Raw genomic sequence first — 230,686 nt, forward strand, 5'->3', positions numbered from 1 at the left:
CGCTTATAACGGATGTTTAAAATCCTGTTATAAGCGTTTCTTTATTGTCTAAAAAACGACTCTAATCAAAATAAGCGAAGTTTTTCAGTGCCCTCCATCACTGCAAAGTCTTTTTTAAAAAGGTTCTACCGATAGCTATTGAGATTTGTGCGGTTCATTTATTCGATGATTAACTTTTTATATGTTTTAAAGTAATTTCATTGAAATTTCAGGTTTCTGTATTAGGTTTTTAATATCAATTTTGCTTTGCATTTTCTTACTTTAAATTAAAGTTGTAACCAACTTAAAAGTGATTTAATAGATGCGTGTATTTTTAATTTTAATTTTTTAAAACTATTTATAGTCGTTAGGTAATTTTCTGGTTTTGGTTGCTTTTTCAAAGGCAAATCCCATTTTTAAAAGGGCATCTTCTTGATAGGGTCTTGCTATGAAGGTAAGTCCCCAGGGTTCTCCTGTTGCTTTATACCCCATAGGGATCGTAAGGCAAGGATAGTTGGCCGCAGCGGCATGGCCAGAGTTGTTATTGTTTATGGATAGGATGGCGTCGAGTTGGTATTTTACCATTGGTGTTTCAAAAAATTGGACACCTGCTTTTCTGACTTTGGCTATTATTTGCAATAATTCTGCGTCAGTGGTTTTGTCGGATAACATACCATCAAAACGGCCTTGACCGTAAGGAATTTTTAATGCTGCATCACTATTGTTGTAGGCTACAATTTCAGCAATAGACCGACTAGTGACTTCATTTGAAGCATAGGTATTCAAATAATTAGGGAGGTCGACTTTCATGTCGGCAGTAAGTATGGTTCCAAAACCGTCAAAACTCATTGGTTCAGGTTCATATTCAACGACTGTACCACCCAATTTAATGATGGTATTGATACTTTGCTTATAAATGGAATCTGCTAAAAAGGTTGTAATGGCGCCAAAACGCAATCCTTTTAGTGTACCCGTTTTTAGATGATCGAGGTATTGTATGTTTTGTGGACTATTTTTGGTGGCGGGATCATTCTTGTCTTGTCCGCTCATAGCTGAGAGAAGGATGCCATTATCAGTAATGTTTTTTGTCATGGGTCCAGGCGTATCTAAGGTACTTGAGATTGGAACGATACCTGTACGACTCAATAAACCCGTAGTTGGTTTTAGACCAATAAGTGCATGTTGCCAAGACGGAGAAATTATGGAGCCTGAAGTTTCGGTACCCACTGCTGCTGCTGCATAATTAGCGGCTATTGCGGCTCCGCTTCCTGAGCTTGAACCTCCAGTATCAAATATTTTGCGTCCATAGGGATTAAGTGTTTGTCCTCCTACCGCGCTATAGCCATTAGGGCCTATCAAGAAAAGATAATTAGCCCATTCGCTGAGGTTTGTTTTTCCTAAAATGATAGCGCCTTTGTCTTTTATTTGGGTAATGATGAAGGCATCGGTAGCGGTATTGTTGCGCAGCAAGTGCGTTCCTGCGGTGGTAGGCATTCCCTCCACGTTGGTGTTGTCTTTTATAAGTATTGGCATACCGTAAATAGCGTGGTCGTATTTAGATTTGTTATTATCTCTCTTTCGCGCTTCATTAACGGCCTCAGGGTTAACGGCAACAATCGCGTTGAGCATTTTGTCTTTGTCATTTTCAAATTTAGCAATACGGTACAAATACCATTTTGTCAATTTCTCGTAGTTGAGGTTGCACGATTGAATATGAGCTTGAATGGTAGGAATGTCTTGTTCTAATATTAAGGGTTTTAGTCTTTGATACTCGCTTTCGGAAAAAGTACCTAGCTGTTGTGCTATGTTTTTCAACATCGCATTTTTATCCAGAATTTTTGACTGGATCAATTTGTATTGCATTCTTGGGGATGCGTTGGTAGCGTTTTTTGCTAGTTCTTCGGTTTCGTCATAAGGTGTCCATGCCGGAATAACGGTTTTTTGAGTAGGCTTACAAGCCAGTATAAAAAACAGGGAGAGGAAAAGAATTTTCTTCATTAAAGCTAATTTTTAGGATTATGTATTGGGTTTTTTAGGTCAGGTTTAGTTCGTTTTTACACTATTTGCTTAATCGAAGCAACTATTAACAAAAGGTGTTGGATGTATATTCGAAAGGAAAGACATTAAAATCCGCAAGTTCAAAACAGTATTAAGTGTCTTTATCTATTCCCGAACCTATTTGTAAATAATAGGTCATGTGATCGAAATTCAAAGATATACAATTAATGTACTATTAGAGCAAAATTGTAGCAAAGGCAGGATAGGATTCTTCAAAAAAAAAGAGTTGGCTTTTTGGCAAGAGTCGTAATTAGAATTGTAGTTTATTTGCTTCATGTTTCCAATTGATTTTGAGTTAAACAATTGGCATAACAATTCGGAATTTTAAAATGGGTACCTCGAGATTTTAGATGGGTACCGCAATGGGTACCTTTTTTTATCAAAAAACATGTCAAACATGTCAAATGACAAAATTTCCATTTTATAATAAAACATCGTTAAGTACTGATTTCACTACCGCTTTAAAACAAAAAAGACCTTACATTGCTGTAAAGTCTTTTAAAAAGCTCCCTCTCTTGGGCTCGAACCAAGGACCCTCTGATTAACAGTCAGATGCTCTAACCAACTGAGCTAAGAAGGAAACTGTATATTTTTATTCTGGTGTGAATGAACGTTTTTGTTTGCTTTATTATGATATGCGTTTCAGTTGTAAAGCGGTGCAAAGATAGGCTATCATTTGGTTTTTGCAAATAAAAATCAAACTTTTTTTATTTTTTTTTACTTCCCTACAATTGCCTTGTAAATGTCATTTCCATTAGCAAATAGTAGCAGTGTTATAAGTAATACGAAACCAACCATTTGAGCATTCTCTAGGAATTTATCACTTGGTTTTTTACCACTAATGATTTCATATAATAAAAACATTACGTGACCACCATCTAGTGCAGGAATAGGCAATAAGTTCATTACACCAAGCATAATTGATAGCAAAGCGGTGATGTTCCAGAAAACTTCCCAGCTCCAAGTTTTAGGGAAAATATCAAATATTGCCTTAAAACCACCTACTTGTTTGTAAGCACCAGTACTTGGACTGAAAATCATTTTTAATTGTTTTCCGTATCCTACTAATTGGTCTTTTCCTTTAGTAATTCCTACCGGGATAGATTCCAATAAGCTAAATTCTTGTTTACTGATTTTATAGTAACCTAATTTTTCTAATGATTCCATGCCTAAACCTCCGGGTTGAACGCCAAGTTTCCCATCTTTAGAAATAACAACAGGAACTTGAACTTCTTTTTGATCTCTTAAAACAGTAGCAGTAATCGATTTGTTTTTGTTGTTCTCCAGAACAGTTTTTGCTTGGTCAAAATATTTTGTTGGTTGGCCGTCAAGCGCAACAACAATATCCTTTGGTTGTAACAAAGTATTTTTAGATTCATCAGAAACAGCTCCTATTACAAAAGGTCTTCTGATATCTAGCAACATACTTTTTTCTTGTTTCGACAATTGGTCTACAAAATCATTCGGCATTTTAATTGCTTGTTCCGTTCCATTTCGTACAATTAGTACCTCTTTTGCCATGATAACTTTCATAGTCAAGTCATTGTCAAATTTGACGATTTTTTCACCATCTACCGATACGATTTGGTCTCCAGTTCTGAAACCAACATTTTGCATGGTTTTGTTTTCTACTAATAATCCGTCCTTCAAATCTTCATTAGCAATATAAGTTTCGCCATACGCAAATGCCATTCCTATATATATGATGAAAGCCAAAATAAAATTTACGGTAACACCACCCAACATAATAATCAAACGTTGCCAAGCCGGTTTAGAGCGGAATTCCCATGGCTGCGGAGGAAGTGCCATTTGTTCCTTGTCCATACTTTCGTCAATCATTCCGGAAATTTTTACATAACCACCTAAAGGCAACCAACCGATACCGTATTCAGTTTCGCCAATTTTCTTTTTGATAAGGGAATATTTAACATCAAAAAATAAGTAGAATTTTTCGACTCTGGTTTTAAACAATTTAGCAGGAATAAAATGTCCTAATTCGTGAAGTATAATCAGTAATGATAAGCTCAATAAAAATTGAGAAAGCTTGATAACTATGTCCATTTATTTGTCATTGCGAGGAATGAAGCAATCTAATCCTCTTATTAATTTAATTTTTAACTCACAAAAGTAAGGTTTTCTATTTGTATATTTTACAATAATTGTTCCATACCATTTTAAATGTTTGTTAATTAATGTAAATTGAATTCTCAGTTTGAGTTGTGAATCTTAACTTTACTTTTTTGAAATGAGTATTTCTTGTTTCTTTCACTTTTAAAATAAAGATATGTCTTCAAAGTTATTTTCTCCTCTAACAATAAAAAGCATCACGCTCAAAAATAGAATAGCCATTTCACCAATGTGCCAATATTCAGCCCAAGACGGCTTTGCCAATGACTGGCATCTCGTACATCTGGGAAGTCGCGCCAGCGGTGGAGCAGGATTAATCATTCAGGAGGCGACTTCAGTTTCTCCCGAAGGCCGAATTTCACCAGAGGATTTAGGACTTTGGAAAGACGAGCAAATCGAAAAAATGCAACAGATTAATCAATTCATCATCAGTCAGAAATCGGTTCCCGGAATCCAATTGGCGCATGCCGGAAGAAAAGCGAGTGCCGCATCACCATGGAACGGAGGTCGAAAACTAGACGCTACACAAGGCGGCTGGGACACCGTGGCACCAAGTGCAGTTGCGTACCATCATACTGAAAACGCTCCAGTCGCATTAGACGAAGCAGGAATTCAAAAAGTAATTTCCGACTTTAAAGCAGCCACAAAAAGAGCTGTTCAAGCCGGTTTTCAAGTAATGGAAATTCATGCCGCACATGGGTATTTGTTGCATCAGTTTCTTTCGCCATTATCTAATTTTAGAACCGATGCTTATGGCGGAACTTTCGAAAGCCGAATCCGTTTAACACTCGAAGTTGTGGATGCTGTTCAATCTGAATGGCCTGAAAACTTGCCTTTATTCGTTAGAATTTCGGCTACAGATTGGGCAGAAGGCGGATGGAATACTGAAGAATCTGTACAACTTTCGAAAATATTAAAAGAAAAAGGAGTGGATTTAATTGATGTTTCTTCGGGAGGATTAGTGTCGCATCAACAAATTCCGTTGGGTCCAAATTATCAAGTTCCTTTTGCGGAAAGCATAAAAAATGAAACTGGAATCCTGACAGGAGCTGTAGGTTTAATTACTGATGCCACTCAAGCTGAGGAAATAGTAGCTTCAGGAAAGGCGGATTTAGTGTTAATTGCTAGAGAATCCCTTAGGAATCCGAATCTTGGATTGACATTTGCCCATGATTTACAAGCAGATATCGAATGGCCAAAACAATACGAAAGAGCTAAAAAGTAAGATTTTGATTTTGAAACATATAAGTCATGTAAGTTTTACTTTTAAAAATTATAAAACAACTATATAAAAATATTCCAATTCTTATATGAACTTATATGCCTTATATGTTAAATAAATAGGTTTCAGTCTCCATTTTGAAAAAAAAGAAAAGACAAAAAGTTGACTACTTGTTTAATTTTTTAAAACTTACATGACTTATATGTTTAAAAAAAAATATGATTCTCTATTTTTGAAAGAAAATAAATGACAAAAACTTCACTACTTATTAAATTTTTAAAAACTTATGTGGCTTATATGTTTAAAAAACACACGCCAATAATTTGAAAAATAATACCATGCAAAAAATAAAAACAGCTTTGCTTTCCTTCGGAATGTCTGGAAAAGTATTTCATGCTCCGTTCATCACATTTCATCCGGGATTTGAACTTCTTGGTTCTTGGGAACGAACAAAAAAATTAATCCACCAAGATTTTCCTACGGTAAAAAGTTACGCCACGATAGAAGAGTTATTGCAAGATGATGTAGATTTAGTTATCGTAAATACGCCGGTGGAAACGCATTATGAATACGCAAAACAAGTACTTCTTGCCGGAAAGCATGCCATTGTCGAAAAAGCTTTTACCACAACGGTTGCCCAAGCACAGGAATTAGCTGCTATCGCCAAAGAAAAAGGATTGAAACTGGCTGTTTTCCAAAACAGAAGATGGGACAGCGATTTTAAAACCGTCCAGAAAATAATTTCAGATAAAGTAGTAGGTGACATTGTGGAAGCCGAATTCCATTTCGACCGCTACAATCCTATTTTGAGTCCAAAACAACACAAAGAAACGGCTAATTCTGGCGCTGGAATTCTGAAGGATTTAGGACCTCATTTGATAGACCAGGCTTTATGCTTGTTTGGTTTGCCGCAAGCGGTTTTTGCGGATATTCGTATCACACGGGAACATTCTTTGGTAGATGATTACATTGATATTTTACTGTATTATTCCAATTTCCGTGTCCGCCTCAAAGCAGGATTTTTTGTTCGAGAAGCGATTCCAGCCTTTGTTATTCATGGTAAGAAAGGCTCGTTCCTAAAACCGCGTGGCGATGTGCAGGAAGACGAATTAAAACTAGGAAATAAACCAAATTTGGATACTTGGGGAACGGAATCTTTAGATAAAAAAGGGCTTTTACACACTGAAATTAGTGGAGAAATTGTCCGTGAAATTATCCCAACACTTCAAGGGAATTATTATGAATTTTTTGATGGTGTACATCAATCGATTATTAATGACTCAACTGAGCCTGTGACGGCACAAGAAGGTGTTCATGTAATGCAAATTATTGAAGCGGCTATACAAAGCAGTGCCCAGAAAAAAGCAATTGACCTATAAAATATACCGCAAATTCGCCAATTTCTATATTTTTTAAAAATTCGCGAATTTGCGGTAATCACTTTTTATAAACAATAACGTTGTATTTCTCCTCAAATGTGTTGTTTTGACACAACAAATGATTGCTTTTTGTAATTTTGACACCTTAAATGCTAAAATAAATCACTTTGATAGATTTAAACTTTTTAGGAAGGTCAAAAACGAAAGCCAAACTTAAGAAAACATATACAGAAGCCAAGGTTTCTTATTTAAACCGTATTCGTTGGGCAGTTTCTATGTTCTACTTTGGGATGGGATTGTGTTTTGCCACTTGGGCCAGCCGAATCCCTGATATTAAAACTGCTTTACACCTCAGCGAAGGTGATTTAGGAAGTATTTTATTCGCTTTGCCATTGGGACAATTAGTGATAATGCCTTTTTCTGGAAAATTAGTCACCCGTTTTGGCAGTCACAGGATTTTGATATTCGCCCTTTTATTTTATGTTTTTAGCATGACGAATTTAGGCTTGGCCAGTCAGGCTTGGCAGTTGTCATTGGGATTATTCGTGTTTGGAATCTTTGGAAACCTATCTAATATCGCTGTAAACACACAAGGTGTATATACTGAAGTGCTTTTCAAAAAAACCATCATGTCTTCCTTTCACGGGATGTGGAGTTTTGCCGGATTCATGGGAGCATTAGTAGGACTTGGAATGCTAGCTTTTGAGCTTACACCATACATTCACTTTCTTATAGTGGCTGTAATCGTATTTTTGATGGTGGCTTTCAATTATAAATTTTTAATAAAAGCCAAAGAAACTATACAAACCGAAAAGAAAAAAATGTTCTCAAAACCGGATAGCGCTTTGATTTGGTTGGGAATAATCGGGTTTTGTTGCATGGCAAGCGAAGGCGTCATGTTTGACTGGAGCGGTGTTTATTTCAAAGATGTTATCAAAGCACCTGGACCATTAGTGATTTTGGGATACACTTCTTTTATGATTATGATGGCTGGCGGACGTTTCTTAGGTGACGGTCTGATTCGTAAATTTGGTCGAAAAACCGTCTTGCAAATCAGCGGTATCATGATATCAGCAGGGCTTTTTACAGCCGTATTCTTCCCGTTTGTCATTCCCGCAACCATCGCGTTTATGTTCGTTGGTTTAGGAGTTTCCACCATCGTTCCCACAGTGTATAGTGTGGCCGGAAAAACCCCAAATGTATCGCCCAGCGTAGCCTTAACGACCGTTTCCAGCGTCAGTTTTCTGGGTTTTCTTATGGGGCCGCCCATCATCGGATACATAGCGGAGCTGTCAAGCCTTAGATTTTCATTCGCATTTATCGGCGTTTTTGGGATTCTAATCGCCCTTATGGTGTCCCGAATCAAAGCAATCGAATAATTATATATTTTAGGAGCACTACATTTTGTTTCCATAAAAACATTTTCTCCCGCTGTTCGCAGTATCCACGCCCAAAAGCGTGGGATACTTGCTGCCATCGGGGCTACTGAAATCGTTCTGATTTTCTAAGAACTTTCCCCAAAACGGATTCATTAAAAATATTTTCATCAAAAATTTATCTGCTACTATTTTTTTAATATATTTAACATTATAATTCTTTCAAGCAGAAATTCCATTTAATGCTGAATCTCAAATACCACTTTTTCAGCTGTATTTTAATTAGGTTAAATACCACTTTTCCAAAATTCACTTTTAATTATTTAATGTTATTCCATTTAGGATAACGTTTGCCTTTTATTTAGTTCAACCGTTACATTTTATTGTAACGGTTGAACTTCTTATTGGATGTCCAGTTTCAAAAAATATAAACCATCATCCGTTGTATCTATGAATAAATTTTACTTTGTTTTCTTTTTTATCATTCAACTAGGTTGTATTACAGCACAAAACAAAACAGGATTTTTAGGAAAAGTCGTGGATTCTAAAACCCAAAATCCATTAGGTTTTGTTGTCGTCAGTATTCAAAATACGACCTTGATGCAACTCACTAAAGAGGATGGAAATTTCAGTTTTGATGCCGTTCCCACAGGAAACATTTTGTTTTTGGTACACAGTCAGGGTTTCAAAGATGGCTTGTATCCAGTCGAAATTACCGAAGGACAAATGCTGGATTTAGGAACCATAACTTTAGAAGAAGACCAAACCACAGAACAACAAAATAGTATTATTACACTAATCGAAAGCGATTTTGGCGAGGACAATAGCAATTCCGAAAGTACTTCCGGACTCCTGCAATCCTCCCGGGATGCTTTCTTGCAAGCCGCTGCCTTCAACTGGGGACAAGCTCGTTTTAGAGTTCGGGGATTAGACAGCGAACATTCCACAATGATGATCAATGGCGTTTCCATGAACAAAATGTATGACGGAAGACCACAATGGGGTGAGTGGGGCGGATTGAATGATGCGCTCCGCAATCAGGAATTTACATTAGGAACTGCTCCTTCAGATTACACGTTTGGTGGGATTTTAGGAACACAGGAAATCAATACGCGGGCTTCCATTTACAGACCTGGTTCCCGAATCTCATTTTCATCAACCAATACCAATTACAGTTGGCGCACGATGGCAACACATGCCTCTGGTATGAATTCCCGCGGTTGGGCTTTTGTAGTTTCGGCAGGAAAACGCTGGGCACAAGAAGGTTATTTTGAAGGGACTAACTATGATGCGAATTCCTTTTTTATAAGCCTCGAAAAAAAATTAAGTGAGAAACATTCCTTGAATCTAACCGCGCTTTATACTCCGAATTCCAGAGCCAAAAATTCTCCAAACACTGCCGAAGTTACGCAGCTGACAAACGTAAAATACAATTCGTATTGGGGTTTTCAAGATGGTAAAAAGAGGAATGCCCGCATAAAAACGATTGAAGAACCTACGATGATGCTGAATCATTATTTTAAAATCAATGATAAAACCAATTTGAATTCGAGTGTGATGTATCAATTTGGAAAAATTGCCAACAGCAACATCGATTATCAAAATGCCAATAGTCCAGACCCAACATATTACAGAAAAATGCCCAGTTTTTACAGTTCACTTTATGCGCCGGATAACGGAGAGTTTTCAGGAGCATTTACTCCAGATTATGAAAACGCGGAAAAAAGTAAAGAGAGATTTTTAGCAAATTCTCAAATCGATTGGACGGCTTTGTACCAAGCCAATCAAAATCCAGTTCTAGATGCTAATGGAACAATTACGGGCTACGAACCCACAAAAAGCAAGTACGTTTTGTATGAAGATCAAGTAGAAGATGAAACGGCGGTGGCTACAACAAATTTGAGTGCGCAATTATCAGAAAATATTTTTATGAATGCCGGAGCATCTTTCAAAAAACTAAAATCGCATAATTCACAAAAGTTATTGGACTTGCTTGGCGGTTCTTATTTTGAAGATATCGATGCTTTTTACAGCGGGAATCAATCGCAATCTGACCTCAACAATCCAGACCGTCAAGTAGTTGTTGGCGATACGTATGGCTACAACTATAATTTTTTTGCTAATACTTTAGAAGCTTTTACCCAATTCAAATTCAGCTATAATAAAGTAGATTTTTATCTGGCACAAAATTTTTCAAGCGCTACTTATCAAAGGGAAGGTTTATACAAAAATGGGATTTATGAAACCAATTCCTTTGGTAAAAGTGAAAAAGTTGCGTTTGAAAACTTTGGCTTCAAAGCCGGATTCAATTTGAAAATATCTGGAAAACAATTGGTGACTTTTAATGCGGCACATTTGACCAAAGCACCCTCTTTAAAAAATACGTTTGCGAATTCCCGATTGAATAATGCAATTGTAAACGGAATCGAAAGTGAGAACATCAGCAGTTTAGATGCGAGTTATGTGTATAGGTCTCCACAATTGAAGGCCCGACTAACTGCCTATTATTCTTTAATTAGAAATGCGACTCAAATTTCTTTCTTTTATGCCGAAGGAATTTTTGATGATGGCGCGGGTTATTTAAACACCGATGCTTTTGTGAGCCAAACATTAACAAAATTGAATAAGAAGAATATGGGCGCTGAATTTAGTTTAGAATACCAATTGACGCAAACATTTAAAACTACTTTTTCAGCCGCTTTTGGCGAATATACTTTTGACAGTAATCCCCATGTGACATTGACAAACGATGCCGAAGCAACTCCAGAAAATAGCAGTCCGGTTTTTGATTTTGGAACAGCTTCTCTCAAAAATTACAAGCAAGCGGGAATGCCACAACGTGCGTATTCTGTAGGAATTGAGTATCGAGATCCTAAATTTTGGTGGATTAGCGCCAATGTAAATTACCTCACAAATAGTTACATTGATATTTCACCCATTTCAAGAACCGAAATATTTTATAAAAATCCAGCAAGCGGTTTCAATTTTCCTGAGGCAACTGAGGAGCGGGCAGCCATTCTAATTAAACAAGAAAAATTTGATCCAACTATGTTGCTCAATCTTGTAGGTGGAAAATCATGGCGCATTTATGGAAAGAATGTTGGAGTTTTTGCCAGCATCAACAATGTGCTTGATGTTACCTATAAAACGGGTGGTTACGAACAAGCCCGGAAAGCTAATTTTAGAAAAATAAATCAAGATGTTTCCAGCGGCACTCCTTCTTTTGGACCAAAATATTTTTACGGATACGGCAGAACGTATTTTGTGAACCTTTATATCAATCTATAAATTAAAGTATATGAAATCAACATTTTACAAATCGTTTTCATTAGTGTTATTGACAATTTTATTTGGTAGTTGTGTTACGGATGAGGTTTTGCCTCCAAAACTAGTTTGTACCCAACCGGATTTGATTACAAATAAATCAGTCAGCGAAGTTCATGCTACTGCTAATGCTATTGTGACGCAATACAAATACGATGATATCATCGAGGCTTATGTAGTTTCCAGCGATGAATCGGGGAATTTTTTCAAGTCGATTTCTTTTCAGACTTTGGCAACAGCCACAAAGCCAGCCACAGGATTTAGCGTTCCTGTGGATGCTACAAACCTTTATATTGACTATAGGTTGGGTAACAAAGTATACATAAAATTGAAAGACCAATACACGGATATTTTATTCGGTGGAATGCGTATCGGGAGTATTTTCGTGAATTCCTATAATGAAGGCGGAGTAGGGCGGCTTTCGCAAAATGAGTACAAAAAGGTGTTGAATGCGTCTTGTACAAACGTAAAGGAAGACGTTCTTGTTCGGTCGTTAACTATGTCGGAACTATTAAATGACTCTAATTTAAATACATTGGTCGAATTGTCAGATGTTCAATTTTCAGCTGCTGCAATAGGGCGTCGTTATTTTGAAGAAACTAATAATGTTGGCGGTGCGACGAATTGGGGATTGATGGATAAATTGGGGAATCAAGTCTATTTTAGAACGAGTAGTTTTTCTGATTTTGCTACTAAAGTTGTCCCTAATGGAAGCGGAAAAGTGAGAGGAATTTTGACCAAATATGGAACGGATTACCAATTATTACCCCGCTCCGAAAAAGATGTAGTGATGACAGGACCAAGATCAGTTCCTTTTTTCTCAGAAGATTTTGAAAAAGTGGTCGACAAGTCGAATTTGAGTCTTCCAGGTTGGGCAAATATGGTTCAAAAAGGAACACTTTTCTGGAAAGGCAGAGTGTATTCCGGAAACGGGTATGCAGAGTTTGCCATTAGTGGAACCAAAGTAGTTTCAAATATTGCTTGGTTGATTTCACCAAAAATTGACATGGATACTCATACAAACGAAGTCTTGACTTTTAGAAGTGCTCAGCATCATTTAGATGTTGATTCGCCATTAAATTCTCTCGAAGTTTATGTTTCTACTAATTTTGATGGGTTAAATTTTGCTACTGCAAATTGGACACCGTTGGTTGTCAATTTACCTAAACAAGCCACGCCTTGGTATCAGTTTGTGGGAAGTGGCGCCGTAGATTTATCTTCATATAAGGGTAAAATCAATATTGCTTTTAAGTATACGGGCTCTGGAAGAAATCTGGCTCTGGATGGCGCTTTTCAAGTAGATGATGTTCAAATTTTTGGGGAAAAATAATTTTATAAAAGGTTCTACTTGAATTGCTATATTTGCAGTCTTAACCTTTAAATTAAATTATGAAATCTACTTTATTAGCATTTGTTTCTTTATTATTTGTTTCTTGTTTATCGGATAACGAAGCATCTAAACCTGTTGATTACACGGTTCAAAACGAAAAAGAAATCGTGGATTACATTGAAAAAAATAAATTGACTGCCACAAAAACCGATTCAGGTTTGTATTATGTGGTTAATGAAGCGGGAACTGGCGCTCAACCAACAGCTTCATCGAATGTGACAGTGGCGTACAAAGGATATTTTACGAATGGGAATGTTTTTGATCAAAGTAATGCTGCAGGAATTTCTTTTGGTTTAAACCAAGTAATAAAAGGATGGACAGAAGGTATTCCTTATTTTAAAGAAGGTGGAAACGGAATTCTTTTAATCCCCTCTCATTTAGGGTATGGAAGCAATGGTAGCGGACCAATTCCGGGAGGTTCTGTTCTTATTTTCGATGTCAAACTGATTAAAGTAAATTAGTTTTAAAACTCTTATAAAATCATAAAAGGCTGTCTAGTTGGACAGCCTTTTATAGTTAATTACTTTTTATCTGAATTCGATTATTATTTTAGAATTATTTGAATCTCATTAATTTGAGATAAACTGGTTTTCCTGCAAGGTTTTTTTTTGACCTTGTAGGTATATAAATCTAATAAAAATGATACCTACGAGGTTTTAGAAACCTTGCAGGATTTTATAATACCAAAATAAAAAGGCTGTCTAGTTGGACAGCCTTTTATAATTAATTACTTTTTATCTGAATTTGATTATTATTTTAGAATTATTTGAATCTCATTAATTTGAGATAAACTGGTTTTCCTGCAAGGTTTTTTTTGACCTTGTAGGTATATAAATCTAATAAAAATGATACCTACAAGGTTTTAGAAACCTTGCAGGATTTTATAATACCAAAATATAAAGGCTGTCTAGTTGGACAGCCTTTTGTAGTTAGTTATTTCTTGATTTCAACGATGCTTATCGCATAACCTCCACCAGGAGCGCTAAGTTGTGACAGTTTCGATTGGTTCATTACTTTGATTTTACGAATTGTATACGCTTGCGGATTGGTTTTATAATGAGCATCTTTTGCATCAGCATAAATCGTAGCCTCATATTTTTTTCCTTTTTCCAAGAAATCAAATTTGATGGTTGAGGTACGGGAAGTATCGCCATTTACATTACCGATGAACCAATTGTTAGTCACTTTTGCTTTACGAGCAACGGTAACATATTGACCAGGTTCTGCTTCCAGGTATTTACTGTCCGACCAATCAATTGCTACATCTTTGATAAACTGGAATGCATCTGGAAAACGATCATAATTTTCTGGCGTATCAGCTGCCATTTGCAACGGGCTGTACATCGTTACATACAATGCCAATTGATTTGCAAGTGTGCTATTCACATGAGAATTGTTGTCTTTATTCATTTTACTCAAATCCATTTCAAAAATTCCAGGAGTATAATCCATCGGTCCTCCCACTAAACGTGTAAAAGGCAACACGGTAACGTGATTTGGTTTAGAACCTCCAAAAGATTGATATTCGGTTCCTCTTGCCGCTTCATTACCAATTAAGTTTGGATATGTTCTTGCAATTCCTGTTGGGCGAACTGCCTCGTGCGCATTCAACATAATTTTATAATCAGCAGCTTTTTCTATTGCGAATTGATAATGGTTATTCATAAACTGGTTGTAATGATTTCCGCCATTTTCAATGATAGAACCTACATAACCACTTTTTACAGCATCGTATCCATTGTCTTTCATAAACTGATACGCTTTATCCATGTGGCGTTCGTAGTTACGCACAGAACCCGAAGTTTCATGGTGCATCATCATTTTAACACCTTTTGATTTGGCATATTCATGCAATCCTTTGACATCAAAATCCGGGTATGGAGTCAGAAAATCAAAAACATAATCTTTAGAATGACCAAACCAGTCTTCCCAACCTTCATTCCAGCCTTCTACTAAAACCGCATCAAAACCGTGTTTCGCTGCAAAATCAATGTATTTTTTTACATTAGCATTATTCGCACCGTGTTTTCCATTCGGTTTTGCTTTTGAAAAATCAGTAACGCCAAGTTGCACCGTAGGAAATTCATCCGTGTACGCCCAAGAACTTTTTCCAGTAATCATTTCCCACCAAACACCTACGTATTTAACCGGTTTTATCCATGATGTATCTTCAATTTTGTTAGGGTCGTTCAAGTTCAATGTCATTTTTGAAGCTAGAATTTCTCTTGCGTCGTCACTCACAATTATGGTACGCCAAGGCGAATGATGTGGAGCTTGCATATATCCTTTGTCTCCTTTTGCATCAGGTGTCAACCACGATTCGAAAACCATAGTTTTATCATCTAGATTCAAATGCATGCATGAATAATCGATTAATGCTGCTTCGTGTAAATTGATATACAATCCGTCCGCGGTTTTTAACATCAATGAAGTTTGAACTCCTGTTGTTGAAAAAGAAGTTTGCGATACATTTTCAGTAGTTGCTTTCTCTGATAATTCTCTAATCTCTGATAGTTTGGACGTCGTATAATCGTATTCTTGCGTATCATAATCACCCGGAATCCAAAACGCGGTATGATCGCCTGCCATGGCAAACTGGGTTCTTTCTTCCTTGATTACAAAATAAGTAAGGTTTTTTTGAGAAGGGAATTCATAACGAAATCCTAGACCATCATCAAACAAACGGAAACGAATCACAATTTGTCTATCGGTTTCTTTTTGATTTAAGGTTACTGCTAATTCGTTGTAATGATTGCGAATGGAGGCTACTTCTCCCCAAACTGGTTTCCAGTTTTCATCAATAGTAGTAGTTTTTGTTTCAACAATTGTGAAATCATTTAACAACGATTTTTTGTCGTTTTTCAACTCAAGACCCAATTTACTTGGTTTTACAACTGCTTTACTTTTGTAATTTAAACTGTAACTTGGAGTTCCGTCGTTTTGTAAGGAGAACTCCATTACAAATTTTCCATTTGGTGATTTTAACTGCTGCGATTGTGCAGGGCTAAAAAACGCGAGCCACATTAGGGCAGTGAAAAAAAATTGCTTCATTTTTTTAATCGAATTTGATAAATTAATATTTTAGGTTTAGTAATAGATTGTGATTTTCACGAAATGAATGTATTGAAGAACGCAGTGTTTTCCACATTTCGAAAAGGTAAAAGTAAACGCTTTATACACTACATATTTTTGTCATCATAAAAAAGTAGATTGCGTTTCTCATTTTTAAACACAAGATACTGAATAACTGTTTATTATATAAATTTAGTGTTTAAAAAAAGTGGTAGATTTATACTAAAAAAGTGGTCATTGAGATGGTTTTAATCCCAAAGACCTTCTAGAAAAACAGTATTTTTCTATTTTAAATTGGTTCCAATTCGCATTACGTTAGCTTCAAAATCTTCTCGTGGACCTGCTGCTTTGTTTTTGAGTTGCGAACGGTAATTGTAAATTGTGGACACCGAATACCGAAGGAAAGTCGAAATTTTTGCGCTGTCCTTGATGCCCAAACGAATGAGTGCAAAAATCCGTAGTTCCGTATTTAGCAGTTCGCCTTCTTTCAATTGTATGGCTTCGTCATCAATCAATAAAGAGCTGAATTCTGCTATGAAGTTAGGAAAGAGTTGCAGGAACGTCTTGTCGAAATTCGTTAGAAATGTTGCGAGTTCATTTTCGACAAACTGTTTTGACTTTACGGCACTTATCAGGTCGTTCATTTTTCCTGTTGTTGCCATGACATTCAATTTTCGGCGGTATTCGTCTAGTTTTCCAATGTAGTCTGAACACTGATCCATGTAACGGCCGATATATATTTCTTTCAAAAAATTGGCTTCGGTCAGCGTATAATTGGTTTCGTTCAATTTCTCATTGAAAGTGTTCAATTCTGCATTTAATTCTGAAAGCTTACTGTTAGCCAAACTTAAATCCTGCTTTGCTTTGGACAATTTTTTCATTTGCTTAAAAAATAAAAAAAGCACCGCCAACAGGAACACGGATAATATACTCGCACTTATTAAAAACAGTACCAACTGAAATCGATTGGTTTCATTTTGTTTTTGATATGCTTCGTTGATAATGGGCAACATCTTCGATATTTCATAGGTTCGTAAGCGTGCATTACAAAAAAGAGCATCTTCAAGCGAGCGTTTTATGTATTTGTAAGCGCGGTCAATATCCCCATTTTCATACATTAGAAAAGCCAACGAACGCAACGAAATATATTCTTTTTTGGCCAACTGCAAATCGGAAATAGCCGAAATAGTTAACCATTTTTTTTCCTGCTCAGCATCTTTTTTTTGGCGATAAGCCTGTGAAATAATGTAGGCAATAACCGCTCGATCATCACTGTTTTGCGAAATTTTTGGGAAATAGTTCAGTAATAAAACCAGTGTTTCCTTGTGTTTTCCTGCATCAAGAAGCGTACTGGATTTCGCCATAATATAGGCGCTTGATTGCGGTTTGTAATAATTTAAAGAAGAATCACGGTACTTTTTTGTTAAAATAATATACTTCTTTTTTTCCTGAAGTGAAGCCGCATAATCAGACATATAGCCATAAACGACGCTATTTACGGTAAAATAATAGCCTTTTAATTCGGGTGAAGTTGTGATGTTGATATGATTAAGAATATCCGTAGCTTCCTTGTACATTCCTAATGTTCCCATGATGGAAGCTAGATTTAATCGGGCATGATTTAGCTTTTCAATATCATTTAGTTTTTCGGCAATTTGAAAACTCTTTCGAGCGTAGATCAAAGCAGAATCTGATTGATACGATTTATATTCCGCATACAACTTTCCGTAAACATCATATTTTTGAATATCGGAAGAAGTAGAAATTAGCAGTTCTTTGAGTTTGTTGATTTGAACCTCTTTTTTATCAGAATACAATTGGTAATCAGCAACTGTTTCATCTAATTCCTGCAATAATTGTTCAGAATTATTTTGGGCAAAAAGAAAAAGAGGAGCCAAGAATGCAATAAGTATTGTCAAAAAGCGATTCATTCAAATGGGATTAAATTCTGGTAAAAATAATTAAAAATCCAATGGAACTGCTAAAGTAAGCAAGGCAAACGTATGAGGTTTTAAAACAACCGCAAATTCACCACTATTTTTTAGCCACAGATTTCACAGATTAACACAGATTAACACAGATTAATTTGTTATTTAACTTTTATAACTTTTTAATCGTTACAGTATTTAGTAAAATATCTTTTGATTTATTGTGAGTTGTCTGTCTCTATATTTAGATATATCAAAACGAGAAAAATCCTTTTAAACTGTGGCAGAATACTTTTTATTAATGACGAAATTTTCTCCTTAACTTAATTTTTGGCTCGACCAAAATACTATCATTATTCACACGTTATGATTTTTTTATAAACCCAGAACCCAATAAGTCCCTTACAAATCATTAAATTTGTAACTTATTCAAAAATATGTTAGAAAAAGAAGTAATAAATTTCGAAAAAACGGCTATAGTTGGTATTGTAACTCAAAACCAAAGTGAAGAGAAACTAAACGAATATCTTGACGAATTGGAGTTTTTGACTTTTACCGCAGGAGGTCAAGTGGTGAAACGTTTTTCGCAAAAAATGGAACGTCCTAATCCTAAGACTTTTGTAGGAACTGGAAAAATTGAAGAGATTCATCATTTTGTAAAAGAAAATGATATTTCGACTTTGGTATTTGATGATGAATTATCGCCTTCACAGCAAAAAAATATATCTAAAATCATTACTGAATGTAAAATTCTGGACAGAACGCACCTTATCTTGGATATTTTTGCGCAACGTGCCGAAACTTCGTATGCAAGAACGCAGGTAGAGTTAGCACAATGTATCTATATGTTGCCTCGATTATCGGGATTGTGGACACACCTTGAGCGTCAAAAAGGGGGAATTGGAATGCGTGGACCTGGAGAGACAGAGATTGAAACAGACAGACGTATTGTACGAGATAGAATCGCTTTATTGAAAGATAAAATCAAAGCAATCGACAAGCAAATGGGAACGCAAAGAGGCAATCGCGGTTCCATGGTACGCGTCGCTTTGGTGGGGTATACCAATGTGGGGAAATCGACTTTGATGAATGCCGTTGGGAAAAGTGACGTTTTTGTAGAGAATAAACTTTTTGCTACGTTGGACACCACCGTTAGAAAAGTAGTTATCAAAAACCTGCCTTTCCTGCTTTCGGATACCGTAGGATTTATCAGGAAATTGCCAACACAACTGGTTGATTCTTTCAAAAGTACGCTGGATGAGGTTCGCGAAGCAGATTTGTTATTGCACGTTGTTGATATTTCGCATCCGGAATTTGAGGATCATATTGCATCCGTAAACCAAACGTTATTGGACATCAAGGCAAATGACAAACCGGTTATTATGGTTTTCAACAAAATCGATGCCTACAAGCATTTGACTATTGATGAAGATGATTTAATGACCGAAAAAACGCCAAGACATTACACGCTAGAAGAATGGAAAGCGACTTGGATGAGTCGAGTAGGAGAGCAAAATGCGTTATTTATTTCCGCTACCGAGAAAGAAAATTTTGAGGAGTTCAGAGAGCGCGTTTACGAATCCGTAAGACAAATTCACATAACCCGTTTTCCGTACAATAAATTTTTATATCCCGATTATAAAGACGCGGTGGAAAAAGAAGACAAAGACGAAGAAGAAAACGAATAATTTTCAATTTATTAATATACAGCTGTCAGTTCGAGCGCAGTCGAGAACAGCGCTAGTGAAGCAACAGAATCCCTTTTGATGTTTTCAAGAGGGATTTTTTTTCAATTCTTAATATAGATGTTATATTTTCTTTAGGCTTTTAATAACCTTGTTGCAGAGTCTCTTAGTCTATAAATATATATTTTAGCTACAAACGATACTAAAGAAGACATGTTTAAACTAAACAGTGTATAATTCCGTGGAAGTCGAGTTCGCTTATCATTAAAGCGAAGGCCTGTTTCTAAATATTAAACGCCAAATTATTGGATTATTTTTTTATATTAGGTGTTTCGGAAATTTGATACTTAGTATGATAAAATACTATATACTAGAAACCGACAAGTAGTGAAGTAGAACAGGAACTGAAGCGAGGTATTCATTCCACTAAAAACAACCGATTAAATAATTAACAGTAAGAGCAAATTAAATGAAAGCAACTAAACTATTTAAAGAATTTTTTGACAGTGAAAAAGCAGGTGGATTAGTTTTAATAGCTTGTACAATTGTATCATTAATTCTTGCAAACTCTATTTTTGGCACAGATTATAGTAACTTTTTTCAAATCAAAGTAGTAGGTTTGACCATAGAGCATTGGATTAATGATGGGCTGATGGCAATCTTTTTTTTGCTAATAGGCCTAGAATTGGAACGAGAAATTTATAGGGGTGAGCTTTCAAATTTCAAAAATGCTTTGTTTCCTATATTTGGGGCGATTGGTGGATTATTGCTTCCCGCCGGAATTTATTTGGTGTTCAATTATGGAACAGCAACACAATCGGGAATTGGAATTCCAATGGCAACAGATATTGCCTTTGCATTAGGTATTTTATCGTTGTTGGGAAATAAAGTTCCGCTTTCTCTGAAAATATTTTTGACTGCATTAGCTGTTATTGATGATTTATTTGCAATGATATTTATTGCAGTATTTTACACAAAAACATTAATATTTACAAATCTTTTTATAGCATTAGGAATTTTTGGATTACTGTTGATTTTTAATAGAATGAAGGTCAGAAACCTGATACCGTACTTGGTTGGCGGAATTGCCATGTGGTATTTTATGTTGCAGTCAGGCGTTCACGCTACAATTACAGGTGTTCTATTGGCATTTGCCATTCCGTTTGGTAATGGAGATGAAAAATCTACTTCCTATGTTTTACAGCATTTTTTACACAAGCCAGTAGCTTTTATCATTTTACCAATTTTTGCATTAGCTAACACAATAATTATTTTTAGTGGTGACCTTTCGCAAACCCTTACTGAAAACTATAGTCTGGGAATTGCATTTGGACTTGTTGTTGGCAAACCACTAGGGATATTTATTTTGACATTTCTAGCAGTATCTTTTGGATTTTGCAAACTTCCTGCTGGACTAAATTGGAAATCAATTTTGGGTGTTGGATTACTTGGTGGTATTGGATTTACGATGTCTATATTTATAACATTACTGGCATTTGAAAGTAATATAATCATCAATAATTCTAAATTAGTAATTTTAATTTCTTCACTAATTGCAGGATTACTGGGGTTTTTAACCTTAAAGTTAACCTTGAAAACTGAAACTAATGACGAAATTTAAAAAAAGGTTAGTAGTAAATTACTAGAATTACCACATAGTAAGCCCAAATATATAGTACCTGCTTTACAAACTCCCTTTCGATATTTTCAAGAGGGATTTTTTTTGGGCATGTCCCAGCTTTCTCTGCGTTACAGCTGCGTCAGGCTGTTCGTTGCAATCTCCCGAAGAAAAATCGGGAGGATTTCCGCTGCCATCCTTCATGCGGAGTAACGATAACGATTATTTACGAATAAAAAGTCCATTTGATGATTTGTAAGATAATTATTAAAGTGTATATTTGAAAGTAATACGCTATGAAGTAGTGCCTTCATACAAGTTATGTAACATTTTAAAAAGACAACAGTGAAAAAAACTATTCCAACTATATTGTTTCTACTTTTATCAATATTAATTTATTCTCAAGATTCTAAAATGAAGATTGAGGAAAATCGATTTATTGAAAGAAGGAATAACAAATTCGGTATAACGGACAGTTTACAAAACATTATAATTCCATTTAAATATGATTTCATAGAGTATGAAAATCAACGATTGATTGTACGTAAAAATAGCTTGAATGGACTTTTTTCTCTTGAAAATACAGAACTAGTACCGATAGAATTTAGATTTATTTTACCACGCAAAAATGATAGATTTATTCTCTGGAAAAATAATTCAACAGATGGATTATGTGATGCGAATGGAAAAATTATTATACCTGTAAAATATAAAAATGTTTCATCAACAGAAAATGATGACTTTTATATAACCGAAAATGAAAATAATCTGAATGGCATTTATGATTATAATGGGAAAAATATAATTCTAGAAGAATATAAATTTTTCGCAGTTGACGGGTATAAAATATTTGCTACAAAACATAATAAAGCGCAAATTATTGATCTCCAAAATTCAAAAAACAATATTGACTTAGATGAAAAAATTGAATTAATTGAAACTCTAAGACACCACGCAATGGGTGAAAATATATTTCAAATTATAAAAAAGGGAAATAAATTTGGCATTATAAACTCCAAAAATGAAACAATAATTCCAATCATTTATGATGAAATTAAATCGTCACAAAATTGGAGATATTTTATAATCAAGCAGAACAACAAAATTGGATTGATAAATGTTAATGGAACTTTAACTAAAGAACCAATTTATGATAGCATTGAATTACGAAAAGAATTTATTGTGCTAAAAAGAAAAAACATCAAAGACGAAATTTACTCTTACGAATATTAAAAACGTTGCATAACCGCCATTTTGAATTTACCGAAATTTAGTGGAATTATCGTTCCACATCAAGTTTTCGTTAAGCCGAAAGCTAAGCGTTTATGAACTTCTAGCCATCTCAATGCAGCAAAAAGGTAACAAATATTTAAAAAAAAACTATGAAAGAAACTTTATTGATAATCTCATTATTTTTAATTTTTAGTTGTTCAACTTCTCAAAAAATAGTTGATAAAGCTATATGTTCACAATACTTCGAGAATAAGTATACAGAAATATTAGATAAAAAATATGAAACTATTTATAACAAAGATACAATCACATATAATGAAATAAGATTCGAATGTGTTTATTCTGCATTATATACACATAAAGTGATGTTTGATAAATTCGGAAAATGGGATAAAACTATTTATCCAAATAATAAAAAATATCCAATTTTAGTTTGGGAAAAAGTTGACTTATACTCAAATGGAAAAAAATATAACGTGTACACTAATGGAACTGAAGAATGGAAACATATTTACGCATCTGTTATGGTTTTTGACGAAAATGGTACAGATTTGCTTTTTAAAGAATCACCTGAAAAAGAAAACCTTAAAAATTATTTTTCCGAACTAATTAAGAAACAGAATTCGAAAAAGAAAGATTTCTACAAAGTTTATTGGACAATGGTTGACCCAGAACGCGCGAAATCTATAAATTATTAAAAGCCTTGCTAACAGCAATATTGCTGGACTCAACTGTCGCTCGTTTGTCCACATTCTCTGGCGCTTGTTTGCAACGAGTACGAACTTAAATTAAGAAACAAATTATAGCGTTTGCAACAAAGATTAAAAAAAGCTATATCAATCTGCTACAGAACAAAAAAGACCTTTAGAAATTTTCTAAAGGTCTTTTTATATAAAAATTTATTTTTTTAGAAACCGTAGTTTACGCCTAATCCAAATACTTCTCTAACCTGAACGGCTTGAATCGAATTGTCATCATAAATGGCTTGTAACGCTACGTTAGCCGACAAGTATTTGTTTATCTTCATAATGACATTCATTTGGTAATCAATATCAACGTTTTGAGGATTATCTAAATAATTGGAATATAAATTCAGTCGGTTTTCTACAGATACATTCGTCATGATATTGAATTTATAGTATGCCGTAATACTGGCTCCAAACTCAAATCGAGTAGAATCGCCTTGCAATACTCCAAACGAAGGTCCAAATTCAGTAAAGTGAGGATGAACAACAACTAGTTTTGCTGTCGCCGGAGAAAAATTGACACTCAAATTATCACTCTTTTTCCAAAGTATTCCTGGTCCCAACTGGAAATAAGCCGGAGAGAAAAAATGGGATATTTTATCATCATTTTTGTCTAATCCAGTGTCCATTTGAGTCTTGAAATTGAAAAACATAGAATAATACCACTGTCCTTTGGCTTTCTTTCCCCAAAGAGAATTCAGTTCCAGACGATCGTCTGTTTTTGCAGTTTTTTCGTCTCCTTTTATTTTGGTTAAACCATATGCTAATATGAATTTGTTGTCCCAAACGATATCCTCTTTTTTATAATTGAAGTCATAATTCAGTCCAAAATTCCCCGCAATATTCGAAGTTCCACCACCCAGCCATTGCTTATTGTAAGCCGATTGATTAAAAAGCAGTGATATATTTCCCTTTTTGGTCCAATATTTTATCGTGTCTGTTGCCATTTCTTGCGCAGTAGCAGAAAGCATTGCAAAAAGAAACACTACAGAAAAAGCTATTTTTTTCATGTTTTTTCTCTAAAATATATTTTAAACTATTCTAAATAGTAGATTTTTTATCCCTTTTTGGGTGCTTTGTACAACGGAACGGCAGAGCACGCTTCGCCATACATAATACTTCGTGCAAAAGGTTGCAAGTAATGCGCTGCTAATACATAAGCCCTCATAGGAACCGGTTTTCTGGAGCATCCTTTTATGATAATTGGCTTATCTTTATAAACCGAGTAGTCTATTTTAGGCAACAATTCTTCATAGAGTGAAGCGTCTAAATCTTCTAAAGTTCCATTGATGATTTTCTTTGCAAACGGCGCTAATTGAATCGCAACCAAAATGGAAGCCCAAGCCGGAACTATAGCATCTGTACTGCAATGAATAGCCACAAATTGATCTTGGTATTGTGACCAATCATGATTTTTTAATTCCTCTCTAAAGTCTTTTTCTTTCAATAAAAAACCTTCTAAAAGCCATTTCGAAATATCGATTTGCGTACGAATCCCTTTTGGATAATAATCTTCGAGGTCGAAAACTTCCAAAACACTATTTGCAACTTTATTTATTATTTCTTCCATTTTTGAAGTCTTAAAGTCGAAAGTCGAAAGTCATAAAGTCAACTATTTTGAGACTTTATGACTTTTGACATTAGGACTAATTTAAAGCATTCCCAATTCTAATTTAGCTTCTTCGCTCATTAAATCTTTGCTCCAAGGCGGATCAAAAGTAATTTCTACTTCAGCATCTTTTACATTCTCTAATGATTTTACTTTTTCTTCCACTTCTCTTGGTAAACTTTCTGCAACCGGGCAGTTTGGAGAGGTAAGTGTCATCAAGATTTTTACTTCGTAATCAGTATTGACCATTACGTCATAAATTAATCCTAATTCGTAAATATCTACAGGAATCTCCGGATCGTATATAGTCTTTAATATTTTTACGATTGATTCTCCTAACTCGGTGGTGTCTATTTCTTGTGTCATTTTTTTAATTTTTAATTTTTATTATTCGTAAATAACTGATATTAATGTGGTTGTGTCAAATAAGGAAACAATTTCACTAACTCCAAAATTAGTATTTGAAAATATAGTACCAGGGGTAATTTTATTGTTGTACTGTTTATTTAGAGTGACTGTATTGGTGTAATAACCTTTATTGGTTTGAAAAGTGTATGTTCCTAAGCAGTTATTGCCATTTATAAAATTGATTTTTTTTAATTGTGAATCAAATGATTCTGAATAATTTTTCCTCGGATAGTTTGTATCAATTTGTTTTGAATTGTAATCAACAATAATATTGAATAGGAATGTATTATAATTACCACCAAAATATTTTTTGAAAATTTCGGTTAAAGCTTTATTTCCTCTCTTGAAGAATAGTTTCGTTTTATTCTTTTTCAAATCATAGGTTCCTTCTATAGTGTTAGTGGTATGGTATAAAGTACTTTCTAGTATTTTTTTATCTTCGTAATTAAAATTTTTAATTTCAATAAATCCAACAATTTTTGTCGAATCAAGAGGACTTATTACTTTTGAAAATTTTAATTTTGGGTATTGAAATTGGAGTAATAATGTGTCTGCATACACTTTGTCATTCTCAATGAAAAAGTTTGATTTTTGTTCATAAACAAATTTTATTTTTGAATATTTTTCCGGTATTACTGTTTGTGAGAAAACAATATTACAGGCCAAAATTATCATTGTAAAAAATATTTTTTTCATACGAATATCGAAATTAATTCTGCGTGTTGAACGCCAATGCATACATTTTTATGTTTTTTATCATCGATACCAAACCGTTAGCGCGAGTGGGTGATAAGTGTTCTTTCAAACCTATTTCATCAATAAAATTCATGTCGGCTTCGAGAATATCAGACGCTTTTTGATTGGAAAAAGCACGAATTAATATCGCAATAATCCCTTTAGTTAAAATGGCATCGCTATCGGCAGTAAAAACAATTTTGTCATCCGTTTGTTCTCCTTGCAACCACACTTTAGACTGGCAGCCTTTAATCAGATTGTTTTCGGTTTTGAATTCTTCTTTGATTAAAGGAAGTTTTTTCCCTAATTCGATGATGTATTCATAACGCTCCATCCAGTCGTCAAACATGGAGAACTCGTCAACAATTTCTTCTTGTATTTCTTTAATTTTCATACTATGCTGAATTTATTTTCAGTTTTTTTCTTTAGCTAATAAAGTTATCGTATTCACGAATTTCTTAATTTCTTTTGGTGGAAAACCATGATCAAAACTATTCGTTTCATAGTTTTTATCTTTGATGATGATTTTCAAATTGGCAATAGCCGCACCGTCATGAAAACGTTTTTCTGTTGGTGCTTTAAATTTGGATAAACTATCTAATTCCACTTTTTTAAAACAATCTAGTAACTCTTTCCAGTCTGCATCCGATATTTTTGTTGGTATCGGTTTATCATTTCCATCTCTGTCTTTTGACACCGTCAACATCTGATTTTTCACTGTTATTTTTTGATAAAAACCTCTAGTGTTGGCTGTGTATTCAATAGCAGCGGTTTCAATATCTTGCGCTTTTGCGCTATCACAACCGTTGCCTAGGAAAATAGTCAGAAATAATAAGGATAGAATTTTCATGTGTTGATATTTGTGATTTTTAGGACAACATGAGTTGCGCTCTTTTAATAGCTTCAACCATTACGTCAATTTCTTCTTTGGTATTATAAAAGGCAAATGACGCTCTTATAGTTCCAGGAATTTTAAAGAAATCCATAATGGGTTGTGCACAATGATGACCTGTTCGTACGGCTATTCCTAATTTGTCAATTATGGTGCCAATGTCGTACGGATGAATACCTTCAATATTAAACGAAATTACGGAAGTTTTTTCTTTGGCGGTACCAAAAATCTTTAAACCTTCAACTTCTAATAATCGTTTCGTTCCGTATTCTAATAATTCCTTTTCTTGCTGTTGAATGTTGTCAAAACCAACTTCATTCATATAATCCACAGCGGTTCCTAGTACAATTCCTCCGGCAATATTTGGTGTTCCAGCTTCAAATTTATGAGGCAACTCTGCATAAGTAGTTTTCTCGAAAGTCACTTCCTTAATCATTTCGCCTCCACCTTGATAGGGCGGTAATTTGTTCAACCACGCTTCTTTTCCGTATAAAATTCCAGTTCCTGTTGGTCCACATATTTTATGTCCTGAAAATACATAAAAATCACAATCTAATTCCTGAACATCTGGTTTTAAATGTGGAACAGCTTGCGCTCCGTCAATCAAAATTGCCGCGCCAACTGCATGTGCTTTGTCAATCATATATTTAATTGGATTGACAGTTCCCAATGCATTCGAAATATGATTTACGGTAACAACTTTGGTTTTATCCGAAAGTAATTTGTCATACTCTGACATAATCAATTCGCCATCAAGATTCATGGGAATCACGCGCAAAGTTGCTCCCGTTTTCTCGCATAACATTTGCCAAGGCACAATATTGCTGTGGTGTTCCAATGCAGAAACTAAAACTTCATCGCCTGGTTTCAAAATCGAAGCAAATCCATTAGTAACTAAATTTATTCCATGCGTTGTTCCCGAAGTAAAAAGCACTTCATAAGCAAACTTAGCATTAATGTGATTTTGAATTTTCCCACGAGAAACCTCATACGCATCGGTTGCTAATTGACTCAACGTGTGAACACCACGATGGATATTAGCGTTGATTTCCTGATAATATTTTGAAATTGCATCAATCACCACTTGTGGTTTCTGCGAAGTGGCTCCATTGTCAAAATAAACCAATGGTTTTCCGTTTACTTTTTGCGAAAGTATAGGGAAGTCGGCTCTAATCTTATTGATATCTAACATTTTTCGGCTTGTTTTTAATGTTTGTATTGGTCCATTTGAACAATATAAGCAAACATTTTTTTTGAGAAACTAATTTGGAATTAGCTCTTCATTATTTAGAATTTTTCTAAATACAAAAGTAGTGAAATTGGAATTAATTTTTGGCAAACACTTGTTAATAAAAGTTATTACTATTCACGATTTAGAAAAATATAATACAACTTCAAATCTTACTTTTTTGTAAATCGGAAGATTTTATGAAACAATTTCTCTTTATAAATTTAACCATTAAGAAATTAAGAAAAATTAAGGTATTAGTTCTTAATGAAACTTAATTTCTTAATGGTTTAAAAAAATTTGTTCACAGAAAAATGATTTTTCAGTAGTACAATGTATTTCAAGAATGTGGTTCTTTTTTATTAAATTGCTTCAAATTAATTTTCTATGAAAAAAATCTTCAAGCTCGTTGTTTTTGCGTCTTTAATCGGAATCTTTTACTTGGGGTTCACCACTTATCCAAAACTGGATTTAATTTCTGGCTTTTCGGCCAAAAGTATGGCTTCAGGACATTTTATTGATAATCGCTCGCAGGAAATGATTGAGAAGGGCGACAATGATATCGACATGATTGATTTGGCCAAAAACAATATTGAAGAAGCCGGAAAGTTTGCCGTTGCTTCAGTTTATGGTTTGAAAGAGCGAAAAGCAATTTACCGCGAGGGTTTGGGAGCCACTTTAATCAATGATGATTTTGATGTTTCAAAACCGTATTTAGTTCCCAAAAGAACAAAATTGAATAACAATTTACCTTTTCCGTTTGGAAATAACGAACCTAAAGACACCATTTTTGCTAATGTTGATTATGCTAAATTGAATGCGGCTGTCGCCAATGCTTTCGATAAAAAAGGAGAATTGAAAAAGAGAACGCGTTCCCTTTTAGTGATTTATAAAGATAAAATTATTGCCGAAAAGTATGATACAGGTTTCGATAAAAACAGTAAAATTCTGGGTTGGTCAATGACAAAAAGTATCACGAGCGCTATGTTTGGAGTTTTGGAAAAACAAAGAAAATTTGACATTGATGATCCTGCTCCAATTCCAGAATGGGCAAATGACAACCGAAAATTGATAACCACAAGTGATTTGCTGCACATGAATTCCGGTCTACAATGGGTAGAGGATTACGCTTCTATATGTGATGCTACAAAAATGCTTTTTCAAGCCGAAGACATGACTCGCGCGCAACTTGAGAAACCGGCAGAATATAAACCCAATATGCGATGGAACTACTCCTCTGGAACTTCTAATTTGCTTTCGGGAATTTTGCGTAAGCAGTTCAAAACGCATCAGGAATATTTAGATTTTTGGTACAGCGCTTTGATTGATAAAATAGGAATGAACTCTATGGTTATCGAAACCGATATGGCGGGAAATTATGTGGGTTCATCTTACGGTTGGGCTACAACGAGGGATTGGTCTAAATTTGGGTTGTTGTATTTACATAACGGTAATTGGAACGGTGAACAAATTTTCAACGAAAGTTGGGTAAAATACACTGTAACTCCTACCAATAGATCTGAGGGAAGATATGGTGGTCATTTTTGGCTTAATGCCGGCGGATCATTCCGTGATGTGCCTAGAGATATGTATTATTGCAGCGGTTTTCAGGGGCAAATGGTGGCGATTATTCCATCACTTGATTTAGTAGTTGTAAGAATGGGATTGAAAGAAGATCCTGAATTCGACTTTAATGGAATGTTGAGAGATATAATTGAAAGTGTGAAGAAATAATATTCATGATAAAGAATAAAGTTATACAATCAGTTTTAATGATAATTGGAGGTTGGTTTTTAATAGGTTTAGGTTATTCTACGAATTTAGGTTACTCAATAATAAATACATTTTGTTTCTTGGGAGGTCTTGTGTTGTTTTTTATAGGAATTATAATGTTTATTATTGCAGTAAGAGACTAAAATTTAACCGAAAAGGGCACAAAGTTTAGAAAAAAACCTTGTGCCCTTTGTGCGTAAATCTTTGCGATTTTTGTGTTAAAAACTACAAATCAAATCCCAATTTCACCCCTAATTTTGTGGCGATGATTTTGGTAATTCGTTGTTTTAATTCTGGTATTTTGATGTTTTCTATAACGGCATTCGAGAATGCATACATCAATAACGCCTTGGCTTCTTTTTTAGGAATTCCGCGTTGTTGCATGTAGAACATTGCCGTTTCGTCTAATTGTCCAACGGTACAACCGTGAGAACATTTTACGTCATCAGCAAAAATCTCTAATTGCGGTTTAGCATTTATTGTCGCTTTGTCGCTCAATAAAATATTATTGCTTTTTTGGAACGCATTCGTTTTTTGAGCGTCTTTTTCTACGTATACTTTTCCGTTGAAAACACCTGTAGAGCGATCAGCATAGATTCCTTTATAATCTTGGAAACTTTCGCAATTTGGAGCCGCATGTTTCACTAATGTATAATGATCTACGTGTTGTTTTTCACCAATAATCGTGATTCCGTTTAACGTACTTGTCAATCGTTCTCCAAAATGATAAAAATTCAAGTTATTTCTCGTTAAGTTTCCTCCAAAAGAGAAGGTGTGAACCGAAACGTGACTTTCTTTTTGTTGAGAAACGTAGGTGTTATCTATTAAATTAGCTTCAAGCGTATCGTTTTGGATTTTGTAATAATCAACTATAGCACGTTTTTGAGCAAAAATCTCGGTAACAGAATTCGTTAACACTGGATTTTCGTTTAAACTTTGATGACGCTCAATAATTTGGACATGTGAATTTTCACCCACAACCACTAAGTTTCGTGGTTGAACCAAAAGAGCCGCTTCGTTTCCTGTTGAGAAATACATGATTTCAATAGGCTTGTCTGCTACTTTGCTTTTTGGAATGTTGATATACGCTCCTTCAATAGCAAAAGCTGTATTCAAGGAAGTTAAGCTTTCTTCTTTGTTGGCAATTTGGTTAAAATATGCATCAATAACCATTTTGTATTTTGGTTTTGTCAATGCCGATGACATCAAGCAAACATCAATTCCTTCGTGTGTGGTTGACGATAAATGTGAACTGAAAACACCATCAATAAACACTACTTTATAGGTGTCTATTTCGTGTAAAAAATATTTTTTTACATGGTTGAATTCAACTGCATTTTCTTGTTTAGGAAAAACGGTAAAGTCATTTTTTAAGATGGCGTTTAGCGAAGTGTATTTCCAAGCTTCGTCTTTTTTGGTTGGGAAACCTTTATTTTCAAAGTTTTTTATGGCGGCAGTTCTCACGTCATGAAGTTCAGAATGAACATCGACGCGCTCTTCGAAAGCCATAAAAGACGATAGTAATTTTTCTTTTAATTCCATTTTTATATTGTTTAAAGTTTAAGGTTTAAAAGTTTAAAGTTATCTCGAGGCAACTTTAAACTTTAAACTTCAAACAAAATTTTAAGCTTCTTGTTCTTGTTTAATCCAGTCGTATCCTTTTTCTTCCAGTTCGTGTGCTAGTTCTTTTCCGCCGGATTTTACAATTTTTCCGTTGTAAAGTACGTGAACAAAATCAGGAACGATATAATCTAATAAACGTTGGTAGTGTGTAATTACTACGATGGCGTTTTTGTCGCTTTTTAGTTTATTAACCCCATTAGCAACAATTCGTAACGCATCAATATCCAATCCAGAATCAGTTTCATCAAGAATAGCCAATTTTGGTTCTAGCATTGCCATTTGGAAAATTTCGTTACGTTTTTTCTCTCCACCAGAAAAACCTTCGTTTAGAGAACGAGACAAAAATTTACGGTCGATTTCTAATAATTCTGATTTTTCACGGATCACTTTTAGCATTTCATTTGCAGGCATTTCTTCCTGACCGTTTGCTTTACGCGTTTCGTTGATAGCGGTTCTCATGAAGTTCGTAACTGAAACTCCTGGAATTTCAACCGGATATTGGAACGAGAGAAAAACACCTTTGTGTGCTCTTTCTTCTGGTGCCAATTCCGAAAGGTCTTCTCCGTCTAAAGAGATTTCTCCTCCGGTTACTTCGTAGTTTTCGTTTCCTGCAATGATAGACGCCAGTGTACTTTTTCCAGCACCGTTTGGTCCCATAATCGCGTGAATTTCTCCTGCTTTTACTTCAAGATTAATTCCTTTTAATATTTCTTTGTCACCTATCGAGGCGTGTAAATTTTTTATTGATAACATGTTTCTATTTTTAAACCATTAAGGTATTAAGATTCATTAAGTTTTGTTTTGTAATCAGAGATTACCCTACACTTCCTTCTAACGAAATTTCTAATAATTTTTGTGCTTCTACTGCAAATTCCATTGGTAACTTATTCAATACATCTTTACTGAAACCGTTTACGATTAAAGCAATTGCTTTTTCAGTTGGAATTCCACGTTGGTTGCAATAGAAAACTTGGTCTTCGCCAATTTTACTTGTCGTAGCCTCATGTTCTATTTTTGCCGATGGATTTTTACTTTCGATGTAAGGGAATGTATGTGCGCCACAATTGTTCCCCATTAATAACGAGTCACATTGCGAAAAGTTTCTGGCGTTGTCTGCGTTTGGTGAAATTCGGACTAAACCTCTGTAACTGTTCTGTGATCTTCCGGCAGAAATTCCTTTAGAAATAATGGTCGATTTAGTGTTTTTACCTAAATGAATCATTTTGGTTCCAGTATCGGCTTGTTGGAAATTATTGGTAACAGCAATTGAATAAAATTCTCCTGTTGAATTATCTCCTTTTAAGATAACAGAAGGATATTTCCAAGTTATCGCTGAGCCAGTTTCTACTTGTGTCCAAGAAATTTTTGCGTTTTTCTCGCAGATTCCTCTTTTAGTCACAAAGTTGAAAACGCCACCTTTTCCTTCTTTGTTTCCAGGATACCAGTTTTGTACAGTTGAATATTTGATTTCTGCATCGTCTAAAGCGATTAGTTCCACTACAGCAGCGTGTAATTGATTTTCATCACGACTTGGAGCCGTACAACCTTCAAGGTAAGAAACATAACTGCCTTCGTCAGCAACTAATAATGTTCTTTCAAATTGTCCTGTTCCTGCTTGATTGATTCTGAAATAAGTCGAAAGTTCCATTGGGCAACGAACGCCTTTTGGAATATAACAGAAAGATCCATCAGAGAAAACTGCTGAATTTAGCGCCGCATAAAAGTTGTCTTTTTGCGGTACAACTGTTCCTAAATATTTACGAACTAATTCTGGATGCTCCTTGATGGCTTCAGAAATACTCATGAAGATAATTCCTTTTTCGCCTAATGTTTTCTTAAATGTAGTCGCTACAGAAACTGAATCGACTACGATATCCATTGCTACATTATTCATCATTTTTTGCTCATCGACAGAGATACCTAACTTTTTATACATTTCTAAAAGTTCCGGATCTACATCGTCCAATGTTTTATTGGGATCTACCGCTTTTGGAGCTGAATAATAAGAAATAGCCTGAAAATCAGGTTTAGTGTAATGCACATTTGCCCATTCCGGTTCTGTCATTTGCTCCCAAGCACGAAAAGCCTCTAGACGCCAATCCGTCATCCATTGTGGCTCTCCTTTTTTGTTCGAAATTGCGCGAACGATATCTTCATTTAAACCAATAGGAAACGTTTCTGATTCTAATTCGGTGTAAAATCCGTATTCGTATTCTTTAGTTTCGAGTTCGATTTTTAAGTCGTCTTCTGTATATTTGCTCATTCTGATTTAAAGATTTAAAGATTTAAAAATTCAAAAATTGAAAATTAAACTTTATTATTTGTATCTAAATATTTAATAAAATTAGAAAGGTTTTGAGAAATTTCAATAGTTAAATTATAACTTTTTTGAATTTCTTCGTGATTGCAAAAACCTAACTCTCTGGATAATATCAACATATTTCTAACCTCAGCACAACTGCCTTTGGAGATTTTTAAATATCTTGTAAATTGTCTATTATTGTTGTATTCTGAACCTTCTGCAATGTTATTTGTTATTGAAACTACTGCTCTTTTTATTTGGTCCTTAAAACCAAATTCTTTTTCCAAGGATTTATTATTTAATAATTCAAAAACTAATTTAGTTAAGACAATACCTTTTTTATGGACATCAAATTCTTCAAATGATTTTGTCATACTATCATTAATCTTTTAATTTTTAAATTTTTCAATCTTTAAATTAAAGAGAGAAACTCTCTCCGCAACCACATGTTCTATTGGCATTAGGATTATTGAAAACAAACCCTTTACCATTAATTCCTCCTGAGAATTCTAATATTGTCCCAGCTAAGTACAGAAAAGATTTTTTTTCAACAGCGATAGTGATATCGTTGTCTACAAAAATTTTATCGTCTTCGTTTTTTGTTTTATCAAATTTTAAATCATAAGACAATCCAGAACATCCGCCGCTTTTTACACCCACTCTTACATAGTCGATTGCAGCGTCAAAACCATCATCTTTCATTAAATCGATGATTTTTTTTCTTGCTGTGTCAGAAACTTTTATCATAGCTTATATTGATTTTGTCTAAATTAAGGACAAAGATAGTGTATAAAATGCTTTTTCCATAATTGATAACATTTTTATAACCAATGCAAAAATAGAAAAAAGCTATTTGAAACCTTAAAAAGCATTTGAATTCCCTAACTTTGAAACGGCTCAAAAAACAAAAACATGAAACTATATCCCATTGAAACTGGAAATTTTAAACTCGACGGCGGCGCAATGTTTGGCGTGGTGCCAAAAACCATTTGGAACAAAACCAATCCCGCTGATGAAAACAATTTGATTGATATTGCGGCACGCTGTTTATTGATTGAAGACGGCAACCGATTAATTTTGATTGATACAGGAATGGGAAACAAGCAATCCGAGAAATTTTATGGGTATTACTCGCTTTGGGGAACACATTCCATGGATAAATCATTAGGTAAATATGGTTTTCATCGGGATGATATTACCGATGTTTTTATGACGCATTTGCATTTTGACCATTGTGGCGGTAGTGTACAATGGAATGCTGACAAAACAGGATACGAACCCGCTTTTAAAAATGCTAAATTCTGGTCTAATGAAAATCATTGGGAATGGGCGACAAAACCTAATGTCAGAGAAAAAGCATCTTTTTTATCTGAAAATATTTTACCGATGCAGGAAAGCGGACAGCTGAATTTCATTCAAAGACCGGAAGGAGATTTTCTTGCAACTTCAGAGTTGGGTTTTGGTATTTTCTTTGCTGATGGGCATACCGAAAAGCAAATGATTCCGCACATTAAATATAAGGACAAAACAATCGTCTTTTGCGCTGATTTATTGGCGACAGCCGGACACATTCCTGTTCCGTATGTGATGGGATACGATACCAGACCTTTATTGACGATGCCAGAAAAAGAAAAATTCATGAATGCGGCCGCAGATAATAATTACTATTTGTTCTTAGAACATGACGCACATAATGAAATCATTACTGTACAAAGAACAGAAAAAGGGGTACGACTGAAAGAAGTTTATAAATGTGACGAAGTCTTAACTTAGTGTTAATCACAATGCATTTTGTAACAAAAAAAAATTATTTTAGACAAATATTTCAAAAACTAAATAAAAATTCAAAATGAATACCATCAAACCTATTTACATTTCTGCTTTTGCTTTTTTAGCATTAGTAGGATGTGGCGCTTCAAAACAAGTTTCAAATACTTCTAATTCAGGACTCGTTGCTATTAGCGCTCCTTTGAATATTACAAAAAAGACACCTATAACTGAAAATGACTTAAAACGTTGGAGTCATTTAGATATTGTAACGGATACCATTCCTGGAATGAGTGTTGATAAGGCTTACGCCGAATTGTTAAAAGGTAAAACAGGCGTTCCAGTTATCGTTGGAATAGTAGATTCTGGTGTGGATATCGAACACGAGGATTTAAAATCAGTACTTTGGACCAATAAGAAAGAAATTGCCGGAAACGGAATTGACGATGACAAAAACGGATATATTGATGATATTTACGGTTGGAATTTTCTTGGTGATATTACCAAAGAAAATCTAGAATACGAAAGAATTCTAAAAGACAAAAGTTTAGTTAATGAAGCTACTTATTTAGAAGCAAAAGCACTAAATGACAAAAAAGTAGCTGATGCAACTACAGGAAAAGCACGTTCAGAGCAAATGCTAGAGGCTATTGCTACAGATGATGCTGTACTAGTAAAACATTTTGGAAAACCTGTTTATACAGTCGAAGAGGTAAATGCAATTGAATCACAAGATCCTGCAATACAAAACAGCAAAGCGGTTATGCAACAAATGCTTTCTTATGGATTGCCAGTTGCGGATTTAAAGGTGGCTGTTCAAAAACAATTAGAAGATCAAATTGCACTTATCAATGGGGATCATCTTAAAACGGATTACCGTAAAGTAGTAGGAGATAATCCAAATGATATTACCGATACTAAATACGGAAACAACAATGTAATGGGACCAGACAAGAACGAAATTCTTCACGGAACCCACGTTGCTGGTATTGTAGCTCAATCAAGAAACAATACACTTGGTGGAGATGGAGTTGCTAATAATGTTCAAATTCTTACCGTTCGTGCAGTGCCAGACGGTGATGAGTACGATAAAGATATTGCACTTGGAATTCGTTACGCTGTTGATAATGGTGCCAAAGTAATCAACGGTAGTTTTGGAAAAAGTTTTTCTCCACACAAGCAATGGGTTTATGATGCTATAAAATATGCTGAGAAAAAAGATGTATTAATCGTTCACGCAGCGGGTAATGATGCAAAAGATATTGATTATGCAGAGAATTTCCCTAACGATTCTGAAGATAAAGTAACCGAGTTTGCGGATAATTTAATCACAATTGGAGCTTTAAATTTTGAATACGGAAACAAAGTTGTAGCTCGTTTTTCTAATATCGGAAAAATCAATGTAGACGTTTTTGCTCCCGGAGTAAAAATCTACGCAACAACTCCAAACAATACATACAAGTACTTACAAGGAACTTCAATGGCTGCGCCAAATGCTGCCGGAGTTGCTGCTTTGATTCGTTCGTACTATCCAAAATTATCTGCTAAACAAGTGAAGCATATTTTAATGGATTCTGGAATTGCAATCATTACAGATGTTATTGTAGGAGGAAAGGCAAATGACACACGTTCTTTTACTACTTTGTCTAAATCAGGTAAAATAGTTAATGCATATAACGCTTTACTAATGGCTGAAAAAATGTCTAAATAATATTAAAAATAAATCATTTCTTGGAAGGGCAATTTGTCCTTCCATTTTTATTTAAGTCAAATATGAAAAAATTACTTTTAGTTTCTATTTTATCCTTGAGTTTTGGAAGTCTTTTGGCTCAAAACGGCACGTATTGGCAACAGCATGTTGATTACAAAATGGATGTTTCTATGGATGTAAAAACGTACCAATACAAAGGAAAACAGGAGTTGGTTTACACTAATAATTCTCCTGATACTTTGAGAAAAGTATATTATCACTTATTTAATAATGCTTTTCAACCTGGAAGCGAAATGGATGCAAGAATCCAAAGCATCAAAGACCCAGACGGGAGAATGGTCACTAAAATAAAAGTTGGTGATAAAGAAGTAAAAGAAAGCCGCATTAAAAATTTGAAACCAAACGAAATAGGCTATTTACGAATTTCTAATTTCAAACAAGACGGAGCAGTTGCTAATGCAAAAGAGGTTGGGACTATTCTTGAAGTGACTTTGGCTAAGCCAATACTACCCAATTCAAAAACTACATTTACATTAGATTTTGACGGTCAGGTTCCCATTCAGATTCGTCGTTCTGGAAGAAATAATGCCGAAGGCGTAGAATTATCAATGGCGCAATGGTATCCAAAACTTGCTGAATTTGATTTTGAAGGTTGGCATGCTGATCCGTATATAGCTAGAGAATTTCATGGCGTTTGGGGAAATTTTGACGTAAATATTACTATTGATAAAGATTACGTTTTAGGTGGTACCGGTTATTTACAAAACAAAAACGAGATAGGTCATGGTTATCAAGACCAAGGTGTCGTTGTGTCTGTTCCAAAGAAAACAAAAACATTAACCTGGCATTTTAATGCGCCTATGGTTCATGATTTTACTTGGGCTGCTGATAAGAATTACATTCATGATATTGCCAAAGGTCCAAATGGGGTTGATATTCACTTTTTGTACAAAAACAATCCAAAATTTGTACAAAACTGGAAAGATCTGCAACCAAAAACAGTTCAGTTGATGGAAATTTATAACAAAACTGTTGGAGAGTATCCGTACAAACAATATTCTGTGATTCAAGGTGGTGATGGTGGAATGGAATATGCCATGTGCACATTAATATTAGGTCAAGGAAGTTTTGAAGGATTATTAGGAGTAACTGCTCACGAAATGGCGCACTCTTGGTTCCAGCATGTTTTGGCTTCTAATGAATCAAAACACGGATGGATGGACGAAGGATTTACATCGTTCCTAGAAGATTTTGGACTGAATGAAATTGCCGATAAAAAAGTAGAAAACCCATTTACAGGAGCGTATGCAGGCTATTTTTCGATGGTAAATTCAGGTAAAGAATTACCACAAGGAACACATGCGGATCGTTTTGACGAAAATAGAGTGTACAGCATTACTTCTTATAGTAAAGGAGAACTATTCTTGACACAATTGATGTATTTGATAGGCAAGGAAAATCTGATGAAAACTTTAAAAAAGTATTACAGCGATTTCAAATTCAAACATCCTACGCCAAATGATATCAAAAGATCTGCCGAAAGAATTACAGGAGCAAATCTGGATTGGTATTTGACGGATTGGACACAAACCACAAATACTATTGATTATGCAATCAATGATGTAAAAGAAAATACAGATAAAACAACCGTTACTTTAGGGAGAATAGGCAGAATGCCAATGCCAATTGATTTATTAGTGGAGTACACAGATGGTACAACAGAAAGTTTTTACATTCCGTTGCGAATGATGAGTTTCGAAAAAGAGAATCCAAATCCAGCTGTAAAAAGAACGGTTTTGAATGATTGGGCTTGGGCGTTTCCTACTTACGAGTTGAATATAGCTAAACCAAAATCATCCATAAAAAGTATTACCATTGACCCAAGTACTTTAATGGCTGATATTAAAAAGGAAAATAACGTTTTTAAACAGTAGTTAATTTTCACATGAAATTCAAATACAATGAAGCAACTGCTTCACTTGAAATTAAGGACGGTTTAAATAGCCATTTTCTTATCATGAAATCACTTTTGATAATCACTTTTGTCAATGCAGTCTTAAACCTATCCAATGCTCAAGTTGCTTTTGGATTTATGAAATTGATTTGGTTGGTTTTAGGTATGGTAGCCGCAATAGGATTGTATCTCTATTATTTCAAAAAAACGGCTACAGAAAACATTCCCTTAAATCAAATAATAGAAATTAAGGAACGTGTTTCGTTTGGTAGAAAAAAATATTTTCTAGCGTTGAAAAACGGAAAAACAAGGGATTTGCTCGAAGTACACTCTGCATCCGATTGTAAGCAGATCAACACGATACTCACTAAACATCAAAAATAACCCATTCTTTAAATGCCGCAAAACTTTCATTTTGCATATCATTTTCGATGATGGGTCAATCTCAAGAAAGTGATTTGTTCAACTTTTATAAAGGTGGGAATAAGTATAAGAAACCTGTGAGATATGTCCTTTTTGATAGCTCTGTAGGAGATAGTAAAAAAGAAGTTGATAATAAAACCTATTTTTATATGGGAGGAGAAACTTTTATTTTTGATGCTAAAATCAATAAAATGGATACTTGCTTAGTTGACAAGTCTAAATTCACCTTCGATAAATCAGAAGATTTACAACAAAAAGCGTATCAGTTTTACAAGGAAAAAAAGCAAATGGAGGAAAGAAAAATGAAGTTAAAAAATCCAATACCGTATCCGGTAACTGATTTTAGTCCATACTTTAAAATTTATGTATTAGAAAAAACGCATAAAAACACGTTATTAAAATATGAAGTAGATTGGATATATTATACTTTTTGAAACTTAACATTGTCAAGAATTTTAATGCCCCCCGCTGGTGCTGGTGGAATGTCATTAAGTTAAGAGTTTATTTGTCATTCCGACGAAGGAGGAACCTCTGTTTGTTGCTCACGTTTGTTGCCATTCCTCCTTCGTCGGAAGGACAAAATCATGGCGATTATTCCTTAACTTAATAACATTGGGCGCTGGCGTCCCGCTCGTGATAATTGCTGACTAGCACTATTATTTTAGTTTGTGCTACTACGTATTTTTTTATAAGTATATTACAATTTAGTTTATGTTCACTAGCGGGACGATCGCGCAGTAGGAATAATTAAAAATTTATGAAAAAAACACTTCTAATGGTATTGTTAATTGCAATATCAATTCTAGCATTTTATTGTAATTCGCAAAGAGATGAAAATGTAGTAAAGAATTTTGCTTTCGAACTTGTTGATGAATCCATACCTTTAGAGCAAGTTTTGAAAAAGAGAATTAACTATTCTGAAAAACAAAAGGATCTTTGTCTGTTTTTCTTAAAAACAGTCCGAGAGGAGTATAATAAAAATCCCGAAAAAATAGAAGTAAAGCAATCGAGGGACAATAATGCATCTATGAAAGGTGATACAATTAAATTGAACACGGATGAACATTTATTATATGTGCAGTTTAATAAATCATTGACATTGCCATTCATACTAAACAAAAAATCAGAAATAATTATCTTATTCAACCTTACAAAAGGTGGAGGAGGTAATTTAAATAACTCTCGATCTGATGAAAGAATACTTAAATGATTTTTTAAGTATAAATTAGAATTCAAAAAATGCCAAAAAACATCAATTTTGCGGATTTAGTCATTTAATTTGCTAAAACACAAGATTTAAATTCGGCGCATCATGAAGAATTTGTTCGTAAGTTTAGTTCGGATATTTCTATATCATTGCAAGAATATGGTATTTCTAAAGGATATAATTTGACAAAGCAATTTTACGATGATATGTTTTGGGCTGGGTTATATAAAACAGCAGCATTTGAAAAATTTGATAATGCAATAAAAGAAAGGATAATCAATGTTATCGCTCATGAAGCAATTGGAAAAATTTTTTAACAACGATAGTGTAATTCAAAATGGAACAAAAATAATTTATAATGAATAAATTAATTAAAATAAATAAGTATTTACTTGTATTACTGTGTACAATTATATTTAGCTGCGATGTTAAAAAGAAGCTCCCAACTTACAATGATTCTTTTTATACAATTGCATTACATAAAAGGCACACAAAATCAAATAATAATAATGTTACGATTAATGTAAAGGCATTAAACGGCAAACCTTTAAGCAATTTGACTTATTGGATTAAAAGAGATTGTGAAAATATCCGTATTGATAATGCCAGCACTTATAGTCTAAAAGTCGATTATGAATTGTTAAGAATGGAGGTAACAGGTTTTGGCTACAGAACAATTGAAATTAAGCCAATAAAACTTAACCCAAATGATTCAATTGTTTTTGATTTCTATATGGTGCAAGATGATAGGCCATTGTTAGAATGCATTACAAAAGCTGTAAAAAATTAGATGGTTATTTTCAAAAAACAATGTATTGAATTTAAATGATTTCAAATTTTACCATTTCAAAAAATACCGCAAAACATCGATTTTGCGGCATTTTTTTATTCTAAATATTGTACTTCAAATGCTCCAGCATATCTGTAGTCATCGTCTCCAAATCAAATTCATGTTTCCATCCCCAATCTTTTCTGGCTTCAGCATCATCAATACTTGCAGGCCAACTGTCAGCTATTTTTTGACGGAAGTCAGGCTCATAAGTGATGGTAAATTCAGGAATGTGTTTCTTGATTTCGGCAGCAATCTCCGTTGGCGTAAAGCTCATGGCGGCTAAGTTGTACGAAGAGTGAATTTTTATTTGGTCAGCCGGCGCTTGCATAATTTGGATGGTCGCAGCAATCGCATCGTCCATATACATCATCGGCATTTTAGTTTCTGAGGATAAAAAACATTCGTATTTTTTGTCGGAAAGTGCTTTGTGAAAAATATCTACCGCATAATCTGTAGTTCCACCACCAGGAGGAGATGACCAGCTGATTAAACCCGGATAACGGATGCTTCTTACATCTACACCAAAGATATTGTGGTAGTATTCACACCATCTTTCGCCCGCTTGTTTGCTGATTCCGTACACCGTTGAAGGTTCCATAATCGTGTATTGTGGCGTGTTCTCTTTAGGAGTTGTTGGTCCAAAAACGGCAATACTCGAAGGCCAGAATATTTTTTTTATTTTTCCGGCTTTCGCCAAATTCAAAACGTGAAACAACGAATTCATATTTAAATCCCAAGCAAATGCAGGATTTTTTTCCGCTGTTGCCGATAACAATGCAGCCATCAAATATACTTCGTCAATTTGGTGTACTTCGACCAAATGTTCAATTTGATTGAAATCTAAAGCGTTTACCACTTCAAATGGACCAGAATTTACCACTTCAATATTTAACTTTCGGATATCAGAAGCGATTACATTTTCAGTTCCGTATAATTTTCGTAGTTTCTGTGTAAGCTCTGTACCTATTTGGCCACAAGCGCCAATAATCAATATTTTTGTACTCATTTTTGTCTGTTTTGAAAAAACAAAGATAACGTTTTCGTAAATAACATAACTTTGATGAAAATGATTATTAAATTCTTAAAATAACATTTATAAATAGGCTGAATTTCTTAATTTATCATGTTTTTAGATATAAAAATCAGTGAAGCAATATTAGATTGTTATTCCAATGCTGGAATTCATTATTGTAAATTTACTTTGTAACTTTGTGCTTTAATGAAATTAAAAATGAAATACAATTTAGCCGTGTGCTTTTCGCTGATTTTCCTTTTGTTATCCTGTAAAAATGACAATGAAAAACGCATTGTGGAAAACAAAAAAGAGATTCAAAAAAGAGAAGTCATATTATCAAACATACAAAAAGGGTGGGTTTTCTATGACACACCAGTGACTGAGGCTGCTGAAAAAAGTATCGCATCATGGAACGAATGGCGTATGATCTTGGCTGAATTAGCACAAAAGCCTAAAAAAACGATTCCAGCTTTTCAGCAAAAATCAAAAGCAATTTCTAAAAAAGCAATGGCTTTGAACGATAATATTCCTTACGATTACAATAAACCTCAAATAAAAAGTAGGATTTCTACTTTGATTACTAAAGTACGATTGTTGGATTTATTTATTCATTTGGATAACATTCCAGATAAAAAAGTGACCAAATTAGTCGCGGAAATAAACCTTGAATTAGTCTCTCTCCAAAGGCAAATGGACAAAATCGTTGAGAAAAGTAAAATTCCAATTGAAGAAGGTGAATCTGAATTAAGGAGAATGATGGACACCGCAAGAGCCATTCCCAATACACCAGTTATAGATCCAAATATCCCACGCGTTGAGTAAAAAAGTCTTATTTCATACCTACGATAATTCACCAAAAACCCAGCAAATTGTTGCTCGATTATTAGAAAACAATCAAGTAAAAATGCAGTTGTCGGGACTTTTGGGTTCTGCAGTTTCGTTTATAATTCGTTCTGTTTTTAAACAATCAGAGCTTCCTTTTTTAGTTGTTTTAAACAATAAAGAAGAAGCTGCTTATTATTTGAATGATTTGGAACAAATGATTGGCGATCAAGATGTTTTGTTTTATCCAGGTTCATTTCGTCGTCCGTATCAAATTGAGGAAACAGATAACGCGAATGTTTTACTTCGTGCTGAGGTTTTAAACCGAATCAATTCCCGAAAGAAACCCGCCGTTATTGTCACGTATCCCGAAGCATTATTCGAGAAAGTAGTGACTAGAAAAGAATTGGATAAAAACACGTTGAAAGTAGCTGTTGGGGATAAGATTTCCATCGACTTTATCAATGAAGTTTTATTCGAATACGAGTTCAAAAGAGTTGATTTTATTACAGAACCAGGAGAATTTTCGGTTCGTGGAGGAATCGTGGATGTTTTTTCATTTTCGAATGATAATCCGTACCGAATCGAGTTTTTTGGGGACGAAGTAGAGAGCATCCGTACGTTTGATGTTGCGACCCAATTGTCTATTGAAACACAAAAGAAAATCACGATAATCCCAAATGTGGAAAACAAAGTTTTTCAGGAAAACCGAGAAAGCTTCTTGGATTATATTTCGCAGAAAACGGTAATTTTCATTCAGAACACTGAAGATTTTTTAGCACAATTAGACAAACAATTTGGCAAAGCCGAAGAAGCTTTTGCAAAATTATCGCAGGAAATAAAACGTTCTACGCCAGAACAATTGTTTTTGAATCAAGCGGAATTTATAAAAAGAGCGTTGGATTTTTCGATTGTTGAATTGAGTTCAAAAGCTATTTTTAGAACCGCAAAAAAATTCGAATTTCACATTCAGCCTCAACCGTCGTTCAACAAACAATTTGATTTGTTGCTGAATAATCTTAATGAAAATCATTTTAACGGCTACAAGAATTATTTGTTTTGTTCGAATGATGCCCAAGCCAAACGATTTCATGATATTTTTGAAACGTTGGACGAAGCGAATTCTGAGAATATCCGAAAGCAATACCACACCGTTGTTTTGCCTTTGTACCAAGGATTTATTGATGAAGAAAATCAAATAACCTGTTACACCGACCACCAGATTTTTGAACGCTATCATAAATTCAGTATCAAAAATGGCTATTCGAAAAAACAAAACATTACTTTAAAAGAACTCACGACACTATCGGTTGGGGATTATGTGACGCACATTGATCATGGAATCGGACGTTTTGGAGGATTACAAAAAATACAAGTTGAAGGCAAAACACAAGAAGCCATTAAACTTGTTTATGCCGATAATGATATTGTGTATGTGAGTATTCACTCGTTGCACAAAATTTCTAAATACAACGGAAAAGACGGAACGCCACCCAAAATATACAAATTGGGTTCGAATGCCTGGAAGATTTTAAAACAAAAAACTAAGGCACGCGTCAAACATATTGCATTCAATTTGATTCAATTGTATGCCAAAAGAAGACTGGAAAAAGGATTCCAGTTTGCGCCCGACAGTTATTTGCAAAACGAACTGGAAAGCTCTTTCATTTATGAAGATACGCCGGATCAAACTAAATCTACAGCTGAGGTAAAAGCCGATATGGAAAGCGACCGACCAATGGATCGATTGGTTTGTGGAGATGTTGGTTTTGGTAAAACCGAAGTTGCCATTCGTGCGGCTTTCAAAGCAGTCGATAATAGCAAACAAGTGGCGATATTAGTTCCTACGACTATTTTGGCCTACCAACATTATAGAACTTTTACCGAACGATTGAAAGACATGCCGGTTTCTGTGGGGTATTTAAACCGTTTTAGAACCGCCAAACAGAAAGCAGAAACACTAAAACAATTGGCGGAAGGAAAACTGGACATTGTGATTGGAACACATCAATTAGTTAACAAAAATGTAGTTTTCAAAGACCTTGGATTGTTGATTGTAGATGAGGAACAAAAATTTGGTGTCAACGTAAAAGACAAACTAAAAACCATTGCGGCGAATGTGGACACGCTAACTTTAACGGCAACGCCAATTCCGAGAACTTTACAGTTTTCATTGATGGCAGCGCGTGATTTATCCGTGATTACAACGCCTCCGCCAAACAGATATCCTATTGAGACCAATGTAGTTGGTTTTAGTGAAGAGTTGATTCGGGATGCGATTTCGTATGAAATTCAGCGTAACGGACAGGTTTTCTTCATTAATAACCGAATAGAAAACATCAAGGAAGTAGCCGGAATGATTCAGCGTTTGGTACCCAATGCAAGAGTTGGAATTGGTCACGGCCAAATGGATGGAAAAAAACTCGAGGAATTGATGTTGGCTTTCATGAATGGAGAATTTGATGTTTTGGTGGCAACAACCATTATCGAAAGCGGATTAGATGTTCCTAATGCGAATACGATTTTCATCAACAATGCGAATAATTTCGGATTGTCAGATTTGCATCAAATGCGCGGTCGAGTAGGGCGTAGCAACAAGAAAGCATTCTGTTATTTTATTTGTCCGCCTTATTCAGCCATGACCGATGACGCCAGAAAGAGAATTCAAGCTTTGGAACAGTTTAGCGAATTGGGAAGCGGATTTAATATTGCAATGAAAGATTTAGAGATTCGTGGAGCGGGAGATTTATTAGGCGGTGAGCAAAGTGGTTTCATCAACGAAATTGGTTTTGATACGTATCAAAAAATCATGAATGAGGCTATTGATGAGTTGAAAGAAAATGAATTCAAGGATTTGTATCCAGAGGAAAACAATTTGGAAACCAAAGAGTACGTCAAAGACTTACAAATCGATACTGATTTTGAGTTGTTGTTTTCAGATGAATATATCAATAATGTTTCGGAGCGATTGAGTTTGTATAATGAATTAGGTGCTGTGAAAAATGAAGAAGAATTGATCGTTTTCCAAAATAAATTGATTGACCGTTTTGGTCCAATGCCACCTCGAGCCAAAGCTTTGATGAATAGTATTCGAATCAAATGGATTGCAACCCGTATTGGAATCGAAAAATTAGTGATGAAGCAAGGCAAGATGATTGGGTATTTCATTTCAGATCAACAATCCGATTATTATCAATCGAAACGTTTTCAAGATGTGTTACAGTTTGTGCAAAAACACAGTTCTATTTGTAAAATGAAAGAGAAACAAACGCCAGCTGGCTTGCGGCTTTTGTTGACTTTTGATAATGTGAAGAATACTAGAACTGCTTTGGAATTGATGGAGAAGTTGGGTGGGGAATAAGGTATTTTTAAAGCTTCCAGCCTTTTGAAGGCTTCAAGCTTTTATAAACTTACTCCATAATCAATCCTTCAATTTCATCTAAATTTGGATTACTAGAATGATAGTATTTAAAATTTTCTAAATCATGAAAATATTCTATAACCTTTTCTCTTTGTAGTTTTGTCTTCTTGTTTGAGGTAACTGTTCCATAAGAAGTCCAAGGATACTCTATGATGTTTTCTGTAAACTTATGTTGAACCGGATTATTGTGGATATAAAAAATAAGTTTTTGGAAGTAAGTTTCTGAATTAACTACTTTTCGTCTAAAGTTTTTTTCAAATAAACTACCTGTCCTTTTATATCGTTTATTCATCGCTAAAGTATAAGCATTGAATAAATTTGAAAACTGTTTTGAAGCACTAACTATTTTTGGCTTATCAGTTGAAGAGTATTCTAATTTTGTACTATCAATTTCTTCAGTTTCTTTGATGTAGACCAAAATGTGAAAATGATTTTTCATCAAACACCAAGCATAGGTTTCTGCTACGGGGTCAATGTATTTCTCGTATAACCTCAAAAAATGTTTATAGTTCTCTATTTCATAAAACAAATCAATTCCATTATTACCTCTGTTGTAAATGTGATAATATTTACCGTTCTCGAGAGGAATTGGATTCATAATGTTTTTTTTAGTTTAAAAACTTCTTCCCTTTTAAAGCTTCCAGCCTTTTGAAGGCTGGAAGCTTTGTTGATTAACAGAATTTTCTAATTCTTCAAATCTTTTATCACTTTAAAAGCAACATCAACTTGTTCTTCACTTACTAAAATAGTGAATTCGTTTGATGTCGAAATTACCTCGTTGATAATAATTCCTTCCCAAGCCAAACGCTGAAAGATAAAATAGTAAATTCCAGGAACGACAATGTTTTCTTTGGGTAATTTTACCGTAATCGAAGCCAGATTGTCTAGTTTCTGAATCAATTTCTCATTTGCAAAATGTTTGTCCACTAAGTGATTGATACTGTTACTAACCACAATGTTTGTTTCATTTACACCTCTGGAGGAAGTGTAAAAAATATCTGGCAGTGAATTGATATCGGTAATTAAATCGGCTTGTTTGTTTAAAACCGTGTCTGACGCAGCAAAAGTATAATCCGTTAACGCAGAACGAACGGTGATTTCCCCGATGTTCTTAATGACTTTATTAATCTTATGATTTAACCTGAAATCCAGTTCCTCTGTTAGTCTTTTTAAAGCCATAACAACCGCTCCTTGTTTTACTTCCTTGCCAAATTCACTTTCTAATTCGGTCATTATATTTCGGGATAATGAGGTCAAATTAATAATGCCTAGTGATAATGCATTCAGTAAAAAAGGCTTTGTTTTAATGTAGTTTTCTACAATGGAAGAAACAGTTTTCATGATGTGATTTTTTTAGTTGGTTGTTGTTTTACGCGTAGTCAGTGTGTAAATAGGACGCAAATATAAATAAAAAACAATTTGTTACAAATATAACATCGATAAAATGCGCTAAAAGTGATAAAAAGCATCGATAAGATGCTCAATTACAAAAGATTTCCCTTCTTTATGGATGGCTATTATGTCAAAACGTACTTCAATATCCAAATTTCTTTCGTTAACAAAAGCATCCACGGCTTTTACAAGAAGTTGGATTTTTTTTGGTTTTACAAAATCCTGAGGCAAACCAAATTCTAACGAAGAACGGGTTTTGACCTCAACTATAGCAAGTGTATTTCCTTTTTGGGCAATAATGTCTATTTCTGCTTTTTGGAAAGTCCAGTTGGTTTGCAAAATAGTGTATCCGTCTTTCTGCAAAAATTCGACTGCCATTTCTTCTCCAAGTTTTCCGAGTTCGTTGTGTTCCGCCATTCAAAAATTTTGTTTTAAGTTTAAGGTTTCAAGTTTTTAAACTTCTGCAATCTTAAATTGAATTGTCTTTATTCAAAAACCAACGTACTGCATTTTTCATTGACATTTAAAGTGACATTATTCCCTAAAATCAATGCTCTATTATCTTGAATATGACCTGCAGGAAAATTATATAACACGGGAATATTGTATTTTTTAGTAACATCCTCAATAATTTCAATGGCATTTTTACCCCACGGAATATCATTATCTTTCATTTTTGTCATGGAACCCACAACAATTCCCTTGATACTTTCTAAACAACCGTTTCTTTTTAAGTTCATCATCATGCGGTCTACATGATACAAGTATTCGTCTAAATCTTCGATAAACAAGATTTTATCCGTACAATCAATCGCGGATGGAGAACCAAACAAACTGTATAGAATCGATAAATTACCGCCCACTAATTCTCCTGTGGCTTTCCCGGGTCTGTTCATCAGGAAAGGATCTATTTCGTAAGACAATTTTTCGCCAAATAAAGCAATGCGCAATGTTTCTATGGCTTGTGGTGTTGCTCTTGGAGCGGTTATCGGCATTATTCCGTGAATGGATTTGTAACCCATTGTGTTCAAATGATTGTGTAAAACTGTCACATCGCTGAAACCTACAATCCATTTCGGATTTTTTTTGAAGGCAGTAAAATCCAGTAAATCAATCATTCGTACGGTTCCATATCCGCCTTTTACACACCATATTGCTTTAATATTTGGATTGTCTAATTGTTGCTGAAAATCGGCGGCACGTTGTTCGTCGGTTCCGGCTAATTGATTGTTGTCTAAACCTATTGTACTTCCAATAACTACTTCTAAACCCCAACTTTTCAATAAAGCAATAGCGGGTTTCAAGTTGTCATCTGTGTTTTTTCTGGCTGTTGCCAAAATTGCTACGGTATCTCCTTTTTGTAAACTTGGCGGTGTAATCATGTTTTTTTGGGCTTGGCTGTTAAAAGATTGTAAAACAAAAATAAGCAATAGAAATTGATATAATATAGGAAGGCGTGTTGTAACAGTTGATCGGTTTTTGTTCATGCTTGAATACTTTTCAGAAAAAATTCTAACGGTAAGGTCTTTGAAAGATAAAAACAAAGATAGACAATTAGAAAATAATTCTAAGTTCAGGTTCAAATGACTATTTTTACAATAATCTGATTTTTAAAATAGAATCTAATTAATTACTGGAAATAAATGACACTTATGAGAATTACCCACTGGATATTGGTTCTTTTTTTATTTTTTCCAATAGTAAGTTCTACTGCACAGCAGAAAAAATATGTTATTCACACCGTTGCGTTTTATAATTTCGAAAATCTTTTTGATACGATAAATGATCCTGATACTTTTGATGAAGAATGGACTCCAAAGGGACTACAGCGTTGGACTTATGATAAATATGAAAAGAAACTGGGGAATTTAGCCCGTGTTTTATCTGAAATTGGCTCTGCGGAAAACACTGATTCACCTACATTTATTGGCGGATGCGAAATAGAAAACCGAGGTGTTTTGGAAGATTTAGTCAAACAACCCAAACTAATCGAGAAAGACTTCGGAATCATCCATTTTGATTCTCCTGACAAAAGAGGAATTGATGTGGCACTGTTGTATCAAAAAAAGAAATTTCAGCCCACGAGTTATAGCAATATTCCATTATACATTTATAAACAAGGAAGCACTGCGAACGAAAGTTCCAAGGCCAGTTCCGAAGAAAAAATAGATGATGAATTACAAATAAGTTCCAAAAATTATCGAGTTTACACACGTGATCAGCTTTTAGTTACTGGATTTCTGGATGGAGAGGAAATTAATCTTATCGTTAATCACTGGCCGTCGCGTTCAGGAGGCGAAAAAAAATCTAGTCCGTTTCGCGAAGCCGCCGGTGCATTAAACCGAAAAATAATTGACTCTTTACAACGAATAAATCCAAATGCAAAAGTGATTACTTTGGGTGATTTTAATGATGGACCGTATAATAAAAGCGTCAAAATAGGGCTTGGCGCCAAAGCAAAAAAGACTGAGGTGCTTCCGTTTGGAATTTACAATCCATTCGAAGAAATGGCCAAAAAGGGATTGGGAACCATCGCATTTCGGGATGCCTGGGATATTTTTGATCAAATAATGGTTTCCGAAACCTTACTGCAAACGGATTATTCGAGTTTTCGATATTGGAAAGCAGGAATTTACAATAAGTCCTTCCTAATACAAAACAGCGGACAATATAAAGGATATCCACTGCGTCATTCCACTACCGAAATAGGATTTAGTGACCATTTTCCGGTCTATATCTATTTGATTAAAGAAAAAAGATAATAAGCACTCAGGTTCCATGCTATTGAGAAAATTATTATGTTCTATAATTTAAAATCTTAGTACCTTAGTAGCATAGAAACTTTGAACCTCAGAAAAAATGGCAATTGCAAAACCTTTCAACCTCAATAAATGGATTGACGAAAATCGTCATCTGCTCAAACCGCCTGTAGGAAATAGAAATTTGTACAGAGAGTCCGGTGATTATATTGTGATGATTGTTGCCGGTCCAAACGCTCGAAAAGACTATCATTATAACGAAACCGAAGAGTTGTTTTACCAATTAGAAGGCTCTATAAAAGTGATTATTCAAGAGGACGGTGAGCGTAAAGAAATGGAATTACATCCTGGGGATATGTATCTCAATCCTGCCAAAATTCCGCATTCTCCGGTACGTTCGGAAGGATCTATTGGACTTGTCATCGAACGTAAAAGAGCTGGACAAGGATATTCAGATGGTTTATTGTGGTTTTGCGATAACTGCAATCACAAGCTGCACGAGGTTTATTTTGAATTGCATAATATCGAGAATGATTTCTTGCCTCATTTCGAACATTTCTATAATTCGGAACACTTGAGAACCTGCGAAAAATGTGGAACTGTAATGGAAACGGACCCTCGATTTGTTGCCAAAAAATAATTTTCAGGAGCTCATCCTGCTATCCGCTGTATCTTTAATAGTCCTCGTAAGAAACACTAACTGTAAAGGATGCCGCTTCGATCAGGGCTAAAAAATGAAAATATAAGTTGTAATGTTTAGTTTTTAACCTCAAATCAATATATTTGTAAAAAAATATAACAATTTTTAATAAAAAAGTTACAATGATAACAATAGCAGATCAATTTGGAATGAAAGAAGCATTGGCGCAATTGGGTGTAAAAGCCATAAATGAAGGAACGTCAACCGGGATAAACCATTTTTCAAACGGGGAAATTCTTGAAAGTTATTCACCAGTTGACGGTCAGCTAATCGGTAGTGTAAAAACAACTACGGCTGCTGATTATGAAAAAGTAATGCAAACCGCTACCGAGGCTTTTAAAACTTTCAAAGTAATGCCTGCGCCACAACGTGGTGAAATCGTGCGTCAGTTTGGTGAAAAATTACGTAAAAACAAAGAAGCTTTAGGCAAATTAGTTTCCTACGAAATGGGGAAATCATTGCAAGAAGGATATGGCGAAGTTCAGGAAATGATTGACATCTGTGATTTTGCAGTAGGACTATCGCGTCAATTACATGGGTTAACAATGCACTCTGAACGTCCAGGACATAGAATGTATGAGCAATATCATCCTATGGGTGTCGTGGGAATCATTTCGGCCTTCAATTTTCCAGTTGCCGTTTGGGCTTGGAACACGGCTTTGGCTTGGATTTGTGGCGATGTTTGTGTTTGGAAACCATCTGAAAAAACACCACTTTGCGGAATTGCCTGTCAAAATATTATTGCCGAAGTAATTAAAGAAAATAACCTTCCTGAAGGAATTTCTTGTTTGATAAATGGAGATTATAAAGTGGGCGAAATGATGACTAACGACAAGCGTGTGCCATTAATTTCTGCAACGGGTTCTACTCGTATGGGGAAAATTGTTGCGCAAGCAGTTGCAGGTCGTCTAGGAAAATCATTATTGGAATTAGGCGGAAACAATGCCATCATTGTAACTCCGGATGCTGATATCAAAATGACGGTTATTGGTGCTGTTTTTGGTGCGGTAGGAACGGCAGGACAACGTTGTACATCTACACGTCGTTTGATTATTCATGAAAGTATTTACGATAAAGTAAAAGATGCAATTGTATCGGCTTACAAACAACTACGTATTGGAAATCCTTTGGATGAAAATAACCATGTAGGTCCTGTAATTGATACACATGCTGTAGAAATGTACAATAAAGCATTAGAAAAAGTTGTTGCTGAAGGTGGAAAAATCCTCGTGGAAGGAGGCGTGCTTTCTGGTGAAGGATTTGAAAGTGGTTGCTACGTAAAACCAGCAATTGCAGAAGCTGAAAATTCTTTTGAGATCGTGCAACACGAAACTTTTGCGCCTGTTTTATATTTATTAAAATATTCAGGAACTGTGGAGAATGCTATCGCAATTCAAAACGGAGTAGCACAAGGATTATCATCTGCTATTATGACAAACAATTTGCGTGAAGCAGAACTTTTCCTATCTGTTGTAGGTTCTGATTGTGGAATTGCAAACGTAAACATAGGAACTTCGGGAGCAGAAATTGGAGGCGCTTTTGGTGGTGAAAAAGAAACTGGTGGTGGAAGAGAATCAGGTTCTGATGCTTGGAAAGTGTATATGAGAAGACAAACGAATACGATTAATTACACTACAAGTCTACCCTTGGCACAAGGAATCAAATTTGATTTGTAGTAATATAGTTAACAATAAATTTATATTTAAACGCTTTGTCTTATTTAGATAAAGCGTTTTTTTATAAATTAGACAAAAAAATATTAATGGCCAATTTAGGAGCAACATTTACAGATATTTCAGGGTGGCATAAAAATGTTCATTACAGTACTGGAGGCACTCGAAGTAAATACATTGCTTTGCACCCCGACACAAATGAAGAGTATTTTTTTAAAGGATCAAAAGAAACACCTCAAGGAGAAATTCGCTATCCAACAGAGTTTTGGTCTGAAATTGTTTCTTCTAAAATTGGTCAATTTTTAGGTTTTCCAATGTTAGATTATAATATTGCTTATGACAGTAAGCATAAACAAAAAATAGGTTGTATTTCAAAGTCAATGGTTTTAAATTCGAAAAATAAATTGACGGAAGGGGTTGCTTATTTGACTGGTTTTAATTCAAAATACATTCCAAGTCAGGATAAAAAGGGTTATACATTTCAATTTATTTGTAATGCGTTGAATAAATTTTATTTAGGAGGTCATATTGATAATATTATTGAAATTATTGTTTTTGATTGTATAATTGGAAATTCTGACAGGCATCAAGAAAATTGGGGTACAATTGCTTACTATCAAGAAATATTTGACACTATTGAAAGAGATTTTAAAAGTAATAAAATAGGTTTTTTTGGAAAAATCAAAAACAACTTCAATAAATTATTGGGAGAAATGTTAGTCCAAAAACACAATACTAACAATAAACTTAGTAAATCAGATTTAATTGCACAGGCAGATTTAGCCCCTCATAAATTTGCCCCCATTTATGATAGCGGTTGTTGTTTAGGAAGAGAACATACAGATGAAAAAGTTTTAAAAATGCTTGGTGATTCTCAAATGATAGAAGCATATGTTAGAAAGGGTGAGTCTGAGATTCATTGGGAAGGGAATACTAAAAAAAGGAAGCATTTTGAACTTATAGAATTATTGCTAGAATACTATCCAGCTGAAACGAAAAGATTTATAGGTAGAGTTATGGAGAAATATAACTCCGATGCAATAGAAGATATAATTGAAAAAATTGATATAAATGTTCCAACGGATTTAATTAACTTTAAATTATCGGTTACAAGAAAACAATTGATGTTTAAATTGGTAACTTTGCGCATTGAAAAATTAATCAAATATTTATGAAAGCAATAGGAAACATACACCTTATCTGGAGACCAGGTAAAGGCAGTAGAAGAATTTCTGTTGGTACTATTAAAAAAAGTGCCTCGGAAGGAATCCGCTTTCAATATAATCAGGATGGAGTTGAAGAAGCTAAGAAGTTAGGTTTTGTACATTACGAAGGCTTTCCGGACACAAGTAAAGATAAAATTTATACGGAAAATGTAATTGAAATTTTTGGTCAAAGATTAATGCGTAGTGAGAGACCTGATTTACAAGATTTTTATGATTTTTGGAATATTGATTTAAGTAAAAAAGAAGATAAGTATTACATGTTAGCTTTTACTCAAGGACTATTACCGACAGATAATTTTGAGTTTTTGGCTCATTTTAACCCTGTAGAAAATTTATCCTTTGTTACGGAAATAACTAATTTATTGGAAAGTCAAATACCTTCAGACAAGGTTGCGGTTGGAGATGTTTTAAGATATGAATTAGAACCGAATAATCAATACGATAATAAAGCTGTAAAAGTGTTCAAAGAAGATTTATATCTTGGACGTATTAAACTAATTCACTGTATTGTATTCCATAAAACAAGTAAGCAATTTGATTTAATCGTTCAAGGAACTGAAAAAAATGGCGTATTAAAACGAATTTTCGTTAAAGCAAGTCTTTAATGTGTATTTTCAGAATCAACTATACTACAAGTCTACCCTTGGCACAAGGAATCAAATTTGATTTGTAGCTACAAAATAGAATAAACTAAAAAAGGCAATTTGAATGTTCAAATTGCCTTTTTTTATTTAAAATTCTTTGTGAATTCTCAGGATGATCTTTCTATAAATTGAAAGATGCGCCGATGTTAAATGTAAATTGATTATTTAATTTATCAAAACCTACAGCATTTGTTTTGTAACTAGCGATTGGGATACCTGCTTCAGTGAAAACACCAAAACCTTCTGTAAAGAAATAGCGGAAACCTAAATGCGTACCAAAATTTCTTAAACCTAAATTCAATCCTGGGTAAATATCCATTTTTGGATCTAATTTAAAAACATTTCCCAAGTTTGCATTAAATCGTGCCTTAGCATCTATTCTGTCTCCAAAATCAGGTTTGGCTCCTGAAAGATCTTTAGAAACGGATAACAAATAAGAAGTTACAAATCCGAATGACATGTTTTCTCCAAGACCAAAATCAGAAGAAACACGAATTCCAGAACCTCCATTTTGAATGTTGGCTCCAACATCAAATTTAACATCTCCTTTTCCTTTGAAAGCCTGTGCATTGACCAAACCAATAGTCAATAACAATACTAATGTGGTAATCTTTTTCATACTTTTAATTATTTAAGTGGTTGCAAAAGTAGTTCAATAAAATCTAATTTCTTCCTTTCTCATCAAAATACAATTGGTTCAATGGTTCACTTTGCCAAAATTCTTTGGTGTCAACGTCCATAATTGTCAATGGACCTTTGAAAGCTGCTCCGGTATCTATGTTCCAAACATTTGCTTTTTGAATCGGGGTTGTTTCGCCAATACGGGTGACAGGCGTATGACCAATATAAATTTCGTTGTATAGTGTAAATCGTTTCGGGTAGAAAATGTCATCGGTTTTCATAGTTTTGTCTAATGCCAAAGCCGTTTCCCATAAGGTTCTGTCCCAATAGAAAAGCCCTGGAAAATATTCAAAATCGACACCATTCATATTAGTAAACCCGGCATGAACATACAAACGACGCTGCTCGTCCAAATGATAATTGTCTAAAGATTTCAGGAATTCAATATGTTTTTGCTTGGTTTCTTCACTGACAGATTCGTAGGCTAGTACCGTTGCTTCTCCGCCATGTTTGTACCACAACAGATTGTCCTTGCTTTCGTCAAGCCATTCCAGCAACAAATCATCATGGTTTCCGCGAATGCAAATACAATTTTGTTTCGTTTTTAAATCAATGATAAAATCAAGTACCTGAGGAGATTGACTCCAGCCATCAACATAATCTCCCAGAAAAACAAGGGTGTCTTTTTTAGTAACATTGGCTCTTTCCATAATTTGGTGCAATGCTCGCAAACCACCGTGGATATCGCCTATAACAAGTGTTCTCATGGACTTTTTCTCTTTTATTAATGTAAAAATAGCAGAAAATAAATACTATTTTTCAAGATATAAAATTAAGTAAAAGTGTGACTAACGAAGCTTTTTTAGTTTGTTTTTTTTTAAAAAAATTAAATAATCTGTATTTTAATATAAAGTTGAAATATCACTGTTTTAGGTGATTGTTTTATTTGTTTTTTCGGATTAGTTTTACAAAAAATTAAACTTTTTTCAGATGAGTACACTTCTTGCGTTATCGTTACTTTTGGCTAAAATGATTTGTCAGGTTTTACAAGAATTGTTGGCTATGTTTTAATAAAAATCCAATAAATTTGTTTCAAAACTTTTTTTCAATCAGATAAATACTTAAAATTTAGTATGAAAATTCGCTTACAAATAATAGTTTGTTTGCTTTTCTTAAGTTGTACGTCCAATAAAAAAGCAACTAGTATTAAGGTAAGTAATCAAGAATTTGAAGTAAAGTCAGAAAGCGCCAACTGGTTGGATAGTTCCAGAAACAGATTAATTCCGGTTGCGATTTATACACCAATTGTAAAGGAAAATATTAGAAATCAACAATTGGTAATTGTAAGTCATGGCTATGGAGAAAATAAACCGGGCGCAAATAAATCGTATTCATACTTAACGAAAAAATTAGGGTCCAAAGGCTATTATGTAGTTAGTATTCAACATGAATTACCAACCGATGATTTGTTGCCTTTGACAGGAATTCCTCAAGTTGTGAGACGATCGAATTGGGAAAGAGGAGCAGAGAATATCCTATTTGTGCTGAATGAATTGAAAAAAATAAAACCAGAATTAGATTTCAAACATGTAAACTTAATTGGACATTCTAATGGAGGTGATATGACGGTTTTGTTTGCTCATAAGTACCCAAATTTGGCAGATAAAATAATTTCATTAGACAACCGTAGAATGGAATTGCCTAGAAATTCCCAGCCTAAAATATACTCGCTTCGTTCCAGCGACCAGTCTGCTGATGAGGGAGTTTTGCCTACTGTTACAGAGCAGAAAAAGTTTGGAATAAAAATAATTAAACTCCCGAATACCATTCATAACGATATGAATGACAGAGGAAATAAAAGACAAAAAAGAGAAATTAACACCTATATATTGGATTTTCTTAGGGAATAAAATCTAAAAACAATTGTCGCTACTGCACATCATACTTCATCTTTCTCAAAATTCGCAAGGCTTCTTTAAACGATAAATACACTTGGTTGTAATGTTTTAAAAGCACTTTGGCATCTATCAGTTTTTGTTTGGCTTCTTCAAAACCGTTGAGGTAACAAATCATGAAGGTCGAGGGTAAATTCTCCAAATCTTTGTGTTCTCTTTCGGATAACGAAAGCCCTTTTTGGAGTTTTTTCAGCAAAGCAATATTGGCATTATAAATGTGAAACAGCATTTTTTTATTGAATTTCGGCGGCTGAAATAGCATTTCTCTTTCAATTTTATAATAACCATTGTCATGAAAATGAATCGTTTGTTTTTCTAAAGGATAGTAACTTGTTTTGTCGTTTAAACCTAAGGGTACATACTCAACAATGGTAAAAGTATCTTCATCAAAAGTGATTTCAACCACATCCTGAGCCGAATAAAAAAGCTTGATTTGTTCGTTTATCAATTCAATATCTACGCGTGACAAATACGTTTTCTCACGAGATTTTTTGGCAATTCCAGCCCAGCAAATCACAAATAATTCTTTGAATACTTTATACTTTGGTGCCATATCCTTGTGCCGAAAATTCATGAAATCAATCACGCCATCAAGGGTGTTTTCGATGCTGTTTCGGGAATTATTTTCAATGCCAATTACGGTTTCTGTGTTTTGATAATTCTTTTCGATTTCGACTTCAATTGGCATCGTGTTGCTCCCTCGCCGTATAAAAACACTGTTGGCAAGAATCGTGTGAATTCCTTTTTTAAAATAGGACGTATTGCTCTTTGGTTTGATGGTTACCAATCCTACAACTTTATCTTTGGGTAAGTTTGGGAATGGCACATTTTCGTACTGAATTTTCGGAGGATTTTCTAGATAAGCATTTACTAAATTCTGAATCCGACTGTCATCAAAAAAATCATCTCCCACGATAGTATTGTCTTGATCTTCAACTCCCACGACGATGTAGGAATTGTTTGTAGGATTCGAATTAGAGAGCGCACAAATGTGTTTAAGAAACTTGGCTTTTCCCTCCCGCGTGTGTAGATTCAACTGCCGCTTTTTATCATAAAAACTACTTTCATCGTTATGAGCGAGCAAGTTTTTAATAAGAAGGCGTTTGTTGATCATTACTATTTATTTTTTTATTGTTATTCAGGAAGTAATCATATTTCGATTCTTTTTAAAAATAAATTACCGCGGATTCGCAGATTTAAAATTTATTATAAATCTGCGAATCTGCGGTTAATTTTTGATCCATTAAATTGCTTATTATTTTCATTTTAAAAACAAATTGTAATTCGCCATGTTTGAAGGTTTTATAAATATTTAATCTCTTTTCAAAATAGTTGCAGCAGCTTGTGCTGTGGGCAACACCATCAAATCGGCAATGTTTACGTGGTACGGTCTGGAAACTACAAAGTGAATAATATCAGCAATGTCTTCGGGATGTAATGGTTCAAACCCTTTGTAAACATTGGCAGCTTTCTCTGTGTCGCCTTTAAAACGCACTTCGCTAAACTCGGTTTCTACGGCGCCAGGATGAATGGCACCCACGCGAATTCCGTACGGATTCAAATCCATTCTCATGGCTTGGTTCAGTGCATCAACAGCATGTTTGGAGGCGCAATAAACGTTTCCGTTTGGATATACTTCTTTTCCGGCAATAGAACCTATGTTGATAATATGACCTGATTTCCGCTCGATCATTTGTGGGATTACAGCTTTTGAAACATATAAAAGGCCTTTGACATTGATGTCAATCATGGCGTCCCAATCGTCTAAATCTCCGTTTTGAATGGGATCTAAACCATGTGCATTTCCAGCATTATTGATTAAAACATCAATTTTAGCAAAGGCTTCTGGGATGGAATTGATACTATCAAAAACCGCTTTTTTATCTCGAACATCAAATGACAAAGTATGCACTTCGGTAAATTTCGAAAGCTCCTTTTCAAGAACTTCTAAGCGGTCCTCACGGCGTCCGCAAAGAATAATTTTATAATTGTTTTTTGCTAATATTTGTGCTGTTGCTTTACCAATTCCACTGGTGGCTCCAGTTACTAAGGCTGTTTTAGTCATGAGTATTTTTTCTGTTTTAGATTCTAAAGTTGCTGTGTTGCATACTAATTTTAGGCAACATCATGCCCCATACTTGCTGCCCAGATGGCAAACCAATCTTCTTTGTCTAAATCTAATTCGACAGCTTTCATGAGTGATTGAATTCTGGCTACATTTACTGTTCCTGCAATAGGAATTACTTGAGCCGGATGTTTTAAAACCCAAGAAAGTAAAATCGAATCCGATCCCAAATGGTATTTTGCAACTAAGGTCGCTAATAATTGTTTCAATCGTCTGGTTTGTGGAATATCTTTTCTAAAAATGGATCCAAGTGGATTCCAGGACATTGGGCGAATGTTGTTGACTTGCATATAATCAAAACTTCCGTCCACCATAGGTTCAAAATTCGTTGCCGAAAACTGTACTTGATTGTATAAAACTTCTGTTTTTTGACGAATCAATTCTGTTTGCGAGGAAGTGAAGTTAGAGAGTCCGAAATCAATAATTTTACCGTCTGCTTTTAGTTTCAAAACCGCCTCTGCAATTTCATCCGCTTGCATTAATGGGCTGGGTCTGTGTAGTAAAAGAACGTCTAAATAATCCGTTTGTAGATTTTTTAAAGAGTTTTCAACTGACCAAATAATATATTCTTTTGAATATTCATAATGTTTAATGGTATTAACGCGGTTTTCAGTCACCATTTGGATACCACATTTGGATATTAATTGCATTTTTTCTCGTGCAATTTTACTCGAGGAAAAGGCTTTTCCAAAATCTGATTCGGTGGTGTAATCACCGTATATATCGGCATGATCGAAAGTAGTAATTTTGTTTTCTAAGCATACATTAATCATGTTTTCCATTTCTTTGGTATTGAGATTTTTATCCCAAATCCCCCAATTCATGACACCCGCTACAATTGGCGATAATTTTGTTTTATTCATGGTTTTTATTTTTTATTGAAATTCATATTTCTGCTATTTCTAAGTATATCGTTCAAAGTTCTTAAAAATATAAAAATTGTATCATAATTCGTCCTTAAAATTAGGGTTTTTGTCGAAGTTTTAACCATTTTTTAACATCTTACTTCTAAAAAAAAATTCAATTTGCACCATCAAAACAGAGGCAATAAACGTAAGGTTTTAAAAACAATAAAATGGAAGAAAATACAGCGACTTTAGACATCAGGGCAATCAATGAAAAAATTGAAAGAGAGAGTGCTTTTATAGACCTTCTCACAATGGAAATGAACAAGGTTATCGTAGGTCAAAAGCACATGGTGGAGCGATTGTTAATTGGACTTTTAGGTCAAGGTCATATTTTGTTAGAAGGAGTTCCCGGATTAGCAAAAACCTTAGCGATAAATACTCTTTCGCAAGCTATACATGGATCTTTCAGCAGAATTCAATTTACTCCTGATTTATTGCCAGCCGATGTAGTGGGAACTATGATTTACAACATTAAAGCCAATGAATTTTCAATAAAAAAAGGACCAATCTTCGCTAATTTCGTCCTTGCCGATGAGATTAACCGTGCGCCTGCCAAAGTACAATCAGCATTACTGGAAGCCATGCAGGAAAAGCAAGTGACTATTGGTGATACTACTTTCAAATTAGACAGACCATTTTTGGTTTTAGCTACTCAAAATCCAATTGAACAAGAAGGAACATATCAATTACCTGAAGCTCAGGTCGATCGTTTCATGTTGAAAACGGTTATTGATTATCCAAAAATGGAAGACGAGCGTTTAGTAATTCGTCAAAACCTAAAAGGAAGTTATGAAAAAGTAAATGCTGTAGTTTCAGTGGAACAAATTTTACGTGCTCAGGAAGCAGTTCGTGAAGTTTACATGGATGAAAAAATAGAAAAATACATACTTGATATCATTTTTGCCACGCGTTATCCAGAGAAATATAAATTAGCTGATTTGAAACCATTAATCAGTTTTGGAGCATCACCACGAGGAAGTATCAATTTGGCCACTGCCGCAAAATGCTACGCTTTTATCAAACGTCGCGGTTATGTAATTCCGGAAGATGTTCGTGCTGTAGTGCATGATGTATTACGTCACAGAATTGGAGTTACCTATGAAGCCGAAGCCGAAAATATTACTTCAGTAGACATTATCAACAAAATCGTAAACGAAGTAGAAGTACCTTAAAGTTTGTTTAAGGTTTAAAGTTTCAAGTTGTTGGATTAAGAACTTGGAACGTTAAACTTTTAAACTTTAAACAAATTAAAAATGGATACAAAAGACCTCTTAAAAAAAGTCCGAAAAATAGAAATCAAAACCCGAAGATTGAGCGATCACATCTTTTCGGGTGAGTATCATACGTCTTTTAAAGGACGAGGAATGACGTTTAGTGAAGTGCGTCAATACCAGTATGGAGATGATATTCGTGCGATTGACTGGAATGTAACTGCGCGGTACAACGAAGCACACGTAAAAGTTTTTGAGGAAGAACGCGAATTAACTATGATGTTAATGGTTGATATTTCGGGTTCAGAAAGTTTTGGTTCAAAAAATCAATTCAAGAAAGACATTGTTACTGAGATTGCCGCAACAATGGCTTTTTCAGCAACTCAAAACAACGATAAAATAGGGTTGATTTTGTTTTCGGATGAAATTGAATTATATATACCGCCAAAAAAAGGAAGATCACACGTTTTGAGAATTATTCGAGAATTGATAGAGTTTCAGCCTAAAAGCCATAAAACAGATATTGCTCAAGCCTTAAAATTTTTGTCGGGAACTCAAAAAAAGAAAGCAATTGTGTTTGTAATTTCTGATTTCATGTCACAAGATTATGAGCAAACATTAAAAATAGCATCTAAGAAACACGATATCACTGGTATTCGCGTGTACGACATTCGAGAAGAAAAAATGCCGGATTTAGGAATGGTTTCTATGCTTGATGCTGAAACTGGAGCAATCGAATTGATAAATACCGGTTCGAAAGCAGTGCGAATGAATTACGAAAAAAAATACCTTGATAAAGTAAATTATTTTAAAGAAACATTCAGCAAATCAGGTTCCGGAGTTGTCAACACAAGAGTTGATGAAAGTTATGTGACGAAATTATTAAGTTACTTTAAATCGAGATAAATCCCCTCCCAGCCTCCCCAAAGAGGAGGAGTTGAAAGCGGACTATAATTTTCACGACACGGCTCCCTCTCCTTTGGAGAGGGTTGGGGAGAGGAAAAAATATTTAATATAAAAATGAAAATTAGACTTTACCTACTACTATTGCTGCTTTCGACTGCTGTTTTTGCACAACAAAAGCAAGTAGTCACGAGTATTGACACGATCAAAAATAAAATTGGTGCGGAATTTAAACTGTCCATAAAAACTACTGTTGATACTTCGTCTAAAGTGATTTTTCCAAAATTGAAAAACTTTGGTGCTTTAGAGGTGATTCAGTCATATCCTATTGATACAGTCAAAATTGACGACCGTTATGAATTAATCAAAAAATACGGTTTAACCCAATTTGATTCTGGTCGATACGTGGTTTCTAGTATCAAGATTTTTATCAATAACAAACCGTTTATGACGGATTCACTTTTGGTAGAAGTTTCTAATGTTCAAGTGGATACTTTAAAGCAAAAAATGTTCGACATCAAGGACATTGCTCAAGCGGATAACTCAATTGGAGACTGGTGGAAATACCTGTTGATTATTGCTTTGATTATTGGAATTGGTGCATTTATTTATTGGTTTATAAAAAAACGCCAAGAAAAGAAACTACAGGAAGTAATTTATAAAACGCCAATCGAAAAAGCCACTAGTTTGCTGGATTCATTGGAGAAAAAAGAACTTTGGCAAAAAGGAGAAGTCAAAGCTTATTATAGCGAATTGACGGATATTGCCAGAAACTATATCGAAGAAGCCATAGAAATTCCAGCGATGGAAAGCACTACTTTTGAACTGATTCAAGGACTTAGAGCTGCTTCTGTAAAAAAGAAAATGACGCTTTCGAAGGAAATTATTGAAAATTTGGAGCGTGTTTTGAAACAAGCCGATTTAGTGAAATTTGCCAAGTCAAAACCTTTGGATTTTGAAATCACAGAAGACCGAAATAAAATTCAAAAAGCAATTCTGACATTAGATAATTCCATTCCAGTGGAAATCCCAGTAGAGGAAGACATGTTGTTGAATGAAGCGCAAAGACAAAAGCAAATCCAAATTCAATTGCGCAAACAAAGGAACAAACGCATCGTAACTGCGGTGGCTTCGGTTTTTTTTTTATTGGCAGCGACCACCACTTTTTTCATTGTTACCAAAGGTTTTGATTATGTAAAAGACAATATTATTGGTCATCCTATAAAAGAATTATTGGAAGGTGAATGGGTAAAAAGTGAGTACGGAAATCCGGGAATTATCATAGAAACACCAAAAGTGCTTAAGAGAGTAGATTTGACAAAAACACTTCCAAAAAACGGAATGGCTTTGATTAAAGAAATGCAATCCTTTGCGTACGGAAGTGTTTTGGACCGTTTTTATGTGATGGTTTCTACACTAAAATTTAAAGCAGAAACACAAATTGATTTGGCGAAATCTATGGATGGCGCGTTGCAGTCACTTGAAGCGCAAGGAGCTCAAAACATGATTGTAAAACAAGAAGATTTTGAAACTGAAGAAGGAGTAAAGGGATTGAAAGCTTACGGAACGTTCTCCCAAATTGACGGCGAAAATAAAACTACCGCTAAAATGTACTATGAAGCAATATTGTTCAGCCAAGAAGGTGGATTGCAACAGATATTAATATTTCATGAAGAAGGAGATAAGTATGGCAACGAAATATCAGAACGCGTTTTGAATGCTGTCGAATTAAAACAAGCAAGTAAATAATGGACAAAATAACATTTTTAAACCCAGAATTTTTTTGGTTGTTTCTACTGATTCCAGTTGTAATTGTCTGGTTCATGCGAAAAAAGAACCATCAATCAGCCACGTTAAAAATAAGCTCGTTAGAAGGATTTAAAGGAACAGGATCGTATTTGACCAAGTTAAAACCAATGTTGAATGTACTTCGTGTTTTGGCTTTATGCTCTTTGATCGTAGCCATGGCTAGGCCAAGAACGGTCGATGTGAGTAATAAAACTAAAACTACTAAAGGGATTGATATCGTTATGGCGATAGACGTTTCCGGAAGTATGCTGGCCAAAGATTTGAAACCAAACAGAATGGAAGCCCTGAAAAGAGTGGCCGCTGATTTTGTTGAAGAACGACCAAATGACAGGATTGGACTTGTGGTTTATGCCTCTGAAGCGTACACAAAAACACCGGTAACCAGTGATAAAGCGGTTATTCAGAATGCTATCAACAGCATTAAATATGATAATGTTTTGCAGGACGGAACAGGAATAGGAATGGGATTAGCTACTGCAGTCAATAGATTGAAAGACAGTCAAGCAAAAAGTAAAGTTATTATTTTGTTGACTGACGGAGTAAATAATGCCGGATTTATTGAGCCCGAAACAGCATCGGATATTGCTAAACAATACGGAATAAAAGTCTATACCGTTGGAATTGGAACTAATGGAATGGCCATGTTTCCTTACGCTGTCGCACCAAATGGCACATTTTTGTTCCAAATGATGAAAGTAGAAATAGACGAGCAGTTGATGAAAAATATAGCAAGAAAGACGGATGGAAAATATTTTAGAGCAACAAGCAACAGTAAATTAGCAGAGATTTATGCCTCTATCAATAAACTGGAAACCACTGAAATCGAAGAATTAAAATTCTATGATTACGATGAAAAATTCAGGCCTTTTATATGGTTCGCCGGTTTTTTATTATTGCTGGAATTAGGATTAAGGAATACGGTTTTTAAAAGTTTTATATAAAATCCCCAGCCCTCCCCGAAGGGAAGGGAGTACAAACTGGAATATTGGAATAAAATGACCAAGTTTAGAATTTTTGATTTAGATTGAAAATCTAAGATTAAAGTTCATAAATCTAAAAATAGAAATGGAATTAGACGAAAAAAAATATTTATATCTTCTCTTTATACTGCCTTTGGTAGTGTTGGTTTTTCTATTCAATTTATATTGGAAAAGAAAAAAACAACGCGAGTTTGGCGACTTGGAAATGGTGAAAAAACTGAGTCCGGAAAGTTCAGTTTTTAAACCGGTTTTGAAATTAGTAGTAATGCTTTTAGCATTGACTGGATTAATTTTTGGATTGGTAAATCCAAAAATCGGGACTAAAATGGAAACTGTAAAACGTGAAGGAATCGACATTGTTTTTGCAGTGGATGTTTCTAAAAGTATGCTTGCCGAAGATGTAGCGCCAAACCGTTTGGATAAAAGCAAGCAAATAGTTTCGCAAATCATAAATCAGTTAGGTAGTGACAGAATAGGAATCGTGGCCTATGCCGGAAGTGCTTTTCCTGTATTACCCATTACTACGGATTACAGCGTTGCCAAGATGTTTTTGCAAAGCATGAATACCGATATGGTTTCCTCCGTAGGAACATCATTCAACGAGGCTATCAAGTTATCGTCAACTTATTTTGATGATAAAAAAACGAGTAAGCTACTGATTATGATTTCGGATGGCGAAGATCATAATGAGGGTGCTGATGAAGCCGCCGAAGAAGCGAGTAAGCTGGGAATTAAAATCATTACAATTGGTGTTGGAACTGAAAAAGGAGGGACAATTCCATTAAAAAGAAATGGAATTATAGAAGGTTTCAAGAAAGACAATAATAATGAAGTGGTTATAACTAAACTAGTTCCGGAGAGTTTAACGGCAATTGCAAAAGCCACAAAAGGAGGCTATGTAAATGGTAATAACACCAAAGAAGTTTTGGAATATGTTAAGAATGCTTTGAATAATATTCAAAAAACCGAATTTGAAGCGACCGAAATGGCTGATTTTCAATCGCAATTTCAATGGTTTTTGGGTTTTGCTTTTGTTTTCTTGTTTCTTGATGTTTTTCTATTGGAAAGAAAAACGAGTTGGGTAAACAAATTAAATTTATTTAACGAGAATAAATAATTATTTCTAAAAAGGTTTCAAAGCCTTTTAGACATACAGATATAATAAATGAAAAATTTTAAAATCATCATAATTGCCTTTTTAATCGTTGCTTTCTCTGGGACAGCCGGATTGCATGCGCAACAAAAAGATAGAATTTTGCCCAAAGCAAACCAAGATTATGCGGACAATAAATTTGTGGATGCGGAGGCTAATTACCGAATTTCGGATTCAAAATTCCCTAATAAAGCCGTTGCGCCTTTCAATCTTGGAAATAGTATTTACAAGCAAAAACAATCTTCCGAAGCTAAATTTGCGTATGCTAAAGCCTTGAAAAATTCAAAAACAAGACCACAGAAACATCGCGCTTTTCATAATCTTGGAAATGTTTTCATGAATGAAAAAGATTATACACAAGCAGTTGAAGCTTATAAAAATGCCTTGAGAAATGACCCAACCGATGAGGAAACGCGTTATAATTATGCTTTAGCAAAAAAAATGCTGAAAGAAAATCCTCCAAAGGGTGATGATAAAAAAGATGACAAAAAGGACGATAAGAAAGACGGAGATAAAGATAAAAAAGACAACAAAGACAAAGACAACAAAGACAAAGATAACAAAGACGATAAGGGAGATAAAGACAAACAAAATAAAGACCCTAAACCGAATGAAAATGGAGAGCCAAAACCAGCTCCCGGAGGAATTTCTAAAGAACGTTTAGAAAATCTTTTGAATGCAGTGAATAAAGAAGAAAAGAAAGTGCAGGATAAAGTAAATGCCAAAAAAGTACAAGGAAAACCAGTGAAGACGGAGAAAGATTGGTAGTTCAATTAGATAATTTGAAAATGAAAAGATTTATAGCAGTACTAATTTTAATGGTGTGCAATTTACTTAACGCCCAAGTGCAATTTGAGGCTAGAGTAACTAAAACAACGCTGGGCTTAAACGAGAGACTTCGTATCGATTTTATGATGAATATCGATGGGGATAATTTTGTGCCGCCTTCTTTTGAAGGATTTAGAATTATTGCCGGTCCAAGTCAGCAAGTAAGTCAATCGTGGGTAAACGGAAGAAGTTCATTTGAGAAAATATATTCTTATTTTCTTTTGCCAAATCAAAAAGGGGCTTTGGTCATCAAGCAAGCCGCAATCGAATACAACGGGCAAATTTATAAAACATCACCTATAAAAATAAATGTAACCGCCGCTACGGAACAACCTAGAGACCCGGCTGATCCTCAGATTTCCGCGGAGGGTAATCTTTATTTAGTTGCTGATGTTTCTAAAACAAATCCCTATATAAATGAACCCATTACGGTGGTTTATAAGCTGTATTTTAACAATATTGGAATCACAAACTCGAACGAAGTCAATAAACCAAAATACAATGATTTCTGGAGTCAGAATATTGAAATTAAAAGGTTTGTTGCCGAAGAAGGTATGTTTAAAGGAGAGCAATTTCGCTTTATTGTCCTTAAAAAAATAGTTTTGTATCCTCAAAAATCCGGAAAATTGGTTATAGAACCTTTAGCTTTAGATATTGATGTTCAATTACCGTCTAATCGTAGAGATATGTTTGGTAGAATGATTGTCACCGATGGAACTAAGAGAGTTTCTGCGGGGTCAAAAACCATAAATGTTAAGCCACTTCCCGAAGCAGGTAAACCGGAAGACTTTTCAGGTGCAGTAGGAAATTTTGATTTCAAAGTAACACCTACGAAAACCGATTTAAAAAACGGAGAAAGTCTGGACTTAGTAGTTAGTGTAACCGGAAAAGGGAATCTAAAATTATTCAGTTTGCCTAAACCTGTAGCGCCAAATGCCTTAGAAATGTATGATGCAGTTCATACGGAGCAGGTTAATACGCCGCTCTCAGGAATGGCTGGAAAGATTTCAGATAGTTACACCATTGTCCCGCAGTATAAAGGGAATTACCCAATAAAACCATTAAAATTTACGTATTTTGATTTGGGTTCACAAACCTATAAAACGTTGAGTTCTCAGGAAATAATGATAAATGTTCTTGACGGTCCTTCGCCTACTGATGCAACAGTAGCTTCTGGTGCAAACAAGAATAAAATAGATAAAGTAGAGCAATTTAAATTCATAAAGTCAAAAAGTAATCTTTTGACGATGAATAATAAAGATTTCTTTGGGTCTAATTTGTTTTATGGATTGTTCTTTTTCCCATTTTTGATGCTGCCTTTAATCGTATTATTCAAAAAGAAAAAAGAAGCTATTGATGGTGATATTACCGGAAACAGAATCCGAATGAATAATAGATTGGCCAAAAAATATTTATCAGAAGCCAAGAAACAAATCAATAACAAGGAACTGTTTTACATTGCGCTGGAGAAAGCAATGCACAATTTCTTGAAAGCGAAGTTGCATATTGAAACATCAGAAATGAGTAAGGACAATATTCAAGAATTGTTGTTGTCAAGAAATGCGAATCCTGAAGCGGTGAATGATTTTATTGCACTTACGGAAAACTGTGAAATCGCTCGATATGCACCATCATCAAGTGTTACGATACAAAAGGATTTTGATAAAGCGGTAGTGATTATCTCAGATTTAGAAAAACAAATTGCTTAACCACAAAGGGCACAAAGAAGGCGCTAAGAACACTAGCTTTAATAAATAAATGACTGAAAACGAAATATCAAAAATTGTATTTGAAAGTGCGCTAAAAGTTCACAAGGTTTTAGGTCCCGGATTATTGGAAAGTGCTTACGAAGAGTGCTTGTTTTATGAACTTAAAAAAAGTAATTTAAAAGTAGAAAAGCAGAAAGCGCTTCCTTTGATTTATGAAGAAGTAAAACTGGATGTGGGGTACAGAATTGATATGATTATTGAAGATAAATTTATTGTTGAGGTAAAATCTGTTGAATCTTTGACAGATGTTCATTTGGCTCAATTACTTACGTATTTGAGATTGTCGGATTGTAGATTAGGATTACTAATTAATTTTAATGTAAAATTACTAAAAGAAGGTGTAAGACGAGTTATAAATGGAACACTTTAAATAGTGTACTTTGCGGCTTCCTTGTGACCTTTGTGTTTAAATTTTTATGAAAAACATACTATACATATTATTACTTTCAACCCAGGTTTTCTTTGCCCAAAACGGCTTTGAAAAAGGAAACGAATATTATCAAAAAGCGAAATATAAGGAAGCTGTTACTGCTTATGAAAGTGTTTTGACAGAAAGTAAACACTCCTCTGAATTGTATTATAATTTAGGAAATGCCTATTATAAGTTGAACAAAGTAGCGCCTTCTATTTACAATTATGAAAAAGCATTGGTTTTAAATCCGAAGAATAATGATGCTATTAATAACTTGAAATTCGCTCAAAAAAGAACCATTGATGAAATTAAAGTAATTCCAAAAGTAGGTTTTGCAAAGCTGATTCGGGATTTTACAGGAATCTATCATTACAATACGTGGGCGTGGATTTCTGTTGGACTAGCAATGACTTTTTTGTTGTTTTTTATCGGGTATTATTTTTCACAAATTACGCTTTCAAAAAGGATTTTCTTTTTTGGAATGTTTCTGCTTTTTTTTATAATTCTGATTAGTGTTTCATCTGCCATTTTTGAAAAAAGTCATTTTGATACTGAAAAACCAGCCATAGTATTTGCTGAAAGGACTAATGTAAAAAGCGAACCTAGAGATGGTGGAAAACCGTTATTCACACTTCACGAAGGAACTAAAGTGTATGTATTTGAAACCATTGGAAAATGGAAAAAAGTGCAGCTAACAGATGGAACCGAAGGCTGGATTGAAAGCAGTGCAATTAAGGAAGTGAAACAATAGCTTTTAGGAGTTAATTTTCAGTGTTAAATACTAATATTCACTGTGAATTTTTGCTTACTTTTTCTTCAAACTACTATACCATTCCTTTAGTGACGGATACATATAACCCGCTGTTTTTTGAATTGGATTGTAAAAAAGAGAATTGTCTAAAGTTTCTTTTTTGGCTAAAATATAATTGTAATTTATTTTTTCGAAAACGGCAAAGACAATACTGATAATCAAAATTGTTTTGAGCACTCGGAAAAAACCACCGCCCAATTTATTCAACCAACCTAAAAATGCAAAATCAGCAATTCCAGTCAGGAACTTCCCTAAAATTGTTACTAATACAACCACCGCAATAAACGTAAGTATAAAGGCAACAACCTGGATTGTATTGGGATTCCATTTGACATATCCCATTAAAATGTCCCTGATAAAGGAGGAGAATTTGACGGCAAAATAAATTCCTGCTAATAGCGAAACTAACGAAGCTAGTTCTACAAAAAGTCCGTTTTTCAATCCTTTATAAAAAGCAAAGGCAAGCAGCACACCTAAAATAATATCTAAAAGTCCCATTGTAATTCAATAATAAATAGAAAGGCAAATATAAAAGAATTGTTCTTTACTGTTGCCAATTTTCAAGTTCTTATCTTTGCCAAAATAATTTTATGAGAGATGATTTCATAATTTATAATTCATAATTCATAATTCATAAAAAATGTCAAGAGACACACAACTTAAAGATCGCTGGGAACAGCTAGTTAATATACTTTCTAATCAATTTTCGCAAGGGGAAGATTTAGATTTAGACGCCATTATATATTTAATTGGAGTACAAGAACTTGGTAAAGTACACAAAGAATTCAAAAAAGACGAGAAATTAAACTTGATGCACATCGCGATTTGCCGTTTATTAGAACCGTATGGTTTTTATGAATTCGAGTTTTTTGATGAAGATGGATGGCCACATTACAAAGTAAAAGAGGAATTACCACCGCTAAAAGCTGGAGAACAATCGGTTTTGATGAAAGAAGCAATAGTGAATTACTTCTTGGAACGAGAGGTAATAAAATAGCTAATTTAAACAACATTGTTAGTTTTAAATGTAATGCAACAAACTTGAAACTTTAAATGTGAAACTTGGAACAAATTTCTTAAATTTGCACTCTCAATTACGGAATGAAAATGATAGATAAGATAAAAGAATATATTGGCGAAGCACAGGCCTTTTCAACGCAAAATGCAGCAGAATTAGAAACTTTCCGAATCAAATTTTTAGGAAGCAAAGGACTTTTGAAAGAGCTTTTCGCTGAATTTAAAAATGTTCCTAACGACCAAAAAAAGGAATTCGGACAGGTAATAAACCTGCTTAAAACTTCTGCCGAAGAAAAAGTAAAATCCATTCAGGAAGCTCTAGAAAGCAAAGAAGAAAGTAAAGGGTTTTATGGTGATTTGACCCGTTCTGCGGAACCAATGATTATTGGCTCTCGTCACCCTATTTCATTGGTTAAAAACCAAATTATAGATATCTTTTCTACCATAGGTTTCAATGTTTCTGAAGGTCCTGAAATCGAAGACGACTGGCATAATTTCACAGCATTAAACTTACCGGAATACCACCCGGCACGTGACATGCAAGACACGTTTTTTATTCAAACAAATCCTGATATTTTGTTACGTACACATACATCATCCGTACAAGTGCGGTATATGGAAAATAATAAACCGCCAATCCGCACCATTTCTCCAGGTCGCGTCTTCCGTAATGAAGCTGTTTCGTCCCGTTCACACTGTATTTTCCACCAAGTAGAAGGATTATACATTGACAAAGACGTTTCTTTTGCTGATTTAAAACAAACGCTTTTGTATTTCACCAAAGAGATGTTTGGAAAATCAAAAATCCGTTTGCGTCCGTCTTATTTTCCGTTTACAGAGCCAAGCGCCGAGGTTGATATTTATTGGGGTCTAAAAACAGAAACCGATTATAGAATTACTAAAGGAACCGGTTGGTTAGAAATCATGGGTTGCGGAATGGTAGATCCTAATGTTTTGAAAAACTGTGGAATCAATCCTGATGAATATAACGGTTTTGCATTTGGTATGGGAATAGAAAGAATCGCCATGTTGTTGTATCAAATTGGCGATATTCGTATGTTTTATGAAAATGACGTTCGTTTCCTAGAGCAATTTAAATCCTCAATTTAGTCAAAAGTTATAAAGTCATAAAGTCGAAAGAAATCCCTGTTTACGAATTTCCTCGACTTTATGACTATACGACCTAGGACATTAAGACTAACTTATGAAAAAAGACATCATCATCCCCGAAGTAGAAAACGTATTTCTTGCCGTAGTTCAAGAATGGAGTGACGATTTTATGGAAAAAGTGTGGTATGCTTATTTAGTCAATGATAGCGATTTCTTAATTGAAAGCGTTATGGTTGTATCTAAAGCATTTGGAACCATAGACGGGGAAATGAAAAAAACATCACTTTTACGTCACGCTTTTGTCGAAGTACCAGCGGTTTCAGTGGTAAAAATTGAAATGATTGAAAAAAGCGTTTTGGCACTAAACAATGAGTTCATGCTTACGTTTTTTATTGGAGACAAATTATACGATAAAAAATTCATTTTCAAGGCACATTCCATTCATGAGGATTTTGTTGAAGAAGTGCCCATTCTATTTGTTGACGGCGTTATCGTGAGATAAGTCCATATTAGTTTCACTCTTTATTTTCTTCTTCCAACTAAAATAACTTACCACAAATATTCCGGCCAGAACGAATAATGCGGTACGTATTGTGTTTTTTTCAGATAAATATACCTCTTGAAAAGTCATACTGTATAAATCAAAAGCAGCAGTAATAAAAGAAACAAGTAGTCCCCAAATTAATCCGTACTTAAGTTGATATTTCTATCTTTTACTCATAAAAATGATTTAGCGGCTTTGTTGTTTAACTTTTGATTTCCAGGTAAAATAACCTAAAACAAATATGCCTACAATGATATAAGTAGCTGCGCGAATATAAAAATTTGTCGTAGCAACCTGTTCTAAAAAAGGGGTTTCTTTAATGTCGAACAATACATTGAAAACCGTCATAAATATCCCCCAAATTCCGCCAGTTTTAATCTGGTATTTCCATCTTTCGTTCATGAAGAAACTGTGTTTGGTTGTTATTTGAAACTGAATTAATCGAGTTTGTCGGTCAGTTTTTTAAATACTGTTTTGGCATCTTGGCCTTCGTACAAAATACTATAAACAGCATCTATAATTGGCGTTTTAGCACCATAAGCCTGATTGAGCTTGTAAGCGCTTTTTGCGGCATAATATCCTTCGGCAACCATACTCATTTCCATCATTGCTGATTTTACGGTGTATCCTTTACCAATCATATTTCCAAAGGTTCTGTTTCTAGAAAAAATAGAATATCCAGTAACTAATAAATCACCTAAATAAGCAGAATCATTGATGTTACGTTTCATTTTGTGAACTTTCTTAATAAACTTTTTCATCTCTCGAATCCCATTACTCATCAAAACAGACTGAAAATTATCACCATATCCTAACCCATGTGCCATTCCTGCTGCAATAGCGTAAATATTCTTCAGCATAGCCGCATATTCTGTTCCTATGATATCATCTGTAATCTTAGTTTTGATGTAATTTCCAGATAAATTTTTAGCGACAATTTTAGCTTTGTCTGGGTCGCCACAAGCAATGGTAAGGTAAGAAAGACGCTCCATAGCAACTTCTTCAGCGTGGCATGGGCCAGTGATTACGCCTATATTGTAATAAGGGATATCGTATCTAACATGGAAATGTTCGCCTACAATTAAGCTTGTTTCCGGAACAATTCCTTTAATTGCTGAAAAAATAATTTTGTTTTCTAGGGGAACGGTAAGTTTTTCTAGTTCGGCACCCACAAAAGCAGAAGGAATAGCGAAAATAATATAATCAGCGTAGGCTACGGCTTCGTTGATATCGCTAGTTAGTTTGAGTTTTTTGATATCAAATTCAACTGAACTTAAATAATTGGGGTTATGTTTGTGTTTTTTAATGTGCTCTATAGCAGCTTCATTGCGCATGTACCATGAAATCTCGGTAAGATTTACACACAACATTTTTGCTATAGCAGTCGCCCAACTTCCACCACCTATTACTGCGAATTTTATATTATCAGCCATTTTTTTATTATGTTTAATCAAAAGTACTTAAAAAACCTTTAATCAAGCAAATTAAATTGACCCACAAACATACTGTTTGTATGGTTTTAGGAAGTAATTATCTTAAATTATTAAATTTAAAATAAATATTTTTCAATTTGCACACAATATAATTATGTCTGTTTCGTTATTGATATTTATTGTTGAATAAATTAACAAAAAATGCGGATTGAATTAGTTAGTTATATTTTGGAATTTTAAAAGGCGTTCCCAAAATTGAGAACGCCTTTTTAATTGAACTACTGTAATCTGCATTATGTTATTTGAATTAATAACTCATTTCCACAATTGATTTCACTTTTTCTAAAGTGATATTTTGTTTCTCTCCTAATCCTAACCAACCTCTTTCTTCAAAACGATTTACAATAAAATCAGCTGTTTTATCAAAGTCTTTTGTGTAGTCAGATAATTTAGTGTCCATTCCCATCGTATGGAAAAATTCAACTGTTTTGTTGATGGCTTCGTTTGCGATTTCGTCTTCAGTTCCAGATAAATTGAAAATACGTTTTCCGTATTGTGCTAATTTTCCCTTCTTAGTTTCAAACATCACTCGGTATAAATTTGGACCTACAACTGCCAATGTTCTGGCATGATCGATTCCATATAATGCAGTCAATTCATGACCAATCATGTGTGTAGCCCAATCCGAAGGAACTCCTTTTTGGATTAATCCATTAAGCGCCATTGTACAACTCCACATAAAGTTAGAAGCCAAAGCATAATCAGTAGGCTTTTCAACAACATCAGGACCAACTTGAATCAAAGTTTGTAAAATGCTTTCGGCAATTCGATCTTGAAGAAAGCCTTCGTGCGGATAGGTTAGATATTGTTCTAAAACATGAGTATACGCATCTACAACTCCGTTTTGTAATTGTCTTTTTGGCAAAGACTCAATTACCGTTGGATCGCAGATAGAAAATTTTGGAAACAAGGCGCTACCTCCAAATGACAATTTTTCTTGCGTAGATTGAATAGTAACAACTCCGCCAGAATTCATTTCACTTCCTGTTGCAGGTAATGTCAATATAGTTCCAAAAGGAATAGTTTTAGATACATCTTTAGTTAATACTCGTTTTTGAAGAATGTCCATTGGATTTCCATCAAAGTTAACAGCTGCCGAAATGAATTTTACTCCGTCAATTACAGAACCTCCGCCTACGGCAAGGATAAAGTCTATGTTTTGTTCTTTGATAACAGCAACCGCTTTCATCAATGTTTCAAAATGTGGATTTGGTTCAATTCCTGCAAATTCTAAGATTTCAAAACCTTTAAGATTGTTGATTACTTGTTCATGAATACCATTTTTGAAAATACTTCCACCGCCATACGCTAAAAGGATTTTTGCTCCTTGAGGTACTAACGTTGATAGTTTTTCAATTTGTCCTTTTCCAAAAACTAAATTGGTAGGGTTGTATAATTCGAAATTTAACATCTTCTTATTTTTTTGAATTCAATTGGTTTAATAATTTCTCCGCAACTAGTTTAGACGAAGCTGGATTTTGACCTGTAATCAATAATCCATCTTCCACAGCGTATGATTGCCAATCTCCTATTTTAGAATAGATTGCACCATTAGCTTGTAAAGCATCTTCTAGTAAAAATGGAACTACATTTGTTAATCCTACCGCTTCTTCTTCGGTGTTTGAAAACCCGGTTACTTTTTTGCCTTTAACTAAAAAATCGCCATTTACTTTTACGTTTTTCAATACTGCTGGAGAATGACAAACAAAAGCAACAGGTTTATTGTTTGTGTAAAACGCTTCTATTAAAGCACCTGAAGATGCATCAGTTGCTAAATCCCATAATGGTCCATGACCTCCTGGATAAAAAACAGCATCATAATCAGCTTGATTAACATCAGCCAGTTTGTGTGTTTTGCTTAGTTTAGCTTGAAGCTCCGTATCTTTATCAAATCTTTTCGTGTCTTCAGTTGCTGAAGATGGATCTGAACTTTTTGGGTCAATTGGTGGCTGTCCTCCTAGTGGTGATGCAATATCAATAATTACTCCTTTATCTGCTAGCTCATAATATGGAGCGGCAAATTCTTCAATCCAAAATCCTGTTTTTTCTCCTGTGTTCCCTAATTCACTATGACTAGTTAGAACGAATAATACTTTTTTCATACCTTTTTTATTTTGTGCAGTTGCAGTAATACAACTTGCGGTTAATGCTATAATGGCAAATAATGCGATTTTCTTCATTTCTGATTTTGTTTGTACAAATTTACGATGAATATGCTATTAGTAAAAATAATTTAAATTATATTTGTGATAAATATATTTATATCATGGTTAATCTCGAATGGTACCGAACGTTTAAATCGGTTTATAAAAACGGAAATTTTTCTTTGGCTGCTAAAGAATTATTTATCAGTCAACCAGCTGTTAGTCAGCAAATATCAATGTTGGAGGCACATGTAGGATATAAACTTTTTAATCGAAAGTCTAAAGGCGTGGAACCTACGGAATACGCTAAGTTACTCAATAATTTAATCATCGAAGCACTGGACCGACTGGAAAATGTCGAGAATGGTTTTCGTGCCAAAGCATTTAATGCCAATCGATTAATTTCTATTGGGATTTCAAAGCATTTGATGCGAAGTTTGGGAAGCGCATTGGTTTCCAAATTTGATTTTATCGATTTTAGCATCCATGAAAACGATGCGCTTTTTGAATTAGTAGATTCTAAAAAACTTGATTTTGCAGTTGTCACCAAACAATATGATACGTTTGACACCATTCAGAAAAAGGTTGGCGAAATCAAACAAGTGATCGTAGGTTCTAATGATATTAATGCTTCCGAGCTGAAATCTAGGATTAAAATAAAGGATTTTTCTGCAACGGAACAGTGGTTAAACGACCAAAAATGGTTCAGCCACAATGCTCAAATTCCACATATCAAATTATTCTGGTTACATGTCTTTAACAAAAAAAGACCTTCGATGATTCCTAATTATATCATTCCATCCGAATACGAAATGCTCGAAATCATTTCGAAAAATACAGGAATAGGAGTAGTTTGGGATATCAATGCAAAAAATTTAATCGAAGAAAATAAAATTCAATTATTGTGGAATAGCAAGCAAATGCCAAGTACAGAGGTTTTTGTATTATCCGGTAAAAACGATAATTTGAGTACGATTTTTGAAAATGTTCAAGTAGAATTAAAAAAGGTTTTGGGGTAATTAATTTTCAGTAAATTCTTTACTAAAAGAATGCTATTCTATTTGTCATTTCGACGAAGGAGAAATCTCAGTAGTAATTTTTGTTATGTGATTTCTACTTTGTCGAAATGACAAAACAGCTAAATTTTATGAATGTGGTGTAGCTAGGTAAAAATTACGAGCTCTTATATTACTTCTTGTAAAAATTGTTGTGATCAATATATTCCCAAACCTTTGCAGGCAATAACGGCTGTACATTTTTTCCTTTCTTGATATTATCCCGAATAAATGTTGAAGATATTTCTACAACCGGAGCATCAATCATATGAATTTTTGTCCCGAAGTTTTGTGTAATTTTTGAATCCAAATTTTCTGCATCTTTTGCAATTACTTCTTCAACAGAAACTTTGGCATCAAGCCTTGGGTACACATAAATTTCATGATGCGCTAGAATTGCTTCGTAGTTTTTCCATTTGTGCAACGATTTTAAATTGTCTTCGCCCATGATTAAGGAGAATTCATACTTGGGATATTTTTCTTCTAAATGAACTAACGTATTCACAGTGTAATTCGGCTGTGACAATTTAAACTCAATATCTGAAGGTTTTATTTTTGGAAAATCTTCGGTGGCAAGATGCACCATTTGAAGTCTATGGTAATCATCGAGCAATGTATTTTTTTTCTTCAAAGGGTTGTGTGGTGTAACCACCATCCAGATTTGGTCTAAATCAGAATGCTCCGCCATGTGATTGGCAATGATGAGATGCCCAACATGAATGGGATTAAACGTTCCGAAATACAGACCTATTTTCATTTTTTTAGTCCTTAGTTTTTAGTTCTTAGTTTTTAGTCCTTAGTTGATGTGTGTTAATGACTAAAAAGCTCTAATTACTATTTTAGATTTTTAGAAAATGCATTTATCATTTTACTTTCTTCTTCAATTAAAAACAAAAGTTCGTTAAATATATTTTCATTTTGAATAAATTCTAATTCTTTAGCGATGATTAGTTGGGTTTCTATCTCGTTTAATGAACCTCTAGAAATATTTAAAAAATGATTAAATGATTTATCTGTTTGACGTCCAAATCCTTCTGCAATATTTGAAGGAATTGATACACTTGCTCTTTTCAACTGACTTGTTAGAGCATATATTTCTTCCTTTGGAAAATCCTTGGTAAGCTTATAAACTAAAACCACAATTTTAATTCCTTTTTGCCAAATTAGTAATTCTTTGTATGATTTCACTCCACTCATAGATAAACGATGTTACTGTTAGTTTTTTAGCTGAAGACAATATACTAAGTACTATTCACTAAGGACTAGTAAAACTATTTTTTAACATAATTCTTCACCAATTGATATGCTTCTTCAAGAGCTATTGGCAAATCGTAGTTTTTTATAATAACATCAAATTGCGGCGCTGTTGCCAGTTCTACAGAAGCTTTTGCAATACGCATATTGATTTTGTCATCACTTTCGGTAGAGCGTTCCTTTAATCGTCTTTTTAATTCATCCACGCTTGGAGGTTTCACGAAAACAGCTAAAGTTTCTTCTGGGAATTTATGTTTGATACGCAATCCGCCAGCGACATCAATATCAAAAATCACATTCTTTCCTTTGGCCCAGATGCGTTCTACTTCACTTTTTAAGGTTCCGTAGAAATTATCGCGATAGACTTCTTCCCATTCCAAGAAATCTTCGTTTTTGATGTGTTTCTTAAATTGTTCAGTAGACATGAAATAATAATCTTTTCCGTTTGCTTCTTCGCCTCTTGGTGCGCGAGAAGCTGCCGAAATAGAAAATTCAAGATTCAAATCTTCTTTGCTTAATAAATGCCTAACGATAGTAGTTTTCCCTGATCCTGATGGTGCCGAGAATACGATTAATTTTCCTCCTGTGCTCATTTTATGCTGAATTTATTCCAGTATCTGTTTATGTTTTCCTGCTAGGTTTCAAAAACCTTGTAGGTATGTTATAAAATTAATTAACCTGCAAGGAAATATAACTTTGCAGGTTAATAATTACAATACGTTTAATACTTGTTCCTTGATTTTTTCCAATTCGTCTTTCATCTGAACGACTAATTTTTGCATTTGTGCGTGATTGGATTTAGACCCCATCGTATTGATTTCACGTCCCATTTCTTGGGTAATAAAACCTAATTTTCTACCGTTAGCTTCGGTTCCGTTGATGGTTTCCAGGAAATAATCCAGGTGATTCGTCAAACGTACTTTTTCTTCGGTGATGTCTAATTTCTCTAAATAATAAATCAATTCCTGCTCGAAACGATTTTCGTCTACATTTACTTTCAATTCTGAGATTGCAGTTTGCAAACGATCTTTTATCGCCTGAACGCGTTCTGGATCAAGTGCCAAAGCGTCGGTCATGTATTGACGAATATTACCAATTCGCAATTGAAATTCTTTTTCAAGTGACATTCCTTCATCTCTCCTATAGTTCAGGATGTTTTGCAACGCTTCTTCGATAACGGTTTGGATTTGTATCCAGTCGTTTTCATCGATTTCATCGCGTTCTATTTTCATGGTATCCGGCATGCGAACCGCCATTTTCATTAGTTCAGTTTCATCAGCATCAGCATATACTTCTCTCAGTTGATTGATGTATGCTTTAACAATTGGCACATTGACTTTCGTAGAAGTTTGTTCCGCGGTACTTTCGATAAAAATAGAAAAATCTACTTTTCCTCTTTCCAGTTTCAGTGCAATTTGGTTGCGCAAACCCAATTCCATTTCGCGGTACAGCGAAGGCATTCTCACATTCAAATCTAAACCTTTACTGTTTAAAGATTTTACTTCTACTGTGATTTTTTTGGTTGGTAATTGCAAAGTAGCTTTACCAAAACCTGTCATTGATTGTATCATATAATTTTCTAAAAGAGGTCAAAGATAATAAAAAAGTGGTCAGTGGTCAGTTTTTAGTATTCAGTAACTCAGTGTAAGTAAATGTTTAGTAATCAGATTTTAATTTTCGAGTTGATACAGGCAGCCTCATGAACATAATAAAAGACAATAACCTGCGATTTAGGCGCTGAACACTAACAGCTGATTACTGAACACTCTTCTTCTGTGTCACCAAATAAACGCCTACAAATATCATAACAGCAGAACCAATTTTTACCAAACTCAATTCGTCTTTGCCTAGGCTTACTGCAAAAACAGTGGCAAATAGTGGTTGTAAATAAATAAAAACGGCAACTGTGGTTGGTTTTAATTCTTTCATCGAAAGCAAATTTAGTAAATAGGTCAGGAAAGTGGAAAAAACCACAACAAATCCTATTTTCCAGCAAATATCCATTGGGACTAAATTCCAGTTCACAGTTTGAAATTGGCCCCAGCCAAAAGGCAAAACCATAATAAAACCGAACAAATAAATCCATTTTACAAACGTAAACGCATTGTATTTGTCCATTAATTTCTTGACAATAATCAGGTAAAATCCATAGGAAATGGCGTTGACCAAAACCAGAAAATTTCCTAATCCTGCATTTGTTGCGCTGCCAATGGATTTTCCGTACAAGATAAGAAAAGCAGTTCCTATCAGACCAAGGATAATTCCAAAAACCATTCGTTTTTGCATGCGTTCTTTCATAATCAATGCCGAAAGCGTCAAAACAATCATGGGTGTCGAAACCATAATTACCGCAGCGCTGATAGGAGAAGTAAGGCTTAATCCTTTGAAAAACGTAAGCATATTAAACGCCACACCAAAGAAAGCAGCCGCAATTATTCTAGGAAAATCAGTGAGAGCAATTTTCTCTTTTGGCATAAAAAGCCAAACCAACCAAAATAATAACACTGAACCGCCTACGCGCAACAAAATGAAACCATAGGCATCAATATACAACGGCATGACATCTTTGGCAATGGTAAACGTAACACCGTAAATTATGGATACAATTGTGGCGCCAATTAGTGCAAGATTTCTTTTGGACATTATACCAAAGCTTTCATTACCTGCAACATATTTTGTTGGGTGTTCCCAATGTAAATTTTGTCTTTAATTATAAAAACAGGACGACTTAAAAACGTGTAATGTTCTAAAATGTACTTTTTGTAATCGTCTTCGGTCAACGATTTGTTCTTTAAATCCATCGATTTGTACAACTGTGCTTTTTTGCTAAAAAGTGCTTCGTAACTGCCAGAAAGCTCACGCATTTTTTCTAATTCGGCAACAGTAATTGGGTCTTGTTTGATGTCGTGAAATTTAAAATCATGTTCTTTTGGTAATGATTTTATAATTTTTCTGCAGGTGTCGCAAGATGCGAGATAGTATATTATGTCCATGTAAATAGCGATTTCTTTGTGCAAAGAAAATTCATTTGACACGGAAAATGATTATTTTTATCAAAAAAATAAAAAAATGAATCAATTATTCGACGTCTGCACTACAAGCAGAAATATGGTTTCAAAATTTCTATCGGGATACACTCTTGACCAACTCAACACGATTCCGGAAGGATTCAGCAACAATTTGATTTGGAATATTGGTCATATAATCGTGTCGCAACAATTATTGGTTTACAAACTTTCTGGTTTGCCAATGATGGTTTCTGATGAATTAGTAGAGAAATACAAAAAGGGAACCAAGCCAGAACACATCGTAACCCAAGCCGAAGTGGACGAAATCAAATCGTTATTGTTTGCAACCATTCAGCAAACTAAAGTGGATTATGACAACCAAATTTTCAAAACCTACATGGAATATACCACATCAACTGGCAATCACGTTTTAAGAAATGCGGAGGATGCTATGGCTTTTAGTAATTTCCATGAAGGGCTTCATATTGGGAATATGATAAGTATTCGAAAATTTATTTAGGATTTATTTCTAAAAATAATGGGAGCTTAATCCCGCTATTCGCTCCTATCTTTTCCTTTTTAAAGAAAAAAGGAAAAGGATATCTGCTGCTATCGGGGCTAGGGGATTTCTACAATTAGATGTTTACGTTTTATAACATATAATGCCTTAGTTAAAGTTCAAAACTTTGACTAAGGTTAATTTGGAAATAAAAAAGAATTTTATTTTTTGCTGTGACAAGAAAGTTTTCCAATCTAATTATGAGATTGGATATTCTTCTTGATTTAATCAGTGTATCTTACTTCTCTATATCTTTTAAAATACCAGTAAGTTCCAATAGTTAGTGTGGTTATACTAGCCAACCAAATAAAGTATCCGTAATTTACTGATAAAATTTTACCTGAAGCTCCACTTTCTGAAGCTAGAATTGAATTCCAAGAATAAAATGAGATAGCTAGAATTACAGCTACAATATTAAATTTTGTAGCTACAGGTTTATCCATAATTAATAAAAAAATGGATATAAGACATAAAGGATTAGCTAGCCAGATCAACCATTCTAACAGCCCGCCACCCAAAATTGCAATACTCCCCATCAAAAAGCATGACAACGATGATATAATTTTCACTCCTTGATATTCATAAGAAAAAGCATCAAAAGTCAGCGATGATGCAAATATTGATAAACTCAACATAATTACTAGTATCTTAAAAATGCTCTTTTCTGTATTTTTTTTCACTGCTTATTAAATTATAATGTAGAATGCAAAGTATTTTTTTACGTTTTTTACAAAGTGTTGAAAACCTTAATTTTCAAGTAGCACTATAATTAGAATCTTTATTGATTTAAATAATCTATTTAATCGCCAAATAATCATTCACTTCAGTGTACGGCAATAATAATTCCTTTGGTCCATCTGCATACGATGCGGCTTCGTAGGAGTTGTAATAAAGCAACAATCCTTTATCGGTATAAAAAATATTTTGGGGCAACTGGAATTTTTCTTTCTCAAACATCAATCCGGTTGCATTGATAGATTTGTTTGCAGGGATTTTATATTTTGCCCTGAATTTTTTTTCGGCGAAAGCCTTGAAAGCTTCTTTATCATTAAATAATTCCTCATTCGAGATTGATTTTCCGGTATTTGGATCAAAAAGTAGCGAGCGCAAACCTTGGTATCCGTGAGCGCCACCAGTATAGGTGTAATGTTTGATTTCAATATTCAATACAGCATCGGATTGGTATTTTACATTTCCTTCAATGTCAGCTTCCCATCCAAATTTATCATTGGGAAATTCTTTCTGAAGTTTCTCGTAGGAATCAATAAAAGAGGCTAATAAGCTGTTATAATTGGTTGCCGAATAGGGTTTTTCGCCAAAATATATAATCTCTTTCATTACTGAAAACACTTTTTTATTAATGCTATCCGCAACAACCGGAACGGCATTTGCAACAGGTATTTTTACACTAATTGACGGACAATTTTCTTTGCAAGGCATCGAGGTTTTTTTTTGAAATGATTCCTCTTCAAAAACCAATTCATCAGAACATTGCGCAGCAGAAAAAAGCAGTAAAGTGTAAATAATAAAATGTTTCATCTCAAAATTGTTAATTAATTACAAAGGTACCTACTTGTAGCTTGGTTAAAATAAATTAAAAGGTAAATTTGTGAAACATTTTGCATTAAAAATTCAACTTATGAAATTCAATACTAAAGTCATTCACGGTGGACAACACCACGACCCAAGCACAGGAGCGGTTATGCCTCCGGTATATCAAACGTCAACTTTTGTACAAACGAGTCCTGGACAGCCAGTAAATCCGGATTACGAGTACAGCAGAGCTGCAAATCCTACCCGAAGCGCACTTGAAAACGCCTTGGCAAGTATCGAAAACGGAACTCGAGGATTGGCTTTTTCATCAGGATTAGCGGCTACAGATTGTGTTTTGCGTTCTTTTAAATCTGGTGATGAAATCATTGCAATGGACGATTTATATGGCGGAACGTACAGAATGTTTACCCGTATTTACAAAGATTCTGGTATAAAATTCCATTTTGTAGATATGAATGACATAGAGAAATTCAAGTCATTAATCAACGAAAACACAAAAATGGTTTGGGTAGAAACACCAACAAACCCTTTGATGAAACTAGCCGATATTCAAGAAATTGCAAAAATCACTAAGGAAAAGAAAATCCTTTTTGCGGTTGATAATACTTTTGCAACGCCTTATTTGCAAAAACCATTAGATTTAGGAGCTGATATTGTAATGCATTCGGCGACTAAATATTTAGGAGGCCATTCTGATGTTATTGCCGGAGCTTTGATTGTAAAAGATGAAGCGCTTGGAGAACAATTGCATTTTCAACAATTTGCGACAGGAGCAACATTAGGACCAATGGATAGTTTCTTAGTGCTTCGAGGAATTAAAACCTTGCATTTGCGTGTAGAAAGACATTGTGAAAATGGAGGAAAAGTGGTGGAGTTTTTAAACAATCATCCAAAAATCAAAACAGTTTATTACCCAGGTTTGCCAAGCCATCCGTATCATGAAATTGCCAAAAAACAAATGAGTGGTTTTGGAGGAATGGTGTCATTTACTTTTGTGTCGGGCAAAAAAGAAGATGCAATTGACTTTCTTGAAAAAATAAAAGTTTTTACACTGGCTGAATCTTTAGGAGGAGTAGAATCATTAGCAAATCATCCTGCTTTGATGACACATGCTTCTATCCCGGAGGACAAGCGCAAGGAAGTAGGCATTACCGATGATTTGGTTCGATTAAGCGTAGGTATTGAAGATGGGGAGGATTTAATCGAAGACTTGAAACAAGCATTAGCGTAACTTAATATATAAGACAAAAGCTCCAATTCTATTCCGAAATGTCGGGATTAGGATTGGAGCTTTTATTTTTTAAAACGGTTTTTTTAAAATCCTATTGTAAGTAATAAATATAGCCTACATTAAACCATACCAACCAGTCATTAGCTCTATTTTCTTTATAAATTTCCGGATTCGGATTTAAACCATCTACCCAGTTCGAAAAGAAATATTGGAATCTTAAATCGACCATTAAATCTCGTAATGGACTTAATTTATAACGGGTTCCCACGCTTGATATTATAGACCAAACTGTTCCGCTTTCGGTAGAAAAACCATAAGGGCGACCGTCTGTAGGCGTTAAATATTTAGGGAAAGTGGTCAATGGAGTTCCTAATGGACCCATTGTTGACGAGGCTTCGGCATTGTAATAACTAAATTGTCCACCAAGGCTTATAAATGGACCTAAACTTCCTGTTCTGGCTGTAAAATCACGAATGCTCCAAGGGAAAAATTCTAGTTGCATACCAATATTTGTTACTGCCGTGCTTCCTGTCATAGCTTTCAATTGGTCTTTTCCTAGCGAAGGTTTACCCTCAGTCCATTGTCCAAAATGTTGTAATTCTGTTTTATTATAAGAGAGTTCAGACCTTAGTTTAAAGTGGTCATTAAAATACGTTTCAGGAGTATAACAATTACAATCTGCTTTGTAAGAAAAGTTGAGATAATGAATAATCCCAATTCCAAGTCCCGTATTTCCGGAGTTTGTTTTAAAATCATAACGTTCCCCATAATCAGATTGAAAAGCAATAGGTCCCGCAATTACCCCTATTTCATGCGAAAATCCACCAAATTGTGCACTTGCATCAGGTGAAAATCCAAAACATATTAATAGGAAAAGGAATATTTGTTTAATCATTACGGTTGTTTTTCTAATCTAGACAAATATATAAAAACATCACACACTTATAAAAAATAAAACGGAAATTAAAAATAAGCAGACAAATTCTTATTTACTTACGAAAGTGTTAGTCATTTAGTTTAAATGAGGATATCTTAAACACAATTGTTTGAAAATGGGTAATAAAAAGATAATTCTCTTGATAAATTCAAAAAACAGACTCTGAATATTTTTATAAAATGTATCTTTGTATATTATACGAAATCGTTTTCTTAATTAATTATTCATAATCTATGTTACTAAAAATAAATGATTTTATGGCTCAAGTTGAGGCCAAGAATCCAAATGAACCTGAATTTATTCAAGCTGTTAGGGAATTTGCAGAAACTGTAATTCCATTTATTGCAGAGCAAAAAAAATACGACGGAAAGAATTTGCTTCTCAGAATAGCGGAGCCAGAACGTTCTATAATATTCCGTGTTCCTTGGGTAGATGATAAAGGAGAAATTCAGGTAAATAGAGGTTTTAGAATTCAAATGAATTCAGCAATAGGACCTTACAAAGGTGGAATCCGTTTTCACCATACTGTAAATTTATCTGTGCTTAAATTTTTGGCTTTTGAACAAGTTTTCAAAAACAGTTTGACTACTTTACCAATGGGTGGAGGAAAAGGAGGGTCTGATTTTGATCCACAAGGAAAATCTGATGGAGAAGTAATGCGTTTTTGCCAGTCATTCATGACGGAATTGTGCAGACATATTGGGCCACAGTTAGATGTACCTGCTGGAGATATTGGTGTTGGAGCTAGAGAAATTGGATATTTATTTGGGCAATACAAGAGAATAAAAAACGAATTTACCGGAGTTTTAACTGGAAAAGGGTTGGCTTATGGAGGTTCTTTAATCAGACCGGAAGCAACAGGTTACGGAGTAGTTTATTTTGCAGAACAAATGCTGAATACTATTGGTCAAAACATCAAAGGGAAAAGAGTTTCTATTTCTGGTTTTGGTAACGTTGCTTGGGGTGTAGCCTTAAAGGTAAATGATCTTGGAGGAAAAGTTGTTACTATTTCTGGTCCTGATGGATATATTTATGATGAAGAAGGAATATCTGGTGAGAAAATTGACTTTATGCTGGAAATGAGAGCAAGAGGAGATAATAGAGCTGAAGCATATTTAGAAAAATATCCAAATGCAGTTTTCCACAAAGGAAAAAGCGTTTGGGAAGTAAAAGTTGATGTTGCAATACCTTGTGCTACTCAAAACGAGTTGAACGAGGAAGATGCTAAAAAGTTAATTGCTAATGGTGTTATCTGTGTAACAGAAGCAGCAAATATGCCATGTACTTTAGATGCAATTAAACAATTCTTGAAAGCTAAAGTACTTTTTGCACCAGGAAAAGCAGCAAATGCTGGAGGTGTAGCAGCCTCAGGATTAGAGATGACTCAAAACTCTATTCGTTTAAACTGGACCAGCGAAGAAGTAGATACCAGATTAAAAGAAATCATGGTTGGCATACACAATCAGTGTAAAAGTTACGGTACTGACGAAGAAGGGTATGTAAACTATGTTAAAGGTGCAAACATTGCCGGATTTGTAAAAGTTGCTGATGCTATGCTAGCTCAAGGAGTGGTATAATTCAGATTTATTATAATTTAAAAAGCCTTTCACCATACCCAAGCTCGGGATTGGATGAAAGGCTTTTTTTTGCGTAACAAAATGCTAAGACTTTCGTTTGTTCTATATTTGTAAACCAATTATTGATGCATATAATGAAAAAGAGCGTTTTATATTTTTTGCTTTTTATCCAAATGGGTTTTGCTCAAAGCAACTTGTCGTGGCAGGGATATTTCTCTTACAATGAAATTAAAGATGTGTCAGAATCTCGAACGGCTGTTTTTGCTGCTTCCGAAAACGCTTTGTTTTCAAAAAATTTAGTGACAAACGTTATTAAAACAACCAATACCATAGACGGACTTTCTGGACAAACAATATCGGCGCTTTATTACAGCGCAATATTCAATAAGACAATTGTAGGATATGAAAACGGACTGATAATAGTGATAAATGAAGCCGATGGGAGTATGCTAAATGTTGTCGATATTATCAATAAACAACTCCCTCCTAATATCAAAAAAATCAATCATTTAATGGAGATCGATGGTGTTGCTTACGTTTCCTGTGATTTTGGAATTGTTCAATTTAATTTAGCTACTATGCAATTTGGGGACACTTATTTTATTGGCGATAACGGAGCCGAAATTATTGTGAATCAAACAGCACTTTTTGACGGATTTATTTACGCATCGACAAATAATGGGATTAGAAAAGCCAATATTTCTAATAAAAACCTAATCGATTTCAATCAATGGGAAACTATTGCGACTGGAAATTGGTCGAGCATTGTGACTTTTGGGACCAATTTATATGCTATTAATGGCGCGGGAATTATTCATAGATTTAATCCGGTTTCTAATTCTTTTACTGGATTTATTACTCTTTCTCAGTCTTCTCTAGACATGAGGGCAACAGTAGATTATTTGATAGTAACAACTTCTAGCAGTGTTTATATTTACAACAATCAAATGGCTTTGGTGCGTCAAATAAATACAAATCAAATCCCAGAAAGTAGATCAAGTTTTACTTGTTCAACAATAATTGATGGCGCAATTTTCATTGGAACTAAAGAAAATGGATTGATTACTACTTTACTTTCTTCGGCAGTAAATTTCGAAAATATAACTCCTATTGGTCCCTCGCGTAACAACATATTTGCACTTCAAACTACGACTAGTGCGCTCTGGACGGTTTACGGAGATTATTCGGTAGATTATAATCCATATCCTTTAGACAACTTCGGCATCAGCAAATTTAGTGCAACTGGATGGTTGAATATTCCTTATGAGAAAGTTTTTGGGGCAAAATCAATGACCAGAATTACCGTTAATCCTAGCAATGAAAACGAAGTGTATGCAAGTTCTTTTTTCTCTGGCTTACTAAAATTAGAAAATGATATCCCAAAAATTTTATACAATCAAACCAATAGTGGCTTAGAATCTTTGACCTTTGTGGGGCCTGATTATATAGACATAAGGGTTAACGGAACTGCATTTGACAAAACAGGAAATCTTTGGGTTACCACGAGTCGTATAAAAAACGGATTGAAAGTTTTAAAACCAAATGGACAGTGGCAAAGTTATGCTATGGAAAACATCCTAGATTCAGCAATTGATAATAATTTTGGAACGATGGTCATTGATAAAAATGGAACGAAATGGCTTTCTACGAGTGAAAATGGTGTAGTAGGTTTTAATGAAAGGAATAATGAATTCAAAAAAATAACAACAGGACCAGATACGGGTAATTTACCTGTTTCAAATGTAAGAACAGTTGCCGTAGATACCAGAAATCAGCTTTGGATAGGAACCACAAAAGGATTGCGGGTTTTGCCGAATGTCAGTAGTTTTCAATCGGAGGAACAAATGACGGCTAATCCAATAATTATTTTAGACGATAATCTAGCGCAAGAACTCTTGTTCGAACAATTTATTACTGATATTGCTGTTGATGGAGCAAATAATAAGTGGATAGGCACCGCCGATTCCGGTTTGTTTTTAGTCTCGCCAAATGGTCAAGAAACCAAATATCATTTTACTGTAAATAATTCTCCATTGCCAAGCAATGTAATTAATGATGTTGAAATTAATAGCGCCACTGGAGAAGTTTTTATTGCTACTGCTAAAGGTTTAGTTTCTTTCAAAGGAACAGCGACTGCTGCCAATGATGATTTGAGTAACGCGTACGTATATCCAAACCCTGTGCGTCCAGAATATCAAGGAACCGTTAAGATTGCCGGATTATTGGATAGAGCAAATATTAAAATTACTGATATTGAAGGAAATCTGGTTTATGAAACCATTTCTGAAGGAGGAACAATAGAATGGGACACAACCGCTTTTGGGAAATACAAAGTCGCTTCCGGTGTGTACATGATTTTTATTTCGGCACAAGACGGAGTAGAAACCAAAGTTAAAAAAGTAATGATAATTAGATAGTTTAGAGAAATGAATTTTTCAATCTTTAAATTTTTCAATCTTTAAATTAAAATTGTGCTCGTAAAAACCAAAGCCATCGTTCTTTCGTCCTTAAAATTTCAAGAAAAAAGCTTGATTGTCAAATGCTTTACGTTGTCGCATGGTTTGAAATCATACTTCGTTCGGGATGCTTTTTCGAGCCGAAAAGCGAATCAGAAAATCGCGTATTTTCAACCGTTGACGATACTCGAAATTGAAGCCGTTCATAAAAACAAAGGCACTTTAGAAAATTTCAAGGAAATAAAAATTGCAACTCCTTTTCATTCGATTCATTCGGATATTTATAAGAGCACGATTGTGATGTTTGTTTCAGAAATATTGCATCATTCTATTCACGAAGAAGAAACAAATGAGCATCTTTTTACCTTTCTCGAAACCGCATTGCATTGGTTGGACAATCACGATGAAATTGCTAATTTTCATCTTATTTTATTATTGGAAACCACAAAATATTTGGGTTTTTATCCTGATATTTCTGATATGGATATGCCTTTTTTCGAAATGACTGAAGGTATTTTTACCCCTTTTCATGCCATCAGTTCGCTTACGGAACATGAAAGTAATTTGTTCAAAAAACTCATTGATTTGAGATTCGATAACAATCAGAAAATTTTCCATGTCATAGAAAGGCAAATCGTTTTACGAATTCTAATCGATTACTACAGTTTTCATTTGGATGGTTTTAAAAAACCAAAATCATTAGATGTTTTAAAAGAAGTTTTTTCATAGAAAGTAATAAAAGGATATTTTGATTCCATTTTATCGAATTCGTTAATCAATTTTGTCTATTTTCTCTCATCTTTTCTTTCTTTTATTCAAAATTCCTTACTTTCGCACCTCGATTTAGAAAAGGATAAAATGAGCACAAAATTTACTGAATACAAAGGACTTGACTTACCAACTGTGGCGTCAGAAGTTCTGGATTTTTGGAAGAAAGAAAATATATTCGAAAAAAGCGTAACCACTCGTGAAGGAAACCCACCATTCGTGTTTTTTGAAGGGCCTCCTTCGGCAAATGGATTACCGGGAATTCACCACGTAATGGCGCGTGCCATTAAAGATATTTTTTGCAGATATAAAACTCAAAAAGGGTTCCAAGTAAAGCGTAAAGCGGGCTGGGACACCCACGGTTTGCCTGTGGAATTAGGTACCGAGGCAGCATTAGGAATTACTAAAGAAGATATTGGAAAAACCATTTCCATCGAAGAATATAACGAAGCGTGTAAAAAAACCGTGATGCGTTATACGGATGTATGGAATGATTTGACTGAAAAAATGGGCTATTGGGTCGATATGGAAGATCCGTATGTGACCTACAAATCCAAATATATGGAAACGGTTTGGTGGATTTTGAAACAAATCTACAACAAGGATTTGATGTACAAAGGCTATACAATACAACCGTATTCTCCAAAAGCAGGAACAGGATTATCTTCTCACGAAGTGAACCAACCGGGAAGTTATCGTGATGTAACGGACACGACGGTTGTAGCACAATTTAAAGTGATTGACGCGCACAAAGAATTATTGTTCTCAAAGTTTTACGATTATATCAGTTCAAATAATTTACTGCATTATAAGTTAGAAGCGTTGGATTTAGACGAAATCTTTATCCTAGCTTGGACTACTACACCTTGGACATTGCCAAGTAATACCGCTTTGACTGTAGGTCCAAAAATCGAATATGCTTTAGTAAAAACATTCAATCAATATACGTTTCGTCCAGCAACATTGATTTTGGCTAAAAACTTAGTTGGAAAACAATTCGGGAAAGGATTCTTTGAAAGTACAGAGCCTGCTGACTTTGAAAATTTCAAAGAAGGCGACAAGAAAATCCCATATCAGGTTTTAGCGGAATGCAAAGGAGCTGATTTAGTTGACATTCGTTATGAACAATTAATGCCGTTAGTACTTCCGTATCAAAATGCTGAAAATGCTTTCAGAGTAATTTCTGGGGATTTTGTAACTACCGAAGATGGAACAGGAATTGTACATACGTCACCTACTTTTGGTGCAGATGATGCAAAAGTAGCCAAAGAAGCTACGCCAGAAATTCCACCAATGTTAGTTCTTGACGAAAATGGAACTCCAGTTCCGTTAGTAGATTTACAAGGGAAATTCACTTCGCACGTGGGAGAATATGCCGGTAAATATGTGAAAAACGAATATTACAACGAAGGTGAAGCGCCGGAACGTTCGGTAGATGTTGAAATCGCTATTCGATTAAAAGAAGAAAACAGAGCGTTTAAAGTAGAGAAATATGTCCACAGTTATCCACATTGCTGGAGAACAGACAAGCCTATTTTATATTATCCTTTGGATTCTTGGTTTATAAAAATTTCTGAAGTTAAAGACAGAATGTTTGACTTGAACGAAACCATCAACTGGAAGCCAAAAGCGACTGGAGAAGGACGTTTTGGAAATTGGTTGAAAAATGCCAATGACTGGAATTTATCGCGTTCAAGATTCTGGGGAATTCCTTTGCCAATTTGGAGAACCGAAGACAAACAAGAAGAAATCTTAATAGGTTCTGTTGAAGAATTATACAACGAAATAGAAAAATCTATCGCAGCAGGTTTCCAAAAAGAAAATCCTTTCAAAGGTTTTGAAATTGGAAATATGGCGGAGTCCAATTACGATTTAGTTGATTTGCATAAAAATGTAGTCGATGAAATTACTTTGGTTTCTGCTTCTGGCAAACCAATGACGCGAGAAGCAGACTTGATTGACGTTTGGTTTGATTCCGGTTCTATGCCGTATGCGCAATGGCATTATCCTTTTGAGAACAAAGATAAAATTGACGAAAACAAAGATTTTCCTGCTGATTTTATTGCAGAAGGAGTAGATCAAACACGTGGTTGGTTTTATACCTTACACGCTATTGGAACGTTGGTTTTTGATAAAGTAGCGTATAAAAATGTAGTTTCAAACGGGCTGGTTTTAGACAAAAACGGACAAAAAATGTCCAAACGTTTAGGAAATGCCGCAGATCCATTCGAAACATTAAAAGAATACGGTCCAGATGCGACGCGTTGGTACATGATATCGAATGCGAATCCGTGGGACAACTTGAAATTTGACTTAGAAGGAATTGCTGAGGTTCGCCGCAAATTCTTTGGAACATTGTACAATACGTATTCTTTCTTTAGTTTGTATGCCAATATTGATGGTTTCAAATTTGAAGAAGCGGAGATTCCGCTAAACGAAAGACCAGAAATCGACCAGTGGATCATGTCAGAACTGAACACTTTGATCAAAGAAGTGGACGGTTTCTATGCGGATTATGAACCAACAAAAGCTGCTCGTGCAATCTCTGAATTTGTACAGGAAAACTTAAGTAACTGGTACGTTCGTTTGTGCAGAAGACGCTTCTGGAAAGGGGAATATGCGCAGGACAAAATCGCTGCTTATCAAACGTTATATACCTGTTTGTTAACCATAAGTAAACTGGGTGCGCCTATCGCTCCATTCTTTATGGACAAACTTTACAGAGATTTAACTTTAGCAACACAGTCGGAAAAATATGACAGTGTACATTTGGCGGAGTTTCCAATTTCGGTTGACAACTATGTTAATAAAATGTTAGAGAGCAAAATGCAGAAAGCACAAACCATCTCATCATTGGTTTTATCACTCCGAAAAAAGGAAATGATAAAGGTACGCCAACCGTTGCAAAAGGTAATGATTCCAGTACTTGACGACAATCAAAGGGCTGAAATTGAGGCAGTTTCTGATCTTATAAAAGCAGAGGTAAACGTGAAAGAAATCGTGCTTTTGGATGATGCTTCTGGTGTTTTGGTCAAACAAATTAAACCTAATTTTAAGGCGCTCGGACCCCGTTTTGGAAAGGATATGGGTTTGATTTCTAAGGAAATACAAGGTTTTTCGAAAGAGCAAATTAGCCAATTGGACAAGGAAGGAAGTCTGAATATTGTTATTGCGGGAAAAAACGTAATTTTAACTTTAGAAGATGTAGAAATAACATCACAAGATATTGAGGGTTGGTTAGTAGCCAATTCAAACGGAATAACGGTTGCGCTGGACATTACAATTTCACCAGCTTTAAGACAAGAAGGAATCGCCAGAGAATTAGTAAACAGAATACAGAATATCCGTAAAGATTCTGGATTTGAAGTTACGGATAAAATTAAAGTTCAATTGAAACGAAATGGAATTTTAGAAGAGGCAATTCTTGAAAACATAGTGTATATTAAATCAGAAACATTAACCAGCGATTTGGTTTTTGTAGATGAAATAGAAAACGGCACAGAAATTGAATTTGACGACATAAAAACAATGATTTTAATTTCAAAATAATACAAAATGGTAGATGAAATTGCAAGATACTCAGAAGCTGATTTAGCAGAGTTCAAAGAGATAATCGTAAACAAAATGCAAAAAGCACAAGCTGATTTAGATTTGATTAAAAGTGCTTACATGAATGACTTAAATAACGGAACTGACGATACATCGCCTACCTTTAAAGCATTTGAAGAAGGAAGCGAAACAATGTCTAAGGAGGCAAACTCGCAACTGGCAATCCGTCAGGAAAAGTTTATTCGTGATTTGAAAAATGCACTTTTCCGTGTCGAAAATAAAACGTACGGAGTATGTAAAGTTACAGGCAAATTAATTGGGAAAGAAAGGTTAAAAATCGTTCCTCACGCAACAATGAGTATCGAAGCAAAGAACTTGCAACGATAAACTTCTTGTTAAACAAGATTTAACGCTCCATTAGGAGCGTTTTTTTTGATTAAATTGTTATTTTTGCGCCATTAAAATTTATAATATGTCATTACGTAAAGCGTATCTCCTTATTTTTATTCTACTACTTGTTGATCAAGTTTCTAAAATATACATCAAAACTAATTTTATTTTAGGTGAAGAAGTTGAAGTATTTAAATGGTTCAAAATTCTATTCATTGAAAATGAGGGAATGGCTTGGGGAGTGCAAATTCCTGGAGCTTATGGAAAATTATTCTTAACTCTTTTTAGAATTGTAGCCGTAAGTGGAATAGGGTATTGGTTGTGGGATTCAGCGAAAAAGAAAAGTTCGGATTACTTAATCGTTGCAATTTCTTTAATCCTAGTTGGCGCTTTCGGTAATATCATTGATTCTGTTTTTTACGGTGTTATTTTTGACGACAGCCAGCAACAATTAGCTACTTTGTTCTCTGACCAACCCTATGGAACTTGGTTTCACGGAAAAGTAGTAGATATGTTTTATTTTCCTTTTTGGCATGGAAATTTACCAAGTTGGTTGCCTATTTGGGGCGGAAAAGAATTTACCTTTTTTAACGCAATATTTAATGTCGCCGATATGGCGATTTCTACTGGAGTTGGAATATTGATTTTCTTTAATAAAAAAGCATTTCATCAAGATTAGATTCAACGTTTTTTACAACATACAAAAAAGACCTGTTCATGATTTGAACAGGTCTTTTTGCATAATTAGTTTTTGTTATGTCCGGGTGCGTAGCGTTTCGCACTTTTTCCACCGTATATTTTTTTCGCTTGTCCTGGAGGAAGTTTTTTAGCTCTATAACTAGATGTGCGGGTTCCGGTTTGAATGCTGCAATTTGAAAATGAAACTGCGAATAAAATAACCATAACGCTTACGGCAAATCTCGAATTTTTGAATGTTCTCATAAATTATTTAATTGTATCTGCCGCGAAAGTACGCATTCCAAATTAAAACGAGTGAATTGAATTTGGTGTTACACAATAATTCAGTTGTATATCACCTTCAAAAACATCTTTAATAATTTCTTCGGGTTCGAAGAAAGCCAGTCCAATTTTGATTACATCAGGTTTGCATTCTGATAAAAATTTGTCATAAAATCCTTTGCCGTAACCTACGCGATGTCCTTTTTTGTCGAAAGCCAAAAGCGGTACAAAAACTACATCAATTTTATTTGAGGGAACTTCAATACCGTCTACAGGTTCCGGGATATTGTATTGGTTTTTCTTGATTCGGGTGTTGTCAGTCAATAGGAAATGCGTCATGTTGCGGGTGGCAAAATCAGCTTTGGAAACAATGATTTCTTTGTCTTTTCCGGATAATAAATGAAGAATAAATTCTGTATTGACTTCCTTTTGTTCTGTTATGGGAAGGAAAATATGAAAATAGGTTTTCTCCCAAAGCGGAAGCGCCAGTATTTTATTGGCTATAGCCAGACTCATTTCTTCTACTTCATTTTCAGAAAGTGTACTTCGTAAGGTTTTGTATTTTTGTCGTAACTCTGTTTTGTTCATTGTAAATTTTTTATTCTCCTTCTTCTCCAAGAGCATTGGATAAATGATAAATGGCATCGCCTTCATACACAATAGGGGAATGATTCGCATTAATGATATACCCGTCGTTTGGCGCTTTTACTTTCCGTTCAAACTTTCCGTACGGATCCGTTATGGTGGCAAGAATAGTTCCTTTTTTTACAAACTTTCCTATCGTATTAAAATCGTGCAATAATCCGGAGCATTTGGCGCGTATCCAGCCAGATTTTTCAATATAAATGGTATTGGATTTTTGTTGTACCGCAGTATGTTTTAAGTCTAACATATCAAGATGTTTAAGCAGACGTTTCGCTCCATTTATGCCTTCATCGGCAATTTCATTGTTGATATCTAATGATTTTCCGCCTTCAAAAAGTAACATTTTGACATCCATTCTTTCACTGGAACTTCTAAACGATCCCATTATATTTCTGGAATATAAGGTAAAAGGTGCATTAAATACATCTGCTAGAATTTTTAGTTCCGGATTACTATGTGCGATTCTAATTTGTGGTGCGTTGAAACGACTGGCTCCACCAGCATGAAAATCGACAGCATATTGTACCAATGGCATGATTTCGGCTAAAATGTGAAACGCGAATCTACTGGCCAGAGAACCCGTTTTGCTTCCCGGAAAAACGCGATTTAAATCCCGACCGTCTGGAAATTCTCTAGATTTATTGACAAATCCATATACGTTTATGATTGGTATACAAATGATTGTGCCTCTTTTTGGCTTGTTAATTTTTTTGTAAATGAGTTGTCGTACTATCTCGACTCCATTGATTTCGTCGCCATGAATTCCTGCCGAGAAAAGAACTACGGGGCCTTCAAACTTGGAGCGCCGCACGATAATGGGAATGTTCAATTTTGTAGTGGTGTGTAATCTGGCGATTTCGACATTGATAGTTTTGTTTTCGCCTGGATTTATGCTTTCGCCAAAAAGAACAATAGGTGTGGTATTAATTTTCATCATAGGTTCTTGAAAGCATAAAAATAAGGATAATAACGAATTAGAAACTAAAATTCCGATAAAATTTTCCTTAGTAAGATTTCAAGAGTATTGATTTGTATTTCGGGATTTTTGAGATTAACTTTGTTACATGAATCCAACAACTTTAGCCTTACAAATCCAAACCTTACCTGATAATCCCGGCGTATACCAATATTACGACAAAGAAGGGAAAATTTTGTATGTGGGCAAAGCCAAAAATCTTAAAAAAAGAGTTTCTTCTTATTTTAATAAAATTCACGATACGGCCAAAACCAATGTGCTCGTAAAGAAAATTGTCACTATAAAACACATCGTGGTTCCTACGGAAACAGATGCCCTTTTATTAGAAAATAACCTGATAAAAACCTTGCAGCCGCGGTATAATGTGTTATTGCGAGATGATAAAAGTTATCCGTGGTTGTGTATCAAGAAAGAACCTTTTTCGCGGATTTTTGCTACTCGAAGAATGGTCAAAGACGGTTCGGAATATTTTGGTCCCTATACCAGTTTCAAAACGGTAAGCACTATTTTAGAACTGATCAAAGAGTTGTATCCGCTTCGAACTTGCAACTATGATTTGAGTAAAAGCAATATCGAAAGCGGGAAGTTTAAAGTTTGTCTCGAATACCATATTGGTAATTGTATGGGGCCGTGTGAAGGTCATGAATCCTTAGAAAATTACCAAAAACAAGTGGATGCTATTCGCGAAATCCTGAAAGGAAATTTCAAAGAAAGCATGAAAGATTTTAAGCGTGTTATGACCAGTTTGGCTGCTGACATGCATTTTGAAGAAGCACAGAAAATAAAAGAAAAAATTGAAATTTTAGAGAATTACCAATCGCGATCTACGATTGTAAATCCAAAAATCACCAACATCGATGTGTTTTCGATTGTTTCAGATGAAGGTGCGGCTTATGTGAATTTTCTGCAAATTTCACATGGTTCGATTATTCGTTCCCACACGATGGAAATCAAAAAGAAACTCGACGAAACCGATGAAGAATTATTAGAATTGGCGATTATCGAATTGAGAGAGCGTTTTCATTTGCTGTCGAGAGAGGTTATTGTTCCGTTTCACGTGGATTTAGGTGAAAATATAAAAATTACTGTTCCGCAACTAGGCGACAAAAAGCAAATTTTAGATTTATCGATTCGAAACGCAAAGTTTTACCGCATTGAACAACTCAAACAACTGCAAATTGTAGATCCGGATCGCCACACGAAACGAATTATGGCGCAAATGCAAAAAGACTTGCGATTGCCAGTCGAGCCGAGACATATTGAATGTTTTGATAACTCGAATATTCAGGGAACGAATCCCGTTGCGGCTTGCGTGGTTTTTAAAGATGGAAAACCAAGCAAAAAAGATTACCGCCATTTTAATATAAAAACGGTCGAAGGGCCGGATGATTTTGCATCGATGACCGAAGTCGTGTACAGAAGATACAAACGATGGCTGGACGAAAATCAACCGTTACCCAATTTAATAATTATTGACGGTGGAAAAGGACAATTGTCATCTGCACTCAAAAGTATTGATGAGCTGGGATTACGTGGAAAAATAGCGATAATTGGGATTGCTAAAAGGCTGGAAGAATTGTTTTATCCGGGCGATTCTATTCCGTTGTATTTAGATAAAAAATCAGAAACACTGAAAATTATTCAGCAGTTGCGAAACGAAGCACACCGTTTTGGGATCACGCATCACCGGGACAAAAGGAGTAAAGCAGCGCTGAATTCTTCGATAGAATCCATTCCCGGTATTGGAGAAAAAACAATGCTCACTCTGATTCAGCATTTTAAAAGTGTTAAAAGATTGAAATTAGCAACAGAAAAAGAAATTTCGGACGTTATAGGTATGTCAAAAGCCAAAAAAATTACCGAATTTTACAAGGCTGCAAATGAAAATTAATATTACCTCATTCTAATATGGGATAAATGGCTGCTTATGAAGAAAATCGCACTATTAGTCATTGTTTTAACCAGTTTAGCTGTGTTTTCGCAAGAGCAAAAAAAGCCTAAAATAGGTTTAGTTTTGAGTGGTGGTGGTGCAAAAGGATTTGCTCATATTGGAGTTTTAAAAGTCTTAGAAGAAGCTGGAGTCAAGATTGATTACATTGGCGGAACAAGTATGGGTGCAGTAATTGGGGGTCTTTATGCATCAGGATATAATGCAACCCAAATTGATTCGATTTTTCAGGCGACAGATTTTAACGAGTTAATCAACGACTTTATTCCCAGATCCTCTAGAAATTTTTATGAAAGAAGAAATGACGAGTTATATGCTTTGATTCTTCCTTATAATAAATTCAAAATTGGAATTCCGGAAGCGCTTTCTAAAGGAATGTACAATTATAATTTATTGAGTAGAATTACCAGAAACGTTAGACACATAAAGGATTTTAATCAACTACCGATTCCTTTTTTATGTATTGGTACCAATATTGAAACTGGTGAGGAAGTATTATTGAATAAAGGAAATTTGGCCCAAGCCATGATTGCAAGTTCTGCATTTCCCTCTCTGTTTTCCCCTGTGGAAATTGATGGAAAAATTTTGGTAGATGGTGGTGTTGTGAATAATTACCCAATAGAAGAGGTACGAAAATTAGGTGCAGATATCATTATAGGAGTCGATGTTCAAAATGATTTGTATGACCGAACACAACTCAAAGATGCTACTAAAATCTTGGTACAAATCACAAATCTTCAGTCTATTGAGCGAATGAAGAAAAATGTAATTAATACAGATATTTACATTAAACCGGATGTTACGCAATACGGTGTAATATCATTTGATAAGGGAAACGAAATAATAAGAAAAGGAGAAGAGGCAACCTTTGCCGTTTATGAACAATTAAAAAAAATTGTTGATGAGTCTAATCCGTACCGGAAACCAAATTTACAATTACGTTCTGATAGCCTGCAAATTCGAGCGATAAACAGTAATGAATTAGATAATTATACTAAAGAATATGTCATTGGAAAATTAAGGTTTAAGCCAGGCACAAAAAAGAGTTACGATGATTTGTTAAGGGGGATTAATAATATAAATGCCACTAAAAACTTCAGTGAAATATCGTATTCATTGGAAGCTAATAAAGAAGATGTTGACTTGAATATTAGTCTAAAAGAAAATCCCACAAAAACGTATTTAAAATTCGGATTGCATTACGATAATTTATTTAAAAGTGGTGTTTTAGTAAACTTGACCCGCAAAAAAACACTTTTTAAAAATGACATTGCTTCACTGGATGTTATTTTAGGCGATAATATTAGGTACAATTTAGATTATTACATCGAAAATGGATTTAATTTGAGTTTTGGTTTCAAATCTAATTACAATCAATTCAATAGAAATGTAGCCAAAGAAATTAGCAGTACAACATTTAATAATCCAGATATAAACTCCATTAACGTTGATTTTACAGATTTGACGAATCAAGCGTATTTCCAATCGTTATTTGTTCAAAAATTTTTAATTGGAGGCGGAGTTGAATTTAAATTTTTAAAAATAAAATCAGAAACACTCGCTAATGTAGACCCAATAATTGATAATAGTAATTACTTGAGTCTTTTTGGGTATATGAAATACGATTCCTTTGACAATAAAAATTTTCCTAAAAAAGGTTGGTATTTCACAGGTGATATTCATTCGTATTTACTTTCCTCTAATTATACTGGCGATTTTAAACCATATTCAATCGCTAAAGGGGATTTTGGGGTAGCAGCAACTTTATTTAAAAATGCTACAATAAAATTACAAACTGATGCCGGGTTTTCTTTTGGTCAGGACAGCGTTGCTTTTTTTAATTTTATTTTAGGGGGTTACGGTTATAATCCATTGAATAATTTCAAATATTTATATGGTTATGATTATTTGAGTCTGGCAGCCAATAGTTACATAAAATCAACGGGAACGGTAGATTATGAATTTTACAAAAAAAATCACATCAATTTCTCGGCAAATTTTGCTAATATTGGAGATCGGATTTTTGAAACGGTAGATTGGATTTCAATCCCAAAATATTCTGGTTATGCCGTTGGATATGGTTTAGAAACTGTCATTGGACCTATAGAAATAAAATATTCATGGTCTCCAGAACAGCCCAAAGGATTTACATGGTTCAGTATTGGGTTTTTGTTTTAATTATAAATTATTTCAATAATAATTCCGATATTTGTTATAATGAAAACAAAATGGCTAGGTTTATTAGAGTATCTTCAATTCCTTATCAAGAGAAATCCTGAGTAAGTACCTCTTTTTTTGATTTATCATAGCACATCATAAAGTAATCTCAACTTTAATTTGTTACACTTTTAAACAAAAAAATCATGCCTTTATATCACAAATTGGGGAGTTTCCCTCAAAAAAGACACACACAATTCGAAAAACCAACGGGTGGTTTGTATTACGAACAACTATTTGGTACAGAAGGTTTTCACGGCCATTCCTCTTTATTGTATCATGTACACAGACCTACACAAGTCAAGGAAATTTTAAAATCCTATTCTGTTGAACCGAAAATTGCCATTGGAAAAAACATAAAATCGTTGTTATTCAAAGGTTTTGAACTTAAGCCCGAAGATGATTTTCTGGATAGCCGTAAACCCATGTTAGTCAATAAAGATTGTACAATAGGATTAGCTGCACCTAGACAATCACTACGCAACTATTTCTACAAAAATGCCGATGCCGATGAAATGATTTTCATCCACAAAGGAAAAGGAAAATTGCGTACCATGATGGGAAATATTCCTTTCGAATATGGCGATTACTTGATTATTCCTCGCGGAATGATTTACCAAATTGATTTTGAAACATCAGAGAACAGACTTTTCTATGTCGAATCATTTGCTCCTTTTTACACACCAAAACGTTATAAAAACGAATCGGGTCAACATTTAGAACATTCGCCGTTTTGCGAGCGTGACTTTATTTTACCAAACGAGTTAGAAACGCACGATGAAAAAGGCGATTTCCTAATCAAAATCAAGAAAGAAGGAATGATGCATGAAGTTGTTTATGCTACGCATCCTTTTGATGTTGTGGGTTGGGATGGGTATAATTTCCCGTACGGATTCAGCATTCATAATTTTGAACCTATAACGGGTCGCGTACACCAGCCGCCACCGGTCCATCAAACCTTCGAAACGGCAACATTCGTCGTTTGTTCGTTCTGTCCGCGACTGTACGATTACCACCCTAAAGCCATTCCAGCGCCTTACAATCACAGTAATATTGATAGTGATGAGGTTTTATATTATGTAGATGGAGATTTTATGAGCCGCAATAATATCGAGCAAGGACACATTACCCTGCACCCAAAAGGAATTCCACACGGACCCGCACCGGGAGCCATGGAACGCAGTATAGGTCATACTGAAACTCACGAATTAGCGGTTATGGTCGACACATTTCGGCCGCTTATGGTCACCGAAGAAGCCATGGGATTAGATGATGGTCAGTACTATAAATCTTGGGTGGAATAAGTCATTGCGAGAAACGAAGCAATCACATTACAATTGCCATCCTAAGCGTAGTCAAAGTAAGGAGCTATTTCCTGCTGTTCGCTTTATCTTTTTTTCGGTTAAAAAACCTCAAAAAAGGATGCCGCTTCCATCAGGGCTAGGGCTTTTACGTAATCAATAACATATTTTAAATTAATCAATCCGTGTACATCAGTTTATCCGCTTCATCCGCGGTCCCAAACTAGAATTACCGAATCAAACAAATAAATAACATGTCGAAAGAAATAAAATCAGTAGAATACGGACTAGAAAAAATATTTGAAGGAGCGCAAGATTTCCTTCCATTATTAGGAACCGATTATGTAGAATTTTACGTAGGAAACGCAAAACAATCTGCACATTATTATAAAACCGCTTTTGGTTACCAGTCTTTGGCGTATGCCGGACTAGAAACCGGAGTACGAGACAGAACATCGTATGTGCTGAAGCAAGATAAAATTCGCATTGTACTGACAACTCCATTAACGCAGGATTCTCCAATTCATGAACATTTGAGAAAACACGGTGACGGGGTAAAAGTAGCCGCACTTTGGGTTGAAGATGCCACTAGTGCGTACGAGGAAACTATGAAACGTGGTGCTCGTTCTTTTATGGAGCCAACAGTAGAAAAAGATGAGTTTGGAGAAGTTGTTCGTTCTGGAATTTATACTTATGGAGAAACAGTTCATATTTTTGTGGAACGCAAAAATTATAATGGTGTATTCTTGCCTGGTTACAAGGAATGGAAATCGGATTACAATCCCGAGCCAACAGGATTAAAATACATTGATCACATGGTGGGGAATGTAGGTTGGAACGAAATGAATACTTGGGTTAAGTTCTATGAAGATGTGATGGGATTTGTAAATTTCCTTTCTTTTGATGACAAACAAATCAACACGGAATATTCAGCGTTGATGAGTAAAGTAATGTCAAACGGAAACGGAAGAATCAAATTTCCAATTAACGAACCTGCCGAAGGAAAGAAAAAATCGCAAATCGAGGAGTATTTAGACTTTTATGGCGGACCTGGAATTCAGCATATCGCCATTGCAACGGATGATATTATCAAAACGGTGTCGCAACTGAAAGCGAGAGGAATCGAATTTTTATCTGCACCTCCGCATACATATTATGAGGCTATTCCGGAGCGATTGGGCGATCACATGAAAATGATGAAAGAAGATTTAAATGAAATCGAGAAATTAGCTATCATGGTCGATGCCGATGAAGAAGGATATTTATTGCAAATTTTTACAAAACCAGTACAAGACAGACCAACCTTGTTTTTTGAAATTATTCAAAGAATGGGAGCAAAAGGGTTTGGTGCAGGTAACTTTAAAGCGCTATTTGAATCAATAGAACGAGAACAACAATTGCGAGGAACGTTGTAAATATGCATTATTTTTACACATTGTGAAAAAATAACCGATGAACAGCGTGTTTTTTTGTAAATGTTGTGTTAAACTTTATTTTTCGAAAGAATAACTGAATTTGTTAGCTACCTTTGCACTCGCAAAAAGGGAAGGGGTGGTTTCCTTCCTGATTTCATATAAATTTCATAGTTTATAGTTTTTTGGTTAGTTAATAGCATAAAAACTCAGTCATTATTTGACTGAGTTTTTTTGTTTTGATATATTTGGAATAAATTTTGCAATACTGTCAATAAATTGACAAAAGAAGTAATGAAAAAACTAATCTTATTCTTTATATTGATCGTAACAGTAAGCTTTGATTCTCCTCAGGAAGATGCTTATGGTGTGGGAGAATTTTTTAAATTCAGAATACATTACGGGATAGTAAATGCAGGATATGCCACATTAGAAGTAAAAGATGCGGCTATAAATAACAAAAAAACGTATCATATTGTAGGGAAAGGATATACCACTGGAATGTCCCGATTTTTCTTCAAAGTAGATGATTTGTACGAAAGTTATATTGATAAAGAAACGAAAAATCCATATCGCTTTGTTCGAAAAATTGACGAAGGCGGCTACACTAAAAACCAAGAAGGTTTTTTTAATCAGTCTGTTAATAGAGTAGTTGTAAAAGATTACAAGCACAAAACCGAAAAAACGCTTTACATACCAAAAAACACTCAAGACATACTCTCCACATTTTATTACTTAAGGAATCATCCTAATATTGATAAGTTAAAAATTGGGGAATCAGTCGCAATAGACATGTTTTTTGATGATGAAACTACTAAATTCAAGCTAAAGTTTATTGGTCGGGAAGATATTACCACTAAATTTGGCGTCGTTCCATCAATGATTTTTAGGCCATTGGTGCAATCTGGGCGTGTTTTTAAAGAGCAAGAAAGTCTTACGGTTTGGATATCAGATGATGATAATAAAGTGCCACTTAGAATAAAAGCCAGTTTGGCAGTAGGTTCAATCAAAGCAGATATAGATGCGTATAAAGGTTTGAAAAAACCTTTTAAAACAAAATAATAATGAGCAATAACGACAATTCAGAAGCTATTTTAAAAGAAATCGAGCTTAAATATGAAGCAATAAATCAAAAAACGGAGACCCAGCTTGAAGGTCTATTGTGGTCAAAACCAATTACATATTGGGATTATATTCAAACAGATGCTTTATTAAATCTTCAAACTCAAAGAACGACGCTTCCGGATGAGATGGTTTTTATCATGTACCATCAGGTGAACGAATTAATATTTAAGATGATACTTTGGGAAATGCGCCAGATTTCCTATTGTGAAAATATTCAAACTGATTTTTTTACCGAAAGATTAATGAGAATCAGTCGGTATTTTGATATGTTAACGACCTCTTTCAGTATTATGGGAGATGGAATGGAAGTGGAACAATACATGAAATTTCGAAATACACTGACACCTGCGAGTGGCTTTCAGAGTGCGCAGTACCGATTAATAGAATTTTCTTCTACAGACCTTATAAACTTGATTGATCACCGTTATAGAGATTCAATTGACAGGAATACCTCATACGAGTTTGCCTTGGAACATTTGTATTGGCAAGCCGCCGGAAAAGATTATCACACCGGCAAAAAATCATTTCTATTGGAGGAATTTGAGAGAAAATATAAAAAAGAATTCCTGGCGCATATGGAGGAATACAACACCATAAACATTTGGCAAAAATTCAAACAATTACCGGAATCAGATCAAAAAAATCCTGAATTAGTACAAGCGATGCGTCATTATGACCATACGGTAAACATTACTTGGGTAATGCAACATTTAAATACAGCAAAAAAATACATTGATCAAAGCGGAAAGGGTAATGGCGAAGCTACAGGTGGAAGCGACTGGAAAAAATACATGCATCCAAAATACCAGAGAAGAATTTTCTTCCCTGAATTATGGAGTAGCCATGAGTTAGAAAATTGGGGAGTAGAAATGTAGGTTGAATTAAAAAGCACGGTTTGAAACAAATATTTATAGTTATAATAGCAATATTTTCTTTAGTATCATGTAATAAAACGGAGGAAATAAAGGAGGAAAAAGCAGTAAAACGTATTCCTAAAAAGAGTGAGTTTGGTTTTGTGTATGCTGATTTTAATGTCATTCACGATACGATACAAAAAGGTGATACTTTTGGGACTTTATTAGAACAACAAAATATAGGAGATCGACAAGTATATGACATTATCGCTAAAGTAAAAGATAGTTTTGATGTGAGAACAATCAGGATAAACAAACCTTTTACAATGCTTCGGTCCAAAAATAAAAAGAAAGATTTACAGGTTTTTATTTATCAGCCTGATAATTTAAGCTACTACGTAGTTGACTTTCGGGATACTGCAGTTTCTGTTTACAAAAAAACAAAACCCATTACGATTAAGCGACGCACTATAGGTGGCGTTTTGAAAGAGTCTTTATCAGAAACTTTAGGCAATGCTAAGATTGAAGTAGCCTTAGCTAGTAAGATAACTAAAATATATGCGTATTCCATTGATTTTATGAAACTTAAAAAAGGCGATCGTTATGCGATAACTTTTACAGAGCGATTCATAAATGATACAGTTTATGATGGAGTAGAAGAACTAGAAGCTTCCTTTTTTGAATACAAAGGAAAAATCATTTATGCATTTCCTTTTGCTCAAAATTCTGGTAAAATAGAATATTATGATGAGCAAGGGAAAACACTGAAAAATTTCTTCCTTAAATCACCAATAAAATTCAGTAGAATTTCCTCTCGATTTTCATCAAGTCGTTTTCATCCGGTACAACATCGTTGGAAAGCACACAAAGGAACGGATTATGCAGCTCCACGCGGAACTCCCATTACTGTTACAGCAGGAGGTGTAGTTGAACAAAGTGGTTTTACGGCTGGAAACGGAAATTTTGTAAAAGTAAAACACAATGGAACTTATTCTACTCAATACCTGCACATGTCAAAAATATTGGTAAGACGCGGTCAACGTGTAAATCAAGGTCAAGTCATTGGTTTGGTTGGAAGTACTGGTTTGGCAACAGGTCCTCATGTATGTTATCGATTTTGGAAAAATGGCAAGCAAGTTGATGCGCTAAGGCTTAAATTACCTACTGGTGAACCTATGACCGGTAATAATAAAAGTCGATTTTTGGAAAAAATAACACCTCTGAAATTCCAGCTAGATAGTGTCGCTAATCTATAATTACAAATTTTTTTTGCTTATTTGAAAATGCACTTGCTTTAAAAACCGAAATAATTCAACTGATGGTATTATGGCTACTATTTAGTGTTTTTCTTGCTAAATTGTGATATAATCGAAAACCCATTTACCATTAAAACTAATTTCAGTATTTTTGCCAAGTTTAAATAATACTACAAACTACCTAATAAATGGCTTTAAATACTATAAACCCAACAGAAACGAACGCTTGGAAGAAACTTGAAATGCATTACAATGAAATGCAAAAAGCTTCGATGTCAGAATTATTTCAGTTGGACGCAACGAGAACTGAAAAATTCAATTTAAAATGGAATGATTTTTTAATTGACTATTCTAAAAACATTATTAATCAAGAAACACTTCAGTTATTACAAGAATTAGCAGATGAAGTTGGTCTAAAAAGTGCTATTTCAGATTATTTTGAGGGAGCGATAATTAACCAAACCGAAAATAGAGCAGTGCTTCATACTGCGTTGCGAGCGCAAGAATCTGCAATTATAAATGTTGAGGGTCAGAATGTGGTTTCTGAAATTTATGAAGTAAAAAATAAAATAAAAGCATTTACAAATGAAGTTACTTCAGGTGCAAGAACGGGTTACACAGGAAAACCTTTTACGGATGTTGTTAATATAGGTATTGGAGGGTCAGATTTAGGCCCAGCTATGGCTGTTGAAGCATTACAATTTTACAAAAATCATCTCAATGTTCATTTTGTTTCTAATGTTGATGGTGATCACGTCAATGAGGTTATAAAAAAACTAAATCCGGAAACTACCCTTTTCGTGATTGTTTCTAAAACATTTACCACGCAAGAAACACTTACTAATTCTGAAACTATCAAAAAATGGTTTTTATCTCAAGACTTTGGGACAACTCAGGAAGATATTGCTAAGCATTTTGTTGCGGTTTCGACCAATATTCAAAAAGCAACAGAGTTTGGGATAAATCCGAACAATGTATTTCCTATGTGGGACTGGGTTGGTGGAAGATTTTCTCTTTGGAGTGCCGTTGGACTTACAATAAGTTTAGCTGTAGGATACGATAATTTTGATGAATTGTTGCAAGGAGCTAATGAAATGGATGAGCATTTCAAAACGGAAGAATTTGATAAAAATATGCCTGTTATCTTAGCATTATTGAGCATTTGGTACAATAATTTTTTTGGTGCCGAAAGTGAAGCCTTGATTCCGTATACGCAATACTTGCAAAAACTAGCACCTTACTTGCAACAAGGAACTATGGAAAGCAATGGTAAAAGTGTAGGACGTGATGGAAAGCCAGTAAATTATCAAACGGGAACTATTATTTGGGGAGAACCGGGAACTAATGCGCAACACGCTTTTTTTCAGTTAATTCATCAGGGAACAAAATTGATTCCTGCAGATTTTATAGGTTTCATAACTCCTTTATACGGAGATAATGACCATCATGATAAATTGATGTCTAACTTTTTTGCACAAACAGAAGCATTAATGCATGGCAAAACAGAAACGCAAGTTCAAGCAGAATTTGATAAACAAGGAGTTTCAGCGGAAAAAGCTAAATTTCTTTTGCCTTTTAAAGTCTTCTCAGGAAACAAGCCTACAAACACTATTTTAATTCAAAAGTTGTCGCCAAAAACTTTAGGATCATTAATATCTATGTATGAACACAAGATTTTTGTACAAGGAATTATCTGGAATATTTTTAGTTTTGATCAATGGGGTGTTGAGTTGGGTAAACAATTAGCTAATTCTATTTTAGAAGAAATAAATACAAAAACCGTAAAAAACCATGACAATTCTACAGCTTTTTTATTGAATCATTTTCTGATAAATAAATAGAGAACTTACATTGTTTATTTATTTACTATTTCATAAGTTTTTTTTGATTTAAAAATTTATTGTTTTTTTTTATATTTAAATACACAAAAGGCACTGATTTAATTTAAATCAGTGCTTTTTGTTTATAAGTCACTCTGCTTTAGTATTTTTTAAAAAAAATACATAAATCATTGGTATTGTACAATACTAATTTTTTTTATAAAAAAATAATTAAAAACCAAAAAAAAACGAGGATAACACATTATTTTAACAAAAACTATAAATAAATCATTTTGAGTAAAAAATCCTATTAGAAAAAGACATTATTCTTAACGTTGTGTTAACTTTTTACGATAAAAATGTTATATTTTTGCCAAATATTAATAAACTAAACAATATGAAAAAATTATTAAAATTATTTTTAATTCTAGTTGTACTAATGTTCGCTAACTCTGGAGCTTACGCACAGGGTAACACGAACTCTTCTATTAATGGAAATGTATATGATAAGGATTCTCAAACCTTACCAGGCGCATCTATCCTAGCAGTACACACTCCATCAGGTACTCGTTACTCTGCATCTACAGATGCTACAGGTAATTTTAGTATTTCTAATATGAGAGTTGGTGGACCATATAATGTTACTGTTACTTTTGTAGGTTTTACAAATTTTGTAGACAAAGATGTTTACCTTCAATTAGGTGAAAACAAAACATTCAAAGTTGTTTTAGCAGAAGAATCTAATGAATTACAAGAAGTTGTAGTAAGAACTTCAAGAGATAACACTTTTAATTCACAAAGAACAGGAGCTCAAACAGTAATCAATTCTGACAAAATTAAAGCATTGCCATCTTTATCTAGAAATATCTCGGATTTTGCAAGATTAACACCTCAAGCTCAATTGAGAGGAGATGATGTTTTATCTATTGGTGGACAAAATAACAGATTTAATGCAATCTATATTGATGGAGCTGTAAGTAATGACGTTTTTGGATTGGCTGCAAACGGAACTAATGGAGGACAAACAGGAGTAAGTCCTATCTCTATTGATGCTATTGAGCAATTTCAAGTAAGTGTTGCTCCTTATGATGTTAAATTGTCAGGGTTTGCTGGTGGTGCTATTAGTGCTATTACACGTTCTGGAACAAATAATTTTGAAGGATCTGCTTATTTCTTGAACCGTGATGAATCTATTGCAGGAAAAACACCTCCATCATTAGCAGGAACAGCACCAAGAAAAAAGTTAGGTGATTTCTCTGCTATGACTTATGGAGTTCGAGCAGGTGGTTCAATTATTAAAGATAAATTGTTTTATTTCATTAACTATGAAAAACAAGACAATGAAACACCGCAACCATTTGAATTATCATCTTACACAGGTTTATCAGGTGGTAGATTAGATGAGCTAAGAGCAAAACTAGCTACTTATAACGGTTACAACCCAGGAAACTTTGCTAATACTGTTCGTACTTTAGTAAGTGATAAATTAATTGGTAAAATTGACTGGAACATAAATGACAATCACAAATTATCATTCAAACATAGTTATGTAAAAGCTGATCAATATTCACCAAACCGTTCATCAATAACAGCGTTAAGTTTTGAGAACGGTAGTCAAACTTTCAACTCTGTTACAAATTCTACGTCATTAGAATTAAGTTCTAGATTTGGTAATAAATTTTCTAATAACTTGGTTGTTGCTTACACTAATGTTGCTGACGATAGAGATCCATCAGGAGATCCATTTCCAACGGTACAAATTTTTGACGGAGCAAACCAAAGTATTTTCTTTGGATCTGAAGCATTCTCAACGGCTAACTTATTAGATCAAAAAATATTAACTATCACTGATAATTTTGAAATTAACACTGGTATTAGTAAAATTACATTAGGAACTCATAATGAGTTTTCTCAATCAAAGAACGTGTTTTTTGGTAATAACTTTGGTTCATACCGATTTTCATCCTTAGATGATTTCTTATTGGACAGAAGGCCAAACAGATTTCAAATGAATTATTCATTAATTGGCGGCGAAGGAGATGCATCTTTAGGAGCTGCTGAATTTGGGACTAAACAATTTGGTTTCTATGCTCAAAATGAAATGAGATTATCTGATAACTTTAAGTTATCTTATGGGGTAAGAGTTGATATTCCTGTATGGGAAGATGGTTTAGGTAATGCTGATTTTAATAATAGAACAGCACCTTTATTGCAAGCAGCAGGTAAAGATTTACAAGGAGCTGTTGTAGGTGAGGGTATCAATACAACAGCTCATATAGCTCCACGTATTGGTTTTAACTATGATTTAAATGGTAAAAAAACAACACAAATTAGAGGTGGTGCCGGTGTTTTTACTTCAAGATTACCTCTTGTTTGGCCAGGTGGGACATATAATAACAATGGTGTAACTCAAGGGGCAATACAAATTACTAATGCTGCACAAATGCCTTTATTCAATCCTAATCCAAGTGTTGCTAGTCAACTAACTGGAGTGCCTAATACTGGTGCATTTCCAAGACCAGGATCTGGAGGAAGAGGTGGTAACATTGATTTATTTGCAAAAGATTTTAAATTACCACAAGTATTTAAAGCAAGTTTTGCTGTAGATCAAAAATTACCATTAGGGTTTGTACTTACATCAGAAGTTACCTATAATGATAACATCAGTGCGGTAGTTTATGAAGATTTAAATATTAGAGCTGCATCTAGTTTTCTTGCAGGTGCTGATAATAGACCAAGATTCAATGGAAACAATAGAGTTGATAATCAATATTTAGGTATTTATTTAGGTTCTAACACAAGTGAAGGAAAAGCTTATAACGTAGCATTTACTTTAGCAAAGAATTTCAGATCTGACTTTATAGATGGTAACATCTCAGGAACGTATTCTTATGGTAAGTCTACTGTTTTAATGGATGCTACTTCATCTCAAAACAGTTCTCAGTGGAGAAATACAGAAAACTTTAATGGTGCAAATGCATTGAGTTTGTCAAGATCAGATTTTGACCCAGGAAGAAGGATTATCTCTAACGGTAATGCTACTTTAAAATGGAGTAAATTTACAAAATCTAGAATTGGCTTCTTCTATGAAGGAGCACAAGGAACACCTATCAGTTATGTATACAATGATGGAGGTCGTTTAATGCAAGATACTTTTACTAACTCTGCTTTAATTTTTGTACCAGCAGTTAAATCTGACATTACATTTGTTACTGCTAATGGTTTAACTCCTGATCAACAATGGGATGCTTTTAGTGCTTTCATTGAAGGAAATGAATATTTAAGATCTAGAAAAGGTCAATATGCAGAGCGTAATGGAGATCGTTTAAAGACAACTCACATTGTCGATCTTAAATTTGCACAAGAATTCATCATTAATGTAGGTAATAAGAAGCATACATTTGAGTTAACAGCTGACATATTCAACTTTACAAACTTATTGAATAAAAATTGGGGTAAAAGATATTTCACACCAAGTGATAGTGTACGATTATTGACTCAAGTTGGAGCTGTTAATAGTACTACACCTCCAACTTTTACTTACAATCCAGCAACAGGTAATACAATTAACCAAATTGATGATGTAGGTTTAAATTCATCAAGATGGCAAATGCAAACTGGTGTTCGTTATACGTTCAACTAGTTTAATTTAAAATATTGTAACCCTCATTTCAATTGAAATGAGGGTTTTTTTTATGCCTTTTTTTCTTATATTTGTTAAAACAAAAATAATTTATATGTACCATTTCATTCAAAAATTCCACTCTGGGTGGGCTTATTTAGCACTTTTAGTATTAGTGATTGCAGTGATTAATTCCTTAATTGGGATGACCTCAAAAAAAGAATTCACTTCTAAAGACCGAAAAATTGCATTGTTTGCATTAATAGCGATACATACTCAATTATTAGTTGGGTTAATTTTATATTTCGTGTCTCCTAATGGATTAAATATGATTAAAGCAGTAGGAATGGGTGGATTAACAACTGAAAGCAGGTTGCTGGCATTAGAGCATCCTTTAATTAATATTATTGCGATTGTTCTTATTACTATTGGTTGGTCTAAGCATAAAAAATTACTGACTAATGAATCAAAATTCAAAACTTTCTCTATTTTTTATGGTTTAGGTTTAGTACTAATTTTGAGTAGAATTCCATGGAAAATTTGGTTATAAAAACCAATTAAAGCTCTAGAAATAGGGCTTTTTTTATCTAGGTATGGTTTTTGTAAAATAGATTTAACTAACACGATATATATGAAAAAATCAATAACATTATTTCTTTTCCTTGCAATTATTAGCTTAGTCAATAGCCAAAGTTCAATTTCAGAAAAACAAAAAGCATCAATTCAAAAAGCCTCAATTCAAAAAGATACGCTCAAGAAAGGTAAATCAACTATAGAATTAGAAGAAAACAAAATAGATTCTTTAATTACTTCATTAGGTAAATTTAAAATATATAAAAAAGAAGCACATGCTTCCTATTATGCAGATAAATTTAATGGAAGAAAAACCGCCAGTGGTAGAAAATTTGATAATAACAAATATACTGCAGCACACAAAAAACTTCCTTTTGGTACAAAAGTAAAAGTTACCAATGAAAAAAATGGGAAGTCCGTAATTGTTGAAATAACGGACAGAGGTCCGTTTGTAAAATCTAGAGAAATCGATCTTTCCAAAAGAGCTTATATGGATATTACTTCTAATAAAGGTAGTGGAGGGATGCTGGTAACCATAGAATTGCTAACTAATTAATTACCAATTTTTGAAGGGATTATTGCTCAAATAGGCATTATAATAGCGTATGTCACGCGTTACTTCAGTACCCAGCCAGTCTGGTTTTATAAAAGTCTCTTTTTCAGATTTAAGCTCAATTTCTGCCACAATCAACCCCTCGTTCTCTCCATAAAATTCATCTACTTCAAAAACATGGTCCCCTTTTTTTATTTCAAAACGAGTTTTATCAATGACCCCTTTTTCACATAAAAGTAATAGCGCTTGAGCTTCGCTTACCGAAATTTCTTTCTCCCATTCAAATCGGGATAATCCTGTTTCGTTTGACGCTCCTTTTATGGTAAGAAACCCTTTCTCGCCCTTAATGCGAACACGAACAGTTCGCTCTGGATTTGAGTTTAAATAGCCTTGTGCAATATGGTTTTTATCAAAAGCTTCTATTTTGAACGAATCATTTTTCACGAGAAATTTTCTTTCTATTTCTATCATTTTCTTTTTGTAAATAATGTTAGCTTTTTTCTATGTTGTTTTCTTCCCTTGGTGCTGAATAAATTTTTTTTAAACTAAAAAAATAGGGACTATTTATATCGCTCTTTTGATTTATAATAGGGCACTAATCAATTGAAAATTCAGTATAAAGTTGTGCAATAATGCAGTTCAAAGGTATTAATTTTTTAGTTTGATAAATTTTGATTTCGTATTCTGTTATACAAGCTGTAATTTTATGAATTAGTTACAGTAATTTGTTTTTACGATTTGTATTTTTACAAAAATTGAACTACAATAATGAAGGTATTTTTGAACGCAAATCCAAAGCCAACCATTGCAGGACTATTAACTGAGTTTTTTGGTGAAGCACAGTCTTGGCGAGAAATTGATGATCGTTTGGAGCCATTAGTAGAATTGATTCGGTTGATTCGACCTTTAAAGATTAAAAATGTTCAGAAGGTAGATTTGCAAGAAATCATTTTATTTTTGAAAGAAAACTATTCATGTCGAAAACAGTTTTTTATTTATCTCAAAGAAATTTTAAAAGATAAAAAGTTCAATAAAATTCTTTCTGATGCGGCAATCCTTCAGGATGTAGATTTTATTTTTGAAGTCAAAAAAAGGATTTTCGCAAAATTTTTGCCGTATCAACCCCAGAAAGATACTTTAGAATATATTCTCAATCAGGTTTTTTATTTGGCTAACGACGGGATTTGGATTAACAAAATCCCCTTAAATCAGTTGGTAGAATTATATGATCTTTTGAGGTTTAAATCCATTTATAATAGTACGGAACCTAACTCTGTTTTATCCGAATTATTAGTTGCCATGCATTTAATCACACAACGGATTAGTGGGCGTGCGATGGAAACAGAAGTAATCAAAATGGTACCGGAATTTGATGATTTGGAGAGTCCTTTTTCTGCTTTTGAAAAAGAATTATTCTTAATAGAAGAGCGGATTAGAAGTTCAGATAGACATTATATCTCTTCAGACGATTTATCTTATGCACAATTGATGGTTTTGCATAAACAATGTGTAGAATTTGTAGATAAAGCATTTCATAATAGTTCGAAATATGGGATTTCACTTCGGGTGAACCAAAATCTATTAAAAATTAGACAGCAACTAGAACGGTTGAAATTTTTAATCTCGTTACTGACAGTAGATAGTCCAAAAGATAAAAAAAACAATGGAATTATATTGGCATTGCGGTTAATAAAATTCAATTGTTATAAAAATAACGTTCGTAAATTTATTGGAGAAAGTACACAATTGATTTCGTATGAAATAACACAACACACAGCAAAAACAGGAGAACAATATATCACAGAAAGTCGTAAAGAATATTATAAAATGTTCAAAGCGGCACTAGGGGGTGGTCTCATAGTAGGAATCTTGTGTGTTATCAAAGTTTTGCTCTCTAAAGTAGAGACGAGTTTTTTTGGGCATGCTTTTTTGTATAGTATGAATTATGCATTTGGTTTTATCACCATTTATCTTCTTAGCTTCACTTTGGCGACTAAACAACCCGCAATGACTGCTTCTGCATTGATTAAAGCGTTAGAAGAAGGAGTCTTGAAAAAAGGGAAAGATGCAGAAAAATATAAGGCTTTTGCTATTCTTTTTGCTCGTGTTTTTCGCTCGCAGTTTATCGCATTTGTTGGAAATGTGATTATGGCTTTTCCAGTTTCTTTACTCGGTATCTGGTTGATTGACCATTTTATGCACTATAATATTGCTGCTACTAAATGGGAATCTTTATTAATTGATTTAAGTCCAATACACTCTTTAGCAATTTTTCATGCGGCTATAGCTGGTGTGTTTCTGTTTTTATCTGGGATTATTTCAGGAAGTGTCGCTAACAGAGACAAACACAATCAGGTTTATTTCAGGATTACAGAGCATCCTTTCTTAAAAAGAAATTTCGGAAAAACTAAAACCGTAAAATTTGCGAAACTGTATGAAAAAAGATGGGCAGGTATTATTTCAAATTTCTGGTTTGGATTATTTATGGGAAGTACGGCATCTGTAGGGTTGTTTTTAGGGTTAAATCTCGACATTCGCCATATTACATTTGCAAGTGGGAATCTTGCATTAGCTTTGTACGGAGCTAATTATGAAGTTAGTGACATCATGTTGTTTTGGGGTGTTTTAGGAATAGGAATCATAGGTTTAGTTAATTTTATGGTTAGTTTTAGCCTTTCTATGGGACTTGCTTTTCGTTCTAGAGCCATTTCTTTATATGAATTACGATTTGTTACCTTTTCCATCTGGAATCATTTCAAATCGAGCCCTATAAGTTTCTTTTTTCCAACAGAAAAAAAAGCCAAATCAGTTGTTGTTGAAAATTATTTGCATGTTGAGGACTCAAAAAACTCTTAGCATGAAAGTCTTTCGAAAATAAGAACAGTTATGCAATCCGATTACGATGCAAGAATTAATTCCAAATAGAAAAATCATACACGTCGATATGGATGCTTTCTATGCTTCAGTGGAGCAAATGGACAATCCATCGTTACGCGGAAAACCTATTGCTGTAGGTGGATCAGAAAACCGAGGTGTTGTTGCTGCGGCAAGTTATGAAGCCAGAAAATTTGGAGTTCGAAGTGCTATAAGTGGAGTTATGGCTAAAAAAAATTGTCCAGAACTTATTTTCGTCAAACCCCGATTTGATCGCTACAAGGAAATCTCTAATAAAATTCAAAAAATATTTCACGATTATACAGATTTAGTCGAGCCACTATCGCTTGATGAAGCCTATTTAGATGTTACCGTTAATAAAAAAGGAAATCCAAGTGCTACTTTATTGGCACAAGAAATAAGACAACGTATATTTAACGAAGTGGGTTTGACCGCTTCTGCTGGAATATCGGTAAATAAGTTTGTAGCAAAAATTGCCAGTGATTACAATAAGCCCAATGGACAAAAAACTGTCAATCCGGATGAAGTAATTTCATTTTTAGAAGCGTTACCTATCAGGAAGTTTCATGGCGTTGGGAAGGTTACAACTGAAAAAATGTACCAACTTGGAATTTTTACAGGAGTAGAATTAAAGAGTAAATCTGTAGAATTTCTGGAAAAACATTTTGGGAAATCAGGGGTCTTTTATTACAATGTTGTAAGAGGAATTCACAGAAGCGAGGTTAAATCTAACCGAATTACAAAATCAGTAGCTGCTGAACACACTTTTGATGTCAATCTATCTTCTGAAATTTTTATGATAGAGAAGTTAGAAGTTATTGCATCAGCATTAGAAAAAAGATTAAAAAGGTATAATGTAGCTGGTAAAACGGTTACTTTAAAAATAAAATACAGTGATTTTTCTCAGCAAACGCGTAGTAAAACATTGTCTTATTTTATTTCTGACAAATCTTTAATAATTGAAGTCGTAAAAGAACTATTGTATCAAGAAAGAATGAAAGATTCCGTCCGATTGCTGGGGATTTCCTTAAGTAATTTAAATACAGAGGAGAAGAAGTTTGTTGTGGTTCAGTTAAAATTTGATTTCTAATTGGGTTTTTTTACGTTGAACAATGGTTAAAGTATCAAAATTGTTATTTTATCTTTATAAATAAAATTACATTTGATTTTTAAATCAATAAATCATGAATAATTTTAGACAATATGAAGAAGCTATTGCATTGCATCATAATGGTTTAAGTGTAAAAACTGCTCCTGTTGTATGTTGGGATTTCCACAATGAATTTTTGACTTCAGTAAAAAGCTTTTTTTTGGATTTAAATAAATTAGATTCAATTGCAACCAAAAATAAATGGGTTAAGAATAATTGGGATTTAAAAAATAGCCTCAATGACGAAGTAATAATAGTTACCGATTCTAAATTGAAAATTGTTTTTGCTTCACACAATATAGCAAAAATGAATGGGTATGTAGAAGCGGAAGTTTTGGGGAAAAGTCCAAAAATGTTTCAAGGAGAGGCTACTAATCAAATTACTTCAAATGAAATTCGTAGAGCAATCTTAGATCAGCAACCATTTGAAAAAACTGTAATGAATTATAAAAAAAATGGCGACATCTATGCTTGTTTGATAAAAGGGTTCCCTGTTTTTAATATCAAAGGAGAGTTGAGTCATTATATCGCTTTTGAAAAAGCTGCTTAAAAAAGAGAAAACCTTTCTAATTCAGAAAGGTTTTCTCTTTTATATGATTTTTTATAATGGCTTTAGTTTTTACTATTCAACTTAGAAAGCAATCTTAGGAATTCGATATACAACCATACCAGTGTAATCATCAATCCCATGGCGCCATACCATTCCATGTATTTTGGCATTTTTTGTGTTGCACCTTTTTCTATTCGGTCAAAATCTAAAAATAAATTCAAAGCGGCAACAACAATCACAAAAACACTAATTCCAATGCTCATCATTGAGTTTCCATAATGCACAGGAACAAAGCTCGTAAACATAGAAAACACCCAAGATATAAGATAATAGGTTGCAATAGCCAACGTGGCAGCTACAACAACTGATTTAAATTGCTCTGTAACTTTTACAATTTTATATTTATACAATCCCAGACAAACCATAAAAGTTACAAAAGTAGCACCTACTGCCTGTATTACTATTCCAGGATACATTGCTTCAAATATTGCAGAAATTCCGCCTATAAATAATCCTTCGAATAAAGCATATCCTGGAGCTAAATATGGAGAGTATTGTGGTTTGAAGGCAGAAATAAGCACTAAAACTAATCCAACAACAGCACCTCCAATTGCAGGAACCATTGGATTCATTCCATTGAAAGTCAACCACCAGATTACAGTTGCAGAAGCGGTAAGAAGTAAAAATAAGATTAAACTTTTATTGATAGTGCCAGACAAAGTCATCTCGTTGTTATAATCAATGATAGTAGCTTGATGAACTTCGTCATTTTTTGAAACTGCAGTAGAAAAAGTTTTATTATTTAAAAATGGATTTTTAGAATTGAAACTCATAATTTGTAGTTTTATTTGTTGTTCAAATATAAATTTTATTTTGCAGAAGGTTGTTTAAATAGTCCTAAAATTTTTTTAAGAAGAAAATCGTTTTGCATTAATTAATGCATAAAAAAATCCGTCTCATTTATCTAACGAGACGGATTTTTAATATTTAATGAAATAGCTTTTACTATTCTATTTCTGATACTCTTAAGGTGTTAACCATTCCTTTATCTTTAATAGGCATTGCTGCTAAATTGATAAGGAAATCACCTTTTTGTACAAAACCTTTTTGTTTTACAATTTCGTTTATGTCAGTTACAGTGTCATCAGTACTTACATCTTTAGTGTACATGAAAGATTTTACTCCCCATAACAAATTAAGTTGTGTAAGGATTCTTTGATTCGATGTAAAAACTAAAATATGAGCATTAGGTCTCCAAGCTGAAATTTGGAAAGCAGTATAACCACTATTTGTCAAAGTACAAATTGCTTTTGCTTTGATAACGTTAGCCATTGTTGCTGCATGATGACAAATTGTTTTAGTAATAAAACGTTTTGTTTTTATCTGTGGTGTATTTTGTGGCACTTGAATTAGCGGAGAATCTTCTACAGCCTCAATAATTTGAGTCATTTTTTGAATTACTTGAACTGGGTAATTACCTGTAGCGGTTTCTCCAGAAAGCATCACAGCATCTGCACCATCCATAACTGAATTTGCAACGTCATTTACCTCAGCACGTGTTGGCGTCAAGCTAGTGATCATTGTTTCCATCATTTGAGTAGCAACAATTACGGGGATTCTTGCAGTTTTAGCTCGGCGTATTAATTCTTTTTGAACTAAAGGTACTTCATGAGCAGGAAGTTCTACTCCTAAATCTCCACGAGCTACCATAAGAGCATCACAATATGCAACAATTTTGTCGATATTTTCTAATGCTTCTGGCATTTCTATTTTGGCAATAATCGGAATTTTATATTCAGAGTGTTCTGCAATTAATTCTTGTAAATCTTGTAAGTCTCTAGGAGTTTTTACAAACGATAATGCTATCCAATCAACATTTTGTCCAATAGCAAAAATGGCATCTGCTATGTCTTTCTCAGTCATTGCTGGAAGAGAAATTTTTGTATTAGGTAGATTTACCCCTTTTTTAGATTTCAATTCACCACCTTGAATTACTCTAGCTATAACCTCTGATTTTTTATCAGTTTCAACGATTTCAAATATAAGTTTTCCATCATCAAGCAAAATTCTTTCTCCAGGATTAACATCATTTGGAAAGTTTTGGTATTTCATGAATACTTTTTTTGCTGTTCCAAGAATGTCTTCGGCAGTAGTAAAAGTGATTAAATCTCCATCATGTACCACTACGCCTTCTTCCATAACTCCAACACGAAGTTTAGGTCCTTGTAAATCACCTAGGATTGCAGTTGTATATCCAAATTCTTCATTTAGACCTCGTATGATATTAATTTTTTCTTTTACATCATTGTAGTCAGCATGTGAAAAATTCACTCTAAATACATTTACACCAGCATCAATCATGTCTTTTATGATTTCTCTTGTACTACATGCGGGCCCAAGTGTGGCTACAATTTTTGTTTTTTTGTTTGTAAGCATTTGTATTAAAAAATTAAATTGTTTTTCGATTTTATTTGATTTGTACTAACAGTGTAAACTGTTGATACATTATCTATGGTATTTAAAAGTATCTGTATTTTTGATACATTCATTGTATCTTCATTATTTTCTATTTTTAAAAAATAATCTACTTTTTTAAATTCAGGGAGCAAAAACACTTTTGTAGCGACTTCCATTGTAACATTTGAAAATAAATTTTGAGTGCTTCCTTTTTTATATTGAATTACTTCATTTTTATTTTGAATCAAATTCCAAGAGATTTCTTTTTCGGCATCATTGTAAATAAATCTCGAAAAATTTGTTTCCCCTTCTTTTATATTAATTTGAATTTCATTTTTACTTTTACTCAAATTTATAGGCAATTTTTGATTTATAAAATAAGCCAATCTATAGTCTTCTAATGAAGTATGAATTGCGATGAGATAGTAGTCTATTTCGTCAAATTCGCCAAGATCTAGTTTATGAATTGCCATTTCATGAAAAAATAAGATGTAAATATAGTATTTCTATCGAAGTGTAGACCCCTCAAAATAAGATGTTTTAGTTAATTTATGAACGAAAACGTTATAGTTTTATGAAAATTGATGTTATTTTCTGTCCATTTTTTCTTGAAATGCAAAATAAGCGCGTTGGGATGCTTTTTCTTCTGCTTTCTTTTTTGATGTTGCTCTTGCTCTTGCAATCACTTTATCATCAATACTAAGTTTTACGCCAAACAAACGTTGTCCGTCAATTGCGTTATCTTCGAAAATATCATAATGAAATATTTTCTTTTCTTTTTGGCACCATTCGATGACCAAACTTTTATAACTAATTACTTTTCCTTCGAGTCTTGCGATATCTACGTAAGGAATTATAACTCTTTTTTGAATGAATTTTTGACAATATACATAGCCTCTATCCAGATAAATTGCTCCAACTAATGACTCAAAAATGTTGCCATGTATGTTTTCTCCAAAATGCTGTATTGGCACTTTGCTTTCTATGTATTGCACTAAATTTAAGTCTTTGCCTAATTCGTTCAAATGTTCTCTGCTTACAATCTTTGAACGCATTTTAGTTAGATAACCTTCATCTCCAGCAGGAGCTTCGCTAAATAAATGTGCTGCTATTACTGAACTTAGCATGGCATCACCTAAAAATTCTAATCTTTCGTAATTAATTGGATTTCCTAAAACATCCAATCGATTTGAAGAGCGATGTGTGAAAGCTTTTTTGTAATAATCTAAGTTTATTGGATCAAAACCCAATATTTTCTGAATAGAATCAAAAAAAATCCCGTCTTCTGGAGAACGGGATTTTGAAAATATTTTTCTGATTATACGCATATATAATTATTAAATTTCTAATTTTTTTACCAATACACATGCATTGTGACCGCCAAAACCAAAAGTATTACTCATAACAACATTCATTTCTCTTTTTTGAGCTTGGTTAAAAGTAAAATTTAATTTGGTATCAATACTTTCATCATTTGTAAAATGATTAATTGTTGGAGGTACAATTCCATGTTTCATAGAAAGAATAGAAGAAATTGTTTCAACAGCTCCAGCAGCGCCAAGTAAATGACCCGTCATAGACTTTGTTGAATTAAGATTCATGGTATAAGCATGATCCCCAAAAACATGAAGAATAGCTTTAGATTCTGCCATATCTCCTAAAGGGGTAGAAGTTCCGTGCATGTTTACGCCATCTACATCAGTTGGTTGTAAACCAGCGTCTCTCAAGCAGTTCAGCATTACATTTTTAGCACCCAATCCTTCTGGATGCGGTGCAGTTATATGATGTGCATCTGCTGACATACCGCCACCGCCTATTTCGCAATATATTTTTGCGCCACGAGCAATAGCATGTTCGTATTCCTCTAGGACTAGAGCACCAGCACCTTCACCTAAAACAAATCCATCTCGGTCTTTGTCCATAGGTCTTGAAGCCGTTTTTGGATCATCATTCCTTGTTGACAAAGCATGCATGGCATTAAAGCCACCCATTCCTGCTATTGTCACTGCGGCTTCAGAACCTCCAGTAACCATTGCATCTGCATGACCTAATCTAATATAATTGAAAGCATCAATAATAGCATTTGTAGAAGAAGCACATGCTGAAACAGTTGTAAAATTTGGTCCTCTAAAACCATATTTTATTGAAATATGACCGCCAGCGATATCGGCAATCATCTTAGGGATGAAGAAAGGATTAAATTTAGGGGTGCCATCACCAGCAGCAAAATTAAGAACTTCTATTTGAAAAGTTTCTAATCCGCCTATTCCAGATCCCCATATTACACCTACTCTATCTTTATCTAATTTTTCAAAATTGAAACCTGCATCATTTACAGCTTCGTCAGATGATACCATTGCGTATTGTGCATATCGGTCCATTTTTCTAGCCTCTTTTCTGTCTAAGAAATCTTCAGCATTAAAATTTTTCAATTCGCATGCAAATTGAGTTTTAAATTTTGAAGCGTCAAAATATGTGATTGGAGCAGCTCCACTAACGCCGTTAATAAGTCCGTTCCAATACTCTTCAATGTTATTTCCAATGGGTGTAAGAGCGCCTAAACCTGTTACAACAACTCGTCTTAATACCATAAATTCTTTATTTTTGTTATCTTTAAACAAATAAAACCCATGCTTTCTTTACTGTATTACTATTACGAAAGAGCCATGGGTATTACAATAAATATAGTTTTGATTGAATTTCAATCTCGAATTTAATTTTTAAAAAAAATAATAACACCCGTAAGCAAGAATGCTGACGGGTGTGTACTTTATTATTTTTTAGCTTCCTCGATATAAGAGATTGCTTGACCTACAGTAGCGATGTTTTCTGCTTGATCGTCTGGAATTTGAATGTCAAATTCTTTTTCGAATTCCATAATAAGCTCAACAGTGTCTAATGAGTCAGCTCCTAAATCATTAGTGAAGCTTGCTTCTGTTACAACTTCGTTTTCGTCAACACCTAATTTGTCTACGATAATCGCTTTTACTCTTGATGCAATGTCTGACATAATCTTTAATTTTAGAATTTAATTTGTTGGCAAAAATAAAAAACTTTATTTTAAAACAACTATTTAGTTAATAAATGTGTCATCTAAATTATGAAATTTATTTTGACAAACCGAAGACAATGTTATTTATTTTCAATTTTTATGCCTTTTTTTGCACCATATAAATAAGCTGTATTATGAAAAAAATTGTGGTTTTTGCTTCTGGATCGGGGACTAATGCTGAAAACATCATAAAGTATTTTGCAAAAACAAAAACTGGAAGTGTTGTGGCTGTCTTTACAAATAATGCAAATGCACGTGTGCTTGAAAGAGCTAAAAACTATGAATTACCAACAGAAGTTTTCTCAAAAGAACAACTTTTTGAAAGTGAAGTACTACATAAATTAAATATAATTAAACCCGATTTGATTATTTTAGCAGGATTTCTACTAAAATTTCCTGAAAATATCATAGCAGCTTATCCAGATAAGATTATAAATATTCATCCTGCTTTGTTGCCAAAATTTGGCGGAAAAGGAATGTATGGTATGCATATTCATAATGCGGTTGTGGCTAACAAAGAGAAAGAAACCGGAATTACGATTCATTTTGTCAATGAAAATTATGATGAAGGCAATATTATTTTTCAACAAAATGTTATTTTAAACGGTGATGAAACTCCAGAAGAAGTGGCTCATAAAATTCACGAATTAGAACAAAAATATTTTCCTAAAGTTATAGAGGAAATCCTAAATCTAAAATCCTAATTCATAAATGGAACATGACGTACACATATATACAGATGGTGCTGCCAAGGGGAATCCCGGAAATGGCGGTTACGGAGTGGTAATGGAATGGGTAGGGAAACCTTATAAAAAAGAATTCTATGAGGGCTTTCGTCGAACTACGAATAATAGAATGGAATTATTAGCTGTTATTGTGGGGCTTGAAAAGTTGAAAAATCCAAATACAAAAGTTTTAGTAGTTTCTGATTCTAAATATGTGGTTGACTCGGTAGTTAAAAAATGGGTTTTAGGCTGGGAAAAAAAAGGATTTGCTGATAGGAAAAATTCCGACTTGTGGAAACGTTTTTTAGTTGTTTATAGAAAACACAAAGTCGATTTCAAATGGATTAAAGGGCATAACAATCATGTTCAAAACGAAAGGTGTGATGAATTAGCCGTTATGGCTTCAATGCAAAAACAACTTTCGGTTGATGCTTTCTATGAAAAAGAAGAGGCAAAACTGTTGTGAATATAGAATGTAAATTGGCAAAACTTTACGCTTTATACTCTTTGCAACTTTACAACTTATAAACTATCTTTGCGCCTTAATTCGAAACGTATATAATGAATAAATTATTGATTGTTGGAACAGTAGCTTTTGACGCAATTGAAACTCCATTTGGGAAAACGGACAAGATTTTAGGTGGCGCAGCAACATATATTGGTTTGTCCGCTTCTTTTTTTAATGTGCAATCAGCTATAGTTTCTGTAGTTGGTGATGATTTTCCACAAGAATATTTAGATCTTTTGACTTCAAGAAATATTGATATCTCTGGACTTGAAGTGGTACCGGGTGGTAAAACTTTCTTTTGGAGCGGTCGTTATCACAATGATTTGAATTCAAGAGATACGTTGGATACTCAATTAAACGTTTTGGCTGATTTTCAACCAAAAGTACCGCAAGATTATAAAAATTCCGACATAGTAATGTTAGGAAATTTACATCCTTTAGTGCAAAGCAGTGTTTTAGACCAAATGAAAACACAACCTAAATTGACAGTACTGGATACTATGAATTTTTGGATGGATTGTGCTTTGCCAGAATTGTTAGACGTAATTAAACGCGTAGATGTAATCACCATCAATGATGAAGAAGCAAGACAACTTTCTGGAGAATATTCTCTAGTTAAGGCTGCTGCAAAAATTCACACGATGGGACCTAAATATGTAGTGATTAAAAAAGGAGAACACGGAGCACTTATCTTTCACAATAAAGAAGTTTTCTTCGCTCCGGCTTTACCGCTTGAAGAAGTTTTTGATCCAACTGGAGCAGGAGATACTTTTGCAGGAGGATTTGCAGGATATTTGACGCAGAGCGAAAATATTTCTTTCGAAAACATGAAAAACGCAATCATTCAGGGATCAAATTTGGCCTCCTTTTGTGTGGAGAAATTTGGAACCGAAAGAATGGTTGATTTAGATAAAACCGAAGTAGTGTCCAGATTGCAACAATTCAAATCACTAACACAATTCGACATAGAATTATAATGGACTAAAACCTCGGAAACGAGGTTTTTTTTGTAAAAAAAATTAGCAGGGAATTACATCTGATTTATCGATTTTTTTAAATCAGTTCAATTTATATTTTTTGAATAACACAACAATACAAACAACCTTACAATGAGCGATGCTTTAAAACACGAGTGTGGTATAGCCTTAATTAGATTACTTAAACCGCTTGAATTTTACAAAGAGAAATACGGAACCGCATTTTACGGAATCCAGAAAATGTATCTCTTAATGGAAAAGCAACACAATCGCGGACAAGATGGCGCTGGTTTTGCAAGTATAAAACTAGATGTCGAGCCAGGAGAAAGATACATAAGCCGTGTTCGTTCCAATCATGCACAGCCTATTCAAGATGTGTTTGCACAAATAAATGATAGGATAAACGAAGAAATGACAGCTCATCCTGAATATGCGGATAATGTGGCGCTACAAAAACAGAAAATTCCTTATTTAGGAGAATTGTTTTTGGGACACGTTCGTTATGGAACTTTTGGAAAAAATAGCATTGAGAGCGTTCACCCATTTTTACGTCAAAATAACTGGATGCACAGAAACTTGATTTTAGCAGGAAATTTTAACATGACGAATGTTAAAGAGCTTTTTCAAAGTTTAGTTGAATTAGGTCAGCATCCAAAAGAAATGGCAGATACGGTTACTGTAATGGAAAAAATTGGTCATTTTCTAGATGATGCAGTTACTGATTTGTATCAAGAATGTAAAGTAAATGGATTGAATAAGAGAGAAGCATCCCCCGTAATTGCTGAAAAGCTGGATGTTGCCAAGATTCTAACCCGAGCGTCTAAAAATTTAGATGGAGGTTATGCAATGGCAGGGCTTCTGGGACATGGAGATTCATTTGTATTTAGAGATCCTGCAGGAATTCGTCCCGCTTATTTTTATCAAGATGATGAAATAGTGGTAGTAGCCTCAGAAAGACCAGTAATCCAAACTGTTTTTAATGTTCCATTCGAAAAAGTTCAAGAAATTGAGCCAGGAAATGCATTGATTATCAAAAAAAATGGTACAATTTCTATGAAAGAAATTTTACCTCCAACGGTGAAAAAAGCATGTTCTTTTGAGCGAATTTATTTCTCCAGAGGAAGTGACGCCGAAATATATCAGGAAAGAAAAACACTGGGAAGGCTTATTCTACCAGCTGTTTTGAAATCAATTGATGAAGACACTGACAATACTGTTTTTTCTTATATTCCAAATACGGCTGAAACTTCGTTTTACGGATTGGTTGAAGCAGCCCAAGATTTTTTGAATCAAAGAAAGAACAATTACATTCTTCAAAACAGAAATACATTAACAAAGGAATCGCTGCAAGAATTACTTGCGGTAAAAATCCGTACTGAAAAAGTAGCCATCAAAGATGCTAAATTAAGAACCTTTATTACAGAGGATAGTAGTCGTGACGATTTAGTAGCACACGTTTATGATGTTACATACGGTGTTATAAAACCAACTGATAATTTGGTGATAATAGATGATAGTATTGTTCGAGGGACTACCTTGAAAATGAGTATTATCAAAATGATGGATCGTTTGAATCCAAAGCGAATTGTTGTTGTGTCATCTGCGCCACAAATACGCTATCCAGATTGTTACGGAATTGATATGGCTAAACTAGAAGGGTTAGTAGCTTTTAAAGCAGCTTTAGAACTACTTAAAGAAAGAAACTTGTATCATATCGTAGATGAAGTGTATGTAAAATGTAAAGCGCAAGAAAACTTCAAGGACAGTGAAGTGGTCAATTACGTGACGGCAATATACGAGCCTTTTGAACCGCAAGAGGTTTCAGATAAAATTGCTGAAATGTTGAGTTCACCTGAAATCAAAGCCGAAGTGAAAATTATTTTTCAAACGGTAGAGGATTTACATACTGCTTGTCCTAAAAATTTAGGAGATTGGTATTTTACCGGAGACTATCCTACACCAGGAGGAAACCGTGTGGTAAACCGCGCATTCATGAATTTTTATGAAGGAAAAGACGCCAGAGCGTATTAATTAGGCCAACTATGAGGTTTTAATCGGTTTTCTAAGTTGTTCATCTAATTTATTTGGTGGCATCGAAGAACTAATATAATTTTAACTCACCATAACATTAGTAGGTTAAGTTTATGGTAGATTTGGGGCAAAAAAGGTGGAAGAGATTCCACCTTTTTTATTGGAATAAACTCAAGAGAGAGAAAAGAAAATAGAAGAAAGACGAATAAGCCAAGTGTTTGTTCGTCTTTTTTTATAAGGAGTAGGGAATACTTTTTTAGATAAAAAAAATAGACAAACAACTTTTAAGTCATTTGTCTATTCTCTATATTCATTATTCTACTCTTAAAAGATTATTTCTCTAAAGCAAATCTTCTTGCAACTTCAGTCCAATTGATTACATTGAAAAATGCTTCGATATAATCTGGTCTTCTGTTTTGATAGTTAAGGTAGTAAGCATGTTCCCAAACATCCATTCCTAAAATTGGAGTTCCACCACAACCTACACCAGGCATTAATGGATTGTCTTGGTTTGGAGTACCGCAAACATCCACTTTTCCACCTTTATGCACACAAAGCCAAGCCCATCCAGAACCAAATTGAGTTGCCCCAGCTTTGCTAAAACTTGCTTTAAATTCTTCAAATGTTCCAAAAGCAGCTTCAATCGCAGCCAATAAATCTCCAGTTGGAAGTCCGCCACCGTTTGGTGTCATTACAGTCCAAAACAAGTTATGATTGTAAAAACCACCGCCGTTGTTACGAACTGGCATGTTTTTCATATCAAGGTTAATCAAAATATTTTCGATTGTCTTACCTTCCATATCAGTACCTGTAATAGCAGCATTAAGATTGGTTGTGTAAGCATTGTGATGTTTAGAATGGTGTATTTCCATTGTTCTTGCATCAATATGTGGTTCTAATGCATCGTATGCATAAGGTAATTGTGGTAATTCAAAAGCCATAATATGATTGTTTAATAATTTATAAAATATTTATCCAAATTTAAACATTAAACTTTGGAAACGGAAATTCTATTTCGTTATAATTTCATTAAATTAATTGATAATGCGCTCTTGGGACTTGTAACAGGTTTGTTTTCAGGAGCTATTTGCGTCTTCGGCTGGCTCCGCTCATGTCCTGCTTTCCGTTACAAATTAAATTCACTGAACTCCTATGAGAAAAAAGTTAGTTGAAGTAATCAGGGTTAAAAAACAGTTGTTATAGATTGTCATTTTATTTTAAATACCCGTTTTAGATCTAAAATTTCTAAATTATGATTGCGCCATTGCCATACAAACAATGCTGATTTTTGCGCCAGGAATTTTCAGTAATGCTCTGGAACAAGCTTCCAGTGTTGATCCTGTTGTGATAACATCATCTATTAAAAGAAAATGTTTGTTGTGGTCTTTTTCAGTAAAGGAAACATCAAAAGTACTTTCGATTCCTTCTGTTCTGCCTAATAAATTTTTCTTGGATTGCGTTTTTGAGTACACATTTCGAACCAAAATAGTATCATTGTAATCGATATTTAAACTTGATGAAAGTGCTTTTCCAAAAGCGGTGACTTGATTGTAACCTCTTTCTTTTAATTTTCTTCGATGCAATGGAACCGGAATAATTTCATCAACAGATTCTAATAATTCAATAGTTTTTAAATCTTCGGCATACCATTCGCCAAGAATTGCACCTATTTCCTCATGTCCTTTGTATTTTAAATTATGTATAAGCTCTTGTACAATTCCTTTTTTATGAAAATAAAGTAATGCCGAAGTGTGTATCACAGGGATTCGTCCATAAAACTTTTTGAACGCATCATTTTCTGGATTCAAGTGATGATTCGTCAACGGGATATCGTGTCTACAAACTGTACAAATTACATTTTCATTAGATAATAAAAATGCGCTGCAACCGGAACAGACTTTTGGAAAAAAGAGATTAATTATGCTTTCAAACATGTAATCAGGGATTTATTTATAAAAATAGACAAATCAATGCTTCAATCTTTAACAAATTTCTTTTTTTTAAGTTCACTTTTTATATTTTTGCACCATTATGGCAAAACAAGAAGATTTATTTAAGAATGTAGTTTCGCACGCAAAAGAATACGGATTTATTTTTCCGTCAAGCGAAATTTACGATGGTTTAAGTGCGGTCTATGATTATGCACAAAACGGAGTAGAATTAAAAAAGAACATACGCGAATATTGGTGGAAAGCAATGGTTCAAATGAACGATAACATTGTAGGTCTTGACGCGGCAATATTGATGCACCCAACCACTTGGAAAGCATCTGGCCATGTTGACGCTTTTAACGATCCATTGATTGACAACAAAGATTCAAAAAGAAGATATAGAGCCGATGTTTTGATTGAAGATTATGCCGAAAAGCTAAATCAAAAAGCAATCAAAGAAATCGAAAAAGCCAGAGCTCGTTTTGGTGATGCTTTCAATGAGCAAGAATTTGTTACGACAAATGCTCGTGTGATGGAGTACAAAGCTAAAGAAAGAGAAATTCTGGAAAGAATGGCGCGTTCTTTAGGGAACGAAGACCTGGATGATGTAAAAGCTTTAATCGAAGAATTAGAAATTGCTTGCCCGGAATCAGGTTCAAGAAACTGGACCGAAGTGCGTCAATTCAACTTGATGTTTGGAACAAAATTAGGTGCTTCAGCTGATTCAGCTATGGATTTATATTTGAGACCAGAAACGGCGCAAGGTATTTTTGTGAATTTTCTGAATGTGCAAAAGTCAGGGCGAATGAAAGTTCCTTTTGGAATTGCGCAAACTGGAAAAGCTTTTAGAAATGAAATCGTTGCAAGACAGTTTATTTTCCGTATGCGTGAGTTTGAACAAATGGAAATGCAATTTTTTGTACGTCCAGGCGAAGAAATGAAGCATTACGAATTCTGGAAAGAAGCTCGTTTAAAATGGCATTTATCTCTTGGTTTAGGAAGAGAAAATTATCGTTTCCACGATCACGAAAAGTTAGCACATTATGCGAATGCGGCTGCGGATATTGAATTTAATTTCCCTTTCGGGTTCAAAGAATTAGAAGGAATTCACTCCAGAACTGATTTTGATTTGAAAGCACACGAACAATTTTCTGGTAGAAAATTACAGTATTTTGATGCTGAATTGAACCAGAATTATGTTCCCTATGTGGTGGAAACTTCAGTAGGATTAGATAGAATGTTCTTGGCAGTATTTGCAACTTCATTAAAAGAAGAAACGTTAGAAGATGGTTCTACAAGAACAGTACTGAAATTACCTTCGGTTCTGGCTCCAACAAAAGCAGCTATCTTACCTTTGGTAAAGAAAGACGGACTACCAGAAATTGCACACAAAATAATTGACGATTTGCGTTGGGATTTCAATGTTTCGTATGATGAAAAAGATGCGGTGGGAAGACGTTATAGAAGACAAGATGCTTTAGGAACACCTTTTTGTATTACTGTGGATCATCAAACTGTTGAAGATCAAACTGTGACTATTCGTCATAGAGATACAATGAAACAAGATCGAGTGGCGATTGCTGATTTGAAATCTATTATCGAAAATGAAGTTTCGATGAAAAACTGGTTGATGAAAATGTAATAATTTTTGACTTATATTAAAAAAGCTTCTCATTTGAGAAGCTTTTCTTATTTTAATTAAATCGGTAACCAAAGGTTATGCCGCCTCGGCCTATGATTTCGTAATCCGTATCTGTACTATTAAAAAGATTACGTCCCACACCACCATTTATTTCAAAGATAAATCCTTTTTTGGTAATCCATTTGGCACCGAGACCAAAACCTAAAGCAAAATCAGTGCGATTAGTTGTTCTTGATTCGTTTCCAATGGTGTTGTATTTGTAACTTTCGTAGTTGTTAAGCATACCAAAACCTTCCGCAAAAAAACCTGCTGCAGGCTTTTTACCAAAATAATAGCGATAGTAAGGGGTAAACATTAGTTTTGTATCAATATCGTCATCTATTGCTAACAACAAAGAAGCACCAAAGGCGGATTCTTCATTAAGAATTCTTTCATAGCTTACCTCTAAAGCTCCTGCCACTAAAAATAAGGCATTTATTTTCATTTCATTTTTTGGATAATCAGTTTGTTTGTCATCTTGGCCGTAACCAACTGCAAAAAGGGATAGGCATAATAACACGAATAATTTTTTCATAGGTTGTTTTTTTGTATAAAAGTAAGATAAATTTGTAATAAAAGTATTCTAGTATTCTCTTTTTATTTGTTAATTCATTAAAATATGAATAGAATTTGATGAAGGTTCTCATTACATAATCAATACAATAAGAAATCCCTTTTCGATTATTTTTTTTGAATTATAACAAGGTGTTTTTTAGTGATGATTTATTTGATAGTCTAATTTTATAACGGGTATAAAAACAAAACAATGCACTTCGTCGGATATATTTGCACTTCATCTTAATGTGTCAACATTTGTTAAAAACATATTAACAACTTATAAGGAAAAATGGTTAAATGCTTATTTTTAGAATGTTAAATAGAAATTTTCTGTCTAACTAGTTTCCCAAAACTACCATTGCTGCTTAATAATTTAAAGTATATTTTACTTTGGACGTATAATGTGATGCCTAACAATTCCAGGAAAAACCATTGATGAATTATTCTTACATTATTATTGACGACGATCAAGAAAATGTTTTGAAAACAAAAGCCATGGCTAATAGTTTTTCAGAACTCGATTTTGTAGCATCGGCAAATAATTACGAAGAGGGTTTAAATCTCATATTAGAACATACGCCACAATTGGTTTTTCTTGAAATCGACCCTGCGGATAAAACCAGTAATTTGTCATTGTCACTTATAAATGAATTGCACAGGTATTTAAAAGTTGTCCCTAAAATTATTGTTACAACTAATAATAGAGATTTAGCTTTTGATGCGATAAAACATGAGGTTTTCGATTATTTAATTAAGCCAATACTAAGAATCGATTTAGTAAAATTAATTTTAAAGTTAAATAAGTCAAAAGTTGAAATTGAAATCGATTCAAATGAACCTGTAACTTTTGATGAAAAACCAACGTTCCTTCCGCAGCCTGAAACGGTATATCAGAGCCAATCATTGACTTTGTGTATTAAGTCATACGGTGATTACCGTTATATTGATGCAAAAGACATCTGTTATCTACACGCCGATAATAATTCTACAGATATTCATTTAAATAATGGAGAAATGATTACGGCTTTCAAAACATTAAAACATTTTGAAGGGGCATTGACATATCCATTTATCAGAATTCACAACAGTTATATAGTAAACAGAAATTATATATCTAGGATTCACAGTGGAAACTCAGTATGTTATATTAAAAATAGCCCCGTGAAACTTCCTTTTTCCAAATCATATAAGGTTAATATAGACCTTATTATATCTGATTTTTCCAATGGGAATTATTTAGAAATTTAAAAAATAGCCATTCACTTAAATTTGACACTCATTCACTCTCAAACGGATGCATTCTACCATAAAGGCCTTTTTTTGTTGGAATTTTTAAAATTGTCTCTGTAGTTTTACAAAAGAATCACAAACAAATGCGATTCCAAAACAAGATAAAACAAACAACAACATAAAAAACCCAAATTATGAAAAAAGCAATCTTAACAATCGGATTATTCTCTTTAGTAATGGTATTAACCTCTTTTACTTCAACTGAAAAAGTTACTTCAACAACAAATGATAGTAAATCAGAAGTTTTCAAAATAGAAAATACAAATTTAAATATTGTTGGGAATGGTGCTACTGGAGGAAACAAGAAAGTAGATTAATCACTTTTCAAAAATATAGTAAAGGCTGTCAAAATTATTTGACAGCCTTTTTTTTTGTTACTAATTTTATTTTGTTATTTTTGATGGTAAAACATATTTACTATTGAAACATCCATCGTACCTAATATTTTTTTTTATTTTTTTATTTTATGGGTGTAATCAGAAAAATACTCAATCTGAAGTAACCATAGATTCAAAAGATAGCCTTTCCGGATATTTGTTGTTAGCAAACGATTTTGATTTGCCATCTGAACAACGTGAAAAATACACACAAAAGGCTTTTAAAATTATCAGCCCTCAAGAAAATGATTCTTTACATCGTGTAAATCTCTTTAAGATTGCTAACCGATATTACAACTTAGAAAATTGGGACGAGTATAAAAAAACAGTACGATTGGTTCTTGAAAAATCTGCAATCAAGCAAGATGCCTTAAGTATGGCAAAAGGGAATAATTATTTAGGAGATTATTATGATTCCCAGGGGATTCCCGATAGTTCTTTTTTGTATTATAATAAAGCAGAAAAAATCTATGTTGAGTTGAATGATAATTATAATGTAGCAAAAACAATTATAAAAAAAGCCAATATACAATTTAATCAGAGTGACTTATTAGGGGCTGAAAAAGCTTCTTCAAAAGCTTTAAAAATTATAAAAGACACTAACCAAAGCGATGTATTATACGATGCTTATAATTTATTAGGATTAATTTATAATGAGTTAGAAGATTATAATAATGCTTTGTTGTATCACAATAAAGCTATAGCCAGTATTGATCAAATGATTCCGTCTGTTTTTCAACCAGAAGCTACCTCTTATAATAATATTGGGTATATTTATCTTAAGACCCAAGATTACAAACTGGCTAAAACATATTTTGAAAAAGGTTTAGACCAAAAAAATATATCGAGAGATAAGCCATATGTTTACGCTATATTGTTAAATAATTTAGCTTATGCTAAATTTAAGCTTAATGAAAAGGAGGGGATGCCAGACTTGTTTTTCCAATCATTAAAAATCAGAGATAGTTTACAACTTACTGCGGGCATAATTGCAAGTAAAATAAATTTATCGGAGTACTTTATGTCAAAGAAAGATACTTTACAAGCAAGTAAATATGCAAAACAAACACTCGAATTGTCTCAAAAGACAGACGATTTCCGAAACGTTTTAAATTCCTTAAAGCAACTATCGGTTATTGAACCACAAAATGCAGCGATTTATGCAAATGAATATATTCAAGTCAGCGAGAAACTCCAAAAATCAGAACGTAAAATGGGTAATAAATTTACCCGAATAGAATTCGAAACAGAGGAGATCAAGAGTGAAAATACTGACCTAGTCCAAAAGAACAGGAACTTAGTTTATATTTTTAGTGGATTAGCAATTCTTGGGTTATTTATTTTTGTCATTAAAACACAAAAAGCAAAAAATAGAGAGCTTCTTTTCAAACAAGAACAACAAAAGGTAAATGAGGAGATTTATAATTTGATGATTTCGCAACAGAACACTATTGAGACAAATAGGGTCAAAGAGAAAAAAAGAGTGGCTCAGGAATTACATGATGGCGTTTTAGGTAGGATGTTTGGAATTCGAATGAATTTAGATAGTTTGAATAAAATGCATGATGGGACTACTATTGAAAAAAGAACTAATTACTTAAATGAATTAAAAAATATAGAACAAGATATTCGTGAAATTTCGCATGATTTGAATAGAGAAAAATCAGAATTAATTAATAACTTCGTCGCCATAGTAGATAATTTATTAGAAGAACAAAAAAAGACATATAAATCAAAATTAGTTTCAGTTATTGATTCTGGTATAAAATGGGAATTAGTAAGTAATTCCGTTAAAATTAATTTATATCGTATTGTTCAAGAATCGCTTCAAAATATTAATAAGTATGCTAATGCAAAAATTATTAAAATTGAACTCAAGAAAAAGGAAGAAGATTTATTGTTAATCATAAGTGATGATGGTAATGGATTTGATACAAATAAATCAAAAAAAGGAATCGGTTTGCAAAACATACAGTTACGAACCTTAGAATGCAACGGAGTTGTTGATATAAAATCAAAAATAGGAGAAGGAACAGTGATTACAATTTCTGTTCCACTTGAAACAAAACAAATACTTACATAGAAATGACAATTGCCTCAAATGTAAAAACATTAATTAAAAACAATATACTAATCGTTGATGACCATCCTTTTATTATTGAAGGTTACAAAAATGCGATTACGAGATATAATCCTGAAGAATTTGAGTTCTTGATTAGTCAAGCCAAAGATTGTGAATCAGCCTACAGGACTATTACAGACCCCGATACTAAGCCTTTTGACATAGCTTTTTTAGACATAAGCATGCCGCCATACGAAGAAAAAGGCATATATAATGGAGAAGATTTGGCTAAATTAATTTCTGAATACATGCCAAACTGCAAAATTATTTTGCTTACCATGTACACAGAATTATTAAAGATAAAAACCATTATCAAAACTATAAATCCTAGTGGGTTGGTCATAAAAAATGATTTAACTTTTGATGAATTACTTTATGCATTTGATTTAGTTATAAAAGATGAGATCTATTATAGTGAATCTGTTTTAAAAATGTTGAGTTTGTCCGAGGAAGATACTATAGAAATTGACCAAATCGACAATCAAATTTTGTTTCATATATCCAAAGGAACTAAAATTAAAGATATGCCACAATACATTCCAATTTCTTTGGGCGCTATTGAAAGAAGAAAAATTAGTTTAAAAGAGCTTTTGAAAGTAGAGGAAGGTAGCGACATCGACTTGGTTCGAGAAGCCAAAAACAAAGGGCTGCTTTTCTAAATCATAATAAACAAAAACGACACCATTAAGTGTCGTTTTTTTGTATTGTTTAACGGATTTATTAAGTCAAAGCATCCCAACCACGTGCTTTTAAAGGGATTTTGGTATTCGCTCGAGTAACTAAATGTATGCCTTCGCTTTCTTGAGTCATATGGCCTATGATGGTAAAATTTGGATTTCCTTTTATTTTTTCAAAGTCATCCATGGCAATGGTAAATAGTAATTCGTAATCTTCGCCTCCGTTGATGGCAACAGTGGTGCTATCAATATTAAATTCCTCACAAACATTAATAAATGTTGGGTCTATAGGTAATTTGTCTTCATAAAGATTACAACCCACTTTAGACTGCTTGCACAAATGCATAATTTCTGATGACAATCCATCCGAAATATCAATCATAGAAGTTGGTTTTATTTCTAAAGCGTGCAGTAAAGTGCGCACGTCTTTTCGGGCTTCTGGCTTCAATTGACGTTCTATCAAATATGTATACGCGTCTAAATCTGGTTGTGAATTTGGATTTACTTGAAAAACTTGCTTTTCTCTTTCTAAAACTTGCAATCCCATGTAGGCAGCGCCAATATCTCCTGTAACCACTAATAAATCAGTTTGTTTAGCGCCATTTCGATATGCGATTTCATTTTCATCTGCTTCGCCAATAGCTGTAATGCTAATGATTAATCCTTTTTGGGACGAAGTGGTGTCTCCACCTATAACATCTACATTGTACTCACGGGCAGCATGAGTAATCCCCGCAAATAATTCATCTAAAGCTTCTAACGGAAAACGATTAGAAACTGCAACAGAAACGGTTATTTGAGTTGCTTTAGCATTCATCGCGCAAATATCCGATATGTTAACAACTACCGCTTTATATCCTAGATGTTTCAAAGGCATGTATGCCAAATCAAAATGTACACCTTCAATCAACAAGTCAGTAGAAATAACTACTTTTTTATCTTTGAAATCCAAAACCGCAGCATCATCTCCGATTCCTTTTAAAGTAGAAGGCTGATTGATTTCAAAGTTTTTTGTCAAATGGTCTATCAATCCAAATTCTCCTAGTTGAGCAATACTTGTACGTTGTGGGGTTTTATCTTCTATCATGTGGCAAAGGTACAAAGTTTTTTTGCCACAGATTACACAGATTACCACAGATTTTTTTGCATTTTTTTTGATTGTAAATTATCTTTTATGAAAGCAATCACAACGCTAACCATAAATTCATCTTTAGATAATTTGCCACAGATTACGTAGATTGCACAGATTTTTTCGCATTTTTATGATTGTAAATTATCTTTTATGAAAGCAATCACAACGCTAACCATAAATCTATCTTTAGATAATTTGCAACAGGTTACACAGATTAGCACAGATTTTTTCGCATCTTTATGATTGTAAAATATCTTTTATGAAAGCAATCACAACGCTAACCATAAATCCATCTTTAGATAATTTGCCACAGATTACACAGATTACCACAGATTTTTTCGCATCTTTATGATTGTAAATTATCTTTTATGAAAGCAATCACAACGCTAACCATAAATCCATCTTTAGATAATTTGCCACAGATTACACAGATTACCACAGATTTTTTCGCATTTTTATGATTGTAAATTATCTTTTATGAAAGCAATCACAACGCTAACCATAAGTCCATCTTTAGATAATTTGCCACAGATTACACAGATTACCACAGATTTTTTCGCATTTTTATGATTGTGAATTATCTTTTATGAAAGCAATCACAACGCTAACCTTAAATCCATCTTTAGATAATTTGCAACAGGTTGTACAGATTACCACAGATTTTTTCGCATCTTAGCAATTGTAAAATATATTTTATGAAAACAATCACAACACTAACTATAAATCCTTCCTTAGATAAATCAACACATTTTGCAGGACTTATCGCTGAGCAAAAAATTAGATGCGGAAAACCGCGCTATGACGCAGGCGGTGGCGGTATAAATGTGTCAAAAGCTATTGCAAAACTTGGAGGTGTATCCAAATGTATTTTCACTGTTGGTGGTTCTTCCGGCGAGTTGCTCGAGGAATTAATTACTAAAGAAGGTTTACAATCTGAATTGATAAGAACGAAAAGCTGGACACGAGAAAATTTTATTGCTTTTGATTCCGAAACACAATCGCAATACCGTTTTGGGTTTCCCGGAAATGAGTTATCTCCAGCAGAACGAGATGAAATTTTGCAAAAAGTAAACACGTTGCAAACGGATTACTTGGTAATAAGCGGAAGCTTAAATGAAGGATTAGCAACTGATTTTTACCAACAAATAGCCCAAATAGCTAAAGCTTCTAACATCAAAGTCGTGGTTGATACATCTGGTGAACCACTGAAAAAAGTTTTAGAAGCGGGAGTCTATTTAATTAAACCCAACATTGGCGAATTAGCAAAATTAATTGGTGTCGAACGATTAGAACTGCCCGAAGTTGAAAAAGCAGCCAAACAATTAATAGAAAATAAAAGTGCTGAAATCGTAGTAGTTTCACTGGGAGCTGATGGAGCCATTTTAGTCTCTCATGACGAAACTCATTTTGTTAAAGCACCAAAAGTAGAAAAGAAAAGCACTGTAGGAGCTGGCGACAGTATGGTAGGTGGCATGGTGTGGGCATTGTCTCAAAACAAAACTTTAAAAGAGGTGATACAAATGGGAGTCGCATGTGGTTCTGCAGCAACTATGAACGAAGGAACTCAACTTTTTAAAGTAGAAGATGTGATGCGATTACTTAAAGAAATCTAACAAAAAAACCCAATAACGAAAGTTATTGGGTTCATTCTTAATACTTAATACTTTTGTCTTAATACTTTTTAATCATTCAGTTTAAGAACCGCCATAAACGCTTCTTGCGGTATTTCAACATTACCTACCAAACGCATTCTCTTTTTACCTTTTTTCTGTTTTTCTAATAATTTACGTTTACGAGAAATATCTCCTCCGTAACATTTTGCTGTAACGTCTTTACGCAATGCTTTGATTGTTTCACGCGCAATAATTTTGGCACCAATGGCCGCTTGAATAGGAATATCAAACTGCTGTCTCGGAATCAATTCACGCAATTTCTCACACATTTTTTTACCGATGTTGTAAGCATTACTTTCGTGAATCAACGCAGACAATGCATCTACAGATTGCGAGTTCAATAATACATCAAGTCTAACTAATTTCGAAGTACGCATTCCTATTGGAGAGTAGTCAAATGAGGCATACCCTTTAGAAACCGTTTTCAATCGGTCGTAAAAGTCAAATACAATCTCGGCAAGTGGCATGTCAAAATTCAATTCAACACGCTCTGTTGTCAAGTAAGTTTGATTGGTGATTATACCACGTTTTTCAATACACAAACTCATTACGTTCCCCACAAAATCAGCTTTAGTGATGATCGTTGCCTTGATAAAAGGCTCCTCTACACGGTCTAAACGTGAAGGTTCTGGTAAATCAGATGGGTTGTTAATGATAAACGGTGTCTCCGGATCTTTTTTGGTATACGCCAAATACGAAACGTTAGGTACCGTCGTGATTACGGTCATGTCAAACTCGCGCTCCAATCGTTCTTGAATAATTTCCATGTGCAACATTCCTAAGAATCCGCATCGGAAACCAAAACCTAAAGCCGCTGAACTCTCAGGCAAAAATACCAACGAAGCATCGTTCAATTGTAGTTTTTCCATTGAGGCACGCAAATCTTCGTAATCCTCTGTATCAACAGGATAAATACCGGCAAAAACCATTGGTTTTACATCCTCAAAACCTGTAATCATATTCGTTGTTGGCGTTTTTGCATCCGTAAGTGTATCACCTACTTTTACTTCTTTCGCCTCTTTAATTCCAGAAATTAAGTAACCAACATCACCTGCTGAAATCACTTGTTTTGGCACTTGATTGAGTTTCAAAGTACCTATTTCATCAGCAAAATATTCATTGCCAGTAGCCATGAATTTAATCTTTTGCCCTTTTTTAATCTGCCCGTTTTTCACACGGAAAATAACTTCAATACCTCTAAACGGGTTGTAGTGAGAGTCAAAAATCAAAGCTTGCAAAGGCTCGTCAACATTTCCTTTTGGAGCAGGAATTTTTTCAATAATAGCCGCTAATATATTTTCTACACCAAAACCAGTTTTCCCAGAGGCGTGAATAATATCCTCTAGGTCGCAACCCAACAAGTCAATAATATCATCGCTCACCTCTTCAGGGTTGGCGCTTGGCAAATCTACTTTGTTCAAAACCGGAATAATTTCCAAATCGTTTTCTAAAGCCAGATATAAATTTGAAATCGTTTGTGCCTGAATACTCTGCGCTGCATCCACAATCAAAAGTGCCCCTTCGCAAGCCGCAATAGATCGAGAAACTTCATACGAAAAATCAACGTGACCCGGAGTGTCAATCAAGTTCAAGATATATTCCTCACCCTTGTAAGTGTACTCCATCTGAATGGCGTGACTTTTAATTGTAATCCCACGTTCACGCTCCAAGTCCATGTTATCAAGCAATTGCGCCTTCTCTTCACGAGCAGTTACAGTTTGTGTAGCACCTAGCAAACGGTCAGCAAGCGTGCTTTTCCCGTGATCAATATGTGCAATAATGCAAAAATTCCTTATATGTTTCATTTTCAATAAATATCAATAAATTTGCTTGTCAACTTGTGGGCGTGCCGGCAGAAAAAGCCGTCGGGCTATACGCTATAACTTTTGTGAAGTCCCGATTGCTATCGGGACTTCACAAAAGGATGCCGCTGCTATCCCTCACGCAAAACCCCACTAAGAGTCAATTAATTTGCAAATATAGGCTAAAAGTTTTTTATGTGAGATTGAACAATGCCTAATGTTACTGCAATTGAAATTTAATTTTTTAGCAATTCTCTTTCAGTGTCTTTCTTGTTGTATTTTTGCTCGTATTTACAAGAGCATCTTGCAGTTACATTTGAACTTTTACACCAACTATTTATGCCAACTTCAGCACAAGATTCTATTGCCATAAACGACACTCCGTACAATTTACAAGAGCTAGAAAAACTAGCTTGGAAAAAATTAGTCAACGGTTCAGTCAAGAAAAAAAACGGTTTCCGAACTATGTGCGTTGGTACCACAAATGACAACAACACTGCCGCACTACGAATTGTAGTAAACAGAAAAGTTGATGAGGTAAACAAAACCATATACTTCCACACAGACAATCGCTCTCGAAAATGTTATGATTTACAAAAAGACAATCGCATTTCACTCTTGTTTTACGATGCGCGCCAACGGGTTCAAATTGTAGTGAAAGCGCATGCCACTTTGCATACCAACGATGCCTTAAAAAATGATCGTTGGAAGGCAACCAGTCCGCAAGCCCGATTGGGTTATATGACAATGGAACCACCCAATTCAAAATCAGACCACCCGACATTGGGATATGAAGAACGTTTTTCGACCCTAAAGCCCACAGATATTGAAAGCGATCTTTTTCAAGAAAATTTCACGGTTGTTGCTTGTGCCGTCTATGAACTTGAATTTTTATACCTCGACTTTACTGGCAACAGAAAAGCTAATTTCTTTTATGAAAACAGTGTTTTACAAGATAGTTTTTGGGCAGTTCCTTAAACTTAAATAGGAAATGACTCATCTTTTATTGAATTTCGCTTTGTAATACGTAGTGTCTTTCTCAGAGAAAAGGACTCTACGGTTGTCTTCATTTTCAAATTCTAAACTGTCATTAACCACAAATTTTACTTCTGTAAATTTATAACCGGTAACAAATGTGGTTGCTATCTCATAGGTGTTATTGGTAACATTCAATCTCATTTCGGTTGCTTCACCCCAAGATAATGGTTTGTCTTTTCCACGTATGGCTACTTTTTTTATATTTTTCATTTCGGATGCATCCAAAGTAAAAATAACTGTTCTTTTATAGGTTTTTTGAACGCAATTTGTTAAAAATAAAGGAAGTACAAGTGCTAGAAATATAGTTTTAGTTTTCATAATTAGGCTTTGTTTTTAGTTAGTAAATAATCAATTCCAAATCGGCCTGAACCTAGTATTAAAAAGAATATTGCTACCCAGAGGAATCCCATGGCGGCAAGGCAATTCCACAATCCATTTTGTATTTGTTGCATAAATATGGCAACCAGCATGGTGCAAATTACTAAGAAAGAAGCAACACGGGTTTGAAATCCAAATAACAGTAGCAATCCTCCAACAGCTTCTGCAAAAGCGCCCATCCAAGCAAAAAAAGCTGGAGCTATGGCAAAAATCCCACCATAATTTGCCACGTCACCTGGAAACCAAAAAGCGACTTCAAACAATCCTAAATTAGCATCAACAGGTGACCAAGGCATTCCAAATTTATCGGCTCCAAAGTTAAAAGCCAGCAAGTACCCACAAACAATTCGTGGAATAGCAATAAATAGATCTTGTGACCAATGTGGTAACAAAACAGGTTTAGTGATTTTGGTAAGTAGTTTCATAGTGTTATATTTTTTATTTTTTTATTGATATTGATATTGAATTTTGAAATTGCCATTGCCATTGTCATTGCCATTGAACTTTTCATTAATTAACAATCAAATCGCCATTACCTGATTTTTTCGAATTACTATCAAATTGGGCTTTTCCTTTGTTTATAACATCACCGTTTCCAGTTAATTTTGCAGTAAGTTTTTCAGTCACATTGGTAGTTAGATTTCCGTTTCCAGTGCTTTTTAAATCGGCTTTTTTAGCAACTAGATTCTCAGCGTTTACATCGCCATTTCCAGTTTTAACAATATTCAAATCGTCAATCGTTCCGCTAATTTTACTCTCGCCATTTCCGGTGTTTTCTAATCTAAAATAACGACCCAAAACATTTTTAACGGTTAAATTACTGTTGCCAACGTTTTTGATGACACTTGCCTCTGGCATCGTGATTTTTATTTTTAAATTGGTATCTTCAACATACATTTTATTGTTCTGGTTTCCTTTAAATTGAATTTTTAGTTCTTTATCTGAAACGTTTTCTGAAAAAGTCAAGAGCGGTTCCAAATTGTCATCAATAGTTATAGCAATGCTCCAAGGTTTTCCAATCTCAACTTCAATAATTCCGTCTAAATCTTCCAAAGAAAGTTTGTCGAAATTTTTGTAGTTGTAATTTTTAGTGATTGTTTTGCCTGACCCTTGTAGTTGTGCGTGTGCAAAAGTTGAAGCGAAGAGCAACGTTATTGCTAAGATTAATTTTGTCATAATTAGTTTTTTAGTGATTAATAACAGGGCAAAGTTGCGCCATAAATCAGCACCAATCGCTTCAAATTATGATTTGAGACTAGTTTCATTCTGCTGTCAAGCATTGTAAATGCTGGTAATGTTATTTTCGACAGTTTTTAATTCAAAAAACTTTGTTCTTATTCCTGATTTTGAATTACAGTTGATAAATGCACATCATAGGTAGAAAGCAGATCCAAATTTAACGCTTGTTGTAGGGAAACATTTTTGCAGACTATGTACTTTTATACTCAAAATCAGTTACATTTTGGAAAACAAAAGCAAACAATAAATTCTTGAAATTTTAATGATATCGAAATATGAAAAGGAATTCCCTAAATGACATCAGTCAGCTTGATGATTTAAACCGATTGAATGAAATAGTTTCTGATAAACGTCTCGCGAAGAGAGCCACAGAAAAAAAGAACAGACGCAACCGACACTACGAAAAACAGTTTATAAAAAACACTATTGAACGCTTTGATGCCGAATAAGTAGTTGCTTTTTTGTTCGCTGAAAACCTTATTCGTTGGTGTATTCTTTCGGAGTTTTACCAGTATTTTTCTTGAAAGCTCTATTAAATGTAGCTTTCGAATTAAAGCCGCAATCAAAAGCAATTCCTAGCAAAGTAGATTTCTTGTGTTCGCCATTTGATAAACTGATTTTAACCGCTTCAATTCTGAAATTATTGATGTAATCATTAAAGTTCATTTGAAAACCTTGATTGATCGTTTTAGAAATAACAGAAGCGTTGGTTTCTAATTTTTTTGCCAAATCGGTAAGTGTTAATTCGGGATTTTGATAGAGTTTTTCAGCTTGAATTAAGGTTTCTATTTTATATTTCCAATGTTCCGTTTCGGGCGAAACAGTCTCTTCTACCGTCTTGTATTGAATGTCAATGCTAGTCTCCAAATCACCTGTACTGCTGTTGTCCAATAAAAGAATAGGACTTTTGTCAAAAAATGACATCTTAAACGGTATCGTAGCATTTGTAGGATTTGAATATCCCGTAATGGCAATGTAGTACATCACAATCGAGAAAGAAAGATAAAACCACCAACTGCCTTGGTACGACTTCATTTCTGGTAAAAAGTATTCAACACCATCAAAAACAAGTGGTAAAAGCAACATCACTAAAAAAGCAATCAAATACGTTTGAATCCATTTAAACAAAACCGAATCGGCATAACTCACCACCTGAAACATGAGTCTTTTGTATACATTGTAGTACCGGATGCTCAAAATAAAGTATATAATCATCGAGAGTAAACCTAGTTTTTGATACCATTCCTCAAAGTCTTTGTCCATTCCGTTTTCATAGAAATAGTAATCGCCAAAAATGAATTTGTCGTAAATCCAAATAGCAATAATGTAAATAAGATACAGCAATCCTGGCAGAATATGTAATGCTTCTTTTTTCGAAAATTTAAATGAGGGATTAAGTAAACTCTGGGTGTAAAAAAAGATGATAGGACCTATCCATAAAAGGTGTTGAAAAGGTGTGTAAAATAAAATATCGCGATAGGGTTGATTGTCATACCAGCCTGCAAAACCAAGCATCCACGGTGCAATATAGAGGCTACACAGAAAAATGAAAAAACTCAACCAATAATTCGATTTATTGTCGGTTTTGATAGCTTTTGCAAGTAACAAAACGCTGTAAACAATTCCTTGCGTAAACGAAATAAGTAAAACGGAACTGTAAAATCCAAAGGTAAAAAGCATCGGCGTTTTTTTGTAAAAATAGTACTATTTGTAATGTCTTGTTGCACTTGTTATTACTTTTTTTAAAGTGTTAATTAACTCAAAATAAAACAGTAAGAATTTTAATTATAGCTAACTTTGTACTTCTTATTCTAGAAAAAAACAGCAAATTTGAACTTCGATAAACTTAAAGATAAACTAGAAATTCTTGCAGATGCGGCTAAATATGACGTGTCTTGCTCCTCGAGTGGCGGCAACAGAAAAAACACCGGCAAAGGTCTGGGTGATTCCTCCTCAACAGGAATATGCCATACGTATGCAGAGGACGGCAGGTGTGTTTCTTTGCTTAAAATTCTACTTACAAATTTTTGTATTTATGATTGTGCGTATTGCGTTACCCGAAGCAGTAATGACATTCAGCGTGCTGCATTTACGGTTGATGAGGTGGTTGATTTGACTATTAATTTTTATCGAAGAAATTATATCGAAGGCTTGTTTTTAAGTTCTGGAATTTTTAAAAATGCCGATTATACCATGGAACGCTTGGTTAGGGTGGCCAAAAAATTACGTTTAGAACATAATTTTAACGGGTACATTCACTTAAAAAGTATTCCAGGCGCTAGTGACGAGTTGATGCGCGAGGCAGGTTTGTACGCGGATAGATTGAGTATGAATCTCGAAATTCCAACGGAATCTGGACTAAAATTATTGGCGCCAGATAAAAACCATCAGGATATGATCAAGCCGATGCGTTTCGTAAAAAATGAGCTGATTCAATACAAAGAAGAAAAGAAAAAATTCAAAAGCACTCCTAAGTTTGCTCCGGCCGGTCAAAGCACTCAAGTAATAGTTGGCGCAACACAGGAAAATGATTTTCAAATCATTCAGGTGGCAGATCATTTTTACAATAATTTTAATCTTAAGCGCGTGTATTATTCGGGTTATGTTCCCGTTTCTAATGATGCTCGTTTGCCGGCAATTGGCGCACAAGTGCCGTTGGTTCGCGAAAACAGACTCTATCAAGCCGATTGGCTCATGCGTTTTTACGGTTTTAAAGCCAATGAAATTCTCGAAAAAAACAATCCGTTTCTTGATTTAGAAGTCGATCCAAAAATGGGTTGGGCGTTGCGAAACATTACCCAATTTCCAGTAATAATTCAGCATGCGCCGCTTGAAATGATTTTGCGTGTACCAGGAATTGGCGTAAAATCGGCACATAAAATTGTATATGCCAGACGTTTCCAAAACTTGACAATGGAACACCTTAAAAAAATTGGCGTATCGGTAAATAGAGCTAAATATTTTATATCCGTAAGCAACGAGAATACTCATTTAAAATTCTTGAACGCCCTGAATTTAAAAGAAATAATCCTTGGGGATATGAAATCTAAGTTCGAAAAGCCATTTGATAATCAATTATCACTACTCAATGACGCAACTTTCTTACGATAATACTTTTGAGGGTTTGTTGACTGCGGTTTTCGAAATTTATGAATTCAAATATCTAAACCCCAAAATCATAAAAAAAGACGATCAGCAACAGCATTTATTTGCCGAAAAGATTGAAATTATTACCGATGTATCCAAATCAGATCGGGTGATGAAAAAACTACAAGCACAACTGGGTAGTGATGGCGTTCGGTGCATTATTTGGGCTTTTTTATCTGAAAAAACGGGTGTTGAAGATGTTATTTTCGATGTAATTAATTACGCGGTTCAAAACCCTACTATTAACATCATGAAGAATTTTTCGAATGATAGTGTGCTCCAAATTTCGCAACTTACTAAAAATGTGGGTCGGGAGAAACATCGAATGGAAGCTTTTATTAGGTTCGAAGAATTGAAAGATGGCATTTATTTTGCTAAAATTGATCCTGATTTTGATGTGTTAACTTTAATCATAAGGCATTTTAAAAACCGATACCAAGATCAAAAATGGATTATTTATGATTTGCGCCGTAAATATGGGGTGTATTACGATTTAAATGATGTCCAAATTGTGATGATGGACCTTGATATTAAATCATTACACGATAATAACAACCAAATATTCTCGGATACTGAAATCAATTACCAAAAACTTTGGTGGGAATATTTTGACCATACCAATATAAAAGAACGCAAAAACACTAAGCTTCACGTACAACACGTTCCAAAGCGCTATTGGAAGTATTTAACCGAAAAGAAAATGTTTTAGACTTGCTAACATTTCCGTATTTTTGCAAAAAAAATAAAACACCTTGATTAAAATAGGCGACCATATTGTTTTACCGGATTTTCCCTTACTTCTTGCTCCTATGGAAGATGTAAGCGATCCGCCGTTTCGTAGATTGTGCAAAATGCATGGTGCTGATATGATGTACTCTGAATTTATCTCATCAGAAGGTTTAATTCGTGACGCTATCAAAAGCCGAATGAAATTAGATATTTTTGATTATGAGCGCCCTGTTGGGATCCAGATTTTTGGTGGAGATGAAGAAGCAATGGCACTTTCTTCTAAAATTGTTTCTACGGTAAATCCGGATTTAATTGATATCAATTTTGGTTGTCCTGTTAAAAAAGTCGTTTGCAAAGGCGCTGGTGCTGGTGTTTTAAAAGATGTTGACTTGATGATTCGGTTGACCAAAGCCGTTATTGATAGCACCCATTTACCAGTAACGGTGAAAACGCGTTTGGGTTGGGATGATAATTCTATCAATATTGATGAGGTTGCTGAACGTTTGCAAGATATTGGTGTTGCTGCATTGAGCATACACGCTAGAACGCGTGCCCAAATGTACAAAGGCCACTCCGATTGGTCACACATTGCCCGCGTGAAAAACAATCCTAGAATTACGATGCCAATTTTTGGAAATGGGGATATCGATTCGCCGGAAAAAGCATTACAGTATAAAAATGAATATGGTATCGATGGAATCATGATTGGTCGTGCTGCCATTGGTTATCCGTGGATTTTTGACGAAATCAAACATTACTTTAAAACGGGAGAACATTTAGCAAAACCAACGGTTATAGACAGAGTGGAAGCTGTCAGAAATCACTTGACTTGGGCCATGGACTGGAAAGGCGAACGATTAGGAATTGTGGAAACACGTCCGCATTACACCAATTATTTCAAAGGAATCCATTCTTTTAAAACCCACAAACAAAAATTAGTAACTCTCGATCGTCCAGAAGAATTATTTGCTGCTTTAGATGAAATCGAAGAAGCTTATGCAGGATACGAAGTAGTGTAGTCATTAAATATTAATCCTCTTTTACCGCAAATTTGCGAATTTATAGTTCGTTATAGTTCAAAACCAACTGTAAATTTTAATATATATTTTAAAAAAAATTGCGAATTAGCGGTAAAAAATTACTCCAACAACTTCTTACTAACCCTACTACTAGCAATCAGTGAAGCAATAAAGCCAAGCGTAACAATAGTCCCCATAACAATAAGTGCATTTTCGAGAGAGAAAATTACGGGATACGCTAGTGTAGGAGTTATCATAATCAGTTGAAAATACTCTTGTATCAGTACGATTATTATTCCTAAAGTTAGTCCTATAATTCCACCTAAAACACTCAGTAAAGTGCCTTGGAGCATAAATATTTTTCGTAAATCCTTGATTTCAGTTCCCAGATTAAAAAGGGTTTTTAGGTTTCCTTTTTTGTCTAAAATCATCATGATCAATGCACCAATCAAGTTAAAAAGCGCCACAACAATCACTAAAGTAAATATTAAATATACCGCAATATTCTCTGTATTCAACATTTTATAAAGCGATTCGTTGAGTTGTGCCCTGTTTTTTACGGTGATTTTATTGTCGAAAATGGTTTGAAGTTGCTCTGTAATGGCACTTTCGTCAGCATCTGCATTCGTCTTGATCTCAATCCCGGAAACCTGATTGGGTTTGTATTCTAGTAATTCCTGTGCTAATCCTAAATCAGCAAAAACATATTTTGAATCTAAATCTTCGCTTATGGCATAAATCCCAACAGGAATTAGATCCGTTTTGTTAAAAGCTTCTTCTGGATTTTCGATAGCGCCTTTTCCTGGTTTTGGTGCTAAAACCTCTAATTGATTATTAAAATCAAGCAATCCCATGGAGAATTTTTGAGAAATTCCATAACCCACAACCACTTGATACGTATCCGCTTTAAGCCACTGCCCGTTGAAAAGTTTTTTTTCTATGGCATTTACTTTACTAAAGTTCGCATCAACACCTTTTAAGTACGTAACTTCTTGTTTACCGTCAAAAGTAAATAAAACACGTTCCTCAATAATTTTAGAATACGAAACTAATCCGTCAATTTTCTTGATTTGGCTTTCCTGATTTGGAGAAATTAAAAAAGATTTTCCCAGAGTGCTGCTTATTTTTAAATCTGGATCAATGTCATTTGTAAACGAAAGACTGAAAACTTTTAATCCGCTAAAAACAGATAAAACTACAAACAAAGCCATGGCACCAACGATAATTCCCAAGCTGGCAATACGATTGATGATGTTTATAGCATTATTTTTACTGTTGCTAAGAATGTAGCGTTTGGCTATGTAAAGGGGGAAATTCAAATTTTATTGAAATCTGCGTTTGTCTAAAAGATCTCTGTTTTCAATAGGATTATCTCTATTTGCTAAAGCATTGTCAATTTTTTCAATGTAATCTAAAGAGTCGTCTATAAAGAAAACCAAATTTGGTACTTTTCTTAATTGCAAACGAACACGTTGAGATAAATCATGTTTTATGTTTTTAGCATTGGACTTCACCGCCTCTAAAATCTCATTTGCTTTATCCTGAGGGAATACACTTAAATGTACCGTTGCAACTGATAAATCTGTCGTAACCGTAACTTTGGATACCGAAATGACTAAGTTCGCCACTCCGTTTTTTCTCACTTCACCTTGCAGAATGTCAACCAAATCTTTTTGGATTACCCCACCTATTTTTTTCTGTCTATTTGTTTCCATGCTGCAAAAATACTACTTTTAAGTTTTATCCCGAAGTTTCGGCACAAATTTTAAAAAGTAACCTATTAATACACGTATTTTTAGGAGCTATTTCCTGCTATCCGTTGCAATCTTTTATAAAGCTGGAAGCCTTCAAAAGGCTACCAGCTTTATAAAAGGATTTCCACTTCTATCAGGGCTAGGGATTTGGGATATTAGGGCGCTAATTCTAATTTAGAAATCGTAATTTATTAAACAACATCAATTTGGAACCTAAAATAAATCCAGTTTCGGCTCCCTTCCCTTCGGGAGGGAAGGGGAAACCTTCCTTCTCCATATACGACGCATCAGCCGGCTCTGGAAAAACCTATGCGTTAGTAAAAGAATATTTAAAAATTATTCTTGTTGCTAAGAAAAATGATGCCTATCGCAACATTCTAGCTATTACGTTTACCAATAAAGCGGTCCACGAAATGAAATCTCGAATTGTAGGAAGTCTTTCTGAATTTGCGAAAGATGAGCCTAGCGAGAAAGCTCAGGATTTAATGCAGGATTTAGTGAACGGCAAACGAAAAGAAAATAATCCTGAAGAATGGAGTGAAGAGCCAATAGGACTTTCTATCATTGAAATAAAAACTAAGTCGAAACAAATCATCAAGCACATTATTCACAATTATGCTGCTTTTGATATTTCGACCATTGATAAATTTACGCATAAAGTGATTCGAGCTTTTGCACACGATTTAAATTTACCTATGACTTTTGAAGTCACTTTAGATACTGAAAATTTATTGATAGAAGCCGTCGATGCTATCATTGCTCAAGCAGGAGAAGATCAAACATTAACTAAGCTCCTCATTGATTTCACAATGGAAAAAACCGATGATGATAAATCTTGGGATATTTCACGTGAAATTCTTGAAACAGGCCGTTTGGTTCTCAACGAAAATAATAGAAACGAAATCACGCATTTTCAAGATAAATCTATCGCTGAGTTTGTCGAAATCAAAACCAAACTTTCTGAAGCCTGCAAAGACTTAGAAAAGCAAACAATTGTTTTTGCAGAAGAAGCATTGACCTTAATAGATAAAAATGGAATTGATGTAAAATCTTTTTCCAGAGGCACTTTTCCAAATCATATTAATAGCATTCAGCAAGGAAAATTCAATCCTAAGAATAAAATGTTTCATGAGTTTGATGATATTGCAATCAATAAAACGGCAAAAGATCGAGCGATTATTGAGAATTTGATCCCTGAATTTTTGCAAATTCTGACTAAAGTGTACACTGCTTTCGAAAAGATAAATTTTTACAAAGCGTTCCTAAAAAACATTACCCCTTTGTCATTGCTGAATACGGTTAGTAATGAATTAGCCAAAATTCAGGAAGAACAAAATGTACTTTCTATATCGGAATTTAATGCCATTATACACCGGGAAATCCAAAATCAGCCAGCACCTTTTATATATGAACGATTAGGCGAGCGCTACCGTCATTTTTTTATTGATGAATTTCAGGATACTTCTGAAATGCAATGGCAGAACCTGATTCCGCTGATTGATAATGCGCTTTCCGGTCAGGATGATTTTGGAGTAAAAGGAACTTTGATGATTGTGGGCGACCCAAAACAATCTATTTACAGATGGCGTGGCGGAAAAGCGGAACAATTTATTGAATTAAGTAAAGACCAAAATCCGTTTAGCAATCCCGATAAAAGATTGGAACATTTAGACAAAAATTATCGTTCTTATTCTCAGATAATTGAATTTAATAATGATTTTTTTAAATTAATTTCAAATGAATTTGAGCATCCAGATTATAAAGATTTGTATGAAAACCACAGCTATCAAAAAACGAATAATAAAAAAGGAGGTTATGTTAATATTTCTTTCATTCCAAAAGTAGAAACTTCGGAAGATCCCGACGCTTCGGGAGAAGAGACTTTAGATAAAACGGATTTGTATGTTTTAGCCACTTTAAATACGATTCAAAAAACTTTAAAAGAAGGGTTTCAATACAAAGACATTGTGATTCTGACCAGAAAACGAAGCCAGGGAATTGCGATTGCGAATTTTCTAACCGAGCAAGGAATTCCACTTTTGTCATCGGAAACTTTGATGATTCAAAATGCCACCGAAGTTCGATTTATTATTCATGTATTGAAATACTTAAAAAACAGCTCTGATTTAGAATCGAAAGCCAATTTTCTTCAATATTTAGCGCAAATCAGTAAAGACATATTGCCGATTCATGATTTTATTGCTCAAGGAATGGCATTGCATAAAGAATCTGAATTTGAAACGTGGTTACTCAGTTTTAATGTTTCTCTTTCGTTTCAAAACATTCGAAAAAAATCATTGTATGAAGCTGTAGAAACTATAATAAGTAAATTCCTCTCCCCTCCCGAAGCGTCGGGACTCTCCAAAGGAAAGGGTGACGGAATAGTTAGTAGTGTGGATAAATTAGGATATATGACGGGTGGTAATTATTCTCATCTTTTGATAGAAAAAGCAAAAGAAATGCGAAAGCAGCCCACGCATGCTGAGAAAGTTCTTTGGATGGAGCTTAATTCTAAATCACTGGAAGATTATAAATTTAGGCAACAACATTTGATAGATGATTTTATTGTTGATTTTGTTTGCTTGTCCAAAAAACTAGTTGTTGAAGTGGATGGAGAGTATCATTTTACTGAAGAACAAGTTCAGTTGGATAATTATAGAACAATTACTTTAAATAAATTAGGCTATAAAGTCATTCGATTTACCAATGAGCAAGTAGTAAAGAGTATTTCAGAGGTTTTAAAACGAATAAAAGAAGAATTAATTCAACAAGAAGAAATTCAATACTCCAACTTATCGGTTTCGTCTCCCTCCCCTTCGGGGAGGGCCGGGGAGGGGAATGCCTACGTTCAATACTTCTTAGACATTGTTCTGGAGCGCGACATTCGTAATCAAGCAGGAATTTCAGACTTCTTAAATTTCTGGGATAAAAATGCAGAGAAATTCAGTATTCCATCGCCAGAGGGAACTAATGCTGTACGAATTATGACGATACACAAATCGAAAGGATTGGAATTTCCAGTTGTTATTTTTCCTTTTGCAGAAGAAGATTATTCCAGAAAACCAAAAGATAAATTATGGATTAATGCTTCAGAACAAGATTTTGGTTTGCCAAAAGTGTTGATTGATAACAGCAGTGCGGTAGAAGGGTTTGGAGATGAAGCTGCCGTGGTTTACAATCAAAAAAAGCAGGAAGAATTATTGGACAATATCAATGTTTTATACGTTGCTTTAACCCGAGCGGAGGAGCAGTTATATGTGATTTCAGACATGAATTTATCCAGTAAAGGGGAATTTCCGAAGAATAATATGTGTTCATTTTTTATTAATTATTTGGAACACAAAAGTGGATTCGATGAAAATAAATTGGAATATGAATTTGGAAATACAGCGAAACTTTCTTCAGTAAAACAACATGTTGATACTTCAAAAAAAATCCCTTTTGTTGCAGAAATTCTAAATCCAAAAAATATAAAAATTGCACAGCGAGAATCATTAATGTGGGGAACTCAACAACAAGAAGCTATTGAATATGGAAATGTAATACATGAAGTTTTGTCTTTTGTGAAAACTAAAAATGATGTTGATTTAGCAATTACAAAGGCAATCGAAAACGGTTTGATTAATTTTGGTCAAAGAGAAACTGTTTTTAATACGATTAAGGAAATTGTTAACCACAGTGAATTAGAAATTTGTTTTGCAGATGGGAATGAAGTTTTGAATGAGCAAACTATCATTCAAAAAGAGGGCAGCATTATAAAGCCGGATCGTATGGTTTTGACAAATAACAATGAAGTTTTATTATTAGATTATAAAACAGGTACGCATAATGTAAAATACCAACAACAATTGGAAAATTACCAAAAAGCAATTGAGTTAATGGGATATAAAGTGATAAAAAAAGCACTTATTTATATCGGAAAAGAAATCGATGTAGTAAATTTGTAGCCTAAAAAATGAATAATTCGTAAAATTGAACTTTAAAAACATATAAAATGTACGGAAAAATAAAAGAACATCTTCAGGCAGAATTGCAAACTATAGAGGATAATGGGATTTTTAAAAAAGAACGCATTATTACTTCTCCTCAAGGAGCAGAAATTACTATTTCTACAGGAGAAACCGTTCTGAATTTTTGTGCCAATAATTATCTTGGATTGTCATCTCATCCAGAAGTAGTTCAGGCTGCAAAAGATGCCTTAGATACGCATGGTTTCGGAATGTCATCAGTTCGTTTTATTTGTGGAACTCAAGATATTCACAAAACATTAGAGAAAAAAATATCAGAGTTTTACGGTTTAGAGGATACAATTCTATACGCAGCAGCTTTTGATGCTAACGGTGGAGTTTTTGAACCTTTATTAGGGGAAAACGATGCGATAATTTCAGATAGTTTGAATCACGCTTCTATTATAGATGGTGTTCGTTTATGTAAAGCGGCTCGTTATCGTTATGAAAACAGTAACATGGAAGATTTAGAACAACAATTAATCAAAGCTACTGAAACTGGAACTCGATTTAAATTAATTGTTACTGATGGTGTTTTCTCTATGGATGGATTAGTTGCGCCGCTAGATAAAATTTGTGATTTAGCCGATAAGTATGACGCAATGGTTATGGTAGATGAATGTCATGCAGCTGGATTTATTGGCGCAACTGGAAAAGGAACTCTCGAGGCAAAAGGTGTAATGGGAAGAGTAGATATTGTTACAGGAACTCTTGGAAAAGCGCTTGGTGGTGCTATGGGAGGATATACTACAGCCAAAAAAGAAATTATAGAAATCTTGCGTCAACGCTCCAGACCGTACTTGTTTTCTAATTCTTTAGCGCCAGCAATTGTTGGTGCATCTATAAAGGTATTTGAATTATTAGAAAAGGATACTTCATTGCGTGATAAATTGGAATCGAATACGAATTATTTCAAAGACGGGATGAAAAAAGCTGGTTTTGATATTATTGATGGTGATTCTGCGATAGTTCCAGTTATGCTCTATGATGCAAAATTGTCACAAAAAATGGCAGATGAGTTGTTGAAAAAAGGAATTTATGTCATTGGATTCTTTTTCCCTGTAGTACCGAAGGATAAAGCGAGAATTAGAGTACAATTGTCAGCAGCGCATACAAAAGAGCATCTAGATAAGGCTATCAGTGCTTTTGTTGAAGTTGGTAAAATGCTAAATGTTATATAATTTTAACATGAAGTTGTATAATTTCCACTTTTGGTGGTTTTTGCAGGTTTTTTTTAACATTTAGTTTTGTAGTTAAAAATTTACGCATTACTTTTGTTAACAATTAACATAATTATAATCAAAAAAATTAAGTATGAAACATCTCAACAAACTTTTAGTTGCTGTAATGATGGTCATGGGATTAAGTTCTCATGCACAAGACAGAAATAATCCATTTGCAATATCTTTTGGAGTTAATGCCGTAGACACTAAAGCTAGTGCTGAAGGAGGACATAATTGGTTAGATCAACATTTCTCTCAGCCATTTGCAGTTAAAGACAACTGGAATATTCTTCCTACTGCATCTTATATTAGCGTGTCTAGTTACATTGGAGATAATTTCTCATTTGGACTGTCGGGTTCTGTGAATAAGATTAATAGGTTTGTAAGATTTGATCCAACTGCAGTTGGTCATGATTCACGTGGATACGTAGTAAATAATCCTGGAGATTTGATGTATTATGGTATTGATGCGACTATTAAATATAGTTTAATGAATATGATTAATTCTAAAGTTATTGATCCTTCTCTATCCATTGGTGGAGGTTATACTTTCCTTGGAGATAGTAGTTTTGGAACTTTAAACCCTGGTGCTGGTTTAACTTTTTGGGTTACTGAAAATGTAGGTTTAGAACTTACTACTAGATATAAAAAATCATTTGGTGAGAGAGAAGATGCTTCAGGAGCTCCAGATGCTCCATCTCATTTTCAACATTCAGCAGGTCTTATTTTCAAATTCGGAGGTAAAGATACAGATGGAGATGGAATCTATGATAAAGATGATGCTTGTCCAGAAGTTGCTGGTTTAAAAGAATTCAACGGATGTCCTGATACAGATGGAGATGGAATCCAAGACAGTGCTGATGATTGTCCAGAAGTTGCGGGTTTAAAAGAATTCAACGGATGTCCTGATACTGATGGAGATGGTATAGCTGATAAAGATGATGATTGCCCAGAAGTTGCTGGTTTAGCTTCATTGAGAGGTTGTCCTGATACTGACGGAGACGGAGTAGCTGATAAAGATGATAAATGTCCTACTGTTGCAGGTCCTAAAGAAAACGCAGGTTGTCCTTGGCCGGATACTGATGGAGATGGTGTTTTAGACAAAGATGATAAATGCCCAGAAGTTAGAGGTACTGTTGCTAACCAAGGTTGTCCAGAAGTTTCAGAAGAAGTTCTAAAAACTTTAAATAACTACGGTAAAGTAATCTTATTTGATTCTGGTAAATCTTCTTTCCAAAAAGGAACTTACACAGTTTTACAATCAATTACTTCAATCTTAAAAGAATATCCTTATTCAAGATTCATAATCGAAGGTCACACTGATAGCGATGGAAGTAATGAACTTAACCAAACTTTATCTGAAAACAGATCGGCTGCTGTTAAGAACTATTTAATTGAAAACGGTATCGCTACTGATAGATTAAGATCTACTGGTTTTGGAGAAACTAAACCAATTGCAACTAACAAAACTGCAAAAGGAAAAGCTGAAAACAGAAGAGTTGAAATTTCTTTAATCAAAGAATAATTTCCTCAAAATATTTATAGAAAACGCCTCGATTTATCGAGGCGTTTTTTTTATTTTTATAAAATGACAAACATTACTTTCTTAGATAAAATAGCTACAGTTTTAATAGAAAAATATGCAACCCGTTTTTCGGATACAATCGTAGTGCTGCCAAATAAGCGAGCTAAAATATTTCTTATTGAAGCTTTAAAACGTCAAGTTACTACTAATGTGTTTGCTCCAGAAATCATTAGCATTGAGGATTTTATTCAAGATATTGCGGGTATACGCACTATTGACCCTATTGAGTTGCTATTTGAGTTTTATGAAGTATATCTTTCTATAACTGATAAAACTAGCCAACAAACCTTTGAACTGTTTGCCAACTGGGCCAAAACTTTATTGCAAGATTTCAATGAAATAGATCGGTATTTGTTAGATCCTGCACACGTCCTCTCTTATTTAAAAGATATTGAAGATATCAAAAAATGGGGAATTGAGGTAGAAAACAAAACTCCCTTGTTAGAAAAGTACATTGATTTTTGGAAATTATTGCCCACTTATTACCAAAATCTGTACAGTCATTTGCTAAAAAAAGGAGTGGGTTACCAAGGATTAATTTATAGAGAAGCAGTTTTTAATTTAGTTCGTTTTTCTGAAACAGTTCAGAATAAAAAGTATCTTTTTGCGGGTTTTAATGCTTTAAATGCTGCCGAAGAGAAAATAATTCAACACCTAATTACTAATGAGCAAGCTGAAATTTTTTGGGATGTAGACCAAACGTTTCTCAATGATCCGTATCATGATGCAGGACTTTTTGTGCGAAGATTTAAAGAAAATTGGAGACATTATAAGGTAAACCCTTTTGAATGGATAGTGGATGATTTTTCGCAAACTAAAAACATACATGTTATTGGAACACCTAAAACGATAGGTCAAGCTAAAATTGCAGGGCATATTGTAGAAAATGAAATTCTTGAATCAATAACAGCTGAGGCTGCTGGTAAACTTGATAAAGTAGCTGTAGTATTAGGTGATGAAAATCTCTTGGCGCCACTTTTATATTCGTTGCCATCAACTGTTGGCGCTTTAAATATTACAATGGGTTATTCCAGCAAGAATAATCCAGCTCAAATCTTGATAAGTAAATTATTTAAGATGCATACTAATGCACTTTCTAGAAACGCTAAGAGTTATGTTTTGTATTATAAAGATGTTTTAGATATTCTAACACATCCTTTGGTTGAACCCTATGCCAGCACCAGCGCATTGGTAAAAATTATCAATCAAAATAATTATACGTTTATCATGCATCATAAATTGATGGAGTTACAAGTTGAGCCTAGTGAATTGTTTTTGTTATTATTTCAAAAATGGGAAAGTGGATCGATTCCTGTTTTAGAAACTATTTCTAAATTATTGCAAACCATAAAAGAGAATTTAAGCAACGATAATGAGGAAGAAAAAATTACAAAGGCCTTTGTTTTTGCTATTTTTAAAGTGATCAATAAACTAATAAACTACTATTCTAAACATGAACATATTGATAAAATAGAGACACTTTATGCTATTTATAAGCAGGTTATTGACTTGGCTGAAGTTTCCTTTGAGGGAGAGCCATTGAACGGTTTGCAAATTATGGGAGTTCTCGAAAGTAGGGTTTTGGATTTTGATACGGTCATTGTCACCTCTATGAATGAAGGCAAATTCCCTGCAGGCAAATCTCAGAATTCTTTTATTCCCTATGATGTGAAAAGAGAGTTAGGATTACCAACTTTTAAAGAGAAAGACGCTATTTACACCTATCATTTTTATCATTTGCTACAACGTGCTAAAAATATTTATTTGCTGTATAATACAGAAAGTGAAGGATTAGATGCTGGTGAAAAAAGTAGGTTTATAACGCAACTGGAAGTTGAAAAACAAAAAAATCATACCATTACGCATGAGATTTACAATGCCGTTTTACCAGATACGGCGTACCAACCTATAGTAATTCCTAAGTCAGAAAGTGTCATGCTGCGATTGAAAGAAATTGCTGAAAAAGGATTTTCGCCATCGGCATTAACGAGTTATATCCGCAATCCGATTCAGTTTTATTTCCAAAAGATTTTACGCATTAGCGAAGTGGAAGAGGTGGAAGAAAATATTGCTTTGAATACGCTGGGAACCATTATTCACGAAACCTTGCGTGTTTTATACGAACCATTTATTGATAAATTTATTTCTGAAAGTGATATTTTAAATTGTTTCAAACAAATAGATGATGAGGTACTCAAGCAATTTAAACTTGTTTACAAAGAGGGCGAAATCAAAAAAGGACGGAATTTATTAGCCTTTGAGGTAGCCAAACGGAACGTTTCTAATTTCTTGAAAGTAGAATTAAAAACCATTAAAAATGGTGATGCAATCAAAATTATTGCGTTGGAACAAACTTTTGAACGCATGTTAGAGCATCCTAGTTTGCCTTTTCCAGTGCTAATTAGAGGAAATGTGGATCGCATTGAAGAGCGAAATGGCATTATTAGAATCATCGATTATAAAACGGGAAAAGTGGATAAAGCGAATGTGACTTTAAAATCTTGGAACGGACTCACTGAAGACATTAAAAGTGATAAAATCATTCAAGTGCTTGCCTACGCTTTTATGTATGAAACCGAAGCAAAAGGAAAACCGATTGAAGCTGGAATTATCTCTTTCAAAAATCTAAAAGCAGGTTTCTTACCTTTTAATTTTAAAATCGATAAAGAAGTACAAACTACTATTTCGACTGAAATGCTGAATAATTATCTGGAGCAATTGGTGTTGCTTTTGAGTGAAATTCTCGATGAGAATACGCCTTTCAAAGAAAAAATAATTTAATTAATATACTATCAGAAAATTAAATAATAGTTACGAGTTTTACAAAAGTACTTTGGCTATAAACATTGCTATAAGTGCTGTGGCAGGTGTTTTTGGAGGTTTTGAAATCTTTAAATATGTACTGTTATTTTTTGGATTTTTCATTAGTCTTTTGATTAAAGAAGTAAATGCTAAAAACGAATACTTGTTTTATTGCAACAACGGTCTTTCAAAAATTCAGGTTGTTTTTTATTCATTTCTGATTAATTTTTTCTTTTCGATGATCTTCATTCTTGTTGTGAACGTTATATTGAATTTCATATGACAACAAGTATTTTAGAAGTAGATAGCGTACAAAAACAATACAACGGAAAAATTATTCTTTCGGATGTGTATTTGAAATGTGAAACGGGAACTGTTCTTGGGCTTTTGGGTCGAAACGGTTCTGGTAAATCTACATTATTGAAGATTATTTTCGGAATAGAATCAGCTGATTTTAAATTTGTTCGGGTTGGTGGAAAAGTGCTGTCAAAAACAAGTGAGCTGTTAAAAGAAATTAGCTATTTACCTCAGGATTCGTTTATTCCAAATTCTTTTTCAGTACAAAAAACTATTCAATTGAGCATTGCCAAAGCCAAAGTAAAAGATTTTTTTGCAGATGCCATGATACAGTCTATGTTGGGTAAAAAAATCAAACATTTGTCTGGTGGGGAATTACGGTATCTAGAAATTAAATTAATCTTGAACAATGATTCAAAATTTGTGTTGCTTGATGAACCATACAACGGCTTGTCGCCCATTATGATTGAAAACATAAATGTATTAATCACGAACATGTCTGCTACAAAAGGCATTTTGATAACAGATCATAATTATGAAAATGTGATTAAAATTTCTACCAAACTAGCGTTAATGAAAGATGGGAAAATGCATCATTTAAAAGATAAAAACGAACTCATTGAAAAAGGATATTTAAAATTTGGTATGTTCTAAATACTTTTAAAAAATGACAATAGAACAGCTAATAATTCGTCTTGATTTTCTATGTGGCTCATGTGTCCATCAGGAAAAGTGATAAGTTGAACTGCCGTGTTTTCTATTTGTTCCTTGGTTTCTTCATAATTCAAAACAGGATCTTTTTCTCCTAAAATTAAAAGTTTCGGAAAAGGCGTAAGGTGCAGCAATACTTCTCGATCTTGCCTGATTTTCATGCCCTCTAGTGAAGCAACAATTCCTTGCAAGGGCGTTTGTAGTGCCTCTTTTTTAACGTTTTCAATTGTGGTAGCTAGTCGCTCTCTATTGTTTTCGCTGAACAAATTAGCAATCGAAAGCGAAATGAAATTTACAAAAGATTGTTTCACGGCTTTGATGGCGCGGTCTCGATTTTTTTTGCGCTCTTCACTGTCGGCTCTCGCTGTTGAGTTGAGTAAAACCAATCCTTTTACAGTATCTGAATACAATTCGGCGAAAGCCAAAGCCACGTAACCTCCCATTGAATGCCCTACAAAAATAGCTTTGCGAATGCGCAATTCTGATAAAACGGCATGAACTACGTCGGCATTGTCCTCCATGGTATGCACATATCCCAAACATTCTGTGGCGCCATGACCCAATAAATCAATGGTTATGACGCGATTCTTTTTCGCCAAATTTGGGACATAAAAATCCCACATGCTTTTGTTTTCCAGAAAACCGTGGAGTAAAACAATGGCCGTTCCTTTTCCTGCATCGGTATAGGAAATGGTGGTGTTTTTAAAGAGGATTTGTTTCAATTTTGAATTCTTTTAGCAGGTACAAAACTAAAGCTTTAATTTTTTCAAAACATATAAGTCAAGTAAGTTTTAGATTTTTTTGGATGAATATTGGTGATAGCCGGAATAAAAAAAATAAACATATAAGTCATGTAAGGTCACTTGTTCATTTCATTACAATACTTAAATGACTTATATGTTAAAAAAAAGCTCCCATTTCTGAGAGCCTTAAGTTTTAAAATCTGTTATCGCCGTCTATCAGTCGGCCTAAACCGCCTAATAAACTGCCTTCGTCACGGCTGCTTCCGCCTGCTCTAGGTGCCGATGCAATGATTCTGTCGGCAAGGCGACTGAAAGGTAAAGATTGAATAAATACGGTTCCTGGTCCGCGTAATGTAGCGTAAAATAATCCTTCGCCACCAAAAAGAGAATTTTTGATTCCGCCTACAAACTCGATGTCATAATCTACATCTTTTGTGAATCCTACTATACAACCGGTATCGACTTTTAGGACTTCGCCTGCGGCTAATTCTTTTTGGGCTAATGTTCCTCCGGTATGTACAAAGGCCATTCCATCACCTTCGATTTTTTGCATGATAAAACCTTCGCCTCCAAACAAACCTGTTCCCAGTTTTTTAGTGAATTCGATTCCTACTGATACGCCTTTGGCCGCACATAGGAAAGAATCTTTTTGGCAAATGAACTTACCGCCATATTGCATCAAATCGATTGGAATAATTTTCCCAGGATAAGGCGATGCAAATGACACTTTACTTTTGGTATTGTTTTGGTTGATGAATGCGGTCATAAAGAGACTTTCTCCAGTTAGTACTCGTTTTCCAGCGCTGAGTAGTTTGCCAAACAATCCGTTTTCTTGACCAGAACCGTCTCCAAAAATGGTTTGCATTTGGATGTTGTTGTCCATCATCATAAAACTTCCGGCTTCGGCAACGACAACTTCCTGAGGATCTAGTTCTATTTCTACGTACTGCATTTCTTCGCCATAAATGTGGTAATCGATTTCGTGTGCTTGCATGATTTTTATTTTTTATAATTGTTTTTTACCATTAAGAAATTAAGTTTCATTAAGAATGAGTGCTTTATTTTTCTTAATTTCTTAATAGTTTAAATTACATATTGAATATACTTTAAAAAATAGTTGTTATTTAAAATATGTCGGAACGGTGATTATAACGTTACATCTTTAACATGAATTTTGGAATTGATGTTTTTTAATTATACATTTCTCGTCATAGCGCGCAAGGGATTACTTCACTGTACTTTTATTTTTATAGGAGTTCAGTGAATTTCATTTGTAGCGGAAAGCCCACAGTCTCGGACTTTTGCAAGAGACGAGGACTTGTAGCGAATAGCCCGACACAGCCGTAGTTTACGGAGGCTGGGTTGTGCCCAAAAAAAATCGGTTTACATTGCTGTAAACCGATTTGGCTGTATGTGCTAAGGAATTAGCTATTCATGAGGTCTTCGATCTCTTCGACTTCGATAGGAATGTTGCGCATCATGTTGAAAGGTTCGCCACTTTCTTGAACGATGATGTTATCCTCAAGACGGATACCAAAACCTTCGGCAGGAATGTAAATCCCAGGCTCAACTGTAAATACCATATTGGCTTGCATCGGTTCGGTCAAAATACCATAGTCGTGCGTGTCTAACCCCATGTGGTGCGAAGTACCGTGCATGAAATATTTTTTGTAAGCGGGCCAATCTGGATTTTCGTTTTGCACATCGGCTTTGTCAATAAGTCCTAAACCTAGTAATTCGGAGGTCATTAATTTCCCCACTTCAATGTGGTATTGTTTCCAAAGCGTGCCTGTGGTTAACATTTTGGTAGCTTCGTTTTTTACACGCAATACGGCGTTGTAAACTTCTTTTTGACGAGATGAATAGCGACCAGAAACGGGAATGGTACGCGTCATGTCACTAGAATAATTAGCATATTCAGCAGCTACATCAAGCAGAATTAAGTCGCCTGCTTTGCATTGTTGGTTGTTTTCGATGTAGTGCAAAACATTGGCATTGTTACCCGATGCGATGATAGGCGTGTAGGCAAAACCACGAGAGCGGTTGCGTATGAATTCGTGAATCAATTCGGCTTCAATTTCGTATTCAGTAACATTTGGTTTTACAAAAGGCAACAATCGTCTAAAACCAAGCTCAGTGATGTTGCAGGCTTTTTGAATCAAATCTAATTCTTCGCTTTCTTTTACAGAGCGTAGACGTTGTAAGATTGGGTTACTTTTGGCAACGGAGTGTGCAGGATATTTTTCTTTCCACCATTTTACAAAGCGGGCTTCGCGGGTTTCGGTTTCTACCGTGGCGCGGTAATGCTCATTGGTGTTGATGTAAATGGTTTCGGCGTGCGTCATCATTTCGAACAACACTTTTTCAAAATCTTGTAGCCAATACACGGTTTTGATTCCGGTTACTTCGTAAGCGCGTTCTTTGGTTAGTTTTTCCCCTTCCCAAATAGCAATGTGTTCGCTGGTTTCTTTCAAGAAAACCATTTCGCGTTGGTGTTCATACGGAGCATCAGGGAACAACAATAAAATACTTTCTTCTTGGTCTACACCACTCAAATAAAAGATGTCACGGTGTTGTGCAAAAGGCAAAGTACTATCAGCCGAAACTGGATATATATCATTCGAATTAAAAACAGCAACACTTTTTGGCTTCATTTGCGCCATGAATTTGGCTCTGTTTTTTATAAATAAATCGCGGTCAATTTGATGGTATTTCATGAGTTGGTTTTTTTATTTTAGTATGGTAAAATGCAATCTTGATGTGTATTTTTATAGATAACCATAATTTACGGGATGCAATTTTAGTTTTTTATATTAATTATTCAAAAATACTAACTTTGAAAGAAACGGGTGTTAATTAGAGTATAAAATTTTTTGGTACGTGTATTTATCCTTAAATTTCGGCATCAAAAAATTAATCCTATGAAAAAAAGAATACTCCTAACTGCTTTTATTGTACAAACCGTGGTGTCTGCACAAGTCTCTGCTGAGGCGGTTCAAAACAGTTTAGTGGCCAAGAAACAACTGCAAGAACAATCGCTTTTTCAGAGTCTAAATTTACAAAATGTGGGTCCAACCGTAATGAGCGGACGTGTAGTTGATGTAGATGTAAATCCTGAAAATCCTACCGAATTTTATGTAGGTTACGCATCAGGGGGTTTGTGGTATAGCAATAATAACGGAATGAGTTTTGTGCCGGTTATGGATAATGCGCCTACGCAAAATGTAGGTGATATTGCTATTGACTGGAAAAACGGAACGATTTGGGTAGGAACTGGTGAGGTGAATTCGTCGCGTTCCTCGTATGCGGGAATCGGAATTTTACGCTCTGATGATAAAGGAAAAACCTGGAAGAATTTGGGATTAACCGACAGTCACCACATTAGCCGTATCGTTATCAACCCAACGAATCCGAACGAAGTAGTAGTTGGAGTAGTAGGTCATTTGTACACAAAAAATGAGGAACGCGGTATTTATAAAACTACTGATGGTGGTAAAACTTGGAATAAAACCCTTTTTGTGAACGATCAGACGGGAATTATTGATGTGGCTGTTTCGCCAAAGAACTTTAAAATACAATACGCAGCTGCTTGGACTAAAGACAGAAAAGCATGGGATTTTGTAGGTAGCGGTGCAGCATCAGGAATTTATAAAAGTGAAGATGCCGGAGCGACTTGGAAATTATATTCTGCAGCAAACAGCGGTTTCCCTAACGGCGAAGGTGTTGGTAGAATTGGTCTCGCAGTATATGATGATGCTACTGTGTATGCTGTTCTAGATAATCAGTACAAGCGACCTTTGGATAGTAAAAAAAGTACAGCTTTGCCAGCTGCATTTGCTCTGCCTGGAGATGAATTTTTGAAATTACCCAACAAAAGTTTGAATTCGATTTTGAAAAATTATGGATTAACTGAAAAATATAGAGCTGAAAACATCAAACATTGGGTAGAGAATGGATACGTTCAGCCTAATGAAGCAGGTAAAGTAGTTCTAGCATCTATCAATAGTTTGGCTGATGCCGAAGTAATTGGTGCCGAAGTTTACAAATCAACTAATGGAGGAACAAATTGGACAAAAACAAATCAAAACTTTATTGATGATTTATTTTCTTCCTACGGTTATTATTTTGCCGCAATATCGGTAGATCCTTCCAACTCAAATAAAATTTACTTGTCTGGAGTTCCGGTAATCAAATCAGACGATGGTGGTAAAACCTTTACAAGTATTAGCGAAGAAAATGTACATTCTGATCATCACGTGGTTTGGGTAAATCCAGCTAAACCAGGTCATTTAATCAACGGAAATGATGGCGGATTGAATATTTCTTATGACGATGGTGCACATTGGTTTAAGGGAAATTCACATGGTGTGAGTCAGTTTTATGCGGTAAATGTTGACGAGCAAGAGCCGTATAATATTTATGGCGGTATGCAAGACAATGGGGTTTGGGTTGGTCCAAGCAACTATATTTTTTCCTCAGAATGGTTACAAACCGGAAAGTATCCTTATGAAAGTTTAATGGGTGGCGATGGAATGCAAGTTCAAATAGACAAACGCAATCCGAATATTGTTTTTACGGGTTTCCAATTTGGGAATTACTACCGTATCGATCGCGCTACTGGCAAAAGAGAATATGTTTCGCCTAAGCCAAAAAAAGACGAGAAACCATTCCGTTTCAACTGGCAAACACCAATTTTGCTTTCGTCTCACAACCAAGACATCTTGTATATGGGGTCGAACTTTTTGCACCGTTCTATGAATCAAGGACAAACTTGGACTGCGATTTCACCTGACTTGACGCAAGGTTTTAAAGAAGGAAATGTAGCTTACGGAACGCTGGCTAGCATTAGCGAAAGTGCATTGCAGTTTGGTTTGTTGTACACGGGTAGTGATGATGGCTTGATTCATGTTTCAAAAGATGGGGGTGTCAATTGGACAAAAATATCAACCAACTTACCTCAAAATTTATGGGTAACTCGCGTTGTGGCTTCAACTCATAAAAAAGAACGTGTTTATGCTACCTTAAACGGCTATCGTAACGATGATTTTACTGCTTATGTTTATGTGTCTGATGATTACGGTCAAAATTGGACCAGTATTGCTAGCAACATTCCTACTAGTCCAGTAAATGCTATTGCAGAAGACCCAACAAACGAAAACGTATTGTATTTAGGAACTGACAATGGATTGTATGTGTCATTAAATCGTGGCAAAAACTGGGATGATTTTTCAAACGGAATGCCAGCGGTGGCGGTACATGATTTAGTGATTCAAAAGAAAGTAAAAGATTTGGTTGTTGGTACACACGGTCGTTCTATATATAAAGTAAATGTAGATGCTGTTAGTCAACTAACTGATGAAGTATTAGCAAAAAACATCCATGTTTTGGAACCAAAAAAGATAAAAAAATCAAAGGAATGGGGTAATAGCTGGAGTGTGTGGTCAAAACCTACTGATCCTAAAGCTGAGATTTGGTTTTACTCCAACTCTGATGCAGAGGTTGTGGTACAAATAGAAAACCCAAACAAGGAAGTGCTGCTTTCGCAAAAGTTTGCTACCAAAAAAGGATTGAATAAGTACATTTATGATTTAGCAGTACCCAAAGCAATTGTTGAAAAAGCGTTGGCTAAGGACAAAAAACTAAAATGGGAACCTGCCAAAACAGGAAAATACTATTTGCAACCTTCGGTTAATAAAGTAAGCATCCAGAAAGGAAAAGACAAAGAAGTTGTAAATTTTGAGGTTTATGACTCCAAATAAATCACTTTAGCACCAATACAAAAAAGCACGATTCTATTAGAAATCGTGCTTTTTTTATGACCGATATTTATTTAAAATTGTGCTACTTCAGTAGAATCTTTCATGGCAGTAGTGCTTGATTTACCTATTGTAACGGTGTTTTGCACGGCATCAAAATAAGAAGTTCCTACAAATCCTTGGTGTTTCACTGCTTTGAAACCGTGTTTTTGTAAAGCAAATTCTCTTTCTTGTAACTCAGAATAGCCCGCCATTCCTCTTTCTTTGTAGGCTTTTGAAAGTTCAAACATACTTGTATTTAAGGCATGAAACCCAGCTAATGTAATGAATTGAAATTTGTATCCCATAGCAGCAAGGTCTTCTCTAAAGGTTTCCATTTCGGCTACAGATAATTTTGCAGCCCAGTTAAAAGATGGAGAGCAATTGTATGCTAGCATTTTTCCTGGGAACTGCGCGTGAATGGCCTCTGCAAATTGTTTAGCGTATGCTAAATCAGGGTTACTAGTTTCCATCCAAATTAAATCAGCATACGGTGCATAGCTTAAGCCACGATCAATTCCTTGTTCAATTCCACAATTCACATAAAAGAAGCCTTCGGCAGTTTTTTCTCCGGTAATGAATTTGGCGTCTCTCGGATCAATATCGCTGGTTAATAAATTAGCGGCATCAGCGTCAGTTCGAGCAACAACAATTGTAGGTGTTCCCATAACATCAGCTGCAAGTCGGGCTGCAATTAATTTATTGATCGCTTCTTGCGTAGGAACTAATACTTTTCCGCCAAGGTGACCGCATTTTTTAGCTGAACTCAATTGGTCTTCAAAGTGAACACCTGCTGCACCTGCTTCGATCATGGATTTCATTAATTCAAAAGCATTTAGATTTCCTCCAAAACCAGCTTCGGCATCAGCCACAATAGGAACTAGGTAATCTTTTTTATCAGTAGTTCCATTTACAACCTGTATTTGATCTGCTCTCAAGAGTGCATTGTTGATTCGTTTTACTACAAGCGGAACACTATTGGCAGGGTATAATGATTGGTCAGGGTACATTTCGCCAGCTACATTTGCATCGGCTGCAACCTGCCATCCGCTCAAGTATATAGCGTCTAGTCCAGCTTCTACCTCTTGTATAGCTTGGTTTCCTGTTAGTGCTCCTAGTCCGGCTACAAAATCTTGTGCGTTTAGTTTATTCCATAAAGTAGTTGCTCCTAGTCTTGCAACGCTGTGTTCTATTTGGTAAGAACCTTGTAGTTTAACAACTTCCTCAGCAGTGTAAGGGCGCTCAACGCCTTTCCATCTTGGGTTTGTAATCCAGTCTGTAACTAATTCTTGAATTCTTGTTTCGGTAGTTTTCATAGTGTTTGTAAAGGTTAAATGGTGTTTACTATTGTTTTGATATTTATTTTATTGCAATTGTTTTTTAAATGTATTTGTATCCTGGTAGGGTTAAAAAGTCTATAAAATTCTTGTTTACCACCAGTTGATCTAATAATTGTTCCGCTAGAATGTATTTTTGTTTCTCATGATTTTCATCCCCAACTAGTTTTTTTATTTTTTCAAATTCTTCCATGGCTAGTTTATGGTAGTAATTGGTGTTTAGTTGTTTTCCGTTTTCTAGGATAACCTTGTTTTGTAGCCATTGCCACAGTTGTGATCTAGAAATTTCCGCAGTTGCAGCATCTTCCATCAAGTGGTGCAATGCTGCTGCTCCTTGGCCATTGAGCCACGATGCAATGTATAAAACAGAAATACTGATATTTTTTCGAACGCCTTCCTCTGTGATGGTTCCTTTTGGAGTTTCCAGTAAATCGCTTTCGGTTACGTGAACGTCCTCTCGTTTTACATCAATTTGGTTTTTGGAAGGCATATATTTGTCAAATACAGCCATGGCAAGCGGAACCAAATCAGGATGTGCTACCCATGTACCGTCATGTCCATTTTTAACTTCACGTTCTTTGTCGGCAATTACTTTGTTAAAAGCTATCGTGTTGGCTTCTTCGTTGTTTTTAATCGGAATTTGTGCTGCCATTCCGCCTATAGCGTGTATGTTACGTTTGTGACAACGTTGAATTACCAGTTGTGAATAAGCACTCATAAACGGAGCTGTCATGGTGACTTGATCTCTGTTTGGGACAATGAAATTAGGATTGTTTCGTAGTTTTTTGATATATGAAAAAATGTAATCCCATCGGCCGCAATTCAAACCAACAATATGATCTTTCAGTTCATAAATAATTTCGTCCAATTGAAAACTGGCGGTTATAGTTTCGATTAAAACGGTTGCTTTGAATGTTCCTTTTTTTACTCCTAAATACTCCTGTGTAAATAGGAAAACTTCGTTCCACCATCTTGCTTCAAGATAATGCTCTAGTTTTGGGATGTAAAAATAAGGTGCTGTACCATCTTCAATAAGTTTTTTATAGTTGTGAAAAGCATATAGCCCAAAGTCAATTAGTGATCCTGAAGTTTGTACACCGCCAATTAAAATGTTCTTCTCTGGTAGGTGTAACCCTCTAGGGCGGACTAACAACACGGCAGTTTTTTCGTTTAAACTGTATTTTTTGTTTTTAATAGGATCCTCAAGAGTTATTGTTTTGTTCACGGCATCTTTCAGGTTTTGCTGTCCTGTCATAAGATTGCTCCATGTTGGGGAAGTGCTATCTTCAAAATCAGCCATGAAAGTTTTGGCACCAGAATTCAGTGCATTGATTACCATTTTACGATCTACAGGCCCTGTTATTTCAACTCTTCGGTCAGTTAGATCATCTGGCGTTTTTGCTGCTTCCCAATTATCTTCTCTAATTTCTTTTGTTTCCAATGGAAAAGTAGGTAGTGCGCCTGCATCAAATAAATCTTGCTGTTTTATTCTGTTTTGTAATAACAACAAACGTTCATTGTTGAAATTTTCATGAAGTAATGAAAGGAATGTTATTGCTTCATCGGTTAAAATTTCAGGATAACACTCGGTAGTCTCTATTGAAAAATTTAACATATTGGTTAGATATATTTCTTTAATTTCTGTTTTTTGGCTCGTTTCCATAACTAAATATCTTTTTTTATTGTAAATACTGTTTTTTAACACTGCAATGATACAAAAAGTTTTTAATAAAAATAGCGAACGTACGCTAAAATGTAAAAATTTTTTTTTTGGCGAAAATATTTTTTGTCTTATATTTGAATTATGAACATAGAGAAAGAGTATATCAAGCTTATTTTTGGACTAAAATTAAAGCAAGCACGTACGGCTAAAAATTTGTCTTTATTTGGTTTGGCCAAAATCACAGCGCTCTCAAAATCGTATTTGAACGAAATTGAGAAAGGAAAGAAATACCCCAAAACGGATAAGATTATTTTATTAGCGGAGAAATTAGAGGTGACTTATGATCACATGGTTTCATTGAAACTAGATAATAATCTAGCACCTATTGGTGAAATATTAAAATCTGGGATTTTAAAAGAGATTCCGCTGGAGCTGTTTGGAATTCAAGAAGCAGATTTAATTGATATTATTGCTAATGCACCCGCTAAGGTCAATGCTTTTATCAGTACCATTATCGAAATTGCACAACACTATAACCTCACCAGAGAAAGTTTTTTCTTGGCGGCGCTTCGTTCTTATCAAGAGGCCCACAATAATTATTTTGAAGATTTAGAGGAGAAAGTTATTCTGTTTTGCAAAGCGTTTCATGTAGACTTAACCGCTAATATTTCTATCACAGAACTCAAGGCAATTCTTGTGGAAGAATATGGATATACCATTCAAGAGTTGGTTTTTACAGAGCACGAAGCTTTGGGTGATTTACGTTCCATTTTTGTACCCTCTAGTAAAACCTTATTGCTATCAAATGATATTGATGAAGGACAAAAAGCGTTTATTTTAGCCAAAGAAATTGCATACAATTACATGGAGATCAAGGAGCGATTGTATACGTTTAGCTGGATAAAATTTGATAATTTTGACCAAGTGTTGAATAATTTTTACGCCTCTTATTTTGCTGGCGCTTTGCTGTTACCGCGTCAACATCTTATAGACGAGCTAAATGTATTCTTAGCTCTAGAAAATCCTAAACCGCAACAAATGGTTCAGTTGATGAACCAGTTTAATGTGTCTCCTGAGTCTTTTTACCAGCGCTTGACTAATATTTTACCAAAAGATTTTAATCTCAAAAATTTGTTTTTCTTACGACTTTCGCACCAAAAAGGAACAGATACTTATCAAATAAAAAAAGAGTTGCACATCACCAATCAGCAGGAGCCGCATGCCAATGAAATGAACGAGCATTACTGCCGCAGATGGGTTTCTATACGTACGATTGAAGAATCTATTAAACAGGGAAAAAATCACTTTTTTGACGCCCAAATCTCTAGTTACGAAAACAGTAAAAATGAGTATCTCGTTTTTTCATCGGCTACGCCAGATCCTTTTAAAACAGATTGTATCCGAAGTATTTCTGTTGGAATATTGATGACAGCAGGAATGAAGAAAAAGTTTAAGTTCATCGAAAATGAGTCGCTCAAAAAACAAATAGTAGGTGTTACTTGTGAAACTTGTGCCGTAAAAGATTGTCTGGAGCGTGCTTCGCCTCCTATTCAATTGGAACAAAAAATTAGGAATGAAAACACCGAAGCGATCGTCCAGAAATACATGACGAAGTTTAGTTGAAATTAGAACTTAAAACTAAGTGTTTTATAGTGGACACAGATTTCAGCAATCGAAAATTAAATTGATGAAATCTGTGTTATTTAATTTTTTATTGTTTCCAATAGGATGTTAATCTACCCATTTGTAATAACGAGCCCCTAATAAGTTGGGATTTTCGCTCTCAATACGATCTAAAATCCATTCGTTTTTTGGGCTACAAACGCTTTGGTGTTGTTCTTTTTTATGGAGTTTTTCGTAAGTTTCAAAGTCAATTTCAAAACTCTTTTCGAGGGTTTCAAAAAGACTTACGTCTTTCAGGGCTAATTGCCAGTCTTGTTGAATGGTTCCTTCAAATACTTTTGACTTCGAGCCGCTTCCATAGGCTAGAAAACCAAATACACTTCCGGAAATTTCTTTTTTAGTGTCATAAAAATGAGCTATTGTTGACAATAAGCCCATAAAAATAGAGCCTGTATAAAGATTTCCTATCAATGACGAAGCTAGTTCGGCAGGCTTTAATTTTTTAGACACAAATTCTATGTAGGCTTCACTTTTGCTGATTTCTTTTAGTTTGTTTTGGTAAACAGTAGTTTCTTCTGCTCCTGACAAAGTACTATTGGAGGCATCCAAAGCATAAATTTCACTAAGCATTCTGCGGCCTTGATACGCGTAGGGTAGGTGCATGACAATGCTGGTCCATGATTCATAAACTGTTTGAGAAGTATTTTTTAATTTCTTGAACGAAAAATAAGCATCTCGGGTTCTATCCATATAACATTGATTGGAGTATTGCCCGTCAAACACCGGTTGGTCTTTATGAATTTCTATTTCGCTTTCTAAATTATCAAACCAAGCTTCGTTTGCGTCGTTTCCAGTTATATCAGTTTTTGCTAACGTTCTGTAGGGTTTAAAAAAATCAAAAACCCCTTTGGTACTTGTTGCCCAAGTGTTTCCAAAAGCAATAATTCTAGGATTTGAAGCTATCAATAAGGCAACAGCTCCAGCACCTTGTGTGTATTCTCCGCTGGAATTCAAGTCGTACTTGGCATAATCAGTCGTTACAACAATGGCTTTTTTTGTTGGGTTTAGCGTAACAAAATCAATACAATTTTGCATTGCATCTACGCCTCCAATACAAGCAAAAGTAAAATCGACTACATCGCAATTTGATAAGGTATTTTCTCCAAATTTTTGTTCCATCAATGAAATTAAGAACGAACTAATAGGTTTGGAGCTGTCAATACTGCTTTCGGTACCCACGTAAATGCGAGCTATTTTACTAAGGTCAATGTTGTAATTTTGGATAAGCTTGGTCAAGGCATTGGCCCCAAAAACCACAACATCTTGGTGTACATCTGGAAGGGTCATTTTTTCTAATCCAAGTCCTTTTTGTAGTTTTTCAGGATCAATATTTCTGGCTTTTGCCAATGTGGGTATTGGAAGGTGTATTTTTGCAACATCAAATGCTACTGCGTCGATTCCGATTTTCATTTTGAATTTTTTGTTTATAAAATTAGAAATATGCGCGGAAATTGTTATTCTATTTGTGTTTTTTAAATTGTAATTTGTTAACTTTTAAAGAATTATAATTTTTAAATTACCTAAATTATAGATATCATAAAAAAGAAGATTTATTTTAAGAAATCTGTTTTTGTAGGATTCATAAATAATTTTAATTTCTTTAATCTTTGTCTAATAAAAATCTAGGTTTTTAGACTCTCAAGTATTGATTTTTGTGGCATTGCAGGTATTTTTGATTTAACACTTTAAAATCATTATAAATTATAGCGAAAAGGTTGTAGTTCATTTCTAATTGCCCTATTTTTGTATGATTTTTTAAATTAATACAACTAAATTCTTATGGCAAAATCTTCATTATTAAAGTCATCGATTGCAAAAAAAGTAGCTATGGCGCTTTCTGGACTTTTCTTAATTTTATTTTTAGCACAACATTTTTTTATAAACAGTACTTCGGTTTTTAGTCCAGACACATTCAATGAGATTTCTCATTTTATGGGTAACAATCCGCTTGTTCAGTTTGTGATTCAGCCTGTTCTTATTATAGGTGTAATTTTTCACTTTATCATGGGTATTGTTTTAGATTTTCAAAACAAAAGTGCAAGACCTATAAAATATGTAAAAAATAATGGTGCAGCTAGCTCATCATGGGCATCACGTAACATGATTATTACTGGTTTAGTAGTATTAGCATTTATGTTTTTACACTTTTATGATTTTTGGGTACCAGAAATGGTATACAAGTATGTTGATGTAAAGCCACTTGACGAGACTCGTTATTTTGGTGAGTTGCAACATAAATTTGTAGATCCTATTCGTACAGCTATTTATTGTGTTTCATTTGTGTTATTGTCATTGCACTTATGGCACGGTTTCAACTCTTCGTTTCAATCTGTTGGGTTCAACAATAAATACTCTAGATCATTACACAAATTGGGATATGCTTTTGCAATTGTAGTTCCTGTAGGCTTTATTTTCATTGCATTATTTCATCATTTTAATCATTAATATTAAATTATAAATGGCTTTAGATTCAAAAATACCAAATGGTCCAATAGCGGACAAATGGACAAATTATAAAAATCACATCAATTTAGTAAACCCAGCGAACAAACGTAATATTGATATTATTGTTGTTGGAACTGGACTTGCAGGAGGATCTGCTGCTGCAACTTTAGCTGAATTAGGTTATAACGTAAAAACTTTTTGCTTTCAAGATTCACCTCGTCGTGCGCACTCTATTGCTGCACAAGGGGGTATCAACGCAGCAAAAAACTATCAAGGTGATGGTGACTCTACTTTCCGTTTGTTTTACGATACGGTAAAAGGAGGAGATTACCGCTCTAGAGAAGCTAACGTACATAGACTTGCAGAAGTTTCTGTAAATATTATTGACCAGTGTGTAATGCAAGGTGTGCCTTTGGCTCGTGAGTACGGTGGTTTGCTAGACAACCGTTCTTTTGGTGGAACATTGGTAGCTAGAACTTTTTATGCAAAAGGTCAAACAGGACAGCAATTGTTATTAGGAGCTTATTCTGCAATGAACCGTCAAATTGGTCGTGGAAAGATAAAATCATATACACGTCACGAAATGCAAGATTTAGTTCTTGTTGACGGAAAAGCAAGAGGAATTATTGCTCGTAACTTGGTAACTGGTGAGTTAGAGCGTCACTCTGCACACGCAGTTGTTATTGCTTCTGGAGGATACGGAAACGTATTTTTCTTGTCAACTTACGCTATGGGAAGCAACGCTACTGCAGCTTGGAAAGTACACAAAAAAGGAGCTTTCTTTGCTAACCCATGCTACACACAAATTCACCCAACTTGTATCCCAGTTTCTGGAGATCATCAGTCTAAATTGACTTTGATGTCTGAGTCATTACGTAATGACGGACGTATTTGGGTACCTGCAAAATTAGAGGATGCGCAAGCTATTCGTGAAGGAAAATTAAAACCAACACAAATCGCTGAAGCTGACAGAGATTATTATTTAGAACGTCGTTACCCTGCATTTGGTAACTTAGTACCAAGAGATATTGCTTCTCGTGCTGCTAAAGAAAGATGTGATGCTGGTTTTGGTGTGAACAAAACAGGTGAAGCAGTTTACTTAGATTTTGCTGCAGCAATTGAGCGTTACGGAAAAGAACAAGCGTATGTTAAAGGTCTTGATGCTAATGACAAAGCGTTAATAACAAAATTAGGAGCTGCTATTGTAGCTAATAAATACGGAAACTTATTCCAAATGTATGAGAAAATCGTTGATGAGGATCCATACACAACCCCAATGATGATTTACCCAGCAGTACACTATACTATGGGTGGTATTTGGGTTGATTATAACTTACAAACTACAATTCCGGGTTGTTTCAGTATTGGTGAAGCTAACTTCTCTGATCACGGAGCGAACCGTCTTGGAGCTTCTGCTTTGATGCAAGGTTTGGCCGATGGGTATTTTGTATTGCCATACACAATTGGTGATTACCTAGCGCCGGATATCAAAACAGGAACAATTTCTACTGATTTACCTGAGTTTGAAGAAGCGGAGAAAAACGTAAAAGCACGTATTGATAAATTTATCAATAATAACGGTACACATTCTGTAGATTATTTCCACAAGAAACTTGGAAAAATCATGTGGAACAAAGTAGGTATGGCTCGTAACGCTAAAGGATTAACAGAAGCTATTGAAGAAATTGCAGCACTAAGAGAAGAGTTTTACAGAGATGTGAAAGTTCCTGGAGATGCTTTCAGTTTCAACCAAGAATTAGACAAGGCAGGTCGTGTTGCTGATTTCTTAGAGTTAGGTGAGTTGTTTGCTAAAGATGCTTTACACCGTAATGAATCTTGTGGAGGTCACTTCCGTGAAGAATATCAATCTGAGGATGGTGAAGCACAACGAGATGATGAGAACTATGCTTATGTAGCAGCATGGGAGTACATGGGTAAACCAAGTGAGGCTATACTTCATAAGGAGCCATTAGTCTATGACAATGTTAAACTAGTAACGCGTAGTTATAAATAGGAATCAGTCCGAGATAAAAATGATGGTAATGCCACTTTTGAGTCTAAGACTTTCAAACGAAAGAAAATATGAAACTTACATTAAAAATATGGCGTCAAGCCAACGCCAAAGCAGAAGGTAAAATCGTAGAGTATCCATTAGATGGTATTGAGGAAGATATGTCTTTCCTTGAAATGCTTGATGTGCTTAACGAAGGCTTAATTGAGAAAGGAGATTTACCAGTTTCTTTTGATCATGACTGTCGCGAAGGTATTTGCGGATCATGTTCTTTATACATTAATGGTGAAGCACACGGACCAGACAGACGTGTTCCTACTTGTCAGTTACACATGAGAATGTTTAAAGATGGTGATACTATTTTTATAGAGCCGTTTAGAGCAAAAGCTTTCCCAGTAATTAAAGATTTAGTTGTTGACAGAAGTGCTTTTGATAGAATTCAACATGCAGGAGGATTTGTATCAGTAAATACTTCAGGAAAACCAACCGATGCTAATGCTATTTTGATTCCTAAACATGATGCCGATAGAGCATTTGATGCTGCAACTTGTATTGGTTGTGGAGCTTGTGTTGCAAGTTGTAAAAACTCATCAGCTATGTTGTTCGTGTCTGCTAAAGTTTCTCAATATGCTTTGTTGCCACAAGGTAAAGTTGAGGCTGCTGATCGTGTAATGAACATGGTTGCTCAAATGGATGCTGAAGGGTTTGGTAACTGTACTAATACTGGAGCATGCGAAGTTGAATGTCCAAAAGGTATTTCACTTGAAAACATTGCCAGAATGAATAGAGAATATTTATCTGCTAGTTTAAAAGGATAATTAGTTAGTCTTTAGGACAAAATTCTCAAGACGAAATATTCATAATTATAAAAAACGCATTCAATGATAAAATTGAATGCGTTTTTTTATGTTTACAATTTATGTTTAATATTAATTTAGTCTTTCCAACCCCATGGCGCAGCTGGTGTTGCTACTGTTTTTGTTAGATCAAATTTTACCGTAAACAATCTATCAGAACCTATGCGTCTTAGGTTATAGGTAAATGAAGTCTCATCAATTGTTATCCACCAAACATTAGTAGCGGCGTTTGGAATTAAATTTAATGTTTCTTGATCCGCTGGAAAAAATTGAATACCAGCACTCCCTGAATTTGGACTCGTACCGCCGTATTGTGTTACTTTATCTTCGGTTCCATCTTCGTGTCTGTGATCATGTTTCAATTTAATTCTATCGTTTTCAAATGTCAAAACCCATGTTCTTGATTTGTCTTCACCAACAAAAAACGGAATTTTAATGGTGTTTTTATCACAGCTTCTTATATGCATTACTAGTTTTTTATCCCGAAAAGTATCATTCGAAGCACCTTCTTTGATTTCTCCTTCAAATGATTTTCCGCATTGTTTTTGAAGGTTTTCCCAAAATTGTTGCGCTCCTGTTTTTTCTTGTGCTTGAAGTACGAACTGAGTTAATAGAACAATGGCTACTACTATTTTTTTCATGTGTTAGTTTTTTTTTGCTAATATAAGCAAGTTATGGTATGTATAGAATTCTTATTTTTATAGAAAATTAGAAAAAATGAAAATAGCCTTCATTCAAGCTCCGTTAGCATGGGAAAATCCTAAAGAAAATCGTGCGTATTTTGAATCCAAAATCAATGAAATACAACTGGATGTACAAATAATAGTCTTGCCAGAGATGTTTACTAGTGGTTTTACCATGAATCCTGAACGTGTTGCTGAGGGTATGGAGGGCGAAACCTTAAGTTGGTTAAAACAACTTGCTGTCAGTAGAAATTGTGCTTTTATGGGTAGTCTAGTGATTACAGAGGGTGATCAGTTTTTTAATAGGTTTGTTTTTGTTGCACCTTCGGGAAATGTAGAGTACTATGATAAGAAACATTTGTTTACGTTGTCTGGTGAAAACGTTGCTTATGTAGCAGGTAAAGAAAAGTACATTATTGAATATTTAGGTTGGAAAATTTGTCCTTTAATCTGTTATGATTTGCGTTTTCCAGTTTTTTCCAGAAATACAGAGGATTATGACTTATTAGTTTATGTTGCCAGTTGGCCAAAAACAAGAGTAAATGCTTGGGATATTCTACTGCAGGCGAGAGCTGTTGAGAACATGTGTTATGCAGTAGGAGTTAATAGATTAGGAACTGATGGTAATGGGTATGAATATGTAGGACATTCGCAAGCTGTTGATTTTTTAGGTTATTATTTACAAGAGCCTACCCAAATGGAAGGTAGTTTTGTCGTAATATTAAACAAAGAAAAATTACTAGAAACGAGACAAAAGCTTGGTTTTCTAAATGACCGAGATGCATTTGAACTAAAAGATAATTAGGGTAGTTTTTTGTTTGCTTCTTTCTTTTTAATTTCGGGGGTATAGGGAATGCTTAAATCAAAGATTTGATTAACATCCCAATTGGCACGCACAGGTATTTCTTTCGAAAAATAAATAACTTCTTCGGCTTGTCGTTTTTCTAAATAATTACCAGAATCCCATTCCTTGTTTTTATTGGAATCATAAATGGCGCGTAATGTGTAAAGTTCGGGTTCGATTAAATTAAACTCTATTGGAATGTTCTTTTCAGAGTATTCAGAAGCCAAAACATCACCTTTGATATTCGTTAATTCGATAATAACTGGAAATTGTTTTACATTTTCTAAAGCCACTGTCAGATTCCCATAGTCTGAGGTATTTTTTGTGTTTATTTTGTAAGTCAATGTATCATTCGATTTTTCAAAAAAATCAGTTAAGGCTCCTGGCAAAATTTCAAAAATATAATTTTCTGAGGGTTCCTTTTTAAAGTCAAAATATAATTTCTGATTAAATTCGTCGTATTCAGTCGTAAAAGGAACTACAGTTTTTGTACTGTTGACTAAATTAATTTTAGAATTTTCAATGCGTATTAATGGAGTTGAGCTTTCTAATGTAAAGCGCTCTCGAAACTTTAAGTTTCCTGTTTGTAATGCAGAGATGCTTAAAGTATCCTTTTTCTGGTCTTTTATTTTAAAGGTAAAATTTGCTTCATATTTATCTTTGGCTACAGCCAAATTAAGCGAGTCTACTTTGATGGGTTTGTACCAGACCTGCAGGGAATCCTTTTTAGGAAATTTAGTAATGATATTAGAAAGTACTTCTGTATTGTTTTTTAAGATTAACTTAGGGAGGGCAGCAAATGAATTGACAACGCCTTCGTATCCCAATAATAATCTGTTTCCAGATGCTTGAATTGGTTTGAAAGTTTTAAAAGGAAGTGCTTCTTTAAATAATTCCAACTCGTAAATGGTATCGTTAGGAATTGTAATATAATCTTTGCTAAAACCTATTTTGTCCGTTTTTGGATTGTATTTATTATTATTGTTGTAGTCTTTCATAGCTACAAGAAGGTATTTTCCGGCTTTTAAATTTTCAAAACGAAAAGTCTTCAGACTATCAAGGGTGTTAGTTACATATCTAGGGTTTTCATTATAAACTACAGAATCCTTAAAAGCGTCATTCACGTCATAAAGCATAACCGAAACAAATGATTCTACTTCTTTATCATAAGCACTTTTTATCGTTCCGCCTAGGTCTAAAGAATCAATATAATCACCAGTTGAAAAGACATATTTAAATTGATTGAATGGATTTCCTTCGTTATTATCAGCGATGCTTTGTCCAAAATTAAAGCTGTAAGTAGTGTTAGGTTGTAATGTATCTTTGATTTTTATGGTAATAGTTTTAGTGGGAGTAGTAGGCAGAATTGATGGTTCGTATTTCATGGGAGGTGAAATAATCAATTGCTTATTGAGGTTCTTGAGTTTAATGTTCTCGTCAAAAACTAATTTGATTTCGTTTCCTTTGAAATTTTTGCTGAAATTATTCGGGAAACTTACTTTTAGAACAGGAGCAATGGTATCTTTCAAACCGCCAGTGATAGATCCTCTTTTTGCACATCCAACAGTAATTAAAAGCAATAGAAAGAAGAAGTATTTTAAATTGTTTTTCAACATATCAAATCATAATTAGAATCTACAAAATAACAATTATAATTCATGCAATCGAAATTTTTTATAGAATTATTATGAGTGATTTAATCCCGATTACTTTTCAATAATACTTCCCTTTTTTTGTTTTTAATGTTTAAATTTACCACACATAAATTTTGTTGCGATTTAATTGCTACTTGAATTTAAATACCACGTTGAATTGATAGTATAAATAATGAGAAAAATAGAACATATTGGGATTGCAGTAAAAGACTTGGAAGTATCTAATTTGGTTTTTGAAAAACTCTTTGGTGCCCCGGCTTATAAATTTGAAGATGTAGAAACGGAAGGTGTTACTACTTCTTTTTTTATGAATGGACCAAATAAAATTGAGCTTTTGGCGGCAACTCATCCAGACAGTCCCATTGCTAAGTTTTTAGAAAAAAAAGGGGAAGGAATACATCATATTGCTTTTGATGTTGAAAATATTGTTTCAGAAATAGCACGTTTGAAAAAAGAAGGATTTATGGTCTTGAATGAAATACCCAAAAAAGGTGCTGATAATAAGTTAGTTGCGTTTTTGCATCCAAAGAGTACGAATGGTGTTTTGATTGAATTGTGTCAGGAAATAAAATAATTCAAATATATCTCAAAGGGTAGTATTCTAATAGTCAGTTGGTTTCTAAGCAAATTAAGTTAATAATTGAACTATATTAAAATCTAAGTCAAAAATATTTGGAGCAAATGAAAAATAGTGGTAATATTGCACACTCTAAACCGGTCCTATAGCTCAGCTGGTTAGAGCACCTGACTCATAATCAGGTGGTCCCTGGTTCGAGCCCAGGTGGGACCACATAACCCTCTAAGACAAATGTTTTAGAGGGTTTTATTTTTTTACGAAAAACTAAATGGCACTAAATCACGTATCTTTATTTTATTGAGGTAAAATGCTTTTTTTTATTTAGATTTTTTTATTACTTTAAATTTACTACTTTTGAATCCAATGGAAATTAAGTCAAATAAATTTTATTTTTTAATAGTCTTTCTATTTTGGATTATTGACGTTTTTGCTGGTCCTGGTGGGTCTGGTCCTCCTGTACCTTTGAAAAAAAAACCGCCGCCACCCCCTGGATTATCTATTGATGAAAATAGTATTATTTTGGTATCAATAGCTTTGTTGTTTGGGATTTATATCGTTTATGTAAATATGTTAAAAACAAAAAAACCAATTTAAATTGGTTTTTTTGTTTTAATAGGGTTAAATTTTATTTGTTTGAGTATAATCGGGAAACGTATTTGCCAATAACATCAAATTCAAGATTTATTTTTGTGCCCACTACAATACTTTTGAAATTTGTGTGCTCATGTGTATAAGGGATTATTGCCACACTAAACTGATTTTTATTTGAATTTACCACAGTTAAGCTTACTCCATTTACTGTAATTGAACCTTTTTCGATAGTGATGTTATTTAGTTTTTCATCGTATTCAAAAGTATAAAGCCAGCTTCCGTCGGTTTGTTCTGCGGTGATGCAAGTTCCTATTTGATCGACATGTCCTTGTACTATGTGTCCATCAAGTCTGTCTCCAAGCTTCATGGCTCTTTCTAGGTTGACGATGTCTCCAACTTTCCAATCAGCTAAATTTGTTTTTTTTATTGTTTCGTCAATAGCTGTCACTGTATATAAAGTGTCATTAATTGCAACAACGGTTAGGCAGATTCCATTATGAGCAACGCTTTGATCAATTTGCAATTCGCTGGTAATCGATGAATTCATCGTTATGTGAACATTGCTGTTCTCTTTTTTTATTTCTTGGATGGTGCCAAGGGTTTCTATGATTCCTGTAAACATTTCTTGTTTTATTTTACTAAATTTGCACTTCAAAATTAGCAATAAATAACTTTAGGTCATGATAAAAAAAGCAGAAAATATAATTGTTGGGATTTCTATTGGAGATTTAAACGGTATTGGAAGCGAGGTTGTTTTAAAAACATTCGAGGATTCTCGTATGTTAGAGTTTTGTACTCCAGTTATCTTTGCTAATGTTAAGTTGTTATCTTTTGTAAAGAAAAGTTTTCAATCTGCTTCTTTGTTGCACGGAATTGATAAACTAGATCAGATTGTGCCAGGAAAGATAAATGTTTTAAACGTTTGGAGAGAGGGAGTTGATTTAAATTTAGGGGTTAATGATTCTAAGGCAGGTGAATATGCTATTAAATCTTTTGTTGCGGCTACTAAAGCTTTAAAAGAAGGGTTTGTAGATGTATTGGTGACTGCGCCTATCAATAAGTATAATATTCAGTCAGAAGATTTTAAATTCCCAGGACATACGGATTATTTAGATCAAGAACTTGAAGGCAATGCACTTATGTTGATGGTTCAAGACAATTTACGTGTAGGACTGCTGACGGATCATATTCCGTTAAGTGATGTCGCTTCTCATCTCACGGAAGAATTGATTAAAAGAAAAATTGAAACGGTTAAGCAATCATTGATACAGGATTTTAGTATTAATAAGCCAAAAATAGCTGTTTTGGGATTGAATCCGCATTGTGGAGATGGAGGAGTTATTGGTACTGAGGATGATTTAATTATAAAGCCAACATTGAAAAAAATATTTGACAAGGGAACTTTAGTGTTTGGTCCTTTTGCTGCTGATGGTTTTTTTGGGAGTAATCAATATGAGAAGTATGATGCTATTATAGCAGTCTATCATGATCAGGGATTAATTCCTTTCAAAACTTTGTCTTTTGGTAATGGCGTGAACTATACTGCAGGCTTAAGCAAAATAAGAACTTCTCCAGATCATGGTACTGCTTACGACATTGCAGGAAAAGGAGTGGCGGATTTTAACTCATTCAAAGAAGCTGTTTATTTAGCAATTGATATTTATCATTCTAGAAATCATTATGCCGAAATAAGTCTGAGACCATTGAAAACAAAAGAAAAGCAGTTGTGAACAAAAAAAAGTGAATAACATTATTAGATTTGCAATAATTTTATATCTTTGCACTCCCGAAGTTTAGGGTCAAATTGTTGTTGAAATGAAGAAGACAAAAGAATTTTTAATACCTTTTATAGGATTAAAGCTAGGGAAACATCATTTTGAGTATCAAATAAACAATTCGTTCTTTGAAATCTTTGATTATAATGAATATCAAGATTCAGATATCAAAGTAAATGTAGTTTTAGAGAAAAAAAGTACACTGTTGGAGTTAAGTTTTAAGCACAAGGGAGTCGTAAATGTACCTTGTGATATGACAAGTGAAGATTTTGACTTGCCAGTTAAAGGCAAAATGAAATTAATAGTTCGTTTTGGCGAGGAATATAACAATGACAATGAAGAATTATTGATTTTACCTCATGGAGAGTTTGAAGTAGATATTGCACAATATATCTATGAAATGATAGTGTTATCTGTGCCTCTAAGACGAGTTCATCCCGGAGTTAAAGATGGAAGCTTGAAAACAGAAGCTTTGACTAAACTGAATGAACTGATAGTAAAAGAAGAAAAAAAAGAGAATAAACAAGAAGAAAATATTGACCCGCGTTGGGACAAATTAAAGAAACTATTAACGGATAAATAATATAGTAAAATGGCGCATCCTAAGAGAAAAATCTCCAAAACAAGAAGAGATAAAAGAAGAACACATTACAAAGCTACTGTAGCACAAATTGCTACTTGTCCTATTACAGGAGAAGCACATTTATACCATAGAGCTTACTGGCACGAAGGAAAAATGTATTACAGAGGGCAAGTTGTTATAGATAAATCTGTAGCTGTTGCTTAATACATTTTTGTAAATGATATTCGAACTCTCACATCGTGAGAGTTTTTTTGTTGTTTATAATTTTCGTTAAATAAGAAGTTCCAAAGCAATGAAAATGGAATTTTTTTTGTAATTTTCAAGTCTTTTAAAAATTTTTCAAATGGCAACATTTGACAAAAAATAATCGCATATAATGAATACAATTACAGCCGCAATAACCGCTGTTGGAGCCTATGTTCCAGACTTTGTTTTGACAAACAAAGCTCTTGAGTCCATGGTTGATACCAATGACGAGTGGATTACCTCTCGTACAGGCATAAAGGAAAGAAGAATCCTCAAAGAAGAGGGTAAAGGAACTTCTTTTTTAGCCATAAAAGCTGCGCAGGATTTATTAGCAAAAGCTAATATTGATCCTCTAGAAATAGACTTATTAATAATGGCAACTGCAACGCCAGATATGCCGGTGGCTTCAACAGGTGTATATGTAGCAACAGAAATAGGTGCTTTAAATGCTTTTGCTTATGATTTGCAAGCAGCATGTTCCAGTTTTCTATTTGGTATGTCAACTGCAGCTGCTTACATACAGTCTGGAAGATACAAGAAGGTACTCTTAATAGGTGCGGATAAAATGTCTTCTATTGTAGATTATACAGATAGATCAACGTGTATTATTTTTGGAGACGGAGCTGGAGCAGTATTGTTTGAGCCTAATTATGAAGGATTAGGATTGCAGGATGAATATTTGCGCAGTGATGGAATCGGAAGAGATTTTTTAAAAATTGATGCTGGCGGTTCTTTGCTTCCTGCTTCTCTCGAAACAGTTACAGATAATAAACACAATATCATTCAAGACGGAAAAACAGTTTTTAAATATGCTGTTACCAATATGGCTGACTCAAGTGAATTAATTCTGAAAAGAAATAATTTAACTAACGAAAATGTTGATTGGTTAGTTCCTCATCAAGCCAACAAACGTATTATTGATGCAACAGCAAATAGAATGAATTTAGAAGATTCTAAAGTGTTGATGAATATCGAAAAATACGGAAATACAACTTCTGCAACTTTACCATTAGTTCTTAATGATTTTGAACATTTATTCAAAAAAGGAGACACAATAATTTTAGCTGCTTTTGGAGGTGGATTCACTTGGGGGTCTATATATTTAAAATGGGCATACGATAAAAAATAAATTTAAACTAAAAACAAATAATTATGGATTTAAAAGAAATTCAAAATCTAATCAAGTTTGTAGCAAATTCAGGAGTTGCAGAAGTTAAATTGGAAATGGATGATGTAAAAATCACCATCAGAACAACTTTAGAAGGGAATGTAACTGAAACCACGTATGTTCAGCAAATGCCAGCTCAAGCGACACTTCCACAAGCAGCAGCACCACAACAAATTGCTCCGGTAGCAGCAGCTCCAGCAGCTCCAGTGGATGAAAATGCACACTATATCACCATAAAATCTCCAATCATTGGAACTTTTTATAGAAAACCATCTCCAGATAAACCAATGTTTGTTGAAGTAGGTAAAACAATTTCTAAAGGTGACGTACTATGTGTAATTGAAGCCATGAAATTATTTAATGAAATTGAATCTGAAGTTTCTGGTAAAATTGTAAAAATATTGGTTGATGATATGTCACCAGTTGAATTTGACCAACCATTATTCTTAGTAGATCCATCATAATATTTTTGAAATTCCAATAGTCAATTCCAAATTCCGATTTGAATTTAACTATTGGAATTTTGAATTTAAAACATAAAATAAGATGTTTAAAAAAATATTGATTGCCAATAGAGGGGAAATTGCGTTACGCGTAATTAGAACATGCAAGGAAATGGGTATAAAAACAGTAGCCGTTTATTCTACTGCTGATGCCGAAAGTCTACATGTAAAGTTTGCTGATGAAGCAGTTTGTATTGGGCCACCTCCAAGCAACTTGTCCTACTTAAAAATGTCAAATATTATTGCAGCAGCAGAAATTACAAATGCAGATGCAATACATCCGGGATACGGATTTCTTTCTGAGAATTCTAAATTTTCTAAAATTTGTCAAGAACACGGTATTAAATTCATTGGAGCATCTCCAGAGATGATTGATAGAATGGGAGACAAAGCTTCTGCTAAAGCTACGATGATTGAAGCAGGCGTTCCTTGTGTTCCAGGTTCAGTAGGGATCTTAGAATCTTACGAGCAAGCCTTACAATTATCAAGAGATTTTGGCTACCCAGTAATGCTTAAAGCAACTGCTGGTGGTGGTGGAAAAGGAATGAGAGCTGTTTGGAAAGAAGACGAATTGTTAAAAGCTTGGGAAGGTGCACGTCAAGAATCTGCAGCAGCTTTTGGTAATGACGGGATGTATCTTGAGAAATTAATCGAAGAACCACGTCATATTGAAATCCAAGTTGTAGGGGATGCTTACGGTAAAGCATGTCACTTGTCTGAGAGAGATTGTTCTGTACAAAGACGTCATCAAAAATTAACTGAAGAAACTCCATCTCCATTTATGACAGATGAGTTGCGTCAAAAAATGGGTGAAGCTGCTGTAAAAGCTGCTGAGTTTATAAAGTATGAAGGCGCTGGGACAGTAGAATTCTTAGTAGATAAACACAGAAATTTTTACTTCATGGAAATGAATACGCGTATTCAGGTAGAACATCCTATTACGGAGCAAGTAATTGATTACGACTTAATACGTGAACAAATCCTTGTTGCTGCAGGAGTTCCTATTTCTGGTAAAAATTATATGCCACAATTACATGCGATCGAATGCAGAATTAATGCCGAAGATCCTTATAATGATTTCCGTCCGTCTCCAGGAAAAATCACAACATTACATATGCCAGGTGGGCATGGAGTTCGTTTAGATACTCATGTATATTCAGGATATACTATTCCGCCTAATTACGATTCAATGATTGCAAAACTGATAACTACAGCTCAATCTCGTGAGGAAGCTATTAGTAAAATGAGAAGAGCCTTAGATGAATTCGTAATCGAAGGTATAAAAACTACGATTCCGTTCCATAGACAATTAATGGATGATCCTCGTTATATTTCAGGAGAGTACACGACTGCATTTATGGATACATTCAAAATGAATGACCCAGAATAGTAGATTTCTAAATATAAAAAGAACCTCACTGAAAAGTGAGGTTTTTTGTTTTCCATCGAAATCTAAATTTATAAGGTTTCTTTCAGCCATTTGAAAAATTCACCCTGCCATACTTGTGCATTTTGTGGTTTCAGGACCCAGTGGTTTTCTTCCGGAAAGTATAAGAATCTACTTTTTATCCCTCGCAATTGTGCCGCTTGGAATGCCTCTTGACCTTGTCCTATTGGTACTCGAAAATCTTTTCCACCTTGAATAATTAAAATTGGTTTGTTCCATTTCTCTACCAAAGCCATTGGGTTGAATGTCGTGTATGTTTTTTGAGCTATAAGATTGTCTTTCTCCCAATAAGCACCACCAAAATCCCAGTTGCTAAAGAAAACTTCCTCAGTAGTTCCAAACATACTTTGTGTATTGTAAACACCATCATGGGAAATAAAAGTTTTGAATCGGTTGTTGTGTATCCCTGCTAAATAGAAGACAGAATACCCGCCATAACTGGCACCAACACATCCTAAACGGCTTGCATCAACATATTTTTCCTTAGCAACATCATCAATTGCGGAAAGATAGTCATTCATCACTTGTCCACCCCAATCTTTACTGATTTGCTCATTCCATTCCATACCGTGACCTGGCATTCCGCGACGATTTGGAGCCACAACAATATAGCCATTGGCAGCCATCAGCTGTAAATTCCATCTGTAGGAATAAAATTGTGTCAATGCAGATTGCGGTCCACCTTGACAATACAAAAGTGTAGGATATTTTTTTGAAGCATCAAAATTTGGAGGTAGAACGACCCAAACCAACATTTTTTTGCCATCCGTAGTCGTTACATATCGTCTTTCTGTTTTGCTTAACGCCAAAGAATTATAGGTTTCCGTATTGACATTTGAAAGTTGTTTCCAAATGTTTTTCTTTAAATTATATGAAAAAATTTCCGCCGCATGATTCATGTCGGTTCTCGTCACAATGATATTGTCACCGGAAAAACCAACTAAGTCATTGACGTCAAATTCTCCGGTAGTGATTTGAGTAATTTTTAAATTGTTTTTTTCTTTTGGAAAATTGATTGTAAATAATTGTTTTGTTCCATTTATTGGAGCTATAAAATAGATTTTTGTGTAATCGTTATTCCATTTGAAACTATCAACAGTTCCGTCCCAGTTTTTAGTTAAATTGTAATCAACTTCTTTAATTCTAACTATTATATCATTTTTATCTGCTTCGTAACCGTCACGTTTCATTTGTAGCCAAGTAAAACCAAAAGGAGACATTTGTGGATTTGTATCATAACCTAAGTTGTCTTTTGTAAGATTAATGGTTTCTTGGGTTTTAAGGTTGTATTCATATAGATTAGTATTTGTGCTTATGGCATATTCTGTTCCTGATTTCTTTTTAGCAACATAAATAATTCTATCAAATCCTGACCAAATATAATCTTCGTCTCCACCAAATGGTTTTTGTGGACTGTCAAAATTTTCACCTTTCATAATGTCAATACCCACTGCGCCTTCTTTGTTTTCTTTGTAAAATACATGATTGTATTTGCCTTCGTTCCAAGTGTCCCAATGGCGGTAATTCAAACCGTCATAGATTTGAACGTCTGATTTTTCCAGTTCTTGATAAAAATCTTTTCCGTGAACTTTTTCGATTTTTACTTCTTCATTATACACAATATATTTCCCGTCTGGAGAAGTGTTTTTGTCTTTCAATAGGGCTGCGGTATCTTTTACTTCAGTTGGATTTCCTCCATTTATGGGTAACGTATAGAATTTTGAGTCCGATTTGTTCTCTTGAACCGAAGGAGTGGTCACTTTATAAACTACATTTTTTCCATCTTTGGAAATACCTAAAGGAGTTACTCGTCCTAGTTTCCAGAGTAGTTCCGGGGTCATTACATTTTGTGATATAGCATTTAAACTCATCATTAATAAGGGGATTAGAAGTATTTTTTTCATTATTATAATTATTTTTTCAGAAGGTTAAAATTAGCCAATTTATATTGATGTTTTTTCGTTTTTAACACTTGCTTTTTTAGCCCCGATAAAAGTGGAAATCCTTTCTAGACCTGAACTTAATTCAGGATTCTTAAACTAGTTTAGGTCTAGAAAGATTGTAACGGATAGCGGGATTAGCTCCTGAAATAAATTCAGAATAAATCTAAAAAAATATTATTTTTATAAAAATATTTAGACATGGATTTGAGCTATTGGGAATTAAAAAACTGGTTTACGGATGTCGATTATACCATCGTAGGGAGCGGTATTGTGGGGTTGCACGCTGCTTTACGCTTACGCGAAAGATTCCCAGAAAGTAAAATTCTGGCATTGGAAAAAGGAATGTTGCCGCAAGGCGCAAGTACTAAAAATGCTGGTTTTGCGTGTTTCGGAAGCCTTTCAGAAATTATAGACGATTTAAAATCCCACACGGAAGAAGAAGTGATTCAACTAGTTCAAAAACGATGGAAAGGTTTGCAATTGTTGCGAAAAAGGCTAGGTGATGATGCTATAGATTTTAAACCTTACGGCGGTTATGAGTTGTTTTTAAAAGACGACCAAAGTAGTTATAATGAGTGTGTCGGGAAATTATCATTTATCAATGAAATTTTAAGACCACTTTTTAAAGCTGATGTTTTTACCAAAGAAGTTGACCGTTTTGGGTTTAATGAAATCCAGGAATATTTAGTTTTCAATCCGTATGAAGCCCAAATTGATACCGGAAATATGATGCAGGCATTGTTGAAAGAGGCAGTTTCTAAAAATATTTTAATTCTAAACCAACAAACCGTTACCTCTTATTTTGACAAAGGAAATGGAGTGGAAGTGGCATTAATCGACTTTAGTTTTAGTACAAAAAAAATACTTTTTGCTACTAACGGTTTTGCCAATACATTAACAAACGGGGCTGTAAAACCAGCTAGAGCGCAGGTTTTAATCACAGAGCCTATTAAAAATTTAGACATAAAAGGTACTTTTCACCTGGATAGAGGGTATTATTATTTTAGGAATATTGGCGACAGAATATTATTAGGTGGAGGGAGAAATCTTGATTTTGAGACGGAAAACACAACCGAATTTGGACAAACAGAAATTGTACAAAAAAAATTGGAACGGTTGTTAAAAGAAGTAATTTTGCCACAGCAGGATTTCCAAATTGCACATCGTTGGAGCGGAATTATGGGTATGGGTAATAGCAAAAGCCCAATCGTTTCGCAACTGTCTGATAATGTCTATTGTGGCGTACGATTAGGCGGAATGGGTGTGGCAATAGGAAGTTTAATAGGAACAGAATTAGCAGATTTAGTATAATGGCAACTAGAATAACACCAAGAAAATCAAGACAACCCATTAAAAAAGAACCGACCTCTTTTATCAGCAAACTAACCCGTTTTTTATTCAAAGCAATGCTATGGTTCTTTGGACTTTCTTTGTTTTTTGTGGTACTTTTTAAATTTGTTCCTGTTCCGTTTACTCCGCTAATGGTGATTCGGGCGATTGAAAACAAAGTAGCTGGAAAAGAAGTGTTTTTCAGCCACGACTGGGAACCTATTGAAAATATCTCGATGAATCTTCAAAAAGCCGTTATTGCCAGTGAAGATGGAACATTTCTCAAGCATAATGGTTTTGATTTTGTTGCAATGCAAAAAGCGTATAAAAGCAATGAAAGAGGGCGAAGAATTAAAGGAGGAAGCACCATATCACAACAAACGGCTAAAAATATTTTTTTATGGCAAGGACGAAGTTATCTTAGAAAAGGACTTGAAGCCTATTTTACCGTTTTGATTGAAATTGTTTGGGGTAAAGAACGCATTATGGAAGTGTACTTGAACAGTATCGAAATGGGAAATGGTGTTTATGGAGCGCAAGCAGCTACACAACATTGGTACCGAAAAGAGGCATCGAATCTCACACCAATGCAGGCAGCTGGTATTGCTGCGATATTACCTAATCCTAGAAAATATTCGGCAACTAGTTCTTCTTCATATATCAACAGACGAAAAGCTAAAATTGTCCGTGTGATGCGAACTGTAGGAAAAATAGATTATTCGAAATAGTTTTTTTTGGATTTAAAATCTTTAAATAAAAAAACCGTAAACTCTCAATAAAAAGATTTTACGGTTTTTGTTTGTGGAGAATACCGGATTCGAACCGGTCACCCCTTGCCTGCCAGGCAAGTACTCTAGCCAAATGAGCTAATCCCCCAAATGTGTTCGCAAATATAACATATAATTTTTCCAAAAAGCAAATTTCAAAAAGCAAATCCATTCTATTTCAAAAATAGTTAAATCCTCCTTTACTTTTTTTAACTTTGTATCAAAATCCCCATTATGGTATCAGAAAATCCAACAGGTTCACTTTTTACAACAATCGAAAATAAAATTGCAACCCTCTCATTTGGTCATCCTTCTAGTAATTCCTTTCCGAGAGAATTATTAGACCGACTCACTTTTGAAATCAATAATTTAAGCACTAATCCAACTGTTTCTGTAATTGTTATTCAAAGCGAGGGTTCTGGAGCTTTTTGTGCCGGCGCTTCATTTGATGAACTTTTGGCCGTTTCTGATGAATCAAAAGGAACCGAATTCTTTTCTGGATTTGCACATTTAATCAACGCCATGCGTTCGTGTTCCAAGCTTATTGTGGGGCGCGTTCACGGAAAAGCAGTAGGCGGCGGCGTAGGAATTGCTTCTGCATGTGATTATACTTTGGCTACAAAAAATGCATCTATAAAACTATCAGAATTAGCAATAGGTATTGGTCCTTTTGTGATCGAACCCGCAGTTTCAAAGAAGATTGGAAAGACAGCAATGGCCGAGATGACCCTCGCAGCCCACGAATGGAAAACTGCTGATTGGGCCGTAGCCAAAGGATTGTACGCCAATATTTTTGAAACTGTCGAAGAATTAGATGCCGCAATAGTTGATTTCAGCACTAAATTGTCAAGCTATAATCCTGAAGCTTTACTGGAAATGAAAAGAGTGTTGTGGGAAGGAACGCAACATTGGGACACATTGTTGCTAGAACGCGCCGCGATTTCGGGAAAATTGGTACTGTCTGATTTCACAAGAAAAGCGTTGTCTCAATTCAAAAAGTAAATTTTTAGGATTTATTCTGTCCTGCGCTTCGGGATATTTCAGGAGCTATTTAATATTGTTCACTATATCTTTTTATAAGGTGAATACTAATCACCTTATAAAAAGGATTTCTTTCGAAGCTTCGGGATCATCAAGGCTAAACCTCACTAAAATCGAGATTTTTTTTTACATATAGAAATCAAGTTTTATTCAGACTTCAACTTAATTTTTCTTAATTTCTTAATGGTTCAATCATTACAATTTTTATGCTCCGTTGGGTATTAAATCCTTAAAATTGTTTGCCCCATATTTACATCTCATTTCTCATATCAATTTGCTAAATTTGCATCAAAATTAAACTCCGATGAGCAATATCAGAATTACAAAACAATTTAGTTTCGAAACCGGACACGCCCTATATGGCTATGACGGGAAATGTAAAAATGTTCATGGACATAGTTATAAATTGTCAGTAACGGTCATTGGAACTCCAATTACGGATCGTTCTAATGTTAAATTTGGAATGGTAATTGACTTCACGGATTTAAAGAAAATTGTAAAAGAAGAAATTGTTGATCAATTTGACCATGCGACAGTTTTCAACGGAACAACACCGCACATCGAATTAGCGAACGAATTAATGAGCCGTGGACACCACGTTATTTTGGTGGATTACCAACCAACAAGCGAAAACATGGTCGTTGATTTTTCTCAAAGAATCATTAGCCGATTGCCTCAAGGAATCATGCTTTTTTCTTTAAAATTACAGGAAACTGATTCTTCTTTTGCCGAATGGTATGCTAGTGATAATATGAATTCCATACTGTAACTTCATGCAATTACCCAAAAACAAAAAAATATATTTCGCCTCTGACCAACATTTTGGCGCGCCAACTCCTGAATTGAGTTTTCCGAGAGAACAGAAATTCGTGGCTTGGCTCGATGAAGTAAAAGGCGATGCTGAAGCTATTTTTTTGTTGGGCGATTTATTTGATTTTTGGTTCGAATATAAAACCGTAGTGCCAAAAGGGTTTATTCGTGTTTTAGGCAAACTCGCAGAAATCCGAGACAGCGGAATCCCTATTTATTTCTTCGTGGGAAACCATGATCTATGGATGGTCGATTATTTTCAGAAAGAACTGAATATTCCCGTATTTCATGACAATCAAGAATATACTTTTGGAGATAAAACATTCCTTATTGGCCACGGTGACGGTAAAGGTCCAGGCGATTTAGGATACAAACGCATGAAAAAGATATTTACAAATCCATTTTTCAAATGGCTTTTTAGATGGCTTCATCCGGATATTGGTGTGAAACTGGCGCAATATCTTTCCGTAAAAAACAAACTTATTTCTGGTGATGAAGATGTAACTTTTCTTGGAGAAGACAATGAATGGCTTATTCTTTATTCCAAAAGAAAACTGGAAACCAAACACTACAATTATCTTATCTTTGGACACCGTCATTTGCCTATGAAAGTAACCGTAGGCGAAAATGCTGAATATGTGAATCTAGGTGACTGGATTACGTATTTTACATACGGAGTTTTTGATGGCGAGAATTTTGAGATTAAAAAGTATTAATTACTCGCTCTTTTCGTGTTCCTCTATATCTTTTTGCAAGTCCAGTTTTCTAAAAGTTGGGGATACGGCTCCGGTAATAAACACGGTAATCAATGTCATGCTTCCGCCAAAGACCACTGCGCTAACGGTTCCCATCAGTTTTGCAGTTAATCCACTTTCAAAAGCCCCCAATTCATTAGAGGAACCCACAAAAATAGAATTCACTGCTGCTACTCGCCCTCGCATGTGATCGGGAGTTTTTAATTGCAAAATAGTTTGACGTATCACCACCGAAATCCCATCGAAAACACCGCTTAAAAACAAAGCCACTACAGACAACCAAAAAATAGAAGAAAGTCCAAAAACGATAATGCAAATCCCAAACGCAAAAATTGCTGAGAGCAGTTTCATCCCCGCATTTTTAGTAAAAGGAATGTATGCAGAAATAATAAGCATCAAAAAAGCGCCAACAGCCGGAGCAGCTCTCAAAATACCAAATCCCTGTGGCCCCACTTTTAAAATATCTTGTGCAAAAATAGGCAACAGCGCAACGGCTCCACCAAAAAGAACTGCAATCATATCCAACGATAAAGCGCCTAAAATTGTTTTGTTATTGAAAACAAATTTTACACCTTCTTTCAAACTTTCCATAATAGGTTCGCCAATTTTTGGATTTAAAATAGGCTTTGTTGCAATTTGGGTTAAAGCAATCAATGCAAGAAGCGAACATCCCAAAACGATTGACATGGACCAGTGTACGCCAATCCAATTAATAGAAAAACCGGCTACTGCAGGCCCTAAAACCGAACTTATTTGCCAAACGGAACTGCTCCAAGAGGCAGCATTTGGGTATTCTTTTTTAGGAACAATTAATGCCAAAAGAGAAAATATTGTTGGACCAAGAAAAGCACGGACTAATCCTCCTAAGAACACGAAAAAGTAAATGGAATATAAAATAGTTTGGGTAGAAAAATCTTTTATAAAAGGTGGCCACGTCAATAAAAACAAGCCCAAACTGATGATTGAAAACCCTAAAATACATTTCAAGAGCAATCCTTTTTTCTCTTTTTGATCAACGATGTGGCCAGCAAATAATGCCATCGAAATGGCTGGAATAACCTCCATTAATCCAATGATTCCTAACGACAACGGATTTTTGGTCAAACTGTATACTTCCCATTCAATGACGATAAACTGCATCGACCATCCAAAAACCATAGCGAAACGTAAGAACAAAAAAATATTAAATTCTTTATAACGCAGCGCCGAGTAGGGGTCTTTTTTTTTCATAACAAAAGAATCATTCTTTAATATCTCGCAATCGCAATTGCAAACTTAATTTGCCTTTCCATTCGTTTTCATCAATGCAATACACGGCTTGAAAAGGTTTTTGATGGGTAGTCAGTTCGATTTTGTTTCCCAAATTAAACCCAATAGCAGCGATACCTTCGGTCCCGGGACTTTGGGATTGTTTGACAAAAAGTTTTAGGTGTTCGTCTTCTTGTCCCATAGGTTTTCCATAACCGGTGTCTTTGATGTTTTTAGTTAAGAAAATTGGGGTCATATTTTGCGGTCCGTACGGTTCAAATTGTTTCAGAATTCGGACTAATTTTGGAGTAATATCTGCAAAATTAATTTCAGCATCAACTGTAATTTCTGGAGTTAACATATCGGGATGGATGGTTCTTTCGACTTCTTTTTCGAAAGCCTCTTTGAAAATTTGATAGTTTTCTTCCTTCAACGTCATTCCTGCTGCATACATGTGACCACCAAATTGTTCCAAATGTTCTGTACACGCTTCAAGCGCATTATACACATCAAATCCTTTTACGGAACGTGCTGAAGCTGCATATTTATCGCCGCTTTTGGTAAAAACAAGTGTCGGACGATAATAGGTTTCAATCAATCGGGAAGCGACAATTCCAATCACTCCTTTATGCCAATCTTCTTGAAAAACTACTGAAGTAAAACGTTCTTTTTCGTTGTTTTTCTCAATTTGTTGTAATGCTTCTTTGGTGATTAATTTGTCTAAATCTTTTCGCTCCGAATTATACGCCTCGATTTCAGAAGCAAATTGTTGGGCTTGCTCAAAATCAAATTCGGTTAATAATTCCACCGCATGATTCCCATGTTTGATGCGTCCGGCGGCGTTTATTCTGGGTGCGATGATGAAAACAACATCGGTAATATCTAAAGTTTGTTTTTTTATTTGGTGAATAATGGCTTTAATTCCTGGTCTTGGGTTAGAATTGATGACTTGCAATCCAAAATAAGCCAGCACCCGATTTTCTCCGGTCATTGGGACGATATCAGCAGCAATCGCAGCTGAAACTAAATCCAGATACGGAATCAAATCATCGATTGTTTCATTTCGGTTTTGGCCTAAAGCCTGAATCAATTTGAAACCTATTCCGCAACCGCACAATTCATCGTAGGGATAGGAGCAATCGTCTCTTTTTGGATCGAGAATGGCAATAGCTTCGGGTAAAAATTCTCCCGGTCTGTGGTGGTCACAAATGATAAAATCGATGTTTTTTGCTTTGGCGTAGGCCACATGATCGATGGATTTTATACCACAATCTAAAGCTATGATAAGTGAAAATCCATTGTCATCAGCAAAGTCAATTCCCTTAAAAGATACTCCATAGCCTTCGTCATAACGATCCGGAATATAGGTCGTCACGTTCGGATAATAGGTTTTTAAATAGGAAGAAACGAGTGAAACTGCCGTGGTTCCATCGACATCATAATCACCAAAAACAAGAATATTTTCTTGATTTTCAATCGCTTTTTCAATTCGGTTCACTGCTTTTTCCATATCTTTCATCAAGTATGGATCGTGCAAATCCGCTAAACTCGGGCGAAAAAACCGTCTGGCATCTTCAAATGTTTCAATACCGCGTTGCACTAATAAAGTGGCCACAAAATCTTCTACATTCAACGTTTTCGCCAAATGTTGTACAGTTTCTTCTGAAGGTTTTGGTTTTAAGGTCCAACGCATATTGATTTTGTGTTATAGAATTGTGTTAGGAATTTTGTCGGATCGAGCGCAGTAGAGAGTAACTGATGTGTCTCGACTGCGCTCGACCTGACAGCGAATTTTTATTTTTATTTCAACACTAAAGCACTTCCGTAAAAGGCAATTCCATCCCAACCGGTTTTCATGAAATTGCGGATGTTTTGGTGATCAGTTCCGTTTGGATTTTGTAAAACATCTTCGTAATAATAGGCTCCAAAACAGGCTAGTGTTTCTGCTTCTGATAAGTTTTGAATTTCGGCGAACGAAAATAATTTACAAGATCCTGAATTTTCTCCTGCGGCATTGTGTTGCAAACCATTCTCGAATGCTGTAGGTGTAAAGTCGTAGTTTTCTTCGACAGTAGCAATGGTTTCTGAAAACACTATCGCTTCAGGTGTTTGTTTTAATTTCTCTAAAAAAGCGGCTATAGTCATATTGATTTTTAATTGTTTAGAATTGTGAGGCAATTGTTTTCGCGGCATAAATAGCGCCATCCATATAACCAGGGTTTTGAGTGGCGGTTTCAGCACCCGAAACATATAATTTTTCGTTTAGTAACGGTGTTCTGAAAAGGGAATGTCCGTTGTTTTGGTGCGCTAAAACGAGTTGTTCATACGGCTGAAAGGTAAGCGGTTCTTCCCTCCAAACGGTCTCATAATAGGCTACATAATCCGTAGCTTCTGACCCAAAGAATGTCGTTAGTTGCGCTATTACTTTTTCTTTGCGTTCTTCAAAAGATAGGACTACGGTTCCCCCATTTAGGAAACCTTTCAGTGCAAAACCGGAGTTATCGGCGGTGCTGTGGTCGTACATTTCCTGAATAATACTAGCTTGACTGAACAATGTTCCGGAATAGTTGTTCTGTTTCCAAAAAGGAGTTTTATATTCCATAGCAAATTTTATGGATTCGCCCATCCAAGTATGCGTTTTCTTCGCTAGTTGTGTAAAATTGTCGGGTAATTTGGGTTCAAAAAGCACCGAGTTTACAAGCAAATTAGGTGGAATAGTGCTAATCACTTTATCAGCTGAATAAATGTTTCCGCTTGAATCCGTTACTATTAATTGATTATTTTGCTCTTTTATCCCCGTTATTCTAGTTTGTGTTTTAATATGTTGCTGACCAATCTCAGAGACTAATCTATTAATCAATGATGTCGTTCCACCCACGATACGAAAAGAAGGTTCTTCGGAATCTGAGATTTCAAATTTTTGTGGTGGCACAAAAGACATCGTTTCAAATAATGAAATGCCCTTTGTATGTTGTCTAAAATAAGGGAGTTCTAAAGTGTTGAGTACTTCTAAAAGATGCCGGTGTTGATTTCCAAACCAAGTCGCACCCATTTCCATCGTGACAGCTGTTGCCCCTGTAATGGTTTTTATTCGGCCTCCAATTCTGGTATTAGCCTCCAATATCAGAACTTCAATCCCTTTTTTTTGAAGTAAAAAAGCAGTGTAGAGTCCACAAAGTCCTGCACCGATTACAATAACTTTTTCCTTTTTCATGATTACTCTTCAGCTGAGAATTTAGATTTTTTAGGTTCTTTTGTTGTTGGTTTTCCACCTACAACCACAACAATTTCTCCTCTAGGAGCTATTTTTTCAAAATGGGTCAAAACTTCTCGTACTGTTCCTCGAACATTTTCTTCGTGTAATTTTGATAATTCTCTACAAACACAAATCGGTCTGTCTTCACCAAAATAAGTAATGAATTCCGATAAAGTCTTCACTAATTTATGCGGTGAAACATATAAAATCATTGTACGCGTTTCTTCGGCTAAGGCCAAATAACGTGTTTGTTTCCCCTTTTTATCAGGCAAAAAACCTTCGAAAACGAATTTATCATTCGGTAAGCCACTATTTACTAATGCCGGAACAAATGCTGTTGCACCGGGCAAACATTCAACTTCAACTCCATTTTCAACACAAGCGCGGGTTAATAAAAATCCGGGATCAGAAATGGCAGGCGTTCCCGCATCTGAAATTAAAGCGATATTTTCTCCCGCCTTTAAACGAGAAATTAAATTCTCAACGGTTTTGTGTTCGTTGTGCATGTGATGGCTGTACATGTGCGTGCCAATTTCGAAATGCTTTAACAATTTTCCACTCGTACGCGTGTCTTCTGCGAGAATCAAATCGACTTCCTTAAGAATCCGGATGGCTCGAAAAGTCATGTCTTCAAGATTGCCTATAGGTGTAGGTACGATATATAATTTTGACATAAATAAAATAATTGAATACAAATTTTATAGAAAATCTGTATTTGTTCAAATGTATATTCAGAAAAATTCAAGGAAATTTACAAGAATTTTTTCTCTATTATATCCATAAAACGTTCTTCATAATCCTGTTTTCCCTCCCAATTGTTGTAGTCTGGTTTTACCATTTCCTGAATAAAATCTCTGGTTTCATAAAACGTATCAAACGTGATAAGTTGGCTTAAAACACGATTGTAGTCTTCGCTACTATTGCCAAAAAGGTGTTTTATAAAAGCGATGCGATCATTCAAATCGATATTGATTCCTTTAGCTAATTTTTCGTTCAGCGAAACTGTTTTTGGCTCAACAGCTTCCTCTTTGATAGGTACTACTTTTTCTTCCTCTGTAACGATTTCTTTTGGAGTTTCGATTACTACTGCAGTAGGAATATTTTCAATTTGTTGTACTTTTACAAACTGTGTGTCATGGTAATTTCCGCCCAATAAATCTTCGAAAGAAATTTGTACCGGTTCCATTTTCTTTGGTACTTCCAGTTCCGCTTGTACTTCCTCTTCTTGTGACAGTTCAAAAGCCGGAGTGAATCGATCCGTTTCTTTTTCCGCTTGAACTATTTCTTCTTCAAAAACAGATTCATCTTCTATTTCTTGTTCTGTAGTTATTTCTTCATTAGAAATTGTTTCTTCCAAAGTAGCTCCAACGGTTTCTTCTTCCACAATACTCGTTTCAGATTCATCATTAGCTGCTGTGGTTTCTTCCAAAGGAGCTTCAACAGTCTCTTCTTCCACACTACTTGTTTCAGATTCAGATGAATCAACAGTTGTTGGTTCTTCCAAAGGCGTTTCAACAATTTCTTCGGCAATAGTTTCTTCGACTACAGCTTTAATTTCCTGTTGAACTGATTCTGTTTTATCAAAAATAGATTCAATTTTTTGTTCCACTTCAGCTGTGCCAATAGTCGGTTTTGCTTCACTAAAGTGTTCGTCTACAAATCGTAAGACAGAAAGTTTTTCATATAACTTCTGCGTTTCCAGATATAATTGATTGATGTCAGATTTATTTTTTAGTTGTAATATTCTGTGTGCAATGCTGATTAAATCGGCTTCCAATTTTTTTTTCATAACTTTTGAAATTATAGTGTGTTAGGCGGGTCTTTTTTATAAATGTCTTCCTAGTTTTTATTTAGCATAAGGAAGAAGAAACCTTTGCTCGCGTTATTTATTTTTTAAATAAGAGCTCGCGAATCTCCGATTTAATAAAAATGTTATACTTTTGAAACGACGTAAAAGTATAAAATTTTTAAGTCGGTTTTATCCATTACAAAGTAATAAAAACTATTCATTTTTTAAGTCAGAAAAATACAAAATGTTTCTCGAAAATACAGTAAATCATAAAGAACAATTTGGTTGGATCGAAGTCATTTGTGGCTCCATGTTTTCGGGTAAAACCGAAGAATTGATTCGTCGTTTGAAAAGAGCGCAGTTTGCCAAGCAAAAAGTAGAAATTTTTAAACCGGCAATCGATACGCGTTATGATGACGAGATGGTGGTGTCACATGACGCTAACGAAATCCGTTCCACACCTGTTCCTGCTGCTGCAAATATTGCCATTTTAGCGCAAGGTTGTGATGTAGTTGGTATTGACGAAGCACAGTTTTTTGATGATGAAATTGTAAAGATTTGTAATGATTTGGCAAATCAAGGAATCCGAGTGATTGTTGCAGGATTAGACATGGATTTCAAAGGAAATCCTTTTGGCCCAATGCCCGCATTAATGGCAACTGCTGAGTATGTAACGAAAGTGCATGCTGTATGTACCCGCACCGGAAATCTGGCGAATTATAGTTTCCGAAAAACTGACAATGACAAACTAGTAATGTTAGGAGAAACCGAAGAATACGAACCCTTGAGTCGTGCCGCCTATTATCATGCGATGCGGAAAGATCAGGAGAAGTAAAATTTTCTCCCCTCCCGACGCTTCGGGACCCGAGACAGGATTAAAATATAAAACCCTTTCAGTGTTCGAAACTCTGAAAGGGTTTTTCATTTATAAATATAGTATGTTATTTCTTTGGATTGATTTAAAAAGAACTCCACAGTAAGAACATATAATTCTGAGTCGTAATTCGTAATTCCAAATTCGTAATTATTTACATCTTTTTTCTCATTCTCGCTACAGGAATATCGAGTTGTTCTCTGTATTTGGCAATCGTTCTTCTCGCTATTGGATAGCCTTTTTCTTTAAGAATTTCAGCCAGTTGATCATCCGGAAGTGGTTTTTTCTTGTCTTCTTCCTCAATGGTGTTTTGTAGAATTTTTTTGATTTCTAAAGTAGAGACGTCTTCGCCTTGATCATTTTTCATTGATTCCGAGAAGAATTCCTTTATCAATTTTGTTCCATAAGGCGTTTCCACATACTTGCTGTTGGCCACACGTGAAATTGTAGATATATCAAGACCTACCATATCTGCAATGTCTTTTAAGATCATTGGCTTTAGCTTGGTTTCATCACCATCCAGAAAAAATTCTTCTTGGTAATGCATAATGGCGTTCATGGTTACAAAAAGGGTTTCTTGACGCTGACGTATCGCATCGATAAACCATTTAGCTGAATCCAGTTTTTGTTTGATAAACTGCACTGCATCTTTTTGCTGCGCCGATTTATCTCTGGAATCCTTATAGGTTTGCATCATTTCCTGATAATCCTTAGAAACATGCAGCGATGGAGCATTTCGTCCGTTTAAGGTCAATTCTAGTTCACCGTCTACAATTCTAATGGCAAAATCAGGAACCACATTTTCAGTTACTTTATTGTTTCCCGTAAACGATCCGCCTGGTTTTGGGTTCAGTTTTTCTATTTCGTGAATGGCTTTTTTAAGTTGCTCATTCGAAACATTGTATTTTTGAATTAACTTGTCGTAATGTTTTTTTGTAAATGCATCAAACTGATTTTCGATAATATCAGTGGCCAGTTCTACAGATTCTGTTGGTGTTTTGTGTTTTAGTTGCAACAACAAACATTCCTGTAAATCTTGTGCGCCTACACCTGATGGTTCCAGTTCATGAATTACCTGCAGCATTTTTTCCACCATCTTTTCATCGGTGTATATACCTTGGGTAAACGCCATATCGTCTACCATATCAGGAACGCTTCTGCGGATATAACCCATGTCATCAATACTTCCAACAAGGAATTCGGCAATTTCACGCTCCTCATCATTCAAGATAAAAGTATTCAGTTGATTGATTAAATCTTGGTGAAAACTAACCGGCGCCGCAAATGGCGTTTCGCGATCATCATCGTCATCACTGTAATTGTTAGCCTGTGTTTTATAATCCGGTGTTTCGTCGTTGCTTAAATATTCGTCAATGTTGATGTCCTCGGCTTCAATTCTGTCTGATTCGGAATCGTCATAATCATCATAATCTTCGTTTTCGAACTCGTCCTTTTCATATTCATCTTCTTCTTTTCCGGCTTCCAAAGCTGGATTTTCGTTCATTTCTTCCAATAAACGTTGTTCGAAAGCTTGCGTAGGCAATTGAATTAACTTCATCAGCTGAATTTGCTGTGGAGATAATTTCTGTGATAATTTTAAATTTAGAAATTGCTTTAGCATTTTTATTTTTTAAAAGTTTAAGGCTTTAAGTTTAAGGTTGCTGTACTTTCAACAACCTTAAACTTTAAACTTGAAACGAATTTTTAGAATTCCGCATTCATTGGTGTTCTCGGGAAAGGAATTACGTCACGAATGTTGGTCATTCCTGTTACAAATAATACCAATCTTTCGAATCCAAGTCCAAAACCAGAGTGAACCGCTGATCCGAATCTACGGGTATCAAGATACCACCACAATTCTTCTTCATCAATTCCTAAGGCTTTCATTTTTTCTACCAAAACATCAAAACGTTCTTCTCTTTGAGAACCTCCCACAATTTCTCCAATTCCAGGGAAAAGGATATCCATCGCGCGAACTGTTTTTCCGTCTTCGTTCAAACGCATGTAAAATGCTTTGATATTTGCCGGGTAATCAAACAAGATTACAGGACATTTAAAGTGTTTCTCCACCAAGTAACGTTCGTGTTCTGACTGTAAATCAGCACCCCATTCGTTAATGATATAGTTGAATTTTTTCTTTTTATTTGGTGTGCATTCTCTTAAAATATCAATTGCTTCAGTGTAAGAAACGCGTTTGAAATTGTTTTCTAAAACAAAATTCAATTTGTCAAGCAAAGCCATTTCGCTACGTTCTGCCTGTGGTTTTGATTTTTCTTCTTCTAGCAAACGACCTTCTAAGAATTTCAAATCTTCTGGACATTTGTCCATCGTGTATTTTATTACGTATTGAATAAAATCCTCGGCCAAGTCCATATTGTCATTTAAATCATTAAACGCTACTTCTGGCTCAATCATCCAAAATTCTGCAAGGTGACGCGAAGTATTCGAGTTTTCGGCTCTAAATGTTGGTCCAAAAGTATAAATCTGACCCAAAGCCATCGCAAAAGTTTCTCCTTCTAATTGTCCTGATACCGTAAGATTTGTTTCTTTCCCGAAGAAATCTTCTCTGTAATTCACTTTTCCGTCTTCAGTTCTTGGCGTTCCGTCAAATGGCAAAGCAGTAACTTTAAACATTTCGCCAGCACCTTCAGCATCTGAACCTGTGATGATTGGCGTATTCACATATACAAAACCTTTCTCTTGAAAATAACTGTGAACCGCATACGACAATACTGAACGTACTCTCATAATTGCTCCAAACATATTAGTACGAACTCTTAAATGCGCATTTTCACGCAAGAAATCCAAGCTCGGTTTATTTTTTGGTTGTATCGGGAATTTCTCTGCATCAGAGTCTCCAAGGATTTCCAGTTTAGCCACCTGAATTTCAAATTTCTGTCCGGCACCTTTACTTTCTACTAAAGTTCCTGTTACAGATATTGCTGCTCCAGTTGTAATTCTCTTTAAAGTTTCGTCTGGTGTGTTCTCAAAATCGACAACACATTGTATATTATCAATGGTCGAACCATCGTTTAAGGCAATAAATTGATTGTTTCTAAAAGTTCTCACCCATCCTTTTGCATTTACTTCATGAAGCGTTTTTGCGCTGTTTAGTAAGTCTTTAACTTTTGTATGTCTCATTTTATGTATATAATTGATATTAAAAATTGTCTCGTGACTGAACTGCAAATATAAATGATTTGTTTGAAAAGTCATTGTAAGAAATAGGGTAATCAGGAGCTATTTCCCGCTATCCGCTATATCTTTGTGTTTTTAAAGAAAAAACACAAAGGATGCCGCTAGTATCGGGGCTAGGTTGCGGTGGAATTTCTTCTTTTCAAGCAAAATTAGAAGCTGTCCCAATAAAAAACAACACGATAAACGATACATTGCACGTATTAATATTTTAAAAATTTGACAATCCTTGTAACAGTTTGTATTTTTGCCCTATGAACGACAATTTTGTAACAGAGTATTTTGGTATTGGGATTCAAAACGGTAAAACTCCTGAGAACTTGGGTGTATTATGGCGCACAGCACAAAATCTTGGTGCAAGCTATATTTTTACAATTGGTAATCGATACGCCAAGCAAGCTTGTGATACGCACAATGCTGTAAAATCTTTACCGTATTTTCATTATGAAAATTTTGAAGAATTTTACAATAACTTACCCAAAGGCGCTCGTTTAGTAGGTGTAGAACTCGATGAAAGAGCTGCCGATTTAGAAACATTTGAACATCCAAGACGCTGCGTATACTTATTAGGCGCGGAAGATAACGGACTCTCTAAGGCAGCCATTGCAAAATGTCATCATTTGGTGAAATTCAAATCCGAAAAAAGTTTGAATGTTTCAGTTGCTGGAAGCATTGTTCTTTATGACCGAGGTCTTAATAAACCCAGATCATAAAAATATTCCCGCTCTTAAAAACGGGAATATTAGTAGATGATTAAGTAATCTATTGATTATTGTCCATTTCTAGAATTAAATTAGCAATAAGAGCAGTCCATCCAGTTTGATGTGAAGCGCCTAACCCTTTACCCGTGTCTCCATCAAAAAACTCATAGAAAAAATGCTGGTCCTTAAAATGCTTTTCTTTAGAGAAAACATGATTTGAATCATCAGAATGGTACTGGTATTTTCCATTCTTATCTCTTTCAAAAAGTTTGACTAGCCTTTTAGTTAACTCGTTTGCAATTTCGTTTAGGTTTAGTTTATTTGAGGAACCAGTTGGGAATTCATACAAATAAGTAGGGCCATAAAAAGTGTAATATTTGCGTAGAGATTGTATGATCATATAATTCAGTGGCATCCAGATAGGTCCACGCCAATTAGAATTTCCGCCAAACATGCCAGACCTGCTTTCGCCAGGTTCGTACTGAATTTTATGATGTCCTTCTCTTCCAAAAACAAAAGGGTTGTCTTTATGATATTTAGAAAGGGATCGAATTCCATAATCCGATAGGAATTCCTTTTCGTCTAATAAGCGAATTAAAAGATGCTCTAGTCTAAAACCACGCATAATCGAAAATAGAAAATTACCATCTTTGTTGGCAGTTTCTAAGTTGGATATTAATGAGGCTAAATCCGGACGAGTTCTTATAATTTCGTTTGCTCTTTTTTGAAAATCTTTCAATTGTTCGAATAGCTCTTTGTGCATAATTTCTACAGCAAACATTGGAATTACGCCTACTAGGGAACGAACTTTCAAGCGTTCTGTGCTGCCATCAGACATTTCAACAACATCGTAATAAAAATTGTCTTGGTCGTCCCACAAGGAAAGATCTTTTTTTCCTATGTGATGCATTGCCCATGCAATATTGAGGAAATGTCTGAAAAACTTTGCTGATATTTCTTCGTAAATTTTATTGGTTTTGGCTAATTCAAGTGACATACGCAACATGTTTAAGGAAAACATGGCCATCCAGCTTGTAGCATCTGCTTGTTGCATTTTTTTGATTCCTTCCGGCATGTGGTTGCGATCAAAAACACCAATGTTGTCTAATCCTAAAAAGCCACCTTCAAACAAATCTGTTCCACTGGTGTCTTTTTGATTGACCCACCATGTAAAATTCACGAGGAGTTTCTGGAAAGCAGTTTCTAAAAATTCAGTGTCGGTTTTACCGGTACGTTTTAAGTCTTTTTCATAAACAGTCCATACTGCCCAAGAATGAACCGGCGGATTCACATCACTAAAGTTCCATTCATAAGCGGGAATTTGGCCATTAGGATGCATGTAGCTTTCTTGTAATACAAGTAGGAGTTGCTGCTTAGCAAAATAAGGGTCAATTTCTACAAACGAAGCCATGTGAAAAGCAAGGTCCCAAGCGGCATACCATGGGTATTCCCATTTGTCAGGCATCGAAATTACGTGTCGGTTTGTCAAATGTTTCCAGCTGGCATTTCGTTTGTCTGAGCGATTTGGTGGTGTCTCTCCTGGCCCTCCATAAAGCCATTTGAATACATCATAATAGTAAAATTGTTTGGTCCACAACAATCCTGAAAAGGCATCTTTTACAATTTTTTGTTGCTCTTTAGGAATTTCGGCGCTTATTTTTCCGCTGTAAAATGTTTCACACTCCTCTTTTCTTGCTTCAATAACGGTATCAAAATCAGTAAAAGGATTTTCCAGCGGTACATTACTCAACCGTATTTTTACGATTTTTTCTTCTCCCGGTTTTAAAACAAACTTGTGCCAAATGGCAGCTTTGGTTCCAAATTTTTCTGGGTTTACAGTAGGTTCATCACTAATTACGTGGTTATTGATTCCATCTTTTACAAATTCATACTCATTAGGAGCATTGTATATGCGCTTGTTGTTGGTTTCATTTTCACAAAAGAGTTGTTCTCCTTCAAGGTGATATAAGTAATAGGATCCGTTACGGCTGCTAGTGGATTGGATTGTGTTATTTGCTACAGACTCCATATTTGGTCGTGGATGTCTATCGTTGTGTTTCCAGAAATTACGAAACCATAAATGTGGAAGTACATGAATTGTAGCAGTTGTTGCCCCTCTATTGATTACTGTAATTTGCATCAAGATATCATCAACATCTGCTTTTGCATATTCGATAAAACAATCAAAATATGCATTATCAGTAAAGCTAGCTGTATCTAATAATTCAAATTCTGTTTCTTCCCGACTGCGTCGATTTTTTACTATTAGCTCTTCGTAAGGAAACTCGTTTTGAGGATATTTATAAAGGTATTTGTTATAGGAATGAGATGGTGTTGAAACTTGATGAAAGTATAGTTCTTTTACATCTTCACCATGATTACCTTGATTATTGGTTAAACCAAATAAACGTTCTTTGAGTATAGGATCTTTTCCGTTCCAAAATGCAGGAGCCAAGCATAGTATTTCACGAGAATCACAAAAACCGCCAATTCCTTCTTCGCCCCATCTGTAGGCGTTGCTTCTAGCTCTATCGTGGTTTATGAATTCCCAAGCATTACCATTTTGGCTGTAGTCTTCGCGAACAGTTCCCCATTGTCTTTCGGCTAAGTACGGCCCCCATTTTTTCCAATTTCTGTAATTATCAGAAACGGCTAATTTTTGTTCCTCAGAAATGTGGTGCGTCATATTTTGCAGTCTTAGTATTATTTGTGAACTTAAAAACAGAACTGTTGCTCTTAAACAAATAGCACAGGAGTTTTTTTATTCTATTATAAGTTTTCTGTTCTTCTATGCTTGTAAAAATAAGTTATATTTTTCAGCAGAACGAAATCAGCGGTTTACTATTGTTTAATTACCTACCAATGGTAACTTTCTTTAAATATCTCGTAAATTTTGAGGTCTTAATTTATCAATTTTTGTTAAAAATAAAATAAAATAAAATTACCCCAATAAGATGGGCAAGAAACACAATGCGTGTAAATAGAAAACGTTTTTGTTTTTTGTGAAAAACAGAAAAAACGTCATGTCTCCAAGATTCGGGTGGAGAAATAGTTCTTAATTATCCAATTTTTTCTTTTCTAGATCGTCAATTTCGGCATCACTTGGTTCGATGATATCAATTTTTGGTTCGATAAAATCTTGTTCGTTGGCTAAGGTTTTGTTCAAGGTTAATACCAAAGCTGGCAACAACATCAAATTTGAAAGCATCCCGAATAATAATGTCAACGAAATTAATCCTCCAAGTGCAATAGTCCCTCCAAAACTGGACAACATAAACACCGAAAATCCAAAGAACAATACGATAGAAGTATAGAACATGCTCAAACCGGCGTCCGTAAATGTGGCGTAAACCGATTTGCGGATTTTCCAGTTATTTTTCTTTAGTTCTTCACGGTATTGGGAAAGGAATCTCACAGTATCATCTACCGAAAGTCCAAACGCAATTCCGAAAACCAATATCGTCGATGGTTTCAGTGGAATGTCTAAAAAGCCCATCAATCCAGCGGTAAGCATCAATGGCAGTAAATTTGGAATAATAGAAACCAAAACCATTTTGAACGAACGGAACATAAAACCAATCAAAAGCGCAGTTAAGAAAAAAGCAAATGCCAGTGACGAAAGTAGGTTATCCAGCAAGTATCCAGTTCCTTTTTGGAAAACCAAAGCTTTTCCGGTGATAGTGACTTTGTATTGATCTGGCGGGAAAATTTTATCAGCTTTCTTGCGAATCTCAGCTTCAATTTTAGCAATCTTATCGCCGTTTTCATCGCGCATATAAGTGGTGATTCGAGCAAATTGACCTGTCGAATCTACATAGCTTTTCATTAAATTGTCTTTTGAGTTTTTCGTGGCATTTTTAGCATAAGACAAAATAAACGATTGTTCCTGTGAACTGGGTAAATCGTAATAATCAGGGTTTCCGTTGTAATAGGCTTGTTTGGAATATTTTACCAGATTCACAATAGAAATGGGTTTTGATAATTCCGGAATTTCGTCAATGGTTTCCTCCAGCTCGTCCATTCGCCTTAGCGTAGACAATTTCATCACTCCTTTTTTGCGTTTGGTGTCAATCATAATTTCCAGCGGCATAACACCATCAAATTCTTTTTCGAAGAAAACAATATCTTCAAAAAAGGCTTCTTTTTTAGGCATATCTTCAATCAAACTACCGGAAATACGCATTTCGTAGATTCCTATAATACTAATTACTAGTAAAACAATGGCAACGACATAAATTGAAAAGCGATTGTATTTTACGTTTCTTAGAATCCAATCCATGAAAACCTTCACGTAATTGCGATCCAAGTGCTCAATATGACGCTCTTTTGGTGCTGGAATGTAACTGTGAAAAATAGGGATGACAATAATACACAAAAAGAAAAGTGCCATAATATTGATGGAAGTCACCACACCAAATTCTAATAATAACTGATTGTTTGAAGCCACAAACGTAGCAAAACCAATAGCTGTAGTTAGATTCGTCATTAAGGTTGCCATTCCCACCTTTGTGGTGACACGCTGTAATGCTTTGACCTTATTGTGATGAATTTTATATTCCTGATGGTATTTATTAGTCAGGAAGATACAATTCGGAATTCCGATTACGATGATTAAAGAGGGAACTAAAGCCGTTAGAACCGTAATTTCGTAATTTAATAATCCTAAAAATCCAAAAGACCACATTACGCCAATAATTACGATAATCATTGATATTAAAGTTGCCCTAAAACTTCTAAAAAAGAAAAAGAAAAGTAGTGAAGTGACTAATAATGAGGCTCCAATGAAGATGCTGATTTCGTCCGTAATAGTTTTTGCGTTCAGCGTTCGGATGTAAGGCATTCCCGAAACACGCAGGTCGATTCCGGTTTCTTTTTCGAATGTTTCGACAGCTGGAACCAATTTATCAAGAACAAAATCTTTTCGAGCAGCCGTATTTACAATTTTTTTATCCATGTAAACCGCAGAGCGAATACTTCCCGATCTTTTGTTGAAAAGCAATCCTTCGTAAAAAGGCAAATCATTGAAAAGTTCTTTTTTGATTTTTTGAAGATACGCTGGGTCAACAGTTTTGCTCTGGTCTACAAAAGGAACCAATTCGAAGGTTTCCAGCGAATCATTTTTTTGTAATTTCTTCAAGTCATTCAACGAAACAACTAAATCAACGGCTTTGTCTCCTTTTAGCGAATTCATCATTTTACTCCAGGAAGCATAGGCTTTTGGAGTAAATATGGCTTCGTCTTTTACACCGATGATGACTAGATTTCCTTCTTCACCAAATTTATTCAAAAAAGCGTTGTACTCAATATTTACAATATTGTCATCTGGCAATAAATTAGCTTCGGTAAAAGTGAAGTGAATATTTTTCCATTGTAGCGCTAAAAGCGCAGTTATCACAACAATAATGGATAACATTAAAATTCTATTTCTAAGGACAATTCTGGCTATTAATTCCCAAAACCCCAAACTAAACCACTTAATCATATTTCCTATTTAAAGGCTGTAAAGGTAGTTAAAACCGCTATAAATCATTGGTTTTAACGGAAACTTTTTAGAAGTAGATCCCAATATTAAAGCAACTTTATTTTATTTGTTATTAAATATTTTTTTGAGATATAATTGATACATTTGGATTCTCATCGTGATGGTTCACAGTTGAAAATGCTGACATAAAATAGTATATGAAGAATTATAAAAACACAGTTTTTTATTTGGTGATAACGGGCGGATTTACTGCTTTGATGTATTGGATTATAACCAAAGGAAAGCATTTAGAAGTTGCCAAAACGATAGTGACACCAGAAAGTGGAAAAGGTTCGTGGGGCGATTTTTTAGCTTCTATGCAGCATAATTTTCAAGATCCTTTAGCTATACTTTTAGCACAAATCATTACCATCATTCTTGTCGCCCGTGTTTTTGGTTGGATTTTCAAAAAAATAGGGCAGCCCTCCGTAATTGGGGAAATAATTGCGGGAATTGTCCTTGGACCGTCATTATTAGGGTTGTATTTTCCTGAATTCTCAGGAGCTTTGTTTCCCGTTGAATCCTTAGGGAATTTAAAATTTTTGAGTCAAATAGGATTAATCCTTTTTATGTTTGTGATAGGAATGGAACTCGATTTAAAAGTGCTGAAAAATAAAGCCAATGAAGCAGTAGTAATTAGTCATGCAAGTATCGTGATTCCTTTTGCTCTAGGAATTGGTTTAGCTTATTTTGTGTACAATCGATTTGCTCCTGAAGGTGTTAAATTCCTTTCCTTCAGTTTGTTTATGGGAATTGCGTTGAGTATCACTGCTTTTCCGGTTTTGGCCAGAATCGTGCAGGAACGAGGAATTCACAAAACTAAATTAGGTGCGATTGTCATTACTTGTGCTGCTGCCGATGATATTACGGCTTGGTGTATTTTGGCTGTCGTAATTGCCATAGTCAAAGCAGGAACTTTCGTTAGTTCGTTGTACATCATTATGTTGGCAGTGCTTTATGTTATCGCGATGATATATATTGTGAAGCCATTTCTAAAACGAATTGGAGATTTATATGGTTCTAAGGATACAATCATTAAACCCGTTGTAGCTATCTTCTTTCTGGTGCTTATTATTTCTTCTTATGCTACTGAGGTGATTGGGATTCATGCCTTATTTGGAGCATTTATGGCGGGAGCAATTATGCCTGATATTCCAAAATTCAGAACCATTTTCATAGAGAAAGTAGAGGATGTGGCGTTGATTCTTTTACTCCCTTTATTCTTCGTTTTCACAGGTTTGAAAACTGAAATTGGTCTTCTTAATGATCCGTATTTATGGAAAGTTACCGGTTTTATAATTCTGGTAGCTGTAGTAGGGAAATTTTTAGGAAGCGCATTGGCAGCCAAATTTGTAGGACAGAGTTGGCGTGACAGTTTAACAATTGGTGCCTTGATGAATACTAGAGGTTTAATGGAATTGATTGTTTTAAATATCGGATTAGAGCTCAAAGTGTTGACTCCCGAAGTATTTACTATGATGGTCATTATGGCTTTAGTAACTACTTTTATGACAGGACCAGCTCTGGATTTAATCAACTATATTTTTAAAACTAAAGATGGCGTCGAAATTATTGAAGATACTAATTACAATAAATATCGAATTCTGATTTCGTTTGGAAACAATGAAAAAGGGAAATCGTTATTGCGAATCGCTAATAGTTTAATAAAAAAACAGAAAAGTACTTCTAGTATTACCGTAATGCATTTGTCTTTGAGTGATGAGGTGCATACCTTTAATTTGGAAGACATAGAAAAAAATAGTTTTTATCCTATAGTTGAGGAGTCTCAATTGCTCAAACAGGATATCACCACCATTTTTAAAGCTACAATGGATATTGAAACTGAAATTGCTGATGTCGCTAATCAAGGTGATTATGATTTGTTGCTGGTAGGTTTAGGAAAATCTATTTTTGAAGGAACCATTCTTGGGAAGGTAATCGGTTTTACAACCAGAATAATTAATCCGGATCGTTTGATCGATAAGTTTACAGGAAAAGAAGGCTTGTTTGAAAACTCTCCATTTGATGAAAGAACGAGACAGATTATTTCTAAGACCAAAATGCCAATTGGGATTTTGATTGACAAAGATTTGCAACATGTAAAGCATGTTTTTTTTCCTATTTTTAGCCCCGAAGATTCGTTTGTTATTGATTATGTCCAAAAATTAATATTCAATAATAACTCTAAAATTGTTATTTTAGATGTTAATGGACATCTTACAACTAATTTTGTAATGAACAGCGCTATTGATTCTTTAGAACAAAAGTATCCAAACAATATCAGTATCATATCTGATAAAATAATTAAAGAAGAATTTTTGGCGCAGCAGGATTTAATGCTGATTAGTCTCGAAAGTTGGAAAGCACTCGTGGATTCCAGAAGTGATTGGTTGAGCGGAGTTCCTTCCGTACTAATTTTAAAACAATAAGATGAACTGGATATTATTGATTATTGGTGGTCTTTTTGAAGTGGGTTTTGCCACTTGTTTGGGCAAAGCCAAAGAAAGTTCTGGAATGGCAACTACATTATGGTTGGGTGGATTTTTGATTTGTTTGACAATTAGTATGATCTTGCTTTACAAAGCTTCACAAACATTGCCTATTGGAACGGCCTATGCAGTTTGGACCGGAATTGGAGCAGTGGGTACGGTTCTCGTTGGGATTTTTGTGTTTAAAGAACCAGCAGATTTTTGGCGTATATTTTTTATCACCACTTTAATTAGTTCTATTATTGGTTTGAAATTTGTTTCGAGCCATTAGAGCCCCAAATTAAGTACGAAACTTATTTTTACGGCAATGTTATCTTGAAATTTACTCAGTTGGTTTGGGCCATATCGGTAAAATCCGCCTAATCCCAAGCCATTGTAAATTTGGTTCAGCTCTATTCCAGATTCGAAATAACCTTTGTCCAAGGTTTTGTAATCCAATCCCACATGTTGTTCTGGTTTTCGTAAATTTCCCCAAGCCATTCTTGAAACAAGAACTAAGGAAGGCTTTACTTTTTTGAATAATGTTACGCGGCTAAAGCCATGTTTGAATTGAAAATAAGCATATTGACTGGAGAAAAATTCATTAAAAAACATTGTTTCAAAGCTGTTTTTTCCTGCAAAAGTGATTCTTTGCATAATGGTTTCCTTGGTAATATTATTAGGGGAGGTATTGTACAAATGTGTCAGTGGTACATCGCCAAAAGTATAGCTAGCTTCAAAAAGTAAACTTGTTTTTTGACCGTTTAAATATTTCTTTTCGTACTCTGTTTTAAAATCGAATTTGCTGAATTCAAAATCATTTTGCAAGACATTAGGCAGTGATTGTGTGTATTGAAAAGTGAATTTTGGGAAACGTTTTTCTACTTCAATTCGTCCTGTAGGCGTTTGCATGTAATCGCTGAAAGGATTCCAACGCAAAGAAACCATTGCGGTAGTCATGATGTAACTCGTATATGATTTCTCGTTTAAGTTGAATATATAATTGAATTTTGGTTCTATTGCAGCACGGGAAAGTTCCCATAAGCTCTCTGTTTTTGGTATAATTTTGGTTTCTATAAATGTTTTCCAACTCACATGATTGTAAAAAGTACTTATGTTTATGGGTCTTGGGTCATAGATTTTGAATGCTTTTTTTTCTATTGTAAATACGCTGCTTGCAATTTCACGAATGTCATCAGTATAGGAAAAGCCAATCCAAGAATTAGAAAATTTGCCCAAGCGAGTTGCCATTCCCAAATGATATTTAAAATTGCCATCTTTTGTTCCATAAGCGGTGTATCCTTCAATTCTGAATTTTTTTGAAAATTGTTCATTGGTGATTCCGCCCATTCCCAATCTAAATCCTTCGTAATTATTATAGCTGAATAATTTGCGTAAGTCTAAGTCAATTTTTCCAATTGGTAAATATCCGTTGATGATTTTTCGTCCAAAACGGATGCGGCTTTCAATTCGTTTTTTGACTGAAATGCTATCTAATGCTAAATACGTTTTTTGGCTTCGGCTGTCTAAACTGTCTTTTCTGTAAGTGTCCCAAAAACGTTCCGGTTTGTTAATTGCATCGTCTTTGATTTCGATATAAATTGCCGATTTTTTAATTTGTATTGGAGTGTTATACTGAATTTCAAAATTGTTTGTATGCGAAATTAAATAGGTAAAATCCGAGGCGACTTTCTTCCTTTTTTTAAAATTTTGTTCTACATCGCCATCAAATTGTATGGTTCCGCCAAGGATTTTTATATCGTCATCATTCTTGCCTTTTACAATTTTAAACGTTTTGTCTGTTGGAAACCATAAATTTTCATTAGCAATGTATTTAAAATCATGAATTCCGCTAATGTCAAGAACGCCTTTTATTCGCATTACAGCTTTGGCAATTGCAAAATTATTTTGGTCAATATAAAGCACTCCTTCCAGTCCTGATGCTTTTCTACTTTTCTTATTTTTGAAGTAAATCATTAAGGTATTTCTGCCATCAATAATAAGTGAATCTAAGAGTGTGTAGTTGTAATCGTTTAGCGCATCATTCGCAATTGGACTATTGTATTTAGTTTCAAAAAGCTCGTAACTGGAATCATAAATAGAGAAGGACTGCAAATTAAAAGCAATGATTTCATAAATAGGTTGCTTGAAACCTGCCATTTTGGTTCCTAAAATGGTTTCTTTTAATCGGGCATTTGCAAATTGATATTGAGATACTTTTTCAGTTTGAAAAAGATGCTGCTTACTAATGGCTTCTTTGAATTTATAATCGGATGAATCAATTTTTGAGAATTGTTTTCTTAAATATTTTTTGACAAAAACAGAGTCGATTCTTCCGTCAATGGAGTCAGGATTTGCACTTACAATGAGTTTATTATAAGATTTAAACTCAAAACTGCGGAGCTTTTTTTGAGGATTATTATTGTCTTTATTTTTGATTGCCTTCTGTATAATTGCTAAGGCTGGGTTTTCATTTGAAATTTTTACTTCATTCAAATTATCTGTTTTTTGAGAAAGAACAACCACATAATAATTTTTGTTTTTTTCGATGGTAATCCTAGCTTTGGTAAAACCAATATACGAAATATCAAAAGCTGTAAAGGGAATTGCTGTTGTTATACTAAACTTCCCATCAACATCTGAGATGGAGCTTAGACCATTATTTGTGGTAATCGTGGCAAATGGTAATGGATTATTAGTTGTGGATTCTTTTACAACACCATTTATCTGGAATTGTGCCTGCAGCGAAAGCGTTAAAAAAAAGAATAACAAACACAATTGCTTCATAAATAGGGTTTACTGCAAAACGGGTATAATCTCATTTTGGTATCGCAAAAATAACAATAAAAAAATCCGTCTCGTAAGACTGCCCCTTAAAAAGTTAGATACTATTTGGGGGTAAATCTACAAGACGGGTTTAAAATAATTTAAATGGTATTTACATTTTCATAATTTCTGCTTCTTTCATTACTAGAAGTTGCCCAGCTCGAGCTAACATCCCGCTCATGGACACAAACTATATTGTAACAGACTTTAATTTTTAAATGCCACTACAAACCAAAATTATATTAATCAATAACGAGCATTACGAGTGGGACGCTCGCGCGGAATGTCATTAAGTTTAGGAATTATCCCCATGATTTTGTGATTCCGACGAAGGAGGAATGGCAACAAACGTGAGCAACAAACAGAGATTCCTCCTTCGTCGGAATGACAAATAAACTCTTAACCTTATGACATTCCGCGCGAACGTCCCGCTCTTGGACACAATCGATATTGTAAGATACTTAAATTTTTAAACACTACCAGAAACCAAAGTTATATTAATCAATAACGAGCATCACAAGTGGGTCCCTTGCGCTACCGGCGGAGATATTAAAAAAACTAAAAACCCGTCCAATTATAATAATAGGACGGGTTTTAATATAAGTTGAAGTAGTTTTACACCTTCATGATTTCAGCTTCTTTCACCACTAAAAGTTCATCAATTTTACGGATAAACGTATTGGTTAAGTTTTGCACTTCTTCTTCGGCACTTTTGCAGATGTCTTCGGAGGTTCCTTCTTTTTCTAATTTTTTAATATCTGTATTTGCATCTTTTCTTGCATTTCGAATTCCAACTTTAGCATCTTCTGCTTCCACTTTGGCTTGCTTAGCAAGATCGCGTCTTCTTTCCTCAGTTAATGCGGGAACGCTAATGATAATTACATCACCGTTATTCATTGGATTAAAACCAATATTAGCTACCATAATTGCTTTTTCAATTACTTGCAACATATTTTTTTCAAAAGGCTGCAACGTGATTGTTCTGGCATCGGGAACACTAATTTTTGATACTTGTGAAAGTGGTGTAGCAGATCCGTAATAATCTACAAAAACACTTCCAAGCATAGCTGGAGATGCTTTTCCTGCACGAATATTCAAAAATTCTTTTTCTAAATGCGCAATAGAACCTGTCATAGATTCTTTAGTACTATCTAATATAAATTCAATTTCTTCAGTCATAATTTAGATCTTTGGATTTTTAGATTTTTAGATCTTTAGACTGTCTGACAATCTAAAAGTCTAACAATCTAATTTGTCTATTTATATATTTACTACGGTTCCTATATTTTCGCCTTCGCAGATTTTCAATAAGTTTCCTACTTTATTCATGTCGAAAACAACGATAGGTAATTTATTTTCTTGACTTAGCGTAAATGCAGTCGTATCCATTACATTCAATCCTTTTTTAAGTACATCTTCAAAGGAAATAAAATCGAATTTCACAGCAGATGCATTTTTTTCTGGATCACAATCATAAACACCATCCACGCGAGTTCCTTTTAAAATCACATTGGCATTTATCTCAATACCGCGTAAAACCGCTGCTGTATCGGTTGTAAAATATGGATTTCCGGTTCCGGCTCCAAAGATTACGATTCTTCCTTTCTCAAGATGACGATCAGCTCTTCTTTTAATATAAGGTTCTGCTATGGATTCCATTTTCAGTGCCGTTTGCAAACGGGTTTTCATTCCTTTTTCTTCCAGTGCGCCTTGTAGTGCCATTCCATTTATTACCGTGGCCAACATTCCCATGTAATCTCCTTGAACTCTGTCCATTCCTGCACTCGCCCCTGCAACTCCTCTAAAAATATTTCCACCACCTATTACAATGGCTATTTCTACTCCTTTATCATGAATTTGCTTGATCTCGTCAGCATAATCAGCAAGTCTTTTTGGGTCAATTCCGTATTGTAAGTCGCCCATTAAAGCTTCGCCACTTAGTTTTAGAAGAATTCTTTTATATTTCATGTGTGTGTTGAGTTGATTGGTGCAAATATAGACATATTCTGATTTTTAAAAAAAGTGTTGCTTAAATTTTATAAATTAAGTTTTTCAAATGATTTTTTTGCAGCTTCATATCCAATATTGAAAACGGCATCCATCTTAACTTTACTAGTTTCAAAAGTACTGTACAGGCATAAATCCTTGGGTTCTATCACCCAATCACAAATATTAAATTTATGCATATTTGAATTTGCCGAAAGAATATCAAAAGCTCGTGTGGTTACCGCTTTTATAGAACGTAAATCTTTAGCGTCTATTTTCTGAATAGGACTCACATAGACTCCTATTACAGTATCACATTGTCCTTGTAAAATATCAGTGGGAAAGTGGTTTAATATTCCGCCGTCACTGTATATGTTTCCATCTATTTCATACGGCGACAAAATTCCTGGGAAAGCAGAAGAGGCTAAAATGGCATCAACGATTTTTGTTTTGGGACCAAATACTTTTAATTTACCCCGAATCATGTCGGTTGCTGTAATTTGAATCGGAATTTTTAAATCGCTTAAAACAGCATCGCCAAAAATACTGTGAAAATAAATGCGGAAGGATTCGGAATCAATTAGTCCAGCTTTTTTAAACGTGAAGTGTTTCCAATGAAAAAGATAAATGGATTTGAAAAATTCCAAAATCTCCTCGGGTGTTTTTCCCCAAGCATATAATGCACCTACGATTGATCCGGCGCTAGTTCCCGCAATTTGACATGGTTTGATGTCTTGTTCTTCTAGGAATTTTATAACGCCAGCATGTGCTAAACCTTTAGAGCCTCCTCCAGAAAGTACTAATCCTATCGATTTTGTTTTTAAATCCATCTCTATTATTTGTTATAAAATTACTCTTTTTGTGGAATTGAAAGTGATATATGTCATGTTTAAAATTCAGTTTTATGGTAACTTTGTCAAAACAAATTACTTATTATGAAAATTCCAGTAGCCAAAGCATTGTTTAACAGTCATTCCTATTCTGAATATAGAAAGCTTGTTTCTGATTTATTATTGGAAGGAAAATCAACCGGTAATGAACAATCCGAAGATTTGACTCACTACAGTACATTAAATGAAACTCGTATGAATCGTTTGGATAAAACAATCAAAATTACGGATGAAAACAATGGTAAATTAAAAGCATTAAATAACGAATATATTTGGTTAGTGATTTCTGAAGGTTGGTGTGGGGATGCTGCACAATTATTACCAATTATAAATAAGATGGCAGTAGAATCAGGCAAAATTGATTTGAAGATAGTGTTGCGAGATGAAAACGAAGAGTTGATGAATTTGTTTTTGACTAATAAAAATAAAGCTATTCCAATATTGATAGTAGTAGATAAAGAAACAGGAAGTATTTATGGAAAATGGGGCCCAAGGCCAAAATCAGCAGCCGATTTGATTATTGAATATAAGAAAGAATTTGGAGTTATTGATGAAACAGCAAAAACCAACTTGCAATTGTGGTATTTGCATGATAAAGGAATCAGTACCCAAAATGAGTTGATTAATATGATGCTTGATTTAGAACAAAAGAATATTCAAAATGGATAACTTTTATGATTTTTAGTGTTTTATAAGTGTTAAAAAAATCCATTTTAGCATAATAAATTAGTCATTTGGTATAAAATTTTTAATGTAAAACACACCTGAAGTTCTATTTTTATTGAGGTTAAACATTTAAATGTATTTATTTTATTATTTATGTTGTATATCAGAAAAAAGTCGTATATTGGTGACTGCCAACCAAGTCTATTATTAATTTACTTTTTTTATAGGTGTTTAAATATTGTTTCACAATTTAAAAAACATCATTATGAAAAATCGATTTGAAAAATTTTATGATTATTTATCGCGATTGCTATTCGGGGGAAAAAGCATTGCAAATTATTAATTTTTTTTACCAGTATTCAAATGTGTATGAATTAAAACTACTTTAACACTAGAAAAAAAAGACACATTGCAGATTCATTTTGAATTTGTAATGTGTTTTTAATTTTAATTATATTCCTTCAGTTAGACTCTCCTCAAATAAAGTAACATCCATTGCATCAGTGACTTTGTAATCTCCAATTTTTGTACGGCGCAAAGCTGTTAAATGCGAACCCGAATTCATAGCTTTTCCAAAATCAAAAGCTAGGGAACGAATGTATGTTCCTTTGCTGCAAACAACTCTAAAATCAATTTCAGGAAGTGCGATTCTAGTAATTTCAAATTCATGAATGGTTGTTTTTCTGGTCGCAATTTCAATGGTTTCTCCCGCTCTGGCGTGTTCGTATAAGCGAACACCATCTTTTTTTATAGCCGAATAAATAGGTGGTTTTTGATTGATTTCTCCCAGAAATTGTTTGACAGTTTCATGAATTAAAGTTTCGTCAATATGTTCCGTTGGGAAAGTTTGGTCTATTTCCGTTTCTAAATCATACGAAGGCGTTGTTGCTCCAATGTAGAAAGTTCCCGTATATTCTTTAGCTTGTCCTTGAAGCTCAGTAATTCTTTTGGTGAATTTCCCAGTACAAACTAACAATAATCCACTTGCTAAAGGATCTAAAGTTCCAGCGTGACCAATCTTGAATTTTTTAGGCAAATTCAGTTTGGTAATTAATGCCCATTTCAATTTATTTACCGCCTGAAACGAAGTCCAATTCAAGGGTTTGTCGATGAGTAGAATTTGTCCTGATTGGTAATCTTCAGCTGTCTTCAAAGGAATTTATTTAATGTATGAAAAGTAGATCAATAAAAAGATTCCTACTATTATTCGGTACCAACCCCAAGGTTTAAAACCGTATTTTTTGATGATTTCAATAAAAAATTTAATAGCTATTATGGCAACTATAAAAGCAACTACGTTTCCTATCAAGAATAATTGTATGTTTTCGTTTGATTTCAAAATCAATTCGTAGCCTTTCATTTGTGATGTTTCGTAGGTTTTCAAGAATACGGAATAGCAGGTTACTGCCATCATAGTAGGAACCGCCAAGAAGAAAGAGAATTCCGCTGCCGCGTGACGTGTTAATCCTTGTTGCATTCCTCCAATAATCGAAGCAGCAGAACGACTTGTGCCAGGCATCATTGCTAAACATTGCCAAAAACCAATCGTTACAGCTTTCTTTACCGTGATATCCTCTTCTTTAAGAACCGTCGGACTTTGAAAACGACTGTCTATAAAAAGTAAAATTACACCACCTAAAATCAATACAATCGCTATGGGAATTGGATCGCCAAGAACTGCTTCAATTTTATCATCGAATAATTTTCCTAAAACCAAAGCTGGAAATACGGCATAAACAAGTTTTAGATAAAAACTGATGGCAACACTTTTTGAAGAAAAATCAAAAAACTTCTTCCAATACAAAACAACAACCGCCAAAATAGCCCCAAATTGTATAGAAACTTGAAATAGCTTTACAAAATCATCCTCTTGAATTCCAAAATAGGAACTCATAAAAATCATGTGAGCGGTTGAGGAAACAGGAAGATATTCTGTTAATCCTTCGATAACAGCAATCAAAAACGCTTGTAAAGTATTCATTTATGCTTTTTTGGGATTCTTAAGAATGGCATAAATGGTAATTCCAAAACCGATTAAAACGGTTGTTGGTGCCAATCGGATTCTTCTAAAATTGAAAATCTCTTCATTGAAAACATTTGGATCATCACTTCCTCCGCCGGCCATTAAAATAAATCCCAAGGCAATTACTACTATCCCAATTAATAGGATTTGATAGTTTATTTTATCAAAAAGAAATTCTGGTTTTTGATTGTTATTTTCCATTTATGCTGAATTTAATTCAGTATCACTACTAACTGTTATTTTATCAATTTTTTTTCTGAACACTGCAACTGAACAATAATACTAATAAAGATCGTCCGTTCTTAAATTCAAGAAGCGTTGAGTTGCAAAATAGGTGCTCAACCAGGTAATCAATATTCCAACTCCTAATACACCTAATAATACTAGAGCTATCAAAGCTTTATCGTCAAGTATACCTAGACTTGGGAAATTTGTTTGAACGTAAATCAAAACACCAATTAATGCAATAATTGCAAGTCCTGCGCCTATCATTCCTAGTTTTATACTGCGCATTACAAATGGTTTTCTGATAAAAGCTTTTGTTGCTCCTACCATTTGCATGGTTTTGATGATAAAACGGTTGGAGTGTATCGATAAACGTAATGAACTATTAATTAGCAAAACTGCAATAACAGCAAGAAATCCGCTGATTATTAAAATCCACATACTCACTTTTTTGATGTTATCGTTCACTAAATTCACTAATTGTTTGTCATATACAATGTCTGAAATCATTGCGTTTTTGCGTAAGCCAGCTTCAATTTTTGTGATGCTGTCTTTAATTACATAATCTCCTTTTAAGTGTATATCGTAGGAGTTTTGTAATGGATTTTCACCCAGAAATTCCATAAAATCTTCACCAATAATATCGGTATGTTCTTTAGCAGCAGCTTCTTTGGTTACATAAGCGTAGGATTTCACGAATGGACTCGCTTTTATTTGGGTTCCAAAAGCTTTCACAATACTGTCATTGGCTTCATTCTTAAAAAAAACCGTCATGGCAATATTTTCTTTGAAATCGTTGGCTAATTTTTTAGAATTTATAATGAAAAGTCCCAATATTCCTAATAGAAATAAAACTAAGAATACACTTAGCACTACTGAAAAATAAGAGGAAATTAACCTGCGTTTTTGAAAATTATCAAAGGAAGAACTCATAGTTTATTGAAATTATTGGGTAAAAATAATAAAGAATTTCTTTATTTAAAGTTAATAACGTTCAAAGTTTCAACTTTCGTACAATAAACGTAAATTTGGCATCTAAAAATAGTCATCGTGAGAAAGCTTTCGCAGCTTTGTCCCTTTGCAACTTTGCAACTTTTATAGAAATGAAATACAATCCGAACGAAATAGAGGCCAAATGGCAGAAATATTGGTTAGAAAACCAAACTTTTAAAGCTGAAAATAACTCAGACAAACCTAAATATTACGTACTTGATATGTTTCCTTATCCATCCGGAGCGGGATTGCACGTAGGGCATCCACTGGGATATATTGCTTCTGATGTGTATTCAAGATACAAAAGACACCAAGGTTTTAATGTGTTACACCCTATGGGCTATGACAGTTTTGGATTGCCTGCGGAACAATACGCCATTCAAACGGGTCAGCGTCCGGAAGATACGACTCGTGTAAATATTGACGGAGGAACGGATAAAGAAGGAAATAAAATTGCAGGTTACAGAAAGCAACTGGACAAAATAGGATTCTCTTTTGATTGGAGTCGCGAAGTGCGTACTTCAAATCCAGATTATTACAAGCATACACAATGGATTTTTATCCAACTATTCAATTCTTGGTACAATAAAAGCAGCGATAAAGCGGAGGATATTTCGACTTTGGTTTCTATTTTTTCAACAGAAGGAAATGCAAATGTCAATGCGGTTTGCGATGAAAATATTGAGGGTTTTTCAGCCGAAGAGTGGAACGCTTACACAAAAGAACAGCAGGAAAAAATCCTTTTGCAATACAGATTGACCTATTTAGCGGAGACAGAAGTTAACTGGTGTCCAGGATTAGGAACGGTTTTGGCAAATGACGAAATCGTAAATGGTGTTTCAGAACGTGGTGGTTTTACCGTTGTGCGCAAGAAAATGACCCAATGGAGTATGCGAATTTCGGCTTATGCGGAACGTTTATTACAAGGTTTAAATGATATTGATTGGAGTGAAAGCATCAAGGAAAGCCAAAGAAACTGGATTGGGAAATCCGTTGGAGCGACTGTTTCTTTTAAAGTCAAAAGTCGAAAGTCGGAAGTAGAAAGTGAGCAACAATATATAGATGTTTTCACAACACGTCCAGATACTATTTTTGGTGTTACGTTTATGACATTGGCGCCAGAGCATGAATTAGTTTCGCAAATAACTACTGCAGAACAAAAAGAGGAGGTAGATGCCTATATAGAAAAAACCTCAAAACGTTCCGAAAGAGAACGTATGGCCGATGTAAAAACCATTTCTGGAGTATTTACAGGTGCGTTTGCGGAACATCCGTTTACTAAAGAACCAATTCCGGTTTGGATTGGTGATTATGTCCTTGCAGGTTACGGAACAGGCGCGGTTATGGCGGTTCCTTGTGGTGACGAAAGAGATTATGCTTTTGCGAATTTCTTCAAAGGACAACAAGGTATGTCAGCCATTAAAAACATTTTTGATAAAGATATATCTGAAGCTGCTTTTGGAGCCAAAGAGGGTTTTCAATTAGTAGATTCTGATTTTCTAAATGGATTAGATTACAAAAAAGGAACTCAAAAAGTAATTGAAGAATTAGAAAAATTAAACCAAGGAAAAGGAAAAACAAATTACCGTTTGCGTGATGCTGTTTTCTCTCGCCAGCGTTATTGGGGAGAACCGTTTCCTGTATATTATGTAAATGGTTTGCCACAAATGATTGATGCGCAACATTTGCCAATCATCTTACCAGAAGTAGAAAAATATTTACCAACCGAAGACGGTCTACCACCTTTAGGAAACGCTACGGTTTGGGCTTGGGATAGTGTAAATAACAAAGTGGTTTCTACGGATCTAGTCAACCCGAGCGCAGTCGAGGGTCAAACAATATTCCCATTAGAATTGAACACAATGCCAGGTTGGGCGGGAAGTTCATGGTATTGGATGCGATATATGGATGCGCACAATGAGAATGAATTTGCGAGCAAAGACGCTTTGGCATATTGGGAAAGCGTGGATTTATACATTGGCGGAAGCGAACACGCAACAGGTCACTTGTTATACTCTCGTTTTTGGAACAAATTCCTAAAAGACAAAGGTTTTGCACCAACCGAAGAACCATTCAAAAAATTGATTAATCAGGGAATGATTTTGGGAACGAGTGCTTTTGTTTATAGGGTTATGCCTTCGGTAACGGTAAAGAAATTAACTGACGAAGGAGACCTAGACAAAGTGGTGCATAATAAATATTTTATTTCTAAAAATATATTCTCTGAAGTTCAATCAGGGAATTATAAAAATATAGAATCAATAATTATTAATGTAAAAAAGAACTATGCTGAACAAGGCTTTGTTGTTGATTGGAACTTTGTAAAGACAAACTTTAATCCTATTCACGCCGATGTTTCAATGGTTAATTCTTCTGATGAGTTAGACATTGAACGCTTCAAAGCGTGGAGAGAAGATTACGTTGATGCTGAATTTATTTTAGATGAAAATGGAAAATACATTGTAGGTCGCGAGGTTGAAAAAATGTCAAAATCCAAATACAATGTAGTTACTCCGGATGATATTTGTAATGAATACGGAGCGGATACGTTGCGTTTGTATGAAATGTTCTTAGGACCATTAGAACAAGCTAAACCTTGGAACACGGCAGGAATTTCGGGAGTTTTTGGTTTCTTAAAAAAACTGTGTCGTTTGTATTTTGATGAAAATGGTTTGATTATTACTAATGACGAACCAACGAAAGACAACTTAAAATCATTGCATAAAACCATCAAAAAAGTGGCGGAAGATATTGAAGGTTTCTCTTTTAATACGTCGGTTTCACAGTTTATGATTTGTGTAAACGAATTGTCTGCTCAAAACTGTCATTCACGAGCTATCTTAGAACCTTTAGCAATTGTGATTTCGCCTTATGCGCCGCACATCGCCGAAGAATTATGGTCGTTATTAGGAAATACAGGTTCAGTTGCAACGGTTGCTTTTCCTGTTTTTGAAGCTAAATATTTAGTAGAGAGCGAAAAGGAATACCCAGTTTCTTTCAACGGAAAAATGCGTTTCACGATGGTTTTACCTTTGGATTTAACCAAGGAACAAATCGAGGAAATCGTAATGAAAGATGAAAGAACTATCAAACAATTAGAAGGTAGAACGCCAAATAAGGTAATCATTGTTCCCGGGAAAATCATCAATTTGGTGGGATAGGTATTCAATATTGCTATAATCATATTAATCCAAATTCTATTTTTAGAATTTGGATTTTTTGATTCTAATAAATAAAAATCTGCGTAAATCCGTTTCATCTGCGTTATCTGTGTTCCATTTTACCAATGCCAAATTGACATTTTTGCAAATTGGTTCAAAATTTGCTATTTCTTTACTAACTTTAATAAAAATCTAAAAAAAACAAAAATATGGGAATGGGTTATTTGATACTTGCAGGAGCAATCATGCTTTTCAGCTGGTTAGTTAGTTCAAGACTAAAAAGCAAATTTGAACATTATTCTAAATTACAATTACAAAACGGGATGTCTGGCGCAGAAATAGCCGAAAAAATGCTTGCCGATAACGGAATTCGTGATGTAAGAGTAATCTCGACACCGGGACGTTTGACGGATCATTACAATCCAACAGATAAAACCGTGAATCTAAGTGAGGCAGTGTACAACCAGCGTAATGCCGCTGCAGCTGCCGTAGCTGCGCACGAATGTGGGCATGCGGTGCAACATGCTGTGGGGTATGAGTGGCTTACTATGAGGTCTAAATTAGTTCCTGTTGTAAACGTAGCCTCTAGTTATATGCAGTGGATTCTACTTGCAGGAATCTTAATGATTAAGACTTTTCCAGGATTATTATTAGTTGGGATTATCATTTTTGCTGCAACAACTTTGTTTTCAATTGTCACTTTGCCAGTCGAGTATGACGCAAGTAATCGTGCTTTGGCTTGGTTAGAAAACAAAAGAATGCTTACGCCTCAAGAGCAGGCTGGAGCCAAAGATTCTCTTAAATGGGCAGCCAGAACCTATGTAGTAGCCGCATTAGGCTCGATAGCAACTTTGTTGTATTATATTTCGATTTACATGGGCGGAAGCAGAAGAGATTAGACTGTTAGATATTTAGACTGCTTAGATAATTAGAAAAGCCGTTTGTTTGTAAGCAAACGGCTTTTTTATTTGTGCTTATGATCTAACAATCTAAAAATCCAATTATCTAAAAATCTAAAGCTGAATCTGTCTGTCGATTTGTTGGTCTAAGGAAATGAAGGTTTCTGTTCTGGAAACGCCTTCTATCGCTTGGATTTTAGTATTGAGCAAGTGCATTAAATGTTCGTTATCACGACAAATAATTTTTATCAGAATCGACCAGTTTCCTGTGGTATAATGGCATTCTAGTACTTCCGGGATTTTCTTTAAATCACGTACTGCTTCCGGATTTCGGGCGGCTTTGTCCAGATAAATCCCAACAAAAGCCATCGTATTATAGCCCAGAATTTTATTGTTTACCGTAAATTTTGATCCCGAAATAACACCTGATTGCTCTAGTTTTCGCAATCTTTGATGAATTGCCGCTCCAGAAATTCCTATTTTATTGGCGATTTGAAGAATTGGTTTTCGGGCATCTTCCATCAGGTCGCGTAATATTTCTTTATCGATACCGTCAATTTCTACTATTAGGGAATTGATTTTCATGAGTTATAATTTTAAACTAAAATTAGTATTTTAGTTTGAATTGATAACAAAATTTAAGTAAAAACGATTAGTGTAAAGAGTAAGTTACATTTTTTATATTTTACGTCATAAAAAAAGCCATTCGGATTGCGAATGGCTTTGATTGTATCTGAAAAGTAATTTTTTTATTTTCCTTTATTGGTTTCAATAATGTATTTTTCTAAAGCCATTGTCATCGAAGGTGTTGCTGGTGTTGGTGCAAGAATATCAACTCTTAGACCATGATCCAATGCTTCTTTTTGTGTCGTACTACCAAAAACGGCAATTCGAGTGTCGTTTTGTTTAAAATCCGGGAAATTCATAAACAATGATTTTATTCCAGTTGGGCTAAAGAAGGCCAAAACATCATAATATACATCGGCTAAATCGGATAAATCACTCATTACAGTTCTGTAAAAAACTGCTGGTGTCCAGTCTACTTTTAATGCGTTCAGTGTTATTGGTGCATCGGCATTCAATTGGTCTGAAGCAGGTAATAAGAATTTTTCGTCTTTGTATTTTTTTATTAGTGGAGATAAATCAGCAAAATCTTTTGGGCCAACGTAAATTTTACGTTTTCTATACACAACATATTTTTGCAGATAAAAAGCAATAGCTTCTGATTGACAGAAATATTTTAATCCTTCTGGGACTTTATAGCGCATTTCGTCAGCCACTCTAAAAAAGTGATCTACAGCATTTTTACTGGTTAAAATAATAGCCGTGTAATGGTTAAGATCGATTTTTTGAAGTCTAATCTCTTTTGCATTAACACCTTCTACGTGAATAAAAGGTCTGAAATCAATTTTTACTTTATGCTTTTGTTGAAGTTCAAAGTAAGGTGAATTCTCCACCTTAGGCTCAGGTTGTGACACCAAAATTGTTTTCACTTTCATATTTAACGGTTTCTAAGCACTCCCTTTTGTAAACCAATAATACATAAAATAATAGGGTGCTATTTCAAGAGCGCAAAGATATAAAATAAAATAAAACAACTTGCCGAATATTATATTTTGATAGTTTTTTATTGAAATCAAATATGTTAATACATTCATTATTAATATTATAGTTATAATTACCAATGGAATATTTCTTGAAAATGAGTCGTAATAGAACAAAATAATATTCAATGGAAGGATGATTAATCCAATATAGGTTCTGTAAGTCACCTTTTGGAGGTTAAACTGCTCCATAAATTCTTCGATATTGAAGGAGGTGGCTATTATTTTTTCAATCAAATATTTAGATAAGACAAAGAAAGTTAGAAAAGTGAAAATTTGAATGTAAAGTATCCAATCTGTCTTTGAAGCATGTCCAAAATAACTTAGGGAAATTTGGATAAAAAAAGCTAGTGAAATTATTTGGACTAGAAATAAGGAGATCGTAAAACTGCTTTTTAAGTGGCTGCTGTCTCTATAAACTTTATTGTATTTGTTGGAAAAAATCAAATTGGAAAAATCACCAAATCTATTTTCGAAAACAGATTTCGTAATAGCAATAATAGCAAATGAAAGAACAAAAAGCACGGTTGCCCAGTCTTTGCTCTCAGTTATTCTAGGATGAAGTATATTTTCGATCATAACGCTACAAAATTACTAATTTTTATATCATTCTTTTTATTATAATTTTATTAAGGATGAAATGGCATAAAAAGTTTACTTTTGCGGTGAAATTAGTCAAAAATATGAATGATTGTATTGTTATAATTCCTACCTATAACGAAATTGAAAATATAGAAAGCATTATTCGATCGGTGTTTTCGCAGCATAAATCTTTTCATATTCTTATTATTGATGATAATTCACCGGATCACACTGCTGATAAGGTGGTTTTGCTTCAATCAGAATTTGAAGGTAGATTGTTTTTAGAAAAAAGAGAAAAGAAATCGGGTCTTGGAACAGCTTATGTTCATGGGTTTAGATGGGCATTAGCACACAAATATGATTTT

201 protein-coding genes and 3 tRNA genes (1 of these 204 cut by a window edge) are annotated in these 230,686 nt (G+C 34.6%); 110 read left to right on the forward strand and 94 right to left on the reverse strand.

All coding sequences use genetic code 11. The annotated features are described in order from the left end of the window. Positions 1-333: 333 nt before the first annotated feature. The 3 genes from DFR66_RS03475 to rseP all read right to left on the reverse strand — a co-directional run bounded on the left by DFR66_RS03475 (position 334) and on the right by rseP (position 4,098). Positions 334-1,977: an amidase family protein gene (locus DFR66_RS03475; RefSeq protein ID WP_114753465.1), complete on the reverse strand. Its 1,644-nt coding sequence runs from the start codon at positions 1,975-1,977 to the stop codon at positions 334-336. A gap of 566 nt (positions 1,978-2,543) precedes the next feature. Continuing rightward, a tRNA-Asn gene (locus DFR66_RS03480) sits at positions 2,544-2,617 on the reverse strand. 137 nt (positions 2,618-2,754) lie between these two features. Continuing rightward, positions 2,755-4,098 (reverse strand): RIP metalloprotease RseP, encoded by a 1,344-nt coding sequence (rseP, locus tag DFR66_RS03485; protein WP_114753466.1) that lies wholly within the window; start codon positions 4,096-4,098, stop codon positions 2,755-2,757. Between the two features lie 223 nt (positions 4,099-4,321). Here rseP and DFR66_RS03490 point away from each other — a divergent pair, with 223 nt between their 5' ends. The 6 genes from DFR66_RS03490 to DFR66_RS03515 all read left to right on the forward strand — a co-directional run bounded on the left by DFR66_RS03490 (position 4,322) and on the right by DFR66_RS03515 (position 13,316). Beyond that, positions 4,322-5,389, forward strand: coding sequence for an NADH:flavin oxidoreductase/NADH oxidase (locus DFR66_RS03490; protein WP_114753467.1), 1,068 nt, complete (start codon positions 4,322-4,324; stop codon positions 5,387-5,389). A gap of 335 nt (positions 5,390-5,724) precedes the next feature. After that, on the forward strand, positions 5,725-6,765 hold the full coding sequence (locus tag DFR66_RS03495; RefSeq protein WP_114753468.1) for a Gfo/Idh/MocA family oxidoreductase: 1,041 nt from the start codon (positions 5,725-5,727) through the stop codon (positions 6,763-6,765). Positions 6,766-6,932: 167 nt separating this feature from the next. Then, on the forward strand, positions 6,933-8,144 hold the full coding sequence (locus DFR66_RS03500) for an MFS transporter (protein ID WP_114753469.1): 1,212 nt from the start codon (positions 6,933-6,935) through the stop codon (positions 8,142-8,144). Between the two features lie 447 nt (positions 8,145-8,591). Continuing rightward, the gene (locus tag DFR66_RS03505) at positions 8,592-11,429 is read left to right on the forward strand and encodes a TonB-dependent receptor (protein WP_114753697.1); all 2,838 of its coding nucleotides are present in this window, start codon (positions 8,592-8,594) and stop codon (positions 11,427-11,429) included. Positions 11,430-11,439: 10 nt separating this feature from the next. After that, positions 11,440-12,795, forward strand: a complete 1,356-nt coding sequence (locus DFR66_RS03510; protein ID WP_114753470.1) for a DUF5689 domain-containing protein — start codon at positions 11,440-11,442, stop codon at positions 12,793-12,795. Between the two features lie 59 nt (positions 12,796-12,854). Then, entirely contained in the window at positions 12,855-13,316 is a 462-nt protein-coding gene (locus tag DFR66_RS03515) for an FKBP-type peptidyl-prolyl cis-trans isomerase (RefSeq protein WP_114753471.1), read from the forward strand. Positions 13,317-13,788: 472 nt separating this feature from the next. Here the strand turns inward: DFR66_RS03515 and DFR66_RS03520 are convergent, their stop codons facing one another. Next, positions 13,789-15,906: a glycoside hydrolase family 97 protein gene (locus DFR66_RS03520; RefSeq protein ID WP_114753472.1), complete on the reverse strand. Its 2,118-nt coding sequence runs from the start codon at positions 15,904-15,906 to the stop codon at positions 13,789-13,791. A gap of 305 nt (positions 15,907-16,211) precedes the next feature. After that, positions 16,212-17,858 (reverse strand): DUF6377 domain-containing protein, encoded by a 1,647-nt coding sequence (locus DFR66_RS03525; protein ID WP_114753473.1) that lies wholly within the window; start codon positions 17,856-17,858, stop codon positions 16,212-16,214. Positions 17,859-18,292: 434 nt separating this feature from the next. Between DFR66_RS03525 and hflX the strand changes: the two genes are divergently transcribed. From hflX to DFR66_RS03545, 4 genes are all read left to right on the forward strand, one after another. Beyond that, positions 18,293-19,543, forward strand: coding sequence for a GTPase HflX (gene hflX, locus DFR66_RS03530; protein WP_114753474.1), 1,251 nt, complete (start codon positions 18,293-18,295; stop codon positions 19,541-19,543). Between the two features lie 466 nt (positions 19,544-20,009). Continuing rightward, positions 20,010-21,161 carry a Na+/H+ antiporter NhaA gene (gene nhaA, locus DFR66_RS03535; RefSeq protein ID WP_114753475.1) on the forward strand — a complete coding sequence of 384 codons (1,152 nt, stop codon included), beginning with the start codon at positions 20,010-20,012 and terminating at the stop codon, positions 21,159-21,161. Positions 21,162-21,503: 342 nt separating this feature from the next. Continuing rightward, entirely contained in the window at positions 21,504-22,391 is an 888-nt protein-coding gene (locus tag DFR66_RS03540) for a WG repeat-containing protein (protein WP_146841082.1), read from the forward strand. Positions 22,392-22,540: 149 nt separating this feature from the next. Beyond that, complete coding sequence (locus tag DFR66_RS03545; protein WP_114753477.1) at positions 22,541-23,089, forward strand: hypothetical protein; 549 nt, start codon at positions 22,541-22,543, stop codon at positions 23,087-23,089. A 209-nt stretch (positions 23,090-23,298) separates the two neighbouring features. Here the strand turns inward: DFR66_RS03545 and DFR66_RS03550 are convergent, their stop codons facing one another. The 7 genes from DFR66_RS03550 to DFR66_RS03580 all read right to left on the reverse strand — a co-directional run bounded on the left by DFR66_RS03550 (position 23,299) and on the right by DFR66_RS03580 (position 27,973). Next, on the reverse strand, positions 23,299-24,147 hold the full coding sequence (locus tag DFR66_RS03550; protein ID WP_114753478.1) for a DUF3078 domain-containing protein: 849 nt from the start codon (positions 24,145-24,147) through the stop codon (positions 23,299-23,301). A gap of 47 nt (positions 24,148-24,194) precedes the next feature. Further along, entirely contained in the window at positions 24,195-24,707 is a 513-nt protein-coding gene (locus DFR66_RS03555) for a DUF2480 family protein (protein WP_114753479.1), read from the reverse strand. Positions 24,708-24,788: 81 nt separating this feature from the next. Next, a complete protein-coding gene (locus DFR66_RS03560) occupies positions 24,789-25,112 on the reverse strand; it encodes an SUF system Fe-S cluster assembly protein (protein ID WP_113636249.1) in 324 nt (107 codons plus the stop codon). Between the two features lie 21 nt (positions 25,113-25,133). Beyond that, positions 25,134-25,850, reverse strand: a complete 717-nt coding sequence (locus tag DFR66_RS03565; protein WP_114753480.1) for a hypothetical protein — start codon at positions 25,848-25,850, stop codon at positions 25,134-25,136. A gap of 13 nt (positions 25,851-25,863) precedes the next feature. After that, positions 25,864-26,283, reverse strand: coding sequence for a SufE family protein (locus tag DFR66_RS03570; RefSeq protein ID WP_114753481.1), 420 nt, complete (start codon positions 26,281-26,283; stop codon positions 25,864-25,866). 18 nt (positions 26,284-26,301) lie between these two features. Further along, positions 26,302-26,739: a hypothetical protein gene (locus DFR66_RS03575; RefSeq protein WP_114753482.1), complete on the reverse strand. Its 438-nt coding sequence runs from the start codon at positions 26,737-26,739 to the stop codon at positions 26,302-26,304. Between the two features lie 19 nt (positions 26,740-26,758). Beyond that, positions 26,759-27,973, reverse strand: a complete 1,215-nt coding sequence (locus tag DFR66_RS03580) for an aminotransferase class V-fold PLP-dependent enzyme (RefSeq protein WP_114753483.1) — start codon at positions 27,971-27,973, stop codon at positions 26,759-26,761. A gap of 423 nt (positions 27,974-28,396) precedes the next feature. On the opposite strand from DFR66_RS03580, the gene DFR66_RS03585 reads away from it, so the two are divergent. After that, a complete protein-coding gene (locus tag DFR66_RS03585) occupies positions 28,397-29,743 on the forward strand; it encodes a serine hydrolase domain-containing protein (protein ID WP_114753484.1) in 1,347 nt (448 codons plus the stop codon). Between the two features lie 264 nt (positions 29,744-30,007). Here the strand turns inward: DFR66_RS03585 and sufD are convergent, their stop codons facing one another. From sufD to DFR66_RS03610, 5 genes are all read right to left on the reverse strand, one after another. Continuing rightward, positions 30,008-31,324, reverse strand: coding sequence for a Fe-S cluster assembly protein SufD (gene sufD / locus DFR66_RS03590; protein ID WP_114753485.1), 1,317 nt, complete (start codon positions 31,322-31,324; stop codon positions 30,008-30,010). Positions 31,325-31,405: 81 nt separating this feature from the next. After that, positions 31,406-32,158 carry a Fe-S cluster assembly ATPase SufC gene (sufC, locus tag DFR66_RS03595; RefSeq protein WP_114753486.1) on the reverse strand — a complete coding sequence of 251 codons (753 nt, stop codon included), beginning with the start codon at positions 32,156-32,158 and terminating at the stop codon, positions 31,406-31,408. Positions 32,159-32,219: 61 nt separating this feature from the next. Beyond that, positions 32,220-33,668 carry a Fe-S cluster assembly protein SufB gene (sufB, locus tag DFR66_RS03600; protein WP_114753487.1) on the reverse strand — a complete coding sequence of 483 codons (1,449 nt, stop codon included), beginning with the start codon at positions 33,666-33,668 and terminating at the stop codon, positions 32,220-32,222. A gap of 44 nt (positions 33,669-33,712) precedes the next feature. After that, a complete protein-coding gene (locus DFR66_RS03605) occupies positions 33,713-34,081 on the reverse strand; it encodes a four helix bundle protein (RefSeq protein ID WP_114753488.1) in 369 nt (122 codons plus the stop codon). Positions 34,082-34,124: 43 nt separating this feature from the next. Further along, complete coding sequence (locus tag DFR66_RS03610; protein ID WP_114753489.1) at positions 34,125-34,454, reverse strand: HesB/IscA family protein; 330 nt, start codon at positions 34,452-34,454, stop codon at positions 34,125-34,127. A 165-nt stretch (positions 34,455-34,619) separates the two neighbouring features. Here DFR66_RS03610 and DFR66_RS03615 point away from each other — a divergent pair, with 165 nt between their 5' ends. The 8 genes from DFR66_RS03615 to DFR66_RS03645 all read left to right on the forward strand — a co-directional run bounded on the left by DFR66_RS03615 (position 34,620) and on the right by DFR66_RS03645 (position 41,559). Then, positions 34,620-35,480, forward strand: coding sequence for an MBL fold metallo-hydrolase (locus tag DFR66_RS03615; protein ID WP_114753490.1), 861 nt, complete (start codon positions 34,620-34,622; stop codon positions 35,478-35,480). 76 nt (positions 35,481-35,556) lie between these two features. Further along, positions 35,557-37,185 carry a S8 family peptidase gene (locus tag DFR66_RS03620; protein ID WP_114753491.1) on the forward strand — a complete coding sequence of 543 codons (1,629 nt, stop codon included), beginning with the start codon at positions 35,557-35,559 and terminating at the stop codon, positions 37,183-37,185. A 62-nt stretch (positions 37,186-37,247) separates the two neighbouring features. Beyond that, positions 37,248-39,119, forward strand: coding sequence for a M1 family metallopeptidase (locus DFR66_RS03625; protein ID WP_114753492.1), 1,872 nt, complete (start codon positions 37,248-37,250; stop codon positions 39,117-39,119). Between the two features lie 11 nt (positions 39,120-39,130). Continuing rightward, the gene (locus DFR66_RS03630) at positions 39,131-39,523 is read left to right on the forward strand and encodes a hypothetical protein (protein WP_114753493.1); all 393 of its coding nucleotides are present in this window, start codon (positions 39,131-39,133) and stop codon (positions 39,521-39,523) included. A 50-nt stretch (positions 39,524-39,573) separates the two neighbouring features. Further along, the gene (locus DFR66_RS03635) at positions 39,574-39,996 is read left to right on the forward strand and encodes a hypothetical protein (RefSeq protein ID WP_114753494.1); all 423 of its coding nucleotides are present in this window, start codon (positions 39,574-39,576) and stop codon (positions 39,994-39,996) included. A 323-nt stretch (positions 39,997-40,319) separates the two neighbouring features. Continuing rightward, positions 40,320-40,772, forward strand: coding sequence for a hypothetical protein (locus tag DFR66_RS03640; protein WP_146841084.1), 453 nt, complete (start codon positions 40,320-40,322; stop codon positions 40,770-40,772). A 179-nt stretch (positions 40,773-40,951) separates the two neighbouring features. Then, a complete protein-coding gene (locus DFR66_RS14080) occupies positions 40,952-41,086 on the forward strand; it encodes a hypothetical protein (protein WP_262510417.1) in 135 nt (44 codons plus the stop codon). Between the two features lie 41 nt (positions 41,087-41,127). Then, positions 41,128-41,559, forward strand: coding sequence for a hypothetical protein (locus DFR66_RS03645; protein ID WP_114753496.1), 432 nt, complete (start codon positions 41,128-41,130; stop codon positions 41,557-41,559). Positions 41,560-41,659: 100 nt separating this feature from the next. Here DFR66_RS03645 and DFR66_RS03650 read toward each other — a convergent pair whose 3' ends face one another. Beyond that, positions 41,660-42,607, reverse strand: a complete 948-nt coding sequence (locus DFR66_RS03650; protein WP_114753497.1) for an L-threonine 3-dehydrogenase — start codon at positions 42,605-42,607, stop codon at positions 41,660-41,662. A gap of 225 nt (positions 42,608-42,832) precedes the next feature. On the opposite strand from DFR66_RS03650, the gene DFR66_RS03655 reads away from it, so the two are divergent. Next, positions 42,833-43,438 carry a hypothetical protein gene (locus DFR66_RS03655; protein ID WP_114753698.1) on the forward strand — a complete coding sequence of 202 codons (606 nt, stop codon included), beginning with the start codon at positions 42,833-42,835 and terminating at the stop codon, positions 43,436-43,438. After that, positions 43,431-46,799, forward strand: coding sequence for a transcription-repair coupling factor (gene mfd / locus DFR66_RS03660; protein ID WP_114753498.1), 3,369 nt, complete (start codon positions 43,431-43,433; stop codon positions 46,797-46,799). Before DFR66_RS03655 ends, mfd begins: the two co-directional genes overlap by 8 nt. A gap of 49 nt (positions 46,800-46,848) precedes the next feature. Here the strand turns inward: mfd and DFR66_RS03665 are convergent, their stop codons facing one another. From DFR66_RS03665 to DFR66_RS03680, 4 genes are all read right to left on the reverse strand, one after another. Next, on the reverse strand, positions 46,849-47,457 hold the full coding sequence (locus DFR66_RS03665; RefSeq protein ID WP_114753499.1) for a hypothetical protein: 609 nt from the start codon (positions 47,455-47,457) through the stop codon (positions 46,849-46,851). A gap of 86 nt (positions 47,458-47,543) precedes the next feature. Continuing rightward, positions 47,544-48,200 (reverse strand): aspartate kinase, encoded by a 657-nt coding sequence (locus tag DFR66_RS03670; RefSeq protein ID WP_114753500.1) that lies wholly within the window; start codon positions 48,198-48,200, stop codon positions 47,544-47,546. A 108-nt stretch (positions 48,201-48,308) separates the two neighbouring features. Beyond that, a complete protein-coding gene (locus DFR66_RS03675; RefSeq protein ID WP_113636289.1) occupies positions 48,309-48,668 on the reverse strand; it encodes a YraN family protein in 360 nt (119 codons plus the stop codon). A gap of 68 nt (positions 48,669-48,736) precedes the next feature. Then, a complete protein-coding gene (locus tag DFR66_RS03680; RefSeq protein WP_167400487.1) occupies positions 48,737-49,633 on the reverse strand; it encodes a S66 peptidase family protein in 897 nt (298 codons plus the stop codon). Between the two features lie 270 nt (positions 49,634-49,903). Between DFR66_RS03680 and DFR66_RS03685 the strand changes: the two genes are divergently transcribed. The 5 genes from DFR66_RS03685 (at position 49,904) to DFR66_RS03705 (ending at position 55,214) form a co-directional block, all read left to right on the forward strand. After that, positions 49,904-51,013 carry an endonuclease/exonuclease/phosphatase family protein gene (locus tag DFR66_RS03685; protein ID WP_114753699.1) on the forward strand — a complete coding sequence of 370 codons (1,110 nt, stop codon included), beginning with the start codon at positions 49,904-49,906 and terminating at the stop codon, positions 51,011-51,013. Positions 51,014-51,110: 97 nt separating this feature from the next. Further along, a complete protein-coding gene (locus tag DFR66_RS03690; protein ID WP_114753502.1) occupies positions 51,111-51,650 on the forward strand; it encodes a 3-hydroxyanthranilate 3,4-dioxygenase in 540 nt (179 codons plus the stop codon). Between the two features lie 182 nt (positions 51,651-51,832). Continuing rightward, positions 51,833-53,386 carry an L-piperidine-6-carboxylate dehydrogenase gene (gene amaB, locus DFR66_RS03695; RefSeq protein ID WP_114753503.1) on the forward strand — a complete coding sequence of 518 codons (1,554 nt, stop codon included), beginning with the start codon at positions 51,833-51,835 and terminating at the stop codon, positions 53,384-53,386. 86 nt (positions 53,387-53,472) lie between these two features. Further along, positions 53,473-54,558 carry a HipA domain-containing protein gene (locus DFR66_RS03700; protein ID WP_114753504.1) on the forward strand — a complete coding sequence of 362 codons (1,086 nt, stop codon included), beginning with the start codon at positions 53,473-53,475 and terminating at the stop codon, positions 54,556-54,558. Beyond that, positions 54,555-55,214, forward strand: coding sequence for a hypothetical protein (locus DFR66_RS03705; RefSeq protein ID WP_114753505.1), 660 nt, complete (start codon positions 54,555-54,557; stop codon positions 55,212-55,214). Before DFR66_RS03700 ends, DFR66_RS03705 begins: the two co-directional genes overlap by 4 nt. 160 nt (positions 55,215-55,374) lie before the next feature. Here DFR66_RS03705 and DFR66_RS03710 read toward each other — a convergent pair whose 3' ends face one another. Then, on the reverse strand, positions 55,375-55,872 hold the full coding sequence (locus tag DFR66_RS03710) for a DUF6646 family protein (RefSeq protein ID WP_114753506.1): 498 nt from the start codon (positions 55,870-55,872) through the stop codon (positions 55,375-55,377). Between the two features lie 43 nt (positions 55,873-55,915). After that, positions 55,916-56,641, reverse strand: a complete 726-nt coding sequence (locus tag DFR66_RS03715; protein WP_114753507.1) for a metallophosphoesterase family protein — start codon at positions 56,639-56,641, stop codon at positions 55,916-55,918. Between the two features lie 366 nt (positions 56,642-57,007). Between DFR66_RS03715 and DFR66_RS03720 the strand changes: the two genes are divergently transcribed. Next, positions 57,008-57,784: an alpha/beta hydrolase gene (locus DFR66_RS03720; RefSeq protein ID WP_114753508.1), complete on the forward strand. Its 777-nt coding sequence runs from the start codon at positions 57,008-57,010 to the stop codon at positions 57,782-57,784. Positions 57,785-57,803: 19 nt separating this feature from the next. Here DFR66_RS03720 and DFR66_RS03725 read toward each other — a convergent pair whose 3' ends face one another. The 3 genes from DFR66_RS03725 to DFR66_RS03735 form a co-directional block, all read right to left on the reverse strand. Continuing rightward, a complete protein-coding gene (locus tag DFR66_RS03725) occupies positions 57,804-58,943 on the reverse strand; it encodes an ATP-binding protein (RefSeq protein WP_114753509.1) in 1,140 nt (379 codons plus the stop codon). Positions 58,944-59,141: 198 nt separating this feature from the next. Continuing rightward, a complete protein-coding gene (locus DFR66_RS03730; protein ID WP_114753510.1) occupies positions 59,142-59,894 on the reverse strand; it encodes an SDR family NAD(P)-dependent oxidoreductase in 753 nt (250 codons plus the stop codon). A 50-nt stretch (positions 59,895-59,944) separates the two neighbouring features. After that, the gene (locus DFR66_RS03735) at positions 59,945-60,817 is read right to left on the reverse strand and encodes an aldo/keto reductase (RefSeq protein WP_114753511.1); all 873 of its coding nucleotides are present in this window, start codon (positions 60,815-60,817) and stop codon (positions 59,945-59,947) included. 212 nt (positions 60,818-61,029) lie between these two features. Here DFR66_RS03735 and DFR66_RS03740 point away from each other — a divergent pair, with 212 nt between their 5' ends. From DFR66_RS03740 to DFR66_RS03780, 9 genes are all read left to right on the forward strand, one after another. After that, positions 61,030-62,034, forward strand: a complete 1,005-nt coding sequence (locus DFR66_RS03740; RefSeq protein WP_114753512.1) for an AAA family ATPase — start codon at positions 61,030-61,032, stop codon at positions 62,032-62,034. Positions 62,035-62,115: 81 nt separating this feature from the next. Beyond that, a complete protein-coding gene (locus DFR66_RS03745) occupies positions 62,116-62,979 on the forward strand; it encodes a DUF58 domain-containing protein (RefSeq protein ID WP_114753513.1) in 864 nt (287 codons plus the stop codon). Positions 62,980-63,093: 114 nt separating this feature from the next. Beyond that, on the forward strand, positions 63,094-64,725 hold the full coding sequence (locus DFR66_RS03750; protein WP_114753514.1) for a hypothetical protein: 1,632 nt from the start codon (positions 63,094-63,096) through the stop codon (positions 64,723-64,725). Beyond that, on the forward strand, positions 64,725-65,726 hold the full coding sequence (locus tag DFR66_RS03755) for a vWA domain-containing protein (protein ID WP_114753515.1): 1,002 nt from the start codon (positions 64,725-64,727) through the stop codon (positions 65,724-65,726). The genes DFR66_RS03750 and DFR66_RS03755 overlap by 1 nt, the downstream gene beginning before the upstream one ends. Positions 65,727-65,850: 124 nt before the next feature. After that, positions 65,851-66,882 (forward strand): VWA domain-containing protein, encoded by a 1,032-nt coding sequence (locus DFR66_RS03760; RefSeq protein ID WP_114753516.1) that lies wholly within the window; start codon positions 65,851-65,853, stop codon positions 66,880-66,882. A 48-nt stretch (positions 66,883-66,930) separates the two neighbouring features. Next, positions 66,931-67,686 (forward strand): tetratricopeptide repeat protein, encoded by a 756-nt coding sequence (locus DFR66_RS03765; RefSeq protein WP_114753517.1) that lies wholly within the window; start codon positions 66,931-66,933, stop codon positions 67,684-67,686. 20 nt (positions 67,687-67,706) lie between these two features. Beyond that, positions 67,707-69,455, forward strand: coding sequence for a BatD family protein (locus tag DFR66_RS03770; RefSeq protein ID WP_114753518.1), 1,749 nt, complete (start codon positions 67,707-67,709; stop codon positions 69,453-69,455). A gap of 49 nt (positions 69,456-69,504) precedes the next feature. Continuing rightward, complete coding sequence (locus DFR66_RS03775; RefSeq protein ID WP_114753519.1) at positions 69,505-69,885, forward strand: GxxExxY protein; 381 nt, start codon at positions 69,505-69,507, stop codon at positions 69,883-69,885. Between the two features lie 46 nt (positions 69,886-69,931). Next, positions 69,932-70,678, forward strand: coding sequence for a tetratricopeptide repeat protein (locus tag DFR66_RS03780; protein ID WP_114753520.1), 747 nt, complete (start codon positions 69,932-69,934; stop codon positions 70,676-70,678). Between the two features lie 54 nt (positions 70,679-70,732). Here the strand turns inward: DFR66_RS03780 and DFR66_RS03785 are convergent, their stop codons facing one another. Then, positions 70,733-71,236: a CvpA family protein gene (locus tag DFR66_RS03785; protein ID WP_114753521.1), complete on the reverse strand. Its 504-nt coding sequence runs from the start codon at positions 71,234-71,236 to the stop codon at positions 70,733-70,735. 142 nt (positions 71,237-71,378) lie between these two features. On the opposite strand from DFR66_RS03785, the gene DFR66_RS03790 reads away from it, so the two are divergent. From DFR66_RS03790 to DFR66_RS03800, 3 genes are all read left to right on the forward strand, one after another. Continuing rightward, positions 71,379-71,735, forward strand: a complete 357-nt coding sequence (locus DFR66_RS03790; protein ID WP_114753522.1) for a hypothetical protein — start codon at positions 71,379-71,381, stop codon at positions 71,733-71,735. Positions 71,736-71,845: 110 nt separating this feature from the next. After that, positions 71,846-72,865, forward strand: a complete 1,020-nt coding sequence (pheS, locus tag DFR66_RS03795) for a phenylalanine--tRNA ligase subunit alpha (protein WP_114753523.1) — start codon at positions 71,846-71,848, stop codon at positions 72,863-72,865. A 94-nt stretch (positions 72,866-72,959) separates the two neighbouring features. Beyond that, positions 72,960-73,367: a hypothetical protein gene (locus tag DFR66_RS03800; RefSeq protein ID WP_114753524.1), complete on the forward strand. Its 408-nt coding sequence runs from the start codon at positions 72,960-72,962 to the stop codon at positions 73,365-73,367. A 228-nt stretch (positions 73,368-73,595) separates the two neighbouring features. Here the strand turns inward: DFR66_RS03800 and DFR66_RS03805 are convergent, their stop codons facing one another. From DFR66_RS03805 to DFR66_RS03820, 4 genes are all read right to left on the reverse strand, one after another. Further along, positions 73,596-73,811: a hypothetical protein gene (locus tag DFR66_RS03805; protein WP_114753525.1), complete on the reverse strand. Its 216-nt coding sequence runs from the start codon at positions 73,809-73,811 to the stop codon at positions 73,596-73,598. 35 nt (positions 73,812-73,846) lie between these two features. After that, positions 73,847-74,842, reverse strand: a complete 996-nt coding sequence (locus DFR66_RS03810) for an NAD(P)H-dependent glycerol-3-phosphate dehydrogenase (RefSeq protein ID WP_114753526.1) — start codon at positions 74,840-74,842, stop codon at positions 73,847-73,849. 307 nt (positions 74,843-75,149) lie between these two features. Continuing rightward, a complete protein-coding gene (locus DFR66_RS03815) occupies positions 75,150-76,313 on the reverse strand; it encodes an iron-containing alcohol dehydrogenase (protein ID WP_114753527.1) in 1,164 nt (387 codons plus the stop codon). Positions 76,314-76,317: 4 nt separating this feature from the next. Next, positions 76,318-77,082, reverse strand: a complete 765-nt coding sequence (locus DFR66_RS03820) for a type 1 glutamine amidotransferase domain-containing protein (protein ID WP_167400482.1) — start codon at positions 77,080-77,082, stop codon at positions 76,318-76,320. Between the two features lie 86 nt (positions 77,083-77,168). Between DFR66_RS03820 and DFR66_RS03825 the strand changes: the two genes are divergently transcribed. Beyond that, positions 77,169-78,065 (forward strand): LysR family transcriptional regulator, encoded by an 897-nt coding sequence (locus tag DFR66_RS03825; RefSeq protein ID WP_114753701.1) that lies wholly within the window; start codon positions 77,169-77,171, stop codon positions 78,063-78,065. A gap of 169 nt (positions 78,066-78,234) precedes the next feature. Here the strand turns inward: DFR66_RS03825 and nadD are convergent, their stop codons facing one another. From nadD to DFR66_RS03855, 6 genes are all read right to left on the reverse strand, one after another. Then, positions 78,235-78,858, reverse strand: coding sequence for a nicotinate (nicotinamide) nucleotide adenylyltransferase (gene nadD / locus DFR66_RS03830; RefSeq protein WP_114753528.1), 624 nt, complete (start codon positions 78,856-78,858; stop codon positions 78,235-78,237). 77 nt (positions 78,859-78,935) lie between these two features. Further along, entirely contained in the window at positions 78,936-79,298 is a 363-nt protein-coding gene (locus DFR66_RS03835) for a four helix bundle protein (protein ID WP_114753529.1), read from the reverse strand. 74 nt (positions 79,299-79,372) lie between these two features. Then, positions 79,373-79,948, reverse strand: a complete 576-nt coding sequence (gmk, locus tag DFR66_RS03840) for a guanylate kinase (RefSeq protein WP_114753530.1) — start codon at positions 79,946-79,948, stop codon at positions 79,373-79,375. A gap of 117 nt (positions 79,949-80,065) precedes the next feature. Continuing rightward, complete coding sequence (locus tag DFR66_RS03845; RefSeq protein ID WP_114753531.1) at positions 80,066-80,926, reverse strand: YicC/YloC family endoribonuclease; 861 nt, start codon at positions 80,924-80,926, stop codon at positions 80,066-80,068. A 184-nt stretch (positions 80,927-81,110) separates the two neighbouring features. Beyond that, on the reverse strand, positions 81,111-81,998 hold the full coding sequence (locus DFR66_RS03850; protein ID WP_114753532.1) for a DMT family transporter: 888 nt from the start codon (positions 81,996-81,998) through the stop codon (positions 81,111-81,113). Beyond that, complete coding sequence (locus DFR66_RS03855; RefSeq protein ID WP_091166548.1) at positions 81,998-82,348, reverse strand: arsenate reductase family protein; 351 nt, start codon at positions 82,346-82,348, stop codon at positions 81,998-82,000. Before DFR66_RS03855 ends, DFR66_RS03850 begins: the two co-directional genes overlap by 1 nt. Positions 82,349-82,424: 76 nt before the next feature. On the opposite strand from DFR66_RS03855, the gene DFR66_RS03860 reads away from it, so the two are divergent. After that, entirely contained in the window at positions 82,425-82,883 is a 459-nt protein-coding gene (locus DFR66_RS03860; RefSeq protein WP_114753702.1) for a DinB family protein, read from the forward strand. A 263-nt stretch (positions 82,884-83,146) separates the two neighbouring features. On the opposite strand, the gene DFR66_RS03865 is transcribed toward DFR66_RS03860, so the two are convergent. Next, positions 83,147-83,557, reverse strand: coding sequence for a hypothetical protein (locus DFR66_RS03865; protein WP_146841086.1), 411 nt, complete (start codon positions 83,555-83,557; stop codon positions 83,147-83,149). A gap of 160 nt (positions 83,558-83,717) precedes the next feature. Further along, entirely contained in the window at positions 83,718-84,461 is a 744-nt protein-coding gene (locus tag DFR66_RS03870; RefSeq protein ID WP_114753534.1) for a DUF3298 and DUF4163 domain-containing protein, read from the reverse strand. Positions 84,462-84,561: 100 nt separating this feature from the next. On the opposite strand from DFR66_RS03870, the gene DFR66_RS03875 reads away from it, so the two are divergent. After that, the gene (locus tag DFR66_RS03875; protein WP_114753535.1) at positions 84,562-85,707 is read left to right on the forward strand and encodes a cystathionine gamma-synthase; all 1,146 of its coding nucleotides are present in this window, start codon (positions 84,562-84,564) and stop codon (positions 85,705-85,707) included. A 91-nt stretch (positions 85,708-85,798) separates the two neighbouring features. On the opposite strand, the gene DFR66_RS03880 is transcribed toward DFR66_RS03875, so the two are convergent. Then, positions 85,799-86,602 (reverse strand): THC0290_0291 family protein, encoded by an 804-nt coding sequence (locus tag DFR66_RS03880; protein ID WP_114753536.1) that lies wholly within the window; start codon positions 86,600-86,602, stop codon positions 85,799-85,801. A 275-nt stretch (positions 86,603-86,877) separates the two neighbouring features. Between DFR66_RS03880 and gdhA the strand changes: the two genes are divergently transcribed. From gdhA to DFR66_RS03910, 6 genes are all read left to right on the forward strand, one after another. Further along, on the forward strand, positions 86,878-88,221 hold the full coding sequence (gene gdhA, locus DFR66_RS03885; protein WP_114753537.1) for an NADP-specific glutamate dehydrogenase: 1,344 nt from the start codon (positions 86,878-86,880) through the stop codon (positions 88,219-88,221). Positions 88,222-88,355: 134 nt separating this feature from the next. Further along, positions 88,356-90,638 carry a type IX secretion system anionic LPS delivery protein PorZ gene (gene porZ / locus DFR66_RS03890; RefSeq protein ID WP_114753538.1) on the forward strand — a complete coding sequence of 761 codons (2,283 nt, stop codon included), beginning with the start codon at positions 88,356-88,358 and terminating at the stop codon, positions 90,636-90,638. A 54-nt stretch (positions 90,639-90,692) separates the two neighbouring features. Continuing rightward, positions 90,693-91,406, forward strand: a complete 714-nt coding sequence (gene recO / locus DFR66_RS03895; RefSeq protein ID WP_114753539.1) for a DNA repair protein RecO — start codon at positions 90,693-90,695, stop codon at positions 91,404-91,406. 129 nt (positions 91,407-91,535) lie between these two features. Further along, positions 91,536-94,994, forward strand: coding sequence for an isoleucine--tRNA ligase (gene ileS / locus DFR66_RS03900; RefSeq protein WP_114753540.1), 3,459 nt, complete (start codon positions 91,536-91,538; stop codon positions 94,992-94,994). A gap of 6 nt (positions 94,995-95,000) precedes the next feature. Next, complete coding sequence (locus DFR66_RS03905) at positions 95,001-95,381, forward strand: TraR/DksA family transcriptional regulator (RefSeq protein ID WP_114753541.1); 381 nt, start codon at positions 95,001-95,003, stop codon at positions 95,379-95,381. Positions 95,382-95,466: 85 nt separating this feature from the next. Beyond that, positions 95,467-96,063: a lipoprotein signal peptidase gene (locus tag DFR66_RS03910; RefSeq protein ID WP_114753542.1), complete on the forward strand. Its 597-nt coding sequence runs from the start codon at positions 95,467-95,469 to the stop codon at positions 96,061-96,063. 65 nt (positions 96,064-96,128) lie between these two features. On the opposite strand, the gene DFR66_RS03915 is transcribed toward DFR66_RS03910, so the two are convergent. From DFR66_RS03915 to DFR66_RS03925, 3 genes are read right to left on the reverse strand one after another with little or no spacing between them, the layout of a single operon-like run. Then, the gene (locus tag DFR66_RS03915) at positions 96,129-96,326 is read right to left on the reverse strand and encodes a hypothetical protein (protein ID WP_114753543.1); all 198 of its coding nucleotides are present in this window, start codon (positions 96,324-96,326) and stop codon (positions 96,129-96,131) included. 42 nt (positions 96,327-96,368) lie between these two features. Next, positions 96,369-96,932 (reverse strand): 5-formyltetrahydrofolate cyclo-ligase, encoded by a 564-nt coding sequence (locus tag DFR66_RS03920; protein WP_114753544.1) that lies wholly within the window; start codon positions 96,930-96,932, stop codon positions 96,369-96,371. 10 nt (positions 96,933-96,942) lie between these two features. Beyond that, positions 96,943-97,923 (reverse strand): succinylglutamate desuccinylase/aspartoacylase family protein, encoded by a 981-nt coding sequence (locus DFR66_RS03925; protein ID WP_114753545.1) that lies wholly within the window; start codon positions 97,921-97,923, stop codon positions 96,943-96,945. 130 nt (positions 97,924-98,053) lie between these two features. Here DFR66_RS03925 and uvrC point away from each other — a divergent pair, with 130 nt between their 5' ends. From uvrC to DFR66_RS03980, 11 genes are all read left to right on the forward strand, one after another. Further along, positions 98,054-99,856 (forward strand): excinuclease ABC subunit UvrC, encoded by a 1,803-nt coding sequence (gene uvrC / locus DFR66_RS03930; protein WP_114753546.1) that lies wholly within the window; start codon positions 98,054-98,056, stop codon positions 99,854-99,856. Positions 99,857-99,892: 36 nt separating this feature from the next. Further along, positions 99,893-102,091, forward strand: coding sequence for a patatin-like phospholipase family protein (locus DFR66_RS03935; protein ID WP_114753547.1), 2,199 nt, complete (start codon positions 99,893-99,895; stop codon positions 102,089-102,091). Positions 102,092-102,276: 185 nt separating this feature from the next. Then, entirely contained in the window at positions 102,277-103,434 is a 1,158-nt protein-coding gene (locus tag DFR66_RS03940) for a homogentisate 1,2-dioxygenase (RefSeq protein WP_114753548.1), read from the forward strand. A 251-nt stretch (positions 103,435-103,685) separates the two neighbouring features. Continuing rightward, a complete protein-coding gene (gene hppD / locus DFR66_RS03945; RefSeq protein WP_114753549.1) occupies positions 103,686-104,846 on the forward strand; it encodes a 4-hydroxyphenylpyruvate dioxygenase in 1,161 nt (386 codons plus the stop codon). A 291-nt stretch (positions 104,847-105,137) separates the two neighbouring features. Further along, positions 105,138-105,905 carry a DUF3108 domain-containing protein gene (locus tag DFR66_RS03950; RefSeq protein ID WP_114753703.1) on the forward strand — a complete coding sequence of 256 codons (768 nt, stop codon included), beginning with the start codon at positions 105,138-105,140 and terminating at the stop codon, positions 105,903-105,905. Between the two features lie 2 nt (positions 105,906-105,907). Beyond that, on the forward strand, positions 105,908-106,843 hold the full coding sequence (locus DFR66_RS03955) for a tryptophan 2,3-dioxygenase family protein (RefSeq protein ID WP_114753550.1): 936 nt from the start codon (positions 105,908-105,910) through the stop codon (positions 106,841-106,843). Positions 106,844-106,863: 20 nt separating this feature from the next. Then, positions 106,864-108,078: a M23 family metallopeptidase gene (locus DFR66_RS03960; RefSeq protein WP_114753551.1), complete on the forward strand. Its 1,215-nt coding sequence runs from the start codon at positions 106,864-106,866 to the stop codon at positions 108,076-108,078. 188 nt (positions 108,079-108,266) lie between these two features. Further along, positions 108,267-109,919, forward strand: a complete 1,653-nt coding sequence (pgi, locus tag DFR66_RS03965; RefSeq protein WP_114753552.1) for a glucose-6-phosphate isomerase — start codon at positions 108,267-108,269, stop codon at positions 109,917-109,919. 376 nt (positions 109,920-110,295) lie between these two features. Further along, the gene (locus DFR66_RS03970; RefSeq protein WP_114753553.1) at positions 110,296-113,541 is read left to right on the forward strand and encodes a TonB-dependent receptor; all 3,246 of its coding nucleotides are present in this window, start codon (positions 110,296-110,298) and stop codon (positions 113,539-113,541) included. Between the two features lie 94 nt (positions 113,542-113,635). Continuing rightward, positions 113,636-114,070: a hypothetical protein gene (locus tag DFR66_RS03975; RefSeq protein WP_114753554.1), complete on the forward strand. Its 435-nt coding sequence runs from the start codon at positions 113,636-113,638 to the stop codon at positions 114,068-114,070. 81 nt (positions 114,071-114,151) lie between these two features. Beyond that, on the forward strand, positions 114,152-114,649 hold the full coding sequence (locus DFR66_RS03980) for a septal ring lytic transglycosylase RlpA family protein (RefSeq protein ID WP_114753555.1): 498 nt from the start codon (positions 114,152-114,154) through the stop codon (positions 114,647-114,649). On the opposite strand, the gene DFR66_RS03985 is transcribed toward DFR66_RS03980, so the two are convergent. Then, the gene (locus DFR66_RS03985) at positions 114,650-115,117 is read right to left on the reverse strand and encodes a CYTH domain-containing protein (protein ID WP_114753556.1); all 468 of its coding nucleotides are present in this window, start codon (positions 115,115-115,117) and stop codon (positions 114,650-114,652) included. A 297-nt stretch (positions 115,118-115,414) separates the two neighbouring features. Between DFR66_RS03985 and DFR66_RS03990 the strand changes: the two genes are divergently transcribed. The 3 genes from DFR66_RS03990 (at position 115,415) to DFR66_RS04000 (ending at position 119,241) form a co-directional block, all read left to right on the forward strand. Further along, entirely contained in the window at positions 115,415-117,502 is a 2,088-nt protein-coding gene (locus DFR66_RS03990; protein WP_114753557.1) for a recombinase, read from the forward strand. A gap of 46 nt (positions 117,503-117,548) precedes the next feature. Next, on the forward strand, positions 117,549-118,631 hold the full coding sequence (gene dinB / locus DFR66_RS03995; protein WP_114753558.1) for a DNA polymerase IV: 1,083 nt from the start codon (positions 117,549-117,551) through the stop codon (positions 118,629-118,631). A gap of 94 nt (positions 118,632-118,725) precedes the next feature. Beyond that, entirely contained in the window at positions 118,726-119,241 is a 516-nt protein-coding gene (locus tag DFR66_RS04000; RefSeq protein ID WP_114753559.1) for a PAS domain-containing protein, read from the forward strand. Between the two features lie 62 nt (positions 119,242-119,303). Here DFR66_RS04000 and DFR66_RS04005 read toward each other — a convergent pair whose 3' ends face one another. From DFR66_RS04005 to DFR66_RS04030, 6 genes are all read right to left on the reverse strand, one after another. Then, positions 119,304-120,074, reverse strand: coding sequence for a Bax inhibitor-1/YccA family protein (locus DFR66_RS04005; protein WP_114753560.1), 771 nt, complete (start codon positions 120,072-120,074; stop codon positions 119,304-119,306). Positions 120,075-120,246: 172 nt separating this feature from the next. Continuing rightward, positions 120,247-121,677 carry a pyruvate kinase gene (gene pyk, locus DFR66_RS04010; protein WP_114753561.1) on the reverse strand — a complete coding sequence of 477 codons (1,431 nt, stop codon included), beginning with the start codon at positions 121,675-121,677 and terminating at the stop codon, positions 120,247-120,249. Between the two features lie 5 nt (positions 121,678-121,682). After that, entirely contained in the window at positions 121,683-122,171 is a 489-nt protein-coding gene (locus tag DFR66_RS04015; protein ID WP_114753562.1) for an IPExxxVDY family protein, read from the reverse strand. Between the two features lie 114 nt (positions 122,172-122,285). Next, the gene (locus DFR66_RS04020) at positions 122,286-123,026 is read right to left on the reverse strand and encodes a ribonuclease III family protein (RefSeq protein WP_114753563.1); all 741 of its coding nucleotides are present in this window, start codon (positions 123,024-123,026) and stop codon (positions 122,286-122,288) included. Between the two features lie 9 nt (positions 123,027-123,035). Further along, positions 123,036-124,289, reverse strand: coding sequence for a beta-ketoacyl-ACP synthase II (fabF, locus tag DFR66_RS04025; protein WP_114753564.1), 1,254 nt, complete (start codon positions 124,287-124,289; stop codon positions 123,036-123,038). A gap of 182 nt (positions 124,290-124,471) precedes the next feature. Further along, on the reverse strand, positions 124,472-124,708 hold the full coding sequence (locus tag DFR66_RS04030) for an acyl carrier protein (RefSeq protein WP_007137004.1): 237 nt from the start codon (positions 124,706-124,708) through the stop codon (positions 124,472-124,474). A 176-nt stretch (positions 124,709-124,884) separates the two neighbouring features. On the opposite strand from DFR66_RS04030, the gene purN reads away from it, so the two are divergent. From purN to DFR66_RS04050, 4 genes are all read left to right on the forward strand, one after another. Then, the gene (gene purN, locus DFR66_RS04035; protein WP_114753565.1) at positions 124,885-125,454 is read left to right on the forward strand and encodes a phosphoribosylglycinamide formyltransferase; all 570 of its coding nucleotides are present in this window, start codon (positions 124,885-124,887) and stop codon (positions 125,452-125,454) included. Positions 125,455-125,461: 7 nt separating this feature from the next. Further along, on the forward strand, positions 125,462-125,941 hold the full coding sequence (gene rnhA, locus DFR66_RS04040; RefSeq protein WP_114753566.1) for a ribonuclease HI: 480 nt from the start codon (positions 125,462-125,464) through the stop codon (positions 125,939-125,941). A gap of 95 nt (positions 125,942-126,036) precedes the next feature. After that, positions 126,037-126,960, forward strand: a complete 924-nt coding sequence (locus tag DFR66_RS04045; protein WP_114753567.1) for a PfkB family carbohydrate kinase — start codon at positions 126,037-126,039, stop codon at positions 126,958-126,960. A 132-nt stretch (positions 126,961-127,092) separates the two neighbouring features. Then, the gene (locus tag DFR66_RS04050) at positions 127,093-128,991 is read left to right on the forward strand and encodes an amidophosphoribosyltransferase (RefSeq protein WP_114753568.1); all 1,899 of its coding nucleotides are present in this window, start codon (positions 127,093-127,095) and stop codon (positions 128,989-128,991) included. A gap of 332 nt (positions 128,992-129,323) precedes the next feature. Here DFR66_RS04050 and DFR66_RS04055 read toward each other — a convergent pair whose 3' ends face one another. Together DFR66_RS04055 and DFR66_RS04060 are read right to left on the reverse strand one after the other, a co-directional pair. Continuing rightward, positions 129,324-129,932, reverse strand: a complete 609-nt coding sequence (locus DFR66_RS04055) for a superoxide dismutase (protein WP_114753569.1) — start codon at positions 129,930-129,932, stop codon at positions 129,324-129,326. A gap of 309 nt (positions 129,933-130,241) precedes the next feature. Then, the gene (locus DFR66_RS04060) at positions 130,242-130,925 is read right to left on the reverse strand and encodes a ComF family protein (protein ID WP_114753570.1); all 684 of its coding nucleotides are present in this window, start codon (positions 130,923-130,925) and stop codon (positions 130,242-130,244) included. Positions 130,926-131,022: 97 nt separating this feature from the next. On the opposite strand from DFR66_RS04060, the gene DFR66_RS04065 reads away from it, so the two are divergent. Next, on the forward strand, positions 131,023-132,564 hold the full coding sequence (locus DFR66_RS04065) for a glycine--tRNA ligase (protein ID WP_114753571.1): 1,542 nt from the start codon (positions 131,023-131,025) through the stop codon (positions 132,562-132,564). A gap of 52 nt (positions 132,565-132,616) precedes the next feature. On the opposite strand, the gene DFR66_RS04070 is transcribed toward DFR66_RS04065, so the two are convergent. After that, positions 132,617-133,138 carry a DUF3575 domain-containing protein gene (locus DFR66_RS04070; RefSeq protein ID WP_114753572.1) on the reverse strand — a complete coding sequence of 174 codons (522 nt, stop codon included), beginning with the start codon at positions 133,136-133,138 and terminating at the stop codon, positions 132,617-132,619. Positions 133,139-133,596: 458 nt separating this feature from the next. On the opposite strand from DFR66_RS04070, the gene DFR66_RS04075 reads away from it, so the two are divergent. From DFR66_RS04075 to DFR66_RS04090, 4 genes are all read left to right on the forward strand, one after another. Next, the gene (locus tag DFR66_RS04075) at positions 133,597-134,409 is read left to right on the forward strand and encodes a LytR/AlgR family response regulator transcription factor (RefSeq protein ID WP_114753573.1); all 813 of its coding nucleotides are present in this window, start codon (positions 133,597-133,599) and stop codon (positions 134,407-134,409) included. A 176-nt stretch (positions 134,410-134,585) separates the two neighbouring features. Continuing rightward, complete coding sequence (locus DFR66_RS04080; RefSeq protein WP_114753574.1) at positions 134,586-134,768, forward strand: hypothetical protein; 183 nt, start codon at positions 134,586-134,588, stop codon at positions 134,766-134,768. Between the two features lie 241 nt (positions 134,769-135,009). After that, positions 135,010-136,911 carry a tetratricopeptide repeat-containing sensor histidine kinase gene (locus DFR66_RS04085; RefSeq protein ID WP_242008626.1) on the forward strand — a complete coding sequence of 634 codons (1,902 nt, stop codon included), beginning with the start codon at positions 135,010-135,012 and terminating at the stop codon, positions 136,909-136,911. 2 nt (positions 136,912-136,913) lie between these two features. Further along, positions 136,914-137,609 (forward strand): response regulator, encoded by a 696-nt coding sequence (locus DFR66_RS04090; protein WP_114753576.1) that lies wholly within the window; start codon positions 136,914-136,916, stop codon positions 137,607-137,609. Between the two features lie 61 nt (positions 137,610-137,670). On the opposite strand, the gene thiL is transcribed toward DFR66_RS04090, so the two are convergent. Continuing rightward, positions 137,671-138,714 carry a thiamine-phosphate kinase gene (gene thiL / locus DFR66_RS04095; RefSeq protein ID WP_114753577.1) on the reverse strand — a complete coding sequence of 348 codons (1,044 nt, stop codon included), beginning with the start codon at positions 138,712-138,714 and terminating at the stop codon, positions 137,671-137,673. Positions 138,715-139,454: 740 nt separating this feature from the next. On the opposite strand from thiL, the gene DFR66_RS04100 reads away from it, so the two are divergent. Beyond that, positions 139,455-140,372, forward strand: a complete 918-nt coding sequence (locus DFR66_RS04100) for a 1-phosphofructokinase family hexose kinase (RefSeq protein ID WP_114753578.1) — start codon at positions 139,455-139,457, stop codon at positions 140,370-140,372. Positions 140,373-140,440: 68 nt separating this feature from the next. Here DFR66_RS04100 and lepA read toward each other — a convergent pair whose 3' ends face one another. Beyond that, a complete protein-coding gene (gene lepA, locus DFR66_RS04105) occupies positions 140,441-142,237 on the reverse strand; it encodes a translation elongation factor 4 (protein WP_114753579.1) in 1,797 nt (598 codons plus the stop codon). 336 nt (positions 142,238-142,573) lie between these two features. On the opposite strand from lepA, the gene DFR66_RS04110 reads away from it, so the two are divergent. Continuing rightward, positions 142,574-143,212 (forward strand): pyridoxamine 5'-phosphate oxidase family protein, encoded by a 639-nt coding sequence (locus DFR66_RS04110; RefSeq protein ID WP_114753580.1) that lies wholly within the window; start codon positions 142,574-142,576, stop codon positions 143,210-143,212. Positions 143,213-143,230: 18 nt separating this feature from the next. Here DFR66_RS04110 and DFR66_RS04115 read toward each other — a convergent pair whose 3' ends face one another. The 3 genes from DFR66_RS04115 to DFR66_RS04125 all read right to left on the reverse strand — a co-directional run bounded on the left by DFR66_RS04115 (position 143,231) and on the right by DFR66_RS04125 (position 144,826). After that, complete coding sequence (locus DFR66_RS04115; protein ID WP_114753581.1) at positions 143,231-143,590, reverse strand: hypothetical protein; 360 nt, start codon at positions 143,588-143,590, stop codon at positions 143,231-143,233. Positions 143,591-143,592: 2 nt separating this feature from the next. Then, positions 143,593-144,075, reverse strand: coding sequence for a DoxX family protein (locus tag DFR66_RS04120; protein ID WP_114753582.1), 483 nt, complete (start codon positions 144,073-144,075; stop codon positions 143,593-143,595). A gap of 85 nt (positions 144,076-144,160) precedes the next feature. Continuing rightward, positions 144,161-144,826, reverse strand: coding sequence for a GIN domain-containing protein (locus DFR66_RS04125; RefSeq protein ID WP_114753583.1), 666 nt, complete (start codon positions 144,824-144,826; stop codon positions 144,161-144,163). A gap of 338 nt (positions 144,827-145,164) precedes the next feature. Here DFR66_RS04125 and DFR66_RS13840 point away from each other — a divergent pair, with 338 nt between their 5' ends. Continuing rightward, entirely contained in the window at positions 145,165-145,338 is a 174-nt protein-coding gene (locus DFR66_RS13840) for a hypothetical protein (RefSeq protein ID WP_167400483.1), read from the forward strand. A gap of 28 nt (positions 145,339-145,366) precedes the next feature. Here DFR66_RS13840 and DFR66_RS04130 read toward each other — a convergent pair whose 3' ends face one another. Next, the gene (locus DFR66_RS04130) at positions 145,367-146,569 is read right to left on the reverse strand and encodes a helix-turn-helix domain-containing protein (RefSeq protein ID WP_114753584.1); all 1,203 of its coding nucleotides are present in this window, start codon (positions 146,567-146,569) and stop codon (positions 145,367-145,369) included. Between the two features lie 150 nt (positions 146,570-146,719). On the opposite strand from DFR66_RS04130, the gene DFR66_RS04135 reads away from it, so the two are divergent. Genes DFR66_RS04135 through dusB form a run of 3 tightly spaced genes read left to right on the forward strand, consistent with a single transcriptional unit; the run spans position 146,720 to position 149,784 of the window. Next, complete coding sequence (locus DFR66_RS04135; protein ID WP_114753585.1) at positions 146,720-148,000, forward strand: putative DNA modification/repair radical SAM protein; 1,281 nt, start codon at positions 146,720-146,722, stop codon at positions 147,998-148,000. After that, positions 147,978-148,745: a TIGR03915 family putative DNA repair protein gene (locus tag DFR66_RS04140; protein ID WP_114753586.1), complete on the forward strand. Its 768-nt coding sequence runs from the start codon at positions 147,978-147,980 to the stop codon at positions 148,743-148,745. The genes DFR66_RS04135 and DFR66_RS04140 overlap by 23 nt, the downstream gene beginning before the upstream one ends. Before the next feature lie 43 nt (positions 148,746-148,788). Continuing rightward, positions 148,789-149,784 (forward strand): tRNA dihydrouridine synthase DusB, encoded by a 996-nt coding sequence (dusB, locus tag DFR66_RS04145; protein WP_114753587.1) that lies wholly within the window; start codon positions 148,789-148,791, stop codon positions 149,782-149,784. A 119-nt stretch (positions 149,785-149,903) separates the two neighbouring features. Here dusB and DFR66_RS04150 read toward each other — a convergent pair whose 3' ends face one another. Beyond that, on the reverse strand, positions 149,904-151,103 hold the full coding sequence (locus tag DFR66_RS04150; RefSeq protein WP_114753588.1) for an ABC transporter permease: 1,200 nt from the start codon (positions 151,101-151,103) through the stop codon (positions 149,904-149,906). A gap of 3 nt (positions 151,104-151,106) precedes the next feature. Continuing rightward, positions 151,107-151,499 carry a 30S ribosome-binding factor RbfA gene (rbfA, locus tag DFR66_RS04155; RefSeq protein ID WP_114753589.1) on the reverse strand — a complete coding sequence of 131 codons (393 nt, stop codon included), beginning with the start codon at positions 151,497-151,499 and terminating at the stop codon, positions 151,107-151,109. 245 nt (positions 151,500-151,744) lie between these two features. On the opposite strand from rbfA, the gene DFR66_RS04160 reads away from it, so the two are divergent. From DFR66_RS04160 to DFR66_RS04185, 5 genes are all read left to right on the forward strand, one after another. After that, positions 151,745-155,485 carry a UvrD-helicase domain-containing protein gene (locus DFR66_RS04160; RefSeq protein ID WP_114753590.1) on the forward strand — a complete coding sequence of 1,247 codons (3,741 nt, stop codon included), beginning with the start codon at positions 151,745-151,747 and terminating at the stop codon, positions 155,483-155,485. A gap of 47 nt (positions 155,486-155,532) precedes the next feature. Beyond that, positions 155,533-156,726, forward strand: a complete 1,194-nt coding sequence (gene kbl / locus DFR66_RS04165) for a glycine C-acetyltransferase (protein ID WP_114753591.1) — start codon at positions 155,533-155,535, stop codon at positions 156,724-156,726. Between the two features lie 133 nt (positions 156,727-156,859). Then, positions 156,860-158,293, forward strand: coding sequence for an OmpA family protein (locus tag DFR66_RS04170; RefSeq protein WP_114753592.1), 1,434 nt, complete (start codon positions 156,860-156,862; stop codon positions 158,291-158,293). A 63-nt stretch (positions 158,294-158,356) separates the two neighbouring features. After that, positions 158,357-161,134, forward strand: a complete 2,778-nt coding sequence (locus DFR66_RS04175) for a PD-(D/E)XK nuclease family protein (RefSeq protein WP_114753593.1) — start codon at positions 158,357-158,359, stop codon at positions 161,132-161,134. 300 nt (positions 161,135-161,434) lie between these two features. Next, complete coding sequence (locus tag DFR66_RS04185; RefSeq protein WP_114753595.1) at positions 161,435-162,106, forward strand: ATP-binding cassette domain-containing protein; 672 nt, start codon at positions 161,435-161,437, stop codon at positions 162,104-162,106. On the opposite strand, the gene DFR66_RS04190 is transcribed toward DFR66_RS04185, so the two are convergent. From DFR66_RS04190 to DFR66_RS04200, 3 genes are all read right to left on the reverse strand, one after another. Next, positions 162,103-162,885, reverse strand: coding sequence for an alpha/beta fold hydrolase (locus DFR66_RS04190; protein WP_114753596.1), 783 nt, complete (start codon positions 162,883-162,885; stop codon positions 162,103-162,105). The two genes, DFR66_RS04185 and DFR66_RS04190, sit on opposite strands and share 4 nt — an antisense overlap. Before the next feature lie 214 nt (positions 162,886-163,099). Continuing rightward, positions 163,100-163,900 (reverse strand): TIGR00266 family protein, encoded by an 801-nt coding sequence (locus tag DFR66_RS04195; RefSeq protein ID WP_114753597.1) that lies wholly within the window; start codon positions 163,898-163,900, stop codon positions 163,100-163,102. A 430-nt stretch (positions 163,901-164,330) separates the two neighbouring features. Then, positions 164,331-165,623: an aminopeptidase P family protein gene (locus DFR66_RS04200; RefSeq protein WP_114753598.1), complete on the reverse strand. Its 1,293-nt coding sequence runs from the start codon at positions 165,621-165,623 to the stop codon at positions 164,331-164,333. 204 nt (positions 165,624-165,827) lie between these two features. On the opposite strand from DFR66_RS04200, the gene DFR66_RS04205 reads away from it, so the two are divergent. After that, a complete protein-coding gene (locus DFR66_RS04205; RefSeq protein WP_114753599.1) occupies positions 165,828-168,665 on the forward strand; it encodes a WD40/YVTN/BNR-like repeat-containing protein in 2,838 nt (945 codons plus the stop codon). Between the two features lie 71 nt (positions 168,666-168,736). Here DFR66_RS04205 and aceA read toward each other — a convergent pair whose 3' ends face one another. Together aceA and aceB are read right to left on the reverse strand one after the other, a co-directional pair. Beyond that, positions 168,737-170,017, reverse strand: a complete 1,281-nt coding sequence (gene aceA, locus DFR66_RS04210; RefSeq protein ID WP_114753600.1) for an isocitrate lyase — start codon at positions 170,015-170,017, stop codon at positions 168,737-168,739. A gap of 64 nt (positions 170,018-170,081) precedes the next feature. Further along, positions 170,082-171,653 carry a malate synthase A gene (gene aceB, locus DFR66_RS04215; protein WP_114753704.1) on the reverse strand — a complete coding sequence of 524 codons (1,572 nt, stop codon included), beginning with the start codon at positions 171,651-171,653 and terminating at the stop codon, positions 170,082-170,084. Positions 171,654-171,842: 189 nt separating this feature from the next. Between aceB and DFR66_RS04220 the strand changes: the two genes are divergently transcribed. Beyond that, entirely contained in the window at positions 171,843-173,324 is a 1,482-nt protein-coding gene (locus DFR66_RS04220; RefSeq protein ID WP_114753601.1) for a helix-turn-helix domain-containing protein, read from the forward strand. Positions 173,325-173,432: 108 nt separating this feature from the next. Here the strand turns inward: DFR66_RS04220 and DFR66_RS04225 are convergent, their stop codons facing one another. Beyond that, a complete protein-coding gene (locus DFR66_RS04225) occupies positions 173,433-174,794 on the reverse strand; it encodes a hydroxymethylglutaryl-CoA synthase family protein (RefSeq protein ID WP_114753602.1) in 1,362 nt (453 codons plus the stop codon). Positions 174,795-175,163: 369 nt separating this feature from the next. Here DFR66_RS04225 and DFR66_RS04230 point away from each other — a divergent pair, with 369 nt between their 5' ends. The 3 genes from DFR66_RS04230 (at position 175,164) to DFR66_RS04240 (ending at position 178,658) form a co-directional block, all read left to right on the forward strand. Next, on the forward strand, positions 175,164-175,829 hold the full coding sequence (locus tag DFR66_RS04230) for a succinate dehydrogenase cytochrome b subunit (RefSeq protein ID WP_114753603.1): 666 nt from the start codon (positions 175,164-175,166) through the stop codon (positions 175,827-175,829). 13 nt (positions 175,830-175,842) lie between these two features. Next, the gene (locus DFR66_RS04235; protein ID WP_114753604.1) at positions 175,843-177,843 is read left to right on the forward strand and encodes a fumarate reductase/succinate dehydrogenase flavoprotein subunit; all 2,001 of its coding nucleotides are present in this window, start codon (positions 175,843-175,845) and stop codon (positions 177,841-177,843) included. 68 nt (positions 177,844-177,911) lie between these two features. Continuing rightward, complete coding sequence (locus DFR66_RS04240; RefSeq protein WP_086453870.1) at positions 177,912-178,658, forward strand: succinate dehydrogenase/fumarate reductase iron-sulfur subunit; 747 nt, start codon at positions 177,912-177,914, stop codon at positions 178,656-178,658. Positions 178,659-178,774: 116 nt separating this feature from the next. On the opposite strand, the gene DFR66_RS04245 is transcribed toward DFR66_RS04240, so the two are convergent. Next, positions 178,775-179,338, reverse strand: a complete 564-nt coding sequence (locus tag DFR66_RS04245) for a hypothetical protein (protein ID WP_114753605.1) — start codon at positions 179,336-179,338, stop codon at positions 178,775-178,777. Between the two features lie 76 nt (positions 179,339-179,414). Between DFR66_RS04245 and DFR66_RS04250 the strand changes: the two genes are divergently transcribed. After that, positions 179,415-180,185 carry a nitrilase family protein gene (locus tag DFR66_RS04250; RefSeq protein ID WP_114753606.1) on the forward strand — a complete coding sequence of 257 codons (771 nt, stop codon included), beginning with the start codon at positions 179,415-179,417 and terminating at the stop codon, positions 180,183-180,185. On the opposite strand, the gene DFR66_RS04255 is transcribed toward DFR66_RS04250, so the two are convergent. Further along, the gene (locus tag DFR66_RS04255) at positions 180,182-181,840 is read right to left on the reverse strand and encodes an Ig-like domain-containing protein (RefSeq protein ID WP_114753607.1); all 1,659 of its coding nucleotides are present in this window, start codon (positions 181,838-181,840) and stop codon (positions 180,182-180,184) included. The two genes, DFR66_RS04250 and DFR66_RS04255, sit on opposite strands and share 4 nt — an antisense overlap. A 211-nt stretch (positions 181,841-182,051) precedes the next feature. Between DFR66_RS04255 and mce the strand changes: the two genes are divergently transcribed. The 3 genes from mce (at position 182,052) to DFR66_RS04270 (ending at position 183,050) form a co-directional block, all read left to right on the forward strand. Beyond that, entirely contained in the window at positions 182,052-182,453 is a 402-nt protein-coding gene (gene mce / locus DFR66_RS04260; protein ID WP_114753608.1) for a methylmalonyl-CoA epimerase, read from the forward strand. Between the two features lie 142 nt (positions 182,454-182,595). Continuing rightward, positions 182,596-182,669 (forward strand) — tRNA-Ile (locus DFR66_RS04265). Positions 182,670-182,810: 141 nt separating this feature from the next. Beyond that, positions 182,811-183,050: a hypothetical protein gene (locus DFR66_RS04270; protein WP_146841088.1), complete on the forward strand. Its 240-nt coding sequence runs from the start codon at positions 182,811-182,813 to the stop codon at positions 183,048-183,050. Between the two features lie 31 nt (positions 183,051-183,081). Here DFR66_RS04270 and DFR66_RS04275 read toward each other — a convergent pair whose 3' ends face one another. Continuing rightward, positions 183,082-183,669, reverse strand: a complete 588-nt coding sequence (locus DFR66_RS04275; RefSeq protein WP_114753610.1) for a riboflavin synthase — start codon at positions 183,667-183,669, stop codon at positions 183,082-183,084. Between the two features lie 58 nt (positions 183,670-183,727). Between DFR66_RS04275 and pdxA the strand changes: the two genes are divergently transcribed. The 6 genes from pdxA (at position 183,728) to accC (ending at position 188,712) form a co-directional block, all read left to right on the forward strand. Then, complete coding sequence (gene pdxA / locus DFR66_RS04280; protein ID WP_114753611.1) at positions 183,728-184,777, forward strand: 4-hydroxythreonine-4-phosphate dehydrogenase PdxA; 1,050 nt, start codon at positions 183,728-183,730, stop codon at positions 184,775-184,777. Between the two features lie 85 nt (positions 184,778-184,862). Next, complete coding sequence (locus tag DFR66_RS04285) at positions 184,863-185,405, forward strand: YceD family protein (protein WP_114753612.1); 543 nt, start codon at positions 184,863-184,865, stop codon at positions 185,403-185,405. Positions 185,406-185,414: 9 nt separating this feature from the next. After that, the gene (rpmF, locus tag DFR66_RS04290) at positions 185,415-185,609 is read left to right on the forward strand and encodes a 50S ribosomal protein L32 (protein WP_007137315.1); all 195 of its coding nucleotides are present in this window, start codon (positions 185,415-185,417) and stop codon (positions 185,607-185,609) included. 172 nt (positions 185,610-185,781) lie between these two features. After that, positions 185,782-186,780, forward strand: a complete 999-nt coding sequence (locus DFR66_RS04295) for a beta-ketoacyl-ACP synthase III (protein WP_114753613.1) — start codon at positions 185,782-185,784, stop codon at positions 186,778-186,780. 23 nt (positions 186,781-186,803) lie between these two features. After that, positions 186,804-187,283 (forward strand): acetyl-CoA carboxylase biotin carboxyl carrier protein, encoded by a 480-nt coding sequence (gene accB / locus DFR66_RS04300; protein WP_114753614.1) that lies wholly within the window; start codon positions 186,804-186,806, stop codon positions 187,281-187,283. Positions 187,284-187,365: 82 nt separating this feature from the next. Beyond that, positions 187,366-188,712 (forward strand): acetyl-CoA carboxylase biotin carboxylase subunit, encoded by a 1,347-nt coding sequence (gene accC, locus DFR66_RS04305; RefSeq protein ID WP_114753615.1) that lies wholly within the window; start codon positions 187,366-187,368, stop codon positions 188,710-188,712. Positions 188,713-188,780: 68 nt separating this feature from the next. Here the strand turns inward: accC and DFR66_RS04310 are convergent, their stop codons facing one another. Further along, positions 188,781-190,673, reverse strand: coding sequence for a S9 family peptidase (locus DFR66_RS04310; protein ID WP_114753616.1), 1,893 nt, complete (start codon positions 190,671-190,673; stop codon positions 188,781-188,783). Positions 190,674-190,910: 237 nt separating this feature from the next. Between DFR66_RS04310 and DFR66_RS04315 the strand changes: the two genes are divergently transcribed. Together DFR66_RS04315 and mtgA are read left to right on the forward strand one after the other, a co-directional pair. Next, on the forward strand, positions 190,911-192,023 hold the full coding sequence (locus DFR66_RS04315) for an NAD(P)/FAD-dependent oxidoreductase (RefSeq protein ID WP_114753617.1): 1,113 nt from the start codon (positions 190,911-190,913) through the stop codon (positions 192,021-192,023). Then, on the forward strand, positions 192,023-192,769 hold the full coding sequence (mtgA, locus tag DFR66_RS04320; RefSeq protein WP_114753618.1) for a monofunctional biosynthetic peptidoglycan transglycosylase: 747 nt from the start codon (positions 192,023-192,025) through the stop codon (positions 192,767-192,769). Before DFR66_RS04315 ends, mtgA begins: the two co-directional genes overlap by 1 nt. A gap of 74 nt (positions 192,770-192,843) precedes the next feature. On the opposite strand, the gene DFR66_RS04325 is transcribed toward mtgA, so the two are convergent. Continuing rightward, a tRNA-Ala gene (locus tag DFR66_RS04325) sits at positions 192,844-192,917 on the reverse strand. A 125-nt stretch (positions 192,918-193,042) separates the two neighbouring features. Between DFR66_RS04325 and DFR66_RS04330 the strand changes: the two genes are divergently transcribed. The 3 genes from DFR66_RS04330 (at position 193,043) to DFR66_RS04340 (ending at position 195,375) form a co-directional block, all read left to right on the forward strand. Continuing rightward, the gene (locus DFR66_RS04330) at positions 193,043-193,810 is read left to right on the forward strand and encodes an enoyl-CoA hydratase/isomerase family protein (protein ID WP_114753619.1); all 768 of its coding nucleotides are present in this window, start codon (positions 193,043-193,045) and stop codon (positions 193,808-193,810) included. A gap of 343 nt (positions 193,811-194,153) precedes the next feature. Then, positions 194,154-194,618 carry a 6-pyruvoyl trahydropterin synthase family protein gene (locus tag DFR66_RS04335; RefSeq protein WP_114753620.1) on the forward strand — a complete coding sequence of 155 codons (465 nt, stop codon included), beginning with the start codon at positions 194,154-194,156 and terminating at the stop codon, positions 194,616-194,618. A 4-nt stretch (positions 194,619-194,622) separates the two neighbouring features. Further along, entirely contained in the window at positions 194,623-195,375 is a 753-nt protein-coding gene (locus tag DFR66_RS04340; protein ID WP_114753621.1) for a UDP-2,3-diacylglucosamine diphosphatase, read from the forward strand. Here DFR66_RS04340 and DFR66_RS04345 read toward each other — a convergent pair whose 3' ends face one another. From DFR66_RS04345 to DFR66_RS04370, 6 genes are all read right to left on the reverse strand, one after another. Continuing rightward, on the reverse strand, positions 195,376-196,644 hold the full coding sequence (locus DFR66_RS04345) for an MFS transporter (protein WP_114753622.1): 1,269 nt from the start codon (positions 196,642-196,644) through the stop codon (positions 195,376-195,378). A gap of 10 nt (positions 196,645-196,654) precedes the next feature. After that, positions 196,655-198,355 (reverse strand): single-stranded-DNA-specific exonuclease RecJ, encoded by a 1,701-nt coding sequence (gene recJ, locus DFR66_RS04350; protein ID WP_114753623.1) that lies wholly within the window; start codon positions 198,353-198,355, stop codon positions 196,655-196,657. 107 nt (positions 198,356-198,462) lie between these two features. Beyond that, positions 198,463-198,807, reverse strand: coding sequence for a HopJ type III effector protein (locus DFR66_RS04355; RefSeq protein WP_114753705.1), 345 nt, complete (start codon positions 198,805-198,807; stop codon positions 198,463-198,465). A gap of 16 nt (positions 198,808-198,823) precedes the next feature. Beyond that, positions 198,824-199,876: a flavin monoamine oxidase family protein gene (locus DFR66_RS04360; RefSeq protein ID WP_114753624.1), complete on the reverse strand. Its 1,053-nt coding sequence runs from the start codon at positions 199,874-199,876 to the stop codon at positions 198,824-198,826. Positions 199,877-199,878: 2 nt separating this feature from the next. Further along, a complete protein-coding gene (gene rsmI / locus DFR66_RS04365) occupies positions 199,879-200,592 on the reverse strand; it encodes a 16S rRNA (cytidine(1402)-2'-O)-methyltransferase (protein WP_114753625.1) in 714 nt (237 codons plus the stop codon). A gap of 77 nt (positions 200,593-200,669) precedes the next feature. Beyond that, positions 200,670-201,707, reverse strand: a complete 1,038-nt coding sequence (locus tag DFR66_RS04370; RefSeq protein ID WP_114753626.1) for a hypothetical protein — start codon at positions 201,705-201,707, stop codon at positions 200,670-200,672. 244 nt (positions 201,708-201,951) lie between these two features. On the opposite strand from DFR66_RS04370, the gene DFR66_RS04375 reads away from it, so the two are divergent. Next, a complete protein-coding gene (locus DFR66_RS04375) occupies positions 201,952-202,542 on the forward strand; it encodes a thymidine kinase (protein WP_073352621.1) in 591 nt (196 codons plus the stop codon). A gap of 193 nt (positions 202,543-202,735) precedes the next feature. Here DFR66_RS04375 and rpoN read toward each other — a convergent pair whose 3' ends face one another. Together rpoN and asnS are read right to left on the reverse strand one after the other, a co-directional pair. Next, complete coding sequence (gene rpoN / locus DFR66_RS04380) at positions 202,736-204,202, reverse strand: RNA polymerase factor sigma-54 (protein WP_114753627.1); 1,467 nt, start codon at positions 204,200-204,202, stop codon at positions 202,736-202,738. An 83-nt stretch (positions 204,203-204,285) separates the two neighbouring features. Further along, positions 204,286-205,722 carry an asparagine--tRNA ligase gene (gene asnS, locus DFR66_RS04385; RefSeq protein WP_114753628.1) on the reverse strand — a complete coding sequence of 479 codons (1,437 nt, stop codon included), beginning with the start codon at positions 205,720-205,722 and terminating at the stop codon, positions 204,286-204,288. Between the two features lie 308 nt (positions 205,723-206,030). On the opposite strand from asnS, the gene DFR66_RS04390 reads away from it, so the two are divergent. After that, the gene (locus tag DFR66_RS04390) at positions 206,031-206,489 is read left to right on the forward strand and encodes an RNA methyltransferase (protein ID WP_114753629.1); all 459 of its coding nucleotides are present in this window, start codon (positions 206,031-206,033) and stop codon (positions 206,487-206,489) included. A gap of 49 nt (positions 206,490-206,538) precedes the next feature. Here DFR66_RS04390 and DFR66_RS04395 read toward each other — a convergent pair whose 3' ends face one another. Both DFR66_RS04395 and DFR66_RS04400 read right to left on the reverse strand, forming a co-directional pair. Further along, complete coding sequence (locus DFR66_RS04395; RefSeq protein ID WP_114753630.1) at positions 206,539-209,163, reverse strand: MGH1-like glycoside hydrolase domain-containing protein; 2,625 nt, start codon at positions 209,161-209,163, stop codon at positions 206,539-206,541. A gap of 369 nt (positions 209,164-209,532) precedes the next feature. Next, positions 209,533-211,959, reverse strand: a complete 2,427-nt coding sequence (locus DFR66_RS04400) for an efflux RND transporter permease subunit (protein ID WP_114753631.1) — start codon at positions 211,957-211,959, stop codon at positions 209,533-209,535. Between the two features lie 197 nt (positions 211,960-212,156). Between DFR66_RS04400 and DFR66_RS04405 the strand changes: the two genes are divergently transcribed. Continuing rightward, entirely contained in the window at positions 212,157-214,427 is a 2,271-nt protein-coding gene (locus DFR66_RS04405; RefSeq protein WP_114753632.1) for a cation:proton antiporter domain-containing protein, read from the forward strand. A 1-nt stretch (position 214,428) separates the two neighbouring features. Further along, positions 214,429-214,758 carry a DMT family transporter gene (locus tag DFR66_RS04410; RefSeq protein WP_114753633.1) on the forward strand — a complete coding sequence of 110 codons (330 nt, stop codon included), beginning with the start codon at positions 214,429-214,431 and terminating at the stop codon, positions 214,756-214,758. Here DFR66_RS04410 and DFR66_RS04415 read toward each other — a convergent pair. The 4 genes from DFR66_RS04415 to DFR66_RS04430 all read right to left on the reverse strand — a co-directional run bounded on the left by DFR66_RS04415 (position 214,755) and on the right by DFR66_RS04430 (position 220,108). After that, positions 214,755-217,253: a DUF5686 family protein gene (locus DFR66_RS04415; protein ID WP_114753634.1), complete on the reverse strand. Its 2,499-nt coding sequence runs from the start codon at positions 217,251-217,253 to the stop codon at positions 214,755-214,757. The genes DFR66_RS04410 and DFR66_RS04415 overlap by 4 nt on opposite strands. Before the next feature lie 654 nt (positions 217,254-217,907). Further along, complete coding sequence (gene frr, locus DFR66_RS04420) at positions 217,908-218,471, reverse strand: ribosome recycling factor (protein ID WP_113634119.1); 564 nt, start codon at positions 218,469-218,471, stop codon at positions 217,908-217,910. 81 nt (positions 218,472-218,552) lie between these two features. After that, entirely contained in the window at positions 218,553-219,260 is a 708-nt protein-coding gene (pyrH, locus tag DFR66_RS04425) for a UMP kinase (protein WP_114753635.1), read from the reverse strand. 68 nt (positions 219,261-219,328) lie between these two features. Beyond that, positions 219,329-220,108: a patatin-like phospholipase family protein gene (locus DFR66_RS04430; protein WP_114753636.1), complete on the reverse strand. Its 780-nt coding sequence runs from the start codon at positions 220,106-220,108 to the stop codon at positions 219,329-219,331. A gap of 105 nt (positions 220,109-220,213) precedes the next feature. Here DFR66_RS04430 and DFR66_RS04435 point away from each other — a divergent pair, with 105 nt between their 5' ends. Further along, the gene (locus DFR66_RS04435; RefSeq protein ID WP_114753637.1) at positions 220,214-220,837 is read left to right on the forward strand and encodes a thioredoxin family protein; all 624 of its coding nucleotides are present in this window, start codon (positions 220,214-220,216) and stop codon (positions 220,835-220,837) included. 448 nt (positions 220,838-221,285) lie between these two features. Here DFR66_RS04435 and truB read toward each other — a convergent pair whose 3' ends face one another. From truB to DFR66_RS04455, 4 genes are all read right to left on the reverse strand, one after another. Further along, positions 221,286-221,987 carry a tRNA pseudouridine(55) synthase TruB gene (gene truB, locus DFR66_RS04440; protein ID WP_114753638.1) on the reverse strand — a complete coding sequence of 234 codons (702 nt, stop codon included), beginning with the start codon at positions 221,985-221,987 and terminating at the stop codon, positions 221,286-221,288. Positions 221,988-221,993: 6 nt separating this feature from the next. Further along, on the reverse strand, positions 221,994-222,815 hold the full coding sequence (locus tag DFR66_RS04445) for an undecaprenyl-diphosphate phosphatase (protein ID WP_114753639.1): 822 nt from the start codon (positions 222,813-222,815) through the stop codon (positions 221,994-221,996). Continuing rightward, positions 222,816-223,058 (reverse strand): DUF3098 domain-containing protein, encoded by a 243-nt coding sequence (locus DFR66_RS04450; protein ID WP_114753640.1) that lies wholly within the window; start codon positions 223,056-223,058, stop codon positions 222,816-222,818. 81 nt (positions 223,059-223,139) lie between these two features. After that, complete coding sequence (locus tag DFR66_RS04455; RefSeq protein WP_114753641.1) at positions 223,140-224,015, reverse strand: cell division protein FtsX; 876 nt, start codon at positions 224,013-224,015, stop codon at positions 223,140-223,142. A gap of 170 nt (positions 224,016-224,185) precedes the next feature. Here DFR66_RS04455 and DFR66_RS04460 point away from each other — a divergent pair, with 170 nt between their 5' ends. Both DFR66_RS04460 and DFR66_RS04465 read left to right on the forward strand, forming a co-directional pair. After that, complete coding sequence (locus DFR66_RS04460; protein ID WP_114753642.1) at positions 224,186-227,236, forward strand: leucine--tRNA ligase; 3,051 nt, start codon at positions 224,186-224,188, stop codon at positions 227,234-227,236. A gap of 209 nt (positions 227,237-227,445) precedes the next feature. Beyond that, positions 227,446-228,135: a zinc metallopeptidase gene (locus DFR66_RS04465; RefSeq protein ID WP_114753643.1), complete on the forward strand. Its 690-nt coding sequence runs from the start codon at positions 227,446-227,448 to the stop codon at positions 228,133-228,135. Positions 228,136-228,249: 114 nt separating this feature from the next. On the opposite strand, the gene DFR66_RS04470 is transcribed toward DFR66_RS04465, so the two are convergent. From DFR66_RS04470 to DFR66_RS04480, 3 genes are all read right to left on the reverse strand, one after another. Then, complete coding sequence (locus tag DFR66_RS04470; protein WP_099714208.1) at positions 228,250-228,720, reverse strand: Lrp/AsnC ligand binding domain-containing protein; 471 nt, start codon at positions 228,718-228,720, stop codon at positions 228,250-228,252. Between the two features lie 164 nt (positions 228,721-228,884). Continuing rightward, a complete protein-coding gene (locus DFR66_RS04475) occupies positions 228,885-229,634 on the reverse strand; it encodes a uroporphyrinogen-III synthase (protein ID WP_114753644.1) in 750 nt (249 codons plus the stop codon). Between the two features lie 12 nt (positions 229,635-229,646). Next, positions 229,647-230,318, reverse strand: a complete 672-nt coding sequence (locus tag DFR66_RS04480; RefSeq protein WP_114753645.1) for a DUF4271 domain-containing protein — start codon at positions 230,316-230,318, stop codon at positions 229,647-229,649. Positions 230,319-230,422: 104 nt separating this feature from the next. On the opposite strand from DFR66_RS04480, the gene DFR66_RS04485 reads away from it, so the two are divergent. Beyond that, positions 230,423-230,686: the beginning of a polyprenol monophosphomannose synthase gene (locus DFR66_RS04485; RefSeq protein WP_114753706.1), read on the forward strand. It continues 462 nt past the right edge of the window; only the first 264 of its 726 coding nucleotides appear in the window; the start codon lies at positions 230,423-230,425; its stop codon lies off the right edge, out of view.

Origin of the sequence: Flavobacterium glaciei (genome assembly GCF_003350545.1) — a bacterium.
GTDB classification, from domain to species: Bacteria; Bacteroidota; Bacteroidia; order Flavobacteriales; family Flavobacteriaceae; genus Flavobacterium; species Flavobacterium glaciei.

Bases quoted from the DNA above. Each gene is read 5' to 3' on its own strand.
- DFR66_RS03475 (WP_114753465.1), bottom strand. From the start codon at position 1,977: ATGAAGAAAATTCTTTTCCTCTCCCTGTTTTTTATACTGGCTTGTAAG.
- rseP (WP_114753466.1), bottom strand. From the start codon at position 4,098: ATGGACATAGTTATCAAGCTTTCTCAATTTTTATTGAGCTTATCATTA.
- DFR66_RS03490 (WP_114753467.1), top strand. From the start codon at position 4,322: ATGTCTTCAAAGTTATTTTCTCCTCTAACAATAAAAAGCATCACGCTC.
- DFR66_RS03495 (WP_114753468.1), top strand. From the start codon at position 5,725: ATGCAAAAAATAAAAACAGCTTTGCTTTCCTTCGGAATGTCTGGAAAA.
- DFR66_RS03505 (WP_114753697.1), top strand. From the start codon at position 8,592: ATGAATAAATTTTACTTTGTTTTCTTTTTTATCATTCAACTAGGTTGT.
- DFR66_RS03510 (WP_114753470.1), top strand. From the start codon at position 11,440: ATGAAATCAACATTTTACAAATCGTTTTCATTAGTGTTATTGACAATT.
- DFR66_RS03515 (WP_114753471.1), top strand. From the start codon at position 12,855: ATGAAATCTACTTTATTAGCATTTGTTTCTTTATTATTTGTTTCTTGT.
- DFR66_RS03520 (WP_114753472.1), bottom strand. From the start codon at position 15,906: ATGAAGCAATTTTTTTTCACTGCCCTAATGTGGCTCGCGTTTTTTAGC.
- DFR66_RS03525 (WP_114753473.1), bottom strand. From the start codon at position 17,858: ATGAATCGCTTTTTGACAATACTTATTGCATTCTTGGCTCCTCTTTTT.
- hflX (WP_114753474.1), top strand. From the start codon at position 18,293: ATGTTAGAAAAAGAAGTAATAAATTTCGAAAAAACGGCTATAGTTGGT.
- nhaA (WP_114753475.1), top strand. From the start codon at position 20,010: ATGAAAGCAACTAAACTATTTAAAGAATTTTTTGACAGTGAAAAAGCA.
- DFR66_RS03545 (WP_114753477.1), top strand. From the start codon at position 22,541: ATGAAAGAAACTTTATTGATAATCTCATTATTTTTAATTTTTAGTTGT.
- DFR66_RS03550 (WP_114753478.1), bottom strand. From the start codon at position 24,147: ATGAAAAAAATAGCTTTTTCTGTAGTGTTTCTTTTTGCAATGCTTTCT.
- DFR66_RS03555 (WP_114753479.1), bottom strand. From the start codon at position 24,707: ATGGAAGAAATAATAAATAAAGTTGCAAATAGTGTTTTGGAAGTTTTC.
- DFR66_RS03560 (WP_113636249.1), bottom strand. From the start codon at position 25,112: ATGACACAAGAAATAGACACCACCGAGTTAGGAGAATCAATCGTAAAA.
- DFR66_RS03565 (WP_114753480.1), bottom strand. From the start codon at position 25,850: ATGAAAAAAATATTTTTTACAATGATAATTTTGGCCTGTAATATTGTT.
- DFR66_RS03570 (WP_114753481.1), bottom strand. From the start codon at position 26,283: ATGAAAATTAAAGAAATACAAGAAGAAATTGTTGACGAGTTCTCCATG.
- DFR66_RS03575 (WP_114753482.1), bottom strand. From the start codon at position 26,739: ATGAAAATTCTATCCTTATTATTTCTGACTATTTTCCTAGGCAACGGT.
- DFR66_RS03580 (WP_114753483.1), bottom strand. From the start codon at position 27,973: ATGTTAGATATCAATAAGATTAGAGCCGACTTCCCTATACTTTCGCAA.
- DFR66_RS03585 (WP_114753484.1), top strand. From the start codon at position 28,397: ATGAAAAAAATCTTCAAGCTCGTTGTTTTTGCGTCTTTAATCGGAATC.
- sufD (WP_114753485.1), bottom strand. From the start codon at position 31,324: ATGGAATTAAAAGAAAAATTACTATCGTCTTTTATGGCTTTCGAAGAG.
- sufC (WP_114753486.1), bottom strand. From the start codon at position 32,158: ATGTTATCAATAAAAAATTTACACGCCTCGATAGGTGACAAAGAAATA.
- sufB (WP_114753487.1), bottom strand. From the start codon at position 33,668: ATGAGCAAATATACAGAAGACGACTTAAAAATCGAACTCGAAACTAAA.
- DFR66_RS03605 (WP_114753488.1), bottom strand. From the start codon at position 34,081: ATGACAAAATCATTTGAAGAATTTGATGTCCATAAAAAAGGTATTGTC.
- DFR66_RS03610 (WP_114753489.1), bottom strand. From the start codon at position 34,454: ATGATAAAAGTTTCTGACACAGCAAGAAAAAAAATCATCGATTTAATG.
- DFR66_RS03615 (WP_114753490.1), top strand. From the start codon at position 34,620: ATGAAACTATATCCCATTGAAACTGGAAATTTTAAACTCGACGGCGGC.
- DFR66_RS03620 (WP_114753491.1), top strand. From the start codon at position 35,557: ATGAATACCATCAAACCTATTTACATTTCTGCTTTTGCTTTTTTAGCA.
- DFR66_RS03625 (WP_114753492.1), top strand. From the start codon at position 37,248: ATGAAAAAATTACTTTTAGTTTCTATTTTATCCTTGAGTTTTGGAAGT.
- DFR66_RS03630 (WP_114753493.1), top strand. From the start codon at position 39,131: ATGAAATTCAAATACAATGAAGCAACTGCTTCACTTGAAATTAAGGAC.
- DFR66_RS03635 (WP_114753494.1), top strand. From the start codon at position 39,574: ATGGGTCAATCTCAAGAAAGTGATTTGTTCAACTTTTATAAAGGTGGG.
- DFR66_RS03640 (WP_146841084.1), top strand. From the start codon at position 40,320: ATGAAAAAAACACTTCTAATGGTATTGTTAATTGCAATATCAATTCTA.
- DFR66_RS03645 (WP_114753496.1), top strand. From the start codon at position 41,128: ATGAATAAATTAATTAAAATAAATAAGTATTTACTTGTATTACTGTGT.
- DFR66_RS03650 (WP_114753497.1), bottom strand. From the start codon at position 42,607: ATGAGTACAAAAATATTGATTATTGGCGCTTGTGGCCAAATAGGTACA.
- DFR66_RS03655 (WP_114753698.1), top strand. From the start codon at position 42,833: ATGAAATACAATTTAGCCGTGTGCTTTTCGCTGATTTTCCTTTTGTTA.
- DFR66_RS03665 (WP_114753499.1), bottom strand. From the start codon at position 47,457: ATGAATCCAATTCCTCTCGAGAACGGTAAATATTATCACATTTACAAC.
- DFR66_RS03670 (WP_114753500.1), bottom strand. From the start codon at position 48,200: ATGAAAACTGTTTCTTCCATTGTAGAAAACTACATTAAAACAAAGCCT.
- DFR66_RS03675 (WP_113636289.1), bottom strand. From the start codon at position 48,668: ATGGCGGAACACAACGAACTCGGAAAACTTGGAGAAGAAATGGCAGTC.
- DFR66_RS03680 (WP_167400487.1), bottom strand. From the start codon at position 49,633: ATGATTACACCGCCAAGTTTACAAAAAGGAGATACCGTAGCAATTTTG.
- DFR66_RS03685 (WP_114753699.1), top strand. From the start codon at position 49,904: ATGAGAATTACCCACTGGATATTGGTTCTTTTTTTATTTTTTCCAATA.
- DFR66_RS03690 (WP_114753502.1), top strand. From the start codon at position 51,111: ATGGCAATTGCAAAACCTTTCAACCTCAATAAATGGATTGACGAAAAT.
- amaB (WP_114753503.1), top strand. From the start codon at position 51,833: ATGATAACAATAGCAGATCAATTTGGAATGAAAGAAGCATTGGCGCAA.
- DFR66_RS03700 (WP_114753504.1), top strand. From the start codon at position 53,473: ATGGCCAATTTAGGAGCAACATTTACAGATATTTCAGGGTGGCATAAA.
- DFR66_RS03705 (WP_114753505.1), top strand. From the start codon at position 54,555: ATGAAAGCAATAGGAAACATACACCTTATCTGGAGACCAGGTAAAGGC.
- DFR66_RS03710 (WP_114753506.1), bottom strand. From the start codon at position 55,872: ATGAAAAAGATTACCACATTAGTATTGTTATTGACTATTGGTTTGGTC.
- DFR66_RS03715 (WP_114753507.1), bottom strand. From the start codon at position 56,641: ATGAGAACACTTGTTATAGGCGATATCCACGGTGGTTTGCGAGCATTG.
- DFR66_RS03720 (WP_114753508.1), top strand. From the start codon at position 57,008: ATGAAAATTCGCTTACAAATAATAGTTTGTTTGCTTTTCTTAAGTTGT.
- DFR66_RS03725 (WP_114753509.1), bottom strand. From the start codon at position 58,943: ATGATCAACAAACGCCTTCTTATTAAAAACTTGCTCGCTCATAACGAT.
- DFR66_RS03730 (WP_114753510.1), bottom strand. From the start codon at position 59,894: ATGACTAAAACAGCCTTAGTAACTGGAGCCACCAGTGGAATTGGTAAA.
- DFR66_RS03735 (WP_114753511.1), bottom strand. From the start codon at position 60,817: ATGAATAAAACAAAATTATCGCCAATTGTAGCGGGTGTCATGAATTGG.
- DFR66_RS03740 (WP_114753512.1), top strand. From the start codon at position 61,030: ATGGAAGAAAATACAGCGACTTTAGACATCAGGGCAATCAATGAAAAA.
- DFR66_RS03745 (WP_114753513.1), top strand. From the start codon at position 62,116: ATGGATACAAAAGACCTCTTAAAAAAAGTCCGAAAAATAGAAATCAAA.
- DFR66_RS03750 (WP_114753514.1), top strand. From the start codon at position 63,094: ATGAAAATTAGACTTTACCTACTACTATTGCTGCTTTCGACTGCTGTT.
- DFR66_RS03755 (WP_114753515.1), top strand. From the start codon at position 64,725: ATGGACAAAATAACATTTTTAAACCCAGAATTTTTTTGGTTGTTTCTA.
- DFR66_RS03760 (WP_114753516.1), top strand. From the start codon at position 65,851: ATGGAATTAGACGAAAAAAAATATTTATATCTTCTCTTTATACTGCCT.
- DFR66_RS03765 (WP_114753517.1), top strand. From the start codon at position 66,931: ATGAAAAATTTTAAAATCATCATAATTGCCTTTTTAATCGTTGCTTTC.
- DFR66_RS03770 (WP_114753518.1), top strand. From the start codon at position 67,707: ATGAAAAGATTTATAGCAGTACTAATTTTAATGGTGTGCAATTTACTT.
- DFR66_RS03775 (WP_114753519.1), top strand. From the start codon at position 69,505: ATGACTGAAAACGAAATATCAAAAATTGTATTTGAAAGTGCGCTAAAA.
- DFR66_RS03780 (WP_114753520.1), top strand. From the start codon at position 69,932: ATGAAAAACATACTATACATATTATTACTTTCAACCCAGGTTTTCTTT.
- DFR66_RS03785 (WP_114753521.1), bottom strand. From the start codon at position 71,236: ATGGGACTTTTAGATATTATTTTAGGTGTGCTGCTTGCCTTTGCTTTT.
- DFR66_RS03790 (WP_114753522.1), top strand. From the start codon at position 71,379: ATGTCAAGAGACACACAACTTAAAGATCGCTGGGAACAGCTAGTTAAT.
- pheS (WP_114753523.1), top strand. From the start codon at position 71,846: ATGATAGATAAGATAAAAGAATATATTGGCGAAGCACAGGCCTTTTCA.
- DFR66_RS03800 (WP_114753524.1), top strand. From the start codon at position 72,960: ATGAAAAAAGACATCATCATCCCCGAAGTAGAAAACGTATTTCTTGCC.
- DFR66_RS03805 (WP_114753525.1), bottom strand. From the start codon at position 73,811: ATGAACGAAAGATGGAAATACCAGATTAAAACTGGCGGAATTTGGGGG.
- DFR66_RS03810 (WP_114753526.1), bottom strand. From the start codon at position 74,842: ATGGCTGATAATATAAAATTCGCAGTAATAGGTGGTGGAAGTTGGGCG.
- DFR66_RS03815 (WP_114753527.1), bottom strand. From the start codon at position 76,313: ATGTTAAATTTCGAATTATACAACCCTACCAATTTAGTTTTTGGAAAA.
- DFR66_RS03820 (WP_167400482.1), bottom strand. From the start codon at position 77,082: ATGAAGAAAATCGCATTATTTGCCATTATAGCATTAACCGCAAGTTGT.
- DFR66_RS03825 (WP_114753701.1), top strand. From the start codon at position 77,169: ATGGTTAATCTCGAATGGTACCGAACGTTTAAATCGGTTTATAAAAAC.
- nadD (WP_114753528.1), bottom strand. From the start codon at position 78,858: ATGAAAATAGGTCTGTATTTCGGAACGTTTAATCCCATTCATGTTGGG.
- DFR66_RS03835 (WP_114753529.1), bottom strand. From the start codon at position 79,298: ATGAGTGGAGTGAAATCATACAAAGAATTACTAATTTGGCAAAAAGGA.
- gmk (WP_114753530.1), bottom strand. From the start codon at position 79,948: ATGAGCACAGGAGGAAAATTAATCGTATTCTCGGCACCATCAGGATCA.
- DFR66_RS03845 (WP_114753531.1), bottom strand. From the start codon at position 80,926: ATGATACAATCAATGACAGGTTTTGGTAAAGCTACTTTGCAATTACCA.
- DFR66_RS03850 (WP_114753532.1), bottom strand. From the start codon at position 81,998: ATGTCCAAAAGAAATCTTGCACTAATTGGCGCCACAATTGTATCCATA.
- DFR66_RS03855 (WP_091166548.1), bottom strand. From the start codon at position 82,348: ATGGACATAATATACTATCTCGCATCTTGCGACACCTGCAGAAAAATT.
- DFR66_RS03860 (WP_114753702.1), top strand. From the start codon at position 82,425: ATGAATCAATTATTCGACGTCTGCACTACAAGCAGAAATATGGTTTCA.
- DFR66_RS03865 (WP_146841086.1), bottom strand. From the start codon at position 83,557: ATGTTGAGTTTATCAATATTTGCATCATCGCTGACTTTTGATGCTTTT.
- DFR66_RS03870 (WP_114753534.1), bottom strand. From the start codon at position 84,461: ATGAAACATTTTATTATTTACACTTTACTGCTTTTTTCTGCTGCGCAA.
- DFR66_RS03875 (WP_114753535.1), top strand. From the start codon at position 84,562: ATGAAATTCAATACTAAAGTCATTCACGGTGGACAACACCACGACCCA.
- DFR66_RS03880 (WP_114753536.1), bottom strand. From the start codon at position 86,602: ATGATTAAACAAATATTCCTTTTCCTATTAATATGTTTTGGATTTTCA.
- gdhA (WP_114753537.1), top strand. From the start codon at position 86,878: ATGTTACTAAAAATAAATGATTTTATGGCTCAAGTTGAGGCCAAGAAT.
- porZ (WP_114753538.1), top strand. From the start codon at position 88,356: ATGAAAAAGAGCGTTTTATATTTTTTGCTTTTTATCCAAATGGGTTTT.
- ileS (WP_114753540.1), top strand. From the start codon at position 91,536: ATGAGCACAAAATTTACTGAATACAAAGGACTTGACTTACCAACTGTG.
- DFR66_RS03905 (WP_114753541.1), top strand. From the start codon at position 95,001: ATGGTAGATGAAATTGCAAGATACTCAGAAGCTGATTTAGCAGAGTTC.
- DFR66_RS03910 (WP_114753542.1), top strand. From the start codon at position 95,467: ATGTCATTACGTAAAGCGTATCTCCTTATTTTTATTCTACTACTTGTT.
- DFR66_RS03915 (WP_114753543.1), bottom strand. From the start codon at position 96,326: ATGAGAACATTCAAAAATTCGAGATTTGCCGTAAGCGTTATGGTTATT.
- DFR66_RS03920 (WP_114753544.1), bottom strand. From the start codon at position 96,932: ATGAACAAAACAGAGTTACGACAAAAATACAAAACCTTACGAAGTACA.
- DFR66_RS03925 (WP_114753545.1), bottom strand. From the start codon at position 97,923: ATGAAAATTAATACCACACCTATTGTTCTTTTTGGCGAAAGCATAAAT.
- uvrC (WP_114753546.1), top strand. From the start codon at position 98,054: ATGAATCCAACAACTTTAGCCTTACAAATCCAAACCTTACCTGATAAT.
- DFR66_RS03935 (WP_114753547.1), top strand. From the start codon at position 99,893: ATGAAGAAAATCGCACTATTAGTCATTGTTTTAACCAGTTTAGCTGTG.
- DFR66_RS03940 (WP_114753548.1), top strand. From the start codon at position 102,277: ATGCCTTTATATCACAAATTGGGGAGTTTCCCTCAAAAAAGACACACA.
- hppD (WP_114753549.1), top strand. From the start codon at position 103,686: ATGTCGAAAGAAATAAAATCAGTAGAATACGGACTAGAAAAAATATTT.
- DFR66_RS03950 (WP_114753703.1), top strand. From the start codon at position 105,138: ATGAAAAAACTAATCTTATTCTTTATATTGATCGTAACAGTAAGCTTT.
- DFR66_RS03955 (WP_114753550.1), top strand. From the start codon at position 105,908: ATGAGCAATAACGACAATTCAGAAGCTATTTTAAAAGAAATCGAGCTT.
- pgi (WP_114753552.1), top strand. From the start codon at position 108,267: ATGGCTTTAAATACTATAAACCCAACAGAAACGAACGCTTGGAAGAAA.
- DFR66_RS03970 (WP_114753553.1), top strand. From the start codon at position 110,296: ATGAAAAAATTATTAAAATTATTTTTAATTCTAGTTGTACTAATGTTC.
- DFR66_RS03975 (WP_114753554.1), top strand. From the start codon at position 113,636: ATGTACCATTTCATTCAAAAATTCCACTCTGGGTGGGCTTATTTAGCA.
- DFR66_RS03980 (WP_114753555.1), top strand. From the start codon at position 114,152: ATGAAAAAATCAATAACATTATTTCTTTTCCTTGCAATTATTAGCTTA.
- DFR66_RS03985 (WP_114753556.1), bottom strand. From the start codon at position 115,117: ATGATAGAAATAGAAAGAAAATTTCTCGTGAAAAATGATTCGTTCAAA.
- DFR66_RS03990 (WP_114753557.1), top strand. From the start codon at position 115,415: ATGAAGGTATTTTTGAACGCAAATCCAAAGCCAACCATTGCAGGACTA.
- dinB (WP_114753558.1), top strand. From the start codon at position 117,549: ATGCAAGAATTAATTCCAAATAGAAAAATCATACACGTCGATATGGAT.
- DFR66_RS04000 (WP_114753559.1), top strand. From the start codon at position 118,726: ATGAATAATTTTAGACAATATGAAGAAGCTATTGCATTGCATCATAAT.
- DFR66_RS04005 (WP_114753560.1), bottom strand. From the start codon at position 120,074: ATGAGTTTCAATTCTAAAAATCCATTTTTAAATAATAAAACTTTTTCT.
- pyk (WP_114753561.1), bottom strand. From the start codon at position 121,677: ATGCTTACAAACAAAAAAACAAAAATTGTAGCCACACTTGGGCCCGCA.
- DFR66_RS04015 (WP_114753562.1), bottom strand. From the start codon at position 122,171: ATGGCAATTCATAAACTAGATCTTGGCGAATTTGACGAAATAGACTAC.
- DFR66_RS04020 (WP_114753563.1), bottom strand. From the start codon at position 123,026: ATGCGTATAATCAGAAAAATATTTTCAAAATCCCGTTCTCCAGAAGAC.
- fabF (WP_114753564.1), bottom strand. From the start codon at position 124,289: ATGGTATTAAGACGAGTTGTTGTAACAGGTTTAGGCGCTCTTACACCC.
- DFR66_RS04030 (WP_007137004.1), bottom strand. From the start codon at position 124,708: ATGTCAGACATTGCATCAAGAGTAAAAGCGATTATCGTAGACAAATTA.
- purN (WP_114753565.1), top strand. From the start codon at position 124,885: ATGAAAAAAATTGTGGTTTTTGCTTCTGGATCGGGGACTAATGCTGAA.
- rnhA (WP_114753566.1), top strand. From the start codon at position 125,462: ATGGAACATGACGTACACATATATACAGATGGTGCTGCCAAGGGGAAT.
- DFR66_RS04045 (WP_114753567.1), top strand. From the start codon at position 126,037: ATGAATAAATTATTGATTGTTGGAACAGTAGCTTTTGACGCAATTGAA.
- DFR66_RS04050 (WP_114753568.1), top strand. From the start codon at position 127,093: ATGAGCGATGCTTTAAAACACGAGTGTGGTATAGCCTTAATTAGATTA.
- DFR66_RS04055 (WP_114753569.1), bottom strand. From the start codon at position 129,932: ATGGCTTTTGAATTACCACAATTACCTTATGCATACGATGCATTAGAA.
- DFR66_RS04060 (WP_114753570.1), bottom strand. From the start codon at position 130,925: ATGTTTGAAAGCATAATTAATCTCTTTTTTCCAAAAGTCTGTTCCGGT.
- DFR66_RS04065 (WP_114753571.1), top strand. From the start codon at position 131,023: ATGGCAAAACAAGAAGATTTATTTAAGAATGTAGTTTCGCACGCAAAA.
- DFR66_RS04070 (WP_114753572.1), bottom strand. From the start codon at position 133,138: ATGAAAAAATTATTCGTGTTATTATGCCTATCCCTTTTTGCAGTTGGT.
- DFR66_RS04075 (WP_114753573.1), top strand. From the start codon at position 133,597: ATGAATTATTCTTACATTATTATTGACGACGATCAAGAAAATGTTTTG.
- DFR66_RS04080 (WP_114753574.1), top strand. From the start codon at position 134,586: ATGAAAAAAGCAATCTTAACAATCGGATTATTCTCTTTAGTAATGGTA.
- DFR66_RS04090 (WP_114753576.1), top strand. From the start codon at position 136,914: ATGACAATTGCCTCAAATGTAAAAACATTAATTAAAAACAATATACTA.
- thiL (WP_114753577.1), bottom strand. From the start codon at position 138,714: ATGATAGAAGATAAAACCCCACAACGTACAAGTATTGCTCAACTAGGA.
- DFR66_RS04100 (WP_114753578.1), top strand. From the start codon at position 139,455: ATGAAAACAATCACAACACTAACTATAAATCCTTCCTTAGATAAATCA.
- lepA (WP_114753579.1), bottom strand. From the start codon at position 142,237: ATGAAACATATAAGGAATTTTTGCATTATTGCACATATTGATCACGGG.
- DFR66_RS04110 (WP_114753580.1), top strand. From the start codon at position 142,574: ATGCCAACTTCAGCACAAGATTCTATTGCCATAAACGACACTCCGTAC.
- DFR66_RS04115 (WP_114753581.1), bottom strand. From the start codon at position 143,590: ATGAAAACTAAAACTATATTTCTAGCACTTGTACTTCCTTTATTTTTA.
- DFR66_RS04120 (WP_114753582.1), bottom strand. From the start codon at position 144,075: ATGAAACTACTTACCAAAATCACTAAACCTGTTTTGTTACCACATTGG.
- DFR66_RS04125 (WP_114753583.1), bottom strand. From the start codon at position 144,826: ATGACAAAATTAATCTTAGCAATAACGTTGCTCTTCGCTTCAACTTTT.
- DFR66_RS13840 (WP_167400483.1), top strand. From the start codon at position 145,165: ATGAAAAGGAATTCCCTAAATGACATCAGTCAGCTTGATGATTTAAAC.
- DFR66_RS04130 (WP_114753584.1), bottom strand. From the start codon at position 146,569: ATGCTTTTTACCTTTGGATTTTACAGTTCCGTTTTACTTATTTCGTTT.
- DFR66_RS04140 (WP_114753586.1), top strand. From the start codon at position 147,978: ATGACGCAACTTTCTTACGATAATACTTTTGAGGGTTTGTTGACTGCG.
- rbfA (WP_114753589.1), bottom strand. From the start codon at position 151,499: ATGGAAACAAATAGACAGAAAAAAATAGGTGGGGTAATCCAAAAAGAT.
- kbl (WP_114753591.1), top strand. From the start codon at position 155,533: ATGTACGGAAAAATAAAAGAACATCTTCAGGCAGAATTGCAAACTATA.
- DFR66_RS04170 (WP_114753592.1), top strand. From the start codon at position 156,860: ATGAAACATCTCAACAAACTTTTAGTTGCTGTAATGATGGTCATGGGA.
- DFR66_RS04175 (WP_114753593.1), top strand. From the start codon at position 158,357: ATGACAAACATTACTTTCTTAGATAAAATAGCTACAGTTTTAATAGAA.
- DFR66_RS04185 (WP_114753595.1), top strand. From the start codon at position 161,435: ATGACAACAAGTATTTTAGAAGTAGATAGCGTACAAAAACAATACAAC.
- DFR66_RS04195 (WP_114753597.1), bottom strand. From the start codon at position 163,900: ATGCAAGCACACGAAATCGATTACCACATTTATGGCGAAGAAATGCAG.
- DFR66_RS04200 (WP_114753598.1), bottom strand. From the start codon at position 165,623: ATGAAATACCATCAAATTGACCGCGATTTATTTATAAAAAACAGAGCC.
- DFR66_RS04205 (WP_114753599.1), top strand. From the start codon at position 165,828: ATGAAAAAAAGAATACTCCTAACTGCTTTTATTGTACAAACCGTGGTG.
- aceA (WP_114753600.1), bottom strand. From the start codon at position 170,017: ATGAAAACTACCGAAACAAGAATTCAAGAATTAGTTACAGACTGGATT.
- aceB (WP_114753704.1), bottom strand. From the start codon at position 171,653: ATGTTAAATTTTTCAATAGAGACTACCGAGTGTTATCCTGAAATTTTA.
- DFR66_RS04220 (WP_114753601.1), top strand. From the start codon at position 171,843: ATGAACATAGAGAAAGAGTATATCAAGCTTATTTTTGGACTAAAATTA.
- DFR66_RS04225 (WP_114753602.1), bottom strand. From the start codon at position 174,794: ATGAAAATCGGAATCGACGCAGTAGCATTTGATGTTGCAAAAATACAC.
- DFR66_RS04230 (WP_114753603.1), top strand. From the start codon at position 175,164: ATGGCAAAATCTTCATTATTAAAGTCATCGATTGCAAAAAAAGTAGCT.
- DFR66_RS04235 (WP_114753604.1), top strand. From the start codon at position 175,843: ATGGCTTTAGATTCAAAAATACCAAATGGTCCAATAGCGGACAAATGG.
- DFR66_RS04240 (WP_086453870.1), top strand. From the start codon at position 177,912: ATGAAACTTACATTAAAAATATGGCGTCAAGCCAACGCCAAAGCAGAA.
- DFR66_RS04245 (WP_114753605.1), bottom strand. From the start codon at position 179,338: ATGAAAAAAATAGTAGTAGCCATTGTTCTATTAACTCAGTTCGTACTT.
- DFR66_RS04250 (WP_114753606.1), top strand. From the start codon at position 179,415: ATGAAAATAGCCTTCATTCAAGCTCCGTTAGCATGGGAAAATCCTAAA.
- DFR66_RS04255 (WP_114753607.1), bottom strand. From the start codon at position 181,840: ATGTTGAAAAACAATTTAAAATACTTCTTCTTTCTATTGCTTTTAATT.
- mce (WP_114753608.1), top strand. From the start codon at position 182,052: ATGAGAAAAATAGAACATATTGGGATTGCAGTAAAAGACTTGGAAGTA.
- DFR66_RS04275 (WP_114753610.1), bottom strand. From the start codon at position 183,669: ATGTTTACAGGAATCATAGAAACCCTTGGCACCATCCAAGAAATAAAA.
- pdxA (WP_114753611.1), top strand. From the start codon at position 183,728: ATGATAAAAAAAGCAGAAAATATAATTGTTGGGATTTCTATTGGAGAT.
- DFR66_RS04285 (WP_114753612.1), top strand. From the start codon at position 184,863: ATGAAGAAGACAAAAGAATTTTTAATACCTTTTATAGGATTAAAGCTA.
- rpmF (WP_007137315.1), top strand. From the start codon at position 185,415: ATGGCGCATCCTAAGAGAAAAATCTCCAAAACAAGAAGAGATAAAAGA.
- DFR66_RS04295 (WP_114753613.1), top strand. From the start codon at position 185,782: ATGAATACAATTACAGCCGCAATAACCGCTGTTGGAGCCTATGTTCCA.
- accB (WP_114753614.1), top strand. From the start codon at position 186,804: ATGGATTTAAAAGAAATTCAAAATCTAATCAAGTTTGTAGCAAATTCA.
- accC (WP_114753615.1), top strand. From the start codon at position 187,366: ATGTTTAAAAAAATATTGATTGCCAATAGAGGGGAAATTGCGTTACGC.
- DFR66_RS04310 (WP_114753616.1), bottom strand. From the start codon at position 190,673: ATGAAAAAAATACTTCTAATCCCCTTATTAATGATGAGTTTAAATGCT.
- DFR66_RS04315 (WP_114753617.1), top strand. From the start codon at position 190,911: ATGGATTTGAGCTATTGGGAATTAAAAAACTGGTTTACGGATGTCGAT.
- mtgA (WP_114753618.1), top strand. From the start codon at position 192,023: ATGGCAACTAGAATAACACCAAGAAAATCAAGACAACCCATTAAAAAA.
- DFR66_RS04330 (WP_114753619.1), top strand. From the start codon at position 193,043: ATGGTATCAGAAAATCCAACAGGTTCACTTTTTACAACAATCGAAAAT.
- DFR66_RS04335 (WP_114753620.1), top strand. From the start codon at position 194,154: ATGAGCAATATCAGAATTACAAAACAATTTAGTTTCGAAACCGGACAC.
- DFR66_RS04340 (WP_114753621.1), top strand. From the start codon at position 194,623: ATGCAATTACCCAAAAACAAAAAAATATATTTCGCCTCTGACCAACAT.
- DFR66_RS04345 (WP_114753622.1), bottom strand. From the start codon at position 196,644: ATGAAAAAAAAAGACCCCTACTCGGCGCTGCGTTATAAAGAATTTAAT.
- recJ (WP_114753623.1), bottom strand. From the start codon at position 198,355: ATGCGTTGGACCTTAAAACCAAAACCTTCAGAAGAAACTGTACAACAT.
- DFR66_RS04355 (WP_114753705.1), bottom strand. From the start codon at position 198,807: ATGACTATAGCCGCTTTTTTAGAGAAATTAAAACAAACACCTGAAGCG.
- DFR66_RS04360 (WP_114753624.1), bottom strand. From the start codon at position 199,876: ATGAAAAAGGAAAAAGTTATTGTAATCGGTGCAGGACTTTGTGGACTC.
- rsmI (WP_114753625.1), bottom strand. From the start codon at position 200,592: ATGTCAAAATTATATATCGTACCTACACCTATAGGCAATCTTGAAGAC.
- DFR66_RS04370 (WP_114753626.1), bottom strand. From the start codon at position 201,707: ATGAAAAAAAAATTGGAAGCCGATTTAATCAGCATTGCACACAGAATA.
- DFR66_RS04375 (WP_073352621.1), top strand. From the start codon at position 201,952: ATGTTTCTCGAAAATACAGTAAATCATAAAGAACAATTTGGTTGGATC.
- rpoN (WP_114753627.1), bottom strand. From the start codon at position 204,202: ATGCTAAAGCAATTTCTAAATTTAAAATTATCACAGAAATTATCTCCA.
- asnS (WP_114753628.1), bottom strand. From the start codon at position 205,722: ATGAGACATACAAAAGTTAAAGACTTACTAAACAGCGCAAAAACGCTT.
- DFR66_RS04390 (WP_114753629.1), top strand. From the start codon at position 206,031: ATGAACGACAATTTTGTAACAGAGTATTTTGGTATTGGGATTCAAAAC.
- DFR66_RS04395 (WP_114753630.1), bottom strand. From the start codon at position 209,163: ATGACGCACCACATTTCTGAGGAACAAAAATTAGCCGTTTCTGATAAT.
- DFR66_RS04400 (WP_114753631.1), bottom strand. From the start codon at position 211,959: ATGATTAAGTGGTTTAGTTTGGGGTTTTGGGAATTAATAGCCAGAATT.
- DFR66_RS04405 (WP_114753632.1), top strand. From the start codon at position 212,157: ATGAAGAATTATAAAAACACAGTTTTTTATTTGGTGATAACGGGCGGA.
- DFR66_RS04410 (WP_114753633.1), top strand. From the start codon at position 214,429: ATGAACTGGATATTATTGATTATTGGTGGTCTTTTTGAAGTGGGTTTT.
- DFR66_RS04415 (WP_114753634.1), bottom strand. From the start codon at position 217,253: ATGAAGCAATTGTGTTTGTTATTCTTTTTTTTAACGCTTTCGCTGCAG.
- frr (WP_113634119.1), bottom strand. From the start codon at position 218,471: ATGACTGAAGAAATTGAATTTATATTAGATAGTACTAAAGAATCTATG.
- pyrH (WP_114753635.1), bottom strand. From the start codon at position 219,260: ATGAAATATAAAAGAATTCTTCTAAAACTAAGTGGCGAAGCTTTAATG.
- DFR66_RS04430 (WP_114753636.1), bottom strand. From the start codon at position 220,108: ATGGATTTAAAAACAAAATCGATAGGATTAGTACTTTCTGGAGGAGGC.
- DFR66_RS04435 (WP_114753637.1), top strand. From the start codon at position 220,214: ATGAAAATTCCAGTAGCCAAAGCATTGTTTAACAGTCATTCCTATTCT.
- DFR66_RS04445 (WP_114753639.1), bottom strand. From the start codon at position 222,815: ATGAATACTTTACAAGCGTTTTTGATTGCTGTTATCGAAGGATTAACA.
- DFR66_RS04450 (WP_114753640.1), bottom strand. From the start codon at position 223,058: ATGGAAAATAACAATCAAAAACCAGAATTTCTTTTTGATAAAATAAAC.
- DFR66_RS04455 (WP_114753641.1), bottom strand. From the start codon at position 224,015: ATGAGTTCTTCCTTTGATAATTTTCAAAAACGCAGGTTAATTTCCTCT.
- DFR66_RS04460 (WP_114753642.1), top strand. From the start codon at position 224,186: ATGAAATACAATCCGAACGAAATAGAGGCCAAATGGCAGAAATATTGG.
- DFR66_RS04465 (WP_114753643.1), top strand. From the start codon at position 227,446: ATGGGAATGGGTTATTTGATACTTGCAGGAGCAATCATGCTTTTCAGC.
- DFR66_RS04470 (WP_099714208.1), bottom strand. From the start codon at position 228,720: ATGAAAATCAATTCCCTAATAGTAGAAATTGACGGTATCGATAAAGAA.
- DFR66_RS04475 (WP_114753644.1), bottom strand. From the start codon at position 229,634: ATGAAAGTGAAAACAATTTTGGTGTCACAACCTGAGCCTAAGGTGGAG.
- DFR66_RS04480 (WP_114753645.1), bottom strand. From the start codon at position 230,318: ATGATCGAAAATATACTTCATCCTAGAATAACTGAGAGCAAAGACTGG.